Origin of the sequence: Kribbella caucasensis (genome assembly GCF_004361855.1) — a bacterium.
Lineage (GTDB): Bacteria > Actinomycetota > Actinomycetes > Propionibacteriales > Kribbellaceae > Kribbella > Kribbella caucasensis.
Map to the genome: position 1 here is coordinate 1 of NZ_SNWQ01000015.1, position 230,686 is coordinate 230,686.

At 68.3% G+C, this 230,686-nt stretch carries 212 protein-coding genes, 3 tRNA genes, 1 other RNA gene and 1 riboswitch (1 of these 217 cut by a window edge); of the genes, 82 read left to right on the forward strand and 134 right to left on the reverse strand.

Going from position 1 to position 230,686, the window contains the following annotated elements; translation table 11 throughout:
• Nucleotides 1-184 precede the first annotated feature (184 nt).
• The 4 genes from EV643_RS27535 to EV643_RS27550 are packed head-to-tail and all read left to right on the forward strand — an operon-like array spanning nt 185 to nt 3,286.
• Nucleotides 185-418: a hypothetical protein gene (locus EV643_RS27535; RefSeq protein WP_133803065.1), complete on the forward strand. Its 234-nt coding sequence runs from the start codon at nt 185-187 to the stop codon at nt 416-418.
• A gap of 4 nt (nt 419-422) precedes the next feature.
• Nucleotides 423-2,162 (forward strand): fumarate reductase (quinol) flavoprotein subunit, encoded by a 1,740-nt coding sequence (gene frdA, locus EV643_RS27540; protein WP_133803066.1) that lies wholly within the window; start codon nt 423-425, stop codon nt 2,160-2,162.
• A 3-nt stretch (nt 2,163-2,165) separates the two neighbouring features.
• On the forward strand, nt 2,166-2,909 hold the full coding sequence (locus EV643_RS27545) for a succinate dehydrogenase/fumarate reductase iron-sulfur subunit (RefSeq protein WP_133803067.1): 744 nt from the start codon (nt 2,166-2,168) through the stop codon (nt 2,907-2,909).
• Entirely contained in the window at nt 2,906-3,286 is a 381-nt protein-coding gene (locus tag EV643_RS27550) for a fumarate reductase subunit C (RefSeq protein WP_133803068.1), read from the forward strand. The genes EV643_RS27545 and EV643_RS27550 overlap by 4 nt, the downstream gene beginning before the upstream one ends.
• Before the next feature lie 36 nt (nt 3,287-3,322).
• On the opposite strand, the gene EV643_RS47005 is transcribed toward EV643_RS27550, so the two are convergent.
• The 3 genes from EV643_RS47005 to EV643_RS27565 all read right to left on the reverse strand — a co-directional run bounded on the left by EV643_RS47005 (nt 3,323) and on the right by EV643_RS27565 (nt 5,904).
• Nucleotides 3,323-3,481, reverse strand: coding sequence for a zinc ribbon domain-containing protein (locus EV643_RS47005; protein ID WP_370452396.1), 159 nt, complete (start codon nt 3,479-3,481; stop codon nt 3,323-3,325).
• A gap of 21 nt (nt 3,482-3,502) precedes the next feature.
• Nucleotides 3,503-4,627, reverse strand: coding sequence for an IS110 family RNA-guided transposase (locus EV643_RS27560; protein WP_238165841.1), 1,125 nt, complete (start codon nt 4,625-4,627; stop codon nt 3,503-3,505).
• A gap of 197 nt (nt 4,628-4,824) precedes the next feature.
• Complete coding sequence (locus EV643_RS27565) at nt 4,825-5,904, reverse strand: RNA-guided endonuclease InsQ/TnpB family protein (RefSeq protein ID WP_238165842.1); 1,080 nt, start codon at nt 5,902-5,904, stop codon at nt 4,825-4,827.
• Nucleotides 5,905-6,002: 98 nt separating this feature from the next.
• Here EV643_RS27565 and frdD point away from each other — a divergent pair, with 98 nt between their 5' ends.
• Nucleotides 6,003-6,350 (forward strand): fumarate reductase subunit FrdD, encoded by a 348-nt coding sequence (frdD, locus tag EV643_RS27570; protein ID WP_133803069.1) that lies wholly within the window; start codon nt 6,003-6,005, stop codon nt 6,348-6,350.
• Here frdD and EV643_RS46530 read toward each other — a convergent pair whose 3' ends face one another.
• Nucleotides 6,351-6,905, reverse strand: coding sequence for an alkaline phosphatase D family protein (locus tag EV643_RS46530; protein ID WP_255513043.1), 555 nt, complete (start codon nt 6,903-6,905; stop codon nt 6,351-6,353).
• Nucleotides 6,863-7,948: an alkaline phosphatase D family protein gene (locus tag EV643_RS27575; RefSeq protein WP_255513044.1), complete on the reverse strand. Its 1,086-nt coding sequence runs from the start codon at nt 7,946-7,948 to the stop codon at nt 6,863-6,865. The genes EV643_RS46530 and EV643_RS27575 overlap by 43 nt, the downstream gene beginning before the upstream one ends.
• 91 nt (nt 7,949-8,039) lie before the next feature.
• Between EV643_RS27575 and EV643_RS27580 the strand changes: the two genes are divergently transcribed.
• The 3 genes from EV643_RS27580 (at nt 8,040) to EV643_RS27590 (ending at nt 9,690) form a co-directional block, all read left to right on the forward strand.
• Nucleotides 8,040-8,408, forward strand: a complete 369-nt coding sequence (locus EV643_RS27580; protein WP_133803070.1) for a DUF952 domain-containing protein — start codon at nt 8,040-8,042, stop codon at nt 8,406-8,408.
• Nucleotides 8,409-8,417: 9 nt separating this feature from the next.
• Nucleotides 8,418-8,818, forward strand: an RNA gene (gene rnpB / locus EV643_RS27585) — RNase P RNA component class A.
• A 92-nt stretch (nt 8,819-8,910) separates the two neighbouring features.
• Entirely contained in the window at nt 8,911-9,690 is a 780-nt protein-coding gene (locus EV643_RS27590) for a DUF899 domain-containing protein (RefSeq protein WP_133803071.1), read from the forward strand.
• Nucleotides 9,691-9,841: 151 nt separating this feature from the next.
• Here the strand turns inward: EV643_RS27590 and EV643_RS27595 are convergent, their stop codons facing one another.
• Entirely contained in the window at nt 9,842-10,372 is a 531-nt protein-coding gene (locus EV643_RS27595) for a GNAT family N-acetyltransferase (RefSeq protein ID WP_238165843.1), read from the reverse strand.
• Nucleotides 10,373-10,400: 28 nt separating this feature from the next.
• Here EV643_RS27595 and EV643_RS27600 point away from each other — a divergent pair, with 28 nt between their 5' ends.
• Nucleotides 10,401-10,958, forward strand: coding sequence for a TetR/AcrR family transcriptional regulator (locus EV643_RS27600; protein ID WP_133803072.1), 558 nt, complete (start codon nt 10,401-10,403; stop codon nt 10,956-10,958).
• On the opposite strand, the gene EV643_RS27605 is transcribed toward EV643_RS27600, so the two are convergent.
• The 7 genes from EV643_RS27605 to EV643_RS27635 form a co-directional block, all read right to left on the reverse strand.
• Nucleotides 10,950-11,309: a hypothetical protein gene (locus tag EV643_RS27605; protein ID WP_133803073.1), complete on the reverse strand. Its 360-nt coding sequence runs from the start codon at nt 11,307-11,309 to the stop codon at nt 10,950-10,952. The genes EV643_RS27600 and EV643_RS27605 overlap by 9 nt on opposite strands.
• 131 nt (nt 11,310-11,440) lie before the next feature.
• Nucleotides 11,441-12,187, reverse strand: coding sequence for an RNA polymerase sigma factor (locus EV643_RS27610; protein ID WP_133803074.1), 747 nt, complete (start codon nt 12,185-12,187; stop codon nt 11,441-11,443).
• A gap of 62 nt (nt 12,188-12,249) precedes the next feature.
• Complete coding sequence (locus EV643_RS27615) at nt 12,250-13,683, reverse strand: RNB domain-containing ribonuclease (protein WP_133803075.1); 1,434 nt, start codon at nt 13,681-13,683, stop codon at nt 12,250-12,252.
• Between the two features lie 53 nt (nt 13,684-13,736).
• Nucleotides 13,737-14,876 (reverse strand): bifunctional RNase H/acid phosphatase, encoded by a 1,140-nt coding sequence (locus tag EV643_RS27620; RefSeq protein ID WP_133803076.1) that lies wholly within the window; start codon nt 14,874-14,876, stop codon nt 13,737-13,739.
• Nucleotides 14,873-15,586, reverse strand: coding sequence for a zinc ribbon domain-containing protein (locus tag EV643_RS27625; protein ID WP_202869785.1), 714 nt, complete (start codon nt 15,584-15,586; stop codon nt 14,873-14,875). The genes EV643_RS27620 and EV643_RS27625 overlap by 4 nt, the downstream gene beginning before the upstream one ends.
• Before the next feature lie 107 nt (nt 15,587-15,693).
• The gene (locus EV643_RS27630; protein WP_133803078.1) at nt 15,694-16,518 is read right to left on the reverse strand and encodes a Nif3-like dinuclear metal center hexameric protein; all 825 of its coding nucleotides are present in this window, start codon (nt 16,516-16,518) and stop codon (nt 15,694-15,696) included.
• 68 nt (nt 16,519-16,586) lie between these two features.
• Nucleotides 16,587-18,236, reverse strand: coding sequence for a glycoside hydrolase family 13 protein (locus EV643_RS27635; protein ID WP_133803079.1), 1,650 nt, complete (start codon nt 18,234-18,236; stop codon nt 16,587-16,589).
• A gap of 132 nt (nt 18,237-18,368) precedes the next feature.
• Here EV643_RS27635 and EV643_RS27640 point away from each other — a divergent pair, with 132 nt between their 5' ends.
• Complete coding sequence (locus EV643_RS27640; protein ID WP_133803080.1) at nt 18,369-19,547, forward strand: ROK family protein; 1,179 nt, start codon at nt 18,369-18,371, stop codon at nt 19,545-19,547.
• 17 nt (nt 19,548-19,564) lie between these two features.
• Here the strand turns inward: EV643_RS27640 and nagZ are convergent, their stop codons facing one another.
• Nucleotides 19,565-21,022, reverse strand: coding sequence for a beta-N-acetylhexosaminidase (gene nagZ, locus EV643_RS27645; protein WP_133803081.1), 1,458 nt, complete (start codon nt 21,020-21,022; stop codon nt 19,565-19,567).
• 189 nt (nt 21,023-21,211) lie between these two features.
• Here nagZ and EV643_RS27650 point away from each other — a divergent pair, with 189 nt between their 5' ends.
• From EV643_RS27650 to EV643_RS27670, 5 genes are all read left to right on the forward strand, one after another.
• Nucleotides 21,212-22,783: an alkaline phosphatase D family protein gene (locus EV643_RS27650; protein ID WP_133803082.1), complete on the forward strand. Its 1,572-nt coding sequence runs from the start codon at nt 21,212-21,214 to the stop codon at nt 22,781-22,783.
• A 243-nt stretch (nt 22,784-23,026) separates the two neighbouring features.
• Nucleotides 23,027-27,385, forward strand: coding sequence for a glycoside hydrolase family 38 N-terminal domain-containing protein (locus EV643_RS27655; RefSeq protein ID WP_133803083.1), 4,359 nt, complete (start codon nt 23,027-23,029; stop codon nt 27,383-27,385).
• Complete coding sequence (locus EV643_RS27660; RefSeq protein WP_238165844.1) at nt 27,382-27,999, forward strand: DUF7158 domain-containing protein; 618 nt, start codon at nt 27,382-27,384, stop codon at nt 27,997-27,999. The genes EV643_RS27655 and EV643_RS27660 overlap by 4 nt, the downstream gene beginning before the upstream one ends.
• Before the next feature lie 11 nt (nt 28,000-28,010).
• A complete protein-coding gene (locus EV643_RS27665; RefSeq protein ID WP_133803084.1) occupies nt 28,011-28,940 on the forward strand; it encodes an ROK family protein in 930 nt (309 codons plus the stop codon).
• 428 nt (nt 28,941-29,368) lie between these two features.
• Nucleotides 29,369-29,914 (forward strand): hypothetical protein, encoded by a 546-nt coding sequence (locus EV643_RS27670; RefSeq protein WP_133803085.1) that lies wholly within the window; start codon nt 29,369-29,371, stop codon nt 29,912-29,914.
• A 265-nt stretch (nt 29,915-30,179) separates the two neighbouring features.
• Here EV643_RS27670 and EV643_RS27675 read toward each other — a convergent pair whose 3' ends face one another.
• The 4 genes from EV643_RS27675 to EV643_RS27690 all read right to left on the reverse strand — a co-directional run bounded on the left by EV643_RS27675 (nt 30,180) and on the right by EV643_RS27690 (nt 42,123).
• Nucleotides 30,180-40,691, reverse strand: a complete 10,512-nt coding sequence (locus EV643_RS27675; protein ID WP_133803086.1) for a non-ribosomal peptide synthetase/type I polyketide synthase — start codon at nt 40,689-40,691, stop codon at nt 30,180-30,182.
• A gap of 412 nt (nt 40,692-41,103) precedes the next feature.
• Nucleotides 41,104-41,175 (reverse strand) — tRNA-Val (locus EV643_RS27680).
• Nucleotides 41,176-41,195: 20 nt separating this feature from the next.
• Entirely contained in the window at nt 41,196-41,672 is a 477-nt protein-coding gene (locus EV643_RS27685; protein WP_133803087.1) for a peroxiredoxin, read from the reverse strand.
• 7 nt (nt 41,673-41,679) lie between these two features.
• Nucleotides 41,680-42,123 carry a DUF3052 domain-containing protein gene (locus EV643_RS27690; protein WP_133803088.1) on the reverse strand — a complete coding sequence of 148 codons (444 nt, stop codon included), beginning with the start codon at nt 42,121-42,123 and terminating at the stop codon, nt 41,680-41,682.
• Between the two features lie 296 nt (nt 42,124-42,419).
• Here EV643_RS27690 and aceE point away from each other — a divergent pair, with 296 nt between their 5' ends.
• From aceE to EV643_RS27710, 4 genes are all read left to right on the forward strand, one after another.
• A complete protein-coding gene (aceE, locus tag EV643_RS27695; protein WP_238165861.1) occupies nt 42,420-45,152 on the forward strand; it encodes a pyruvate dehydrogenase (acetyl-transferring), homodimeric type in 2,733 nt (910 codons plus the stop codon).
• Between the two features lie 138 nt (nt 45,153-45,290).
• Entirely contained in the window at nt 45,291-45,602 is a 312-nt protein-coding gene (locus EV643_RS27700) for a hypothetical protein (RefSeq protein ID WP_133803090.1), read from the forward strand.
• On the forward strand, nt 45,599-46,684 hold the full coding sequence (locus tag EV643_RS27705; RefSeq protein WP_133803091.1) for a flavin-containing monooxygenase: 1,086 nt from the start codon (nt 45,599-45,601) through the stop codon (nt 46,682-46,684). Before EV643_RS27700 ends, EV643_RS27705 begins: the two co-directional genes overlap by 4 nt.
• A 41-nt stretch (nt 46,685-46,725) precedes the next feature.
• Nucleotides 46,726-48,348 (forward strand): LuxR family transcriptional regulator, encoded by a 1,623-nt coding sequence (locus tag EV643_RS27710; protein ID WP_133803092.1) that lies wholly within the window; start codon nt 46,726-46,728, stop codon nt 48,346-48,348.
• 21 nt (nt 48,349-48,369) lie between these two features.
• Here EV643_RS27710 and EV643_RS27715 read toward each other — a convergent pair whose 3' ends face one another.
• Both EV643_RS27715 and EV643_RS27720 read right to left on the reverse strand, forming a co-directional pair.
• Nucleotides 48,370-49,380: a pirin family protein gene (locus EV643_RS27715; protein WP_133803093.1), complete on the reverse strand. Its 1,011-nt coding sequence runs from the start codon at nt 49,378-49,380 to the stop codon at nt 48,370-48,372.
• Nucleotides 49,377-50,420: a PHP domain-containing protein gene (locus tag EV643_RS27720; RefSeq protein ID WP_166665602.1), complete on the reverse strand. Its 1,044-nt coding sequence runs from the start codon at nt 50,418-50,420 to the stop codon at nt 49,377-49,379. Before EV643_RS27720 ends, EV643_RS27715 begins: the two co-directional genes overlap by 4 nt.
• A 48-nt stretch (nt 50,421-50,468) precedes the next feature.
• Here EV643_RS27720 and EV643_RS27725 point away from each other — a divergent pair, with 48 nt between their 5' ends.
• From EV643_RS27725 to EV643_RS27750, 6 genes are all read left to right on the forward strand, one after another.
• A complete protein-coding gene (locus EV643_RS27725; RefSeq protein WP_133803094.1) occupies nt 50,469-51,683 on the forward strand; it encodes a PucR family transcriptional regulator in 1,215 nt (404 codons plus the stop codon).
• 78 nt (nt 51,684-51,761) lie between these two features.
• Nucleotides 51,762-52,952, forward strand: coding sequence for an acyltransferase domain-containing protein (locus tag EV643_RS27730; protein WP_133803095.1), 1,191 nt, complete (start codon nt 51,762-51,764; stop codon nt 52,950-52,952).
• A gap of 1 nt (nt 52,953) precedes the next feature.
• Nucleotides 52,954-53,952 (forward strand): beta-ketoacyl-ACP synthase III, encoded by a 999-nt coding sequence (locus EV643_RS27735; protein ID WP_133803096.1) that lies wholly within the window; start codon nt 52,954-52,956, stop codon nt 53,950-53,952.
• Nucleotides 53,953-54,034: 82 nt separating this feature from the next.
• Nucleotides 54,035-54,283, forward strand: coding sequence for an acyl carrier protein (locus tag EV643_RS27740; protein WP_255513045.1), 249 nt, complete (start codon nt 54,035-54,037; stop codon nt 54,281-54,283).
• 107 nt (nt 54,284-54,390) lie between these two features.
• Nucleotides 54,391-55,626 (forward strand): beta-ketoacyl-ACP synthase II, encoded by a 1,236-nt coding sequence (gene fabF / locus EV643_RS27745; protein ID WP_133803098.1) that lies wholly within the window; start codon nt 54,391-54,393, stop codon nt 55,624-55,626.
• A 51-nt stretch (nt 55,627-55,677) separates the two neighbouring features.
• On the forward strand, nt 55,678-57,111 hold the full coding sequence (locus EV643_RS27750) for an acyl-CoA carboxylase subunit beta (RefSeq protein ID WP_133803099.1): 1,434 nt from the start codon (nt 55,678-55,680) through the stop codon (nt 57,109-57,111).
• 213 nt (nt 57,112-57,324) lie between these two features.
• On the opposite strand, the gene EV643_RS27755 is transcribed toward EV643_RS27750, so the two are convergent.
• The 3 genes from EV643_RS27755 to EV643_RS27765 form a co-directional block, all read right to left on the reverse strand.
• On the reverse strand, nt 57,325-57,822 hold the full coding sequence (locus tag EV643_RS27755; protein WP_133803100.1) for a DUF3145 domain-containing protein: 498 nt from the start codon (nt 57,820-57,822) through the stop codon (nt 57,325-57,327).
• 149 nt (nt 57,823-57,971) lie between these two features.
• Entirely contained in the window at nt 57,972-58,982 is a 1,011-nt protein-coding gene (locus EV643_RS27760; protein ID WP_238165845.1) for a LacI family DNA-binding transcriptional regulator, read from the reverse strand.
• Between the two features lie 419 nt (nt 58,983-59,401).
• On the reverse strand, nt 59,402-60,178 hold the full coding sequence (locus EV643_RS27765; RefSeq protein ID WP_133803102.1) for a MerR family DNA-binding transcriptional regulator: 777 nt from the start codon (nt 60,176-60,178) through the stop codon (nt 59,402-59,404).
• A gap of 60 nt (nt 60,179-60,238) precedes the next feature.
• On the opposite strand from EV643_RS27765, the gene EV643_RS27770 reads away from it, so the two are divergent.
• Genes EV643_RS27770 through EV643_RS27780 form a run of 3 tightly spaced genes read left to right on the forward strand, consistent with a single transcriptional unit; the run spans nt 60,239 to nt 62,804 of the window.
• Nucleotides 60,239-61,255 carry an ABC transporter ATP-binding protein gene (locus EV643_RS27770; RefSeq protein WP_133803103.1) on the forward strand — a complete coding sequence of 339 codons (1,017 nt, stop codon included), beginning with the start codon at nt 60,239-60,241 and terminating at the stop codon, nt 61,253-61,255.
• Nucleotides 61,252-62,022, forward strand: coding sequence for an ABC-2 family transporter protein (locus tag EV643_RS27775; RefSeq protein ID WP_133803104.1), 771 nt, complete (start codon nt 61,252-61,254; stop codon nt 62,020-62,022). Before EV643_RS27770 ends, EV643_RS27775 begins: the two co-directional genes overlap by 4 nt.
• Complete coding sequence (locus EV643_RS27780) at nt 62,022-62,804, forward strand: ABC transporter permease (RefSeq protein ID WP_133803105.1); 783 nt, start codon at nt 62,022-62,024, stop codon at nt 62,802-62,804. Before EV643_RS27775 ends, EV643_RS27780 begins: the two co-directional genes overlap by 1 nt.
• A 38-nt stretch (nt 62,805-62,842) precedes the next feature.
• Here EV643_RS27780 and EV643_RS27785 read toward each other — a convergent pair whose 3' ends face one another.
• Complete coding sequence (locus EV643_RS27785) at nt 62,843-63,589, reverse strand: hypothetical protein (protein WP_133803106.1); 747 nt, start codon at nt 63,587-63,589, stop codon at nt 62,843-62,845.
• Between the two features lie 96 nt (nt 63,590-63,685).
• On the opposite strand from EV643_RS27785, the gene EV643_RS27790 reads away from it, so the two are divergent.
• Nucleotides 63,686-63,856, forward strand: a complete 171-nt coding sequence (locus EV643_RS27790) for a glycoside hydrolase family 9 protein (RefSeq protein ID WP_202869786.1) — start codon at nt 63,686-63,688, stop codon at nt 63,854-63,856.
• A 19-nt stretch (nt 63,857-63,875) separates the two neighbouring features.
• On the opposite strand, the gene EV643_RS27795 is transcribed toward EV643_RS27790, so the two are convergent.
• The 3 genes from EV643_RS27795 to EV643_RS27805 form a co-directional block, all read right to left on the reverse strand.
• Entirely contained in the window at nt 63,876-64,829 is a 954-nt protein-coding gene (locus EV643_RS27795; protein ID WP_133803108.1) for a VWA domain-containing protein, read from the reverse strand.
• Nucleotides 64,829-65,818 carry a DUF58 domain-containing protein gene (locus tag EV643_RS27800; protein ID WP_238165846.1) on the reverse strand — a complete coding sequence of 330 codons (990 nt, stop codon included), beginning with the start codon at nt 65,816-65,818 and terminating at the stop codon, nt 64,829-64,831. Before EV643_RS27800 ends, EV643_RS27795 begins: the two co-directional genes overlap by 1 nt.
• Nucleotides 65,819-65,879: 61 nt before the next feature.
• The gene (locus EV643_RS27805) at nt 65,880-66,914 is read right to left on the reverse strand and encodes an AAA family ATPase (RefSeq protein ID WP_133803109.1); all 1,035 of its coding nucleotides are present in this window, start codon (nt 66,912-66,914) and stop codon (nt 65,880-65,882) included.
• 664 nt (nt 66,915-67,578) lie between these two features.
• On the opposite strand from EV643_RS27805, the gene EV643_RS27810 reads away from it, so the two are divergent.
• Complete coding sequence (locus EV643_RS27810; RefSeq protein WP_133803110.1) at nt 67,579-68,469, forward strand: hypothetical protein; 891 nt, start codon at nt 67,579-67,581, stop codon at nt 68,467-68,469.
• On the opposite strand, the gene EV643_RS27815 is transcribed toward EV643_RS27810, so the two are convergent.
• From EV643_RS27815 to EV643_RS27835, 5 genes are all read right to left on the reverse strand, one after another.
• Nucleotides 68,466-68,723, reverse strand: a complete 258-nt coding sequence (locus tag EV643_RS27815; protein ID WP_133803111.1) for a CBU_0592 family membrane protein — start codon at nt 68,721-68,723, stop codon at nt 68,466-68,468. The genes EV643_RS27810 and EV643_RS27815 overlap by 4 nt on opposite strands.
• Before the next feature lie 20 nt (nt 68,724-68,743).
• Nucleotides 68,744-68,816: riboswitch (guanidine-III (ykkC-III) riboswitch) on the reverse strand.
• 3 nt (nt 68,817-68,819) lie between these two features.
• Entirely contained in the window at nt 68,820-69,680 is an 861-nt protein-coding gene (locus tag EV643_RS27820; protein ID WP_133803112.1) for an aldo/keto reductase, read from the reverse strand.
• A gap of 408 nt (nt 69,681-70,088) precedes the next feature.
• Nucleotides 70,089-71,663 carry an alpha/beta fold hydrolase gene (locus EV643_RS27825; RefSeq protein WP_133803113.1) on the reverse strand — a complete coding sequence of 525 codons (1,575 nt, stop codon included), beginning with the start codon at nt 71,661-71,663 and terminating at the stop codon, nt 70,089-70,091.
• A gap of 77 nt (nt 71,664-71,740) precedes the next feature.
• Nucleotides 71,741-72,655, reverse strand: a complete 915-nt coding sequence (locus tag EV643_RS27830; RefSeq protein ID WP_133803114.1) for an oxidoreductase — start codon at nt 72,653-72,655, stop codon at nt 71,741-71,743.
• A 28-nt stretch (nt 72,656-72,683) separates the two neighbouring features.
• Nucleotides 72,684-73,430 carry a TetR/AcrR family transcriptional regulator gene (locus tag EV643_RS27835; RefSeq protein WP_133803115.1) on the reverse strand — a complete coding sequence of 249 codons (747 nt, stop codon included), beginning with the start codon at nt 73,428-73,430 and terminating at the stop codon, nt 72,684-72,686.
• A gap of 108 nt (nt 73,431-73,538) precedes the next feature.
• Between EV643_RS27835 and EV643_RS27840 the strand changes: the two genes are divergently transcribed.
• From EV643_RS27840 to EV643_RS27850, 3 genes are all read left to right on the forward strand, one after another.
• On the forward strand, nt 73,539-74,996 hold the full coding sequence (locus tag EV643_RS27840; RefSeq protein WP_133803116.1) for a flavin-containing monooxygenase: 1,458 nt from the start codon (nt 73,539-73,541) through the stop codon (nt 74,994-74,996).
• Nucleotides 74,996-75,826, forward strand: a complete 831-nt coding sequence (locus tag EV643_RS27845) for an SDR family oxidoreductase (RefSeq protein ID WP_133803117.1) — start codon at nt 74,996-74,998, stop codon at nt 75,824-75,826. The genes EV643_RS27840 and EV643_RS27845 overlap by 1 nt, the downstream gene beginning before the upstream one ends.
• Before the next feature lie 61 nt (nt 75,827-75,887).
• Nucleotides 75,888-76,994 (forward strand): winged helix DNA-binding domain-containing protein, encoded by a 1,107-nt coding sequence (locus EV643_RS27850; protein WP_133803118.1) that lies wholly within the window; start codon nt 75,888-75,890, stop codon nt 76,992-76,994.
• Nucleotides 76,995-77,051: 57 nt separating this feature from the next.
• Here the strand turns inward: EV643_RS27850 and EV643_RS27855 are convergent, their stop codons facing one another.
• The 10 genes from EV643_RS27855 to EV643_RS27900 all read right to left on the reverse strand — a co-directional run bounded on the left by EV643_RS27855 (nt 77,052) and on the right by EV643_RS27900 (nt 89,502).
• Entirely contained in the window at nt 77,052-77,282 is a 231-nt protein-coding gene (locus tag EV643_RS27855) for a hypothetical protein (RefSeq protein ID WP_133803119.1), read from the reverse strand.
• A 281-nt stretch (nt 77,283-77,563) separates the two neighbouring features.
• Nucleotides 77,564-79,222 (reverse strand): type IV secretory system conjugative DNA transfer family protein, encoded by a 1,659-nt coding sequence (locus EV643_RS27860; RefSeq protein WP_133803120.1) that lies wholly within the window; start codon nt 79,220-79,222, stop codon nt 77,564-77,566.
• On the reverse strand, nt 79,219-80,094 hold the full coding sequence (locus EV643_RS27865; protein ID WP_166665604.1) for a M48 family metalloprotease: 876 nt from the start codon (nt 80,092-80,094) through the stop codon (nt 79,219-79,221). Before EV643_RS27865 ends, EV643_RS27860 begins: the two co-directional genes overlap by 4 nt.
• Nucleotides 80,095-80,371: 277 nt before the next feature.
• Nucleotides 80,372-81,424 (reverse strand): VldE C-terminal domain-containing protein, encoded by a 1,053-nt coding sequence (locus EV643_RS27870; RefSeq protein ID WP_133803122.1) that lies wholly within the window; start codon nt 81,422-81,424, stop codon nt 80,372-80,374.
• A gap of 117 nt (nt 81,425-81,541) precedes the next feature.
• Complete coding sequence (locus tag EV643_RS27875) at nt 81,542-82,294, reverse strand: hypothetical protein (protein ID WP_133803123.1); 753 nt, start codon at nt 82,292-82,294, stop codon at nt 81,542-81,544.
• A gap of 72 nt (nt 82,295-82,366) precedes the next feature.
• Nucleotides 82,367-84,358: a TrbL/VirB6 family protein gene (locus EV643_RS27880; protein WP_133803124.1), complete on the reverse strand. Its 1,992-nt coding sequence runs from the start codon at nt 84,356-84,358 to the stop codon at nt 82,367-82,369.
• The gene (locus tag EV643_RS27885; RefSeq protein ID WP_133803125.1) at nt 84,355-87,705 is read right to left on the reverse strand and encodes an ATP-binding protein; all 3,351 of its coding nucleotides are present in this window, start codon (nt 87,703-87,705) and stop codon (nt 84,355-84,357) included. Before EV643_RS27885 ends, EV643_RS27880 begins: the two co-directional genes overlap by 4 nt.
• Nucleotides 87,702-88,262 carry a hypothetical protein gene (locus tag EV643_RS27890; RefSeq protein WP_133803126.1) on the reverse strand — a complete coding sequence of 187 codons (561 nt, stop codon included), beginning with the start codon at nt 88,260-88,262 and terminating at the stop codon, nt 87,702-87,704. The genes EV643_RS27885 and EV643_RS27890 overlap by 4 nt, the downstream gene beginning before the upstream one ends.
• Nucleotides 88,263-88,553 (reverse strand): hypothetical protein, encoded by a 291-nt coding sequence (locus EV643_RS27895; RefSeq protein WP_133803127.1) that lies wholly within the window; start codon nt 88,551-88,553, stop codon nt 88,263-88,265.
• 49 nt (nt 88,554-88,602) lie between these two features.
• On the reverse strand, nt 88,603-89,502 hold the full coding sequence (locus EV643_RS27900) for a conjugal transfer protein (protein WP_166665605.1): 900 nt from the start codon (nt 89,500-89,502) through the stop codon (nt 88,603-88,605).
• Nucleotides 89,503-90,293: 791 nt separating this feature from the next.
• Between EV643_RS27900 and EV643_RS27905 the strand changes: the two genes are divergently transcribed.
• Entirely contained in the window at nt 90,294-91,169 is an 876-nt protein-coding gene (locus tag EV643_RS27905; protein WP_133803129.1) for an aldo/keto reductase, read from the forward strand.
• A gap of 115 nt (nt 91,170-91,284) precedes the next feature.
• A complete protein-coding gene (trxA, locus tag EV643_RS27910) occupies nt 91,285-91,674 on the forward strand; it encodes a thioredoxin (protein ID WP_133803130.1) in 390 nt (129 codons plus the stop codon).
• Between the two features lie 68 nt (nt 91,675-91,742).
• Here trxA and EV643_RS27915 read toward each other — a convergent pair whose 3' ends face one another.
• The 4 genes from EV643_RS27915 to EV643_RS27930 all read right to left on the reverse strand — a co-directional run bounded on the left by EV643_RS27915 (nt 91,743) and on the right by EV643_RS27930 (nt 96,106).
• A complete protein-coding gene (locus EV643_RS27915) occupies nt 91,743-92,501 on the reverse strand; it encodes a hypothetical protein (RefSeq protein WP_133803131.1) in 759 nt (252 codons plus the stop codon).
• The gene (locus EV643_RS27920; protein ID WP_133803132.1) at nt 92,501-93,754 is read right to left on the reverse strand and encodes a hypothetical protein; all 1,254 of its coding nucleotides are present in this window, start codon (nt 93,752-93,754) and stop codon (nt 92,501-92,503) included. The genes EV643_RS27915 and EV643_RS27920 overlap by 1 nt, the downstream gene beginning before the upstream one ends.
• Entirely contained in the window at nt 93,745-94,602 is an 858-nt protein-coding gene (locus EV643_RS27925; RefSeq protein ID WP_133803133.1) for a hypothetical protein, read from the reverse strand. Before EV643_RS27925 ends, EV643_RS27920 begins: the two co-directional genes overlap by 10 nt.
• A gap of 226 nt (nt 94,603-94,828) precedes the next feature.
• On the reverse strand, nt 94,829-96,106 hold the full coding sequence (locus EV643_RS27930) for an NAD(P)/FAD-dependent oxidoreductase (RefSeq protein WP_133803134.1): 1,278 nt from the start codon (nt 96,104-96,106) through the stop codon (nt 94,829-94,831).
• Nucleotides 96,107-96,196: 90 nt separating this feature from the next.
• On the opposite strand from EV643_RS27930, the gene EV643_RS27935 reads away from it, so the two are divergent.
• Nucleotides 96,197-97,750: a helix-turn-helix domain-containing protein gene (locus tag EV643_RS27935; RefSeq protein WP_133803135.1), complete on the forward strand. Its 1,554-nt coding sequence runs from the start codon at nt 96,197-96,199 to the stop codon at nt 97,748-97,750.
• A gap of 401 nt (nt 97,751-98,151) precedes the next feature.
• On the opposite strand, the gene EV643_RS27940 is transcribed toward EV643_RS27935, so the two are convergent.
• The 3 genes from EV643_RS27940 to EV643_RS27950 are packed head-to-tail and all read right to left on the reverse strand — an operon-like array spanning nt 98,152 to nt 100,744.
• On the reverse strand, nt 98,152-99,165 hold the full coding sequence (locus EV643_RS27940) for an NAD(P)/FAD-dependent oxidoreductase (protein WP_133803136.1): 1,014 nt from the start codon (nt 99,163-99,165) through the stop codon (nt 98,152-98,154).
• Nucleotides 99,162-99,701 carry an isoprenylcysteine carboxyl methyltransferase family protein gene (locus EV643_RS27945; protein ID WP_133803137.1) on the reverse strand — a complete coding sequence of 180 codons (540 nt, stop codon included), beginning with the start codon at nt 99,699-99,701 and terminating at the stop codon, nt 99,162-99,164. The genes EV643_RS27940 and EV643_RS27945 overlap by 4 nt, the downstream gene beginning before the upstream one ends.
• On the reverse strand, nt 99,701-100,744 hold the full coding sequence (locus EV643_RS27950) for a type III polyketide synthase (RefSeq protein WP_133803138.1): 1,044 nt from the start codon (nt 100,742-100,744) through the stop codon (nt 99,701-99,703). Before EV643_RS27950 ends, EV643_RS27945 begins: the two co-directional genes overlap by 1 nt.
• A gap of 18 nt (nt 100,745-100,762) precedes the next feature.
• On the opposite strand from EV643_RS27950, the gene EV643_RS27955 reads away from it, so the two are divergent.
• Entirely contained in the window at nt 100,763-101,590 is an 828-nt protein-coding gene (locus EV643_RS27955) for a UbiA family prenyltransferase (RefSeq protein ID WP_238165847.1), read from the forward strand.
• On the opposite strand, the gene EV643_RS27960 is transcribed toward EV643_RS27955, so the two are convergent.
• Complete coding sequence (locus EV643_RS27960; RefSeq protein WP_133803139.1) at nt 101,562-102,485, reverse strand: LysR family transcriptional regulator; 924 nt, start codon at nt 102,483-102,485, stop codon at nt 101,562-101,564. The two genes, EV643_RS27955 and EV643_RS27960, sit on opposite strands and share 29 nt — an antisense overlap.
• A 159-nt stretch (nt 102,486-102,644) precedes the next feature.
• Between EV643_RS27960 and EV643_RS27965 the strand changes: the two genes are divergently transcribed.
• Nucleotides 102,645-104,180 (forward strand): MFS transporter, encoded by a 1,536-nt coding sequence (locus EV643_RS27965; RefSeq protein ID WP_133803140.1) that lies wholly within the window; start codon nt 102,645-102,647, stop codon nt 104,178-104,180.
• Nucleotides 104,181-104,290: 110 nt separating this feature from the next.
• Here the strand turns inward: EV643_RS27965 and EV643_RS27970 are convergent, their stop codons facing one another.
• Both EV643_RS27970 and EV643_RS27975 read right to left on the reverse strand, forming a co-directional pair.
• Nucleotides 104,291-105,799, reverse strand: coding sequence for a lysyl oxidase family protein (locus EV643_RS27970; protein WP_238165848.1), 1,509 nt, complete (start codon nt 105,797-105,799; stop codon nt 104,291-104,293).
• Between the two features lie 154 nt (nt 105,800-105,953).
• Nucleotides 105,954-106,907 carry a GlxA family transcriptional regulator gene (locus tag EV643_RS27975; RefSeq protein ID WP_133803142.1) on the reverse strand — a complete coding sequence of 318 codons (954 nt, stop codon included), beginning with the start codon at nt 106,905-106,907 and terminating at the stop codon, nt 105,954-105,956.
• A 70-nt stretch (nt 106,908-106,977) separates the two neighbouring features.
• Here EV643_RS27975 and EV643_RS27980 point away from each other — a divergent pair, with 70 nt between their 5' ends.
• The 3 genes from EV643_RS27980 (at nt 106,978) to EV643_RS27990 (ending at nt 109,736) form a co-directional block, all read left to right on the forward strand.
• Complete coding sequence (locus EV643_RS27980) at nt 106,978-108,000, forward strand: saccharopine dehydrogenase family protein (protein WP_133803143.1); 1,023 nt, start codon at nt 106,978-106,980, stop codon at nt 107,998-108,000.
• Between the two features lie 63 nt (nt 108,001-108,063).
• Nucleotides 108,064-108,879 carry a fibronectin type III domain-containing protein gene (locus EV643_RS27985; RefSeq protein WP_255513048.1) on the forward strand — a complete coding sequence of 272 codons (816 nt, stop codon included), beginning with the start codon at nt 108,064-108,066 and terminating at the stop codon, nt 108,877-108,879.
• 101 nt (nt 108,880-108,980) lie between these two features.
• On the forward strand, nt 108,981-109,736 hold the full coding sequence (locus EV643_RS27990) for a DUF427 domain-containing protein (RefSeq protein ID WP_133803145.1): 756 nt from the start codon (nt 108,981-108,983) through the stop codon (nt 109,734-109,736).
• Nucleotides 109,737-109,784: 48 nt separating this feature from the next.
• On the opposite strand, the gene EV643_RS27995 is transcribed toward EV643_RS27990, so the two are convergent.
• Nucleotides 109,785-110,558, reverse strand: a complete 774-nt coding sequence (locus tag EV643_RS27995; protein WP_133803146.1) for an SDR family NAD(P)-dependent oxidoreductase — start codon at nt 110,556-110,558, stop codon at nt 109,785-109,787.
• Between the two features lie 268 nt (nt 110,559-110,826).
• Here EV643_RS27995 and EV643_RS28000 point away from each other — a divergent pair, with 268 nt between their 5' ends.
• Nucleotides 110,827-113,046 (forward strand): bifunctional SulP family inorganic anion transporter/carbonic anhydrase, encoded by a 2,220-nt coding sequence (locus tag EV643_RS28000; protein WP_238165850.1) that lies wholly within the window; start codon nt 110,827-110,829, stop codon nt 113,044-113,046.
• Here EV643_RS28000 and EV643_RS28005 read toward each other — a convergent pair.
• Together EV643_RS28005 and EV643_RS28010 are read right to left on the reverse strand one after the other, a co-directional pair.
• A complete protein-coding gene (locus EV643_RS28005) occupies nt 112,989-113,837 on the reverse strand; it encodes a phosphatase PAP2 family protein (protein ID WP_133803147.1) in 849 nt (282 codons plus the stop codon). The genes EV643_RS28000 and EV643_RS28005 overlap by 58 nt on opposite strands.
• Before the next feature lie 287 nt (nt 113,838-114,124).
• Complete coding sequence (locus tag EV643_RS28010; RefSeq protein WP_133803148.1) at nt 114,125-116,119, reverse strand: S41 family peptidase; 1,995 nt, start codon at nt 116,117-116,119, stop codon at nt 114,125-114,127.
• A gap of 102 nt (nt 116,120-116,221) precedes the next feature.
• Here EV643_RS28010 and EV643_RS28015 point away from each other — a divergent pair, with 102 nt between their 5' ends.
• Both EV643_RS28015 and EV643_RS28020 read left to right on the forward strand, forming a co-directional pair.
• Nucleotides 116,222-116,860: an SGNH/GDSL hydrolase family protein gene (locus tag EV643_RS28015; protein ID WP_133803149.1), complete on the forward strand. Its 639-nt coding sequence runs from the start codon at nt 116,222-116,224 to the stop codon at nt 116,858-116,860.
• Between the two features lie 39 nt (nt 116,861-116,899).
• Nucleotides 116,900-117,604 carry a M50 family metallopeptidase gene (locus tag EV643_RS28020; protein WP_133803150.1) on the forward strand — a complete coding sequence of 235 codons (705 nt, stop codon included), beginning with the start codon at nt 116,900-116,902 and terminating at the stop codon, nt 117,602-117,604.
• An 8-nt stretch (nt 117,605-117,612) separates the two neighbouring features.
• Here EV643_RS28020 and EV643_RS28025 read toward each other — a convergent pair whose 3' ends face one another.
• Nucleotides 117,613-118,359, reverse strand: coding sequence for a DUF5995 family protein (locus EV643_RS28025; RefSeq protein WP_133803151.1), 747 nt, complete (start codon nt 118,357-118,359; stop codon nt 117,613-117,615).
• Between the two features lie 24 nt (nt 118,360-118,383).
• Here EV643_RS28025 and EV643_RS28030 point away from each other — a divergent pair, with 24 nt between their 5' ends.
• Nucleotides 118,384-118,974 carry a hypothetical protein gene (locus EV643_RS28030; protein WP_133803152.1) on the forward strand — a complete coding sequence of 197 codons (591 nt, stop codon included), beginning with the start codon at nt 118,384-118,386 and terminating at the stop codon, nt 118,972-118,974.
• A gap of 58 nt (nt 118,975-119,032) precedes the next feature.
• Here the strand turns inward: EV643_RS28030 and EV643_RS28035 are convergent, their stop codons facing one another.
• Entirely contained in the window at nt 119,033-120,064 is a 1,032-nt protein-coding gene (locus EV643_RS28035) for an aldo/keto reductase (RefSeq protein ID WP_133803153.1), read from the reverse strand.
• Nucleotides 120,065-120,180: 116 nt separating this feature from the next.
• Here EV643_RS28035 and EV643_RS28040 point away from each other — a divergent pair, with 116 nt between their 5' ends.
• Nucleotides 120,181-120,681 (forward strand): mycothiol transferase, encoded by a 501-nt coding sequence (locus tag EV643_RS28040; protein WP_133803154.1) that lies wholly within the window; start codon nt 120,181-120,183, stop codon nt 120,679-120,681.
• Here EV643_RS28040 and EV643_RS28045 read toward each other — a convergent pair.
• The 3 genes from EV643_RS28045 to EV643_RS28055 all read right to left on the reverse strand — a co-directional run bounded on the left by EV643_RS28045 (nt 120,674) and on the right by EV643_RS28055 (nt 123,060).
• On the reverse strand, nt 120,674-121,813 hold the full coding sequence (locus EV643_RS28045) for a hypothetical protein (RefSeq protein WP_238165851.1): 1,140 nt from the start codon (nt 121,811-121,813) through the stop codon (nt 120,674-120,676). The genes EV643_RS28040 and EV643_RS28045 overlap by 8 nt on opposite strands.
• A gap of 28 nt (nt 121,814-121,841) precedes the next feature.
• On the reverse strand, nt 121,842-122,711 hold the full coding sequence (locus tag EV643_RS28050) for an exodeoxyribonuclease III (protein ID WP_238165852.1): 870 nt from the start codon (nt 122,709-122,711) through the stop codon (nt 121,842-121,844).
• A gap of 139 nt (nt 122,712-122,850) precedes the next feature.
• On the reverse strand, nt 122,851-123,060 hold the full coding sequence (locus tag EV643_RS28055; RefSeq protein WP_133803156.1) for a three-helix bundle dimerization domain-containing protein: 210 nt from the start codon (nt 123,058-123,060) through the stop codon (nt 122,851-122,853).
• Between the two features lie 193 nt (nt 123,061-123,253).
• On the opposite strand from EV643_RS28055, the gene EV643_RS28060 reads away from it, so the two are divergent.
• On the forward strand, nt 123,254-123,943 hold the full coding sequence (locus EV643_RS28060) for a PadR family transcriptional regulator (RefSeq protein WP_133803157.1): 690 nt from the start codon (nt 123,254-123,256) through the stop codon (nt 123,941-123,943).
• Entirely contained in the window at nt 123,940-124,467 is a 528-nt protein-coding gene (locus EV643_RS28065) for a DUF1707 SHOCT-like domain-containing protein (protein ID WP_133803158.1), read from the forward strand. Before EV643_RS28060 ends, EV643_RS28065 begins: the two co-directional genes overlap by 4 nt.
• 95 nt (nt 124,468-124,562) lie before the next feature.
• Here EV643_RS28065 and EV643_RS28070 read toward each other — a convergent pair whose 3' ends face one another.
• Together EV643_RS28070 and EV643_RS28075 are read right to left on the reverse strand one after the other, a co-directional pair.
• Nucleotides 124,563-124,754: a hypothetical protein gene (locus EV643_RS28070; RefSeq protein WP_133803159.1), complete on the reverse strand. Its 192-nt coding sequence runs from the start codon at nt 124,752-124,754 to the stop codon at nt 124,563-124,565.
• Nucleotides 124,755-124,838: 84 nt separating this feature from the next.
• The gene (locus tag EV643_RS28075; RefSeq protein ID WP_133803160.1) at nt 124,839-131,501 is read right to left on the reverse strand and encodes an RHS repeat-associated core domain-containing protein; all 6,663 of its coding nucleotides are present in this window, start codon (nt 131,499-131,501) and stop codon (nt 124,839-124,841) included.
• Between the two features lie 306 nt (nt 131,502-131,807).
• On the opposite strand from EV643_RS28075, the gene EV643_RS28080 reads away from it, so the two are divergent.
• Together EV643_RS28080 and EV643_RS28085 are read left to right on the forward strand one after the other, a co-directional pair.
• On the forward strand, nt 131,808-132,581 hold the full coding sequence (locus EV643_RS28080) for an alpha/beta hydrolase (RefSeq protein ID WP_133803161.1): 774 nt from the start codon (nt 131,808-131,810) through the stop codon (nt 132,579-132,581).
• Nucleotides 132,582-132,960: 379 nt separating this feature from the next.
• Nucleotides 132,961-133,314 carry a pyridoxamine 5'-phosphate oxidase family protein gene (locus EV643_RS28085; protein ID WP_133803162.1) on the forward strand — a complete coding sequence of 118 codons (354 nt, stop codon included), beginning with the start codon at nt 132,961-132,963 and terminating at the stop codon, nt 133,312-133,314.
• A 495-nt stretch (nt 133,315-133,809) separates the two neighbouring features.
• Here EV643_RS28085 and EV643_RS28090 read toward each other — a convergent pair whose 3' ends face one another.
• Complete coding sequence (locus tag EV643_RS28090) at nt 133,810-134,118, reverse strand: hypothetical protein (RefSeq protein WP_133803163.1); 309 nt, start codon at nt 134,116-134,118, stop codon at nt 133,810-133,812.
• A 174-nt stretch (nt 134,119-134,292) separates the two neighbouring features.
• Between EV643_RS28090 and EV643_RS28095 the strand changes: the two genes are divergently transcribed.
• The 3 genes from EV643_RS28095 (at nt 134,293) to smpB (ending at nt 139,764) form a co-directional block, all read left to right on the forward strand.
• Entirely contained in the window at nt 134,293-138,564 is a 4,272-nt protein-coding gene (locus tag EV643_RS28095; protein ID WP_133803164.1) for an nSTAND1 domain-containing NTPase, read from the forward strand.
• A 416-nt stretch (nt 138,565-138,980) separates the two neighbouring features.
• Nucleotides 138,981-139,250 carry a M48 family metalloprotease gene (locus EV643_RS44320; RefSeq protein ID WP_166665606.1) on the forward strand — a complete coding sequence of 90 codons (270 nt, stop codon included), beginning with the start codon at nt 138,981-138,983 and terminating at the stop codon, nt 139,248-139,250.
• 34 nt (nt 139,251-139,284) lie between these two features.
• Nucleotides 139,285-139,764 carry an SsrA-binding protein SmpB gene (gene smpB, locus EV643_RS28105; protein ID WP_133803166.1) on the forward strand — a complete coding sequence of 160 codons (480 nt, stop codon included), beginning with the start codon at nt 139,285-139,287 and terminating at the stop codon, nt 139,762-139,764.
• Between the two features lie 139 nt (nt 139,765-139,903).
• Here the strand turns inward: smpB and EV643_RS28110 are convergent.
• A tRNA-Ile gene (locus tag EV643_RS28110) sits at nt 139,904-139,980 on the reverse strand.
• 86 nt (nt 139,981-140,066) lie between these two features.
• On the opposite strand from EV643_RS28110, the gene EV643_RS28115 reads away from it, so the two are divergent.
• Both EV643_RS28115 and EV643_RS28120 read left to right on the forward strand, forming a co-directional pair.
• The gene (locus EV643_RS28115) at nt 140,067-140,588 is read left to right on the forward strand and encodes a hypothetical protein (protein ID WP_133803167.1); all 522 of its coding nucleotides are present in this window, start codon (nt 140,067-140,069) and stop codon (nt 140,586-140,588) included.
• A gap of 118 nt (nt 140,589-140,706) precedes the next feature.
• Nucleotides 140,707-140,779: transfer RNA gene (locus tag EV643_RS28120), tRNA-Asn, on the forward strand.
• A 161-nt stretch (nt 140,780-140,940) separates the two neighbouring features.
• Here the strand turns inward: EV643_RS28120 and EV643_RS44325 are convergent.
• The 4 genes from EV643_RS44325 to EV643_RS28135 form a co-directional block, all read right to left on the reverse strand.
• Nucleotides 140,941-141,114, reverse strand: a complete 174-nt coding sequence (locus EV643_RS44325) for a hypothetical protein (protein ID WP_166665601.1) — start codon at nt 141,112-141,114, stop codon at nt 140,941-140,943.
• A 73-nt stretch (nt 141,115-141,187) separates the two neighbouring features.
• Nucleotides 141,188-142,069, reverse strand: coding sequence for a sigma-70 family RNA polymerase sigma factor (locus tag EV643_RS28125; protein WP_133803168.1), 882 nt, complete (start codon nt 142,067-142,069; stop codon nt 141,188-141,190).
• A gap of 166 nt (nt 142,070-142,235) precedes the next feature.
• On the reverse strand, nt 142,236-144,149 hold the full coding sequence (dnaG, locus tag EV643_RS28130) for a DNA primase (RefSeq protein ID WP_133803169.1): 1,914 nt from the start codon (nt 144,147-144,149) through the stop codon (nt 142,236-142,238).
• Nucleotides 144,150-144,186: 37 nt separating this feature from the next.
• On the reverse strand, nt 144,187-145,428 hold the full coding sequence (locus EV643_RS28135; RefSeq protein ID WP_133803170.1) for an NAD(P)/FAD-dependent oxidoreductase: 1,242 nt from the start codon (nt 145,426-145,428) through the stop codon (nt 144,187-144,189).
• Between the two features lie 194 nt (nt 145,429-145,622).
• On the opposite strand from EV643_RS28135, the gene EV643_RS28140 reads away from it, so the two are divergent.
• Nucleotides 145,623-146,333, forward strand: a complete 711-nt coding sequence (locus EV643_RS28140; RefSeq protein ID WP_133803171.1) for a FadR/GntR family transcriptional regulator — start codon at nt 145,623-145,625, stop codon at nt 146,331-146,333.
• Here the strand turns inward: EV643_RS28140 and EV643_RS28145 are convergent.
• From EV643_RS28145 to EV643_RS28160, 4 genes are all read right to left on the reverse strand, one after another.
• Complete coding sequence (locus EV643_RS28145) at nt 146,298-147,551, reverse strand: deoxyguanosinetriphosphate triphosphohydrolase (RefSeq protein ID WP_133803172.1); 1,254 nt, start codon at nt 147,549-147,551, stop codon at nt 146,298-146,300. The genes EV643_RS28140 and EV643_RS28145 overlap by 36 nt on opposite strands.
• A 111-nt stretch (nt 147,552-147,662) precedes the next feature.
• Complete coding sequence (locus EV643_RS28150; RefSeq protein ID WP_133803173.1) at nt 147,663-148,085, reverse strand: nuclear transport factor 2 family protein; 423 nt, start codon at nt 148,083-148,085, stop codon at nt 147,663-147,665.
• Nucleotides 148,086-148,175: 90 nt separating this feature from the next.
• Nucleotides 148,176-148,817 carry a dihydrofolate reductase family protein gene (locus EV643_RS28155; RefSeq protein WP_255513046.1) on the reverse strand — a complete coding sequence of 214 codons (642 nt, stop codon included), beginning with the start codon at nt 148,815-148,817 and terminating at the stop codon, nt 148,176-148,178.
• A 164-nt stretch (nt 148,818-148,981) separates the two neighbouring features.
• Nucleotides 148,982-149,617, reverse strand: coding sequence for a TetR/AcrR family transcriptional regulator (locus EV643_RS28160; RefSeq protein WP_133803175.1), 636 nt, complete (start codon nt 149,615-149,617; stop codon nt 148,982-148,984).
• A gap of 107 nt (nt 149,618-149,724) precedes the next feature.
• On the opposite strand from EV643_RS28160, the gene EV643_RS28165 reads away from it, so the two are divergent.
• Together EV643_RS28165 and EV643_RS28170 are read left to right on the forward strand one after the other, a co-directional pair.
• On the forward strand, nt 149,725-150,303 hold the full coding sequence (locus tag EV643_RS28165) for a TIGR03086 family metal-binding protein (RefSeq protein WP_133803176.1): 579 nt from the start codon (nt 149,725-149,727) through the stop codon (nt 150,301-150,303).
• Nucleotides 150,300-151,157: an alpha/beta hydrolase gene (locus EV643_RS28170; RefSeq protein ID WP_133803177.1), complete on the forward strand. Its 858-nt coding sequence runs from the start codon at nt 150,300-150,302 to the stop codon at nt 151,155-151,157. The genes EV643_RS28165 and EV643_RS28170 overlap by 4 nt, the downstream gene beginning before the upstream one ends.
• Here EV643_RS28170 and EV643_RS28175 read toward each other — a convergent pair.
• Nucleotides 151,122-152,648, reverse strand: coding sequence for a helix-turn-helix domain-containing protein (locus EV643_RS28175; protein WP_133803178.1), 1,527 nt, complete (start codon nt 152,646-152,648; stop codon nt 151,122-151,124). The genes EV643_RS28170 and EV643_RS28175 overlap by 36 nt on opposite strands.
• A gap of 152 nt (nt 152,649-152,800) precedes the next feature.
• On the opposite strand from EV643_RS28175, the gene EV643_RS28180 reads away from it, so the two are divergent.
• Complete coding sequence (locus EV643_RS28180) at nt 152,801-154,012, forward strand: hypothetical protein (RefSeq protein WP_133803179.1); 1,212 nt, start codon at nt 152,801-152,803, stop codon at nt 154,010-154,012.
• Here the strand turns inward: EV643_RS28180 and EV643_RS28185 are convergent.
• From EV643_RS28185 to EV643_RS28215, 7 genes are all read right to left on the reverse strand, one after another.
• Nucleotides 154,009-154,281, reverse strand: coding sequence for a YciI family protein (locus tag EV643_RS28185; RefSeq protein ID WP_133803180.1), 273 nt, complete (start codon nt 154,279-154,281; stop codon nt 154,009-154,011). The genes EV643_RS28180 and EV643_RS28185 overlap by 4 nt on opposite strands.
• Before the next feature lie 294 nt (nt 154,282-154,575).
• Nucleotides 154,576-157,242 carry a pyruvate, phosphate dikinase gene (gene ppdK / locus EV643_RS28190; RefSeq protein ID WP_133803181.1) on the reverse strand — a complete coding sequence of 889 codons (2,667 nt, stop codon included), beginning with the start codon at nt 157,240-157,242 and terminating at the stop codon, nt 154,576-154,578.
• A gap of 302 nt (nt 157,243-157,544) precedes the next feature.
• The gene (locus tag EV643_RS28195; RefSeq protein ID WP_133803182.1) at nt 157,545-159,506 is read right to left on the reverse strand and encodes a vWA domain-containing protein; all 1,962 of its coding nucleotides are present in this window, start codon (nt 159,504-159,506) and stop codon (nt 157,545-157,547) included.
• Between the two features lies 1 nt (nt 159,507).
• Nucleotides 159,508-160,905, reverse strand: coding sequence for an ATP-binding protein (locus EV643_RS28200; protein ID WP_133803183.1), 1,398 nt, complete (start codon nt 160,903-160,905; stop codon nt 159,508-159,510).
• 45 nt (nt 160,906-160,950) lie between these two features.
• Nucleotides 160,951-161,655, reverse strand: coding sequence for a MerR family transcriptional regulator (locus EV643_RS28205; protein ID WP_133803184.1), 705 nt, complete (start codon nt 161,653-161,655; stop codon nt 160,951-160,953).
• Nucleotides 161,656-161,658: 3 nt separating this feature from the next.
• Nucleotides 161,659-162,942: a serine hydrolase domain-containing protein gene (locus EV643_RS28210; protein WP_133803185.1), complete on the reverse strand. Its 1,284-nt coding sequence runs from the start codon at nt 162,940-162,942 to the stop codon at nt 161,659-161,661.
• A gap of 10 nt (nt 162,943-162,952) precedes the next feature.
• On the reverse strand, nt 162,953-163,663 hold the full coding sequence (locus EV643_RS28215) for a Clp protease N-terminal domain-containing protein (RefSeq protein ID WP_133803186.1): 711 nt from the start codon (nt 163,661-163,663) through the stop codon (nt 162,953-162,955).
• 74 nt (nt 163,664-163,737) lie between these two features.
• Here EV643_RS28215 and mug point away from each other — a divergent pair, with 74 nt between their 5' ends.
• Entirely contained in the window at nt 163,738-164,247 is a 510-nt protein-coding gene (gene mug, locus EV643_RS28220; protein WP_133803187.1) for a G/U mismatch-specific DNA glycosylase, read from the forward strand.
• Here the strand turns inward: mug and EV643_RS28225 are convergent.
• Both EV643_RS28225 and EV643_RS28230 read right to left on the reverse strand, forming a co-directional pair.
• Complete coding sequence (locus EV643_RS28225) at nt 164,231-164,935, reverse strand: alpha/beta fold hydrolase (RefSeq protein WP_133803188.1); 705 nt, start codon at nt 164,933-164,935, stop codon at nt 164,231-164,233. The genes mug and EV643_RS28225 overlap by 17 nt on opposite strands.
• Before the next feature lie 30 nt (nt 164,936-164,965).
• On the reverse strand, nt 164,966-165,895 hold the full coding sequence (locus EV643_RS28230) for an alpha/beta hydrolase (RefSeq protein ID WP_133803189.1): 930 nt from the start codon (nt 165,893-165,895) through the stop codon (nt 164,966-164,968).
• Nucleotides 165,896-166,025: 130 nt separating this feature from the next.
• Here EV643_RS28230 and EV643_RS28235 point away from each other — a divergent pair, with 130 nt between their 5' ends.
• Nucleotides 166,026-166,598: a TetR/AcrR family transcriptional regulator gene (locus EV643_RS28235; protein ID WP_133803190.1), complete on the forward strand. Its 573-nt coding sequence runs from the start codon at nt 166,026-166,028 to the stop codon at nt 166,596-166,598.
• 3 nt (nt 166,599-166,601) lie between these two features.
• Here EV643_RS28235 and ligD read toward each other — a convergent pair whose 3' ends face one another.
• From ligD to EV643_RS28310, 15 genes are all read right to left on the reverse strand, one after another.
• On the reverse strand, nt 166,602-167,573 hold the full coding sequence (gene ligD, locus EV643_RS28240) for a non-homologous end-joining DNA ligase (protein ID WP_133803191.1): 972 nt from the start codon (nt 167,571-167,573) through the stop codon (nt 166,602-166,604).
• Nucleotides 167,545-168,648, reverse strand: a complete 1,104-nt coding sequence (locus EV643_RS28245; protein ID WP_133803192.1) for a hypothetical protein — start codon at nt 168,646-168,648, stop codon at nt 167,545-167,547. The genes ligD and EV643_RS28245 overlap by 29 nt, the downstream gene beginning before the upstream one ends.
• A complete protein-coding gene (locus tag EV643_RS28250; RefSeq protein ID WP_133803193.1) occupies nt 168,645-169,493 on the reverse strand; it encodes an acetylxylan esterase in 849 nt (282 codons plus the stop codon). The genes EV643_RS28245 and EV643_RS28250 overlap by 4 nt, the downstream gene beginning before the upstream one ends.
• A 3-nt stretch (nt 169,494-169,496) precedes the next feature.
• Nucleotides 169,497-170,423 carry an acetylxylan esterase gene (locus EV643_RS28255; protein WP_133803194.1) on the reverse strand — a complete coding sequence of 309 codons (927 nt, stop codon included), beginning with the start codon at nt 170,421-170,423 and terminating at the stop codon, nt 169,497-169,499.
• On the reverse strand, nt 170,420-171,556 hold the full coding sequence (locus EV643_RS28260) for an ABC transporter ATP-binding protein (RefSeq protein ID WP_133803195.1): 1,137 nt from the start codon (nt 171,554-171,556) through the stop codon (nt 170,420-170,422). The genes EV643_RS28255 and EV643_RS28260 overlap by 4 nt, the downstream gene beginning before the upstream one ends.
• Nucleotides 171,557-171,559: 3 nt before the next feature.
• Nucleotides 171,560-172,447 carry a carbohydrate ABC transporter permease gene (locus tag EV643_RS28265; protein ID WP_133803196.1) on the reverse strand — a complete coding sequence of 296 codons (888 nt, stop codon included), beginning with the start codon at nt 172,445-172,447 and terminating at the stop codon, nt 171,560-171,562.
• On the reverse strand, nt 172,444-173,349 hold the full coding sequence (locus EV643_RS28270; protein WP_133803197.1) for a carbohydrate ABC transporter permease: 906 nt from the start codon (nt 173,347-173,349) through the stop codon (nt 172,444-172,446). Before EV643_RS28270 ends, EV643_RS28265 begins: the two co-directional genes overlap by 4 nt.
• Before the next feature lie 2 nt (nt 173,350-173,351).
• Nucleotides 173,352-174,683 (reverse strand): ABC transporter substrate-binding protein, encoded by a 1,332-nt coding sequence (locus EV643_RS28275; protein WP_133803198.1) that lies wholly within the window; start codon nt 174,681-174,683, stop codon nt 173,352-173,354.
• Between the two features lie 11 nt (nt 174,684-174,694).
• Nucleotides 174,695-175,999: a hypothetical protein gene (locus EV643_RS28280; RefSeq protein WP_202869787.1), complete on the reverse strand. Its 1,305-nt coding sequence runs from the start codon at nt 175,997-175,999 to the stop codon at nt 174,695-174,697.
• Between the two features lie 127 nt (nt 176,000-176,126).
• Complete coding sequence (gene dusB, locus EV643_RS28285; protein WP_133803199.1) at nt 176,127-177,248, reverse strand: tRNA dihydrouridine synthase DusB; 1,122 nt, start codon at nt 177,246-177,248, stop codon at nt 176,127-176,129.
• A 2-nt stretch (nt 177,249-177,250) separates the two neighbouring features.
• Nucleotides 177,251-177,901, reverse strand: a complete 651-nt coding sequence (locus tag EV643_RS28290) for a hypothetical protein (protein ID WP_133803200.1) — start codon at nt 177,899-177,901, stop codon at nt 177,251-177,253.
• A 2-nt stretch (nt 177,902-177,903) separates the two neighbouring features.
• Nucleotides 177,904-179,289 carry a glycine--tRNA ligase gene (locus EV643_RS28295; protein WP_133803201.1) on the reverse strand — a complete coding sequence of 462 codons (1,386 nt, stop codon included), beginning with the start codon at nt 179,287-179,289 and terminating at the stop codon, nt 177,904-177,906.
• Nucleotides 179,290-179,379: 90 nt separating this feature from the next.
• The gene (locus tag EV643_RS28300; protein WP_133803202.1) at nt 179,380-179,673 is read right to left on the reverse strand and encodes an antibiotic biosynthesis monooxygenase family protein; all 294 of its coding nucleotides are present in this window, start codon (nt 179,671-179,673) and stop codon (nt 179,380-179,382) included.
• A gap of 50 nt (nt 179,674-179,723) precedes the next feature.
• The gene (locus EV643_RS28305; protein WP_133803203.1) at nt 179,724-180,521 is read right to left on the reverse strand and encodes a hypothetical protein; all 798 of its coding nucleotides are present in this window, start codon (nt 180,519-180,521) and stop codon (nt 179,724-179,726) included.
• Nucleotides 180,518-181,012 carry a hypothetical protein gene (locus tag EV643_RS28310; protein WP_133803204.1) on the reverse strand — a complete coding sequence of 165 codons (495 nt, stop codon included), beginning with the start codon at nt 181,010-181,012 and terminating at the stop codon, nt 180,518-180,520. Before EV643_RS28310 ends, EV643_RS28305 begins: the two co-directional genes overlap by 4 nt.
• A gap of 86 nt (nt 181,013-181,098) precedes the next feature.
• Here EV643_RS28310 and EV643_RS28315 point away from each other — a divergent pair, with 86 nt between their 5' ends.
• Nucleotides 181,099-181,407: a DUF6703 family protein gene (locus EV643_RS28315; protein ID WP_133803205.1), complete on the forward strand. Its 309-nt coding sequence runs from the start codon at nt 181,099-181,101 to the stop codon at nt 181,405-181,407.
• Nucleotides 181,408-181,559: 152 nt separating this feature from the next.
• Here EV643_RS28315 and EV643_RS28320 read toward each other — a convergent pair whose 3' ends face one another.
• Nucleotides 181,560-182,861 (reverse strand): YibE/F family protein, encoded by a 1,302-nt coding sequence (locus EV643_RS28320; protein WP_133803206.1) that lies wholly within the window; start codon nt 182,859-182,861, stop codon nt 181,560-181,562.
• 52 nt (nt 182,862-182,913) lie between these two features.
• Here EV643_RS28320 and EV643_RS28325 point away from each other — a divergent pair, with 52 nt between their 5' ends.
• The 6 genes from EV643_RS28325 (at nt 182,914) to EV643_RS28350 (ending at nt 187,721) form a co-directional block, all read left to right on the forward strand.
• The gene (locus tag EV643_RS28325) at nt 182,914-183,897 is read left to right on the forward strand and encodes a metal ABC transporter substrate-binding protein (RefSeq protein ID WP_133803207.1); all 984 of its coding nucleotides are present in this window, start codon (nt 182,914-182,916) and stop codon (nt 183,895-183,897) included.
• Nucleotides 183,894-184,652: a metal ABC transporter ATP-binding protein gene (locus tag EV643_RS28330; RefSeq protein ID WP_133803208.1), complete on the forward strand. Its 759-nt coding sequence runs from the start codon at nt 183,894-183,896 to the stop codon at nt 184,650-184,652. The genes EV643_RS28325 and EV643_RS28330 overlap by 4 nt, the downstream gene beginning before the upstream one ends.
• Complete coding sequence (locus EV643_RS28335; RefSeq protein WP_202869794.1) at nt 184,649-185,653, forward strand: metal ABC transporter permease; 1,005 nt, start codon at nt 184,649-184,651, stop codon at nt 185,651-185,653. Before EV643_RS28330 ends, EV643_RS28335 begins: the two co-directional genes overlap by 4 nt.
• 65 nt (nt 185,654-185,718) lie before the next feature.
• Nucleotides 185,719-186,114, forward strand: a complete 396-nt coding sequence (locus tag EV643_RS28340; protein WP_133803210.1) for a Fur family transcriptional regulator — start codon at nt 185,719-185,721, stop codon at nt 186,112-186,114.
• An 80-nt stretch (nt 186,115-186,194) separates the two neighbouring features.
• Nucleotides 186,195-186,662, forward strand: a complete 468-nt coding sequence (locus tag EV643_RS28345) for a MerR family transcriptional regulator (RefSeq protein WP_133803211.1) — start codon at nt 186,195-186,197, stop codon at nt 186,660-186,662.
• A 78-nt stretch (nt 186,663-186,740) separates the two neighbouring features.
• The gene (locus EV643_RS28350; RefSeq protein ID WP_133803212.1) at nt 186,741-187,721 is read left to right on the forward strand and encodes an aldo/keto reductase; all 981 of its coding nucleotides are present in this window, start codon (nt 186,741-186,743) and stop codon (nt 187,719-187,721) included.
• Here the strand turns inward: EV643_RS28350 and EV643_RS28355 are convergent.
• From EV643_RS28355 to EV643_RS28370, 4 genes are all read right to left on the reverse strand, one after another.
• Complete coding sequence (locus tag EV643_RS28355) at nt 187,714-188,319, reverse strand: MBL fold metallo-hydrolase (protein WP_133803213.1); 606 nt, start codon at nt 188,317-188,319, stop codon at nt 187,714-187,716. The genes EV643_RS28350 and EV643_RS28355 overlap by 8 nt on opposite strands.
• The gene (locus tag EV643_RS28360; protein ID WP_133803214.1) at nt 188,319-189,413 is read right to left on the reverse strand and encodes an S-(hydroxymethyl)mycothiol dehydrogenase; all 1,095 of its coding nucleotides are present in this window, start codon (nt 189,411-189,413) and stop codon (nt 188,319-188,321) included. The genes EV643_RS28355 and EV643_RS28360 overlap by 1 nt, the downstream gene beginning before the upstream one ends.
• Before the next feature lie 100 nt (nt 189,414-189,513).
• Nucleotides 189,514-189,705, reverse strand: a complete 192-nt coding sequence (locus EV643_RS28365; protein ID WP_133803215.1) for a hypothetical protein — start codon at nt 189,703-189,705, stop codon at nt 189,514-189,516.
• Between the two features lie 58 nt (nt 189,706-189,763).
• A complete protein-coding gene (locus EV643_RS28370; protein WP_133803216.1) occupies nt 189,764-190,609 on the reverse strand; it encodes an isoprenyl transferase in 846 nt (281 codons plus the stop codon).
• A gap of 153 nt (nt 190,610-190,762) precedes the next feature.
• Between EV643_RS28370 and EV643_RS28375 the strand changes: the two genes are divergently transcribed.
• On the forward strand, nt 190,763-190,972 hold the full coding sequence (locus EV643_RS28375; RefSeq protein WP_133803217.1) for a type II toxin-antitoxin system VapB family antitoxin: 210 nt from the start codon (nt 190,763-190,765) through the stop codon (nt 190,970-190,972).
• Nucleotides 190,960-191,385, forward strand: coding sequence for a PIN domain nuclease (locus EV643_RS28380; protein WP_133803218.1), 426 nt, complete (start codon nt 190,960-190,962; stop codon nt 191,383-191,385). Before EV643_RS28375 ends, EV643_RS28380 begins: the two co-directional genes overlap by 13 nt.
• A gap of 46 nt (nt 191,386-191,431) precedes the next feature.
• On the opposite strand, the gene EV643_RS28385 is transcribed toward EV643_RS28380, so the two are convergent.
• The 8 genes from EV643_RS28385 to leuA form a co-directional block, all read right to left on the reverse strand.
• Entirely contained in the window at nt 191,432-192,307 is an 876-nt protein-coding gene (locus EV643_RS28385) for a hypothetical protein (protein ID WP_133803219.1), read from the reverse strand.
• Nucleotides 192,308-192,459: 152 nt separating this feature from the next.
• Nucleotides 192,460-192,828 carry a hypothetical protein gene (locus EV643_RS28390; RefSeq protein ID WP_133803220.1) on the reverse strand — a complete coding sequence of 123 codons (369 nt, stop codon included), beginning with the start codon at nt 192,826-192,828 and terminating at the stop codon, nt 192,460-192,462.
• 278 nt (nt 192,829-193,106) lie between these two features.
• On the reverse strand, nt 193,107-193,337 hold the full coding sequence (locus EV643_RS28395) for a hypothetical protein (protein WP_133803221.1): 231 nt from the start codon (nt 193,335-193,337) through the stop codon (nt 193,107-193,109).
• A gap of 252 nt (nt 193,338-193,589) precedes the next feature.
• Complete coding sequence (locus EV643_RS28400; RefSeq protein WP_133803222.1) at nt 193,590-193,772, reverse strand: hypothetical protein; 183 nt, start codon at nt 193,770-193,772, stop codon at nt 193,590-193,592.
• Nucleotides 193,769-194,515: a DNA repair protein RecO gene (recO, locus tag EV643_RS28405; RefSeq protein ID WP_133803223.1), complete on the reverse strand. Its 747-nt coding sequence runs from the start codon at nt 194,513-194,515 to the stop codon at nt 193,769-193,771. Before recO ends, EV643_RS28400 begins: the two co-directional genes overlap by 4 nt.
• A 33-nt stretch (nt 194,516-194,548) precedes the next feature.
• On the reverse strand, nt 194,549-195,373 hold the full coding sequence (locus EV643_RS28410) for an SDR family oxidoreductase (RefSeq protein WP_133803224.1): 825 nt from the start codon (nt 195,371-195,373) through the stop codon (nt 194,549-194,551).
• A complete protein-coding gene (locus tag EV643_RS28415) occupies nt 195,370-196,359 on the reverse strand; it encodes an aldo/keto reductase (RefSeq protein ID WP_133803225.1) in 990 nt (329 codons plus the stop codon). The genes EV643_RS28410 and EV643_RS28415 overlap by 4 nt, the downstream gene beginning before the upstream one ends.
• 135 nt (nt 196,360-196,494) lie before the next feature.
• Nucleotides 196,495-198,168: a 2-isopropylmalate synthase gene (gene leuA, locus EV643_RS28420; protein WP_202869795.1), complete on the reverse strand. Its 1,674-nt coding sequence runs from the start codon at nt 198,166-198,168 to the stop codon at nt 196,495-196,497.
• Nucleotides 198,169-198,462: 294 nt separating this feature from the next.
• Between leuA and EV643_RS28425 the strand changes: the two genes are divergently transcribed.
• A complete protein-coding gene (locus EV643_RS28425) occupies nt 198,463-198,888 on the forward strand; it encodes a PPOX class F420-dependent oxidoreductase (protein WP_133803227.1) in 426 nt (141 codons plus the stop codon).
• Here the strand turns inward: EV643_RS28425 and EV643_RS28430 are convergent.
• Nucleotides 198,885-199,505 (reverse strand): TetR/AcrR family transcriptional regulator, encoded by a 621-nt coding sequence (locus tag EV643_RS28430; protein WP_202869788.1) that lies wholly within the window; start codon nt 199,503-199,505, stop codon nt 198,885-198,887. The genes EV643_RS28425 and EV643_RS28430 overlap by 4 nt on opposite strands.
• 67 nt (nt 199,506-199,572) lie before the next feature.
• Between EV643_RS28430 and EV643_RS28435 the strand changes: the two genes are divergently transcribed.
• Nucleotides 199,573-200,562 (forward strand): GNAT family N-acetyltransferase, encoded by a 990-nt coding sequence (locus EV643_RS28435; protein ID WP_238165854.1) that lies wholly within the window; start codon nt 199,573-199,575, stop codon nt 200,560-200,562.
• 66 nt (nt 200,563-200,628) lie between these two features.
• Here the strand turns inward: EV643_RS28435 and EV643_RS28440 are convergent, their stop codons facing one another.
• The 6 genes from EV643_RS28440 to EV643_RS28465 are packed head-to-tail and all read right to left on the reverse strand — an operon-like array spanning nt 200,629 to nt 205,298.
• Nucleotides 200,629-201,300: a GNAT family N-acetyltransferase gene (locus tag EV643_RS28440; RefSeq protein ID WP_133803229.1), complete on the reverse strand. Its 672-nt coding sequence runs from the start codon at nt 201,298-201,300 to the stop codon at nt 200,629-200,631.
• 6 nt (nt 201,301-201,306) lie between these two features.
• On the reverse strand, nt 201,307-202,239 hold the full coding sequence (era, locus tag EV643_RS28445; protein ID WP_133803230.1) for a GTPase Era: 933 nt from the start codon (nt 202,237-202,239) through the stop codon (nt 201,307-201,309).
• A complete protein-coding gene (locus tag EV643_RS28450) occupies nt 202,223-202,558 on the reverse strand; it encodes a cytidine deaminase-like protein (RefSeq protein WP_133803231.1) in 336 nt (111 codons plus the stop codon). Before EV643_RS28450 ends, era begins: the two co-directional genes overlap by 17 nt.
• Before the next feature lie 19 nt (nt 202,559-202,577).
• Entirely contained in the window at nt 202,578-203,891 is a 1,314-nt protein-coding gene (locus EV643_RS28455; RefSeq protein ID WP_133803232.1) for a hemolysin family protein, read from the reverse strand.
• A gap of 7 nt (nt 203,892-203,898) precedes the next feature.
• Complete coding sequence (ybeY, locus tag EV643_RS28460) at nt 203,899-204,372, reverse strand: rRNA maturation RNase YbeY (protein ID WP_133803233.1); 474 nt, start codon at nt 204,370-204,372, stop codon at nt 203,899-203,901.
• Nucleotides 204,369-205,298, reverse strand: a complete 930-nt coding sequence (locus EV643_RS28465) for a PhoH family protein (protein ID WP_166665616.1) — start codon at nt 205,296-205,298, stop codon at nt 204,369-204,371. Before EV643_RS28465 ends, ybeY begins: the two co-directional genes overlap by 4 nt.
• A gap of 357 nt (nt 205,299-205,655) precedes the next feature.
• On the opposite strand from EV643_RS28465, the gene EV643_RS28470 reads away from it, so the two are divergent.
• Together EV643_RS28470 and EV643_RS28475 are read left to right on the forward strand one after the other, a co-directional pair.
• Nucleotides 205,656-206,165 carry a SigE family RNA polymerase sigma factor gene (locus EV643_RS28470; protein ID WP_238165855.1) on the forward strand — a complete coding sequence of 170 codons (510 nt, stop codon included), beginning with the start codon at nt 205,656-205,658 and terminating at the stop codon, nt 206,163-206,165.
• Nucleotides 206,162-207,268 (forward strand): Gmad2 immunoglobulin-like domain-containing protein, encoded by a 1,107-nt coding sequence (locus EV643_RS28475; protein WP_133803235.1) that lies wholly within the window; start codon nt 206,162-206,164, stop codon nt 207,266-207,268. The genes EV643_RS28470 and EV643_RS28475 overlap by 4 nt, the downstream gene beginning before the upstream one ends.
• Here the strand turns inward: EV643_RS28475 and EV643_RS28480 are convergent.
• From EV643_RS28480 to EV643_RS28520, 9 genes are all read right to left on the reverse strand, one after another.
• Complete coding sequence (locus EV643_RS28480) at nt 207,261-208,586, reverse strand: sensor histidine kinase (RefSeq protein WP_238165856.1); 1,326 nt, start codon at nt 208,584-208,586, stop codon at nt 207,261-207,263. The two genes, EV643_RS28475 and EV643_RS28480, sit on opposite strands and share 8 nt — an antisense overlap.
• Nucleotides 208,587-208,747: 161 nt before the next feature.
• Entirely contained in the window at nt 208,748-209,458 is a 711-nt protein-coding gene (locus EV643_RS28485) for a response regulator transcription factor (RefSeq protein WP_133803237.1), read from the reverse strand.
• Between the two features lie 52 nt (nt 209,459-209,510).
• Nucleotides 209,511-209,729, reverse strand: a complete 219-nt coding sequence (locus EV643_RS28490; protein ID WP_133803238.1) for a hypothetical protein — start codon at nt 209,727-209,729, stop codon at nt 209,511-209,513.
• Entirely contained in the window at nt 209,729-210,154 is a 426-nt protein-coding gene (locus EV643_RS28495; protein ID WP_133803239.1) for a hypothetical protein, read from the reverse strand. The genes EV643_RS28490 and EV643_RS28495 overlap by 1 nt, the downstream gene beginning before the upstream one ends.
• A gap of 126 nt (nt 210,155-210,280) precedes the next feature.
• Nucleotides 210,281-210,997, reverse strand: a complete 717-nt coding sequence (locus EV643_RS28500) for a 16S rRNA (uracil(1498)-N(3))-methyltransferase (RefSeq protein ID WP_133803240.1) — start codon at nt 210,995-210,997, stop codon at nt 210,281-210,283.
• A gap of 10 nt (nt 210,998-211,007) precedes the next feature.
• Entirely contained in the window at nt 211,008-212,150 is a 1,143-nt protein-coding gene (gene dnaJ / locus EV643_RS28505; RefSeq protein ID WP_133803241.1) for a molecular chaperone DnaJ, read from the reverse strand.
• A gap of 31 nt (nt 212,151-212,181) precedes the next feature.
• Nucleotides 212,182-213,201, reverse strand: coding sequence for a heat-inducible transcriptional repressor HrcA (gene hrcA / locus EV643_RS28510; protein WP_133803291.1), 1,020 nt, complete (start codon nt 213,199-213,201; stop codon nt 212,182-212,184).
• Between the two features lie 140 nt (nt 213,202-213,341).
• Nucleotides 213,342-214,433, reverse strand: a complete 1,092-nt coding sequence (locus EV643_RS28515; protein ID WP_202869789.1) for a Gfo/Idh/MocA family protein — start codon at nt 214,431-214,433, stop codon at nt 213,342-213,344.
• Nucleotides 214,430-215,104: a ThuA domain-containing protein gene (locus EV643_RS28520; RefSeq protein ID WP_133803243.1), complete on the reverse strand. Its 675-nt coding sequence runs from the start codon at nt 215,102-215,104 to the stop codon at nt 214,430-214,432. The genes EV643_RS28515 and EV643_RS28520 overlap by 4 nt, the downstream gene beginning before the upstream one ends.
• Before the next feature lie 153 nt (nt 215,105-215,257).
• On the opposite strand from EV643_RS28520, the gene EV643_RS28525 reads away from it, so the two are divergent.
• Nucleotides 215,258-216,025 (forward strand): MBL fold metallo-hydrolase, encoded by a 768-nt coding sequence (locus EV643_RS28525; RefSeq protein WP_133803244.1) that lies wholly within the window; start codon nt 215,258-215,260, stop codon nt 216,023-216,025.
• A 103-nt stretch (nt 216,026-216,128) separates the two neighbouring features.
• Nucleotides 216,129-217,646, forward strand: coding sequence for an NCS1 family nucleobase:cation symporter-1 (locus EV643_RS28530; RefSeq protein WP_133803245.1), 1,518 nt, complete (start codon nt 216,129-216,131; stop codon nt 217,644-217,646).
• Here the strand turns inward: EV643_RS28530 and EV643_RS45935 are convergent.
• Nucleotides 217,636-218,079, reverse strand: a complete 444-nt coding sequence (locus tag EV643_RS45935; RefSeq protein WP_133803246.1) for a peptidase MA family metallohydrolase — start codon at nt 218,077-218,079, stop codon at nt 217,636-217,638. The two genes, EV643_RS28530 and EV643_RS45935, sit on opposite strands and share 11 nt — an antisense overlap.
• Entirely contained in the window at nt 218,076-218,963 is an 888-nt protein-coding gene (locus EV643_RS28540; protein ID WP_133803247.1) for a hypothetical protein, read from the reverse strand. Before EV643_RS28540 ends, EV643_RS45935 begins: the two co-directional genes overlap by 4 nt.
• Before the next feature lie 134 nt (nt 218,964-219,097).
• On the opposite strand from EV643_RS28540, the gene EV643_RS28545 reads away from it, so the two are divergent.
• The gene (locus EV643_RS28545) at nt 219,098-219,400 is read left to right on the forward strand and encodes a nucleotidyltransferase domain-containing protein (RefSeq protein WP_133803248.1); all 303 of its coding nucleotides are present in this window, start codon (nt 219,098-219,100) and stop codon (nt 219,398-219,400) included.
• Between the two features lie 397 nt (nt 219,401-219,797).
• Here EV643_RS28545 and EV643_RS45060 read toward each other — a convergent pair whose 3' ends face one another.
• Nucleotides 219,798-219,974 (reverse strand): hypothetical protein, encoded by a 177-nt coding sequence (locus EV643_RS45060; protein ID WP_202869790.1) that lies wholly within the window; start codon nt 219,972-219,974, stop codon nt 219,798-219,800.
• 224 nt (nt 219,975-220,198) lie between these two features.
• On the opposite strand from EV643_RS45060, the gene EV643_RS28555 reads away from it, so the two are divergent.
• The gene (locus EV643_RS28555) at nt 220,199-221,023 is read left to right on the forward strand and encodes a DUF3097 domain-containing protein (RefSeq protein ID WP_133803249.1); all 825 of its coding nucleotides are present in this window, start codon (nt 220,199-220,201) and stop codon (nt 221,021-221,023) included.
• Here the strand turns inward: EV643_RS28555 and EV643_RS28560 are convergent.
• On the reverse strand, nt 220,998-223,583 hold the full coding sequence (locus EV643_RS28560) for a DUF3376 domain-containing protein (protein ID WP_166665610.1): 2,586 nt from the start codon (nt 223,581-223,583) through the stop codon (nt 220,998-221,000). The two genes, EV643_RS28555 and EV643_RS28560, sit on opposite strands and share 26 nt — an antisense overlap.
• Before the next feature lie 138 nt (nt 223,584-223,721).
• Between EV643_RS28560 and EV643_RS28565 the strand changes: the two genes are divergently transcribed.
• From EV643_RS28565 to EV643_RS28580, 4 genes are read left to right on the forward strand one after another with little or no spacing between them, the layout of a single operon-like run.
• The gene (locus EV643_RS28565) at nt 223,722-224,354 is read left to right on the forward strand and encodes a hypothetical protein (protein WP_133803251.1); all 633 of its coding nucleotides are present in this window, start codon (nt 223,722-223,724) and stop codon (nt 224,352-224,354) included.
• Nucleotides 224,347-225,180 (forward strand): hypothetical protein, encoded by an 834-nt coding sequence (locus EV643_RS28570; protein WP_133803252.1) that lies wholly within the window; start codon nt 224,347-224,349, stop codon nt 225,178-225,180. Before EV643_RS28565 ends, EV643_RS28570 begins: the two co-directional genes overlap by 8 nt.
• Nucleotides 225,181-225,223: 43 nt before the next feature.
• Nucleotides 225,224-225,505 carry a type II toxin-antitoxin system Phd/YefM family antitoxin gene (locus EV643_RS28575; protein WP_133803253.1) on the forward strand — a complete coding sequence of 94 codons (282 nt, stop codon included), beginning with the start codon at nt 225,224-225,226 and terminating at the stop codon, nt 225,503-225,505.
• Nucleotides 225,506-225,507: 2 nt separating this feature from the next.
• Nucleotides 225,508-225,900: a type II toxin-antitoxin system VapC family toxin gene (locus EV643_RS28580; RefSeq protein WP_166665611.1), complete on the forward strand. Its 393-nt coding sequence runs from the start codon at nt 225,508-225,510 to the stop codon at nt 225,898-225,900.
• A gap of 25 nt (nt 225,901-225,925) precedes the next feature.
• On the opposite strand, the gene EV643_RS28585 is transcribed toward EV643_RS28580, so the two are convergent.
• The 4 genes from EV643_RS28585 to hemW form a co-directional block, all read right to left on the reverse strand.
• On the reverse strand, nt 225,926-226,945 hold the full coding sequence (locus EV643_RS28585) for a LacI family DNA-binding transcriptional regulator (RefSeq protein ID WP_133803255.1): 1,020 nt from the start codon (nt 226,943-226,945) through the stop codon (nt 225,926-225,928).
• Nucleotides 226,946-227,108: 163 nt separating this feature from the next.
• Complete coding sequence (locus EV643_RS28590) at nt 227,109-228,368, reverse strand: IS701 family transposase (RefSeq protein ID WP_133803256.1); 1,260 nt, start codon at nt 228,366-228,368, stop codon at nt 227,109-227,111.
• Between the two features lie 63 nt (nt 228,369-228,431).
• A complete protein-coding gene (locus EV643_RS28595; RefSeq protein ID WP_133803257.1) occupies nt 228,432-229,754 on the reverse strand; it encodes an ABC transporter substrate-binding protein in 1,323 nt (440 codons plus the stop codon).
• 225 nt (nt 229,755-229,979) lie between these two features.
• Nucleotides 229,980-230,686, reverse strand: partial view of a radical SAM family heme chaperone HemW gene (hemW, locus tag EV643_RS28600; protein WP_133803258.1) — the 3' portion only. The gene runs 502 nt beyond the window's last position; the window shows 707 of its 1,209 coding nt (coding positions 503-1,209); the start codon falls outside the window, past its right edge — the gene reads right to left on this strand; the stop codon is at nt 229,980-229,982.

Genomic DNA, 230,686 nt, shown 5'->3' on the forward strand with positions numbered 1-230,686 from the left:
GCCTCACGAGCCACACCCGTCACACACGCCACACCGGTCACACGGCCGTAAACCCGCAGGCCAGAGCCCCAGGCAACGACTTTGCCGGGGCCCTGGACGGCAACCATTGCCGCGAGCGAGGCCGAGGAGCACTATCGAGCTGTGATGTGACTCACATACAGCGACGGCCTCGAGGAGGTGGGTGATGACCGGCACCCTGACGCACTTCACCCAGGAGCGGGCACCGTGCGGGCGGCTAGTGGACGGTGATCGCAGCAAGGACGACGACTCCGAGGGCCTGAAGTTCGACGATGTGCACTGGGCCTGCGGCTGCCGGACGATCCGGCACGAGTTCCACGACGGCAGCGTCCGGCTCAGGACCATCCGGCACGACGGCAAGGTGCTGATGGACGAGCACAGCGGCGACCACGAGGCCTAGGAGGATGTTTCACGACGTGGTGGTGATCGGGGGTGGCGGCGCCGGTTTGCGCGCCGCCATCGCCGTCGCCGAGACCAATCCGCGGTTGAGCGTGGCGATCGTCTCGAAGGTCTATCCGATGCGCAGCCACACGGTGTCGGCCGAGGGCGGCGCCGCCGGAGTCGCCGCCGAGGACGACAGCCTCGACGAGCACGCCTACGACACCGTCTCCGGTAGCGACTGGCTGTGCGACCAGGACGCCGTCGAGGCGTTCGTCCATGAGGCGCCCCGCGAACTGCTCCGGCTCGAACACTGGGGCTGCCCGTGGAGCCGCCAGCCGGACGGGCGCATCGCCGTACGAGCCTTCGGTGGGATGAAGAAGAAGCGGACCTGGTTCGCCGCCGACCGGACCGGATTCCACTTGCTGCACACGCTCTTCCAGACGGCGCTCTCGTACACCGACATCGTCCGGTACGACGAGTGGTACGTCACCAAGATCCTGGTCGACGACGGACGCGCGTACGGCGTGGTCGCGATCGAACTGGCCACCGGGCGGATCGAGACCATCACCGCGAGCACCGTGATCGTGTGCACCGGCGGTTGCGGCCGCGTCTATCCGTTCACCACCAACGCCAACATCAAGACCGGGGACGGGATGGCACTCGCCTACCGGGCCGGTGCGCCGCTCAAGGACATGGAGTTCGTCCAGTACCACCCGACCGGCCTGCCGTTCACCGGCATCCTGATCACCGAGGCGGCCCGGGCCGAAGGCGGCTGGCTGCTCAACAAAGACGGCTACCGCTATCTGCAGGACTACGACCTCGGCACCGCTTCACCCACTCCGGTGATGCGCAGCATGGAGCTGGGACCACGTGATCGACTCTCACAGGCCTTCGTGCACGAAATGGAAAAAGGCCGGACCATCGACACGCCGTACGGGCCGATCGTGCACCTGGATCTGCGTCACCTCGGCGCGAAACTGATCGACGCCAAGCTGCCGTTCGTCCGGGAGTTGTGCTCGAAGTACCAGAACATCGACCCGGTCTCCGAGCTGGTCCCGGTCCGCCCGGTCGTGCACTACATGATGGGCGGCGTCCACACCGACATCCACGGCGCGACACCGGTCCAGGGCCTGTACGCCGCCGGCGAGACCGCCTGCGTCAGCATCAACGGGGCCAACCGGCTCGGGTCCAACTCGTTGCCGGAGTGCCTGGTGTTCGGGAACAGGGCCGGGCGAGCTGCAGCCGTGTTCGCCGGCCGGTACGGCGACGCCAACGTGCCACGCGCGATCCTGGCCCAAGGACGCGACGAACAACGCCGGCTGGAGCAGGACCTCGGCCGGCACGCGAACGGACGCGAGCGGATCGCCGACATCCGTACCGAGATGCAGACCACGATGGAGAACGGTACGGGGATCTACCGCGACCGCGACTCGATGGAGAAGGCGGCCGACAAGCTGCGGGAGTTGCAGGAGCGGTTCGCCAAGGCGGCGATCGACGACCACAGCCAGACGTTCAACACCGAACTGGTGGCGCTGCTCGAGCTGTCGTTCATGCTGGATGTTGCCGAGAGCATCGTCGCCTGCGCACTGCGGCGGGAGGAATCGCGCGGGGCACACCAGCGCACCGATTTCCCGGATCGTGACGACGACCGGTACCTGGCCCATTCGCTGATCCAGCGCGGATCCGACGGCACCGGGCGGGTCCGGTACCTCCCGGTGACGATCACCCGCTGGCCGCCGGGCGAACGCGTTTACGGGAGGTAGACGATGGCAGACCGGATCACCCTCGAAGTCGCACGCTTCCGGCCGGAACTCGACACCGAACCGGTGCTGCAGTCGTACGAGGTCCCGCTGCGCGAGCACTGGGCGGTCCTCGACGGTCTCAGCTACATCAAGGATCACCTGGACGGCACGCTCTCGTTCCGCTGGTCGTGCCGGATGGGCATCTGCGGCAGTTGCGGGATGACCGTGAACGGCGATCCGCAGCTGACCTGTGCCACCTTCCTCACCGACTACGCGCCCGGGCCGATCCGGATCGAGCCGTTGCGCAACTTCCCGGTCGTCCGCGACCTGATCGTCGACATCGACGACTTCATGGCCAAGCTGCCGACCGTCAAACCGTGGCTGATCCGCGACGTGCACTCGCCGATCGAGGAAGGCGAGTATCTGCAGACGCCCGATGAACTGGACGAGTACAAGCAGTACAGCATGTGCATCAACTGCATGCTGTGCTACTCGGCCTGCCCGGTCTACGCGCTCGAACCGACCTTCATCGGCCCGGCGGCGATCGCATTGGCCCAGCGGTACAACCTCGACTCGCGGGACGAGGGCGCTTCCGAACGTGCGGAAGTACTGGCCTCGCCCGAAGGGATCTGGTCCTGCACGTTCGTCGGTGAGTGCAGCGCCGCGTGTCCGAAGGGCGTCGACCCGGCCGGCGCGATCCAGCGGTACAAGCTCACCGCGGCGACCAAGTCGATCAAGGATCTGCTCATGCCCAGGAGTGCGCGATGACCGCGTACCACCGGCCGATCCCCATCCTCTGGTGGACCGAACGTTGGTCGTACCTGCTTTTCGTACTGCGTGAACTAAGCAGCGTTTTCGTCGCCTGGTTCGTCGTGTATCTGCTGCTACTGATCAACGCGATCAGCGACGGGCCCGCGGCGTACGACGAGTTCGTCGAGCGGAGCGGGCATTGGTGGGTGGTCGCGATCAACGTGATCGCGTTGCTCTTCGTGCTCCTGCATACGGTGACCTGGTTCGGGCTGGCGCCGAAGGCGATGGTCGTGAAGCTGCAGGGCCGCCGCGTTCCGCCGCGAGCGATCCTGGCCGCGCATTACGCGGCCTGGTTGTTGCTGTCGGCCATCACAGCATGGGTGATCTTGCGTTGACGTCCTCCCCGCCATGAACGGCGAGGATTCCAACCACTACGCGGAGGTAGCGAGTTGAGGTTCACGCTTCGGCGAGACCCGTACGGGCGTCTCTCGGCGCGCACTGACGGCCCGTCCGGCCGCGATGTTCACTGCCGCGTTCACGTCCGCGTTGGCCCGATGGCCGCAGGCTGCGCACCGGAATACCGCTTGGATGCCCCTATGTTTGTCAAGCGGTCATGCGGCGGCTGGCAGCTGTTGTTCGGCGTTGCCGGGAGCTGGTCGCAGGAGGGGATAGACCTCGCGGGCGACATACCGTTTGAGACAGCGGATGATCTCGCGTCGGGTCTTGCCTTCGGCCAGCCGGCGGTCCCGGTAGGCGCGGGTGGGGGCGTGCCAGCGCAGGCGGGTGAGCACGATGCGATACAGCGCGGCGTTGGCTTGCCGGTCGCCACCGTAGTTGAGGCGCATGCGCTGGGTTTTCCCCGAGGACGCCTCAACCGGGCTGGTGCCGCACAGGGCGGCGAAGGACGCCTCCGTGCCCAGCCGGTCGGGGTTGTCGCCGGCGGTGATCAGCAAAGCCGCGGCGTTGTCCGGGCCGATACCCATCCGCTCCAGCAGCCGGGGCGTGTGTGCACCGATGACGGCGGTCAACCGACGGTTCAGCTCGTCGACCTCGCTGGTCAGCCGTTGGATCCGGGTCGCCAGCAGCGCCAACGTGTAGCGGGCGACATCGGCGGTATCGCCATCACGCTCCTCGTCGGTGGGTGCCAGCCCAGCGCAGCGGCGAATCAGGATCGGAGTGGTCAGCGAGGCCAGCGAGTCGCGCAGGCCGGCGTCGGCCGACACCAGCACCGCCTTGAGTTGGTTGATCGCCTGGGTGCGGGCCTTGACCGCGGAATCCTTGGCCAGTTTGAGCATCCGGACCATCTCGGCCGGCCCGTCGCCGGTTTTCGCGGTCGCGGTGGCGCGGCCGGAGATCACCGCCTGGGCGGCGGCCTGCGCGTCGATGGTGTCGGTCTTGCCGCGCCGCCGGCGGGTGGCCTTGTCAGGGTGGTTGACCTCCACTACCTCGACGCCCTCGGTGAGCAGGTAGCGGGTCAGTCCGGCACCGTAAGAGCCGGTGCATTCCACCCCGGCTCGGCGTACCAGGCCCAGGCCGCGAGCCCAGCCCAGCAGACTCCGGTAGCCGGCCGTGGTGGTGGGGAATGCCTTGCTGTCGATCACCCGGCCCAGCACGGTCACCACGGCGGCGACGTGCGTGTCCTTGTGGGTGTCCACACCGAGCACCACCTCCTCGGCGAAGGCATCGGTATCGGTATCGGATTGGTTGGTCGCCACCGTCTGGGGCATGCTGGTCATGGCTGTCGGACTCCTGTTCGGTACGGGCACACGATGGCCAACACCGGTCCGGCAGGGGCGGTCAAAGCTGTGATGGCGCCTTGTTCACGGCAAGGCCCCTATTGGGACACGCTCCGCCGGTCCGGTGGCGGCAAGCACTGTCCCGGACCACAGTCGACAGATCCAAGCCAGGACACTCCGGTCTGCTCTCGCGCGAGTCAAACCACGGTCCGGGACAGCACACCATGATCCTCACAGCTCTCGCGGTTGTCCGGTGCGCAGTGCCCACAGACGCTACAGGTCTGCGACGTGTACGCAGGATTCACTTTCTCGACCCGGCCGGCGGCCTTGTGCTCCAGGCGCTGCACGAGCAGCCCCCAGCCGTTGGCCAGGATGCCGCGGTCCAGTCCGGCTTTGGCGCGGCGACGGTTCGGCAGGTACCTCCCTGGTCGTTCCGGATCGGGTTTGGGTTTGGTCCGTCTGGTCATCGGTGCGACGCGCAGGTCCTCGACCCGGATGACGTCGAACTGCCGGGCGAGGTCGGTGCTGGTCTTCTCCACCCAGTCCTTGCGCCGGTCACCGGCGCGGGCCTGCAGCTTCGCGATCGCGGCCTTGACCCGCTCCCGGCGCTTGGAGCGGGGGCGGCAGCGGGCAAGACGGCGCTGCAGGTGCTTCAGCCGTGCCTGCTCGCCCTCCGACAGCCCGGGGCACAACAAGAGTTCGCCGGTGGACAGGGCGGCCGAGACGGTGACGCCGCGGTCCACCCCGACCACCTCACCCGTACCCGGTGCGGGGATCGGCTCCGGGATGACGGCGAAGGCGATGTGCCAGCGACCCGCCCGGTCGCGGGTGATGCGGTACGACTTCGCGTCGGGGATCGCTCGGGACAGCCGGAACCGCACCCAGCCGACCTTCGGCACGTTGACTTTGGCCCACTTCCGGTTCAGCCTGACGATCCGAGACGCCTGGGAGCCGACGATACGGAACCCCTCGTGCAGCCCGGCTTTGCGCCAGGTCGGCCGCCGGTGGGTGCCTGCGTAGAAGTTCTTGACCGCCTGGTCGAAGTCTCGCAGCGCCTGTTGTTGCACGGTTTGCGACCCGGCCCGCAACCAGCCGAACGCGGCTCGGGCCTCGGTCAGTTGCCGGGCCTGCTCCACGTACCCGGGTGTCGGGCGTTTGTCGGGGGTCCACATCGACCACTGCTCGAGAGCCAGGTTCCACACGTACCGGGCTTGCCGGCATTGCGCCAGCAACGCAGCTTCCTGCGCGGGAGTCGGGTCCAGCCGGTATCGGGACATGCCACTGATCCAATCAGCCGGGACCGACAGTTCCCCGAAGGGAGGCAGTCGCGGTTCCTCCCCGCCCTAAAGGACGGGGTTTCCCCGCGTCTAATCCGATGAAGACTCGACCCGAACCCTTTCTGTGGTTGCTGTTCAGCGCCGGGGGCATGGCCGCGGCGCTGATGATCCCGGTCCTGCTCTTCCTGTTCGGAGTGGCGTTTCCGTTGGACTGGATCAGCCCTCCCGACCACGCGCACCTGTACGCCGTACTGCATCACCCGATCACTCGACTGGTGCTCTTCGGGCTCTGCGTGCTGGCGTTGTTCCATTGGGCGCACCGCTTCCGCTTCACCTTGTACGACGGACTGCAGCTGAAGAGGTTCAGTGCTTTGATCATCGCGCTGTGTTACGGCGGAGCCGTCGCCGGGTCGGTCGTCTCCGCCGTTCTCCTGCTCAGCGTGTGATCAGATCTTGACGGCTCCAGGGCGGCCGTCTTCCACCACGAAGGACGCGTAGGTGTACTTCGGGGCGTCGGCGCGACTGACCGTGGTGACCATCCGCAGGTCGGTGCGGAACTGGTCGCGGTCGATCGTGCAGCGGACGTAGCCCCGGCGGTCGCCGTCGAAGAACTTGATGTGCGGGTTGTACTTGATCATCGGCCCGTAATAAGGCCCGTACACCTCGCCGTCGCCGTTGCTGGTCAGCGACGTGCCGACGAACTCGGTCGCGACCACTGGCGTCCCCTCGCGATCGAAGTTCGCGTGGATGTCGTTGACGAAGGTGGAGTGCCAGTCGCCGGTGACGACGACCGGGTTGCGGGTGTCCGCCTGGTCCCAGGCCTCGATCAGTCGTTGCCGTGCGCCCGGGAACCCGTCCCACGCGTCGTGCCAGAGAAGGTTGCCGTCGGCACCGTCGTGGTCGAGCCGGCCGACCATCACGTTGCTGGCGAGCACGTCCCACTGGGCCCGCGAGCGCTTCAGGCCGTCGTACAGCCACTTCTCCTGGGTCTTGCCGAGCATCGTGATCGACGGGTCGTACCCACCTCGCAGGCGTCGGCCTCGCCCCAGCCGCACGGCGGGATGCTGCGGTACTGCCGGCCGTCGACGACGTCGAACTGCGCGAGGTCGCCCCACTGGAGCCGCCGGTAGATCCGCGGTCCCTCACCGACAGGGCGCGCGGGTCGGCGTACCGGCTGGTGCTCGTACCACGCCTGGTACGCGGCGGCCCGCAGGGCGGTGATGTCACCCTCGTACTGCGACTGGTTGTTGGCGTAGTCGTTCTGGACCTCGTGGTCGTCCCAGGTCACCATCCACGGGAAGCGCGCGTGCGCCTTCTGCAGATCCGGGTCGCTCTTGTAGAGCGCGTACTGCATCCGCCAACGGTCCACGTCGCGCGGCGCCTGCTGCAGGACGGCCGGCACGGGGGTCTTCCGGTAGCCGCCGTCGGCCGGGATACCGCCCTCGTAGACGTAGTCGCCGAGGTGCAGGACGAGATCCAGGTCCTCGTTGGCCATGTGCCTGAGCGCCGAGTAGTAGCCGCTCGACCACTCCTGGCAGGACGCGAAGGCGAACTTCACCTCGGCGTGCCGACCGGTGCGGACCGGCGCAGTACGGGTGCGGCCGATCGGCGACACGTCCGAGCGGTACTTGAACCGGTAGAACCACTCGCGGTCCGGTGCCAGCCCGTCCACCTCGACGTGGACCGAGTGGGCGAGCTCGGGCAGCGCCCACGTCGTACCGGTCCGGATGATGCGGCGGAAGCCCTCGTCGAGCGCGATCTGCCACTCGATCGGCACCTTCGTCGGCGGCATACCGCCACCGGGCACGAACAGGTCCGGGACCAGCCGGGTCCACAGCACGACCCCGGTCGACGTCGGGTCACCACTGGCGACACCGAGCGTGAACGGGTAGTTCCCGCCGGCCGTCCTGGGGGTCGCGTTGGCCTGGTCGACCGGCAACTGGGCGAGCGCCGCGACCCCGGCCACACCTCCAACAGCAGCGAGGAACTTGCGACGATCTAGTGCTCCGACACGGGGCACTGGCTCTGCACTGGGCGGTGTCATGCGCCGCACGCTAACGCCGATTGGTGACATCGAGACGACTTTCGAGTGTCGCAACGGAGACCCGGCATGGCGGCCTCGATAGCCTCAGTTCATGCCGTCGATTCTGCACATCGCCTTCGTCGAGGAGTGGAACGCCGCCCGGGCAGCGGGCAGCTACCGGATCTCCAGCCGGGGCAAGAGCCTCGATGACGGGGCGACCTTCATCCACGCGTCCCGGCCGGAGCAGGTCGCGATGGTGGCCAACTTCGCCTACGACGACGTGACCGAGCCGCTCTGCCTGCTGGTGATCGACACCGAGCGCCTGGTGTCCGCGCTGTGCGACGAGGATCTGGACGGGACCGGGATGTCGTTCCCGCACATCTACGGCCCGCTCAACCTGGACGCGGTCGTCGACGTGCTGCCGTATGAGCGCGGTACCGACGGGCTGTGGCCGGAAGTCGACGCGCAGGTCGTATCCTGACTCCAGGAACGGGTCGGTCGGGCGATCGCGTCGCTCACCCTGAGGTGGGCGCCGAGGAAAGTCCGGACTCCACAGGGCAACGTGGTGGGTAACGCCCACCCGGGGTAACCCGCGGGACAGTGCCACAGAGAACAGACCGCCAGCGGCTCCGGTGAACCCCGTGGTTCATCGGAGTGCGGGTGAGGGTGAAACGGTGGTGTAAGAGACCACCAGCTCCGCAGGCGACTGCGGAGGCTCGGTAAACCCCACGTGGAGCAAGGCCAAGAAGGGCGGCGGGAAACCGTCGTCCGCGTGAGCGTTCGAGGGCTGCCCGCCCGAGCTCGCGGGTAGGCCGCTAGAGGTGCCGGCAACGGTCACCGTAGATGGATGATCGCCGACTACAGAATCCGGCTTACAGACCGACCCGTTCCCTCCAACGCCAGCCGCGTCCCCGGAAATGTCGAGGGGTCCCGGCCGGCTCCGACGTCGCTGCTGATAGCCGTTTGCCGACCGAGGAGAAACGATGAACCTGCCGGATGTGGTTTCGCGCGAGGAGTGGCTGGTGGCCCGGAAGAAGTTCCTGGCCGAGGAGAAGGAGTTCACCAAGCGGCGCGACCGGCTGAACGCCGACCGGAGGCGGTTGCCGATGGTCCGGGTGGAGAAGAACTACCGATTCACCGGTCCGTCCGGTGAGACCGGGCTGCTGGATCTGTTCGAAGATCGCGACCAACTGGTGGTCTACCACTTCATGTTCCACCCCGAGTGGGACGCCGGCTGCCCGAACTGCTCGGGCTTCGCCGACGAACTCGGCCGGCTGGACTTCCTGCATGACCGGGGTACGACGTTCGCCGCGATCTCCCGCGCGCCGTACGAGAAGATCGCGGCGTACCGGGAGCGGATGGGGTGGACGTTTCCGTGGTACTCGTCGTACGGGAGCGACTTCAACTTCGACTACCACGTGACGCTGGACGACTCGGTGGTGCCGCTGGAGTACAACTACCGCACCAAGGCCGAGTGGGACGCCCTCCCGAATAACGAACACGTGCAGGGCGAGCAGCCGTTCGACCTCCACGGCATGTCCTGCTTCCTCCGCGTCGGCGAGACCGTCCACCACACCTACTCGACGTACGGCCGGGGCACCGACTCCATGGGCTTCGCCCCCAACGCGCTGGACCTCACCGCCCTGGGCCGCCAGGAACCCTGGGAAGAACCCAAGGGCCGAACCCCCGGAACCGCCCCGGTAGCAGGCGACCCCCGCATCACCCACCGAGACACCACGGACGCCGACCACCACTGCCACTGAGAACTCCCGGCCTGCGAGTGCTGCCCACCCGCAGGCCGGGCCGTACCTCCAGCACTCAGTAACCACGCGGTGCACCCATTCCCCACGCCTGAACCCCGCCCCAAACCACGGATCTACAGCAGTTGCTGAGTGGTGCAGATACGCCGTGCGGTCAGGCGGTCAGGTCTAGTTCGTAGGTTTGGCTGAGGACGTCGCCGGTGCCGAAGGTGTTGTGTGGTTCGGATCCGGTGAGCTGGAAGCCGCGGGCCAGGTAGATGTGCCGGGCAGCGACCAGGGGGTCGTTCGTCCAGAGCACCATCCGCTTGTAGCCGGCCGAGCGGGCGAAGTCGAGGCAGGTGTCGACGAGCCGGCCGCCGAGACCGCTGCCCCGGCCGGACGGCGCGACGAGCAGAAGCCGGAGCTTGGCCGTCGCCTCGTCGTCACCGCGCACACAGAAGATGCAGCCGGCCCGCTCCCCGTCCACGGTCGCAACCCACGCCGCCTCCCGACCGTCGGCATCGCGGAGACGGGTGGTGGCGTAGTCGGTGACTATCTCGGCGACCAGGGTCTCGAAGGGGAAGCCCCAGCCGTATTCGGCCGCATAGATCTCGCCGTGCGCCTGCACGACCCATCCCAAATCACCAGGTTCACCCAGCGGCCTGATCACCACATCGGACATCTGCACCACCCGATCAACTGACACGACTGTTTCAGTAAGCGATACTAGCCGGGTGCAGACGACGAAACCAGCCCCCTCCGCGCGCGAACAGGAACTGCTCGAGCTCGCCTACGCGTACTCGCTCAGCCATGGCCTCGCGGAACTCTCGCTGCGCCCCCTGGCCGCGGCGATCGGGTCGAGCCCGCGGGTGCTGCTGTTCCTCTTCGGCAGCAAGGACGGTCTGATCCGCGCCTTGCTCGCCCGCGCCCGCAGCGACGAACTCGCCCTGCTGAAGAACCTCCGGTACGACGATCAGCCCGGGCTCGAAGTGGTCGCGCGCGAACTGTGGACCTGGCTCGCCGCACCGGAACGCCGTCCCCTGATGAACCTCTGGGTCGAGGCATACGGCCGCTCCCTGGTATCCCCCGAGGGACCGTGGGCCGATTACGCCCGCTCGACCGTCGACGACTGGCTCGAACTACTCAAAGCCTCCCAACCCGACCCCGACACCCCCACGGCGGAGGCCCGACGCACCGCGGTACTGGCCCTCCTCCGCGGAGCACTCCTCGACCTGCTGGCCACAGACGACCTGGACCGAACCACCAGAGCAGTCGAGACCGAGCTAGGGTGACGGCCAGCGGCGGATGGCGTCCGCAACGGCAGGGTCCAGTTGGGACATCAGGTTGATGACCTGGTCGGGTGACAGGTCCGGGTGGCCGAGTAGCCGTTGGTAAGCCAGCAGTCCTTCCTCGCCGCCGGTGTTCCACAGTTGCTCGGCGAAGCGGATCAGGCGGAACTCGTACCAGACGTAGTTCGTGACGCTGGACCGCATGCTTTCGCCCATCAGGGACAGGTCCTGCAGGTCCCAGATGTCAGACCCGGCATCGAGTGTCGCCTCGACCATCGCAGCCAGCAGGCGCAGTTGGTCGGGTTCGTGGGTTGCGAGGTAGCCGTGCATGCCGAGGTTGGCGAACAGCTCCATCACCCAGTCGGCCGGGAATTCCGACGCCCAGGTGACCGGGTCGATCTGATGGAACAGATGCGTCGCCTCGTGGGTGATGATCAGGTCGGCGATCTCGGTGAAGTCCGGCGGCTCCCCGAACGTGGTCGCACTCAGGTACGGCCGGCCTCGATATCTTCGGCCATGCCTCGAGTGATCGCGATCCGGCCGACGATCAACTCGTTGCTGGCGGCCACGGTGAGCCTGGCCTCCTCGGCCAGCATGCTCCGCAGCACCCCGATATCCGTTCCGCTGTTGTACTCGTCAACGATCGCGGCGAACATGCCCTCGCTTGTCCGGCTCGCCCGCGCGTAGCCGTCGATGGCAGAAGACTCCAGTTCGCGCAGCCGGGAACCGAGGGTCCGACGGGCGTCATACAGGCGACTGCGCACCGTGCCGACCGGGATGCCGAGGGCGGCCGCGATGGCGTCGTAGCTCGAGGCCATGCTGAAGTACCGCAGCACCACGACGTCCCGGAGTGGCTCCGAGAGCCCGCCGATCGCCGCCCAGATCCAGTCGCGCAGGGCCGCTTCCTCCAGCCGGCGGTCGGGATCGTCGGCCGCAGGAAGGTCCGGGAAGTCGGTGGGAAGCGGATCATGCCGACGAAGCCGGGCACGGGCCAGGTTCCGGGTGATCCCGGTCAGCCACGGCCGCGCCAGCGAGGGGTCCCTGATCCTGCCGAGATCCGTGATGGCGACCAGCGAGGCATCCTGAACGACGTCCTCGACCTCCGGCCCCGCGCCCAGTACTGCGGCTGCGACGGCGTGCATCGCGGCACGATGGCGCATCAGCAGTACGGCCAGCGACTGAACGTCACCACCGCGCGCAGCCAGGATCAACTCGGCGTCGGACGGTCCCATGTCATCAGGTTGGCACGCCGCCCGCTGTCCGGGCAGTACTCGGCAAACACGTCATGGAACCGTCAGGCCAACTCGAAGGCGACCGTACGGCGGGTGATGTCGGCGTCGGTGAGCCTGACCCGGACCGGCTGGCCGAGGGGTAGCGCCTGAGTGCCCTTGACCGGGCCCTCGATCGCCAGCGTGGACAGGGCCACGACACCGCGGGCGGGGTCGCGATCGTCCACGTCGGTGATCACGCCGTCGAACGTCGACCCGACGTGATCCTTGACCAGGCCGGCCTCGACCATCGAGACGATCGCCCGCTCGTACGCGTTCGCCTTGCGGTCGCACTCCTCCATGATCTTCGGGATCTCGTCCATCGACTCGCGGACCCACTTCGGCACCTCCACGTCCGCGCACAGCGCCAGGCAGATCTCGCCGGTCCAGCGATCCACCAACCGCCGCAGCGGCGCGGTGACATGGGCGTACTCCGACTTCATCGCGGCGTGTTCGGGCCGCTCGGGCACGCCGCCGGAGAAGGCCGTGTACCCCGCGCCGCGGAACAGCACCGTGCAGGCCGCCAGCATCGCCGCGTGCGCCGGCACCTTCGGATCCAGCCCGTGGATGAACGCGGCGTACGGCGTACCGACGGGCCACGCGATCCCGAGCGCCTTCGCGGTGTTCTCCAGCTTCCGGCGCAGGTCGTCATGCGATTCGGGCAGGGTTCGCAGGATGCCGATCTCGCCGTACATCATCAGGTGCGCGGCCGCCATCCCGGTGAGCAGCGAGATCTGCGCGTTCCAGCCCTCGACCGGGAGCGGCGCGCGGAACTCCAGGTTCCACTCGCCGTTGGAGGCGACGATCTCCTGGTCCGGGATCGGCAGGTTGACGCCGCCGCGTTCGAGCTCACGCTGCTCGCGGAGCTTGCCGACCTCACGGAGCAACTGGAGGGATTCTTGGGCGATGCCGGCATCCAGGTCTTTCTGCACACCGGCGTAGCTCAGCTTGGCCCGGGACATCACCAGGGCACGCTGTACGACGACGTCCGTCCCCTCGCCGCTGCCGTCGACCTTGATCGTCCACAGCAAGGCCGGACGGACCTTGTCGGGCAGCAGGGACGCGGCCCCCTCGGACAACTCCGGCGGGTGCAACGGGATCCGCTTGTCCGGCGCGTAGAGGGTCTCACCGCGCTTGCGGGCCTCGACGTCGATCGGGTCGCCGGGCTGGACGAACGCGGCGACGTCCGCAATCGCGTAGTACACGGTGTACCCGTCGCCGGTGCGCTCGATGTGGACCGCCTGGTCGAGGTCCATCGAGTCGGGTGGGTCGATCGTGACGAACTCGAGGTCGGTCCGGTCCAGCTCCGGCAGCCGGGGATTCGAGGCGGCCTTGATCGCGGCCGCCACCACCTCGGGCGGGAACTCCGCCGGCACCTCCAGTTCGTTCCTGATCGCCTGCAGCGACGTACGGAACACCGCGGGCACGTCCTCGGCGAAATGCACTCTCTGCAACGGCACCGACCACTCCGTCCTGTCAGCCCGCGCACCCCTTTGTGCGCGGGTTGTAGGGGTCAGACTAGCGAGGGCTGGATGTTGAAGGATTTGAGCGACGCCAGGCCGTCGGCGTACCAGTGGATCTCGGTGAGGGTGGCGGGCTTCAGTTCCATCCGGAACATCGACGCCATCGGGGCCTGCAGAACGCCGCGGACCATCAGCTTTATCGGCGTCACATGGGTGACCACGACGACCGTTTTGCCGGGGTAGCTGGTCAGCAGCGCGTCGCGTGCGGACCGGGCCCGGCGTGCGCAAGCGTCGAACGACTCGCCACCCGGCGGCGCGACCGCGGTCGACTCCATCCAAGCGTTGAGTGCCTCCGGCCACTTCTCCTGGATCTCGGCGAACGTGTGCCCGTCCCAGTCCCCGAACGAGCACTCCACCCACCCGTCGCGCACGTCGACGTCGAGCCCGAGCTGCTCGGCGACCACATCCGCCGTCTGGCGCGTCCGCAGCATCGGAGACGCGACGATCGCGTCCACCCCATCCGGGTACTGCGTCGCCAAGTACTGCGCTGCCGCCCGCGCCTGGGCCACCCCGGTCTCGCTCAGTGCGGGGTCGTCTCCACCCGCGCCGGAGAACCGCTTCTCGACGGTGTGCGGTGTCTCGCCGTGCCGCAGGAAGATCAGCTGCGTCGGCGGCTCCGTCTGCGCACCCCAACCCCGCAAGGCCTTCTGCAGATCCGACGCCTCCGCGACAACCGGCGCGGCCGGGCTCTCCGCGGGCTTGAGCGGCACCGGTTTCCCGTCCAGCGCCATGTTCGCGAGCGCGTCGGCGGCCGCGTTTTGCGCGCGTGGTACCCACGTCCACTCGGTCCCGAACGGCGCCAGCGACTGGGCCTTCCGCGCGAGCGGAATCATGTCCGGGTGCTTGACCTTCCAACGCCCGGCCATCTGCTCGATCACCAGCTTGGAGTCCATCCGGACCTCGATCGACGCGTCCGGCGCATACTCCCGGGCCAACTCCAGCCCGGCGATTAGGCCGCTGTACTCCGCCACGTTGTTCGTCGCGACCCCGATGGTGACGCCGGCCTGCGCGAGCACCTCACCGGTCGCGGCATCCCTGACCAGCGACCCGTACGCCGCTGGGCCCGGGTTGCCCCGCGAACCACCATCGGCCTCGATGATGACGTGCCGGGGCGAGTCCGCACCGCTCATACGTTGGTCTCCGCCGTCCGCACCAGGATCCGGCCGCACTCTTCGCAGCGCAGTACGGAATCGGGGGCGGCGGCCTTGATCCGGTTCAGGTCCGACGGGCTCAGCTCCATCCGGCAACCCATGCAGCGCTTGCCGACCAGCGGCGCGGCGCCGATGCCACCGTTGCGTTCCCGGAGCTTCTGGTACTGCGTGACGAGGTCGGCGGGCAGTTCGGCGGCGACCTTCGCACGCTGATCGCCGAAAGCGGCGCGCTGTTCGTCGAGCTCCTTGACCGCGGCGTCCCGGGTGGACTCCAGCTCGGTCTGCCGGCCGGCGAACGCGTCGGCCCGGATCCGCAGCTCGGCCTGGGTCGCCTCGGCGGTCTCCAGCTTCTCCATCACCTCGAGCTCGGCGTCCTCCAGATCCGCGATCCGGCGGTCCAGCGAACCGATCTCGTGCTGCAGGTTCTCCAGGTCCTTCGGTGACGTGACCTGACCGGAGTCGAGACGCTGCTGGTTGCGCGCCTTGCGCTGGCGGACCTGCTCGACATCGCTGTCCGCCTTCTTCTGTTCGCGTTGCAGGTCGGACACCTCGGTGTCGGCGCTGACCAGCTCGCGATCGACGACCGACTTCTCGCCGGCCAGCTCGGCGAGGGCCTGGTGCTCCGGCAGCGACTTGCGTTTGTGCGCGACCTGATCCAGCTGCAGGTCGAGATCCTGCAGGTCCAGCAACCGGCGTTGGACAGCGGGCTCGGCGTTCAGGGTCGGCTCCTTCGATCAGGCGCGTTCAGTTGTCAGCGCTCGGACGCTTGGTCGGCTGTGAGCTGAGAGGCGCAGGCTCAGAGGCGCAGGGTCCAGGCGTCGGTGCAGAGCGTCGAGATGTGAGTGTCCACGGTACTGCCCCGATCTGCCAACCCCGCGAGCAGGAGCCGCTCGGCATCCTGCAGCCACGGCCACTCGCTGGCCCAGTGCGCGACGTCCACCAGTGCCGGGCCCTCGTCGTACGCGCGTGCTTCGGTGGCGGGGTGGTGGCGGAGGTCGGCGGTGACGTAGGCGTCGGCGCCGGCTGCTCGGACTCGGTCGAACTCGGAGTCACCTGAGCCGCCGACTACCGCGACCGTCTCGATCAATCGGTCTGGGTCGCCGGATACGCGGACGCCGTGCTCGGTCGGCGGGAGGTTCTGCCGCACCCGGTCGGCGAAGTCTGCGAGGGGCATCGGTTGCTGCAGGTTGCCGATCCGGCCGCCGCCGAGGGAGCTGGGGAAGCCGGGGGGCATGGGTTTGAGGGGGCGGGTGTTGGCGATGCCTATCGCTGCTGCGAGGGCGTCGCTTACGCCTGGGTTGGCGTTGTCTGCGTTGGTGTGGCAAACGTGGAGGGCGAGGTTGTTTCGGATGAGGTCGTGGATGACCTTTCCCTTGGGGTTGATCGCGGCGACGCTGTTCACGCCGCGTAGGAGTAGCGGGTGGTGGCTGACTATCAGGTCGAAACCACCCTCGATCGCTTCGTCGATGACGGCCCGCATCGGGTCGACGGCGAACAGCACCTTCCGGATCGGCTGATCCAGCTCCCCGGTCACCAGGCCGACGGCGTCCCAACTCTCCGCCCACGCAGGGTCGTACAGCTCGTCGAGCACCCCGACAACATCACCCAAACTCGGATTCACGTGGCCATCCTGCCGCACAAGGCGCGAGTGGTTCGGTTGGGACGGGCGCGGCGCGGCTTCGCGGGGTACTAGATGAGCCAGGCGGTCGTGTCCGCCGGGAGTTTGTCGCCTTCCAGGGGAGCGCTGGACAGGACTACGGCGCCGTCGGGGAGTTCGATGGGGGCGGCGCCGAAGTTGGTGATGGACTGCCAGCCGCCGGGGCGCTGGAAGTGCAGGGACCAGTCGACGCCGTCGACCCATTCGAGGTCTTCGCTGGACTGCAGGCCGCGGCGGACCGCGAGCGCCTTGCGGTACAGGCTCAGGGTCGAGTCGGCGTCGCCCTCCTGGGCCTCGACCGAGTAGGTGCCGAACCACTTCGGCTGCAGCAGGTGTGAACCGCCTGCGCCGAAGCCGAACGACAGGCCGCCGACGGTCCAGGGCAGCGGGACGCGGCAACCGTCGCGGCCCTTCTCGGCGCCCTTGGAGCGGAAGTACGCCGGGTCCTGCAGGTTCGCGGCCGGCAGTTCGCCGACCTCCTGCAGACCGAGCTCCTCACCCTGGTACAGGTACGCCGAACCCGGCAGCGCGAGCATCAGCAGTACGGCGGCGCGTGCTCGGCGCAGGCCCTGTTCGACGTCGACGGTCGGCTCGGTTCCGTTGCTCAGCAGCCATGCCTTGCCGTCCTGCCAGGCGCCGTCCGGGTCCTTCGGCAGCCCGTACCGCGTCGCGTGGCGGACGACGTCGTGGTTGGAGAACACCCAGGTCGACGATGATCCGTTCTGCTCGGCCAGCGCGAGGTTCTCCTCGATCACCTGACGGAACCTGTCGTAGTCCCAGTCGGCCTGCAGCAGGTCGAAGTTGAACGCCTGACCGAGACCCTTGGCACTCGCGTACCGCGCCCGCCGGGTAGCCGGTACGAACGCCTCCGCCACCGCCGACCGGGGCGGGTCGTACTCGTTCAGCACCTGACGCCACTCGTGGTAGACGTCGTGCACCTCGTCGCGGTCCCACAGCGGGTGCAGGCCGTTCGACTCCGACTGCCGGGGCAGCGTGGTCTTGGACGGCAAGGGCTCACTCAAGTCCTTCACCAGCGCGTGCGCGACGTCCACCCGGAAGCCGTCCACGCCCCGGTCGGACCAGAACCGGAGGGTCTTGATGAAGTCGTCGCGGACCTCGCGGTTGTCCCAGTTCAGGTCCGGCTGCTCGGCCGCGAACAGGTGCAGGTACCACTGGCCGTCCTCGATCTGGGCCCAGGCCGAACCGCCGAAGACCGAGTCCCAATCCGACGGCGGCTGGTCGCCGACGCCTTCGCGGAAGATGTACCGGTCCCGCGCGGGCGAGTCCTTCGGCGCGGCCAGCGCTTCGCGGAACCACTCGTGCCGGTCGGACGAGTGGTTCGGCACGATGTCGACGATCAGCTTGATCCCGGCCCCGTGCAGCGCCTCGACCAGCTCGTCGAAGTCGGACAAGGTGCCGAGCCGCGGATCCACGTCGCGGTAGTCGTCCACGTCGTACCCGCCGTCGGCCAGCGCGGACGGGTAGAACGGGCTGAGCCAGACCGCGTCGATCCCGAGCGAGACCAGGTACGGCAGCCGGCTGATGATGCCCTGCAGATCGCCGACCCCGTCACCGTTGGCGTCGGCGAAGCTGCGGGGGTAGATCTGGTAGACCACCGCCTGCCGCCACCAGTTGGGGTCGGACAGGTCGGCGCGGGGTACCTGGAGCTCGGTGCTGGTCACAAGGGGCCTCACTCGTGGTCGGCGGCGAAGTTTCCGGGGCGTTCCGGCGACGTTGCCGAAGTATTTATATAGACTCTAAATTTAGATTCTGCAGTATTCTGCGCGTCATCTTGCGAGGAGGTCAAGAGGGTTATGCCGAAGACTTCGGCGGCCACGCCGCCACTGCTGCGCCGGGTCAACGCCGGAAAGCTACTCGGCGTGCTCTCGAACGCGGGTGTGATGACAGGAACCGGTCTGATCGAGGCGACCGGGCTGACCCGGGCGACCGTGCACGCGGTCTGCAACGACCTGATCGAGATGGGCTGGGTGGTCGAGCTCGACCCCGTGCGGGACGACACCACCGTCGGCCGGCCGTCGCGCCGGTTCGAGTTCAACAGCCAGGCAGGTCATGTGCTCGGCATCGATGTCGGCGCCGCCAAGACCACCGTGCTGGTGGCGAACCTGCGCGGCGAGACCAAGGCCAAGACCGTCCGCTCGTTCGCCGGTGTCGAAGCGCCGGCCGACCGGACCGAAGTGGTCAACGAGGCGGTGGCCGAGGCGATGACCACGGCGGACGTGACCGACACCGACGTGATCGCCGCCGGGGTGGGCGTCGCGGCGCCGGTGGACCGGACCGGCAACATCCTGGCCGACGACGAGTTCTGGCGCAGGTTCGATTCCGGGCTGACCGCGCGGCTGTCCAAGGTGCACGGCTGGCCCGCCCTGCTGGAGAACGACGCGAATCTGGCCGTCCTCGGCGAACACTGGCGCGGTCAGGGTCGCGAGGCAGACGACCTGGTCGTGCTGCTCGCCGGTGAGCGGTTCGGTTCGGGGCTGATGGACTCCGGCCGCCTCCTGCACGGCAGCCGGGGTGGCGCCGGCGAGATGGTCTACCTCAAGCTGGTCGAGGGCGTCGGCGACACCCACGGCATCGCCCGGATCGCCCGCGAGCGCGGCGCCGAAGCGGTCGCCGACCCGGCCGTCGAGACCGTACTGCGGGACCTGGCCGGGACGGATCCGGTCACGGCGGAGCTGGTGTTCACCGCAGCCGCCGAAGGTGACGCGGTGGCCGAGGAGATCCTCGAGGACATCGCCTGCCGGACCGCCCGCGTGGTCGCGACCCTCGGCATCCTCTTCAACCCCGAGCTGGTCGTGATCGGCGGCGCCGTCGCCGAAGCCGCCCAGTCACTGCTCCCCTCGATCGAGAAGCAGCTGCCCACCCACACCAGTACGCCGCCGCGCGTCGCCGCCTCAACCCTCGGCGACACGATCGTCGCAGTCGGCGCGGTCCGGCACGCCCTCGACCTGACCCTGACGGCCCGCCGATTCTGACTGCGGAGCAACCGGGCTCACCTTGGGCGGGTGAGCACCTCGGCGACGGACTCCAGGACGACCAGGTTGCGGCCGTAGGTGACCCCGGATGGCACGCCGGCCGGGACTATCGCGCGATCCTCGGGGATGCCTGTGCAGAGTACGAACACGTCGCCATCCCGACCCTCCAGCAGCTGCTCCAGGGCCGCACGCATCCACGGCGTACGGACCGCGTCCTGGACGGCGACGACGAGCGGGCGCCCCGCGGCCGCAGTACGGGCTTCCGCTAGTGCGGCCGGGTCCTCCGACCGCAGTACGACGCCGGCCGAGTCTGCTGCGATCCGGCGGAAGACCTCTGGGAGCCCACTGAAATAAGGGTTCCAGGCCGGGTGCAGCCCCTGGGTCAGATCGATCACGTACGGCGCGCCGCCGAGTGCCGGGAACTCCTGGCTCGCCACGGTCCGCCCTGCCACCTCGCGCACGGGTGCGCCGCTCAACCCGGGCCGACGCTTCCGCCTGGCCAACGTGGCCGCCAGCTCGCGAACCCGGCCGGCCGCCTCGGCAACCCGGTCGGCCTCGAGCGATCCATTGCCCACGGCATCGACCACGTGCGCGGTCAGCGCTCGCGGATCCGCCTCGCCGATCGCGATCATCGCCAGGTCGGCGCCGGCCCGGATCGACTCGACCGCGGCCTGCTCGATCGACCGGGTCGCGGTGATCGCCTGCATCTCCAACGCGTCGGTGGTGATCACGCCGGTGAACCCGAGCTCGTCGCGGAGCAACCCCTGCAGGATCCGGCGCGACAACGTGGCCGGCTGATCGTCGTACGCGGCGAAGACGATGTGCGCGCTCATGATCAGGTCGGCGCCGGCGTCGATGGTCGCCTTGAACGGCGCGAGCTCGACCGCGGTCACCTCCTCGATCGAGCGGTCCACCCGGGGCAGGGCGAGATGCGAGTCGACCGAGACGTCGCCGTGGCCCGGGAAGTGCTTCGGGCAGGCGGCGATCCCGGCGTCGTGCACGCCTTCGACGAACGCGACGCCATGCCGGGAGACCACGTCCGCCGTGGTGCCGAACGAGCGGGTGGAGATGATCGGGTTCGCCGGGTTGCTGTTCACGTCGACCGACGGCGCGAGCATCACGTCGATGCCGAGCGAGGCGAGCGTGGCGGCGGCATCCCGGGCCGACATCCGGGTCAGCATCAGGTCGTCCAGCTCGCCGAGAGCGCGCGGCGAGGAGAGCGGCCAGGGGTTCGCCGGGGCGAGGTGGCTGAACTCGCCGCCCTCGTGGTCGATCGCGATCAGCAGGTCGGGCCGCTCGGCTCGCAGTAACGCGGTCAGCGCGGTGACCTGCTCGGCGTCGACCACGTTCCGGGTGAACAGGATGACGGCGCCGAGGCCGGCCGCGACCGCGCGGCGCAGGTCGTCGGAGGCGGTGGTCCCGGTGAAGCCGACGATCAGCGCGCCGGCCGCGTCGCGTTCAAGTTGGTCGCTCATCCCCCAACCCTCTCTTGTCGGCGGCCACCACCGCCAGTGGCATCGGCCGGCCTGTGGACAACCCCGCGACCGGCGGAACCTTCACCGGCACCTCCTCTCCCCGTCACCCCAGGTTCGCCGGCCGGCACAAGGGTGGCGGAAGTCCCTTCCCTGTCAGGTACAGAACCCGATCAGTTACGGAGCCCCGCCATGCCCGTCACACCGATCACCCGACGCACCCTGCTCGCCGCGACCGCCGCCGGTGCGACCGCCGTCGCCGCCGGTTCGCTACCTGCGTCCGGATCGCCCGTCCCCGTTGAGTCCGCCGGCACCGCCCAGCAGTTGACCGACCCGTTCACGCTCGGCATCGCGTCCGGCGACCCCGACTACCAGAGCGTCGTCCTGTGGACCCGGCTCGCCCTCGATCCGCTCGCCGCCGACGGTATGGGCGGCATGCCAAGCCGCCGGTACGTCGTGCAGTGGCAGATCGCCCTCGATCCGCAGCTGCGCCAAGTGGTCCGCGCCGGTGCCGTGACGGCCGGACCGGAGTCGGCCCACGCCGTACACGTCGAGGTCGGTGGCCTGCTGCCCGGCCGCGAGTACTTCTACCGATTCCGCTGCGAGGGTCACCTGTCCGAGGTCGGCCGCACGCTGACCACGCCACTGCCGGGTACCTACGGCAGCCCGCTGCACATGTCGTTCGTGTCCTGCTCCAACTACTCCGGCGGATACTTCACCGCGTACCGGCGGATGGCGGAGGAGCACCCGTCGCTCATCCTGCATCTCGGCGACTACATCTACGAAGGCCCGGGCGGGACCGGCGCGCGGGCCCACTCCCCTGCCCAGGAGATCTGGACGCTGGCCGACTACCGGGTGCGGCACGCGCAGTACCGGACCGATCCGGATCTGCAGGCCGCGCACTCGATCGCTCCCTGGGTAGTGGTGTGGGACGACCACGAACTGGAGAACAACTACGCCGACGAGATCCCGTCGCCGGCCGGGCAGGCCGGATTCCTGGAGCGCCGGGCCGCGGCGTACCGGGCGTACTACGAGAGCATGCCGTTGCGGCGCAGCAGCATCCCGAGTGGGATCGACCTGCAGCTCTACCGGCGGATCAAGTGGGGCCGGCTGGCCGAGTTCCACATGCTCGACACCCGGCAGTACCGCAGCGACCAGGCCTGCAACGACACGGCCTCGGACTGCCCGGCCGCGTTCGACCCGGCGCGCTCCATCACCGGGCCGGAGCAGGAGCAGTGGCTGCTGGACGGGCTCGGCCGGTCGTACGCGACCTGGGACGTGCTCGGTCAGCAGGTGTTCTTCGCGGCCCGCGACTTCACCACCGGTCCAGCCGTCAGCTACAGCATGGACGCGTGGGACGGGTACGCCGCATCCCGGCAGCGGATCCTCGACGGCATGCGGGAGCGCGGTGTGACCAACCCGGTCGTGCTGACGGGTGACGTTCACCGGCACTACGCGAACGACCTCAAGGCCGACTTCCGCGACCCGGACTCGGCCACGGTCGGAGTGGAGCTGGTCACCACCTCGATCACCTCCGGCGGCGACGGCCAGGACATGCCCGCGAACGGTCCGCAACTGCTGGCCGAGAACCCGCACATCAAGCTGCTGAACAACCAGCGCGGCTACGTCAGCACCCGGCTCACCCGGGACAGCCTCCGGGCCGACTTCAAGGTGTTGCCATACGTCAGCACCCCCGGCGCCCCCGTCTCCACCCGCGCCACCTTCGTCGTCGAAGCCGGCTCCCCAGGCCTCCACCAAGACTGACCTGCCGCCTCACCCCGATCGCCATCCAGCCGCGGGCTGGGTGGCGATCGGGCCTTTCGGGGATGCTTTCAATCGCCTGAAAGGCCATCGTTGTCAGTGACCGTCAGTGCCTCATTGGGCCCGGTTCTGAGCACTCTGTAGTGCTTTTCAGCCTGATTACCCGACTTACCCCCTCGCTGGATCGACCGGTTGCGGATAACGTTGTCTCTCGACCTGACCGCCTCCGACCGGAGTCCGATCACCTTGACCGTTCTGATCACCCGCGTCTCCTCGCCCGAGCTCTTCGTCGGCAGCGACGACGCCCCTCGCCAGATCCTGCGAGTTGAGCTCACCCGATCCGCTGCCGACGGCGCGCTGTCCGTGGCGGTGACCGGCGACGGCGTCACCGGTACGGCGGACCTGCCACCGGGCGACGGGGAGCACCGGCTGGAGGTGCCGCTCGAGGTGGCCCCAGCCCTGCGTTCGCAGTACGGGGTGTCGGTGGACGCACGGGTCACCGTGACCGCCGGGGGCCACGAGGTGGCGAGTGACGCCGGGGCCGTGGTGATCGCGGAGCCGGGCTGGACGATGGTGATGGTGTCGCACTTCCACTACGACCCGGTCTGGTGGAACACGCAGGCGGCGTACACGACCAGCTGGGACCTGCAGGGTCCGGACGGGACCACGCGACCGGTCTACACGCACAACGCCTTCAGTCTTGTCGACGCGCACCTGAAGCTCGCGCTGCGCGACCCGGCGTACTGCTTCGTGCTGGCCGAACTGGACTACCTCAAGCCGTACTTCGACACCTTCCCGGAGAACCGCGCCGTACTACGCCGGCTGATCGCGGAGGGCCGGGTCGAGATCATCGGCGGCACCTACAACGAGCCGAACACGAACCTGACCGGCGCGGAGACCACCATCCGCAACATCGTGTACGGCGTCGGCTACCAGCGCGACATCCTCGGCGGCGACCCGCAGAACGCGTGGCAGCTGGACGTGTTCGGTCACGACCCGCAGTTCCCGGGGTACCTGGCGAAGGCCGGGCTGACCGGGTCCGCGTGGGCGCGCGGGCCGTTCCACCAGTGGGGACCGCTCCGCCAGGCATGGGGCGACCCGAAGTCGGGGACGGCCGCCGTCATGCAGTTCCACAGCGAGTTCGAGTGGATCAGCCCGAGCGGCGACGGCGTGCTCACGCACTACATGCCGGACCACTACGGTCCTGGTTGGGAGCTGCAGAACGCTCCGAGCGTCGAGGCGGCCGGCGACACGGCGTACCAGCTGTTCGCGACGCTGAAGACGGTCGCGGCGACTCGCAACACGTTGCTGCCGGTCGGTGGTGACTACACCCCGCCGAACAACTGGATCACCGCGCTGCACCACGACTGGGCCGAGCGCTACGCGTGGCCGAAGTTCGTCTGCGGGACGACCAAGCACTTCATGGACCGGGTCCGTGCGGAGCTGGACGCCGATGGCCGGCGCCCGTCGCCGCAGTCGCGGGACATGAACCCGATCTACACCGGCAAGGACGTCTCGTACATCGACACCAAGCAGGCGCAGCGGGCCGCAGAGGTGGCCGCTGTCGATGCCGAGAAGCTGGGCACCTACGCCGAGTTGCTCGGGCTCGGGCGGTTCGCGGAGGCGTCGCTGGACAAGGTGTGGAGGCAGCTCGCGTACGGCGCGCACCACGACGCGATCACCGGATCGGAGTCGGACCAGGTCTACATCGACCTCGTCACCGGCTGGCGCGAGGCGCATGACCTGTCGGACGCTGCTCGGACGGCTTCGCTGGAGGCGTTCGCGGCGCGGATCGACACGAGTGCGTTCGGCGCGCGGGCTCTCATCGTCACCAACACCCTCTCCTTCACCCGCACCGACCTGGTGACCGTGGACCTTGCGTCCGAAGAAGTGAGGGCTATAGCGCATGGTTCTTCGGACGTAAGCGTTCTGGCGGCGGACGGGGAGGTGGTGCCGTCGGTGGTGGAGGGCGGGAAGTTGACGTTCCTTGCCGTCGACGTGCCGTCGTTGGGGTGGCGGACGTATCAGCTGGTCGACGGTACGGCGGGGGCGTGGGGGCCGGCGGATTCCGCGGAGTCGGTGGAGAACGAGTTCTTCCACGTCACGGTCGATCCGTCCCGTGGTGGTGCGGTCAGCTCGATTGTCGACAAGCGGACCGGCCGGCAGGTGTTGAAGGGACTCGGCAACGAACTGCGGGTCTACGAGGAGTATGCGGACCACCCGCGCTTCGGTGAGGGGCCGTGGCATCTGATTCCGTCCGGGCCGGTGGTCGGGTCCTCGGAGGCGCCGGCGAAGGTGTTCACCCAGGCGGGCCCGCTCGGTGGACGGGTGGTCAGCCGTGGCGAGGTCGACGGGATCTCGTACGAGTCGGTGATCACGGCGTATGCCGGGCTGGACCGGATCGAGTTCACCACCCGGATCCTCGACCACGCGCAATCGGATCGGTTGGTGCGGGTGAAGTTCCCGGCCGACATACCGGGTGCGTTGCCGTTGAGCGAGGTCGCGGGTGCGGTGGTCGGTCGCGGGTTCGGGCTGATCGACGTGGACAGCGCGCAGGCGCCGTGGACGCTGGACAACCCGGCGAACACGTGGTTCGGGCTCGGTTCGACGGCACGTGTCGACCTGATCGATGCCGCTGGCAACCAGGTCGGGACGCGTCCGTTGGCGGTCGCGGAGATCGTCGTACCGGATGACATGGAACCGGCCGAGGTCCGCGACCTGGTCGTAGCGCTGGCCCGCGTCGGCGTCACCGCGACGACATCCCTGGCCGGCGGCTCCCGCTACGGCAACCTCCAGGTCGACTCAAACCTCCCCGACCTACGGATCCTGGTAGGCAAGGCAGCCAGCCTCCTGGATGAGGTAGCGGACAGAGAAGCGAGCAGCGCCGCGGGCGAGGCGCACGGAGCAGACGGGGCGCTTGGTGCAGGCGGGGCGTTCGGCGGGGATGAGCCGCGCTTCGTGCCACCGAGGACGGCGTTGGCCGACGTGTGGAAGCCCAACGCTGATGTGCGGGACACTCGGGCGATTCCTGCGCTGGTGTTGCCGTCGGCGGCTGCTGTTGCGAACGCTGTGGAGCAGCTGGGCGAGGCGCGGACCAGGGCGACTGTTGTTGGGGACGGGGTGGTTGAGGACTTTGAGGATGTGACTGTTGCGCTGTTGACGTACGGGCTGCCTGGGTTCGCGGTTGACCCGTCCGGCGCGCTGCACGCATCGCTGCTTCGGTCCTGCACCGGCTGGCCGTCGGGGATCTGGATCGACCCGCCGCGCCGGTCGACGCCTGATGGTTCGTCGTTCCAGCTGCAGCACTGGACGCACGAGTTCCGGTATGCGCTCACCACCGGCGCGGGCGACTGGCGGGCCCTGCAACTCCCGTCCCGCGGCCAGGAGTTCTCCTCACCGTTGCTCGCGGCAACCACTACCGGTCACGACGGCACCCTGCCCGCGACCCACTCGCTCCTCCAGGTCACCCCGGAGCGCGACGTACTGGTGTCGACTCTCAAACCTGCCGGCAACCCGATCGCGCACGGCTCGGGTCGGGCCGCCGATCCGCGCGAGGGCGTTACGCTCCGGTTGATCGAGGCAACTGGTCTCGGCGCGACGGCCACCGTCACGTCCACCCTGCCGATCACCGGCGCATCGCATGCCGATCTGCTCGAGTCCCGCGGCGCACCGATAGACGTTGCCGACGGAAAACTCTCGGTGGAGCTCGCCGGGTCCGCGGTCGACACGTTCGTCCTGGACCTCGAGTCGGCCGGGGATCCCGGGCAAACCGTTCTGGGGCAGGCCGACGAGATCACCCAGCCGTCGTACTCGCGGTACTGGCTGCACAACCGGGGTCCGGCCCAGATGGGCTTCCTCCCGGTCAGCATCTCGCTCTCGCCCACCGTCGCACGAACCGCGGGCAAGCCGTTCGAGGTCTCGATGGTGATCGCCAACCAGTACGCCGATGTGGTGGCTGAGGGGGTTCTGACACTGGACCCCCCCGACGGGTGGACGACGGATCAGCCGGATCGGCCGCTGCGGCTGGAACCGGGCGGATACGTGCGGCAGCTGGCCAATGTGAGCCCGCCGGAATGCTGCGAACCGGGTCAGTACTTCGTCGCGGCTCGGGTGCTGACCGGGACCGATGAGCTGGCGGGCGGATCCGGCGTACGGGCGGTCGAGGATGTCGTGACGGTATTCGTCGGGGACAGCCCGGAGCTGACCGCGACCCTCGGGTTCGGGATGGCGCCGACCGAGCCGCCGGACCACGGATCCGGCGCGGTCGAGGGTGAGCCCGGGCGGCCGACCGGGTTGACCGTGACGCCGTCGACCGACGATCTGCGGTTGCGGGCCGGGACGACCGAGACGCTGGAGTTGGTGTTCGCGAACACGACGTTGTCGGAGATCCGGGCCGAGTTGCAGCTCGCGTCGCCGTACGGGACGTGGTCGTGGCTGCCCGAGCCGGTGCGGGCGGTCGTGGTACCGCCGAAGTCGTCGGTGACGGTGCCGGTACAGGTGGTCGCGCCCGCCGATTCGGGTCCGGCGCATGCGTGGGTGCTGCCGAAGGTGATGTGGTTCGGGCGCGCGCAGTACGCGCCGACGGTCCGGTTGGAGATCCAGTGACGGCCGCGGTCGCCTTGGGACACGGTCACGGGCACGGGCATGCGCCTGTTGCGCCGGCGGGGGTGATGGCGTACCTCGACGGGGAACCTCTGTCCCGCGAGCTGCTGGATGAGCGGCTCGCGGGCCTGCGTGCGGGTGACAAGGCCTGCGTGCTGCCGAGGCCCGACAGCCGCGAGGGTCGGCAGCTGACCCGCTGGGTGGCGCAGGTGATCATCACCGAGCAGCTGTGCGCCAACGAGCTGCGCCGGCGCACGGACGCCGTACCGGAGACAGGGACCAAGCCGCTGGAGGTGTCGACTGCTATCGCTGTCGGTTCGATCACCGCGGCGGCACTGGCGGGGTCGGAGGCTGTACGGCGGGTTGCCGCGGTGGTGAGCGCCGACGTACGGATTCCGGCCGCGCAGTTGGCGTATGCGGCCGACGTCCTCGGTGAGGAGCCGCCGGCGGATGCGGGAGTACCGGTGGCCGGCTGGCATGCCGAGCTGGTGCAGAGCGCGCGGCTGGAGGCGTTCGCGCGCTGGCTGAACCGGGCGATGCACGAACGGGTCCAGCTGGTGCACGGGCTCGAGCATCCCGGCGACAGCTTCCAACCAGACAACCTGCACCGGCACTGATGGGGGGAACCTTGAGCGACGAGGCAGCTGTGGATCAGGGGACGGTGCTCGGCATCGACATCGGCGGCACCAAGATGGCCGCCGCGATCGTCGGCGCCGACGGCCGGATCCTCACCGAGCACCGGATCCCCACGCCACCCGGGGACGCCGAGCAGGTGTTCGCCGCGCTGGCCGAGCTGATCGGCCGGGTCGAGGGTGACGTACGGCCGGTCGCGGTCGGGATCGGGTCGGCCGGACCGCTGGATCAGCGGCACGGCCTGGTGTCCCCCGTGAACATCACCGGCTGGCGGAACTTCCCGCTGGTGGACCGGGTCCGCGAGCTGGTCGGCGACGTACCGGTCGAGCTCGGGGTGGACGGGCACTGCTTCGCGCTCGGCGAGTTCTGGACCGGCGCGGGCCGGAACGCGGACGCGATGCTCGGGATCGTGGTCTCCACCGGGGTCGGCGCCGGCATCGTGGTCGACGGCCGGCCGCTGCTCGGGCAGTCCGGGAACGCGGCCCACCTCGGGCACGTGGTCGTCGACCTCGACGGCGAGGCTTGTGCATGCGGGTCGTACGGCTGTGTCGAGACGTACGCGAGTGGTCCGCGGATGGTCGCGCGGGCGCAGCGCCGGGGCTGGCGGACCAGCGAGTCGGTCGACGCCGCGGTGCTGTCGGCGGATGCGGCGGCGGGTGACGAGATCGCGGTCGCGGTGTTCGACGACGGGGCACAGGCCCTTGCCGCGGGCATCGTCGCGACCGCCGTCACGGTCGACCTGACGAGTGTGGTGATCGGCGGGGGCGTCGCGAAGGCCGGGCCGGTGCTGTTCGATCCGGTGCAGCGCTGGGTCAAGCGCCTCGCCCAGCTCCCCTTCGTCGCCGATCTGTCGGTCGAGCCCGCCCAACTGGCGAACGCCGGCCTGCTGGGCGCCGCCCGCCTCGCCTGGGACACCCTCGCGTAACCTCCCGGTCCACCCGCCCTGGTACGGCGCTGCCGGGACCTCGGACACCACCCGGCGAGAGCGGATACTGTCCGACGTTTGGGCAGTCCGGTTGTCGGTCGGAGCGGCGTGTCACGGGTGAACTGCACCCCGCGACCCTTTGCACACATCCGTTCGCGCGGAAAGGGTAGTCCCGAGCAATTTTGCGCATTTTTAACCCAATCCCGAAAACTCTGTAACGACTACCCCAGTCCCAGCGATTCAACGGATGGATGGGGTGGGGGCACGTCATCCAAGGGCAATCAGGGGGGCCTGCATGCCAGGGATTGACCGTCAGCACGAGCGGCGGAGAGGCGACTCTCCGCCGCTCGGGCGGGCAACCGGGTTGTACGTCGCATGTCCACCAGCGTTTGCCTGGGGCAACGCTCGACCGTAGGGAAAGAACCTGCATGGACGTAGCCGTACTCCTCGTCTTCTCAACCTTCTTCACCGGCCTGGTCGTGCTGACCACCACCCGGAACGGCCGGGTGCGTGCGTTCGTCCGCCGGCCGCGTCTGTTCCAGCTGGCCGTCATCGCCGCCGCCGCTGTCACCGTCCCAGTCGACCTGTACGCCGTCCTGTACGGCACCGTCGGTCCGCAAGGTGCCGCGCTCGGTGACGTCGCCGACCGCCTGCTACTGCTGAACGTCGCCGCCTCGTGCGGTGTCGCCGCTCTGCACGAGTCCCTCCGGGGTCATCCCCTGTCCCCCACTGCCGCACCGGACGAAGCGTCCGAGTACGAGCAGCCGGTGCGGATGGGCGTGCTGGGCTGGACCGGCCCACTGATCGCGCTGGTCGCGGTCACCGCCGTCGTCGGCCTCGGATCCCGTGGAAACGGACCGGGCCTGGGCAACGTCGGATCCGTGTGGGCGGTCTACTCGCTACTCATCTGTGTGATCAGTGCCTACGCGCTGTTGCGCAGACGAGTGAAGAGGCCGGTCAGGGATGGTGCCTGACGACCTCGTTGATGCGATCGATCCTCGGGAGGGATGAGGATCGACGCGGGTTCTGCACCGCGGACGGTGGGCCGAAGATCGCGGGAGGGCGGTCGACGGGGCGACTCCCCCGTCCACGATGCAGAACCGACGTCAAGATCGAGTCGCCTCGCGGCCGTCTCCGCGAGGCGACTCGATCCGTTGACAACACCAACCCGGTACGCCGGCCCGCGGCGCGGGCGTAGTACGGGCTGGGCACGATCGGCAGCGCCGGCGTAGTACGGGCCTACTCCTTCAGCCACTCTGGTTCGGGGAGGCGGGAGCGGTCTAGTTTGCCGCTTGCGTCCAGGGGGAGTTCTTCCAGCGGGATCAGGTCGGCGGGGACCAGGTAGATCGGCAGGTCCTTGGTGAGTTCCATCATCAACCGGGTCAGCACGGCCGGATCGTCGTCTTCCAGCACGACGTATCCGATCAGGCAGGTCTCCCCCGCCGGGTCGGTGCACGCGACCACGACCGCGTCCGTCACGCCGGGCAGGTCCGCCAGTACGTGCTCGGTCTCGCCCGGCTCGACCCGATGGCCGCGGATCTTCACCTGGTCGTCGACCCGGCCGAGGTAGTCCAGCGTGCCGTCCGGCCGCCACCGGCCGAGGTCGCGGGTGCGGTAGAGGCGACCGCCCGGATGCGCCGGATCGGCCACGAACGCGGACATCGTCTCCTCCGGCCGGCCGACGTAGCCCTGGGCAACGGCGACACCACCGAGATGGATCTCCCCGATCGCACCCGCCGGCACCGGCCGCATCGCCGCGTCGAGCAACCGGACCACGACGCCGTCGATGGGACGGCCGATCGATGGCCGATCGTCGTCCGGGTCGACCTGGTGGATCGTGGTGACCACGGATGCCTCGGTCGGCCCGTATTCGTTGTAGAGCGTGCATTCCGGGTGCGCCTTTAGGAAGTCGCGGATACCGTGCGTCATCACCATCGCCTCACCGCCCGCGACGATCTCGCGCAGCGCCGGCAACTCCGGCATCTCCTCGAGCGTGGCCAGCAGCGCGGTCAGTGGAGTGAACGTCATGAACAGCCGCTCGACCCGATGCTCGGTCAGCGCCGCGACCACCGCGTCCGGGTCGTACCGGTCGTCGTCGCCGATCAGCACCAGCGCCGCACCCGAGGCGAGCGCCGTGAACATCTCCTGCACGTGGACATCGAACCCGAACGCACTCCACTGCAACGTCCGGCGCGAGGACCGAGTCCGCAGGTAGTGCCGGATCAGGTTGACCGGGCCGCGGTGTGGAACCGCCACGCCCTTCGGGTTCCCGGACGAGCCGGACGTGTAGATGCAGTAGGCGAGGTCGTCCGCGGACGCCCGCACCGGCGGGGCCTGCCGCGCTCGCGCGTCACCGTCCACGGCCGCGACCGGGACGAGGTTCAGCCCGAGTCGATCCGCGAGCGCCGCGTCATCGCCAACCAGCGCGACTGCTCCCGCATCGGTGGTCATGAACGCCCACCGCGACTCCGGCACACCTGGATCCAGCGGCAGGTACGCGGCCGCCGACTTGAGGACAGCCAGTACTGCGACCACGAGCTCGGCGCCGCGGCTCACTCGTACGGCGACGAGTTGCCCGGGCTTCACCCCGAGGTCGACGAGTTGCCACGCGACCGCGTTCGACCGGCGGTCCAGTTCGGCGTACGTGATCTCGCGATCGCCATGGATCAAGGCGATCGCGTCCGGCGTACGGGCGACCTGCTGCTCGAACAACGTGTGCAGCCCACTGAGTTCACCGGCCACCACGGCGTTCCGGCGTAGTCGGCCGATCGGACCGGCGACCGGCGGCTCGCCTTCGAGGTCCCGGAGCACCGCGAGGTCGGACTCGGTCGGCGCGGTGAGCTCGGGGAGGGACATGGTGGGGTCGGCGATCGCGCGGCGCAGTACGGCCTCGAGGTAGTCGAGCAGGCGGCGGATCGTGGTCTCTTCGAAGAGGCCGGCCCGGTAGGTCGCCGTACAGGTGATGCCCTTCGGGTGGTGCGCGAGGACGAGCCGGAGGTCGAGGTCCTGGCCGAGCTCGGCGTCGTCGGGTTCCTCGAACTCGACCAGCACCTGGAAGAGCGGATCCTGTTCGAGTACGGCGAGGTCGACGGCGGCGTGGTCGAACGCGGCCGTGGTGATCTCGCGGACCCGCTGGGCCAGCTCGCCGAGATCCGGCTCACCGGACAGGTCGAGGCGCAGCGGCATCGGTCGCGCACCGCGGCTGCGGAGCGCCGTCGCGCCGATCGTCACGTCGTCCTGGGCCGCGAACCGGCCGAGCACGGTGCCGACGGCCGCGATCATCGTCATCAACGGGCTGACCCGCCGATCCCGGCTGAACCCGAACACGGCCTCGCCGAGGGCTGCGTCCAACTCGTGCACGACGGCCGCCGTACGGCCGCTGGCTGCCGGCCGCATCCGATCCGCCGGCAGCACCAACGGCTGAGCGCCACTCAACGCGGCCTGCCAGTACGCGAGGTCGGACTTTGGCTCTTTCGGTACTTCGGCCGCTCGCTCGCCTGGTGCTGGGGTTTGGGGTGCGTGCGCCCAGCCACCTTGGGCAGGTATGACCTCGGCCTGGTGAGGCGGCTGCGGCGTTTCGTCTTCCGCGGGACGCTCGGCCTTCGAATTCTTGGCGGATTCGTTCAGGAGGGCGAGCTGTTCGTGCATCAGCTTGGTGACGCCGTCGACCAGCTGGCTGGCCACCCGCAGCTGCTGCGACATCAACGCGGCCATCCCGGATCCGGGCAGCTCCGCCTCGCTGGTCGCCGCCGCTGCCGCATCCACCTTCGCCGCCAATTCGGCCAGCCCCGATCCCAGTACCGCCAACGTCGCCCGCGAATCCTTCACGGGCTCGTCGGCGCCGGCCTGCTCCGTCTCAACCTCGGATGTGCTGACCTCGGATGCGGCGGCCTCGCCGATCTCAGGTGCGGCGAGCAGGTCGAAGGGGTCTACGACCGCGTCCGGGTTCGTCCGGGCGGCGACCGCCGAGGCGAGCTTGTGCGGCGTGTTCAGCTCCTCGAACAACTCGCTGACAGCGACCGACACCGCGAACCGATGCGTGACCTCCTCGACCACCCGAAGCATCGACAACGAGTCGGCACCGAGTTCCGCGAACGTGTGATCCACCGTCACGTCATACGGATCCAGCCCCAACTGCTCCCCGGTCAGATCCAGCACAACCTCAAGCACCCGCCGATAGAGCTCACCGGGAAGCAACGGATCAACAACCGCAGAGGCTTCTGGCGTTTCGGCGTCGGTGGGATCGGCTTCTGCTACAGCAGCATCAGCGGCCTCGTCGTCCGGCTCGAACTCCGCTGCAGACTCAACCTCCACGGCCGGCTCGTCCTCGACCACCGCAGCAGACTCGACCTCTTCGGCGGCCGGCTCGTTCTCGTCCACCGCGCCGAACTCCGCATCGGCAACCTCCGTACCAACCAGCTCCGCGGCAACCAACTCGTCGTCGGCGATCTCTGGGGTCGGGGTGGTGACGACGTCGTGGTTTTCGGTCGGGATGGCGAAAGGTGACGTGTCGGGCGCCTGCGGTAGAGGCGGTTGCTGGGCCGGGGCGGATGCGGGTGGGTCGAGCGGGATCCGCTTGAGGGACCCGGTCGGGCGCTCGACCGGCGCCCCGGTGTCCACCGTCAGCGGCTGCGTGCGCGGCGTCGGGCGCGCGGCGGGGTCGACCGGGTGGTGGGTACGGCGGAACGGGTACGTGGGAAGCGGGACCCGACCGCTGTCGGGGTACACGCGGGACCACGCGATCTCGGTCCCCTGCAGATAGAGCTCCGCAAGGCCGTTCATGGTCGCGAGGACGGGATCCTGACCAAGGCGCTGGGTCGGGATCCACGTGCTGTTCGGCGCGATCCGGCGGCCGGCTGGGCTGAGTACGGCGTCCGGACCGAGTTCGAGGAAGCGCCGGCAACCGGCCGCAGTCAACGCTTCCACCGCGTCGCCGAACAGCACCGGCTGCCGCAACTGACCGACCAGGTAGTCGCCACTGAGGATGGTCCCGCTCTCCAGCAGTTCGCCGGACCAGGACGACACCATCGGCATCCGCAACGGCTTCAGATCGAGATCGGCGACCACGGCCGCGAAGTCCGCCAGTATCGGATCGACCAACGAGCTGTGGAACGCGCGATCCACGTCCAGCCGCTGCCAGACGAGTTCGAGCCGGTCGAGCTGCTCGGCCAGTTGCCCGACGATCACCTCGGACCCGGCCAGCACGAACGACTGCGGACCGTTGCCCGCAGCAACTTCCACGCCAGGCGTCTGCGCCAGTTCGCGAACCCGGTCCGCGTCGGCCCGTACGGCGACCATAGCGCCCGGTACGGTGCCACGCTGCATCAGCTCGCCGCGCTTCGCCGTCAGCCGTACGCCGTCCGCGAACGACAACGCACCGGCCACGACCAGAGCGGCGTACTCGCCAACGCTGTGCCCGACGACAAGAGCCGGGCGCACCCCGAAGGACTGCCACAACCGGGCCAGCGCCAACTCGAACGCGAACAACGCCGGTTGCGCGGTCTCCGTCGGCCACACGCCCTCGGCGGACCCGGCCGGCGTCAGCAGCAGTTCGAGCAGGCTCCCGCCGAACTCCTCGGCGTACACCCGATCGCATTCGTCCAGCACCGTCCGGAACACCGGGAACCGCGCGGCAAGACCCGCCGCCATCCCCCGGCGAGCCGCGCCCTGCCCGGTGAACGCATAGCCGAGCGGACCAGGTCCACCGCGCGGAACCTCGGCAGCACTCGCGGTCGCCAGCGCGTCGGCCAGTTCACTCTCGGCCGAGCCGGTGACGGCGATGCGATGCCGATGCGCCGCACGCCCGAGGGCCGCGGTACCGGCGAGGTCGATGAGGCGGTGTCCGGTGCCGAGCTCGAGGCCCGCGCGGAACAGGGCGGCGAGATCGCTGAGGGCATGCGGGTCGGGTGCGGACAGCGGCAGGACGACCGGTCCGTCGTCGCCGCGGCGTACCTGGCGGGGTGCTTCTTCGAGGATGACGTGCGCACTGGTGCCCTGGGCATCGAGTGCGCTGACGCCCGCGCGCAACGGCGTACCGGCTTCCCAGTCGCGGACCTCGGTGCCGATCACGAACGGGCTGCCCGCCAACGGCAGCGCGGGATTCGGCGTGCGGTAGTTGATCGTCGGGACCAGCGTGCGGTGCTGCAGCATCAGCACGGTCTTGATCAGGCCGGCCATCCCCGCGGCGCTGTCCAGGTGGCCGATGTTCGGCTTCACCGAGCCGATCGTGCAGAAGCCGACCTTGTCGGTGTGCTTGCGCAGCGCGGTGGTCAGCGCTTTGAACTCGGCCGCGTCGGCGTCTTTGGTGCCGGTCGCGTTCGCCTCGACGTAGCTGATCGACTCGGCCGCGATGCCGGACTTCTCCAACGCGCGCTCGACCAGGTCGACGTGGCCGTGCTGGTTGCTGACCGCGGAACCACGGATCACGGCGTACACAGTGTCGCCGTCCGCGATCGCCTGATCCAGCCGCTTCAACAGCACAGCCGCGACACCGTTGCCACCGACCGTACCGTCCGCTTCGGCGTCGAACGCGCGCACGTGTCCAGTGGGCGACAGGATCGACTCTTTTGTTGGTGTTTCTTCTGTGTGGTACGCCGTTGCCTGCGGCACGTGTACCGCGGCGGCACCGGCCAGCGCGAGATCCGCATCGCCACTGCGCAACGCCTGACACGCCAGGTGCACCGCGACCAACGACGACGACCAAGCAGCCTGTACGCCGATCGCGGGGCCGGTGAGCCCGAGTCGGTAGGCGACCCGGGTCGCGAGATTCTCGCCGGACTGGTTCTGCTGCGTGTAAAGGTTCATCCCCGAACCGGCGAACACGCCGATCCGCCCGGTCGCCGCCGCGTGCCCGCCGTGTTCCAGCGCCTGCTGGCAGACCTCCAGGAACAGCCGCTGCGCCGGATCGGTCAGCTCGGCCTCACGCGCACTCAACCCGAAGAACGCCGCGTCGAACGACTCCACATCGTTCAGCGCCCCACTGACCGCGACCACCTCATCGCTGCCGAACGCGTCCGCCCCACCGGCCTGCTGCAACTCATCCGGCGTAAACCGCCGCAGACTCTCCACCCCACCGACGAGGTTGTCCCAGAACTGCTCCAGCGTCTCCGCCCCCGGCAACCGAGCCGCCAACCCAATCACGGCCACCGGCTCCACCACCTGAGCCTTAACCAGCCCCCGCCCCCTGGCGCCCTCCCCCTTAGCCCGCGCCACGGGCGTTACGCCAACCGGCGCCGCATCAATCGGAGCCACGTCCACTGGAGCCGCGTCCACCGGAGCCGCTTCAACCGGCGTCACGTCCACCGGAGTCAACTCGGCCGGCGCCGACTCCAGCTGCTCAACGACCTCCTGCTCGCCCGCGAGAACCGCCTCCGCGCCAACCAACTCACCCTGCTCGGCAGCGGCCTGCTCATCCTGCTCGGCAGCGGGCTCCTCGTCAGACTCGCATGCGGGCTCGTCATCCGGCTCGACCACCGCAGCCGGTTCTAGCTGGCCGGCATCGCCATGCTTGCGCTCGGTGTCCGCCGCAGGCTGGGGATCCAGCTCGGCAGCGGGCTCCACCTGGGACTCGACCTCGGAAGCGGGCTCCTGGTCGGCTGCAAGCTCCTGGTCGGCCGCGGGTTGCTGCTCGGGGTCGGATGCCGGCTCGGCCGCGGGTTGCTGCTCGGGGTCGGATGCGGACTCGGTACCGGCGACCGGCTCTGCAACAGCACCCGCGTCGGGCTCAGCCTCCGCGTCCTCGACCGCATCTGCGAGCTCCGGCTCCGGCTTCTGTTCAGCCTCCGACTGGACCTTGGGCTCTGGCTCGGCGTCGACCTCAGGCGCAGACTCAGCTGCTGCCTGCTCTGGTACTTCGGCGCCCGGCTGCTCCTCAGCCGTCTCGTCCTCTGACTCGCTACCACCGGCCACAGCGTCCGCAGTCGACGACTCCCCGGCGGGCTCAACCACCTCGACCGCAGTCGACTCCCCCTCACCACCCACCTCAGCAGATACGACCACCTCGGCAGCCTGCTCCACACCTTCTGCAGCCTGAGCGTCCGCCAAATCTTCTGGTGCCGGAACGTCTGCCAACACGGCGGCCTCGGGTCCCGCTTCACCCTCCGCCGCCAATACCTCAACGCCGGACGACTGCTGCTCAGCAAGCCCGGCCACCTCGACAGCAGCCTGGTCACCGCCACGCGAGGTCGCCTCAGGAGCCGCGTGGTCGTCGGCGGGCTCGACCACCTCGGCAGCCGCTCCGTCCTCAGCCGCCCCGCCATCCTCACGAACTGCCCGGTCCTCGGCAGGCTTAGCATCCTCCGGAGTTGCCTGGTCCTCGAGAGCAGCCTGGCCCTCGGCAGGCCCAGCAACCTCCGGAGTTGCCTGGTCCTCGAGAGCAGCCTGGCCCTCGGCAGGCCCAGCAACCTCCGGAGTTACTTGGTCCTCGGGAGCCGTTTGGCCCTCGGCAGGCCCAGCGACCTTGGGCGCCGCTTGGTCGTCGGCAGTCGTCTGGTCCTGGGCGGACTGCTCCGCATCGGCGTCGACCAAGGCGGGAGGCTCGGGATCCGACTCGGTCTCCGCCGCCGGTTCCTCGGCCTCAGCCGAAGCTTCCCCACCCTTCGCCTCCACCGCGGGCTGGGCTTCCGGCTCAGCCTCCGCGATTACCTCGGGCTCGGCGCTCGTGCCGGACTCCGCACTGACCTCAGTCGCGGCGGTCGCCTCAGGCGCGGTGATTGCCTGGGGCTCGGCAGGTGCATCAGGCTCGGTGGTTGCGTCAGGCGCGGACGCCTCGGACGCAGTACCCGCCTCGGGCTCGGCAGGTGCATCGGGCTCGGTAATTGCGTCAGGCGCGGTCGCCTCAGGCGCCTTCGCCTCGGGCTCGGCCGGTACGTCAGGCTCGGTGGTGCCGTCAGGCGCGGACGCGGTGGGTACAGTGCTCGCCTCACGTGCGACGGGTGGCTCGGGCTCTACAGCTGCCCCGAGCTCGGCGGTTGCGTCGGGCGCGATCGCCTCGGACGCAGAAATCGCCTCGGGCCCCGCAGGTGCGGCGGGCTCGTTGATTACGTCAGGCGCGGACGCGGCGGGTGCCGTGCTGGCTTCAGGCGCGATTGTTGGCTCAGGCTCGGCAGGTGCGTCGGATTCGGCGGTTGCGTCGGGCGTGGTCGCCTCGGGCGCAGTACTCGCCTCAGGCGCGACAACTTCCGCCGGATCGGCAGGTGCGTCGGGCTCATTCGTTGCATCAGGCGCGGTTGCCCCGGGTGCGTTGCTCGTCTCGGGTGTTGTGCCCGCCTCAGGCGCGGTGCTTGCCTCGGGTGCTGTGTCCGCCTCGGGCGCGGTTGCCTCGGGCTCGGCAGGTGCGTCGGGGTCGGGCGTCTGGTTGGGCTCGGGGGTTGGGGCGAAGGCGGTGCTGTTGAAGAACTGGTCTTCGGGGGTGTCGGTCTGGGGGTCGGGGTTGGGCGAGGGGACGGGCTTGGGGGGCTCGGGGGTGCGGTTGGCGCCGAAGGTGGGGCGTTGGGGTGGGCGGGGGATGGATTCCTTGAGCTCGCGGCGCCAGGCCAGGCGGACTACCGGGAGTTCGGTGGTTCGCTCGCTTGCGTCCTCGTCGAGTTCAGTGCCCGATGCAGCCTCGTCGTACCGGGCGTCAGGGTCCGCCGCGGCCGCGTCGTACTGCGTGTCAGCGTCCGTCGTGGTCGCGTCGTGCTGGACGTCGGGTCCGGGTGCGGCCGCGTTGTCGGGGTGATCGGCTGCGGGCGCGGATAGGGCGTCGACGTCGTTGGGTGCTGGGGTGGGCGGGGCGTGGCGGACGGGTTGGTGCGGTGCGGGCGCGGTTGGGACGCCTGAGGTGGCGGTGGGTGGGACGGCCGGCGTGGCGGAGGAGTGGGTACCGGGCGTGGCCGTGGGTGTGCCGGTGGAGTGGGTGGCCGTGGGTGGGATGCCCGGGGCGGTGGGGTGTGTGCCCGCGATGGCAGCGGGGTGCGTGACCGGGGTGGTGGGCGTGTGGGGCGCTGGGGCGTGGTCTAGGGAGCCTTCTAGCCAGCGTTGTTTTAGGAGGGGGCGGACTATCTTGCCGCCGGGGGTTCGGGGGAAGTGGTTGGGGGCGACGGCCACGACTTGGGCGAGGACGGCCAGGCGGTCGTGGATGACGGCGCGGATTACCTCGTCGACGCTGGTCGCGGATTCGCCGGTGGGGGCGTAGAAGATGACGAGGCGGTCGGAGCCGGTCGTCGCGTCGGCGACGCCGCAGGCTGCGACCAGGCCGTCGAGGACTCCTGGTAGCGCGGCCGTGATCGACTCGATGTCGTGGGCGTAGTAGTTCTGGCCGTTGAGGATGATGCGTTCGCTGTCCCGGCCGGTGATGACGATCTGGCCGCCGATGATGAACGCCTGATCGCCGGTCGCGAGCCACTTGCGGGCCGGCCAGTTGCCGACCGGGAACGCGGCGCGGTCGGCGTCTGGGTTGCCGAGGTACCCGGGAGTCACCCGCGCGGACGCCACTTGCAGCTGCCCGATCCGTCCCTCCGGCAGGACCGCGCCGTTGGGTCCGACGATCCGCACGGTCGTCCCCGGAGCGGGCGCGCCGACCGAGACGAGACTCAGTACGCCGGGTGCCTCGGTCCGCGGCTTGCCCGGCCGGGCGACGGCGACCTTGCCCGGCGGGGTCAGCTGGTCGACCCACTCCACGACACCCGTCGGGGGGATCCGCACGCGGTGCACGTTCGGGGTCAGGCCGGGCCGCGCGAACGTGATGCCGGTGACCGTCTCGGTCATCCCCCAGGCCGCGACGAAGGTCTCCGGTACTACGCCGAAGCGGTTCGTCAGCCGGAGGAATTCGCTCATCACGGGCACGGTGATCTGCTCGCCACCGCTGACCAGGCTGCGCAACGCGGACAGGTCCCAGTGCCGGTCCGAGTCCTCGGCGATCGCGGACGTGACGAGCCGGTAGCCGAAGTTCGGCGACCACGAGTGGTTGACCCGGTGCTGGTCCATCAGGTCGAGCCAGCGCATCGGGTTCGCCAGCAGCCAGCCGGTGTTGACGTGGATGTTGGTGCAACCGGTGAACACGGGCAGCAGGTGGTACAGCAGGAACGACCCGCTCTGGTCCAGCGGCAACCAGTTGAGGGTGACCTGACCCGGTCGCACCGGCAGCATCGCCGGCGTACCGGCCGCGAACTCGACCAGGCCGCGATGGGTCAGCTGGATGACCTTCGGCGACCCGGCGGTGGTCCCTGACGACAGCATCAGTACGGCGACGTCGTCCGCCGCCGGCCGGTGAAACTCGGTGGTCGGTTCGTGCCCGGCGAGCGCATCGGGGTCGAGCACGGGCAGGCCGAGATCGTCCGGCAGGTCGGTCGGGCGGCCGATCAGGACGGTCCAGCCGAGCAGCTCGGTGACCCTGCGGAGCCGCTCGCGCCCCGCCTCGGACCGGTCGCCTTCGGGTGAGGGCGAGATCAGCAGCGGCCGGATCCCACCGAGGGTGCAGGCCCAGAAGGCGGCGAAGAAACCGACCGGCTCGGTGCAGTGCACGACCGCCGGATCACCGGCCCGTACGCCGTTCGCGCGCAGGCCGGCCAGGATCCGGGCGGCGAGCTCCAGCAGCGTCGGGAAGTCGAGCCGGGTCTCGCGGCCGTCCGGGCCGATCTCGACCACCCCGGCGGCGCCGAAGTCGCGGGCCGCTCGGATCAGGGCACTGGGCAGATCACGCGGGTACCCGGCCGGGATCATCAGGGCCGGTCCGGTACTGATCGCCGGCCGGTCCGCGCCGTTCCTCACCACGCCCCTACCACCACCACAGCAGCCACCGCCACAGCAGCCCGCTCAACGCAGCGCACAGCGGCCAGGCGGGCGATGGAGGCGGCTGCCAGTTGGCGACCCACGTGCACGTGCCTCCCCAACTGGACGGAGCCGGGCCAGGGCATGCCCGTCGCCCGCCTCACTGACAAAACCGACAGAACAGCCCCGTTTACCGCCAGGCGAAACGACATCGCGACCGGGTGAACCGGAGCGTCATCGTGCCGACCGACAGCCGTGAACCCTACCAGCCGAGGGGTGGCCTGGTGGAGTCCGTTCTCAGCAGCCGAAGGTTAAGAATTCCACCAACGGCTGCCATCGAAGACAACGACCGTCGAGGCCTGCGGATACGCCCGATCGACGGATCGCCCGGAAGGACCCGGAGGGTGAGAGGAGGTGGGTGCTGAGGGGATCGAACCCCCGACATCTTCCTTGTAAGGGAAGCGCTCTACCGCTGAGCTAAGCACCCCGATACCGCGAGCGCGCAGTCTATCCGAGAACCAGACCGAGTTCCGTCAGGGCCCGGGCGTAGTCGTCCGGATCGCGGGCCTCCGGGATCGGGTTCACCACCGACCAGCGGATCAGCCCGGAACGGTCGATCACGAACGTCCCGCGCACCGCCGCACCCCGGTCGGCGTCGAACACGCCGTACTGCGAAGCGATCGCCCCGTGCGGCCAGAAATCGCTGAGCAGGCCGAACTCGAGCCGCTCCGCCTCGGCGTACGCGCGGAGGGTGAACATCGGGTCGCAGGACACGGCCAGGAACTCCGCCGCGGCGAGCAGATCCGGCCGGTCCCGGAGCTGTCCGAGCTCGCTTGTGCAGACCCGGCTGAAGGCATACGGATAGAACACCAGGACGACGTCGCGGCGGCCGCGGTAGTCCGACAGCCGCAGTTGCTCGCCGTGCTGGTTGCGGGCGCTGAAGTCCGGTGCCGCGCTGCCGACCGGGGGGACGGCGGCGCTCACCGGAGGATCATTTCTTCCGGGGCGACTTCGGCATCACCAGTTTTGTCGCCGACCAGTCCTCGGTCACGGTCAGGCTGCTGGTCGTGGAGAGCCCGGCCGTCGGGGCCGCCTCCGCGACGTCGCTGGCGTCGACGTAGCCGTCCCGGCCGACCTTCGGGGTCATCAGCCACACCACTCCGCCGGCCTTCAGGTCCGTCAGGACGTCGAACAGGGCGTCCACCAGGTCGCCGTCGTCCTCCCGGTACCAGAGCAGGACGGCATCGACGACGTCATCGGTGTCGTCACCGACGAACTGCTCGCCGGTGATCTCCTGGATGGCGTCGCGGAGCGCGTCATCACAGTCGTCGTCGTAGCCGAGCTCCTGCACGACCGTGCCAGGTTCGAAGCCGAGCCGGGTCGCCATGTTCGGCTCGCCGGGCTTGCCGTCCGCGTGGTCCGCGGTCGCGCTCACGTGTCCTCCTCCGTCGTCCCGCTGAGCGGGGGTAGGCGTCAGTAGCAGTAGTCCATCGTGGCCTACATCGTCGCGCAAGTATGCACGAGGGTTCCGTGACGTGTCCGGTATGCGCGTGCCGCAGACTGTCCGTGTCCGGTATGACCAGGCCGTCGGAACCGGAACCTGCCACGGAAGGGACGCGAAGTAGAACGCATTCCGAACAGGTGACAGGATTGCTAGGAGTACCTACTAGAGAGAACGGCAGGAGCACCGTGGCTTCCGGACACGAACCACCAGCCATCATCACCGAGGGGATGCCGACCCAGCTCCCCGATATCGACCCTGACGAAACTCGTGAGTGGCTCGAGTCGCTCGACGCGGTGCTGGACGAGCGCGGCAAGGCGCGGGCGCGCTACCTGATGCTCAAGCTGATCGAGCGGGCCCGGGAGAAACAGGTCGGTGTGCCGGCGCTGCGGAGCACCGACTACATCAACTCGATCCCGCCCGAGCGCGAGCCGTGGTTCCCCGGCGACGAGCACATCGAGCGGCGGATCCGCGCCTTCATCCGGTGGAACGCCGCGGTGATGGTGAGCAAGGCCAACCGCAAGGGCCTGGAGGTCGGCGGCCACATCGCCACCTACCAGTCCGCGGCCAGCCTGTACGAGGTGGGCTTCAACCACTTCTTCCGCGGCAAGGACCACCCGGGCGGCGGCGACCAGATCTTCATCCAGGGGCACGCGTCGCCGGGCATCTACGCCCGCGCCTTCCTGGAAGGCCGGCTCAGCGCCCACCAGCTGGACGGGTTCCGCCAGGAGGTCTCCCGCGGCCCGCACCAGGGCCTGTCGTCGTACCCGCACCCGCGGCTGATGCCGGACTTCTGGGAGTTCCCGACCGTCTCGATGGGGCTGGCCGCGCTGGACTCGATCTACCAGGCCCGGTTCAACCGCTACCTGCACAACCGCGGCATCAAGGACACCAGCCAGCAGAAGGTCTGGGCGTTCCTCGGCGACGGCGAGATGGGCGAGCCGGAGTCGCTCGGCGCGATCGGCCTGGCCGCCCGCGAGGAGCTGGACAACCTCACCTTCGTGATCAACTGCAACCTGCAGCAGCTGGACGGGCCGGTCCGCGGCAACGGCAAGGTGATCCAGGAGCTGGAGGCGTTCTTCCGCGGCGCCGGCTGGAACGTGGTCAAGGTGATCTGGGGCCGCGAGTGGGACGCGCTGCTCGCGCAGGACCACGACGGCGCGCTGGTGCACAAGATGAACACCACGCCGGACGGCCAGTTCCAGACCTACTCGGTGGAGACCGGCGAGTACATCCGGAACAACTTCTTCGGCGGCGACCAGCGGCTGCAGGCGATGGTCCGGAACATGTCCGACGAGGATCTGCGCAAGCTTCCCCGCGGCGGTCACGACTACCGCAAGGTGTACGCCGCGTTCAAGAGCGCGAACGAGCACGTCGGCCAGCCGACCGTGATCCTGGCCCAGACGATCAAGGGCTGGACGATCGAGGCGCTGGAGGGCCGCAACGCGACCCACCAGATGAAGAAGCTCACCTCGGACGACCTGAAGACGTTCCGGGACCGGCTCTACCTGCCGATCGAGGACAAGGATCTCGAGGACGCGTACAACCCGCCGTACTTCCACCCCGGCAAGGACTCGCCGGAGTACCAGTACATGATGGAGCGGCGCAGCCAGCTCGGCGGGTTCCTGCCCGAGCGCCGGGTGAAGCCGAAGACCACGCTGACCCTTCCTGGTGACGACGTCTACAAGCCGCTCAGCAAGGGCAACGAGAAGACGCCGGTGGCCACCACGATGGCGCTGGTCCGGCTGTTCCGCGACCTGATGAAGGACCCGCAGATCGGGCATCGGATCGTGCCGATCGCGCCGGACGAGTACCGCACCTTCGGGATGGACTCGATGTTCCCGACGGCGAAGATCTACTCGCCGCACGGCCAGCAGTACGAGGCGGTCGACCGCAACCTGCTGCTGGCTTACAAGGAGTCCGAGCAGGGCCAGCTACTGCACGAGGGCATCAGCGAAGCGGGTGCGATGGGGTCGATGATCGCCGCCGGTACGTCGTACGCGACGCATGGCGAACCGATGATCCCGTTCTACATCTTCTACTCGATGTTCGGGTTCCAGCGGACCGGTGACTCGCTCTGGGCGCTCGGCGACCAGCTCGGCAGGGGCTTCCTGATCGGCGCGACGGCCGGCCGGACCACGCTGACCGGTGAGGGCCTGCAGCACGCCGACGGGCACTCCCCCCTGCTCGCCTCGACCAACCCGGCCGCGGTGCACTACGACCCGGGCTTCGCGTACGAGGTGGCCCACATCGTCAAGGACGGCCTGCGCCGGATGTACGGGTACGGCCTGGACGAGGCGAAGCCGTACGGCGACGACGTGTTCTACTATCTGACCGTCTACAACGAGCCGGTCCCGCAGCCCGCAGAGCCGGAGAACCTCGATGTGGCGGCGCTGCTGAAGGGGATGTACCGGTTCCACGAGTACCCGACGGCCGAGGGCGACGACGTACCGCGGGCGCAGCTGCTCGCCTCCGGCGTGGCGCTGCCGTGGGTCCGCAAGGCCCAGCAGATCCTCGCCGAGGAGTATTCGGTGGCCGCCGACATCTGGTCGGTCACCTCGTGGAACGAGCTGCGCCGGGACGCGATCGCGGCCGAGGAGCACAACCTGCTGCACCCGGAGGAGGACGAACGGGTTCCGTTCATCACCGAGCAGCTGAAGGACACCAAGGGCCCGGTCGTTGCCGTCAGCGACTTCATGCGCTCGGTCCAGGACCAGATCTCCCGCTGGGTCCCGAACGACTACACCTCGCTCGGCACCGACGGCTGGGGCCTGGCCGACACCCGGGCCGCCGCCCGCCGGCACTTCCACGTCGACGCCGAGTCCATCGTGGTCGCCACCCTGGAGATCCTGGCCAAGCGCGGCGACGTCAAGCGCGAGGTGGCCGCCGAGGCCGCCCGCAAGTACCGGATCGACGACCCGACCGCGGTCGCCGGAGTCAAGCAAGAGGGCGCCGGCGCCTGACATTTCCTGCGGACCGCCCCCACCGATCGCCGGTGGGGGCGGTTCTCGTGGTACGACAAACCACGTAGGCGCCGGCCGGACCAAGTTGCGCATTCCGTTCGACGCGGCGGGCGGCCCCCGGTCCATACCGTCAGGGACATGACCACTTCGGAGTTGGCGCTGTTCGCGGGGACGATCTCCACCGTCCTGTTCGCGGGCAGCACTCTGCCGATGCTGATCAAGGCGATCCGGACGAAGGACCTTGCGTCGTACAGCCTCGCGAACATGGTCCTGGCGAACGTCGGGAACGCCGTCCACTGCATCTACGTGGTGCACCTACCGGCCGGACCCATCTGGGCCCTGCACGGCTTCTACGTCGTCACGTCCGGGCTGATGCTGATCTGGTGCCTGCGGTACCGGCGTACTCCCCGGCGGGACGGCGACCTGCTCATGGAGCGGAGACTCGCATGACCAGCATCGAGACAGTCATCATCGGCGCGGGACAGGCCGGGCTGGCGACCGGCTACCACCTACGGAAACTAGGCCGGCCGTTCGTCATCCTGGACGGCAACGCCCGGGTGGGCGACAACTGGCGAGCGCAGTGGGACACCCTGCGGCTCTACACACCGGCCAAGTACGACGGCCTGCCCGGACTGCGGTTCCCCGGCGACCCGTGGTCGTACCCGGGCAAGGAGGACGTCGCCGACTACCTCGAGTCGTACGCGGCGAAGTTCGACCTGCCGATCCGGACCAGCACCCGGGTCGAGAAACTCGAACAAATCGACGGCCAGTACGCCGTGACCACGGGAACCGACCAGATCCTGGCCGACAACGTCGTGGTCGCCACCGGAACCTTCGGACGTACGCCGTACCTGCCGGACTTCGCCGTCGACCTCGACCCCGCGATCCGGCAACTGCACTCCAGCGAGTACCGCCGGCCCGGACAGCTCAAGGACGGGCCGGTCCTGGTGGTGGGCGGCTCGCACTCGGGCACGGATATCGCGTACGAGGTCGCGCCCACGCACCCGACGATCCTCTGTGGCCGCGACCCCGGCCAATTCCCGTTGCGGTTGGAGAGTCGCAGGGCCCCCTATGTATTCCCGTTCCTCGTGTTCCTCGCCCGGCACGTCCTTACCCGGCGGACCCCGATCGGGCGGAAGATCAAGGACGAGATCCGGTTCCACGGCGGCCCGATGCTCCGGGTCAAGCGGGAGGACCTGCTCGCGCGAGGGGTCGAGCGGGTCCACGACCGCGTCACCGGGGTCCAGGACGGGCGGCCGATGCTGGCCGACGGCCGGGTGCTGGACGTGGCCAACGTGGTTTGGAGCACCGGGTTCAAGCAGGTGTTCGACTGGATCCGGCTGCCGGTCTTCAGTGAAAACGGCTGGCCGGTCGAGATGCGTGGGGTCGTCGACGGCGCTCCGGGGCTGTTCTTCTGCGGTCTGGCTTTCCAGTTCGCCTTCAGTTCGACGGTGCTGCCGGGCGTCGGCCGGGACGCGGAGTACGTCGCCGGCCGCATCCGGGCCCGCTCACGCAGCGTTGTCGCCGCCTGAGCTGTCCGCGCGTATCCTCCCGAAGGAGGGGAGGGTACGCGATGGGCATCGTCGACGACCTGGCACGCGCCCGGGAAGCGTTCGAGCGACGCGACTGGGCGACCGCCTATGACCAACTGTCCGCCACCGGCGACGGCCTGGGCCCGGACGACCTGCAGACGCTCGCCACCTCGGCCTATCTGGTCGGTGACGACGACGCCTGTATCCGGGCCCTGCAACGCGGTTATCGCCTTCAGGTGGACGCCGGCGACACCTTGGGCGCGGTCCGGTTCGCGTTCTGGCTCGCCATGGTGCTCAACGTCCGGGGTGAGGTGGCCATCGGCAGCGGCTGGGCGGCGCGGGCCGAGCGGCTGCTGGCGGACCAGCCCGCGGACGTGGTGGAGCGGGGCTACCTCCGCATCCACGAGTTCTTCCGGCACCTGGCGCAGGGCGAGTACGCCGAGGCGTTGCGGACCGGCACCGAGATCACCGAGGCGGCCCGCCGGTTCGGTGATGCCGATCTGCTGGCGCAGGGCCTGACGTGCCAGGGCCGCCTGCTGATGTACTCGAACCGGGTGCCGGAGGGCCTGGCCATGCTCGACGAGGCGATGGTCGGCGTCGCGGCCGGCGAGGTGTCCCCGATCTTCGCGGGCCAGGTGTACTGCGCGATGATCGAAGGCTGCCAGGAGGTGTCGGATTTCTCCCGGGCCTCGGCCTGGACGACCGCGCTGACCCGCTGGTGCGACAGCCAGCCGGACCTGGTCCCGTTCACCGGCCAGTGCGCGGTGCATCGGGGACAGATCCTGCGTCTGCACGGCGCGTTCGGGGCGGCCCTGGAGGAGTTCGACGACGCCTGTCGCCGGTACGCCGAATCCGGAAAGCAGGCTGCCGCCGGCCTCGCGTTGAGCGAGTGCGGCGACGTACAGCGAATCCGCGGCGACTTCGCACTCGCCGAGACCGCTTACGACCAGGCGTCGTCGTTCGGCTACGACCCTCAGCCGGGTCGTGCGCTTCTGCTCCTCGCCCGTGGTCGCGCGACGGCTGCGATCGCAGTGATACGGCGCCTGCTCGCGGAGGTCGGCGGACCGGTGCAGCGATCTCGGTTGCTCCCTGGAGCGGTCGAAGTGCTGGTCGCTGGTGCATCCCTCGACGAGGCGGAGCAGACCGCCACTGAGCTGACCGGGATCGCCGAATCCTTCGGCTGTTCGGGGTTGCGCGCGATGGCGGCGTACTGCGCCGGCGTGGTCGCGTTGGCCGCGGACGACCCGGAGCGATCGCTGTCCCAGGCGAGGCTCGCGACGCAACTGTGGAGCGGGTTGCAGGCGCCGTACGAAGTGGCCCGGGCGAAGGTCCTCGTCGGCCGCTCGCTACGGCAACTCGACGACGAGGACTCGGCTGTCGAGGAGCTGACGGCCGCGCTCCGGACCTTCACCGAGCTCGGCGCGGTCCCGGCCCGGCAGGAGGCCGAGAAGCTCCTGAACCGAGGCACCCCCGGCGGCCTGACCGGACGCGAACTCGAAGTCCTCCGCCTCGTTGCCGCGGGCAACAGCAACACCGAGATCGCCCGCCGGCTGGTACTCAGCGACAAGACCGTCGCCCGGCACCTGACCAACATCTTCGCCAAACTCGACGTCCCCTCCCGCACCGCCGCGGTCGCCTACGCCCACGACCACGACCTGCTCTAGCCGACCGCTCCCCTGCTGCTCTCAGCGCGACCGCGGTCGGGGTTTGAGTGGCGTTCCTGGGAGCGCGGGTGCGGGGAGTGGGTTGCCGTCATAGCCGACCACTGCGGGGAAGCGGGCGGAGCCGCCCGACTCGATGGACGCCATCCAGTCGTTGCGGGCGGCAACCACCTCGTCGTGTGAGCGGCCGATGAAGTTCCACCACATGACCAGGTGCTCCTCGAACGGCTCACCACCGATCAGCAGGCAGCGAGCCCCATCGGCCGACGCGACCAGGTCGATCGAGGTGCGCCCGGTCCCGAAGTACGCCAGCTCGCCGAATCCCGCGGTCAGCTCCCCCACCCCGACCGACCCGTCGACCACCAGTACGGCGTACTCGCAGGCAGGTGTCAGCGGCACGGTCACCGTGCGGCCGGGTTCGATGGTGAGATCGGCACCGACGAGCGGGGTGTACGCCGGGGCGGGCGATGTGACTCCACCGACGGTGCCGAGCATCACCGTGGCGCGAGCACCGTCGAGGGTCAGGACCGGCAGATCCGGGTAGGAGTTGAAGGTCGGGGTCACCGTCGTCCGGACGGAGTCGGGCAGAGCGACCCAGAGCTGGGCGCCGTGCAGGATCGGCGGCGCACTCGGCAGCGACACCTCCGAGTGCGCGATCCCGTTGCCCGACGTCATGATGTTGAGCTCGCCCGGCCGGACCATCGCGTGCGACCCGGCCGAGTCACGATGCTCGATCTCGCCCTCGAACAACCAGCTCACCGTCTGCAGACTCGTGTGCGGATGCGGCGGAACGAACATGCCCCGCTCCCCCGGTACGTCGTACGAGTCGACCCGCGCGGTCAGGTCGTCCGGCCCGTAGTGATCCACGAAGCACCAGGCGCCGACCATCCGCCGGTTCTTGTTCGGTAGCAGTCGCCGCACCTTGGTCGTCCGCCCCAGCACGACCTGCCGCGGCTCCAGCAACTCGAGCACCGGCCCCTCGGCCCCGGTCCCCTCGCAGACGACCTCGGCCGGCTCCTTCTCCAGATCGCTCATGACGCCGCCCACTCCAGTAGTGCCGATGAATCCCAGGTGTTGATCACGCGGTCAGGGGTGACGTCGCACTCCTCGGCCTTCTCGCAACCGTAAACCTGCCAGTCGAGTTGGCCCGGCGCGTGGGCGTCGGTGTCGATGGAGAACACGCAGCCGGTCTCGACGGCGATCGTGAGCAGCCGGTTCGGTGGGTCGAGGCGTTCGGGGCGGGAGTTGATCTCGACCGCCGTACCGAACTGCTTGCACGCCTCGAACACGATCTCCGCGTCGAACTCCGACTCCGGCCGGGTGCCGCGCCCGCCGGTGATCAGCCGGCCGGTGCAGTGGCCGAGGATGTCGACGTGCGGGTTGGCGATCGCGCGGACCATCCGCTCCGTCATCGGCTCGGCCGCCATCCGCAGTTTGGAGTGCACACTCGCGACCACGATGTCGAGCCGGGCCAGGATCTCGAGGTCGCAGTCGAGTGAGCCGTCCTCCAGGATGTCCACCTCGATCCCGTTCAGGATGGTGAACCCGTCCAGCTCGCGGGCCAGCCTCTGGTTGAGCTCGGCCACGACCTCGAGCTGCTGCAGCCGCCGCTCGCGCGACAACCCGTTCGCGACCGTGAGCCGCGCCGAGTGGTCGGTCAGCGCGATGAACCTGTGCCCCAACCCGTGCGCCGTCCGGGCCATCTCCTCGATCGGGCTGCCACCGTCGGACCAGTCGGAGTGCAGGTGGAGGTCGGCCTTCAACTCGGCCCGTATCGCCCGACCGGCCGTCGTCAGCTCGCCCGCCGCATCCTCCAGCTTGACCAGGTACGACGGGGTGGTGCCGTCCATCGCCTCCAGGATCACCGCCTCGGTCTTCGGCCCGATGCCCGGCAGCTCCGTCAACGTCCCGGCCCGGCGTCGGGCGCGGACCTCGGCCGCCGGCAGCACCGCGATCGTGTCGGCCGCCCGCCGGTACGCCTTCACCCGATGCGTCGGCTGCTGGTCTCGCTCCAGGTAGTACCCGATCGCCCGCAACGCCGCCACCGCATCCGCCACCCCAGCCTTGTCACTCATGCGAACCATCATGGCCGAAGTCACGGACAGATCATCTAGGGTCGAGGCGTGGTGAAGCGGGCGAAGGGGCATCTGGCTCGGGCGGAGCGGTTGCAGAACGCGACCGGGGCGCTCGCCACCGCCTCGATGGCCGCGATGGACGAGAAGCTGCCCTGGTTCGGCAAGCTGTCCGCGCAGGACCGGTCCTGGATCGGCCTGGTCGCGCAGTCCGGCATCACCGCGTTCGTGGAGTGGTTCCGCGACCCGGAGGCGCACCCGTCGATGCCGACCGGGATGTTCAGCTCGGCGCCGCGCGAGTTCACCCGGGTCATCTCACTGCACCAGACCGTCGACCTGCTCCGGACCACGATCGAGATGATCGAGAACACCATCGGCGACCTGCTCCCGCCCGAGGACGTGCCGGTGGTCCGCGAGGCGATGCAGCGCTACGCCCGCGAGGTCGCGTTCGCCGCCGCCACCGTCTACGCCAAGGCCGCCGAGATGCGCGGCGCGTGGGACGCCAGGCTCGAGGCGCTGGTTGTCGACTCGGTGATCCGTGGCGAGGCCGACGAGTCCGTCCGCTCCCGCGCCTCCGCCCTCGGCTGGACCGGATCCGGTACGCCGGGCGCGGGCGGAACGGGTTCGTCGGAGGTCGCGGTCGTGGTCGGCCGGGCTCCCGAGGCACCCGGGAACGCGAACGTGGCCGACGCGGTCCGGCACGCGGCCCGGGAGGCCGGCGCTGACGCTCTGTGCGCGATGCAGGGCGACCGGCTCGTCGTAGTACTCGGGAGTACGAGCAAACCTGTCGAGATCGTACAAAGGTTGGTCGAATTCTTCGGACCCGGGCCGATCGTCGTCGGGCCCGTGGTGCCGGACCTGATGGCGGCCGTGACTTCGGCCCGTGCGGCGGTCGCGGGACTCCGCGCGGCGCCCGCTTGGCCAGGCGCTCCGCGACCGGTCCAGGCCGACGAGTTACTGCCGGAGAGATCGCTTTCCGGTGACGGTCACGCGCGGCGACAACTGGCCTCCGATGTGTACGGCCCCCTCACGATGGGCGACGGAGTCCTGCTCGACACCGTGTCGACATACCTCGATTCGGGTGGTTCGATCGAGGCGACGGCCCGGACGCTGTTCATCCACCCGAACACGGTCCGGTACCGGTTGAAACGAGTGAGCGATCTCACTGGGTACTCCCCGACCAACCCCCGCGACGCTTTCACACTGCGTGTCGCACTGGCCCTGGGCCGATTGCTGAACCCCGCACCCGGCAGCCCCGTTTTGTAGGAACCCCACAAAGTCGGGCCGGTAGAATTCGTGCTGTCGATCCGCCCACGGAAGGCCGGGCTCAGGGAGAGTTGTCACGTGCTCGTCATCGTCGCGCCCGGTCAGGGCGCCCAATCGCCAGGTTTCCTCGAGCCGTGGCTGGAGGACCCAGTCTTCGCGAGCCGGTTGCACTGGCTGTCCGCGGTCGCCGGTCTCGACCTCGCCCACTACGGCACCAAGGCCGACGCCGACACGATCCGGGACACCGCGATCGCGCAGCCGCTGCTGGTCGCGTCCAGCCTGCTGGCCGCGCTGGCGGTGTTCCCGCACCCGGCCGACGCGTTCACCAAGATGGGCGCCGCGGCCGGCCACAGCGTCGGTGAGATCGCGGCCGCCGCCGGCACCGGCGTGATCACCGCCGAGCAGGCGATGGTGCTGGTCCGCGAGCGCGGCAAGGCGATGGCCGAGGCCGCGGCCCAGACCGCGACCTCGATGACCGCGGTACTCGGTGGCGACCGCGACGAAGTACTGGCCAAGATCGCCGAACACGGCCTGACCGCTGCGAACGACAACGGCCCAGGCCAGATCGTCGCGGCCGGTACGGTCGAGGAGCTGGCCGCGTTCGCCGCCGACCCGCCGGCCAAGGCCCGGCTGGTGCCGCTCTCGGTGGCCGGTGCCTTCCACACCAAGCACATGGAGCCGGCCGTCCGGACGCTGTCCGACTACTCGGCCGCGATCAGCACGCACGACCCGCGCTCCCGGCTGATCTCGAACCGCGACGGCCAGATCGTGCACGACGGCCAGGAGGTACTGCGCCGGCTGGTCCAGCAGGTCAACGCGCCGGTCCGCTGGGACCTGTGCATGCAGACGATGGCCGACCTGCAGGTGACCGGCATCCTGGAGATGCCCCCGGCCGGCACGTTGACGGGCATCGCCAAGCGGGCACTGAAGGGTGTGGAGACGTTCGCCCTGAAGACCCCGGACCAGCTGGACGACGCCCGCGCCTTCGTGGACAAGCACGGCAGCCCGTCGGAGATCGACGCGTCGCCGACCTGGCGGCTGCTGGTCGCGCCGATGAAGGGCACCTTCAGCCGGGTGGCGCAGACTCAGCGCGAGTCCGGCGACACGGTCGAGGCCGGCGAGGTCGTCGCCATCGTGAAGAGCCTGCGGGACGAGCTCGAGGTCCGGGCCCCGCACGGCGGCATCGTGGTCGAGTGGCTGGTCGAGGAGGGTGACCCGGTCTCCCCCGGTCAGCCCCTGGTCCGGCTGCACCCGAGCGTAGGGAGCTGACATGACCGGCACGATCAACACCTCCACCGGCGCCGCGAACACCGCCGTCCTCGGGATCGGTTCGTACCGCCCGCGCACGGTGGTGCCGAACTCGGTGATCCTCGAGCAGATCGAGTCCAGCGACGAGTGGATCCAGACCCGGTCCGGGATCAAGGAACGCCGTTGGGCCGAGGACGACGAGACCGTCCTGATGATGTCCGTCGAGGCGGCGAAGCAGGCGCTGGCCGACTCCGGTGTCGACCCGGCCCAGATCGGCTGCGTCATCGTCAGCACGGTCACGCACCTCTACCAGACCCCGGCGATCGCGACCCGGGTCGCCGTCGAGGTCGGGGCGCCGACGGCCGCGGCGTTCGACGTCTCCGCCGCCTGCGCGGGGTTCTGCTACGGCATCGCGATGGCGAGCGACCTGGTCCGTGGCGGCAGCGCGAAGTACGTGCTCGCGATCGGGGTCGAGCGGCTCAGCGACCTGACCGACCGGACCGACCGCAGTACGGCGTTCATCTTCGCCGACGGGGCCGGCGCGGCCGTGGTCGGGCCGTCCGACGAGCAGGGCATCGGCCCGGTCGTATGGGGCTCCGACGGCACGCAGTACGAGCTGATCAGCCAGAAGGAGAACTGGCAGGAGGCCGTCGACAGCAACAACTGGCCGCACCTGCGGATGGACGGCAACCCGGTGTTCCGCTGGGCCGTGTACGAGATGGCCAAGACCGCGCAGCAGGCGCTGGACGTGGCCGGCGTGACGCTGGACCAGCTCGACCTGTTCGTCCCGCACCAGGCGAACATGCGGATCACCGACGCGATGCATCGGGCGCTGAAACTGCCCGGGCACATCAAGGTGGCCCGCGACATCGAGCGGCAGGGCAACACCTCCGCGGCCTCCATCCCGCTCGCCATCACCGCGATGCGGGATAGTGGCGAGGCGAAGAGCGGCGACCTCGCTCTGATCATCGGCTTCGGCGCCGGGCTGGTGTACGCCGCCCAGGTGATCCGGCTGCCGTAACCGCGGTACAACCAGCTGTCCGGGACCCGGCCCAGGTGGCCGGGCCCGGCTATCGAAGAAGAATCCGAAAGGGAACGAACTGATGGCCAGCACCGAAGAGATCCGCTCCAGCCTCGCCGAGATCGTCAACGAGATCGCGGGCATTCCGGTCGAGGACGTCCAGCTGGACAAGTCCTTCACCGACGACCTCGACGTCGACTCGCTCTCCATGGTGGAGGTCGTGGTGGCCGCCGAGGAGAAGTTCACCGTCAAGATCCCGGACGACGAGGTCAAGAACCTGAAGACTGTCGGCGACGCGGTGGCGTTCATCGAGCGCGCCCAGAACGGCTGATCGACACCCTCGATCGTGCTGGCCGCGCGAGCTCACCGGGCAAGTTCAACGCCCGGTGAGTTCAACGGCACTCACTCCACCCACTCACTCCGAAGGATGAGGTAACCATGTCGAAGACCCGAGTCGTCATCACCGGGCTCGGAGCCACCACCCCGCTCGGGGGCGACGTGTCCAGTACCTGGGAAGGGTTGCTGGCCGGCCGCTCCGGCGCGAAGCGGCTGACCGCGGACTGGGTGGAGAACCTCGCGGTCCAGATCGCCGCCCCGGCCGCGGTAGAGCCGACCGACGTGCTCGAGCGGGTGAAGGCCCGCCGGCTGGACCGGAACGCGCAGTTCGCCGTCGTCGCGGCCCGCGAGGCCTGGGCCGACGCCGGGCTGGCGGACGCCGGGCTGGACCTGGAGCGGCTCGGGGTGGCAGTTGCCTCCGGCATCGGTGGTCTGCACACCACGCTGGCGAACTACGACGCGCTGAAGGTCAACCCGCGCCGGGTGTCGCCGCTGGCGATCCCGATGCTGATGCCGAACTCGGCCGCGGCGTACGTGAGCCTGGAGTTCGGCGCGAAGGCCGGGGTGCACACTCCGGTGTCGGCCTGCGCCTCCGGTACCGAGGCGATCGCGCTGGCGCTGGACCAGATCCGGCTCGGCCGCGCGGACGTCGTACTGGCCGGTGGCACCGAAGGGTCGATCCACCCGCTGCCGCTGGCCGCGTTCGGCCAGATGATGGCCCTGAGCAAGCGGAACGACGAGCCGGAGAAGGCATCCCGGCCGTGGGACGTCGACCGGGACGGCTTCCTGCTCGGCGAGGGCGCCGGGATCCTGGTGCTCGAGTCGTACGAGCACGCCGTCGCCCGCGGCGCCAAGATCTACGCCGAGCTCGCGGGAGCGGGGATCTCGGCGGACGGTCACGACATCGCACAGCCCGACCCGACGGGGTCTGGTGCCCGCCGGGCGATGGAGCGGGCGCTGGCCGAGGGCGACCTGACCGCGGCCGACATCTTCCACATCAACGCGCACGCCACGTCGACCCCGCAGGGCGACATCGCCGAATCGCTGGCGATCCGGCAGGCGCTCGGCAAGGAAGCGGACCACGCGATCGCGACCGCGCCGAAGTCGATGATCGGTCACCTGCTCGGTGCGGCCGGTGCGGTCGAGTCGGTCGCCACGGTGCTGGCCCTGCACCACCGGGTCTCGCCGCCGACCATCAACCTGGACAAGCTCGACGACCGGATCGAGCTGGACGTCGCGACGGAGCAGCGCAAGCTCCCCGACGGGGACATCGCGGCACTGAACAACTCCTTCGGCTTCGGCGGCCACAACGCCGCGCTCGCCTTCAAGACTGTCTGACACAGAAAGTCCCTGTAACTCCGGAAGTCCCCTGTCTATCGGAGGTACCCCATGACCACCGCCCCACCAGTACCGGCGAAGGCTGCGAAACTCCCTCGTGAGCAGGACCCGCGCAACCCGTTCACCCGGCTGACGAACCTGCTCGACCCGGGCAGCCTGGAGCTGATCACGCCGGACGACCTGTCCGGCATGCTGGCGGTCCGCGGCACCATCGCGGCCGCGCCGGTGATCGCGTTCTGCTCCGACGCCACCGTGATGGGCGGCGCGATGGGCGACGAGGGCTGTGAGGTGGTGGTCAAGGCCTACCAGGTCGCCCGGCAGGAGGAACTGCCGATCATCGGCCTGTGGCACTCCGGTGGCGCCCGGCTGGCCGAAGGCGTGCTCAGCCTGCACGCGGTCGGCCGGATCTTCTACGAGATGACCCAGGCGTCCGGAAAGATCCCGCAGATCTCCGTGGTGCTCGGTCCCGCGGCGGGTGGCGCGGCGTACGGGCCGGCGCTGACGGATGTGGTCATCCTCGGTCCGGAGGGACGGATCTTCGTCACCGGGCCGGACGTGGTCCGCTCGGTCACCGGCGAGGACGTCGACATGTTGCGCCTCGGCGGTCCTGAGCCGCACGGCCGGCGGTCCGGCGTCGTACACATCACCACCGACTCCGAGGCGGCCGCGATCGAGCAGGCCCGGCGGCTCGCGGACCTGTTCGCGAACCAGGGCTCTGTCTCCGATGACGTACCCGACAGCGACCTGTCCGGGTTGCTGCCGGAGTCGGCCAAGCGCGCGTACGACGTCCATCCGCTGGTCGGCGGGGTGCTCGACGAGGAGTCCGGCGTCGAACTGCACCAGCGGTGGGCGCCGAACATCGTCACCACGCTCGGCCGGCTCGGCGGGCGCACGGTCGGCGTGATCGCGAACAACCCGCTCCGGCTCGGTGGCTGCCTCGACGCGTTGAGCGCGGAGAAGGCGTCCCGGTTCGTCCGGATGTGCGACGCGTTCGGCATCCCGATGGTGGTGCTGGTCGACGTGCCGGGGTACCTGCCCGGTGTCGGCCAGGAATGGGACGGCGTCGTACGACGGGGTGCCAAGCTGCTGCACGCGTTTGCCGAGTCGGTGGTGCCCCGGGTCACGCTGGTGACGCGGAAGACGTACGGCGGGGCGTACATCGCCATGAACGCGCGCTCGTTGGGTGCGACCCGGGTGTTCGCCTGGCCGCGAGCCGAGGTGGCCGTGATGGGCGCGATCGCGGCGATCCGGATCCTGCACCGGCGCAAGCTCGCCGAAGTACCGCCGGAACTGCGGCCGCAGGTCGAGGCCGAGCTGGCCGCCGAACACGAGAAGATCGCCGGCGGCATCGAGCGAGCCCGCCAGATCGGCGTCGTCGACGAGGTCGTCGAGCCGGCCAAGACCCGCTCCGCCCTGGCCGCCTCGATCGCCGCCGCCGAGGCAGGCGGCCGAATCCGCGGCCACCACGGCAACATCCCCCTCTGAGCACAAAAGCACGAAGGGCGCGAACCTCGTGAGGTTCGCGCCCTTCAAGTGGTGCGGCCGCTGTTTTGTGACAACCGGGGGTGTCCCGACACCCGGTGGCCCAGCGGCCACGGCCCCTCCCACCCTGGCGAAAAGTCTGACTCTTAGCATCGTGGAAAAGTTCGGCGAAGTCTGCCGAGTTCACGGACTTCTTCAGAACTTCTCAGGTTCGGGTCACACCACCTGGTGCAGCCAACGGACCGGCGCGCCGTCACCGGCGTACCGGAAGGGTTCGAGCTCGTCGTCCCAGGGCCGGCCGAGCAGCCGCTCGACCTCCTCGGTCAGATCCGCCTGGCCGCTCGCGGCCTTGAGCATCGCGGCCTTCAGCCGGTCCTCCGGCACCATGATGTCGCCGTGCACACCGGTGGTCGCGTGGAAGACGCCCAACGTGGGCGTGAAGGAGTACCGCTCGCCCTCGACGCCGTTGCTCGGTTCCTCGGTGACCTCGAACCGCAGCTTCTGCCAACCGCGCAGCGCGGACGCCAGCTTCGCCGCCGTGCCGGCCTCGGCCTGCCACGACAGCTCGGCCCGGTAGCTCCCCTGAGCAGCGGGCTGTGGCGTCCAGTCCAGCTTGACCTGCACGCCAAGGATGCCGCCCGCGGCCCACTCGACATGCGGGCACAACGCTGACGGCACTGTGTGGACGTAAAGAACGCCACGAGTCGTCGCCACCGGGACCTCCTGTACTCGAGGGGCGCCTTCCCCAGCGATCTCAAGTACGAAACCCGAAAGTCCCAACGGCTAGTACATAGTGCACTACGGGGAGGTCGGATACCAGCAACCTGGCCGTGTCAACTACATCACCGTCGTGTCGCGATCGTTCAGGCGGATTCGCGGATCACCAACCGGGTCGGCAGGATCAGCGGGCTCGGGTCGTTACCGGCCATCAGATCCAGCAGCATCCGGGCCATCTCGCGGCCCAGCGAGTTGATCGGCTGGCTGACCGTGGTGAGCGGCGGCGCGGTATGCCGGGCGGTGGCGATGTCGTTGAAGCCGACGATCCCGACCTCCCCGGGCACCGACCGGCCCGACTTGCCGAGCGCGCGCAACGCACCGATGGCCATCTGGTCCGACGCGATGAACACCCCGTCGAGATCGGGGTACCGCTCGAGCAGCTCGTCCATCGCGCGACTGCCGCCGTCCTCGCTGAAGTCCCCGTGCGCGACCCGGCCACCGTCTTGGCCGGCCACCGCCAACGCGTCCTGGAAGCCCTGCAATCTGGCCATCCCTGCGCCTTCGTCGAGTCGCCCGGTGATCGTCGCGATCCGCCTCCGCCCGGTCGCGACGAGGTGTTCCGTGGCCGCTCGTGCGCCGCCACGGTTGTCCGCGTCGACGTAGTACCTCGGCTCGAAGGTCAGCGGGCGGCCACCGAACACGACCGGCACCGACGACTTGTTCGCCAGCGTCGCCAGCGGGTCGTCTCCGTGCAGCGACATCAGCATCACGCCGTCGGCCTGGTGAGTACGCAGCAACTGCTCCAACCGCGCCTGGCCGCGGGTCGACGTCGCCAGCGACAACACCAGCTCCAGGTCGGTCTCCTCCAGCACCGAGCTGATCCCGACCACCACTTCGGCGAAGAACGGATCGGCGAACATCGCCGGGTCCTCCCCCGACATCGCCAGCACGACCGCGCCGACCTGCTGGGTGGCGAGCGCCCGGGCCGTCGCGTTGGGCACGTATCCCAGGTCGTCGACGGCCCGCAGTACGGCCTCGCGCTTGGCCCGGCTGACGTGCGGGGCGTTGTTGATCACCCGGGAGGCCGCGGACCGGGACACGCCGGCCCGCTCGGCGACTTCGTCGAGCGTGACTTGCCGCTTCGGGGTGTCGGTCACCACAGGGTCCTTCTCCTTCGGGTGGATAGAGGGTAGATCACGACCGCACGGCGCCGTCCATGATGCCGCTGATCAACTGCCGGCCGAACAGCACGAACACCACCAGGCGGGGTCAGCGACTGAGCAAAGTGGCGGACGAATACGTTGCAGAGATGCGCGCGCAGGGCTACGCCAACCAGCACGACCACTTCTGGGCCACTCACTCAACCCCGCGTACCCCGAGCCGGCGCCGGGCTCGCTGGCTGGCGGGCCATAATTCCGGCCTCCAGGATCCGAGTTGACTGCACCAAGTCTCTATTATCTGGCGGGGGTCGCCTGGTGATGTGGAGGTCTTGGTTCGTTGGACGAGCTTCGGCAGGAGCTGGCTCGGGCAGCGATGCTCCGAATGTCCTTCATGTCGGCGACAGCTGTCCTGACCGTTAGATGTCCAGGGTGTCGCGCCAGTCCAGGTATGCGATCAGGGTTGCGTCGGCTCGCAGCCGGGCCCAACTGCGTTGATGCAGCTGGGACTTGCGACGGTTGAGTTCGGCGCCGACTCGTTCGGGGCGGCCGTCGGGCGACGAGTGCATCTCGTCCAGTGCGGCGCGGATGATCGTCATGGGGAAGTTGCCTTCGCGCAGGAGACGCACGAGGTGGGCGTCCCTGGCGGCTGCGACGTCGAACACGCGGTAGCCGGTGGCTTGTTCGCGTGAGGGACGGATCAGTCCGGCACGTTCCCAGAAGCGGAGTGTCGACGTGCGAACGCCCAGTAGGTCCGCGAGCTGGCCGATCCGCAACGGCGTGCCCTGCCGCGTCATCTGGTCGAGCGCGGCTGCCATTCGCGGGTCGGCGTCGAGTGGGTGTGTGACGACGACTTCGAATGCTTGCAGGGCCTGCTGAATGCGCTCGCGTTCGCGGTCGACTTGGGCGTGAGCATGATCGATGCAGGCCACAGCTGTCTTCAGGTCACCACGGTGCACGGCCGCCATGATCGTGACGGCATCGTCCCAGCCGTACGCCCCGACCAGCGCCCGGGCCGAGCTCAAGGCCTGACGGTGCGACTCGTCGAACTCCCGGTAGCCCGCGGCAGAGCGCGTGGCCGTCGGCAGCAATCCGGCCTGCTCGTAGTTGCGGACCTGCTGGACCGAGATCCCAGCTTCCCTGGCGAGCACGATCCCTCGCATCGCCCTTGAGGCGCCGTTTGAGGGTTTCCGCACTCGATTCCTCTCCTTCACGCGGCAAACACTCAAATGGTAGATCAACGATAGACTTTAAGCATGGAAATCCCGCCCGAACCACAACCGGCTGTTGCCGTGGACGATCTGTGGATGACCTATCGGGTCCCGGTGCGCGATACCGGATTGATGGCGGCGGCCCGCGCGCTGGTACGGCGGCAGTATCGCGACGTTCACGCCGTCCAGAACGTCACCTTCCAGATCGCGACCGGACAGGTCGTCGGATTCCTCGGCCGCAACGGAGCCGGAAAGACGACCACGATGAAGATCTTGGCCGGCATCCTGCACCCGACCAGTGGCCGAGTTCGCGTCCTTGGACAAGTCCCCTGGCGACGGCACAACCACTATCTCCGCGAGATCGCACTCATCCGCGGTAGTCAGCCGATCGGGGACGCTCCGGAACTCACCGTGCTGGACTCCTTCCGCTACCAGCAGGTCCTCTACGACATCGCCGAATCCCAGTTCAAGCACAATCTGGCCGAGCTGAGCGCACTCCTCGACCTTGACAGCATCCTCCAGCGACAGGTACGCGCGCTGAGCCTCGGTGAGCGGATGCGCGCCGGCCTGGCACTCGCGCTGGTCTACCGCCCGAAGATCCTGTTCCTCGACGAGCCCACCATCGGACTGGACATCTCGGCGGCGAAGGTCGTCAGAACCTTCATCGCCGAGTACTCCGCCCAAACAGGAGCCACGGTGCTGCTGACCAGCCATTCCATGGCCGACGTGGAATCGCTCTGTGCACGGCTGATCCTGGTCGACGACGGAGCGATCGCCTTCGACGGGCCTCGCGACGAGCTCCGCTCGATCTTCGCCCCGACCAAGCTGATCCGAGTCACCGTGGCAGATGACGACGCAGACCTGGCCGGGTGCGGCGACATCCTGCAGCGCGACGGGAATCAGTGGCTGTTGCGCGTGGACCGAGACGCAGCACCGGCAATCACAGCCCGGATTCTCTCCCGCTTCGCCGTCGCCGACCTGTCCGTCGAGGAACCATCGCTGGAAAACGTGATGGACCAGGCCTATCAACGCCTGCGGCGGACGAAGGACGTTACCTCGTGAGCCGGATTCTCCGACTGGTACGGCTCGAGATCTGGCGCCAGGTCATCGCATGGTCGGGTGCCTGGTGGTTCCTCGTCACGTTGATCATCGGACAAGCTGTGGCGCCACTGCTGGGACTCTTCGTCTGGTTCCACGTCCCCGGCGCCGGCGCCCAGGTTGGCAGCTACTACCTCGCCGTGATCTGTGTGGCACTGATGACGGCCTCCTTCGAAAACCACACGTTCGCGCAGTCGATCTACAGCGGTGACATCGCCGCCGCACTCCTGCGACCTCAGCCGCCTGTCATCGGCCCGCTCGGCGAGAACCTGGCAATTCGCCTCTGGATGCTCCTGCTCGGGATACCACTGATCACGCTGGTCGGAGTGTCCGTCGGCGCGAGCTTCTCACCACTCGCGATTCTGGCCGCAGTGCCGGCCCTCACCGTCGCAGCAGCCTTGCGCTTCTTGTTCGTCTGGACTCTGGCCATGGCCGCGTTCTGGACCGAGCGAGTCCACGCCGTGGTCGCCTTCGGCGGAGTACTGATCATCCTGCTCGGTGGTTCCGCAGCCCCGAACGCACTGCTCCCCGATCCCCTTCGGACCATCGCTCAGATCCTGCCCTTCCGGTCAATGCTCGGCTTTCCCGCCGAGCTGGCGGCCGGCACGCTGGCACCCGCCGACGCAGCCGCGGGGTACGCGATCTCGGCGTTCTGGACAGCCGCGCTGGGCTGTTGCGCCGTCGGCACCTGGCGCCTCGGCATCCGCCGCTACACCACAGTGGGGGCCTGATGAGAATCGCCCGACTTCTCGGTACGGCGTTCTCGCTCTCGCTGCGGCGAGCCCTGGCCTACCGGATCAACCTGTTGTTCGACGCGCTCCTGGCCCTCGTGGAGCTGACCGCATCGATCGCTATCATCGGCATCATCTTCACCCAGACAGGCCTACTCGCCGGCTGGTCCCAAGGACAAATGCTGGCCCTGATCGGCACCTACGCGCTGATCACCGGCCTCCGAGCGACCTTCCTCGACCCCAGCCTCTCTGACCTCTCCCAACAGATCCGAGACGGCCGACTCGACACCTACCTGCTCCAACCAGCGACCACCGTGCTGCTCGCCACCAGTACCCGGCACGCACCCCTCGCCCTCGTGCAAAGCATCCTCGGGATCGGGGTGATCATCCTCGGACTGCATGAGCTGGCCATCATCCCGTCACCTCTAGCTGTGGGCGGCTGGATCTTGCTCACGCTGATCGGACTGCTGATCGGCTGGGCAACGTCGGTCGCACTCGCATCCCTGGCCTTCTGGGCCCCTCGGCTCAGCCTCGGAGTATTGCATAGTGCCGCCTGGGAACTCGGCCGATACCCGGTCGACATCTACGGACGCTGGCTCCAGCGACTACTCACTTTCGCGTTCCCCGTAGCCGCAATCACAACCTGGCCCGCCCAAACCCTCACCCGAGGCGCAGACCCCAGCATTCTGATCGCAGCCATCCTCCTTGGGTTCGCGTTCACTGCCGGAACCATGCTCCTGTGGCGGACAGGGGTACTGCGCTATACCGGTGCCACCTCGTAGGTACCCCGCGCGACTGCTGCACTCGCCCGGCCGGACTGCTAGGCCCGCGGCTCGGGCAGATTGAGGACAGCGGCCGCCAGGGACTCAAGCGCTGCCGCGCCTTCGGCAGGGTCGCGTGTGGCCCAGTACGTGGCTTCGAGTCCCTGGACCTCGAGGTCCATGCCGAAACGTTCGTACCACTGCGGTAGGTACTTAGGGAATGGTGGATAGCGACCCTCGGAGAGGAACCACGCGGTGTAGATGAGCTTGTGGAGTTGAACCGCAAGGTTCGCGTGGAGCCATCTGTTCTCTCGCTCGGCTGCCCGACGTAGCTCTTTGACGAAGCCGGGCGCCGCGGCTTCGAGCTGGCGCCGCACCTTCGTGACGAGCGGGGGCGCGGGAGTCTGGACTCGCGAGCGGTGCTCAGTTCCCAGGCCGGTTGGATCGAGCAACAGCTCAGACTCGGCTAGGCCGGCGGCGACATAGATCGGCAGCGGCCAAGCTGTACCTTCCCAGCCGTCGCCTTGCTCGAGTTCGCTCATCCAATCCTCGAACGTGTGGCAAGGAACGTGCATGAGATCCACGTCGTAGCCATCGAAGCGCGCCTGCTCCAACACCAGCCGTCCGTGCGAGGTGAGCTTCGACTGTCCGGGCAACGTTGACGCAGTGGGGACGTCCTCGTCCCAGATGAGGATGAGGTCGAGGTCGGAATCGTCGGTCAGGCCCGTGATCACCGATCCCTGGCCGTACATCCAGCTGAGATTGTCGGTGTCGGCGCGGCGGAAGTGGTCGACCAGGCGCTCCACGGCCAACGCAGCAGACGGTCGGCCTAGCGATGATCCTTGCATGGCCAGAGACTACGGAATCAGCTCGGAATCTCCACCCCACGACAATCACGAGACTTGACTAGTGCAGAGAATCCCGTTGCCGAACGCAACCTTCAGGGCTGCGCACCGGCCACCCGCTACCTCGACGCGATCGGTTCCTACTCCACCAACGAGGTCGCGGTGAACTGGAACTCCGCCCTCGCCTGGATCACCGCCTTCGCCGACTCCGCCGCGCCTCGAGGCTGACCACGCCTGGCAGCTCGGCCTACGGGAAGCGGGAGGCGAGGGCTACGGAGGCGCCGGCGGCCATCAGGGTGAGGAGCATGGCGATACCGGCGAAGCGGGCGGTGATCTCCTTGTCGACGGTGTCGTAGCCGACCGAGGAACCGATGTTCTCGTACACCTCTTTGATCTCATCGGCCGACTCCGCCGTATACGACTGACCACCGGTGATCTCCGCGACCGCCTTCAAATCCGCCCGATCCGGCGGCACCCGCTGCCGGATCCCGTCCATCTCGATGAACCCCGAATCAGTACCGAACGCCACCGTATACACCGGCACCTCCTTCTCCTTCGCCGCCTGCGCACCCTCCTGCGCCGTCCGCCCCACCGTCCGCTTCCCATCCGACATCAACACAATCCGCGCCGGCGCCGGCTCATCAGGATGCTCCGGATCCGGCGGCACCTGCGTCAACGCCTGCAACGACGTGAAAATCGCCTCCCCCGTCGCCGTCGACTCCGCCAACTCCAACCCATCGATCGACCGCAACACCGTCGCCCGATCAATCGTCGGCGGCACCACAATGCTCGCCGTCCCCGCGAACGACACCAACGAAATATTGAACTTCGCCGGCAAACTCGTCACGAACCGCTTCGCCGCGACCTTCACCGCCTCAAGGCGGTTCGGATCCACATCAGTGGCCATCATCGACAACGACACATCGATCGTCACCACAATCGTGGCCCGCTCCCGCGGCACCTTCACCTCATCCTTCGGCTGCGCGAACGCGACGATGCACGCCATCGCGCCGAGCAGGCCGAGTACGACGGCCACATGCCGGCGCCACTGTGGCTGCCGCGGCGCGACCCTGTCCAGCAACGCGACGTTGGTGAACCGCAGCGCGTACTGCGATCGGCGCCGCTGCAGGAAGATGTACGCCGCGACGACGACCGGGATGAGCAGCAGGAACCACAGCCGGCCGGGCGACAGGAACTCCATCAGCGGGCCACTCCCTTGGGCGGTTGGTGCAGCCTCGGGGCCACTCGCCGATAGGCAAGGACGAACCGCACGGTATCGGCGACCCAGTCACGGTCGGTTCGCAGTACAAGGTGTCCCGCACCTACTCGGCGCAGGGCTACCCTGGTCCGCTCTCGCTGCGCCAGCGCGGCCGCGGCGTACTCCTCGCGGACCCGGCGCTTGCGGGTGTCGAGCTCGCGGACCGCGCCGGTCTCCGGGTCGCCGATCAGGACGACGCCGATGTTCGGCAGCTCCAGCTCGCGCGGGTCGACGATCTCCACCGCGAGCACCTGGTGCTGGGCGGTCAGCTTGCGCATCGCCCGCTCCCAGGACGGTTCCAGCCGGCTGTCGACCTCGCCGTCCTCGGGGGTGAGGAAGTCGGACACGATCACCCGCAGCCCCCGCTTGCGCTGGGTCCGGGCCATCGACTCCAGCGCGCTGGCGAGATCGCTGCGGGCTTGGTGTTCGCCGTGGTCCTGCTCGGCCAGCAACGCACGCAGCAGACCGTAGAGCGCGAGTCGGCCGGACCGCGCGGGCCAGCGCCGCAACGCCGAATCCCGCAGCATCAACCCGCCGAACCGGTCGCCCAGCCGGTGGGTGAGGAACCCGACCGTCGCGACCGCGGCGACCGCCAGCTCCCGCTTCTCCAGCTGCGAGGTGCCGAAGTCCATCGAGGCGGACAGGTCGACCAGGGCCCACGTCTCCAGCTCCCGGTCGGCGATCAGGTCGCGGACGTGCGGCACCGTCGTACGGGCGGTGACGGCCCAGTCCATCCGGCGGACGTCGTCGCCGACCTGGTACTCGCGGGCCTCGGCCAGCTCGGTCCCGGGGCCGGGCAGCAGGCCGAGGTGCTCGCCGTGCAGGTACCCCTCCAGGCGGCGGACCACGGTCAGCTCGAGCCGGCGCAGCGCGCGCTCGGGAGCGAGCTGCGAGATCGTCATCGCAGCCCGTGGGTCAGGTCGGTTGGCCATCGGGATCAGTCTTCCCCGGCCGAAACTCGAGCGCCCGGCACTAGAGCTCCGACACGGGACACTAGACGAACTCCGGCCGGCCTGAGCCGTCGGTGCCGTCGCGCCAGACCGGCTGCGGCGGCGGGACCGTGGCCAGGATCCGCTCGACCACTGCGCGCGGGTCGATGTTGTCCGCGACCGCGTCGAAGGTCAGCCCGATCCGGTGCCCCATCACGTCGAGCGCGACGGTCTGGATGTCGCTCGGCAGCAGGTAGTCGCGCCCGTGGATCAGCGCCAGCGCCCGGCCGGCCGCGATCAGGCCGAGAGTCGCCCGCGGGCTGACGCCGAGCTCGATGATCGGCTCCAGGTCGGGCAGGTGGAAGTCCGTCGGCGTCCGGGTCGCCATCACCAGCCGGACGGCGTACTCCGCGACCAGGTTGTGCACGAACACCTGCTCGGCCGAGCGCTGCAGCTCCATGATCGTCTCGGGCTTCAGCACCTGACGCGGCTGCGGCGGGTCCACGCTCATCCGGCGCAGGATCTCGAACTCCTCGTGCCCGCGCGGGTGCGGTACGTCGATCTTGACCAGGAACCGGTCCCGCTGCGCCTCCGGCAACGGGTACACGCCCTCGGACTCGATCGGGTTCTGGGTCGCGATCACGATGAACGGCTTCGGCATCGGGAAGGTCTGGCCGCCGATCGACACCTGCCGCTCGGCCATCAGCTCCAGCATCGCCGACTGCACCTTGGCCGGCGCCCGGTTCACCTCGTCGGCCAGCACGAAGTTCACGAACGTCGGGCCCAGCTCGATGTCGAACGCCTCCCGGGTCTGCCGGTAGATCCGGGTCCCGACGATGTCGGACGGCACCAGGTCCGGGGTGAACTGGATCCGGGCGAACGAGCCACCGACCACCGAGGCGAAGGTCCGCACCGCCAGCGTCTTGGCCACCCCCGGAACGCCCTCGAGCAGGCAGTGCCCCTTGGCGAGCAGCGACACCATCAGCGTCTCGACCATGTGCTCCTGGCCGACAATCACCCGTTTGACCTCGGTGATGGCCTCGCTGACCAGGTGAGACTGCTGGGCCACTGACCCTGCCGGCACCGTGGTTTCGGTCATGCCTGTCCTTCCGGGGTCCACACGGACCTTGTGCTGTCGGGAACACCCGACATTCCATCAGATCCCCGGGTCCGCGCACGCCATGCCCCACCCGGTCCCCACCCATCCTCCCCGACTGTTCAAATTCCTTCCCCACCCCACCACCCCGGTCTGGTCAAGTTCGTTCCCCACCCGTACGCCGTACGCCGGCTAACCCGAGCACCCCACCCGCCCCGTACGCCGTACGCGACCCCACCCACCTCGAGCGCCTCACCCACCCCGTACGCCGTACGCGACCCCACCCACCTCGAGCGCCTCACCCACCCCGTACGCCGTATGCGATCCCACCGACCTCGAGCGCCTCACCCACCCCGTACGCCGTATGCGATCCCACCGACCTTGAGCACCCACCAGCCACGAATTCGGCCGACCGCCGCCCGACCGGTGCCCAAAGCCAGCCCCTCCGGCCACCTTGGGCACCGGCGGGGCACGAATTCGGCCGATCGGCGGCTGGTGGGTGCTCAAGGTGGGGGCGGGGTGGGTTCGGGCGGGTGAAGGGAGCGGGGTTCGGGCGGGGTGGTGGGTTCGGGCGGGTGAAGCGGGCGGGGGTGGGGTGGGTTCGGGGGGCGTTGGGGAGTGGGGTTCGGGCGACAGTGTTACCGGTGGTGTGGTGGGATTGGTGGTGATGACCGCGACCGATTCCCAGTCCGCCGCACCGGCCGCCGCGCCGCCGGCCGCTCCTGTAGAGAGCGCGCCCGCGCGGCTGATCCCGGATGCGTTGCCGCTGTTGCCGGAGGATCCGCCGCGCGTCGGCGACTTCTGGCTCCGCGGCCGGCTCGGCGCGAACGCCGCCGGTTACCTGTACGCCGCCGCCGACGAGACCGGTAACGGCGCGGTCGTCGCGATGATGACGGAGGGGTCCGCCGACGACGCCGCCGCCCGGGACCGGTTCGTCACCGCGGTCGACGAGCTCCCCACAGCCGCGGTCCTCGCGCACAACGACTCCGATGACGACGATCTCGCCCTCTGGGTCGCGCTCGGCCCGGTCCGCGAGGACGACGGCTCCAGCTCGGCCACCGACGAACGCCTGATCGCCGAACGCCGGGGCGAGGAGGTCCTGTCCGCCGTACTGATGGACCGGGTCCCGCACCTCGGCCGGTTCCGCGGCCCCGATTTCCTGCACTACTGGGAGAACCGTCGCCGCCCCGGTCTGTTCCGGATCTGGCCCCTCCCCTGGCCCGCCGCACTCCGTCCCGCGTCCCGCCTGGCGTTGATCCTGTCCCTGCTGGCGATGGCCCTGATCATGGCGATCGCCGTCCTGATCGCGTGGCTCCTGTTCCGCAACGCCCCCGAGGTCGACCCCGGCCCGGTGATCCCCGACCCCAATGGCACCGCCACTGTCACGGTCACGCCAACCACCCCGCCGCCGCCGACCACCCCGACGACAGGTCCCGGTACGCCGACCGCGACCACCCCGAGCGGTACGCCGACGGGCGGCACCACGACCGGGCCCTTCCCGACCACCTCACCCGGCGGCACGCCACCCACCCCCGGCGACCCAGGCGACCGTTTCTAGCTCGGGCGGGGTTCTGGGTTGTGACGGCGCAGGGCCAGTAAGCCCAGCAGGCTGACGATCGCCCAGGTGCCTTCGAGGAGCAGGAAGCCCCAGGACTGTTCGGCGGCGGCGATGGCGGCGAGGGCGGCGGAGCCGAGCAGGTTGAGGACTTGGTAGGTGTAGGTCCGCTGCTGAAGGCGGCCGGCCTGGGCGGCGGCGAAGGCGATCAGGATGGTGATCGCGCCAAGGATTTCGAGGGCGTCGACTACGTGCATCTCTGCTGCCCCTCCTGGGGCTGGCGTCGTCTTTGCGTCGACCGGGTACGGCGCCGTCTCGTCCGGGACCCACCAGGAGATCGGTGGAGCCTCACCTCAGGATAGCTCGGCCTCCCGCCAGAGCCCGGCGGGCACGGGTTGGCGGACCAGGGCCGCATCCGCCCGGATCTCGGCAGGGCTGGCCGCGCCGATCAGGACCGACGTCACCGCCGGATGCAGGCTGGGGAACGCGAGCGCGACCTGCGGCAGCGAGACGCCGTACCGCTCGCAGACCCCGGCGATCCGGCGTGCCCGGATCACATCGGGCTCGGATGGTTGTTTGGACCGATCGGTCCAGAGCACCTCGGGCGTGAGCACCCCCGACACGATCGCCGCCACTCCCCTCGCCTCACATCGCGCCATCAACGGTTCGCCAGAACGGTCGAGCAACGAGTAATGCCCGCCGCCCAGTACGACGGCATCGAGCTCGACGTCCCGGACGAAGTGGTCCAGCGCCTTCCAATCGTTGCCCGCGGCCCCGATCGCGGCGACCACCCCCTCCGCACGCAGCTCCAGCAGCGCCGCGTAGACGTCGAGTGCGGACCGCTCACCCGGACTCAGGATGAACACCAGATCGATCGACGGGACCCGCAACCGACCAAGGCTCGCGGTCAGCGACTCACGCACGTTCGCGGCCGACAACTCCCCACCGACCTTCGTCGCAAGCACGAACTCCCCACGTGGGTGCCCGGCGAGCGCCGTACCGAACCGCACCTCACCGCGACCGTCTGCATCCCCAGGCGCAGTCGCGAAGAAGCGGATGCCGGCCCGGTACGCCGCTTCGATGGTTGCCGTCGCGGTCACATCACCGTCGGCGGTCGCGGGCAGCTCGCCGATCGACGAACCGCCCAGCCCGAACCGGGGCGGCCGAAACCGCTGCACGAGACGCGGCGAGAGCAATCGGCTGGGAGCGGTCATCGGCCCACACCTCCCTGGTCGGCCACTACCAGGATGATCGCTCCGCGACCACTTCGCATCTCGACTGCTACACGAGGCTGGGGCGGGATCGGTTGCGATCCCGCCCCAGGTCGGTGTCAGGAGATCTTGGGTGCCCAGCCCAGGCCGCTGGGGTTGCCGGTTCGCGCACGGTGACGTTGGCCGACGACCAGATGACAGACTGCGCGCCGGTGGCGACAACGACCAGGCGGAGCTCGTTCTCCTGCGCCATCACGAGCGTCGTTCCGTCGGGGCTCCAGGCCAGCGTCCGCTGCCCCAGGATGCGCCGTCGACGTACGTCCCGCCGACCAGCGTCGCATCATTGTTGCCAACAGCATCTTCCGTCATACCGTCCAGCGGACCGGTGCATGACGTTTACCCGGCCCGAACTCAGGCGAACGGCACCTTGAGCCAGGCCGGATCACCCGCCGGCGAGCTGAAGCTGACTGTGGTACCGATGCTGCTGCGGCTGAGGTACCGCGGATCGACCGTGTCGACGACCAGGACCAGCCGATGTCCCGCCGGCACCTGCCAACTCGTCCCCTCCAACTGGATGTCCAGCGGGATCGCCTGACCAGGTGTCGCATCGCGCAACGTGTACGGCTTGTGGGTAACGAGCGACCCGATGCCCAGCGCGTCCACGTCGTACAGGTAGGCGAACAGGGATGTGTCCGGTCCGGTCGGCTTGACGGTCACGTGCAGCCGCGGCGCCCCGTTGATCAGTGCGCCGTCGCTGTAGACCGGCCCCGACCACACGCCCGCGAACGAGCGATCCACCAGCGGCGTCGCGACACCGGTCGGTATCGACAACTGTCCTTGCAGGAAGCCCGACACCAGAACAACCCCGCTGTCGGCGATCGTCGGAATCCCAGCTCCGATCGTGTTACTCCACCCGGTCGCCGCCTGGGATTGCAGCGCACCCGTGCGAGACAACCCCGGCTTGCCCAGGTACGCCGTACTGGGTGAGCCCACGGCGGCCCAGTTCGAGTAGCCGCGCCAGACGCCGCGCTGGTCCTTCAGTTGTACGGTCGCTCCCCCGGCGTGGCCGTCGCCGGTGAGGTAGAAACGCAACCAGGGCACGAGTTTGTCCCAGGTCTCGTTCGGCAGGCCGACCGCACCGGTCGCGTCCGGAGTCGCATGGTCGCCGTGGACGAGCAGGAGCCGCTTCGGACCGGTCAGCTTGGTGAAGAAGTCGGTGTACTGGACCGGCGGGAACAGCGAGTCCTCGAAGGCGTTCGCGAGGAACACGGCCGGGCGGTTGGCGTTGATCCGGTCGACCACGGTCGCCGCCGAACGGATCGGCGCGAGTTGTCTCGCCTCCGCGATCACGCCGTCGTAGTCGCCGGCCACGAACTTGGTCTGCAACGACTGCATCTCGGGTCCGGGCCGCCCGGTGATGTTGCCTGCGGCAAGCAGTAACGCGACAGCCTGCAAAGCCACCGTATCGTTGGGATTCAGCGAGTTGATCAGGTCGGCCCAGCCGCTCAACGCACCGACCGCCTTGATCCGCGGATCCTGGGCGCTCGCGAGCAGCGCAGTACCGGCGCCGTACGAGATCCCGACGGCGGCGACCTTGTCCGTGTCGGCCGGCGTGTGCTCGCCTGCCCAGTCGATCACCCTGCTCACGTCCGCGATCGTGGGCGGCCCGGCGATGTCGATCCCGCCGCCGGAATCCCAGAACCCGCGACTCGAGTACGAGATCACCTGGAACCCGGCCGTCGCCAGTTTCGCGCCCTGACCGACGTACTCGACGTTCGGCAGGCCCCAACTCGACGGCATCACCACGAGCGGGAACGGCCCATCGCCCTGCCCCGTCGGGGTGAGCACCACCGCGCCGATCTCGATCCCACCCGCACCGGGGATGCGCTGGTACGACGTACTGAAGCCGGGCGCGGCCTGAACGGGCGCTGGGGCGACACCGGTGATCGCCAGAACCACGGCCAGGATCAGGGCGAATCTGCGCATCTGGACACCTCCGGGGCTTCGGATTACCGAAGAGTAACCACGAAGTTACCGGTGTGTCACTAGTTGGGCACGGCGAGTCAGAAGGCGTCTACGCCGGTCGCCTCGACCGACCAGGCCCACAACCGCCTGGCGAGCTCGGGATCGCGCGCGGGACCGGCCGGGCGGACGATCTTGGGCGCGCCGCGGAACTCGAAGAACCCCCGTCCGACGTACGAACCGGACGGCAGGGCGGGCAGCGTCGCGGCGTACAGGCTCGGCCAGGCACCGGCGGCGGCCGACTGGGCGACGAGTCTGTTGATGCCGCCCCACATGCGCGCTTCGAAGGCGTTGCCGGCCAGCTCGGGACCATGCGTCTGCAGATGTGTCGAGGCGTAGCCGGGATGCGCGCCGACGCTGACCAGCGGGGATCGGGCGGCCTTGGCGCGCCGGTCGAGCTCGGCCATGAAGAGCAGGTTGGCGAGCTTGGACTTGCTGTACGCCTCCCACTTCCGGTAGCCCTTCGCCGCCCGGAAATCGCCCTGATCCAAGCCGCGGACCGTCTTGTGCATGAACGAGCTGACCGTCACCACCCGAGGCTCCGGCGCCTTCTCGAGCAACGGCATCAGCCGCGCGGTCAGGGCGAAGTGGCCAAGATGGTTGGTACCCAACTGGAGCTCGAAACCCTGCGCCGTCGCCAGGTACGGCGTTGCCATCACGTCGGCGTTGTTGACCAGGAGGTCCAGCCGATCGTGGTTCTCGGCCACGGTCTTGGCCGCCTTCTCGACACTGTCCAGATCGGCGAGATCGAGGTCGACGACCTCCGGTCTCGGCCCGGCAGCGGCGAGCTCATCAGCCACGGTCGCCGCCTTCACGGGATTGCGGGCGGCGATGAGAACCTCCGCGCCGTGCTTGAGAAGCTCGAGAGCGGTCTGGTAACCGAGCCCACTGGTCGCGCCGGTGACCAGTGCTCGACGTCCGGTCAGGTCAGGGATGTCCGCAGTCCTCCAGGTCATGCGCCCACAGTAGTCGCGGGCGCACAGGTCATAGTCGTCCGCCAGCACCGCCAGCGCTGCCACTGCCCGCGCCGCCACCGCGCGCGCTGCCACTGCCCGCGCCACCACCGCCGGCCCTGCCACTGCCCGCGCTGCCACTGCCCGCGCTGCCACTGCCCGCGCTGCCACTGCCCGCGCTGCCACTGCCGGCGCCGCCGGCCAGTAGGCGGATCACGCTCGGCAGCACGGCGACACCGACGTCGGGGTCGATGGCCCGCTGCACGCCGAGGCCGACACCGAGACTGAGCAACGCGGTCGCGCAATCCGCAGCCGGCATCGGCAACTCGATACCGAACTCCTCCGCGTGCTCGACCAGCAACACCGTCACCGCGTCCCGGATCTGCGCATTGCGCTCAGCAAGCTCCCGCCGTACGACGTCGTCCTGGCGGGCCCGGGTCGCGAACTCCACCTCGAACACCGTCCACGCCTGATCCCCGATCGTCGACTCCGCCCACCGCTGGAACGCGATCAGCATGTCTTCCAGCGTCTCGGCGCCATCCAGCGCGGCCGCCATCCGATGCGCCTGGTCGGCCCGGATCGCGTCGACGACGGCCAGGCAGAGCTCGTCCTTGTTGCGAAAGTTCGAGTAGACCGCTCCCTTGGAGTAGCCGGCCTCGTCCGCGACCTTCTCCAGCGAGGTGGCCGCGTATCCGTCCCGCAGGAACAGCTCGGTCGCGGTATGCACCAGGGTCTCGCGGGTCCGCGCCTGGCTCTCGGTCCGTCTCATCCTCGGCATGGCCGGAACTCTAATGCTCACGGTCTTCCAATGCTCACGGTCTTCACATCCTCACGGTATCCGAATACCCTCGGTTTCTGAATGATCCGAACAGCTGGAGGTCTGGGTATGGATGTGGTGATCGTCGGAGCCGGCGCGTCCGGTCTGGGTGCCGCGATCCGGCTGCTGCAGGCCGGGATCACGGACTTCGCCGTGCTCGAGAAGTCGTCCGCCCTGGGTGGGACCTGGCGGGACAACACGTATCCGGGGTGCGCGTGTGATGTCCCGTCGGCGTTGTACTCGTACTCGTTCGCGCCGAATCCGTCCTGGACCCGTGCGTTCGCGGGGCAGGCGGAGATCCGGTCGTATCTGGAGGACACGGCCCGGCGGTACGGCGTACCGGAGTACGTGCGCTTCGGGGTCGAGCTGCTGCGGGCGTCGTGGGAGCCTTCGGCGCAACGGTGGATCATCGAGACGAGTGATGGCGTTCTCGAGGCGCGAGTTTTGATCACGGCAACTGGGCCTTGGCACGAGCCGGTGATTCCTTCGTTGCCCGGTTTGGAGTCATTCGACGGGCCGGTGTTCCACTCGTCGCGTTGGGATCATTCGGTCGACCTTCGGGGCCGGCGGGTTGCGGTGGTGGGGTCCGGCGCTTCGGCTGTGCAGTTCCTGCCGGCTCTTCAGCCGATTGTCGACTCGCTACATCTCTTCCAACGCACCGCGCAATGGGTGTTACCCAAGCCGGACCACTACGTGCCAGCCGCCGAACGCTGGCTGATGCGGACGTTCCCAGGTACACAACAAGCGTTACGTACCTTGGAGTACTACGGGATGGAGGCGCTCGGGATCGGCTTCCGGCGTCCCGGGGTGATGCGTTTCCTCGAACGGATCGGGCGATGGCACCTGCACCGATCGGTCCGTGATCCGGGATTGCGGGCGACCCTGACTCCGCAGTACACGCTTGGCTGCAAACGACTTCTGCTGTCCAACGACTACTACCCAGCGGTTGCCCAGAGCAACGTCTCGGTCCACCCGACGGGGGTTTCTGAGATTCGCGGTACGACGGTCATCGGGACGGACGGATCGGTTGCGGAGGTGGATGTGGTTGTCCTCGGCACCGGATTCCGGATCCTCGATCTGCCGCTGGCGACGCAGGTGTTCGACGGATCGGGACGGAGTCTGCAGGATCACGGGAAGGGGAGTCCGCGGGCGTATCTCGGCACCACGGTGGCCGGGTTCCCGAACTTCTTCGCGCTGCTGGGACCGAGTCTCGGTACGGGGCACACGTCCGCGTTCATGATCCTGGAGGCACAGCTTTCGCACACGCTCAGCGCGATCGAGGCGCTGCTGGGGAATGGGTGGTCGAGTATCGACGTACTGCCCGCGGTCCAGGACGCGTACAACTCTGAGCTCCAGGCGGCCCTGCGTTCCACCGTCTACGAGACCGGTGGGTGCGCCAGCTACTACCGGGATGTGAATGGCCGGAACAGCTTCAACTGGCCTTGGTCGACACGTCGCCTCCGCACCCAGGTGAGCCGTTTCGACCCGTCGGCGTACGCAGTCTCGCAAGCCGTGGAGGTGCCCTGATGTACCCGAAAATCGACCTGTCCACAGCCGTCGTGATCATCACCGGCGGCGCCCGCGGAATCGGCCAAGCCACGGCGCAGGCCTTCGCCGCCCGAGGCGCCACCGTCTACACAGGCGACCTGCCCGAGACCCCCAACCAGCCCGGCGCGACGGCGATCCGGGCGCGGCCGCTGGATGTCACCTCGCGGGACTCCTTCGCCACCTTCGCCGACGGCGTGATCGCCGAGTCCGGCCGCATCGACGTACTGGTGAACAATGCCGGCGTGATGGCGCTCGGCCGATTCCTGGACGAGCCGGACGCGATCAGCCGCGCGACCCTCGACGTCAACGTCTGGGGCCTGATCAACGGCATGCGCCTGGTCCTGCCCGGCATGATTGCCCAGGGCAAGGGACATGTGGTGAACCTCGCCTCGATGGCCGGCAAGATCCCCTTCCCCGGCATGGCGGTCTACAACGCATCGAAGTACGCGGCGGTCGGCCTGTCAGCCGCAGTACGGCGTGAACTCCACGGCACCGGAGTCAGCGTCAGCGCCGTACTCCCCAGCGCCGTTCGGACGTCACTGTCATCCGGCGTACGCCTAGGCGGAATCATGCCCACGGTCGACCCCTCGGACGTGGCCGCCGCGGTGATCCGCACCTGCCGGACCCGGCGTGCCGAGACCCCCGTCCCCGGCTTCCTCGCCGGCTGGGATCTCCTCGACGGACTGATCCCCGAACCCTTGATGGCCCTCGGTCGACGTCTGGCCGGTGACGACCGCGCCCTGACCGTCGACCACGCCGCCCGAGCGCAGTACGAGGCCCGTCTGACCGCCTTTACGCGACCAGAATAGCGGACAGAAATTGGCCACTTCTATCCCTACCGTTGATCCCGACCCTAGGAGAGGATCAGCCATGTCGAAGTTGAGCCTGCGCGCCCTGAATCGAGCCACCCTGGTCCGCCAATGGCTCGTCGAACGCCGGCCGGCGACCGCCCTCGAAGCGATCGAACACCTCGTCGGCATGCAGGCCCAGGTCCCCCTCTCGCCGTACGTCGGCCTCTGGTCCCGGCTGACCGACTTCAAACCTGACGAGCTGGCCGGCCTGATCGAGAACCGGCAGGCGGTCCGCGGTTCGATGATGCGGGCCACCATCCACCTGATGTCCAGCCGCGACTTCCTCGCCATCCGCCCCCTCGTCCAGCCTTGCCTCGACCGCGAGATCTACCAGAACCAGACCCTCGGCCGACACCGCCTCGACGGCCTGGACATCCCTGCGGTCTTAGCAGCCGGAACCGACCTGATGGCCGCCGGCCCGAAGACCGCCGCCCAACTCCGCAAGGGCCTCGCCCCACTCTTCCCCAACCACGAACCCGCCACCCTCGCCCACGCCGTACGCTCCCTGCTCCCCACCATCCAGGTCCCACCCCGCGGCGTCTGGGGCAAGGGCGGCAACCCCACCATGTCCACCGCCGACCTATGGCTGGGCGCTCCCCTGTCCCCCAACCCCTCGATCGACGACCTGGTACTCCGCTACCTCGCCGCCTTCGGCCCCGCCTCAGTCGCCGACATCCAGGCCTGGTCCGGCCTGACCCGCCTCACCGAAATTGTCGAGCGCCTCCACTCCTCCCTCCGCACCTACACCGACGCCACCACCGGCCGCACCCTCTACGACCTGGCCACCATCACCCTCCCCGACGAAGACCTCCCCGTCCCCACCCGCTTCCTCCCCGAATACGACAACCTCCTCCTCTCCCACGCCGACCGAACCCGCTTCCTCCCTGACCCCACCCGCCGAGCCCTAACCCTCACCGAAACCCTCACCCGAGGCTCAATCCTCCACAACGCCCACCCCACCGCCTTCTGGAAACTAACCCGCCAAGCCAAATCAACCACCACCCTCGAAATCCAGCCCACAACCACCCTCACCAACCAAGCCAAATCCGCTATCGAATCAGAAGCCCAGAACCTACTGACCTTCACATCCCCCGACGCATCCCACGAGCTCCGATTCATCACCTGACCTCGCCTGAACGCACGAACAGCCCGACCCAGGGGGCCGAGCTGATCGCTCTCGCGCTTACGTGCGCCGAATCTGCAACAGCAGAGCCAACGTCGCAGCCACGAGCGGCAAAAGCCCCGGATAGAACACCGTCATGGCAGCGACCACGATGAGAACAACCTGAGCGGTCTGCCGAAGCAAACCAGTCAGCGTCACCATCAACGAGGTCAAGGCAACCAAGTTGGCGTTCCAACGCGCGACTCTCTTTACGAAAGACGTGCGCTTACGACGGGTGTTAGTGGCAACCATAGGATCGAGCTCCTGTGGACAGGTGAAAGATCGCCAAGGTTGCACCAACAACCACGTGGCGAATCGATCACAAAGTGAACGAAAGCACCACGTGGTACTTCTGTCTGTGCTGACAGCTTACCAATCCGGCAGTCGTCTCGACGATCGCTCGTTCACAGAGCGTCAACACATGCAGGCCCCGGTCGAGTATTATCGGCGCGTCAGCCGAGGTGCACCAACACCGTCGACGCTGATGAGACCGCGGCGCATTCAACGGATCGAGCTCCGTGCGCCGCGGTCTGCTAAGCCCTCAGGTTGACAAGGACCGGGCCGACTCGGACGCCGTTCGAGCGCGCCAATGAGACCAGCGCATGCCCGGACGGTACCCCGGTGATGATGTCCGACACCGTCCACCGGGCACGCTCGATTCGCCGTACGCTGAAACCCGAGGTCTCGCTCTGGCTTCGTCCGTCCGGCATGCCGAAACTGTTGTAGTTCGTGCCAGAGGACGCACTGCGATTGATCGTCGTCTGATTCACGTACTGGTCGCCGAACCACCGAGAGAATACGTCGGCGTCCTGCGGATCGATCCCACCAAAGACCGCCTTGCAGCCAGTCGACCCGAAGACCGTGGCGCGCACCTCGATCGGGAAGTCTGACATCGTCTGCGACAGCAGCACCATGCCGGCGTTGTTGGACCGTAGTTTCTGAACACCTCGGGCCACATAGTCGTCGACGAACCGGCCCGCCTCGTCGATCACCAGCGCCTTGAAGATCGACCGATCCGTCTCGGACGAGGAGGTGATCTGAACGAACTGGGAGACCACCAGCCGGGCCAGAATCCTCGAAGCGTCCGGGTACTCCGCCTCCGGTAGCGCAACCCTGACCCGAACGGGGCGATTTAGGTCACGCATCTGGAACGTCGGTCCCGGGTGATCGAGGAGCTTGCGCAACGCCGGACGGTCGAGCAGCGCGAATCGTTCGACCAGACTCGCAGCAGGATCCGTCGTCCGCTGGGTCTGAGCCCGTCGGGTGTCCAGGAGCGCCTTCATCTCCTTTGCCCCCGCGCCCTTGAGCCTCTCCTTGACCCGGTCAATCGACGCATGCTCGGCCCTCAGCAGTCCGAGTAACTCCGGCACGGTCGGCCACCGCTCGAACGCTGTCTCGAAAGGTGCGAGGCACGCATAGAGCGCATTTTTCGACGCGTCGATGAAATACGCCTTGTCATCGCTGACCTGCGGCGGCAGCAACGCGGAGGCGAGCCGGTCGGCGGCAACGTCGGCGGTGCGCGACCCACCGAACAGACTGAACCCGCAGCTCGGCTTCAACGGATCGATCGTCACATCGAACCAGCCATCGTAGGCGAAGTCGGTCGATTTCGGATCGACGACGACCATGCTCGCCTGACCTGTCAGAGCCGCGAGCGACAGGTGCTCAACGATAGGTGTGGCGATGCCGCGAGTCTTACCCGATCCGGGCGGCCCGATGACCAACATGGAGGTTCTCAGCACGTCCAGATCGATGCCGAAGTCTCCGGTGATGTCGATCTCGCTCCGATGGTCCAGAACGACCTCGCCTAGTCTGACCTGTCCAGCGAGCAGGTTGTGTCGTGCGAATCTAGTGCCGGGTAGGTTGCGCTGCTGCGACGGGTGAACCAACGCTCCGCTGCGATCTCGCCCGATCGCCTCGGCGAGTCGATCCAGCTGCCCTGGGTTTGCGCCCGACTGCCGAAGAGCGAATGCGATCCGCGCACGATCCACGTCACCGAAGTCAGCCGCCTGTGCCAAGTCGTCCAGCTGATCGGCGAGTTCCGGGTGCGATGCCCGAATCGATTCCCACGGTTGAGCGCGCGGTTGCTGCGCAGGCTGCGTGCCCCCGGAATCGGCAGGCCGGGCTATGGCGCCCGCGATTGCGGCCAACTTCTTCTTCAGGGCTTCGAGTTGCTTGCGGCGTCTGTTCATGATCCGGTGTTCTGAATGTACTGCTCAAGGGCGGTGATGCGATCGGCTACGGACGGGTGATTCGAATACACGGCGCCACGCCAGCCGGCGGCGCGTCTAGCGACGTCCTCACCCTGCGCCTGCAGGTCGTACAAGAAGGTGACAGTGTCGCGGGCGTATCCGAGATCCGCGGCGACCAGATCGGCCATCAGTTCGCCTCGCCTGCTGAACCATGCCAAGGGTATGGGAACGAGGAATGGCAGCAGCGAGTAGACAGCCCAGCCCCAACCGCGGTCGAAAACCAGTGAGTTGAGGATCAAACCGCCGACGGCGAGGGCCACGAATCCACTGACCAAGCACCCAAGAGCAGGAATCTGCGCGCCCAGCTTGAACAAGCCGCGCACGAGAACAACGACCAGGCGCCCCGGCAGCGCGTACCAGAAGGCGACCAACGACGCCCACGGATGGCCGCCTCGGTGGTGTCCGAGTTCATGAGCCAATACGGCCTGAAGCTGTCGCGGCGGCAGGCTGTTGAGAGTCCATCTGGTCACCGCGATCGTCCGGCCGGCCATCGCAAGGCCGTTGATATTGTCGGACTCCTCGACCCACAAGTTGTAGTACTGCGGATTCACGTTGACGCGGGCACAGACAGCACGCCAAGCGACGTCCAGTTTCTGCTGTTCCAGCAGCGTTGGCTTTCGAAGACGGAAGAGGTACTTCGCGAGGTAGTTCTCCGTCGGCGGCCACAAGATCAACAACCCCGACAGGATCCAGATCACGAGTACGAGCACGACCGGGAAGCCGTCGAAGATCATCGACGAAATCGACGAGACGACGCCAACGCTCCACAGAACCCAGGGAATGCCGAGCAGCAATTCCGCGGCCGAAGGCACGGAGAAGCGCGGCCCCTGAGCGGGGCGAGGAGTCGATGGGGTCGAGTCAGCCGACGAGAAGGAGCCCGGAGCGTGGTCAGGAGCATCGGGAGCACCACCCCCGTTCTGCTGAGAGGGCGGTTGCCAGTCATCTGCCGAGAAGGATCCCGGCCTGTAGTCGTGGTCGTCAGATCCGCTCATCGGATGCCCTCGACCCACCAGACGGCTGCACTGTTCAGAATCCTTTCGCTCCCTTGCACGAGACGATATTCGTCACGCGTTTCCCCGACGTCCTCGCTCAGTACAGTGACACGTGCACGTGGTCGTAGTGGCCACCGGTCGCATCCGTCGGATTGTAGACGCCGCCTCCGTTGTATTCGCGCCATTGGCCGGTTCGCGCACTCCAGATTCTTCCGTACCAGATGATGTACCGCACGCCTGTTCGATCGGCCGTCTGAATCGTCCAGTTGGCGATCTGGTCACCTTTGGCCCGCGCCGCAGCCAACTTCCGCCCATCCCCTCCGACGAAGAGATCACAAGCCTTGCCCAGCGGATGATCACTGGTCGGGTTCCACAGGTGTGCATCCCAGCAGGACATGGTGGGGCGTTGGAGGGCAGCCTGGGCGGCACGCACCCAGGCGGCGGTCCGCGGCGTCACCATGCCACCGGTGCCTGTCGGATCTGGCACAGACTGTTGCTCGGTCGGCCAGTTTCCTGCAATCGGACGACCATTGATCAGCCCGCCGCCGCATTGAGCGTTCGCAGGTGCGGCAGTCAGGGGCGCAACCGTCGTAACCGGTCGCGGGCCACTCCGCCCGGCGTACGGATCGCCAGCGCGGTTCAGATCGATCCCGGCCTCCTCGGCGATCTCGCGGGCGGTGTCCTCGTGCCGCGCGTAGGCGTCAGGAAATGCCGACACCTGCACGGCCTGTGCCACCACCGTGTACGGCATGGAGTCCCAACCATCGATGTCGACGAGGCCTGGAGGGCTTGGCGGATTCACACCGCCGAAGAAGGCCTCGGCCGAATACACCGGGTCCAGGATCTGTTGGACCGTACCCCAACCGGCCGACGGTCGTTGCTGGAACAGCCCCACCGAGTCACGATCGCCGTAGGTGAGGTTCTGCAATTGCGATTCCTGCAACGCCGTCATCAGAGCCACCAGAGTCGCTTGTCCGGGGAGCCCGCGGTCAGCCGCCACCTTGTCGATGATCCTGGCGTAGGAGATCTGAACAACACGCAACGGTCCACGGATCTGCGGATCGTTGGCTCCGCCCGGTGCTCCCGGCGGACAAGCAGCACTGACCTGATCGCCTCTGGCTCCGAACGGGGCAAGCATCACCACGACCATCAGGACGACAAACGCCCCGACGGCTGCGACCTTGGTGACAAGTCCGCCGGCGCTGCCTAAACCAGCAGCATCCGCCAGATCTCTGGCGCTATACATCGCGCCCGACCGTTCCCCCGGTCACGGGCCTGTCCCACCGTTGACGGCACTCACGAGCCAGCGATCTCCGTCGGGAATCACCGTGACGAGTAAGGGAAGGTCGAACTTGCTGGCGCGCTTTCCTGTGGTTGCCACCTTGACTGTGACAAGGCGGGTGATCCGAGTTGGTGTGTCGACCGGCGCCACGTCCGGACGTGGCGCTACAACGGTCACGGAAACCACCTTCGACGTGCCCCCGTCGGCCGCCAACGCCTCGTATGTCGCGTCGCCGGCGCTCGAGAAACTCGAGGCCAGCTCGGATGTCGTGAATTGTTCCGCCCGGTCGACGAGTTGCTCATAGGTTTCGTTCGTAGGTGTACGCGCGTAGAACAGCTTCGCCCAATTCGTCGCCGTCTCATTTGCCGACGCTGTTTCAGACGCACCCGGTCGTTGCGTCTGGATCGGCGGCGTCGACAGTGAGGACGTTGCGCGGGGGCTGTCGGTCGACGTACCAGTTTGTGTCGGCGCAGGAGGGTTTGTCCCCTCGACTGCGCCCGGCGTCAGCAGGCCGACCGGCTCCTGCCCATTTTCATCTCCGCCCAGCAGGCGCGGAAGCCCACCTCCGATCCCCAGGACGACGACTGCCAGCAGGATGATCACCGCGATCACACCGAGCGGGCTGGCCGGCTCACTTCTGCGTTGTTCACGCAACATCGCGCGCTGCCGCGCCGCGTCATCACGTTTCCGCTGGCGACGTGAACGACGATCGGTGCCCTCCTCCCCGGAACCGCTCATCCACGGGTCATCACCATCGGACGAACCTCGCCGCTTTCCCTCCCCGCGCCGTGACCCTGGGCCCACGTGGGATCACCGCCCACCTGGGGATCGGTGGCTGGTGGGCCCGCTGCTACGCGCGGCGGAGTACTCGCGAAAGCGCCGCTGAGAACCGACCGGCTTGCGAGTCTCCCGAGCGATCTTGGCCGGGCCTTCCCTGAGACTGGCCGAATGAACGTGCCGTCTGGGCTCGTAGTGTCCCTGCCGGAGCTGAGCCGCCGCGCTGGATGCCTTTGCATGCCGTCCGGAGCTTCGCTCCGTCGAGTTCTTGCTTGATCCAACCGTCGGCTTGCTCGGTTCGAAGGTGCCGCCCTGATAGACATCTCTCGATCGACGGTTCGACGACGGTTTGGCCTTGCCAAGCACCGGAGCCACCACGTCGCCGGGTTGGCCCGCCGACTCGCGGCGGTCACCCGGCCGCCTGGTCACCGTTCCACCGATACCAGGCCTGGTCATTTCGCCCGCCTTGGCGGACCTTCCGCTGTTGCTCGTCGACTTGTCCGACTGTGCATCGGTCTGCTGACCGCGGCCAAAGCCGGGCGTGGGCATCGTTCGATATACGCGGTTGGTCTCGACCCGCCCGCCAGCTTCGTCCACCTTGCCGGAGCCCTTCCCTCGCTCACCCTGGCGCTCGGCAGTAGATGGAGCCGAACCACGGCTACGAATTGCCGTGACCACCCGGCGCATCGCCTGCACGGCACCGCGACGGGCGTACGAGCCCATCATCATGCTGCCAACCCCCGGCCGCATCATCGTCGTCAGTGACTCGAGCAACCGCCGCAGCCTGAACGCAGCGATCAGCACTACCAACGCGAGGCCGGTCACAGGCAACCAACCGAGGCTCTGGCTGAGGCCGAAGACTGCCGTAAGCAAGGAGAGGGCGACCCCGAAGACGAGCATCGCGGCGACAGACTGCAAGACCAATCCAAGGAGCGCTTCGAGCCAGTTCATTCCCCATTGCCGCGATCGCCCAGGAATGATGAACAAGCACGCGAAAACCACACCGACGACGAGCATCACCAAGCAACCGACAAACGCCATCAACGCAGTCGCCGCCAGTCCGATATTTAGAAAGGCAAACAGGGATGCAGCGACGGCCGCGATGATCAGTACACCGATTCGACCGAAGGGGTTCTCCCCCTTCGCCCATTTCACCGTTGGTGCATCTCCTCCCCCCTCGCCCTTGGCGACGTCGTTCTTGATGTAGTCCATCCGCTGGCTACCGTCGATCCCTGTGTCGAGCATCCCCTTGCCGTAGCGGCCGCATGCCTCCAGGGAACCGAATTCCGCGATGCACCAAGGCGTGACAGCGAAGCCGCGCCAGGCGGCATCACCGGACTTCCTCAGCATCGTGTCTCGGGCTGTGCCCGGAAATGCTGGCTCAGGCATCTCGAACGGCGTTTTGAGAGTCGTACCGACGACCTGTCCGGACGCACCCATGACAGTCTGAGCACCGACCTGGCGGGCGCCGTCGACCCCCTTGAGCCAAGTCGCGGGTCCTACCGCCAGGCTGATCGCCAGCAGAGCGGCTGCGAAGACCCAGACCAGTTGTCCGAGGGCCGTACCACTCGACTTGCGCTGAACGTAGGCCGCGATCGCACCCAGGGCGAGCGCCGATGGCAGCAGCCATCCGGTGAGTTGCGTGCTGACGTCCCCGATCGCGTGCGATGTTGCATCCATCAGCGGCCGGATGTCCGTGAAGGAGAAAAGCCACCATCCGATCGCGATCGCCGCACGGGTGGCAGCGACGATGTACAGCATCAGCATCTGTGCGAACGAGTTGAACACAGGACGGAACGGATCGCTGAAGCTTCCCTCGAAGTCGAGGCTGTAAGCCATCGGGTTGTACTGCTCGAACAGCGTCCGTGTATCACCATGAGTGAGATCGGGCGCCGGCAGCAGATCGCCGAATCCTGTCGGTGTGGTCGGCTGCTGCGGGTCCGCCGCGAGCGCGACCTGTGTGGTGATGATGGTGGAGATGGTGAGCACGAAGAGCGCCGTGCGGAGGCGGCGCGGCCAGGTCATGCGACGTGCTCTTTCTTGCCGGTGGGTGGGCGGTCGCCGCCTGGCGGGTCTTCGGGGGTGGGGTGGTACATGGCCTCGTTGTAGGCGGCTTCGTCGGCTTCTTGGTCGTAGACCTCGTCGGGGCCGATGGGCTCGTCGTAGCGAGGGGGGTGGTGGGGGCGGTCCTGGCCGTTGGGCGGTGTTGGGGTTGGGGCGGTGCCGTTTTGGTGGGGTGCCAAGGAGGGGTCTGGGGCGGGGGGTGTGGTGGCGGTGGGGTGTTGGCCGTTGGTGTGGGGGGCGGAGGGCTGGTGGTCCGCCGGGGTGGCCGGAGGCGTTGCGGGTGCGTGGGCCGGGGTGGGGCCGACAGCCGGGGCCGCCTGGGGGTGTGCTGCCGCAGGGACCTGGGGGTCAGGCGCAGCGGTGCCGTAGGTGTGAGCCGGAGCGGCACCCTCGGCGTCGGCCGCGGGGAGAGCCTGGGCGTCACTCGCAACGGTGCCCTCGACGTACGGCGGAGCAGCGGCCTGGGCGTCAGCCGGGACGGCGTACTGGGCCGGGGGCTGGGCGTGAGCCGGAGCAGAGCCCTGGGCGTCAGGCGGAACGGCGTACTGGGCGTGAGCCGGAGCAGAGCCCTGAGCGTCGGCCGGAACCGAGTGCTGGGTGTGAGCAGGTGCGGTGCCCTCAGCGGAGGCGGAGTCCTGGGGGTGAGCCAGGGCGACCTCCTCGGCGGGGGCCGGGGGCTGGGCGTGGGTCGGCGCATAGCCCTGGGCGTTGGCTGGGGCTGGGGTGTGGGGGTGGAGGTTGGCCTGGGCTGTGGCGGCGGGTTCTAGGTAGTCGTCTTCGAACTCGTCGTCGTCGGCGAAGGGGTCTGGTTCTTCGTAGGGCAGGAGGATGGGTTGGGTTGGTTCTTGGTCGTGTTCGGATTCGGGGGTGGTGCGTAGGAGTTCGGCGACCCGCTGGCTGGGGATGTCGATCTGGACTGTGGCTACCTCGTCCCAGCGGTCGCGCATGATGCAGTGGCCGTGGCGGATGCTTTTGCCGTTGGCGGCGGTGTTGATGCCGCGGACCAGGGTCTGGTACGGCGGGGTCTGCGGCCGGCCCAGCAACTCCAGCAGAGAGTCGACCTGTTCGCGGGAACGCAGGCTGAAGGCGAACAGGGTGGTGATCTGCTCGACCAGGCCGGGCAGCTTCAGGATCGACGCCGGGTCCTGGGTGTCGAGGACGAGGGATGCGCCGAGGGCACGGCCGACGCGGGCGATGTAGTCGAGGAAGGAAGCGCCGTCCGGGGTCTTGGTGAGCAGGTGGACCTCGGGCACGATGACGACCTTGGAGCGGCCACGGAACTCCCGGCGGCCGGTCGTACGGACCATCCAGGCGAGGCAGCCGCGGAGGCAGGCCATGCCGACGCGTTCGATCGGGGACCACGACTCGGGTGCGGACTCCGGTGACGGCAGGGTCAGGCCGGGCATCTGCACGACCCACAGGCCCGGGTTGGTGGTCAACGAAGACAGACCCGAGGGCGGGCCAGCCACGACCGAACCGAGGCCGGTCTCCACCAGGTCGCGCAGGGCGAACCCGACCGTCCGGGTGGTCTCGGATTCGGAGGCGCAGAGTCGCTGGATGACGCCCCACGACGACGGGTCGGGCGACTGGATCTCGGCCCGCGTCGCCGCGACGACCGGCGCTTCGGCCGCACCGCGCAGATGCGGGGGAAGCAGCAACATCAACTGAGAAGGTGCCTGCAGCAACGCATCGTCGACGGGCAGCACCCGCAGCAGGTCGGCCGCGCCGGAGAACTGGGCGGTGATCTCGATGACAGCAGTGGGTACGCCGTACTCCGCCGCTACCGCGGACACGCCGGCCGCGTCACCCTTCAGATCCAGCAGCGGAACCCAGGCACCCGCGAACGCGGAATCCAGGCCGCCCAGCATCGCGGCGGTCGTCTTGCCTCGACCCGAACGGCCGAGGAACAAGGTCGTCGTCGCGTCACCGAGAGCCGAACCGGCGGCCGCGTCGAACCGGACCAGCCCGGGAGTCGAGCCGGTCAGATACCCGATCGAGGGTCCGGTCGCGTCGCCGATCGAGGCGCCGCCCCAGAACCACGAACCGAAGAAGGCGGTCGACTCGCGTACGTGACCGAGATCCGGCACCCGGAGCTGGTCACCCGGCAGCGATTCGAGCCACAGGTCGCGTTGTTCGTCGGCGCCCGCCGCGACGGTGATACCGCGGTCGGCGTAGTGCGCGACGACGGCGTCGACGTACGTCTCCAGGTCCTCGCGGGTGTCGGCGCTGACCAGCAGCCGCGGATGGTCCTCGACCAGGGTGAGGCCGCTGCGGTTGATGTCGCGCTTGACCTCGCGCATGATCCGTTCGGTCTCGACGATCTCGTCGGCGGTCTCCTCCGCTGTCCCCTTCGCGGCGGACCGGCGCTGTTCCTTCGCGCTCTTGCGGGTCTCGTCGACCAGGTGCCGCGCGGTCTTCTTGGTCAGCACGCGAAAACGGACGGACGCCTCGACGGTCACGTCGATCTCGTCGCCGTCGTCGTCGATCGCCTTGATCTCGGACAGCGTGCGGAGCCACTCCCCCGGACCCGGGGTCTCGAGCTCCTCGGGGAAGTCCGTCATCGCCAGCACCGTCGTGAACGCCGCGATCTGGCCGCGGGTGTCGAAGATGCGCAGGTGGTCGGTGTAGGGCACGACTCGTCCGGCCGTGAGGCGGGCCAGCGAGGCGCCGGTGATCAGACCGCGCCGGGGTGCCGCCACGGCACCGCGGTGCATCTCGCGGCTGACCAGCCAGGAGATCACCTCGGCCGGAGCCGTGTGGGCGCGCCAGACGGTCGAGCCGAGCTGACGGGCGAGCTTGCGGACGCGTTCGTCCAGGTGGGTGAGTTCGCGCGCGCTAACCCGCCAGGACGTGGTCCCGAGGGCGTCGCTGATCGAGCCGCGGACCTGGGCGGTCGCCCGCGGATCGCGGTCGCTGAGGTGGACGCCGAGCGCGACGTACCGCTCGGGCATCCGCATCTCGTCGATCCGGTCCCCGCGGGTCTGCGCCCAGGCCTCGTGATCACCGAGCCGGTAGTGGCCGGCGACGCTGTCGAGGTAGTCCTGACCGGTGGAACGTCCCCAGACCACCTTCAGGTGGCAGAGCCGGTCGCCGAGGATGGTCGCTGCGGCGCTGACCGCGGCGTCCAGAGCGGCGTCCTGTTCGGCCTCGGTGGCCAGGTCGGTGTTCGCGACCGAGATCAGGTACCACGCCTCGGCGCTGCGCTCCGTCACCAGCAGGCCGTCGGCGATCGCCACCAGGCGTGGTGGCGGCAGGCCGCGTTCGCGACCGACCCCGACCAGGTTCAGGAGCTTGTCAGCGATCTTCATCCGTGCCTCTTCCCAGACGTCCGGCGACTCACCCTTTGCACGTGGTCCGCCCCCAGCAGACGAGCCCGCTGGCTCACCGTGATGTCCGCACCCGCACGGACCTGGGGGTCGAGTTCGACCACGGCCTCGCGGTCCCATTCCGGGGTCACCCTGGCCTTCGCCAGGTTGGCCACCTTCTGGGTCGCGACGCGCTCACGCCATGGCAGGTACTCCGTCTTGTCGGCGGCCCGGGCGCCGAGTCCGATGATCGGGCGGTGGGCGCGCAACGCATAGCGGACGGCCAGCGCCCACTCGGTCACGCGGCGGCGGCGTTCGTGGTGCTTCCCGGCCCGCCAGCCGAACGCGGTGATCACGAACGGCGGTACGACGTACAGGCTGACGGTGGGTTTCTTCGGTACCCCGATGAACGGGATGAGCAAGGCCACCCAGAGCAGGATGATCACCACACCGAAGATGATCATCCGCCGACGGGCGCCTTCGCCGAGGTCGATGCCGAGCAGGTCGTACTGCCGGGTCTCGATCTCGAAGTGGTGGGTCAGGGTCCGGCCGACGCGCATTCAGCTACCTCCGGAGAGCAATCCCCAAAAGCCCTTGAGCACGTTGATGGTCTGATTGTTGGCATAGATCAGGCCACCGACGAGCACACCGGCCGCGATGTGGCCGAACAGCTCACCCCACTCGCGCTTGAAGTAGTGGCCGATGGCGCGCAGCACGAGGATGGCGATGAAGATGTTCCCCGCGATGACCAGGACCCAGTCCTTGAAGTCCGCGCCGGTCGGGACGTTGGGGTCGGCCAGCGGCGCGGCGAGCTCCACCACGCTCGCCAGCAGTTGGTGAGTCGTCATCATTGCGGTGTCTCCCTTGTTGCTCCAGTCGTCCGACGGCAGTGTGCAGTAATCATCCGACCCCTGCCACCTGCCACCGTTGTGCTCCGTCGGCGGCGACGGTTCGCCGTAACGTGAGCGAGTAGGTCTGGTCGAGGGTGGTGTCCCCCGTCCCGTCCCAGGTGACGGACGCGGTTGCCCGGCGTTCGTCATCGTTACCGGTGAAGACCTGCCAGTCCTTCAGTTGGTCGAGCTTGACCGCGCCGTTCAGGCTGCGAATGGTCGCACCCGGCGCGGTCACCGCGGCGACCTTGATATCGGACTCGGCATACGCGCTGAAGAAGGCCTCCGCGTCCTTCAGCGTGGCCGCGGTCAGGTCGTCGTCGGGGACGCCGGCCTCCGGCATGTTGTCGGGCAGCGCCACCCGCTCGTCCGGGACGAACGTCGGCGGGCCGCTGGCGACGACCCGCGAAGACGTCCGCACCACCGGTACGGAGACGCGCTGCCAGGAATATTCGCCGCCGCTCCAGCCGCGGCCCTGCTTGGTGAACGGGCGCACCTGCACCCGTACGTCGACGACCGCCGTCACGCCGCTGTCGCCGACCTTGACCTCACCCGGGTACGCCGCGTTCGCGGTCTGCTTGCCGCGACCGTTCCACCCGGCCCTTGCGTCCAATCCCGCGGCCAGATCCAGACCGACCTGCGCGGGCCGGCGATCCGGATTGTCCTCGTCCCAGTTGAGATAGGACACCGCGTACCGCGTGGCGACCGCGCGGGCCTCGTCGGACGGGAAACCGGACTGGCCCGTCACCACTGTGGACGGCGCCGTGTTCGGCCGGACCCAGGACCGCACACCACTGGCCGCAGCCAACAACAGGACCGCGACGACGAGACCGCGGAAGAATCGCCGGGCCCAGGTGGAGAACGAGGACTCGGGCTCGGTCGACCACGGCGGATGCTGGTTCGGCTCCACCGGACCACGTGGCGGCTGGGGTGCCGCGTGGGCCCCGTGGGGTGACCGTTGCCGGAGTCGCTCGGGTGGTCGCGGACCGGTCGATTCCGGCGGATTCGCAGTACGAGCGTTTGATTGCTGTGGCCGGCGGGGAGGAGCCATCACAGTGCTGGAAGTCGGCGGAGGATCGCTGTACTGCGCGGCTACACCCTGTGCTTGCCGAGGGGTCGGCGACACCGGGCCGTCGGGGTGCTGCCACCACTCCGGTGCGGTGTTCTGCGGGCGCCCACGGCCCGTCTTCTTCTGACGCCGCTGGTCCGACCAGTGCTCACCTTTTGGCGGCAGGTTCAACAACGTTCGCCACCAACTCATCGCCTACCCGCCCCTCAGACAGCAGTTACGCGGACAGTAGCCGGGAGGATACGGCAAGCGACTGACCACCGGGAGACCTGAGACCAGGATCCGGATGCTCCATCGCAGCCCGCAGCCATACTGTTACCCGCTCCACGGGCAGATGCACCCTTCAGTCCGAAGCGTGACACTGTCGGCACCCTCGCCATAGCTCCTCTCTCCCGCCCGGCCGGGTTCGGCCAGGCAGCGCACACCATGCCATACGCGACGGACAGGTTCGAAAATCCGTGCGAACAACATGGTAAAGAACGCATCAACCTGATCACAGATAGTAACCGACTTCAGCGTCCGGCCTGTGGAAAACTCTGTCGTGGCGTGGGGTCAAAGTTTGCTTCCGGGTCCGGGGAGCTAGGTTCTTGGTGACTTGCAACGCTCGTGGGCAGATCCCTGGAGGGACAGGCATGGAGACTCGTCGGCTGGGCAGACTCGGGCACCAGAGTTCCGTACTGATTTACGGCGCCGCCGCCTTGGGTGCGGTGGATCAGGACCGGGCGGACGCCTCGATCCAGGAGGCGCTGGACGCCGGGATCAACCACTTCGACGTCGCCGCGGACTACGGCGAGGCCGAGCAGCGGCTGGGCCCCCGGATGGGTGAGATCCGGGACCGCATCTTCCTGGCCACCAAGACCGGGCGCCGGACATATGACGAAGCGTGGTCGGAAATCAACCGCTCGCTTGAACGGCTGCGGACCGACCGGATCGATCTGATCCAGATGCATGCGGTGTGCGACCTGGAGAACCTCGACCTGGTCACCGGCAAAGGTGGTTCGCTCGAGGCGGCGATCCGGGCCAAGGAGGAGGGCATGGTCGCCGCGATCGGGATCACCGGGCACACCGCGCAGGCGCCGGCCGTGCATACCGAGGGTTTGCGCCGGTTCGACTTCGACTCGGTGCTGACGCCGCTGAACTACCGGCTCGCCAAGGACCCGCAGTACGCGGCCGACTACGCGGCGCTGGTCGAGGCGATCAAGGCCTCGGACGCGGCGCTGATGACGATCAAGATGATCGCCCGGCGGAACTGGCAGGAAGGCGAGGAGAAGCCGTACGACACCTGGTACCGGCCGTTCGACGAGCAGCGCTACATCACGGCGGCGACGGCCTGGTTGCTGAACGGGCATCCGGAGATCACCGGGCTGGCGACGGCGGGTGAGACCAGGTTGCTCCAGCAGATGATCACCGCCGAGAAGGAGCGGGCCGAGCTGAGCGCTGAAGACGCGGCCGCCATTCTCGACGAGGTCCAGGACTACAGCTCACCGTTCGTGGCGATGCCCTTCTGAGCCGACGCGGAGAGCTGGGCCAGGGGGTACGGACGGCGCACGGGCCGGGGGGCGGGAACACTGGGCGGGCCGGCGCTGTTGGATTCTTCGTATTCCCTAATCTTCGGAGGTCGTAGTGGCAACGGTCGAGCTGTCCCAGCAGAACTTCGACAAGGTCGTCGGTTCCGACGGGCTCGTCCTGGTGGACTTCTGGGCGGAGTGGTGTGGTCCGTGCAAGATGTTCGGGCCGGTGTTCGAGAAGTCGTCGGAGACGCACACCGACATCACCTTCGGCAAGGTGGACACCGAGGACCAGGTCGAGCTGGCGCAGGCGTTCCAGATCCGGTCCATCCCGACCCTGATGGCGGTCCGCGACGGCGTCGTCCTGTACTCCCAGCCGGGCGCGCTGCCGGCCGCGGCGCTGGAGGACCTGATCGGTCAGCTCCGCGCGGTGGACATGGACGAGGTCCGCGCCCAGATCGCTGCCCACGAGGCCGAACACGGCACCGAGCCCCACACCCACTGAGCAGCCCGAAAGCGGCGCGCCACCCGGCAGCTCCCGGGCGACGCGCCGCTTCGCTGTGCCTGGATCGGTCAGGTGGGGCCGCAGGCGGATTCGTAGTGGCCTTCTTGGAGGTTCATGATCCGCTGGGCGAGGCGGAGCCGGTCCCGGTCCGTGGGAATGTGCCGGTCGCGGGTGATCAGCTCGATGAGCTCGGCCCGGTTCTCGGTGGACAGCCGGGGCCAGGCGCGTTCGGCGAGCTTGAGACCGTGGTACTGCTCGTTGCCGGTCCGCGAGTCGACGATGGCCGACCGAAGCACGTCAGCACTGACCAGCGCGCTGTCCCCCTCCATCAGACCGAGAGCGAGCACGCGCATCACCGGAGAGCCGTCCACGAACATCCGCTGCACCTCGGCCGGATCGAACTTCCGGGCGGTCGCGAGCGCGGTGGCCTGGGCGACGAGTTTGTCCAGCAGCCGCTTCCGAGTCTCCAGTAGCTCCGGCCCGGTCAGTTCGCCGTAGATGTAGGCGTACGTCTCCAGGTCGCGCGCGATACCGGTCTCGTCCAGCAGCGCAGCGGTCTTCGGTGCACCAAGATCCGCCACCTGCTGAGTGAACTGGAAGTCGAACCCTTCCGGAGTAACGGAGAATCCGGTCAGCCGATCAACAACGGCCGGCAACACGAGCAGAATCGCGCCAACGATCAACGCGGTCGTACTGACGCTGCCCTCATCGCGGAACACGACCAGGATCGCCCCGACCAGCAACGCGCCGCCCGCGGCCAGACTGCACCCCCGGGCGATCACGCCGACCCACTCGGCCGTCCCCCTGGGCATCACGATGGTGCTCATCATTCCCCCGCAGACAAAGTCGGTGGTTCCATCTGGTCCAGCGTCTCCCCAGCTTCATGGCCCTGTACGTCGTCCGGCATCCGCACCTCGTACGACCAGTACCTGCCGGTCGGATCCTCCACCAGGGATGGAGTTCTGAGCGCGGCACCGGCCGGATCGGTTGACGGACCGCCGGACGGATCGGGCGCCGGGAAGGATCCGGGGAGGTCGGGCCGACCTTCCAGCCACTGACGGGCGAAGTCGTTGAGCAACCGATCGGCCGCCTCAGGCAGGTCGGCGCGTGGCAGCTGACGTTCCAGCCAGTCCATCGCCTCCCGGATCCGGTGATCCAGCACCTGGTCCGCGCCGTGCCAGAAGCCGGCCGGCCCGTCCCGGTTCACGCCCACCAGAATCGCGGCCAGCAGCAGCTGCGTGGCTTTCCACAGCCCACCGCGGTCCAGGTACCGCGAATCGCAGAGGCTGAGTTTGAGCGGATCGGACAGCCGGCTGAAGACGGGTGTCGACGGCAACGCCGGGCACGGAGCCACGGCGATCAGCCACGAACCGGAGTGCCGCCTCGCCCCCGCCATCTCCGGATCGGCCCGCCGGTATTCGAAGTACCGCGACCCGAGGGTCAGCCCGTGATCACCCACGAACGATGCCCGGTCCCGCCCGCTCCACCAGATCCCGGCGGCGGTGAGCTCCAGATAGAACTCGGCCAGTGCGTCCTCGGTCTCGGGCAGCGGATGCGGGATGGCCGCCTCCCAATCGAGCAGCACCGCCTTCGCGTACGCCCGTACTGCGTGCCGCAGTGGCGTGGGACCTTCCGCGAGCAACCGGCGGACGAGATCGAGCGGCGGCTCGTCCTCGGCCGCAGTGTCCGGCACCGCCTCGATGAAGTGCTGAACACCGGGAGCCGGTTTGGCCGGCCCGGGCTCGGGCCTGGCGGGAACAGCGATCCCACCAGGACCGAGGCCGGTGGCCAGGTAGGCGCGGCGGACGGTCTCGCGGATCCCGTCGAGCGAGTCGAACGCGAGCTCGGTGCCGTCCGGGTCGAAGAATCCGTCCTGGAACGAGGCCCGGGCAGCCCGCAGGCCGGTAGTGATCCGGCCGAGCGGAATCGGTTCGAGGTCCGGGACGCTCAGGAACACCGTCGTCTCGGCCTCCGTCATCAGGTCGGTACGGCGGATCTCGGGTGCACTGCGGGAGGCGAACGCGACCCCGTCGTACACGGCCCACGCATCGATGAACCAGGGCGTCGTCGTCACTTCCACTGGTAGCCCCTTCCGTGCAGCGTGACGATCCGGTGCCGGACCCCGTACACGGCGAGCTGCTTGCTGATCCAGGTACGCCGGTGGAGCCAGTCCTGTTCGACCTGGGTCAACGGGATGCCGCGGGACTGACGCGCCCGGAGCGACATCTCGATGGCGGTCTCGTCGGGCGACTCGCGGACCTCCTCAATCCCACGCGGTTCGAAGGAGTGGTCGAGGTGGACCTCGATGAACTCCTGGTCGCGCAGCAAGGCGTCGGAGATGGTTCCACTCGTCACGAGCCGGAGGTTGTGCCCGAGCTCGGGCAGGACGCGGAGCACGGCCATGTCGATCCGGTCGGTGTCCCAGTCGCCGCGCAGAGCGTCCAGCCGTTCCTTCGTCAGCGGCAGGCTCTTCAGCGGTTCGAGGTCGATGTCGAAGGAGTCGCGGTCGAGCAGGCCCGCATTCTGGCCGACCTGGTTGAGCTTCAGCACCATGCAGTACTCGCCGTAGAAGCGGACTCCGGCGCCACCGAGAGCGGCCGCACCGAAGTACGTCTGCTTGCCAAGCCCGAGGGCGTCGTCCACCCGTTGGCGGACTTCGCACGGCTCTCGGGGCACACCGCCGATCGCGGGCCGCTCGTAGAGGTTCTTGTACGCGTTGTCCCGCAGGACGATGTACAACGAGAACGCGGTGATGTTGACGACCGTTCGCAGGCCGTTCTCGTCGTCCTCGAGAACCTGGCGAACGACGCCGGCGTTGCCGCCGGCGAACCCGATGCCCTCGTTGTCGGCGACCCACTGAGCCAGGCGGACGGACCACGGCGACGCGTTGAAGTAGTTCTCGTCGAAACCAAACGGATATAAGCCCATTCCGCCCGAAGCCCCCCTCGGCGAATCCACCCCTGGATGGAGCTGATCATCCTCGCGGACCCCGGTTACGGCAAGTCATCGTGCCCAACCGACACGCACCAGAGAGCGTGGCTGCCCCGGGTCTTGCGCCGTGCAGGGACGGCGACCGGGGGGGCCACGCTCTCGCCTCGTCAGGTCCCCCGACTGACGCGGCTGACCCGCCACAGGGAGCGGGGGTTCAGGAGGATCAGCGCAGCGGGCTGAACGGGGCCAGCTCGTCCGGCGTACGGCCGGTGGTCATCTGCTCGGCCAGCAGCTGGCCGGTGATCGGGCCGAGGGTGATGCCCCACATGCCGTGCCCGCCGGCGGCGAAGACTCGCGGCGACGAGGTGGCGCCGATCAGCGGCAGGCCGTCCGGGGTGCACGGACGCGGACCGACCCACTCGAAGGTGCGGGCGTCCAGGTCGGCGTCGCGGAGCAGCGGGCGGGCGGCCTCGACGATGGCGTCGATCCGGCGCGGGTCGAGCTTGGCGTCGGGCTTGCGGAACTCCATCATCCCGGCGACCCGGAGCCGGTCGCCGAGCGGCGTGCAGGCGACCCGCTGGGCCGGGAAGTACACCGGGCCGGCCGGGACGTGGGCGATCGGCACGCTGAAGCTGTAGCCGCGGCCAGCCTGGACTACGGTCCGTACGCCGAACTCGCGGGCCAGCTTGCCGAGCCAGGCGCCGGTGGCCAGCACCACCGCGTCGTACGACTCACTCACGCCGTCGGAGGTGACCACGCGGACGTCGCGGATCCCGTCGACGACATCGTTGACGGCGACGCCGGTGCGCAACCGGCCGCCGCGGGCGACGACCGAGTCGGCCAGCACCTGGACGTACGCGCCCGGGTTGATGAACCGCTGGCCGTGCAGCCGGATCGCGGCGCCGATCTCGTCGGACAGCGACGGCTCGATCTCGCGGGCGTCGTCACCGGTGATCGGCTCGAACTCGATGTCCTGACCGGCCGCGTGGATCTGCTCGATCTCCTCCAGCAGCACCGACCGCTCTTCGACGGTCCGGTAGGCGGCCAGGAACGACTTGGCCTCGTACGTCTCGGCCTCGACGCCGGCCTTGCCGAGGAAGTCGAACGCGGTCAGCGCCTGCCGGTTGATCGGCACCAGCGCGTCCATCGCGGTCTTCCAGCGTCCGGCGGTGCTGTTGCGAGCGAAGCGGGTCAGGAACGACAACAGCCGCGGGCTCGCCGTCGGCGGCACGTAGACCGGCGAGGAGGGGCTCAGCACCGCACGGACGCCGTACTTGAGCACAGCCGGTTCGGGCAGCGGGGTGGCGAGGCCGGGAGTGAGCCAGCCCGCGTTACCCCAGGACGCGCCGGCGGCGACGCCCTCACGGTCGATCACGGTCACCTCGATGCCGCGTTCCTGGAGGAACCAGGCGGTGGCGAGGCCGACCATGCCGGCGCCGACCACGGCAACCTTGTCGGGGACGACGTGAGTACTCTGCGCGAAAGAACCAGCTGCGGTCATGTATCGATGGTCGGTCGGGCTGAGGCGACTGTCATGGTGCGATCGCACCAAGGATGGCCTTAATGAGAGTGCTCTGCGCACAATAACCTCATGATCACCGCGCCTGACCTGGTCGTCGCCGTCGGCCCTGCCCTGTTCGAAGTGGTCGTCACCGGCAAGGGTGACGGCGAGGTCCGGGACGTGTTCCTGGCCGAACCGCAGGAGCCCGGCACCGGACAGCCCGGTGACCTCGTCCTCGGACTCGGCCTGCGCAACGCGGAGGAGGCGGTCGAGCTGCTGGAGCGGTCCGCTGCAGGCAACGCGTCAGGTGTTGTACTACGAACCGGGCTGGCGCGGGACCCAGCAGTCGTGGCCACGGCCGAACGGTGGCTGCTCACCCTGATCGCGCTGCAGCCGAGTGTGACCTGGGCGCATGTGGTGTGGTTGCTGCGCGGTGTCATCGACCGGGCGGCCGCACCCAACTCCCCCGCTGCCGGGGACGCCGGAGTACACCAGGAGCTGTTCGCCCTCGCCGACGCCGCCGCCGCGATCGTGGACGCGCCGGTGACGATCGAGGACAACCAGTCGCGCGTGCTGGCGTACTCCTCCCAGCACAGCCTCTCCGACGCCGACCCGGCCCGCGTATCGACGATCGTCGGCCGCCGGGTCCCTGCCGAGGTCATCGCGCACTACCGCGCCCGTGGGGTGTTCCGGCGGCTGGCACGGTCGAGTGAACCGTTCCTGGTGCCGCCGGGGCCCAACGTGCGCCCCCGGCTCGTCGTACCGGTCCGGGCTGGCGGGGAATGGCTCGGGTCGATCTGGGCGATGGTGGACGGCCCCGTCAGCGACGACGTGACCGCGGAGCTAAGCAACGCGGCGTCTGTACTCGCACTGCATCTACTGCGCATCCGGGCTCAAGCAGACGTTGCACGGCGCAGCGCGATTGACCGTCTGCGCACTGTGTTGCGGCAGTTCTCCCCCGACTCCCCTGTCGACGTACGGCTGCCACCAGCGCCGTGGCGGGTGGTCGCCCTCGCTTCGCCCAGCGGGTACGACGTACCGCAGGAGCTGGATCTGTGGGAGTCGACCGGTCGCCGGTACGGGTGGAGTGAACCCCTCCTGGCAGACCTGGACGGCACAGTGCTCGCAGTCGTGTCGGACGACCGCGACGGCCCCGGTTCGTGGCGCTGGTTGCGCAAGCTGATCGCTGACCAGGCCAAAGACTCCCCTGGTACCGCCGCAGTGGCCGGTGGGCTCGCGCGTTACCCCGCGGACCTCCCCAGTTCCCGGGCCGAGGCGGTCGAACTACTAGGACTCGTACGCCGCGGAGTCGCCCAGGGCCCCGTACTACGGGTCGAGCAGGCGTGGCACATCCTCACAGTGCACAGAGCAGTCACGTCCCTCGACACCACGAAGATGGACGGACCACTGGCCACGTTGCTGCGGCACGACATCGAGCACGACACCGGGTACGTCGAAACGCTGCAGGCGTGGCTCGACTATCCCGGCCAACCACAACGGGCGGCCAAGGAACTCCACCTGCACACGAACACCCTGCGGCACCGGATGCGCCGGATCGGCGAGATCGCGGACCTGGACCTGTCCGAGCCGCGTGAACGCCTCGCGTTGCAACTGCAGATCGCCGCGGTCCGCACCGAACACTGAACCAGTTCAGTCACTGGTTCGGTCAAAACCCCATCAAGACAGGAAAAAGGGTCACAAACGTCCAGCTGACGTTGAGATCTTCACCACAGCGCCAAGTAACAAGGCTTCATATTCCGGCAACGGTTGAGCAACATCCGCCTGGAAAAGTACTGCTCAGAAGGAACGAGGTTCCACCGCTCGCACAAGCCGCGGGATCTCCTCCCAGGACTGTCCCAGCCTTTCACCAGGAGGCTGGGGCGCCGTCCCAGCCTTTCACCAGGAGGCTGGGGCGGGTGGTCCGAGCTTTTCACCAGGAAGCTCGGCCCAAAGCGTGTGGCCCGGCGGTTGTCTGAGCGATCGCCGGGCCACAGCGCTGTCTCCGGGCAAAAACTCAGGGCCCAAAACGCTCAGGGCCAAAGCGCTCAGGCCAGCCGGTTGACGATCGCACCGTAGACAGCAGGCAGCCGAGCGGCGGCCGGCACGATCCGGGGAGCGAGCAACGACCTGTTCCGGGCCCAGAGCAACGAAGCGGTCAGGAACCGGCACTCCCAGGACACCCGCCGCCAGGCCGCCTCGTACGAAGCCGCATCGTCCCGCTCGACACAGCGCACGAGTTCGGCCGACGTCCGCAACGCCACCGCGATCCCCTCCCCTGTCAGCGCATCGACGTACCCGGCCGCGTCACCCACCAACAGCACCCGCCCCGCCACCCGCCGCCGGACGACCTGCCGCAACGGTCCCGCCCCCATCACGGACGACGCGGCCTCCGCCTCCCCCAGCCGCTGCCGCAGCCGCGGAAAGGCGTCGAGATGTGAGTCGAAGGAACCGCGGGCCGAGGTGAGGATCGCAACCCCGACCACGTCATCGGAGACCGGAGTCACGTACGCCTCACCCAACGCGGACCAGTAGACCTCGACGAGATCAGTCCAAGGCCGAATCGAGTAATGCCGGCGCAGCCCCCGCCGGACGTCTCCGGCACGGCCGGCCAGGGAGAGTTGGCGGCGGATCGGCGAATGAAGACCGTCAGCCGCAGCCAGATACCGTGCAGTGAGTCCGGCCGCCGTGACGGAGGCGCTGTTCTGTACGACGGCGCCAACCCGATCCCGAATCACCGGAACGCCAAGAGAACACAACCGCTCATGCAAAGCCCGATGCAACGTCGTTCGCCGTACGCCCAGTCCCGGGCCGGCGCGAAAACGGGCGTCAACCGAAAAACGACCATCAAGATAACGAATGCCGTAAAACGGCCGCCCGTCCAACGAAACACCCAGCCGCTCGAGATACGAAGCCGCACTGTGCGCGATCCCCTCACCACACGCCTTGTCGATCGGCGCCTCCCGCGGCTCGATCACGACCACCTCGAGCCCGGCGAGCGCGGCCCGGATCGCCGTCGCCGCACCCGCGGGACCGCCACCGGCGACCAGGAGATCGATCACTTCGCCGGCGCCGCGCCCAGTACGGTGGCCAGCGCCGCCTCCTCGGCCCGGATCCGGACCGCCAGCAGCGGAACGTTCAGCACCGTGAACACCAGCGCCGTGATCCACGCCGTGTGAACCAACGGCAACGCGATCCCCTCCAGGACCACCGCGACGTAGTTGGGGTGCCTCACCCACCGATAAGGGCCAGCGGCAACCAATGACAACCCCGGTACGACGATCACCCGGGTGTTCCACTGCCGGCCGAGCACCGTGATGCACCACCAGCGCAGTCCCTGCGCGAGCACGACCACCGCCAGCATCACGAAACCGAGCCAAGGTACGAACGGCCGATCCGCCACGATCGCCTCGACCAGACACCCCGCGAGCAACCCGGTGTGCAGCACCACCATGAACGGGTAATGCCCCTTGCCCGACTCGACCCCACCCTGCGCGAAACTCCACGCCGCATTGCGCAGCGACACCACCAGCTCGGCCACCCGTTCGAACCCGACCAGCAGCACGAGACCGGCGTACAGCCACAACGATCCAGCCATCACCACTCCAGCAGGACGAGTTCGGAACAGAAGCCAGGCCCCATCGCCAACAGCAACCCCATCCCCGTAGGATCCAGCCGCAGGGTGTCACCGAGCACGTGCAGCACCGACGAGGACGACAAGTTGCCCACGGCGTCGAGCGATCGCCAGGTCAGCTCCAACGCACCCGGCCGCAGCTCCAAAGTCTCGGACACCGCCTCCAGCACCTTCGGCCCACCCGGATGACTCACCCACGTCCCGATCTCCGGCACCGTCAGCCCGTGCATAGCCAGAAACGCCTGCACGTCCCCACCCAGATACTTCCGTACGACGTCCGGCACGTCCGCCCCGAGCACGATCCGGAAACCACCCGACCCGACGTCCCACCCCATCACCCGCTCGGACTCCGGATACAACCGGCTCCGTGTCGCCACCACGGACGGCCCAGCGGCCGGAACCTCGGATCCCGTCATCACCACCGCAGCCGCGCCGTCGCCGAACAACGCCCCGCCGACCAGATTCGGCAGCGAGGCGTCATCCCGCTGCAGCGTCAGCGAGCACAGCTCCACCGACAACAGAACAGCCACGTGCGTTGGCCAGGCCTTCAAGTAGTCATGCACCCGCGCGATCCCGGCCGCCCCACCGACACAGCCGAGCCCGAACAACGGCACCCGCTTCACGTCCTCCCGCAGCCCGAGCCGCAGCGCCACCCGCGCATCGATCGAAGGGGCCGCTATCCCGGTCACGGTCGTGAACATCAACAGGTCGACATCCTCGACCCCCAACCCGGCCGCCGCGAGCGCACCACTCACCGCCTCGGCACCGAGATCGACCGCCGTGGCGATCCACGCGTCGTTGGCCTCGCCGAAGTCCTTCAGTACGGCGTACTGCTCCAGCGGCAGGGCCAGGTGTCGATGGGAGACGCCCGCGTTCTCGTGCAGCCGCCGGAGCAGGGCGTGACCCTTGCCGTCGGGCAGGCAGATCGCGGCGAACGCGTCGGTGAGCTCCGACTGCGGATAGCGGTACGGCGGCAACGCGGCCTGCACCGCTGCGATCCGCGTCATCGTGACATCGTTGCTTCGGTGAGAGGCATCCACAACCTCGGCCGGACACTCCTCGGTCTCGCGCTGGCCTGCCATCCCGGGCCGACGGTCGCCGTCACCGCGCTCGTCACCGCGATCGCCTGGTCGGCGGGCCGCAGCCCGGCCGGGTGTCTCCTCGTCGCCGCAACCATCCTCACGGGCCACCTCTCGATCGGCTGGAGCAATGACGCGATTGATGCCGTCCGCGACACCATTGTGAACCGGAAGGACAAGCCGATCGTGCTCGGCTTGGTGAGTCGCCGGACACTCTGGATCGGTGCCTACGTCATGCTCGCCTTCACCATTCCGGTATCCCTCGCGAACGGCGCCTTGGCCGGCCTGGTCCATCTCCTCTTCGTCGCCTGCGCCTGGGCCTACAACCTCGGCCTCAAGTCGACCCCATTCTCCTGGGCCCCGTACGCCGTTGCGTTCGGCGGCCTCCCCTCGTTCGTCACGCTCGGCACCACCGACACCTGGGCGCCCTGGTGGGCCACCACGGCTACAGCACTCCTCGGAATCGGCGCGCACCTGGCGAACGTCGTACCGGATCTCGCGGACGATCTCGCGACCGGTGTCCGCGGCTGGCCGCAACGCCTCGGTCAGGCTGCCCGCCTGATCGCACCGCTCCCGCTCGCCACAGCCACCGTCCTTCTCACCGTTGCCCCGAGCGGCCCCGTCGGCGTAATCGGCTGGCTCGCACTCGGGATAGTGGCGGCACTTCTCGCGGTGATCGTCGCCTGGAAGGAGGCGCCGTTCCTGCTCACGATCGCGGTCGCCGTGGTGAGCGTCGTCGTACTGGTCATCCGCGGCGACGCCCTGGTGCCATAGGGGTTTCCACCGTGTCGGGTTTGAGCGGTGCGTTGCTGCCGAGGATTGCGGCGGTCAGGGCCTCGGCCGGTTCCTTCGCGGCTCGCGGGTTGGTGATCAGGACCAGGTCGATCGGCGGCAGTTCGGGCAGACCCGTACTCGGCGGCGGCTCGACCAGGTCGGCCGGCATCAGCGACCGGGCAAAGATCGCGATTCCGAGCCCGGCCCGGACCGCGGCCAGCACCCCGTTGACGCCACGCACGATGCAGGTGATCCGGCAGGACCGCCCGGCCTGTTCCAGCGTCTGAACACCGAGCGAACGACTGAGGCTGGGGGCCTGATAGGCCACTAGCGGCACCGGACCGTCCGGGGCGATCCGGGTGCCGTTGATGCCGGCCCAGACCAGCGGATCCCGGCGGACCAGCCGGCCGTTCGGCTCGTAGCCGCCGCCGGTCGGATGCTTCACGTACGCCAGATCGAGGTGCCCCGATTCCACCCGGCGGAGCAGGTTGGGGCTCTGCGCGACGGTCAGCTCCAGGTCGATCCGCGGATAGAGCTGCCGGAAGTCGCGCAGGATCCGCGGCAGCGGCGTGAGCGCGAGGTCGTCGGTCACGCCGAACCGCAGCCGGCCGCGCAGCTCCGACCCGGTGAAGTAGCCGACCGCCTCCTCGTGCGCGGCGAGGATGGTCCGGGCGAATCCGGCCATCGCCTCGCCGTCCGCGGTCAGCGTCACCGTCCGGGTGTCCCGGACGAACAGCGGCCGGCCGACGGCGGTCTCCAGTTTGCGGACGTGCTGGCTCACCGTCGGCTGCCGGATGCCGAGCCGCTCGGCCGCCTGGGTGAAGCTGAGCGACTGCGCCACGGCAAGGAACGTGCGCAGCTGATCCGGGTCGTACGCCACCGGTCTCCCCTTCATCCAACATTCCCCAGTTGTCCATCTGCCCCGACCATAGCGGGACACAGCCATAGCAGGACGCAATAAGACTAATAGGAGTAATTCTCTGTCGGAATCCGGCCCGGACCGGTGAGGATGGTGCCGACCTCCCCTGCACGTCCACTTGCGTAAGGTTGAAACTTGAGCACCCGGGCCACCGGTTCCGTCCATGTCCCCGACTTCCACACCCACCGAACGAACCCTCCAAGCCCTCCGGGCGAGTTGCCGCCGGCCCAGCGCCGGCCCGGCTTCCGGGATACCTTCAGCGCATTGCAGGTGCGGAACTTCCGGCTTCTGGTCAGCGGTCTGCTGGCCTGCTCGATCGGCGGCTGGGTCCAGCGCATCGCCCAGGACTGGCTGGTGCTGACGCTGACCGGCAGCGCCACCGCGGTGGGCATCACCACCGCGCTGCAGTTCCTGCCCACCCTCCTGCTCGGCATGTACGGCGGGGTCATCGCCGACCGGTTCCCGAAACGCAGGGTGCTGCTCGTCACCCAGGCGACGATGGGCAGCATCGCCGCGATCCTCGCGGTGCTCGCCTTCACCGGCGACGTGCAGGTCTGGCAGGTCTACACGATGGCGCTGGCGCTCGGCCTGGCCACCGCCGTCGACAACCCGACCCGGCAGTCCTTCGTCACCGAGCTGGTCGAGAAGGACCGGCTCCGGAACGCGATCAGCATGGTCTCGTCCACCTTCCAGCTCGGCAGCCTGATCGGCCCGGCGCTCGGCGGTGCGATGGTCGGCGTACTCGGCACCGGCTGGTCGTTCGCGGTGAACGCGGCAACCTTCTTCGTCTCCATCTCCGCGCTGTTGCGGATGCGCGAGCACGAGATGCCGGGCCTGAACGCGGCCCGGAAGGCGAGCCAGGGGATGCGGATCCGCGACGGCCTCCGCGACGGCTTCCGGTACGCCGTCCACGAACCGGCCGTGCGCTGGGCGATCGTGCTGGTCGGAATCTTCGGCATGTTCACCATCAGCCTGGCGGTCACCCTGACCGCGTTCGCCGACATCGTCTTCAACACCGGCGCGACCGGGTACGGCGTCCTCAACTCGGTGGTCGCGGCCGGCGCGCTGATCGGCGCGCTGTTGTCGGCCCGGCGGATCCGGCCGACCCGGCTTCGCAACCTGGTCGGGATCGCCTCGCTGCTGGCGATCACCGAGATGCTCGCGGCGATCCAGCCGTCACTGTGGACCTTCCTGCCACTGCTCGCCGCCCTCGGCATGGCCACGCTGATGTTCCTCACCGCGGCCCAGTCGATGGTCCAGCTGACCACACCGGACGGACTGCGCGGCCGGGTCTCCGGGCTCTACAACCTGGTCTTCATCGGCGGCGGCGCGATCGGCGGTCCGCTGGTCGGTTTCATCGCCGAGCACTGGGGAGCGCGGGTCAGCCTGCTGATGGCCGGGCTGATTCCGGCGATCGCGACCGTCGCGATCGGGATCAAGCTGGCCCGGGCCGGGCGCTTCCGGCTCATCCTGGTCCGGACCCCCCGCTCCCCCTGGCACCAGCCACCTGTGCGGCTCGGCCTCGAGCAGACCCCGGTACGGATCGCCCGTCCCGAATCGCCTGTACCCACTCCGTCCCGCCCCTTCGTGATCGGCCGCCGCCGGCACGCCCGGAGCGACCCGCACACCCGCCCAACTCGCACGACGCGTCGCAAACCCCTGCACCACTGAGGCCCCAGACACCCTCCGGGGACCTTGAACACCCTCCGGGGACCTCGGACACCGTATTTTCCTGTCCGAGGTCCCCACTTCTTGTCCGAACCCCCGCTTTCCTGCCCTGCCTACGGCGCGTCGATCAGGCCGACCGGGGGGACCTGGACGGTCCGGTGGTGCGGGGTACCGCCGAGGATGATCTTGCGGAGCGACTTGTTGTTCGTGGTGCTGGTCTCGAACAGCCGCTTCTCCGGGTTGGCGACGACCTCCACGTAGTACGTGCCGTTCGGCAGGTCCGTCACGTCGAAGGACTGGCCGGGCAGGGACTGGATGTAGGTGTCACCCGAACCGACATCCAGTACCTCGCGTACCGACAGCGAACCGTGGTTGCCACAGGCGGTGTGCAGGTCGGTGTTCTGCGGGTGCCAGTTCGCGTTCTTCACCGTGTAGTCGATCGAGTCCGTCGCGGCCAGGCAGAACGCCTCCTTCTGGCTGCGGACCACCTCGGTCTGCTTCGCGTTCAGCAGGCTGTAGCGGGCGAAGTCGGTGAAGTGCCAGTGCGTGTGACCGTCGCGCGCGTCCCACTCCATCGTGCCGGTCTTCTGGTACCCGACCTGCTTGCCCTTCTCGTCGTAGAAGTACTGGTACGCGTCCATCAGGTCCTCGCCCTGCCGGCGGAAGCCGTCGAGGACCAGCGTGGACGGACCCGCGTTCCAGACGTTCGCGGAGAACTGCAGGAAGTCGCGCTTCTCGTTCGGCGTACCCTCCTCGCCCGGGCCGACGGTGATCTGCCAGGCCGGCAGCGATCGCAGGTCCGGCTTCGGCCCCTTCGGCACACTCGCCTTGCCGGTCGGGCGGGTCGCGTTCGGCTTGAACGCGACCGACTTTTCGGCCTCGGGTGCCTTCAGCGTCTTCACCTCGAGCGTTCCGGCCTTCGCCGTACGGCAGCCCTCACCGTGCCCGCCGCCGCAGTCCTCGGCATCCTTGACGGTCAGGTTCAGCGCCACGCTGGAGTCGTACGCCGGGATTTTGAAGAAGGTCTTGTACAGCTTGTTCACGCTGACCTTCACCTTGTACTTGCCCACCGGCAGGTCGGCCGGCTGAGCGTCATAGGCGAAGGTGTTCGCCGACCAGTAGGACTGCAGCCCCCAGACCGCGCCGACCGTGAACGGGTTGGCCGAGCAGTCGTCCGGGTACGGCGACGTGTCCGGCGCGTCCGGCCGCGTCCGCGACCCGTCTCCGTTCAGGCAGACCGACTGGTCCCGGTCCAGCACCTTCTTCGCGGCTGCATCGGTGACGGTGACGTGCAGGAACTTGCTGAGCCCGGCGAAGTTCATCACGGCACCGGCCGGCAATGCCTTCTTCTTGCCGTTGACAACCTGGTACGCGACCACCGGGTCGTTGTACGACTTGCGGGTCGCGCGCACCTCGACCGGCGACTTCCCCGCCACCAGATGCGTGCCGAGATCGAGATCGACGCCGTACTCCGGGACCCGGTCCAGCGTGATATCGGTGCTCCCGGCAACCAACTTCAGCTGCGGGTCGACGGCCTGAGTCGCCGTCGGCTTGGACTGCGTCGCGGCCGTGGCAGCCGCGGCCCCGGCGGCCACGGCCACCAGTGCGACAGCGCCCGCCACAGCGACCGTAGTACGGCCTTTTCTCCTTGAAACGTTGATGATCGAACCCCTCCCTTGCGGGCCTGATCCGCCTCACACGGACCACTGAGCCCTGACAGGGAGTACGACGCCGGCTACCGCACCGAAGGTTTATTGCAGTTCCTTCGCAGTTGCATCACGCGCTGATCCGGCCGGCCCGGAAGGTCCGGCGATAGCTGTCCGGTGGCACGCCCACGGTCTTACTGAAATGTCGCCGCAGGGTCGTCGCGGTGCCCATCCCGCACGCGGCCGCGATCCGCTCGATGCCGTCGTCGGTGGTCTCCAGCAGTTCCTGTGCGCGGTACACCCGCTGCACCAGCAACCACTGCAGGGGCGTCGTACCGGTCGCCGCGATGAAGAGCCGCGTCAACTGGCGGGGGCCGACATTCACCTGCCGGGCCAGGTCGCCGACGGTCAACGGCTGGCCAAGTCGCGCCAGCGCCCAACTCGTCAGCTCCGCCAGCGGATGGTCGCGGCCGTCCGGCACGGGAGCAGCCACGAACTGAGCCTGACCACCGGCGCGATGCGGTGGTACGACCAGGCGGCGGGCCAGGGCGTTGGCGATGGCCGCGCCGTGGTCGGTGCGGACCAGGTGCAGGCACAGATCCATCGCCGCGGCCTTGCCTGCGGAGGTCAGCACCTGCCCCTCGTCGACGTAGAGCACGTCCGCGTCAACCTTCACGGAGGGATACCACTCGGCCAGTTCGTCCGCGTGCGCCCAGTGGGTCGCCGCGCGCCGCCCGTCGAGCAGGCCGGCCGCGGCGAGCACGAAGGCCCCGGTGCACAGTGACGCGATCCGGGCACCCGCGTCGTACGCGCTCCGCACCGCATCGACAAGATCACCCGGAGGCGGCTCGTCGACCGAACGACAGGCCGGAACGATCACCGTGTCCGCCGTACTGATCGTCTCCAGACTGCTGATGGTGTCGGCACGGAACAGCCCACCGATCCGCGCCCCCGGCGAACCGTGGATCGCGAAGTCGTACCACGGCACACCGAGGTCGGAGCGATCGATTCCGAACACCTCGCACGGCGGGGCCAGCTCGAAAAGCGGCGTCCCGTCGGTCACAACCAAGGCAACCCGATGCATGTCCGAAAGTGTACGCATCATGTCGTTCCAGACACTCGTCGGAGCAGTTAGGCTGGTCGAAGATTGCCGAATGAATCAGACCGTGACAGTCTTCGGCGCCACCGGACACACCTGGCAGTTCGTGGTCGCAGAGCTCCACCGCCGGGGCTGGTCCGTCATCGCGTCCGGCCGCGACGCCGCCCGACTCGAAGCCCTCGTTGCAGGCACTGGGGCGACCGAAGTACGAGTGGCCACCATCGACGACCCGGCGTCCCTCGACCGAGCGCTGGCCGGCGCCTCGGCGGTGATCAACTGCGCCGGACCGTTCGCCGACACCGCCGCCCCGGTGATCGACGCCGCACTCCGAGCCGGCATCCCGTACGTCGACATCGCGGCCGAGGTCGAGGCGGTCGCCGACACCCACCACAAGTACGACGTACCGGCGCGAGAGGCGGGTATCGCGATCCTGCCGGCGATGGCCTTCTACGGCGGTTTCGGCGACCTGCTCGCCACTGCGGCAATGGGCGACTGGGAGACCGCCGACGAGATCCACCTCGCGTACGCACTCAGCAGCTGGCGACCAACAGCCGGCACCCGCGCGTCGGGCGTGGTGTCGAAGGGACGCCGCGACGGACGCCGGCTCGTGTACGCCGACGGCCGGCTGCAACTGCGCGACGACGCGGCGCCCGTCACCACTTGGGCCTTCCCGAACCCGGTCGGCGTTCAGCAGGTGGCTGCCGAGTTCACCACCGCCGACAGCGTGACGATCCCCCGGCACCTGCGGACCACGACGTTGCACTCCTACATGACAACCGCGGCGATCCAGGATCTCTTCGCCGCGGACCCGAGACCGCCGACGGCCACGGACGCGAGCGGGCGGTCCGCGCAAACCTTCCTGATCGAGGTGGTGGCGCGGTCGCGCGGCGAAGAGCGGCGGGCGGTCGCGCGAGGTCGGGACATCTACGCGGTCACCGCCCCACTCGTCGTCGAGGCGACCACTCGGTTGCTCGAAACTCCTTCGGCCGCAGGGGTGTTCGCACCCGGCGAGTTGTTCGACGCCGCGAAGTTCCTCCAGTCGCTCGACGTCGACGGACTCACCGTCGAGCTGCCCTGAAGTTCCACCCGTGCCGCCGACGTACCCGCAGGTCGCCGCGAAGCCGTACCTGGGCTGAAGCAGCTGGAGCCTGCAGTCGACCACCTACCCGGGCGTCAACCCGGACGGCCCGGCCAGGCGACGGTGCGCGACGTCTGGGCCGCCCAGAACACTCGCAACGTCTCTGGCCAGGTCCAGGCCGCACTGCCCGCGCACGGTTCGAAGCTCTACAAGATCACCCCGAACCAGGCGACCTCACCGAGCAAGCCGGCCGACGTGACCGCGACCGATGTCAGCCGTACCACGGTCTCGCTGACCTGGCAGCCGAGCACCGGCGCCACGTCGTACAAGGTCTTCGCGAACGGTCAGCAGGTCGCGACAAGTGCGACCACGAACGTCGTCGTACAAGGGCTGCAGCCGCAGACGCAGTACACCTTCACGGTGAAGGGGGTGACGACCGGCCGATCATCCGAGGTGAGCGCGCCGATCACGATGTTCACCGCGAAGTCAGGCGGCGGGCCGGTCCGTTACGAGGCCGAGGCGTCGACCAGCACGCTGACCGGGAACGCCGGGATCTCCGGCTGCACCTTGTGCTCCGGCGGCGCGAAGATCGGCAACATCGGCGGCGACGCGACCGTGACGCTGAACAACATCACCGTCCCGGCGACCGGCACCTACCTGGTCCGGATCGCCTACACCGACGGCGACACCAGCCGGCAGAGCATGCTCACGGTCAACGACGCCGACACCTACTGGGTGAACTACCACGGCCTCGGCGACAACGACTGGGGCACGCCGCAGATCACGTACCTGCCAATGAAGCTGTCGGCCGGCGCCAACTCGATCAAGGTCAGCAACCCGACCGGCTACATCGCCGACATCGACTGGATCACAGTCTGACACCACATACGGGGCCGGCCTCTCCCTGAAGGCCGGCCCCTATTCGTGAGCCGCTCGCACGACGTCTGCCGTATTGGCGAGGTATGACGCAGGATGAACCCATGAACGACTACCCGGAACCGATCGTCCCCGCCGGCGGCACGGCCCCGGTCCCCCGCCGTATCCGCGCAACGCTCGACGGTCGCGTCGTCCTTGACACGATGGACGCGATCTATCTGTGGGAGATCCCGCCGTACCCGCAGTACTACGTCCCGGTCGCGGACGTGGCGGACGGCGTACTGACCGACACCGGTGAGACCAAGACGTTCGATCACGGCGTCGCGCGGGTGCACACCGCCGGATCGGGCAAGGCCTGGGTGTACGACGAGGGGATCGCGAAGGACCGGGTCCGGTTCCAATGGAGTGCACTCGACAGCTGGTTCGAGGAGGACGAGGAAGTCTTCGTCCACCCCCGAAACCCGTACGCTCGTTGCGACGCGATCCGCTCCGGGCGGCACGTCAAGGTCGAACTGGACGGCACGGTGCTGGCCGAGTCGCGATCCACCGTCATAGTCTTCGAGACCGGCCTCCCACCGCGGTACTACTTCCCGCGGACCGAGGTGAACTTCGAGCACCTGACCCCGAGCGGCACCCGCACGGCATGCCCGTACAAGGGCCGGACCACCGCCTATTGGTCCGTCGGCGACCACCACGATCTCGCCTGGTCCTACGACTTCCCCACCGCGCCGCTACTGCCGATCGCCGGACTCGTCGCCTTCTTCAACGAGAAGGTCGACCTATTCGTAGACGGCGAGCGGCTCGCCCGGCCCATCACACCGTTCACGGACGCCGACCTCAGCACGGGCCAACTGGTGTGACTCCCGCGCCCCGCTCGTGGACGCCCGCGAGCTCGCCGATCCCGAACCTCAGATGGCCGAGGTGACGCCGCCGTCCATGACGATGACGGCGCCGGTGACGTAGCTGGCGAGGGGTGAGGCTAGGAAGACGGCGACGTTGGCGACCTCGGACGGTTCGCCGGCGCGGCCGAGCGGGATCTCGGCGACCATCTCCTCCAGCAGTTCCTCTTTCGGCCGTCCGGTCGCGCGGACGGCCGCGTTGAGGCCCTCGTCGACGCGGGCGGTGCGGGTCATGCCGGGGTTGATCACGTTGACCCGGACACCCTGACCGGCGTACGCCTTGGCGTAGCCGACCGACGCGAGCATCAGCGCCGCGTTGGCCGCGCCGCCGCCGATGTGCAGCGGGTTCGCCGCGCGTCCGCCCTGGCCGACCACGTTCACGATCGCGCCGCTGCCGCGCTCGGCCATCCCGCGGATGACCGCCTCGGTGGCGTGCATGTAGGTGAAGTACTTCGCCTCCATCGCCGCGTGCAACGCCTTGCTGTCCAGTTCGTCGACCGGTGTCCGCCGGGCCGCGCCCGCACAGTTGATCAGGATGTCCGGTACGCCGATCCGCTCGAACGCAACCTTGGTCGCATCCGAGTCGGTGAGGTCGACGGCCACCACGTCGAAGCTCAGCCCCTTGGCCGCGAGCTCCTGCTGAGCCTTGGCGAGGTTCTCGGGATCGCGGGAGATGCCGACCACCTTCGCGCCCTCCCAGGCGAGCGCCTCGGCACAGGCCAGCCCGATCCCCTTACTCGCACCGGTGACCACGGCCGTCCGGCCAGACAGTTGCAGATCCACGTCGGTGACTCCTCGTGTCGGGGATGCCAGCGTATAGGTCGATGCCGATGCGAGTGTCACCGTGTTCGCCGCCCTGAACAGTGAAAGAGATTCGCCTGCTGCGGCAGCGATTGCGGCGTACTGGTGGGTATGGGAGCCGTTGGCAACGAATTCGAATCATCGCTTCGCCGGCCTTGATCGGCTGGGTACGATGAGTAACCAGATCGACACTCTTTGTTTCGACGTTCAGTTGCTGTCAGCACCGACGCCGGAGGGACCCGTGCCGACCATGTCATCCTCTTCATCACCCCACTCCCCGCCCAACCCACCGCCGCTGGCCACGCCTCTGTGGCGGACCGTTCTTCGCCATGACCTACCGGCCTCGCTGGTGGTCTTCCTGATCGCGATCCCGCTCTCCCTCGGGATCGCCGCAGCCTCCGGAGCCCCGCTGATCGCCGGGCTCGTCGCCGCCGTCGTCGGCGGTGTCGTCGCCGGCGCATTCGGCGGCTCTCCCTTACAGGTCAGCGGTCCCGCCGCCGGCCTCACCGTTGTCGTCGCCGGACTGGTCGGTCAGTACGGCTGGGCCGCCACCGCGGGCATCACCTGCGCGGCCGGCCTGTTGCAGATCCTCTTGGGCGTCACCCGGATCGGGCGGCTCGCCCTCTCACTTTCCCCCGCGGTCGTGCACGGCATGCTCGCGGGGATCGGCGTCACCATCGCCGTGCAGCAGCTCCACGTCGTTCTCGGTGGACGGGCGCAGAGCTCGCTGCTCGCCAATCTGGCCGGCCTGCCCGAGCAGTTGGTGGCGCATCACGCCGGCTCGGTCGGCGTCGGCGTACTGACCGTCCTCATCCTGCTCGGCTGGCCGCGAATCCCCCGGGTGAAGGTGATTCCGGCGCCATTGGTTGCCGTCGTCACCGTTACCGCACTGACCGCCGTGTTCATGGTCGACGTGACCCGAGTCAACCTGCCCGGGAGCCCGTTGGCCGAGCTGGTGTTCCCGGCGATCCCGGCCGGCGGACCGCTCGAGATCGCGACCGCGGTGCTCACCGTCGCGCTGGTCGCGAGCGTCGAGTCGTTGCTGTCGGCCGTTGCCGTGGACAAGCTTCATCCCGGCAAGCGCAGCGACCTCGACCGCGAGCTGATCGGTCAGGGCGCGGCGAACGCGATCTCCGGCGCACTCGGTGGGATGCCCGTCACCGGCGTGATCGTGCGCAGTTCGACCAACGTCGCCGCGGGGGCGCGGACCAGGGCGTCCGCGATCCTGCACGGTCTCTGGATCGCCGCCTTCGTGCTCGCGGCCGGCGCACTGCTGGAGCTCATCCCGATGGCCGCTCTGGCCGGGGTGTTGCTGGTGACCGGGTTGCGATTGGTTCAGCTCGCACACATCCGCACCCTCCGCCGCCATGACGAACTTCTCGTGTACGTCGTGACCGCGGCCGGCGTCGCCGTTCTCGGTCTGGCCGAAGGAGTGCTCGCCGGTCTGGTGCTCGCGATCGGCCGGGTGCTCTACCGGCTCGCCCGGGCCACCGTCACCGCGTCCGAGGAGGACGGCGTGTGGATCGTCCGAATCCGCGGCACGCTGGTCTTCCTCGGGGTAGCCTCACTGGTGCGGACGTTGCGGGCGATCCCCGTCGGTGCTCCGGTCCGGGTGAAGCTCCACGTCGACCACTTGGACCATGCGGCGTTCGAGGCGATCGAGGACTGGCGGCGCGGGCACCTCGCGCGCGGCGGGACGGTCGAGCTCAACCGGGCCGCGTTTCGGGCGGCGCTGCACGGCGACACTACCCGGCCAGGCTGGCTGACCCCTTGGCAGCAAGGACAAGTGGTGCCTGCGCCGGACCAGCGGGTGTCGATGCTGGCCGGGATCCGCGAGTTCGAGGACAGCGCCGACCTGATCCGGCCGATGATGGCCAGACTCGCGGCGGACGGGCAGCGGCCGACCCAGTTGTTCATCACCTGCGCGGACTCGCGGATCGTGCCGAACATGATCACCACGACCGGACCGGGCGACCAGTTCTGCGTGCGGAACGTGGGCAACCTCGTCCCGCCGTACGGGTCGAACAGCAACTCGGTCGACGCCGCGGTGGAGTACGCCGTGTCAGCGCTGGGCGTCGCCTCGATCGTGGTCTGCGGTCACTCCCATTGCGGCGCCACCAATGCCGCACTGGAGAGCGTGGCCGATGACGGGTCGGGTCTGCGCACGTGGTTGCGTCACCTGGAACCGTCCATCCGGCGTGCGGTCGCGCTGCCCGACATCGTCGATCCGGCGACCGGCGGGATCCTGTCCCCGGCCGACAAGTTGTCGGTCGCGAACGTGGCGCTGCAACTCGAGAACCTGCGGAGTTTCGGGTGTGTTCGCGAGGCGGAGGAGTCGGGCCGGCTCGAGCTGATCGGGCTGTGGTTCGACATCGGCGCGGCCGCGGCCCGGCTGGTCCTCGACCGCGAGCCCTACCTGGTTCGCGCGGACGAGGAGCTCGCGACCGCCACCACCCGCGCCGACCTCTGACCGACACCGGCGGGTGTGCTGTCCCGGTGCACCCGCCGGCTGTCGAAGACCAGCAGCAACGGCACCGCCAGCGAGATCGCGATCAGGCCGTCCAGCCAGTAATGGTTCGCGGTCACCACGACCACCGCGAACGTGATCAGCGGATGCAGAATCCACAACCAGCGCCAGCGTGATCGCGTGTACCGGATCAGGAACACCGCGATCATCAACGCCCAACCGACGTGCAGACTCGGCATCGCCGCGAACTGGTTCGCCACCCCGCTGTCCGTCGACGGCCCGTAGACCGACTGCCCGAAGATGACGCCGGTGTCGACCCAACCCGGCATCATCCGCGGCGGCGCGAGCGGGAACAGCGTGTGCCCGATCAACGCCAGCCCAGTCAGCGCTGCGAGCGCCCACCTTGCGTTCGCGTACTGCGCGGGCCGGCGGATCAGCAACCAGATCAGGACGAGCCCGGTCAACGGGAAGTGCACGAACGCGTAGTACCTGTTGGCCCACTGCACCAGACCGGGCGTGCGGAACGCGGCTCCTTGCACCTCGGCCTCACTCGGCAGCCCGATGCTGTGCTCGAACCGGATCAACTCATCGGCATGCGCGAAGGCCGAACCGGTGTGCTTGGCCGAGATGTACCGGCCGAGGTTGTAGACCCCGAAGAGGAACGCGAGCAATAGGATCTCGCGGATCACGCGGCGCGCCGTAGGTCGGGGTTGGTGGTGTTTGGTTCGCCGGGTCCGGAGCGGCGGCAGGTCCTCCAGCGGCCTGTTCACCGGCTCGAGAGTCACCTGCGCCATATCGCCCCTCCGTCCCCAACCCGCACCCACCGGAAGCAAACCGAACGCTCGTTCGCGGAGCTTCCAGGGTTACTCCGGGCCTGCTCCGAAATCAAGAACGATCATTCGTTTTCCACTGTGATCCCCGCCGCATCGAGGCCGGATTCCCACTCTTCCAAATTATCTCAATCTGCTGATATTTACGAAGAACATGAAGCAGATCACATCAAGGCGTAGCGCCGGCTGAACCAGGCGGCGGGCGGGCGCGGCCGAGCCGGGCGGCGGTGAGCTGGGCGGCCGGCGAGACGTCAGACGCTGATCCTTCTCGAAGCGACCAGTTCGGCGGCCGAGTAGCCGTCGGCGCGGAGGAGTTGGCCGGGACTGACGTCGATGATCTCGATCGTCAGCGGATCGCCGGCCAGGTCTTCCGAGCTGATCGGGCGGTCGTCGAGGTAGAGGTCGACCCGATCCATACCGTCCACGTCCAGCTCGACCGTCAGCGTCGTACCGGACAACGAGGTGGACACGTCGAGCCGGCGTTGGGGCTTCGCGGCGAGCAGGGCACCCGCGGCGTTGAGGAGGTCCACGTTGCCGGACAGGAGGTCGTCGCGGGTCATCCGATGCAGGACATCCGGTTTGACGCCGAGGTCCTCGACCGGGGTGCCGGAAAGGTCGCCGACGCGGAGGGTACGGCGGATCGAGACGCGCAGGTTGGCGCCGTTCGGGAGTGCCTCGTACGGCGAGGTCTGGTCGGGCGGGGGTGGTTCGTTGAGCAGGGTGGCCAGGAGTCCGTGGGTCCAGACGTTCGCGCCGCCGGCCCCGGTGTTGTCGTCGACGCCGAGGATCGTGCCGATCTGGTGGTCCGCGAATCCGGCCGCGAAGATGTCCGTCGCCGAGTAGCACCTTGCATCGGTGATCAGCACGACCGGTCCGTAGTACGTCTGCCCGATCGCGTTCGCGCCGTCCGCCGGTGTGATCGGCTTCGCCGCGGAGTACGCGGCACCGGTCTCGGTCGCCAGCTCGAGCGACTCGAGCCACGGGCTGAGGTCGATGCCGGCCGGGTTGTCCTTGTGCCGACGGCAGATCCGCAGGTTGAGCGGCGTGCTGATGAACTGCACCGGCTCCGGTGAGATGTGCCGCGGCGTCATCGTCTGCAGGGTGAACTCGCTCGCGTAGATGTGCCCGCCGCCGTTGTCGCGTACGTCGACGATCAGGCCCTCTTCCGGCAACAGGCCGGTCAGGCGAACGAACTCGTCCCGGAACGCGATCGGGTTGGTCACGCTGAACGTGAAGATCCGCAGGTGCCCGAACGTCCCGGACGACGTACTGACCTGGCGCGCCCGGAAGACGCCGGGCATCGTCGTCGGCAGGTCGGCCGCACCCACCGCGACGGGCGCGTCGAGAGCCGCCGAACTCTCACCGCCTTCCAGCTCGACGACATCGCGGACGTACAGCACCTTCTTGGCTCGCGCCTTCTCGTCGGCATCGAGGTCGAGCCCCATCGACGCGGACACCTCGGTGATCGCGTCCAGGTCCGTCATCGGCGGGAGGTTGGTCGTCACCTTCCACTGTTCACGCAGCTCCTGGACCGTTCCGTCGAGACCCTGGTAGGTCAACGTCACCCAGTCCTCGTCCGGCGGCGACTGGATCACCAACGGCCGGAGCGTGAGCGATTCGAGTCCGCGGGCGAGGTTGGCGGCTTCGTTGCTGCCCGCGAACGCGGCACCGTTGAGCGCGACGGCCCGCGCGATCGGCGTACCGTTCCAGTGCGTCACCTCGACGCCGAGCCCGAACTGCGGGGCGGAGTACCCGGTGACGATCTGCGTGATCAGGTACTGGTCGGCGCCGGCGTCATGGCACTTCTCGATCATGAACGGCAGGAACGCGATCTTCCCCGCGAACGGCACCGGCAGCAGGTAGTTCGTATGCAGATCCCGCACCGAATGGAAGATCGCCGACATCTGCCGATGAAAGAGCCACTCGTCCTCCATCGAGTCCGCGGTCTGCCGCTCCATCCGCGCACGCAACACCCGGAGCCGCTGCAGCGGATTGACGGCATGCATCGCGGCCTTCAGCGGCAGGTGCACATAGTTCTGTTCGAGCAGTAGGAGCGCCTGATCTACCAGGACTTTCCGCTGGTTGAGTGTCAGCGTGCCAGCGGACTCGAGGAACTGCGACAACGGTACGGCCGCCGCCTGTTCGGCCTTCTTGGCTTCTGTGGCCTTCTTGGCCGACGCGCTCTTCGCCTTACGTGGCAGGGTCTTGCCGGTCCTCGATGCAACGGTCTTACGTGCCTGCGCCATGCCATCCCCCTAAAGGCAGCCCCTCCCCTGGGCCGCAGTCACCCCACCGTCCCGCCCTCGTCAGCCGAAGTCAACGACGTACGGCACTAGTACTGTCGTCGGGTGCGGATTCTCTTCATAGGCAACAGCTTTACCTCGCGGAACAACTTGCCGGGGCTGCTCGCTCGGCTCGCGAAGGAGCGAGGTGTCGACGTCGAGCACCGGCTGATCTCGGCGGGTGGTGCGTCGCTTCGGCAGCACCTCAACGCGGGGACGGCGCTCGCGGCTCTTGGCGACGGCGGTTATGACACCGTCGTCCTGCAGGAGCAGAGCACGTTGCCCGTGAAGAATCCCGGGCGGATGCACGACAGCGTGCGGGATTTTCATGCCGCGATCGACGCCGCTGGGGCCCGGACCGCGTTGTACCTGACGTGGGCTCGACGGAATGCGCCCGAGACGCAGCAGGCGCTCACCACGGCGTACGCGGGCATAGCTGCCGAGATCGGCGCCACGCTCGTTCCGGTCGGCATTGTGTGGGAGCGCTTCCTCGGCAAGTACGAGCACCCGCTTCTGCACGACGCCGACAACAGTCATCCCGCTCTGGCCGGCAGCTACCTCGCCGCGTGCGTGTTCCTCATCGCCTTGCTCGATGAGAACCCGGTCGGCCTGGACATCCCGGTGAAGGGCCTCGACGCGGACACGGCCGCGCTGCTTCGCCAGGCCGCGTGGGAGATCTGCGAAGACCTGGCCGAGGGGCGGTAGACCGGCGCCGGTCAACCACCGGCCTGCAAGGATGTCGAGGTGAACGAAGTCTGGGACAGCATCACCACCGCGCAGCCGGATCCGTCGTGGAAGGTCGTCGTGGCGACGGCCGCGATCGCATTCCTGCTGATCGCGTGGCGGCCGGCCTGGCGGCATACCCGGCAGGTCGTGACGATCGCGCACGAGGGCGCGCACGGGCTGATCGCGTTACTGGCGGGGCGGCAGCTGGCTGGGATCCGGCTGCACTCGGACACGTCCGGCGTCACGGTGTCGCGTGGGAAGCCGACAGGTTTCGGGATGATCGCGGTGTTGCTCGCGGGGTATCCGGGGCCGGCGTTGTTCGGGCTCGGTGCGGCCGTCGTACTCGGTCAGGGGTACGCCGTTGCGCTGCTCTGGGGACTGCTCGTCGCCCTGCTGATCCTGTTGCTCCAGATCAGGAACCTCTTCGGTCTCTGGTCGGTGGTTGCCTTCGGCACCATCGTGTTCGTGGTGTCCTGGTGGGGTTCGGCGGCGGTGCAGTCGGCGTTCGCGTATCTGCTCACCTGGTTCCTGTTGCTGGCCGCACCGCGGGCCGTCGTCGAATTGCAGTCGTCCCGACGAGGTGGAGCCGGCCGGAGTTCCGACGCGGATCAGCTTCGGCGGCTGACCAGCGTACCGGCTCTGCTCTGGGTCGGCGTCTTCGGTCTCGTCACCCTCGCCTGCCTCGCGCTCGGCGTCGTGTGGTCAGGCGTGCTGTCGAGCTAGTGCGGGCACTACGCCGGTGGCGGCAGCGTCACGCCGAAACCGGTGACCGCGAGACGGAGCAGGACTTGGCCCGGCCGGAGCAGGTCGGCGATCTTCGCGGCGCTCAGCAGCTCCAGCTCTGCCAAGCGTTTCGCATAGACGACCGGGCCGTCCATGCGGGCCTTTTGCAGTTCGACGGTGTTGTGCCAGACCTTCTGCCGGGCCTCACGGAGGAACCGCTGGGAGGACAGGCGGTTGAGCGGGGTCAGGACGGTGTCGAGCAGGTTGCGCGGGCCCGACACGGCGAGTTCGTCGTCCTCGGCACCGACCCGCTCGGCCAGTACGCCGTCGATCCGCTCGTGATCGCGGCGACGGCGATCCATCAGGAACGGGTCGGCGAAGTCGTCGTCGCTGACCACGGCGAGCAGCGCTTGCGGCAGGTCGTAATTCACGTGCGCATTGATGCCGAGCAGTACATGCCTGAGTGCAGGTACGTCCGGCGGCGCGTCGAAGGACAATCGCCACGGGCGGGACGGCGTACCTCCCTCGAGGTCGGCATCATGAGCCCGCAGGTAGAGCTCGGCGAACTCCACGTCCCACTGCTCGACCCACGCCGGGTCCTCGAAGCGGGCCTGATCGATAGCGTCGCCGACCGCCTGCGTCGTCCGCAGGTAGGTGCCGAGGAAGATCCGGCGGTGGTCGAGCTCAGGCGGCAGGTCGTCCAGCCGCTGCCGCATCCGCGCGACGACGTCGGCCACCGGACTACCATCGTTCATTGGATCTCCTCAGCGGGAGGGATCATGCGTACCACCAGGTCAGGACCACTGTCCTTCGACCCGGTCGTCGTCGGCAACCGGGAGACGGACGCCTGGGCCGCCTACTACCGGCACGATTGGCGGGACTTCCTCGTCGCCGCGGTCGGTATGGTCTCCGCCGGATTCGGGATGCCGCCGCATCGGACACTGGTCGGAGCGTGGTACATACTGCGCGCCAACCAGCTGTGGGCGCCCTACCCGGACAACCAGCCGGACGCCGCCTGTGCGTACATGCGCCGATTCTACGAGCTCGTCGTACTGTCCGGCGGCCTGATCCTCGACCCGGCGCGGGCTGCTCGCCTGGAGGTCGAGTGGTGGCGAGTTCACCGGGCGCACCAGCACGAGGAGGATGTCACCGAGGAACAGCTCGAGACGGCCCTGCTCGACCTCTACGCCTACGTGTACGACGCCGACCGGGAGGCGGTCCGCCCGGCAGCACGCAAGCGGATCGAGGCGATGGACCTGTCCGACCGCTGGGTACGGGCAGGGTGTGATCGCGACGACCCGCTGCTGGCGGAGGAGCGGCGCGCGCTGGTCGCGTCGTACGCCGCTCTCCGCATCGCTGTCGAACGTTAGTGCTTCACGAGCTGACCCGAGACCGGGTCGAGGTAGAGCTCCTTGTTCTCATCGCTCTCTACCCGCGGCCGCCGGCGATCGGGCGGTCTCGCTGGGCCACGCCGGGGCCGCCGTACGGGTAATCCGCGGCGCCTGGATCGCTGGCCTCGTCGAGCTCGGCGCGCTCCTCGGCGGTGAGGTGCAGGTCGGCGGCGGCGAGGTTGTCGTCGAGCTGGGTCATGGTCCGCGCGCCCAGGATCACCGAGGTCACGGCCGGCCGATCGACCAACCAGGCCAGCGCGATCTGGGCCATTGAGATCCCGCGCTCCTCGGCGATCCGGCGTACCGTCTCGACCACCGCGCGGACCCGCTCGTTCTGGTTGCGGCGGGCCCAGGCCTCGACACCGCGGTCCGGGTTCTCCCCCAGCCGGGTCGCACCGGTCGGCGCCTCGTCGAAGGAGTACTTACCGGTCAGCCAGCCGCCACCCAGCGGCGACCACGGCAGCAGGCCGAGCCCATTCTCCTGGGCCGCCGGGATGATCTCCCACTCGATCTCGCGGACCAGCAGGTTGTACTGCGGCTGCAGGGTGACCAGCGGCGACCACCCGCGCCGGTCGATCAAGTCGCATGCCTTCTGCAGCTGCCAACCGGTGAAGTTGGACAACCCGCCGTACGCGATCTTGCCGGCCCGTACGGCGTCCTCGAGGAAGCTGAGCGATTCCTGGAGCGGCGTGATCGGGTCCCACGAGTGCAACTGGTAGAGGTCGACCTGGTCCACCCCGAGCCGCTGGAGCGACGCGTCGAGCGCACGACGGAGGTGCCGGCGGGACGTGCCGACGTCGTTCTGCCCGTCGCCGGTCGGGAACCGTCCCTTCGTCGCCAGGACGACGTTCTCGCGGGCCGAACTCTTCGCCAGCCAGCTGCCGACGATCTCCTCGGACGCGCCGGCCGTGTACACGTCCGCGGTGTCGATCAACGTGCCGCCGGCGTCGACGTAACTGTCGAGTTGCTCGTGCGCGCCGGCCTCGTCGGTCTCGTTGCCGAACGTCATGGTGCCCAGCGCATAGGTGGAGACGACAGTGCCGCTGGCGCCCAGGGTGCGGTATTCCACAGCTGCTCCTTCAGGTCTGGTTGCTCCTCACCCTAGTGGCCTGGAATTCGGCGGCTCCGGAAACTGTCCGGGCGTGGGGTTACTGTGACGATCGTCCGCGTGATGAAGGGAAAGTGATGAACACCAGCGAACTGCTGACAGATGCTTTCGGCCGGGTCCTGGAGGAGGTGCAGGGGGCCGTCGACGGGCTTGGCGATGAGGCGCTGAGCACCCGCCCGGACGGCGTCGGCAACTCGATCGCCTGGCTGATCTGGCACCTGACCCGGATCCAGGACGACCACCTGGCCGATGCGGGCGGATATGAGCAGGTGTACGTCGCCGACGGCTGGCATGAGCGGCTGGGGCTGCCGTTCGACCCGGCCGACACCGGCTACGGACACAGCTCGGCCGACGTGGCCGCGGTCAGGCTCTCGGCGGAACAGGTGACCGGGTACTACGAGGCCGTGCACGCGCGGACCCTGGAGTACATCAAGGAGCTGACCGACGCCGAGCTGGACCGGATCGTGGATCGCCGGTGGAACCCGCCGGTCAGCCTCGGGGTGCGGCTGATCAGCGTGATCTCCGACGATCTGCAGCACGTCGGTCAGGCGGCGTACGTGAGGGGGCTGATCAGCTGAGGTCCGTCTTCCAGAGCGCGGCCGGCCCGTCGGCGGGGCCCGCCACGAGATAGAGCGTGCGGCCGATCAGCCTGGCGTCCTTCACGGTGCCCGCCGGGCCGGTCGAGTCCCGCACGGTCCAGGGGCCGCCGTCCTGGCCGCTGACCACTTTCACGTGATTGCCATCGGCAACGATCTGGATCAGTTGTCCGTTGTCGTCGATCGGCGGGGGCAGCTTGTCCTTGTCGCCGATGGTGATGTCCGGGACGTTTCTGAGCCGCTTGGCGGCTCCGTCGAGCTGCCAGATCGCGAGTTTGCCGTCGGCATAGCCGGAGACAGTGCAGCGCGTCGCGGCGCAGGCGGCGGTGACGCCCTGGCTGCGGTTGCCCGGTTCGGGGAGCGCGACCCGGTTCCAGCCCTGGTTGAGGTCGGTGGACTGCCAGACGGCGGCTTCCTGCTGGACCACGTTCGGGGCCAGCCGTACCTGCGACCCGGTCTGCACGATCGCCTTGCCCGACGTCGTTCCGAAGCTGGGTCCGACCAGCAACGACGGCGTACTGCTGAGCGCGGTGCCGGCCGAGTCCTGCCGGGTCCACTTGGTGCCGGTCGCGTCGGTCGGCAACCAGACGGCCGCGTCCAGGCCCGAGGTCGAGCTCCCCCACGAGCCGAGCAACGCCTGCCCGGTCGGGGTGATCACCGCGGAGTACAGGGCTCCTGCGGTCTGCCCGCCGAAGGTGTTGAACTCCTGCGGATGCTCGGTCAGCGCGGTCGTCGTCGTACCGGTCCAGACGGTCCACCGGGTGTTCGAGTGCGCGCCACCCGCGGCTCCCCCGAGTGCGACCAGCCGGCGTCCGTCGTACGCGATCGAGTACCAGATCGCCTCGAACGCGTACGGGCTCTTCGCCGCGACCTTGATCTCCTGCTGCCGTTCCCCGTCGAGCAACAGCAGCCGCGGCACCACCTTCGCGCTCCGATCGCGCATCCCGACCAGCAGTTGCTCGCCACTTCCCGAAAGCACCACGGGCTCGGCCGGCAGCTCGACCTTCGTCCACGCCACCGGTTCGGGCGCGGCGGCCTTGTCCTCGCTGCAGCCACCGACCACCAACGCCGTGACCACCAGCGCTGCGACGCTCCCCATCCATCTGTTGCGCATGCGGCAGCTTGACATCCGGCGGGTTCGCTCAGCGGTCCTGTGGCAGCTTGGTCGTGCGCTTGCCGGGCTTGCGCGGTGCCGACGGCGGCGGCACAACCGGCCCGATGTCACCGTCCGGCGCGACATCCAGATCGACGATCACCGGTGCGTGGTCGCTGGGCCCGGTCCCCTTGCGCGCCTTGCGATCGATCCACGTCGCCTGCACCCGCTCGGCCACCGGTCCGGTCGCGAGCATCAGGTCGATCCGCATGCCGAGATCCTGGTGGAACATCCCGGCCCGGTAATCCCAGTAGCTGAACACCCGCTCGTCCGGCCACCGATCCCGTACGACGTCGTGCAGCCCCTTGCTCGACATCAGCTCCGCCAGCGCCTGCCGCTCTGGAGCCGTCACGTGCGTCTGCCCGATGTACGCGACCGGGTCGAACACATCGGCGTCCGTCGGCGCGATGTTCATGTCGCCACAGACGATCTGCTCGTCGGGCCCGGCCGCGATCACCTCCCGCAACGCCGCGAGCCAGGCCAGCTTGTACTGATAGTGATCCGAGTCCGGCACGCGTCCGTTCGGCACGTACAGCGAGTGGATCCGGATCCCACCGCAGGTCGCCGCCACCGCTCGCGCCTCCGGATTGGGAAACCCGGGCGCGCCGGCAACCCCAGTCACGACGTCTTCCAGGCCGACCCGGGAGAGCAGCGCGACCCCGTTCCACTGCACCTCGCCGTACAGCGCGGTCTGATAGCCACGGCTCGACAGCTCTTCATCGAGCAACTCGGTGAACGCGTCATTCGCCAGCTTGGTCTCCTGCAGGCACACGACATCCGGCTGCCGTTCGTCCAGCCACCCCAACAACCGAGGCATCCGCTGCTTCACAGAGTTGACGTTCCAGGTCGCTACTCGCACCCGACCTACGGTAGTCCCCAGCCACTCATCCCGCCGCAGGAACCACCCGCGCAAACCGCTCCACAGCCCCAGCCCAGCGGCCGGCATGCAGCGGTCTCCGGCCGCGGAGGGGTTGCGGCCGGAGACCGTTGCGCCGAACTCAAGCCGACGTCAGGCGCTCTGTTCTGATCCGGTGCTTCGCGCTGCGTTCGACGAAGAGGGGGATGAAGTCGCGGATCGGGGCCGCGGCGAACTCGGGGCGGGACTCCGAGACGACGCCGGCGATCTCCTCCTCCGGCAACTGCGGGAACTGTTGCGCCAGGCGTTCGACGACCTCGTTGATGGCGCGATCTTCTTCGGACCTGTCCATGTTTCATGGTCACCAGGTCCCCGCGCCGGGTTCAAGGGCGTCTCGGATTCCGGCACTGGGAGGTCTCGGCTTCCAGCTCTGGGGTCTGCGCTTCCGGCTCCGGGGAGACTGGGCCCAACCCTTTGAATACCAATCTGTCGCGATATATCGTCGACGTATCGCGACAGCTCTTGGTGAAGGAACGGTGGTCGGCATGACCGGATCGACGTACGCACCCGGGTGGCCCTGGTTGCGGTTCGCGCAGCACTGCATTTCCGATGACATGAAGCAGGACCTCAAGCGGGAGTGGTTCGCCGCCATGACCGGGCACCGTGGCCATCGCGGCCACCAGGGATTCGGCGGGCCGTGGGCCATGTTCGGTGGCGGCCCGGGGTTCGGCCCACCGCCGTGGGGCCCAGGTGGACCGCGCGGCTGGCGCGGACCGAAGGCGCGTCGCGGTGACGTTCGCGCCGCGATCCTCGCCGTACTGGCCGAGCAACCGATGAACGGCTACCAGCTCATCCAGGAGATCGCCGAGCGCAGCGGCGGGATGTGGAAGCCCAGCCCGGGCTCGATCTACCCCACCCTGCAGCAACTCGAGGACGAGGGCCTGGTCACCGCGGACGCCGAGGTCGGGCGCCGCACATTCACCCTGACCGAAGAGGGCCGCACCTATGTCGCCGAGCACGCCGACGAGGTGGCGGCTCCGTGGGAGGCGATGACGGCGCCGGCCGATGACGACGAGAGCGGCCTGAAACCGCTGCTCGGCCAGGTGGCTGCCGCAATGTGGCAGATCCTCGCAGCCGGTACTCCGGATCAGCAGGCCCGGGCCCGCGAGGCGCTGGCCGAACTCCGGCGCAAGCTGTACGGAATCCTCGCCGAAGACGACCAGGACCGCTCATGAGCCAGTACTACCCGGCCAAACCCGGCTCGATCCGCATCGACCTGATCCCGACCTCCAACGACGTGGCACGCACCGGCTTCGTCCGGATCGGTGACGCCGAACGCGACCAGGCGGTCTCCCTGCTCAGCGACCACTTCGTCGCCGGCCGGCTGACCCAGGAGGAGTTCGAAGAACGCAGCGGCCTGGCAACCCGCGCCCGGTACGCCGACGACCTGACCCCGCTGTTCGACGACCTACCGGACGGCCAAGACGATCCGCGCACCTGGTCCCCCGGCTCGCCGGCCTGGTCGCCCGCGTGGTCACACGGACGGTCGCGGGGACCCCGCTCCGGCCCGCCACGCTTCCGGCAAGGCCCACCGCCACCGTTCTTCTTCCTGGCCCCACTCCTGATGCTCGGCCTGGTAGCCGCCGTCGTCATGACCGCCCCCTGGCTCCTCTGGATCCTCTTCTGGGTAGCCCTCTTCGGCGGTAAATGGCAGCACCGCCACCACTACCAACACCACCGCAACCACACCCGAGCATGACCCTCAGCGTCCGCTGACCGCTCAACCCAGCGCACCCAGGACCCGAGTCCTGGGTGCGCGGGTGTGCTGGCGTGGGGTTCCGGCCGACGCCGCGGTCAAACGCCGTGCTCGTTACCCTGCTTGCGCTGGCGGCCGGCGAAATTCCCTGTGACCTTTCCCTTCGGACTGACGACCTGGTCACCCTTCATGCCGCCGCCCGAACCGGCAGCGCGCTTGGCCTTGCGCCCCGGCATCCAGCCACCGTTCTCCGGATCCTGCCCCTTGTACTTGCCCTTTCCCCATGCCATCGCTTCACCCCTCCAGAGGTAATACCGCGAGTAGGCCTCTCAAACTACAACCGCACAAGGTCTCACCCAGCGCCTCTGACCGGATTACCTCCACCAGCAAGCGCGGTAAGTCGTGATGCGGCAATAGCTGTTCGCGGCGCGCTTCGCTCTGCTGTAGACGGTGCTGCGATACGGGCGACTGCGTCGCCAGATCTTGTATCCGAATCTCCGGAACTTGGGGCGGAGATAGCCGAAGAACCTCTTCTGGCCGCCCCACCAATCCTTCCTGCCGTTCCAGGCGTCTTGGATTCCCAGGATGTTGCCGGTCACGGCCGAGGCGCAGTTGAGCTTGCCCTTACAACCTCCGCCGATGGCCTTCCAGAGGCTCTTGGACTTCTGCGCCTTACGAGCGATCCGCACCGCTTTGATCGACTTGCCCAAGGGAAGAAGCGCCAAGAAGTCCAGGCCCCAACGGTCGTTCCGCCAATGCCAGCGGACATATTCATTGCCGGCTCGGCAGAGCTTCCAGCACCACCTCTTGCCGTCAAGGTCGACCTGGTTGATCGGATCCGTCGGATAGGCGTAGGCGTTGGCGCCACCATCGTCGACCGGGTCGGTGCTGCTGAACAGGCCGGACGCGGAGTTGTACAGCCGTGCCCCCATCAGGATCAGGTCGGCACCCGACGTCGCGCGCTGCTTGGCACCGAGCCAGCCGTAGGTGATCACTCCGGTGTCAGCGATGGTCTGGGCACTTCCGTATTCGTCGAAGCTGTTCCATCCGCCCATCGTGGTCGCCGGCCGCCCGTCGGCCGGCAACTCGATGGTGCTGACCACATCCCCGTGCGTGTTCGCCAGGGTCAAGCGGCCCTTCCCCGCTTGATCGACTGTCAGCGACAGATCGTCGCCAATCAGTTCGGCGTAGCGGGTGGTGTTGGTGCCTTCGGTGACCCAAGTCGGGTTGTCGGTGGTGTCGGCGTAGTGCCGCACCTTTTGGCTGGACCCTGAAGAATCGGTCACCGTCTCGACCGAGCGGCGGTCCAGGGTGTCGAGGGTGAAGGTTGTGGTGGAGCCGCCCTGGGTGATGGAGCGGGCCAGGTCATTGTCGTAATACCCCAGGGTGATGTCGCCGTCGGCCGGTTTGGGGGCATCCGAGGCCGGCAGTGTGGTGGTGCGGCCGAGAGCGTCGTACGTGTAGGTGCCGACGCCGTTCGCCCCGGTGACCGGCCTGTCCGCGGTGTCGAACGCCCGGGAGATCGTCGTGGCACCGGAGGTGGAGCAGGCGCCGTCGGCAGCCGCGGGAGCAGTGGACTTGGTCAGGCGGTTGTCGTTGCCGTCGAAGCCGTACGTCCGGGTGACGCAACCGGGAGCCTGGGTCGGATCGGTGACGTCCACGCCGGTGGTTGCGGCGGTGCGGTCTTGGACCTGGGTCAGGCGGCCGATGCTGTCGTACGCGTAGGAGCGGTTGTAACCGATTGCGTCTCCAGGAGTGTCGCCGGTGGAGCCGGTAAAGGCGGTGCCGTCGGGGGTCCATTCGTGTGTGACCTGGCCGCTTACGTCGTTCTCGAGGGACCAGGAGAGCCAGGGCCCGTCGGGATCGACTGTGGTGGAGCCGTCCTCGTTCAGCGTCGTGATCTGGCCGGTGTAGCGGAGGCCGGTGGGTTCGCCGACGTTGTCGAGGTCGTTGTGCTGGGTGATACCGCCCGGCAGTTTCTGCACGGTCATCGCACCGCCCGCATCGTAGGCGCCTGTCGACGACCAGGTGGAGCCTGCGGTGGTTACCTCGACCTTGGTGGGTAGACCCCGGTGCTCGGCCTTTCCGGCGGCGTCGGTGCCGTCGTACGTGTAGCGGGTTGAGCCGTTGGAGTCGGTGACCGTGGCTACCGATCCGGCGGCGTCGTAGACCGTTGTGGTTGGTTGCTCGCCGAAAGGCTGGTAGGTGGTGGCACGCCCCCAGGTGTCGAAGCCAGTGGTGACAGTCGTCGTCGTGTTGTCGGCTGCCTTGGCCGTGACGGCCGTGGCTTGACCGGTCGTGGAGTCGTAGGTGGTGGTCTTCTCTGTGTTCGGGTTCGAGCTGGAGACGCCGAGGACCGTGGTCTTGGTGGTCTGCGGGCGGCCGTCCAGTAGGTACGTCGTGGCCAGGGTACGGGTGACCGAGGCGGAGGTTTCGACGACGGTCTTGGGGGCGAGCAGGTAGGTGAAGTTGCTCGTCGTCGTGGTTGGCAGCGGCGGGGTTGCGCCGGTGCTCGAGGCCGGGACCGCGGCCGGGTAGGTCCTGCAGATCAGGCCGGCCCATTGGGGCTTGGCGCCGCACTCCGGGATCACTGAGTTGGCGGCGGTGGTGTAGTAGACGGTCTTCGTCGTGCCCGCGTCCGCGCCGCTGGAGTTCGGCTGACGGGTGTCGATGACGCGTCCCTCGGCGTCGTACCGGCTGATCTTGACGCTGTCGCCGGTGGTCTCGTTGCGTGGTCCGGCCGGATTCGCGTCGGTGATGACTCGGCCGGCCAGGCCGAGCGCCCAGCCGGAAGGGTCACCGCTGACCGGCGGGTCGTAGTCGGTGAGGGTGCGGGAGATGACCTGGTCGGTCCCGGCACCGGGATCGAAGGCCGAGGTGGTCTCCGTCGTCGGCAACCGGTACGGCAGCGTCGTGTCGGGGTTGATCCCGGCGTTCGGCGCGAACTCGTCGAAGTCGAAGTGGGTGTGGGTGCGGACCCATCGCACGCTGCCGTCCTTCAAAGTGGCGAACCGCGACGGGCCGTAGGTGTCGGTGACGAGCGTCCCGGCCGGCGTGACGACGGTACCGGCGGCGTTCTTGACGTCGGCGTTGTAGACCGACACCGAGGCGAGCTGGTCCACCGCCGCACCCGCCGGAAGCGACTCGTCGATCACCGAGCGCAGAGCACGCTCGTCGAGCTCGCGGACCACGTTGCCTTGCTCGTTGTAATCGGTTGAGGTGTATTGCCAGTCACCAGCGCCGTACTTCGCGGCGTTGACCGTATAGCCGGCCGCATCGGTGTACTGCAGATCGGCGTACTGCCAGTCGTCAGCAGTCGGCGTACCGGCGACCGGGTGGTCCGGTCCGAACACGCCGAACCCGAACGCGGGTGCCGCCTTCTGGTTCCAGCGCGCCACCGAGGTGGTCGAGAGATCCGGAAGACCCGCACCCGACAGCGGTACGTCGTACACGAACCTCGCCAACGTCGCCATACCACCGGCCGGATCACCTGCTGGGCGATCGCGCTTCACCGTGTCGAGCTTCTCCCGCTGATCGACCGTCACGTAGTTGAGCTGGTACGGGACCTGCCCGGCCGGCTTCACCGACGTCAGGTGGTTCGCCGAGTTGTAGGTGTACTCCGTGGACAGGTTCGACCGCGGATCGGTCACCTTGGTCAGGAGAGCATTGACGTCATAGGTGTAGGCAGCGACCTTGATCGAGTCCATCGCGGCACCACCGGCCTTGTCCGGGTTGTAGATGTCGAGCCACGCTTCGCTCAACCGCACACGGGTCGCGCCGATCGTCGTGTACACGAATCGCAGCGCACGGCATCCGGCGTTCATGCCGGTCAGCGGTGGCTTGGTCGGGTCGTACGCGGCGCAGGTGACACCCGGCGGCGCCGGCGACAGGATCCGAACCACCCGGCCGTCGCCGTCATAGGCGAATGTGGTCTTGGCCGCGATCCCAGGCTCGGCGATCGTCTCCGGCCGGAACAACGTCGGCGCCGAGGTGGTCGGTGCGGCGGCCGCCTTCCAGGTCGTGACGGCGCCGTCGTCCTCGGTGTAGGACAGCATCGTCGACGCCCCGGTCCCGGACACGGTCAGCTTCGATCCGTCCAGCTCGGTGTCCTCGTCCGCCGGAACCCAGGCGCCGAGTTCGAACGCGGCACCCGCACGCCGCAGTCCCGACGGAGACTCGAAGATCAGGCTCGTGCCGTCGCCGTCGACCAGCGCGATCGTGCCGTCGACCTTCGTGGAGTCGACCACCTGCATGCCCGCGGCACCCGCCTCCGCGCCGTCGAACTGGGCGACCCAGCCCTGACCGAACGCGCCGTCGATGTTGTTGGTCGGCCCCGCGTACGTCGAGTGCGACCGCGAGATCGACAGGTCACCGGTGTACCCCGGCACCGAGACATCGGTGGCGTCGGTGTTGAACTCACCGGTCCACAGCGCTACCTGTCCGGGCCCGGCCGCGGCAGTCGGGAAACCGTTGCCGAAGGCATGCGGTAGCCGCTGGATCGTGGTGTTCGGAGTCTGCGACCAGGTGCACTGGGTCGACGAGGTGTAGGTGAAGCAGACCTGTACGTCGAGCAGAACCGGAACCCTGTCGTTCAGTGTCGTCGGCTGCATCCCGGCCGTGTTGGGATCGGAGTCGAGGAAAGCGTCGACCTTCGCGCTGTTGGCATCCCACAGCGTGGAGACACTGACTCCACCGGCGCCCTTGTCGTTGACGGTGAGAGCAGTGGCGTGCTCGTTCCAGCCCACCGTGTCGTCGGCGTTGCCGTAGCCCGAGACGCGCCAGCGAACGTGGGCCGCCACCGAACTGGACTGCCCCTTGGGCGGACCGGAGGCGGCGATCCGGACCGTGCTGGTCGTCGTGGTCCGCGGGTTCGCGACCGGCGAGGTCATCCCGGAGCCACCCCAGCCGAAACTGTGCGTCCGGGCGCTCGACAGCCGGCCGGCGGGCGTCTCCGCGACCGCGCTGATCACGTGCAGGCCGGCGACCGACTGGGGAATGGTCACGGTCGTCTTGGCGATCGCCGGATCGGTCGACTGGCGGATCTTGATCCGCCCTGCTTCACCGCCTTCGTCGTAGTTAGGGTACGGCTGGCCGTCGACGGTGACTCGGATGTAGCCGGGTGCCGAGTATCCGGTGCCGGTCGCACTGATCGTGCAGGTCACGTCGGTGGCCGGTTCGCTGTCCTGCCAGGTGCCGTCCTGGTACGGCGGCGGGCAGTCGATCGTCGGCGGTGCCGCAGGCTGACTGCCGATCCTCAGAGCCGTCCAGTCGGTCCACGGGCTGTCGACCCGGCCGTCGTTGGTCTTGGCCCGGATGTAGATCTGAGTGTTCTCCGGCAGATCCGAACTGGGTCGGCAGCCGGCCTCCGTGCCCGAGGCATAGACCGACGAGGTGCAGGTCGCCTTCAGCGTGTTCGGCCCGACGGTCGCGCTGTCGTGGAACTCGTAGACGTACTTGACGGTGTTGCCATCCGGGTCGGTCGCCTTCGTCTTCACCCACGGCCGGAGGTTTGGGGAGTAGATCGTGCCGAAGAAGACCTCACCGATCGGGCGATAGGCGATCGCCTCGCTCGGGTTGACCTTGGCCGGCGTTGCCGGGGGACGGTTCCAGGTGAGGGAGATGTAGGGATCGGCGGGGCCCTCGGTGGAGTAGAACCGTTTCCACGAGTTCGCATCCGCCTCGTTCGCGGCCTTCAGCGCGACTCCCGCTGTCGGGTAGGTGACATCTGACCAGAACCGCGCCAGGCCGGTCATCGGGATGTAGATCCGGTCGGCTGCGCAGGCGCTCGAGAAGCCCTTCGCGGCCGACACCGAACCCCACACCTGGATGCTCGTGGTCGGCTGCGCGGTCCACCGCGTCGAGGTGGTCGCTGGATTCGCCGAATGCACGTTGACCACCGTCGGCGTACACGTCACCGAGCCGTACTGCATCAGTGACAGGTGCGCCGAGACGATGTCCTTGCCGATGAACGGCGCGGTCGGGAAGTTCAGGAACGACCGCTCCGTGACCGTCCCGTTCTTACCGACCCGCAGATCCACCGTCGACGACAGGTCCGACGTGAAACCACTTTGGACGAAGGTGTCGAACGTCGCCATCACCGGCGTGTTCGCGTACGTCGGGTCCACCGTCACCGGGAACACCCGCGTCGGGTCCAGCAACCACTTCGCGTCCGGAGCGATCACCAAGGTCGCCTTGCCAGGCGACACCTTTTCCACGGTTACGTTCACCGCGGCCTTGTGCGAAGGCTCACCAGTGACCCCGTCGATCGCGGCGTCCCACATGAAACCGATCGGGATCCGCGACCGCACCACGTTCTTCGCGTCGACGAACTCGATCGTGCCGTCCTTGAGCTGCCGCGGCGTCAAACCCTTGGTACGCAAGGGGATCCGCCACACGGGCGCCGCAGCCGGCCGATGCTTGAGGATGAAGTCGTTCTCGAAACCGTTGCGGCGGGCATCCAAGACAAGGTCTACACCCGGCTGTACGTCGGCGTACGTCGCCTTGGTCCCGTCGAGGGTCGGCTCGGGCAGCTTCCAGGGCGAGATCCACTCCACTCGCTGGCCCGCGCCGGTATCGGACGACGCGAACACCTGCCCGGTCGCCGCATTGCGTTTGCCCAGCTGCAGGCCACGTTGGTGACCGCGCGGCGCAACCGAACCGTCGATCCCCTTCTGCAAAGTCAGGTCGATGTCCTGCCATCCGCCCGAAGCGGTCTTGAACCGGATCGGCGCAGCATGCGCGTCTGTGGTCATCGTGCCGTCCGGGTTCGACCAGGTGGTCGAGGTCTCGGTCCGCATCGACTCGACCTCGACCCGGCTGCCCTGCGACCGCGCCGTCACCGACGCCGACAGGACATCCGGACGCGAAACCACCTTCGGTTCCGCGGGTTTCGGGTCGGCCGACGGGACGGCGGCCTCGGCCGGGTCAGTGTGGTTCGCCTCAATCCCGGCTATTAGCAGAGCCAACGAGACCACCGCAGCGGTGAATCTCGGGAACTTCTGCAGGCGGGCACGCTGCGATCGATCCAGGACGAACACTGGCAACCCCCAAGGGCCTCACGCCGACCGGGGCGACTTCGACGACCGGGACAGATCGTCGAGCGGGTCAGCGACCCAACCATCGCCTACCCGGCCGTGCTCGTTACCCAAACTGCAACTAGTTGCAACCGAGCTTGACTTTCGGCCTTGGACTCCGGTTCCGCAGCGAGTCCGTCCGCCGCCGGACCACTCCCGGCCAGTGGCTCTCCGGCGTCCGCTTGGACCCGAGTCAGCACTTCACCGCATAGCGCGGTGTAGGGGATCCTGGTCCGGCTCACATTTGCTATAGCGCGCTTGGAGGCGTTCGTGCTGAATGTCGGTCGGTCCGCGGTACTCGTCCTCCTCCTCGCGCTCGGAATGGCCGGATGCGGGTCCGGGTCAGATCCAGCCGAGCCGGCACCGACGTCGCCGACCTCGCCGACAACACCCAGCTCGGCCGGGATGCTGGCTGCGTGCACGCCCGAGGGCGCGAAGGCGTTCACTGCACCTGTTGCCGGCGGCACCGCGGTCAGCGGCCTGCAGCTGGGGGACGCCGCCCGGGCCGTCGTGTTGTCCTACGAGTGGGGCGGATCGCCCTGCGACTGGTTCGAAGTCGCAACCGAGCTTGTCGCCCGCGGCTACCGGGTCGCACTGTGGGAATACGGCACCCTGACCGGCTTGGATCGAATCAAGGAACTGCAGGCCGTCGTGGACCAGGTCCGGGACGCCGGCGCGACCGAGGTTGTGCTGGCCGGCGGCTCGGTCGGCGGCTGCGTATCCATGATCGGCGGCTCCATGATCACCCCGGCAGTCTCCGGTGTCGTGGTGTTGAGCTGCGCTTCCTGGTACGACGTACAGCACCGGTTGCCGACCACGCCGCTGGCCGCCAAGCTCCGGTTGCCGACGCTATATCTAGCCGGTGACGGCGACACCCTGCCGGTCTCCGAGGTACGCAAGGACTTCGCCGCCATACCAGCCAAGGACAAGAAGCTGGTCATCGTCGCGGACTCCTCCGCCCACGGCGTCGAGCTCCTCTCCAATACCGAGGCAGCGGCCACGAAACCAGCCCTGTTCGCCTTCCTGGACCGAGTCAGCCGCTGACCAACGACATGCCCACGAAGCTGGCTCGGCGGCGACGTCCCGATGTGGTGGTGCCACGCCGATGCATCCACGACGCGAACCTGGATCGAGCGCGCCGGTCTCGTGGTGGAGCAAGAAGAATTCATTCCCGAAAGCCCCAGCGGCCACACCCTTCTCTGGGCCAGCCGAGCCTGAGGCGCCTCCGCATCGGGACTATCGCATCGCGGTCAAACGCCCGATAGGATCCGACGCGTGGATGATGCTCCTAGCTTGGCGACTTGGCTGGGCCGGCTGCAGGAAGCGTCCTTCAGCCAGGCCGGGCAGGCGGTGCGCAAGGCGTACCCGCCGGAGCGGCGGATGACCGGACTACAGCTGGCCGAGTACCTGGGGCGCCGAACATATGCGCTCGCGTCCTCCACCCCGGCCCGACGGCCGTGCGCACGCCGCACCGACGCTGTTCTCGGTATACGCGGAGGCGTTCTGGCTCCCCACGGTCGGCGGGGCGACCCGGCTCCGCAACGTACAGGCCCATCCGTGGCTCGCGCTGTCCGTACTCGAGGGCGAGCACGACACCCACGCCGCGGTGCTCACCGAAGGCCCGGCCGAGGTGCTGACGACGGTCCCGGCGTACGTCCAGGACGTCACCGAGCTGCGCAACGGCGGCGGCAGCCTCGACTGGGCAGCGGCCTGGCTGCGATTGACCCCGCAGCGGCTATTCAGCTTCGCCGAGCGCTCCTGGCAGGAATCCTCGTAGAACACGCGCTAGCACGGCCCGTCCAACACCGGCCGGAGTAACACAATCACAGCGGTGGGGCGGGTGGGACTCGAACCCACGACCCAGGGATTATGAGAGCCATGGCAACCTCACCACTGGACGACTTGAGACTCCAGTAATGCGGGTTCTCATCTCATCTGCCCTCATCGCCAACTCTCTTTGACCCCATTTCGCGTCACGACTCGCGTCACGCGCGACCGCTCGCAGGAGGTCAGTGACACTCCCCCTCGGCCGGGCTGGCCGGCGCCGGATCCAAACCGTAGCCATCGCCTTACAAGTCCGCTGCTGCACACCGACTCCGCTGTCTACAGGCCACAGACTGACCCAACGGCTGTCTGGGCTGCCATCTCTGGCATGTTCTGACTCCGGTTCATTGACAGATCCATTGACAGAGTTGTGGCTTGGGCAACATTGCGCCACGCGGGCGATCGCCGGCGCGGTCTGCGTCGGCGATCGCTTGTAGGTTCGCTCCGGTCAGGCTGGCCGGATAGCTGTGTGGTCGCGGCGGCGCTGTACGCCGAGGGTGACGCCCAGTCCGGCGCCGGCGAGGGCGATTCCGCCGAAGGCGCCGAGTGCGATCGAGGTGGCTTCCAGACCGTCGTCGTCAACAGTCTGGACAACCGGACTTGGCTCCGGCTTGACGTCGGCTGAGGCCGGTGCGGCCATCACTGTGAGGGCGAGGCCGGCGCCCGCGCCCACTGCCAGCCGGATCAGCTTGGTCGCCATCGAGTTCGGTGTGGGAGATGTGGTCTTGGTTGCGTTCTTCGTGCTGTGTACAGACATGACTGCTGCGCTCCTCTTGAGCGTCAAGGCGGGACTTCCTGTGCCGGTAGTCCGGGTACGCCTGACGGTCGGTGATCCCTTTGTCGCGCGCAGCGGTAACACGGCGACAAACGGCGGTGTCACGGCGGTAACGCGGCCCTTGACCACGTGTGGTGACAGGTCGAGAGTCGAGATGTGGGTATCGCCGTTCTCGGCCCGCTCACGATCGAGGGGGAAGAAACAGTTCTCGGACGACGTGATCGCGTCGTGCTCGCCGCTCTCGCCGTACACCCAGGAGAGGTAGTCAGCGCGGAGGCACTCGCCGACGTGCTCTGGGACGACCAGCCACCGGCGACCTGGTCCAAGGTCGTGCAGGGCTGCGTGGTCCGGCTCCGCAAGCTGCTCGGCAGCCACACGATCGAGACCACGCCGCTGGGCTACCGGCTCGCCGTGCCGCTGGACGACATCGACGCCCAACGCTTCGAGCGCGCGGTCGGCCGTGCCCGTGAGTTGCTGGCCGCCGACGACCCGGAGCGGGCCGCGTTGGTGCTCGCTGATGCGCTGACGTTGTGGCGCGGCCGGCCGCTGATCGAGCTGGACGGGTGGGATCCGGGGCGGATCGAGGCGGCCCGGTTGACCGAGCTGCGCGAGACCGCGGAGGAGCTGTACGTGGATTCGGCGCTGCGCTCTGGCCAGCACGACCGGGTGCTGGCCAAAGCGCGGACGTTGGTGGCGGAGGCGCCGCTGCGGGAGCGGCGGTGGATCCTGCTTGCCACGGCGCAGTACCAGTCCGGCCGGCAGGCCGAGGCGCTGCGGACGTTGCGTCAGCTGCGCGACGTGCTGAGTCGTGAGCTCGGCCTGGATCCGGGGCCCGAGATCGACGTGCTGGAGCAGGCGATCCTGCATCAAGACCCCTCGCTGGTGGTGGCGAGTGCGTTGCCGGAGCCGAGTCCGGTCTGCCCGTACCGGGGTCTGCAGCCGTACGACGTGGACGACGCAGCCGAGTTCTTCGGCCGGGATGCCGACGTCGCGGCCGGCCTGCGGAAGCTCGCCGACACCTCGGTGCTGGCGGTGGTCGGCCCGTCTGGGTGCGGCAAGTCGTCGCTGGTGCGCGCCGGTGTCGCCGCCGCACTGCGGCGCGACGGGATGACCGTCGTGGTGATGACGCCCGGCGTGCACCCGGTCGCCACGTTTGCCACCGTGATGCCCGGCCGGGGCTCGCCGCCGGCGTGCGTTGTGGACCAGTGCGAGGAGGTCTTCTCGCTGTGCCAGGACCCCTCCGAGCGCGCGGCGTTCCTGACCGCGCTGACGGCACACGCTGCCGTGGCGCCACTGATCTTGTCGTTCCGCGCGGATCGGATGGCCAACGTCTCCTCGCACCAGGGGTTCGCACGCCTGGTGGCCGACGGGATGTACGTGCTGGCGGCCATGACCGAACCGGACCTGCGGTCCGCGATCGAGGAACCGGCCCGGCTGGCGTCGCTCGTGGTCGAGCCAGGGCTGGTCGACGTGCTGGTCACCGAGATCGCCGGCCAACCCGGCGCGCTGCCGCTGATGTCGCACGCACTCGCCGAGACCTGGCAGCGCCGCGAGGGCCGCACCCTCACCGTGGCCGGCTACCGCGACACGGGCGGGATCCGTGGTGCCGTGGCGCAGTCGGCCGAACGGGCCTACGAGCGGGTCCCGGCCGAGCAGCGCTCGGTGTTGCGCGACCTGTTGCTGCGTCTGGTCACGCCCGGCCCGGAAGGCGAGCCGGTTCGTAGCCGGCTGCCCAGACGTCTGGTCGTCACCAGCCCTGCGAACGATGCGATGATCGACCTGTTGGTCGACGCTCGGCTGGTGACCAGCGACGACGGAGCGGTCGAGCTCGCCCACGAGTCACTCGCCCGGGCCTGGCCCCGGCTGCGCGGGTGGCTCGACGACGACCTCGAAGGCCAACGCGTCCTGCACCACCTGGCGGTCGCCGCCGACTCCTGGGACGGTCTCGGCCGCCCGGACAGCGAGCTGTACCGCGGCGTACGCCTGGCCAAGGCCCTGGACTGGCAGGACAACAGTCAGCCCACGCTGACCGCCACCGAGCGGAACTTCCTCGCCGCGAGCAAGCGGCTCTCCGAGGCCGAGCTGCATGCCGCCGAGGACATCGCCCGGCGCCAGATCCGGGTCAATCGACGCCTCAGCGCCGCATTGAGCACGGCGGCCGTGCTCCTCGCCGGTGCACTCATCGCCGGCCTGGTCGCCGTCAACCAGGCCGAACGCGCCGACCAGCAGGCAACAGCAGCCCAGCGGGCTGCGACCAGCGAGCTCGCACGTCGGGTCGGGACTCGAGCGCTCCTCACCGAAGGCATCAGCCACTCGCTGCTGCTCGCGGCGCACGGGGCGCGCCTGGACGATTCCGCGGAGACCCGCGCCAACCTGCTCGCGGCGGTGAGCAAGCGCCCGCTGCTGGTCCGGTCGTTCCCTGGCCGCGGCGACGATGTGGAAGGTATTTCGGTATCCCCTGACGGGCGCCGGATCGTCTCCGGTGACGACGACGCGCGGTTCCACCTGTACGACGCCGGCACCGGCCGCGTGCTCAAGACCGTCGTCCTTGGACCGGACCTGGAGGCGCCGGTGTACGGCGAAGCCCACTTCAGCCCGGACGGCAGGTTCGTCGTCGCATCGGCGATCTACCCGCCGTATGCGCCCCCACCGCCTGACCAGCCGCTCCTTCGACTGTTGGACGCGGAGACGCTCGAGGAGGTGTCGCCGCCGCTCGCGTTCCCGAGCACGAAGAAGCTCACGCGCCATGGGTTGGCGTTCAGCGCCGATGCGCGGTACCTCGCGGCCTCATTCCAGGAAGGCACCGACAACGCTCCGGCGGCGAGGTCCGCTCCGAGCTTCGCCCTCGTGTGGGACCTCAAGGCGACCGACCGCCTCCCTCGCAGAGTGAACCTGCCGATGTGGATTCAGGGCATCGCTCTCAGTCCGGACGGCCGCATTCTGTACAGCATGCAGCCACTCACGGCGTACGACGTCGCCACGGGGGCACAGCTTTGGCGGCGCCCGGATCTCACCGGCTTTATGCGCATCGACGTCACCCGTGACGGCAAGCTGATCGCTCTTCAACTGTTCAACAAGGATTACACGGACGGGAGCGTGATCGGACTTGTCGACGCGCGCACAGGCAGGACGGTCAGGCTGCTGCCCGACCACATCGACGAGCCGCGCGCACTGGCCTTCTCTCGTGACGGCACCGTGCTCGGCTCCGTCTCGCACAACGGCGAGGCCATCGTCTGGGACGCTGCCACCGGCCGACCCCGCCAACGGATCAAGTCGTTCGAGATCTTGTGGGGGGTCGACTTCAGTCCGGACGGCCGGACGTTGTACACCGGCGGCGACGAGGGCATCGTCCGGGCCTACGATCTGTCCGGACAGCAGCGGTACCTGCAGGGCAGCCAGCCGATGCCCGCGCGCACGTACGCGCATGTCCTCGCATCGAGAGACGGCAGGCGAACGGCCTACATCTGGAGCGACGCCGCGACCGCGTGGATGAGTTTCGCCGACTCGACCACCGGCGCTCGCAGCGCACCCGTGCGACTGGACATCGATCCGGTGAGGTCCCTGGCTACCTGGCATCCGGACAGCCGTCACTTCGCCGCCGTCGACCGGGCGGGTGTCATCGCGATCATCGACTCCGTGACGAACCGGGTGATCGTGCGGCGCCAGGTCGTCGAGAAGGAAATCGAGTCGATCGCGTATGTCGAGCGCGGGAACCGCATCGCAGTCACCGACACCGACCGCTGGACGACCATGCTCGACGCGCGCGGGCTGCGGCCTAGCGGCTCGGCCATCGATGTCGGAGGGGACACCAAGTGGTTTGACTGGCCGGGTCAGTACTGTTGCGCTGCGGTGTCGCCGGATGGGCAGCAAATGGTCCTGTTCGAGCATTCCCCGGACGCCGCCAAGGCACAATGGCGCGTCATCCGCGTCGCGACCGGCGAGGTCGTCGCAGACGGCGAGGTGATCCTCAACTTGTTCGACGCGTCGTTCTCACCAGACGGCCGCAGGATCGCCGTCACCGGGGTCGGCGGCGAGCTCGTGGTCATCGATGTGGCAGCCGGAGCCGAGCTGCGCGCACCGACGACCGGCCACGGCGGCAATGGTGAGTTCGTCCGGTTCTCGCCGGACGGCACGAGGATCGTGTCGGGAGCGTCGGATGGCACCGTGAGCCTGTGGGACACCCACACCCTCGACCTCCTCGGCACCGTCACGACAGCAACCGGCAGCGAACCCGCCCTCGTCTCACCGACCTTCACCCAGGGCAACGACATCGTGACCATCGCCGCGTACGACGGGAACGCATACCGGTGGGACACACGCATCGATCGGTTGATGGACTTCGCCTGCAGCATGGCCGGTCGCAACCTCACCGATGAGGAGTGGACGCAGGCTTTCGGCAATCGTCCCTACGAGAAGACCTGCCCGTGACCCGCCGGGTGAAGCGGTGCCGCGGTTGTTACTCGACACGGGAGGTGTTGAACGCGCACGAGAGACCGACAGCGACAACGGCGAGTGATTCGGGGTCGCGCCAGACAGTGCCGCCGAGCTTTCTCGATCGCATCGCGAGGCGGGCCGCTTCGTCGTGATCGAACCGACGACCTTCTCATTACGAGGAAGACTTTCAGCGTTGCAGACGCCCTCTACCAGCGTCTTTGCTGACACAGCCGCCCGCACCACGGGCCGATTCCACCATGGGCTTCCAGGATTTCGCACCACGTGTGGCACCACGCGGGACGCCATCTCCAGTAGCTCTGGCAAGTCGGCTCTTGCCGGACCATCGCGGTTCGCCGGTTTCCTGGAGCCACCACTGGGTCTGGGGTGGCGGCCGCGGGAGCCGTCCGATCTTGAACTCAACCGCATGGCACCATGCCTGGCTCTCGGTCGGCCACGCTGCCGGAGTAGATCCCGACAACTACCGCGTCTGGATCCACGAAGGCCCGGAAGCGACCGCGCCGGCCACGGTCGGCCACACGATCGCCTTGACCAACTGGAGCCTCTACGCACTGCCGCAGCGCAACCTCGAAGGGGTCCTCGCGCACGAGGTGGCGCACCACTTGGCCCAGCCACAGAGGGTCTCGCTGCTCGGCCAGGGCAGCCAGCTCGGCCTCAGTTGACTCGCAGGTCGGGCTGTCGGGGCAGAATCAACGTGTGAAGAAACCTGAGGCCGACCCCGTCGTCGCGCGCAACCGCAAGGCTGCCCACGACTACCATCTGGGCGAGTCCTGGGAGGCCGGGATCGTGCTGCAGGGTCCGGAGGTGAAGGCACTCCGCGCCGGGCGGGCGTCCCTGGTCGGCGGCTTCGCCGCTATCGAGGACCGGGAGATCTGGCTGCACGGCGTGCACATCCCGCAGTACTCCCAGGCCCGCTGGTTCAACGACGGCTCACGCCGCAAGCGGAAGCTGCTGCTGCACCGTGCCCAGATCGACAAGATCGAACGCAAGGTCAACGAGAGCGGGCTGACGATCGTCCCGGTGACCCTCTACTTCAAGGATGGTCGCGCGAAGGTCGAGATCGCCCTGGCCCGCGGCAAGAAGACCTGGGACAAGCGGCACGCGCTCGCCGAGCGCGAGGCAAGCCGAGAGGCCGAGCGTGCGGTCAGCCGCCGACGCAAGGGTCGCCCGGACTGATCAGCGGTGCGTACGATCGCGCCCATGAGGCCGTGGAGCTCCAGTACACGGTTCGAGACTAGGTGCCCCCACCTCCAAATTCGCGCGTGCGTCACCCGAGCGGCACGGCCGCGTACAAGTCAGCACTTGCCCGATCTTGTGGTGGGGCGGGTGGGACTCGAACCCACGACCCAGGGATTATGAGTCCCCTGCTCTAACCGGCTGAGCTACCGCCCCGGGCGTCTGCGGATCGCGACGCGTTGTCGGGAGATGGTATCCGGGTGGGGGTGGGACTGGGTGGGGTGGGCTGGGAGGATGGTGGGGTGAGACTTCGTCGTGTAGCGGTGCCGGGTGAGGTGGTTGAGGCGGTGCGGGTGGCCGCTGGGGGGCGGGAGGACATCCTGGCGTCGGTGCAGTTGGCTGATGGGAGCTGGGTCGCGGGGTCGCGGGCGGCTGTGTATCTGCCGGAGGGTGACAAGTTGCGGCGGGTCGGGTGGGAGGCGATAGAGCGGGCCGCGTGGGACTCCGAGGCGTCGGTGTTGCGGGTGTACGAGACGACCGCGTTCGGGACGCCGTTGCGGAGTACCGAGCTGGCGGTGGACGACCCGGGGCGCTTCGGACAGTTGCTGCGCGAACGCGTGGACGCGAGTGTGCTGGTGCAGCGTCACGTACCCCTGGTCGGGAAGAAGGGTGTGCGCATCGTGGGGCGGCGGAATCCGGCGGATCGGGACGCGCCGGTGACGTGGAACTTCGTTCTGGACAAGGGATTAGAGCCCGATCGGCCGGGGTTGATCGAACAGGCCGAGATGGCGCTGAAGGCGGTCCGGGACGAGTTCGGCATCTGAGCCGGAAGCGATCCCAGTGGCCGGTCTGCAGGCGGGAATCCCGTTTTTGTAGTTCGGCGCGGGCCTGCTAACCTAATCCGGTCCTCAGGGATCCGGGGGGGGCACGAAACACCACTGATCCCGCGTAGCTCAATTGGCAGAGCAGCCGGCTGTTAACCGGCAGGTTACTGGTTCGAGTCCAGTCGCGGGAGCAAACCAACGAAGCCGGTTCGGAACTACGAACCGGCTCTTTTCATGCCCGGCCACGCTGCGGTGTCCCACCGACCCCATGTGTCCGGCCGTACTGCGGTGTCCGGCGGGCCCGGGCGGATCGGCCGGGCCCGCGGACGCGGAGTACTGGTTGGTCCAAAGGTCAGTTGTTGCGGTTGTCCTTCCGGCGTTCCAGGGCTCGCTGGATGCGGTGCTGCGGTTGACCCGTCAGCTTGGCGATCAGGGGCACGCGGAACTTGTACGCCGCGACGGCGCCCACCACGAGCACGAGCAGGATGAACCAGCCCATCGGAGTTCCCTTCAGTCGGACCTGCATCCATCATCCCCCGCCCGCGGTAACAACCACTCAGTCAAACCCCTGAGCGCCCCCTGGTTTCGCGGCACCGAGCTCAGGCCACGTAGTCACTCAGAGTGCGGAGGCAGCGTTTTCGGAGCGCGCGGAGAGCGTCAGCCTCCAGAACGCGGACCCGATCGAGCGGAAGACGCAACAAGCCGGCCGTCTCCTCCAGGGTCGAGGGCGTGGTGTCGTGCAGGCCATAGCGGTACCGCAGAACGTCCTGCTGGTCGTCCTCGAGGAACTCCAGCTGGTGGTTGAGATCGCGGCGCAGCGCGGCTCGGTACGTGAGGGTCTCGTCGTCGACAGGCTGGTCGGCGTCGATCGGGTCGAGGGTCTCGGGGCGAAGCCGCCAGGCCCGGGCGCGTTCGACCCGGGCGACCGTGAGGGACGCGCCGGCGGCGATCTCGGACGTCGTGGGTTCGCGGCCGAGGCGTTGGGTCAGGTCGTGGTGGACGGTCGCGACCCGGCCGGCGTCGGCGTACGCCTGGGCGGGCATTCGGACCAGCCGGGAACGGTCGGAGATCGCCCTGCCGATCGACTGGCGGATCCACCAGATCGCGTACGTCGAGAAGCGGTGGCCGAGCTTGTGGTCGAAGCGCTCGACCGCACGCATCAGGCCGAGATTGCCCTCCTGGATCAGGTCGAGCAGGGACAGCCCCTTCCCTGTGTAGCGCTTGGCGAGCGAGACGACCAGCCGAAGGTTGCCCTCGATCAGCCGGCGGCGGGCCGCCTCCCCCAGCTGGGCGACGGCGCGAAGGTCGGCCCGGTCGGCCAGTGCTGCAGCTCCCAGCCGGTCCGTGGCCAGCAGTCCGGCTTCGATCCAGTACGAGAGTTCGTTGACCTCCTCCAGGGTCAGTAGGTCGTGCCGTCCGATGTCGCGCAGGTAGGCGACGAAGGCGGAGATGTCCGCGGGTTCGCAATCCAGGTCGGCCATGGTTCCCCTCTACTTCCTTGTGAAGGGATGGTGCCGTGAAAACCCGCGCCGGAACGGACCGATTTCAGATCGGTGGACAACTACCCCAGGCGACTGGCCAGTAACAGAGAGTCTGTGGATGACGCGACAGCCGACAGCCCGAACAGCTGTATGCTCCCCCCAAAACTCAGAGCGCGCCGGAGATCGCCTTCTCGCGGAGCTCAGCCCGATAGCGTTCCAACGCGATCAGCTCACCGAACATCCGGTTGTAATCGTCGGTCCGGTCGATCGGGTTGGTGCGCTGAAGCTTGGACTTGAGGTCGGCGATCCGGCGCAGGCAGGTGAGTTCCTGCAGGCGGGCCAGCAGCGCGCGGGCGTACGTCTCGTCGGGGTCGCGGCCCAGTCGCAGCGGGTCGACCGCCAGCGCGCTGACCACCGCGGCCGCCGGATCGTTGCCCATGGCATCGCGAACGGCGACCACCCACGCCTCGCCCGGCGCGGCGGTCACCGGCCCGCCGGCCTTGGCCATCGCGGCCCGGACCGCGGCCAGCCACGGATGAGTGAAGTCCTGGTCGTCGAGCTCCTCAAAAGCGGCGCCGACCAGAGAAGGATGCTGCATCGCGACCTTCAGCACGTCCCACTCGATCGTGAACCGCTGATCCCGCGGCGACGGCAGATCAACCCTCGGCGGCGGCGCAGCAGCCTCGCCCTGGGCGGCAGCAGCAACCACCACAGGTCCACGCTCAGCAGGTCCACGCTCAGCAGGACGCGAGGCCGCCCGATGCACCTCCGACCGCACCTGCTCGACATCCATCCCGAGATGCCCGGCCAGCTCCCGGGTGAAGGCGTCCACCTTCGACCGGTCACGAATGCTGATCACCAGCCGGGCCGCGTCGCGCAGCGCGTCGATCCGCGTGTCGGCCCGGTCCAGGTCGTACTTCGTCAGCACGTTCCCCAGCACGAACCGGTACAGCGGCACCCGTCGCCCGATCAGCTCGCGGACCGCCGCGTCGCCCTTCTGCAGCCGCACATCGCACGGGTCGAGCCCGTCCGGTTCGACCGCCACATACGTCTGCGACGCGAACGCCTGATCCCCCTGGAACGCCTTCAGCGCCGCCCGCTGACCCGCCTCGTCCCCGTCGAAGGTGAAGATCACCTCGCCCCGGAACTGATCATGGTCGAGCAGCAACTGCCGCAGTACCCGCGCGTGGTCCTCGCCGAACGACGTCCCACACGTCGCGACAGCGGTCTGTACGCCGGCCAGGTGGCAGGCCATCACATCGGTATAGCCCTCGACCACGACGGCCTGCCGCCCCTTGGCGATCTCCCGGCGGGCCAGATCCACGCCGTACAGGACCTTGGACTTCTTGTAGATCGGCGTTTCCCCCGTGTTGAGGTACTTCGCCTCGATCCGGTCGTCGTCGAAGATCCGCCGGGCACCGAAGCCGATCACGTCACCGCTGGCGTCCCGGATCGGCCACATCAGCCGGCCACGGAACCGGTCGTACAACCCCCGCTGACCGTCGGCGGCCAACCCCGACGCGACCAGCTCGGCATTGTTGAACCCGCGACCGCGCAGATGCGCGACCAGTTGCTCACCACCCCGCGGCGAGAACCCGACCCCGAAGTGCGAAGCCGCGTCCCGATCGAAACCGCGCTTGTCCAGGAACTGCCGACCCAGCATCGCGTCGGACGATTCGAAGAGCAGTGACGCATAGAACTCCGCCGCCACCTTGTGCGCCTCGACCAGCCGCGGCCGTTGGTTGCTCTGCGATCGAGGCATCGGCGCGCCGGACTCGTCGTACCGGAGCTGGACGCCGACCTTCGCGGCCAGCGTCTCGACGGCCTCGTGGAAGGTGATCTGATCGATCTTCTGGATGAAGTCGATGACGTCGCCGCCCTCTTGGCAGCCGAAGCAGTAGAAGAAACCGCGCGCCGGGGTGACGTTGAACGACGGCGACTTCTCGTCGTGGAACGGGCAGAGTCCTTTCAGCGATCCGCCACCGGCGTTCTTCAAGGTCACATAGGAGCCGACGATGTCGTCGATCCGGGCCCGTTCGCGAACGAGCGCGATGTCCTCTTCCTTGATCCGGCCTGCCACGTCGTGAGTCTACGGTGATCCAGGACCCGGCCGGACCTCAGACCTCCGCCAGCTCCACCCCGGGGTCGGCCAGCCGCGCCGGATCCACCGTCCGGCCGGACCGGATCAGCTCCTGTACGCCGTCGATCGCGCCCCACGTGTTGACGTGCATCCCGGCGAGCACGTGGTTCTCGTCGTCCAGCCAGAAGGCCAGGTACGCCCCCGATCCGGGATCACCGCGAAGGACCACCTGGTACGACGTGCCGCGCGGGACGTCACCGGCGTACTCCATGCCCAGGTCGTACTGGTCGGTGAAGAAGAACGGGATCGAGTCGTACTGCACGTCCTGGCCGAGCATCGCCTTCGCTGCCGCCACGCCACTGTCCTTCGCGTTCTGCCAGTGCTCGACGCGAACGAAGCGGCCGAACAGCGGGTGATCCCACCGGGCGATGTCTCCCGCCGCGAACACGTTCGCCACCGAGCTCTGCAGATGGGACCCGGTCACGATCCCGGCGCCGTCCTCCCGGGCGGCGACCTCGATCCCGGCCGCCTCGGCGAGCTCGGTGTTCGGATGCACACCGACGCCGACGATCACCAGCTCCGCGGGCACCACCTCGCCCGTCGACGTCCGCACACCGGTCACGTGATCCGAACCCTCGAATGCCTCGACGCCGGTCTCGAAGAGCAGCCGTACGCCGTGCTGACGGTGGAGCTCCGCGAACAACTCGCCGACCTGCTCCCCCAGCACCCCCGCGAGCGCGGTCGACTGCGGCTCGATCACGGTCACCTCGCAGCCTCGTTCGCGCGCGGCCGACCCTGCTTCGAGTCCGATCCATCCGGCGCCGACCACGACCACTCGCGGCTTCGCGGCATACGCGTCGGTCAGCGCCTGCGACTCACCAGCCGTCCGCAGGTAGTGGATCCCCGGCAGGTCACCACCCGGTACGTCGAGCCGGCGGACCCGCGATCCGGTGGCGATCAGGAGTTCGTCGTACCCGACTGTCGAACCGTCGTCGAGGGTCACCGTGTGGGCCGACGGGTCGAGCGCGGTCGCCGTCGTGCCGAGGCGAAGCTCGATCGAGTTGTCCTCGTACCACTGCCGGTCGTGTAACTGCGTGACCCCGGTCTGGTCCTTGCCAAGCAGCACGCCCTTGGACAACGGTGGTCGCTCGTACGGCAACTCGTTCTCGGCGCCGATCAGCACGATCTCGCCGGTGAAACCTTCCGAACGCAATGTCTCCGCGGCAGTCGCCCCGGCAAGACTCGCTCCGACGATTACGATCCGCTGTGCATCGCTCATAAGGGACACAGTAGGACACCTCTGCTGATCCCATGCAGTCGCGAGCAGGTGCCCGGCGGAGTGCATCGGTGTGCTGGAGTAGGGGTCGCGATGCGGAGCATCGTGGCCCATGCTCCAGTGCGGCGAGGCGCCCGCCGGGTGCCGCGCAGCACGCATGGGATCAGCAGAGGTGTCCTAAGTGCTGGGGAGGCTGTATGCGGGTGGGGCCGGCGTTGGAGGAGCGCATCGTCGAGGTGATCCATGAGCGGGGGCTGGTGCCGGGGATGACGATGCCGACCGAGCCGCAGCTGATGGAACTGCTCGGCGCGAGCCGGAACAGCGTGCGGGAAGCGATCCGCGCTCTGCAGGCGCTCGGCATCGTGGAGATCCGGCACGGCTACGGCACCTTCGTCGGGGAGGCGTCGCTGACCGGGTTGTCGACCTCGCTCGCGTTCCGGGTCCGGTCCCGCGCGGCCGACGGGGTGCGCGCGATCCAGGACCTGGTCGAGGTCCGGGAACTCCTCGAGACCGGTCTGATCGGACGAGTCGCCGCGGACGGGGTGAGCGCGACGCGACTCGACGAGCTGGACCGACTGATCGCGGCGATGGGCGACGACAAGGGTGCCGACCGGGCGTTCCACGCGCTGCTGTACGACGGCTGCGGCAACGAACTGGTGCTCCAGCTGATCGGGCTGTTCTGGGACACCTACCACGACGTCGAACATGTGCTCGGCGAACCGGTCGAGCGGACCGAGGCGATCGTCGCCAACCACCGCCGGATCGTCGCAGCCCTCCGCGATCGCGACGCCGACGCGGCCGAGGAAGCGATGCGCCGCCACTTCGACGACGTTCGCCGGCGGATCGCTCAGGCAGCCCTCATCAACGGAGCGTCAGCCGACGAGCTGGGTGTGCCAGGCCTGGGCTGACGGATCCGTCAGCGACGCAACCTGGTCGATGATCACGCGAAGCCGCGCATCGTCGTCCGCCGCCTGCGCGAAGTCGGCCGCGAACGGCACGTCGAGGCCGCGCGGCGCGATCTTGACCAGCGCTTCGACCAGTTCGGTGAGCAGCTCGCGCTGGATCGCGCGCCGCTTCTGCCGGGCCGGCGAGTTCAGCACGTGGTACATACCGATGCCCTTCAGCAGTGCGATCTCGGTCCGGACTCCGGGCGGGACCACCAGATCGGCGTCGTACCGCACCAGGCGGCTCCGGCCGAATCGGGCATGCGTGGCCTGCTCGGCCGCCGTACAGAACCTGCCGATCAGCTCACTGGTCAGGTCCTTCAACCCAGCGAGCGCCCGCCGGCTGTCGTCGAACGGACCACTCGGCCAGTACGCCAGAGAGGTCAGCCGCCGCCACCCCTCGTCCAGATCGTCATCGGTCGCTGTCGGCAGATAGACCTGCCGCACGGTCTCCCAGTACGGCGCGCGCTCGGCGCCGACCTGATCGAGATCGATGCTGTGCGCAACGATCCCGTCCTCCACGTCGTGCACCGAGTAGGCCACGTCGTCGGCGAAGTCCATCACCTGCGCCTCGAGACACCGCCGATCCCCAGCAGCCACGCCTGACGCCACGCCCGGACCAACGCCCGCAGACACGCCGTTGCGCAGCCAGCCGAACACCTCGAGATCGTCCGCGTAAACGCCGAACTTCCGCTCTCCATCGCGGCGCGGCCACGGGTACTTCGTCGCGGCATCCAGCGTGGCTCGGCTGAGGTTGAGGCCGGCACTCCGCCCATCCGGATCGAACGTCTTCGACTCCAGCCGGGTCAGCAGTCGCAGGGTCTGCGCATTGCCCTCGAACCCGCCGATACCGGCCGCCAACTGGTCGAGCGCGCGCTCGCCGTTGTGCCCGAACGGCGGGTGACCGAGATCGTGCGCCAGGCACGCCGCGTCGACAATGTCGGGATCGCAGCCGAGTGTGCTGGCCAGCTCCCGGCCGATCTGCGCGACCTCCAGGCTGTGAGTCAGCCGGTTCCGGACGAAGTCGTCGCTGCCGGCGGTGACCACCTGTGTCTTAGCCGCGAGCCGGCGTAACGCCGCACTGTGCAGGACGCGCGCGCGATCGCGAGCGAACGCCGTCCGCCCCGGCCGCTTCACCGGTTCCGCGACCCACCGCTCCGCGTCGTGCTCGTCATATCCCACGCGCCCGACATTACTGCCCGCGACCGACACTTCCCTGAACGTCCGAAGAACCGTGGGCTATGACTTCACAGTGGGCTATGACCCACGGTTCTTCGGACGCAAGCTGTCAGATCAGCCCCAGCCGCCCTGGACCATGGTCTGGAACTTCCAGTTGCCGTCGACCTTCAGCAGCAGATCGCCGTACCGGATCGGCTGGGTGAACCCGTCGTACGTCATGGTGCCGTCGCTGATCACGAACACCAGGCTGGCGGACAGGAAGTGCGGCGTCCGCGTGGTCTCCAGCTTCACGTCACCGCCGCCGCCCATCACCTGTTCCATCTGCGCCAGGTACGCCGAACGGTCGAGCTGCTCCGCCTTCCCCTGACCCTTCCCGTCGTCGGTCACCTCGTTGAGCGGGAAAACCGCCAGCTCGGCCATCCCCTCGTAGTCCAGCGCCGCCGCCAGCGCGTCGTACCGCTCGAACCAAGCCAGCACACTCGCCACCTCGGCGTCGCTCGGCACGAACCCCGTCGTCCCCGGCATCGTCTCGCTCAAGCCCACTCCTCCACACGCTCGATCGGTCAAACTTCGTACAGTGTACCCAGTTTAACCGCGCACGCAAACCCTTCATTCCCAACGAGGTTTTCAAGCCATGCAGTACCGGAGCCAGACGACTCCACCGTCGAACACCTCGGTGTTCGCCAACTTCAACTCGAGCCGCTCGGCAAACGACCCGTACCACCGCTGGCCCGACCCGACGACCACCGGATGAACCAGCAGGCACAGCTCATCGATCAGACCAAGCTCCAGCAGTACGCCGACCAGCGTCCCGCCGCTGTCGACCCGAACCACCCGGGCGCCCCGCGCCGCACCAAGCCGCTCCAGCACCTCGGCCAGATCGACCTGGTTGTATCCGGTGATCAGCTCCGCAGTCGTGCTGTCGGGCGGCCGGTCCGGCGTCTGATCGGCATACAGAGCAAGCACATCCGACCAATGCCCCAACCGCCGCAGCCGGTCCCACTCCCGCACCCGGGCACGACTGTCGACGACCGCGAGCAGCGGCCCGGCCTCACGCGGTCCGGGCTGTGGCGCAGCCCGGACCGCCGCCTCCTGGGCCAGGATCGTGTCCGCGCCGACCAGCGTCACGTCCTCCTGCCACAACGTCGCCAGCGCATAGAACCGGGCCAGGTCCACCGGGAATCCAGTCGTCGCACCATCAACCGAAACGGCTACCTGAGCCACCACATGAGGCCGCACACCACAGACCGTAGACACGACCACCGACATTTATGACATTCCGGCCCAGTTCCGCTGGGGACCGTGAACAACATCGCGGGAGCTCGGACAGCTTGTTTAGGTGTCCGCGGTCCCGCGATGTTGTTCAAGGCCCCGGGCCGGGCATGCCGCCCGAGCCGACCGCGGCACCCGACGCGAACGGTGGTGGCTCAGGCTCACCAGGGCAGCGGCGCCTCGGGGGTTGCGGCGGACTCCAGACGGGAGCGGATGAGCTGACGGGTCTGCGTGTAGATGACGTCGTGATCGTCGCGCAGGAGTGAGGCCAGGTTGGCGGCGTCGTAGTACGCGTTCAGCTCGACGGCGAGGTCGGCGGGGTCGGCGTCCAGCTCTCCGGCACTGACCGCCTCGGCGACGGTCTGCTCCAGCAGGCCGATCCACTCGCGGTAGACCGTCGCCAACATCTCGCGCACTGCACCCGGCCGGGAGCCGAACTCGTGCGACGTCTTCGCGAAGAAACAGCCGCCCGGAAAAACCCGCCGCTGGGAGTAGTCCAGCCAGTTCTCAGTCATCGCCCAGACCCGCCCGAGACCAGGCTCGACCGCGAGCGCCGGTTGGACGACGGCGTCGGCGTAGATCCGGCGGGCCGCGCGGATGGTCGCGAGCTGCAACTCCTCCTTCGACCCGAAGTGCGCGAACAGCCCGCTCTTGCTGATCTCCAGCTCCTTGGCCAGCCGGCCGATCGAGAGCCCTTCCAGCCCGTCGACCGAGGCGATGTCGACCGCACGGCGCAGTACGGCCCGCCGGGTGTTGTCACCCCGGACCAGCCGCCCGTCGACCCGCGTCGTCGTCATCGCACCTCCTCGGTCCGCTGATCTTAATGCCGTTGACGGACCCGCACCTGTAAACTAATAATACGATCGTTCGGTTAGTTATCTAGTCCAGAGGAGCCGACCACCCCATGAGCGACCCACGCCCACTCGACCGCGCCGCCACCGAGCTCTGCGGGATCGCCGTCGCAGCGGTCGATCCGGACCAACTGGACCTGCCGACCCCGTGCAGCGAATGGTCGCTTGGCGAACTGATCGCGCACCTGGTCGCGGAGAACCGCGGCTTCGCGGCCGCCTCGTTCGCCCTGCCCGGTTCGGTCGGCCGACGCGTCTGGCAGCCGGGACCGCCCGACGAGACCGCGCTGAAGAACTACCCCGAGTCGGCCGACGAGGTCATCCGCGCGTTCGCCGCCGCGGACCTGCTCGACCGGTCGATCGAGGTACGCGAGTTCGGCGTGTTCCCCGGCCGCGCCGCGGTCGCGATGCACTTCCTCGACAACCTCGCGCACGCCTGGGACGTGGCCCGCTCGATCGGTCTCCCCGACCCGATCCCGGCCGACCTCGCCGAGGCCGCGCTGCCGATCGCCGCCCAGATCCCCGCGGACCGCCCAGCCGGTGGCGCCTTCGCAGCCATCGTCCCAACCAACTCGAATCCCACCGACCGCTTCCTCGGCCTGCTCGGCCGCAACCCGCAATGGAGTGCACGATGATCGCCGAGGTAGTCCGCGCGGGCCTGAAACTGCTTCCGCCGAGGGTCGCCGGGCGGGTCGCGTTCGAGTTGTGGCGGCGGCCGCTCAAGCGCGGCAGGGTGCGTGAGAGTGAGCGGGCGATCCACGAGTCCGCCCGGGTGGAGGTGATCGGCAACGTCGTCACGTACGCCTGGGGTGACGGCCGCCGCCCGGTGCTGCTCGTCCACGGCTGGCGTTCGCGCGCCTCGCGGTACCACGCGTTCGTGGCGCGCCTGCTCGCACTCGGCTACAGCCCCGTCTCGTACGACGCTCCCGGGCACGGCGACACCCCAGGACCGGCCGGCACGATCCTCGATCACCAGCGCATCATCCAGGCCCTCGGTGACCGGCACGGCCCGTTCGAAGGGGTGATCGCGCACTCCCTGGGCGTCCCCTTCGCCCTGTACGCCGTACGCGAGGGGGTCTCCGCCGGACGAATTGTCGCGATCAGTGGGGTCGCGGAGTTCGGCTACCTGGTCGATGCGTTCTGCCGGGAACTCGGACTCGGGGCCGAGGCGAACCAGGCGCTCCGGCGGGCGATCGAGGCCGGCCTGTTCCAGCGCGACGACCAGATCTGGGCGAAGTACTCCGTGGCCGCCGGTGAGGTCGACCTACTGGTGATCCACAACGACGAGGACGATGTCGTGGATCCGGCCCAGGCGTCGGCCCTGCTCGCGGGGTACGGGCCGAGGGCGCACTTCAAGCAGACGAACGGCCTCGGTCATCGCCGGATCATGGTCGATCCAGCAGTGATCACCGAGGCCGTCACGTTCCTCAGTCACACAGAAGACGCGAGGGACTCAGATGTCGCGGAACGTCTCGATCTGGGCGCCTAGCGAGTTGAGGCGGGTGGCCAGGTCCTCATAGCCGCGGTTGATCACGTAGACGCTGCGCAGTACAGAGGTGCCCTTCGCGGCCATCATCGCGATCAGCGTGACGACGGCCGGGCGGAGCGCCGGCGGGCACATGATCTCGGCGCCGGACCAGTGCGTCGGGCCCTCGACCATCACCCGGTGCGGGTCGAGCAGCTTGACCCGGCCGCCGAGCTTGTTCAGGTCGGTCAGGTAGATCGCCCGGTTCTCGTAGACCCAGTCGTGGATCAGCGTCTGACCGGTCGCCGACGCCGCGATCACCGCGAAGAACGGCAGGTTGTCGATGTTCAGGCCCGGGAACGGCATCGGGTGGATCTTGTCGATCGGTGCGTGCAGCGTCGACGGCCGCGTGGTCAGGTCGACCAGCCGGGTCCGGCCGTTCTCGGCCAGGTACTCCGCCGAGCGGCTGTAGTCCAGCCCCATCTCCTCCAGCAGCGCCAGCTCGATCTCCAGGAACTCGACCGGCGCCCGCCGGATCGTGACCTCTGAGCCGGTCACGATCGCCGCGGTCAGCAAGCTCATCGCCTCGATCGGGTCCTCCGAGGGCGCGTAGTCGACGTCGACATCGATCTCGGCCTTGCCGTGCACGGTCAGCGTGGTGCTGCCGACGCCGTCGATCTTCACGCCGAGCAGGTCGAGGTAGAAGCACAGATCCTGGACCATGTAGTTCGAGCTGGCGTTGCGGATCACGGTGACGCCGTCGTGCCGGGCCGCGGCCATGATCGCGTTCTCGGTCACGGTGTCGCCTCGCTCGGTCAGCACGATCGGCTTGCCCGGGCTGATCGCCCGGTTCACCATCGCGTGGTACTCGCCGCCGGTCGCCTTCACGTCCAGGCCGAACGGGCGCAGCGCCGACATGTGCGGCTCGACCGTCCGGGTGCCGAGGTCGCAGCCACCGGCGTACGGGAGCTGGAAGGTGTCCTCGCGGTGCAGCAGCGGGCCGAGGAACATGATGATCGACCGGGTACGCCGGGCCGCCTCGGCATCCATCGCGGCCAGGTTCAGGTGGGCGGGCGGCACGATCTCCAGGTCGCCGGCGTCGTTCAGCCAGGTGGTCCGGACGCCGATCGAGTTGAGCACCTCGAGCAGCCGGTTGACCTCTTCGATCCGGGCCACCTTGCGCAGCGTGGTCCGGCCCTTGTTCAGCAGGCTGGCGCACAGCAGCGCGACGCCGGCGTTCTTGCTGGACTTCACGTCGATCGAACCGGACAACCGGCGGCCACCGGCGACACGGAGGTGGACCGGACCGCCACCGAGAGAGACAATTTCGGAATCGAGCGCTTCGCCGATCCGGGCGAGCATCTCGAGAGTGAGGTTCTGATGACCCTTTTCGATCCTGTTCACCGCACTCTGGCTGGTGCCCAGCACATCGGCGAGCTGGGTCTGGGTCCAGCCACGGTGCTTGCGGGCGTCCCGGATGAGATTGCCGATCCGGCTCAGGTAGTCGTCAGTCATGCGCGGGACCTTATCTCACATGTGAGATACCTCTGGATCGACCCGCCGGTCAGAGCGTAGCGAATGTCACCACCGCCCGACCGGCCACCCCCATCGGAACCCGAGCCCCCTACAGTTAGCGCCACCCCGCCCGCCGCGAGAGGATCCAGCAGATGGCCGAGGACGTCGACACCTCCACGGTGGTGACCGAGTTCGAGGCGGAGTCGTGGCCGCTGGAGGCCGCGGCCGAGAGCCTGGCCCAGGTGATCGACGGCTTCCAGAACGGCGATACCCGGCCGCTGGTGATCGGCGACGGCGACCAGCCGGTCCTGGTGGTGCTGGCCATCGCCGACCTGGCCGACTTCCGCGCGAGGATCGCGGACCTGCTCGCCAGCCCGGTGGACGCCGGCTGGTTGCGCTACTACCTGCGCTCCAGCTTCGACATGAGCTCGGAGAAGCTGATCGAGCTGCTCGGCGTGGACACCGACCACGGGCTCAGCTCGCTGGCCAGCCAGGTCACCGTCGAACAAGCGGCCGTGCTGCTGCCGGATCACCTGCGCCGGACCGAGGCGGGCGGCAATCCGTTGATGCTGATCGGTGACGGCATGCTCGCGACGGCCGCGCTGATCGCGTTCCCGGCGTTCTCGGTGCTGCTCGCGATGGAGGAGAGCAAGGCCGAGGAACACCACGTGCACGACGAGGACGAGAAGCCGACCACGCCGCTCGAGGTGCTGGCCGAGCAGCTCGGCCCGGTGTCGACCCAGATCGTCGCGCAGATCAACGCGGGCCGCGAGCCCGGGCTGCCACGGTACGACCTGCACTTCGAGGACGACCTGATCGAGCACCTGAAGGATCTCGAGCAGCGTGCTCAGAAGGCTCCCGGAGGCGGTGCGCACGACGAGCTGGGCAACCTGTTGCACTCGTTCGACCAGATGCGCAGCGGACTGCTGACCGAAGAGGACGAACCCGAGGAAGCGCCGTACGTCGAGGTCGAGGACCTGGCGGCCGCGATGCCGGACATGCGGGACAGCTTCCGGGACGGTGCGGACGACCCGTACCTGGTCGGCTTCGAGGGTCAGCCGCTGGCCGGGCTGATCTCGTACGACCTCTACCTGGAACTGCAGCAGATCTCCGTCGACATGAACGGGACCGACGAGGCGCCGGTGCTGCCGCTGCCGAAGCCGGAGTGGGAGAGCGGGCCGGAGTTGCTGCCGTTCGACGCGGCCGTCGAGGTGTGCGGGGCGGTCTGCGAGGACATCAAGGGCGGCGAGGGCTCGATGCTGTTCATCGCCGACGAGGAGGGCGAGCCCGAACTCGTGCTCGCCCCGCTCGTCTGGTTGTGGGCCTACGTCGACTACCTGGACCTCGAGTCGGCCGAGATTTAGCTCAGCGGGAAGAGCTGCTTCCACTCCTTGAGGGTGGCGATCTCGTAGACGTCTTCCGGGGTGTACGGGTCCTTGGCGAGGATGTCGCGCAGCTCGGCCTCGTCGGCGACGTCGTAGATCAGCAGCGCGCCGGTCTCGTCCCCGAACGGGCCGGCCGCGACGAGCTTGCCGGCCTCCTTCAGCGAGGTCAGGTACTCGCGATGCGCCGGGCGCACCGCGAGCCGGCGTTCGTTGTTCTTGAAAGTCAGCTGCAGGGCAAAGATGGCCATGCCAGAAACCCTATCGGATGGCTGGATTTCCGTTGCAGACAAGAAGATTTGGTGCGGGAAGGGAGTCACGAGCCGCCACAGCGGCTGGTTCGAGTCAGACCCGAAAGTCGACGAGTGATCGCCCTTCCCGCTCGGATATCTTGACCGGCGAATCAGCCCAATGCAAGGGGTTGGTCAAGACAATTTATCCGGTCCGTTGCATTCGGTGACGCTTCGTGATCGAACCCTCGGAAGCGTCCATGAGCCGGCCGGTACGGTTGTACAGACCGTCACTCACGAGCATTGTCAAGGGCCCTACTCCACCGCCGCACGCCCCGCTTCAAGCCTGGCCACCGGGACGCGGAAGGGTGAGCAGGAGACGTAGTCCAGGCCTACCTCGTGGAAGAAGTGGATGCTGTCGGGATCGCCGCCGTGTTCGCCACAGATGCCGAGTTTGAGGTCGGGGCGGGTGGCCCGACCGCGTTCGGCTCCGGTCCGAACCAGGGCACCGACACCCTCGCGGTCGATCGACTCGAACGGCGAGACGGCGAAGATGCCCTTCTCCAGGTAGCGGCCGAAGAACGAGCCCTCCACGTCGTCCCGGCTGAAGCCCCAGGTGGTCTGGGTCAGGTCGTTGGTACCGAAGGAGAAGAACTCGGCCGCCTCGGCGATCTGGTCCGCGGTCACCGCGGCCCGCGGCAGCTCGATCATCGTCCCGATCGGCACCTTCCATTCGACCCCTTCCTGCGCGACGACCTCGGCGAGCACCTGCTCGACCTCGTCGCGGGCGAGCTGCAACTCCTGTACCGCGCCGACCAGCGGGATCATGATCTCCGGCCGCGGATCCCGGCCCTGCTTCTTCAGCTCGGCCGCAGCGGACGCGATCGCGCGCACCTGCATCGCGAACAGGCCCGGGATGACCAGGCCGAGGCGGACGCCACGCAGGCCGAGCATCGGGTTCTCCTCGTGCAGCCGCTCGACCGCGGCCAGCAGCACCTCGTCCCGGCCCGGGTCCTGGCCGCGTTCCTTCGCGAGTGCGACCTTGACCGCGAGGTCCTCCATCGACGGCAGGAACTCGTGCAGCGGCGGGTCGATCAACCGGATCGTCACCGGCAGCCCGTCCATCGCATCGAGCAACTCCAGGAAGTCCCCACGCTGCAACGGCTCCAGCTCGGCCAGCGCCGCCTCGCGATCCGCGTCGTTGTCGGCCAGGATCAGCCGCTCGACCGACTCCCGCCGCTCGCCCAGGAACATGTGCTCGGTCCGGCACAGCCCGATCCCCTCGGCACCGAACCGCCGCGCCCGGGCAGCATCGTCTGCTGTGTCAGCATTCGTCCGTACGCCGAGCCGCCGGACCTCGTCGGCACGGGTGATCAACCGATGGACCGAGGCCACCAGTTCGTCACCCGCATCGGGCGCGAGCGTTCCCTCGAAGTACTGCACCACGGGGGAAGGCACGACCGGGACCTCGCCACGGAACACCTCGCCCGTGGTCCCGTCGATCGAGATCACCTCGCCGGCGCCGATCGTCGTACCGTTCACCTTGATCGTCTGGGCGCTGACGCTGACGTCGAGTTCCTCGGCGCCACAGACGCACGTCTTGCCCATCCCGCGCGCCACGACGGCCGCGTGTGAGGTCTTGCCGCCGCGGCTGGTCAGGATGCCCTGGGCCGCGATCATGCCGTGCAGGTCGTCCGGGTTCGTCTCGCGCCGGACCAGGATGACCTTCTCGCCCTTGTCGGCCGCCTCGACCGCGGCGGCGGAGGTGAAGACGACCTTGCCGGAAGCCGCGCCCGGGGAGGCGCCGATGGCCTTGGTGATCCGCTCCTTGGCCGCGTCCGCGTCGAACCGCGGGAACATCAGCTGGGCCAGCTGTGCGCCGTTGACCCGCTGCAGCGCCTCTTCGGCGGAGATGACGCCCTCGTCGATCAGGCTGGTCGCGATCCGGAACGCGGCGGCCGCGGTCCGCTTGCCGACCCGGGTCTGCAGCATCCAGAGCTTGCCGCGTTCGACGGTGAACTCGATGTCGCACAGGTCGCGGTAGTGGCCTTCGAGTTTGGTCATGATCGCCATCAGATCGTCGTACGACGTCTTGTCGATCGTCTCCAGGTCGGCCAGCGGGACCGTGTTGCGGATGCCGGCCACCACGTCCTCGCCCTGCGCGTTCTGCAGGTAGTCGCCGTACACGCCGGGCTGACCGGTGGCAGGGTCACGGGTGAAGGCGACGCCGGTGCCGGAGTCCATCCCGAGGTTGCCGAACACCATCGAGCAGATGTTCACCGCGGTGCCGAGGTCTTTCGCGATCCGCTCCTGCCGGCGGTAGAGGATGGCGCGTTCGGAGTTCCAGGAGCCGAAGACGGCCTCGATCGCCAGGTCCATCTGCTTGCGCGGGTCCTGCGGGAACTCGCGACCGGTGTGCTCCAGCACGCTCGCCTTGAACGTCTCCACCAGCCGCTTGAGGTCGTCGGCGTCCAGGTCGAGGTCGTTCGTGGTCCCCTTGGCCTGCTTGGCCTGCTCGAGCGCGTCGTCGAAGACTTCACCGTCCATGTCGAGCACGGTCTTGCCGAACATCTGGATCAGCCGGCGGTACGCGTCCCAGGCGAACCGCGGGTTGCCGGAGTGATGCGCGAGCCCGTTCACCGAGTCGTCGTTGAGGCCGACGTTGAGCACCGTCTCCATCATGCCGGGCATCGACGCGGCGGCTCCGGATCGGACCGAGACCAGCAGTGGATCGTCCGCCTGACCGAGCTTCTTGCCCATCTTCTGCTGCAGTACGTCGACGTGGTGGTCGATCTCGTCGGCCAGCTCGGGTGGCACCGAGCCGGTCTGGAGGAACACCCGGCAGGCGTCGGTGGAGATGGTGAAACCGGGTGGCACCGGCAGCCCGAGATTGGTCATCTCGGCGAGGTTGGCCCCCTTGCCGCCGAGCAGTTCCTTCATCTCCTTGTTGCCTTCGGCGAAGTCGTAGACGAGTTTCGGCACAGTCACTCCCTGATGGTTTGGGCGGTGCTCCGAGGCGCGGCGTGATGACCGCTCGGCCCTTCGACTCCGGTGGCGCGGGCGTCTTTTCAGGGTAAGTCAAAAAACCAGTCCAGTTGACCACTGGTCTCACTCTGCGGAGGTGACGCTGCCCACACCTTCAGGGCCGGAAAAGCCTTACCTGGTTGACAACGCGAGACATTCGCCGCATTCACCGAGGAAAACGAGAGGCGGGGAGTAACCCACCTTCGAGATGGGTACTCCCCGCCTGTGGCCTGTCCGTCCAGAGCTGTGGACTGTCCGTCTCAGAGCTTGCGACGGGTCCTCAGGTAGTCGCCGACGACGGCCGCGCCGAGGCCGTCCGGGTCGGGTGCCAGCACCCGGCCGCCGCTGCGCCGGGCGAGCAGATCGACGAACGCCTCCAGCCGCGGATCGTCGCCGAGCCGGAACACGGTCAGCGAGGCGCCGAGCTTGGCCAGCCGGTCTACCTCGAAGATCGTCTTGCGCAGCGTCGCCGGTTCGGGCGGGTACGAGAACTCGGCTGTGCCGTCCGGTTCCAGGTGAGCGGTCGGCTCCCCGTCGGTGACCATCAGGACGACGGGCTGCGCGTCCGGGTGCCGGCGGAGATGACGTCCCGCGAGGAGCAACGCGTGATGGGCATTGGTGCCCTGCTCCCAGGTGCCTTCCAGACCGATGAGTTGCGGCAGTTCGACCACCCCGGCGTACCGGCCGAAGGTGATCAACTGGAGGGCGTCGTTGCGGTAGCGGGTGGAGATGAGTTGGTGCAGCGCGAGCGCCGTCCGCTTCATCGGGAGCCAGCGTCCCTCCTGGACCATCGACCAGGAGGTGTCCACCAGCAACGCGACCGCGGCTCGCGCCCGGTGTTCGGTCTCGGCAACCTCGACGTCGGACACGTCCAGCTTCACCGAACCACCTTCGCGCCCGGCGGTTCGCAGTACTGCGTTGTTCACGGTCCGCGGTACGTCCCAGGGCTGGGTGTCGCCGAACTGCCATGGACGACTCGAGCCACTGGGCTCCCCGGCGGCTCCGGCGGACGCCGAATCACGTTCACCCGACTGGCCGCGCGCGGCCCGCAGTACGTCGGAGAGCGCGGTCTGGCCGAGTTGCCGCAGGGCCTTCGGGGAGAGACGCAGTGTTCCGTCGGGAGCGCGTTCGAGCAGACCTTGATTGCGGAGCTCGCGTTCGAGCTCGGTCAGCCGGCGGGCGTCGACGGTCGCCTCGTCGCCGAGTTGGCGGGTGAGCGCGTCGAGGTCGATGTCCTCCAACCGGGCGCCCGGATACGACTGGGCGAGCTGCTCGGCGAGCGCGTCCAGCTCGGCCAGGTCGGACATCGCGCGGGCGCCCTCGGCCAGACCGAGCGGGTCGTCACCACTCATCCGCTCCGAGGAGTACCAGTCCTCCCCCGGCCGCAACGACTGCAGTTGCGCGTCCAGCTGGGCCAGCTGTTGCGCGAGCTGCGGACTGCCGAACGCTTGCTGCGCGAGCCCGGCCAACTCGTCCCTCTGCTCCGGCGTCATCGAGTTCAGCATCCGCTGCGCGGCCGCGGCCCGCCTCGCCAGTACGTCGATCAGCTCGTCGACGTTGCGCGGGTTCTCCGGGAAGAACTCGCCGTGCTTGGCCATGAACTGCTCGAACAACTGGTCGACGTCCGGCCGGCCCTGCGCGTGCGCGGCGAGCAATGCGTTGAGGTCGGCGAGCATCTCGTTGATCCGCTCGACGTCCTCGGGCGTCGTGTTCTGCAGCGCCTCCTTCATCCCCTCGAAGCGCGACCCGAGCAACTCGCGGCCGAGCAGCTCACGGATCTCCTCGTACTTCTGCCGCGCCTCTGAGGACTGCCAGTCGTACGACGCCAGCTCCCGCACCGCGGCCGCCGTACCCGAGGGCAGCGCGTCGAGCTGGGCCTCCCGGAATCGGGCGTCGTCGGACGGGTTCGGGAACAGCTCGTGCCGCTCCGCCTCAAGGGCTTCGTCGAGCAGCCGCTGCACGTCCCGCAGGGTGCCTTCGAGGTTGTGCCGCTGCTGGATCTCGCGACGGCGTTCCCACATCCGCCGGGTCAGATCGTCGAGCCCCTGGGTGTTCCGGGTCCCGCGCCGGAGTAGCTCCTCCAACGCGGACCGCGGCGACGACCCGGCCATCACATCCCGGCCGATCTCGTCCAGGGCGTCCCGCAGATCCACCGGCGGCGCCAGCGGATCCGGCCCCTCGTGCCAGGGTCCGTACGACCAGCCTTCCGGTATGACGGACACGTCAGACTCCGTAAACCGTTGACTCGTCGTCGGCGTCCTTGGCCAGCCGTTTGGACAGGTACAAGGCCTCCAGCGCCAACTCGACCGCCGCCGCGATCCGGCCCGGCGAATCGTCGGGCTCCGCTCCCGCGCGGGCCGCCACGTCATGCAGCAACGGCAGCTCGGGAAGTGCAGCCAGTACCTCGCGGCCGGGCACCCGCTCACCGGTCGTCACAAGGTGGCCGTCGGCAACGGCTTGCACCAGCGGGCTGAGGTCCAACCCGGCGAACCGTTCGCGTGCGGTGTCCGCGATCGACCGGCGCAGCAGGTACTCCAGCAGCTCGGTCTCACGGCCCTCTTCACCTGGCTCGAACTCCAGCTTGCCCCGCAGTACGGCGGGAACCGCGTCGAGATCGACCGGTCGGGCCACGGCCGGCTCCTCACCGGTGATCGCGCTCCGCCTCAACGCAGCGGCGGCCACAGTCTCGGCCGCGGCGACGGCGAATCGGGCAGAGACACCCGACCGCTGGTCGATCGCGGTCGACTCCCGAAGATGCCGGACGAATCGCGCGAGCACCTCGAGCAGCGGCTCACCGACCTCGGCGGTCAGGTGCGCCTCCTGCCGGACGACGTCCACCTCGGCGTCGACGTCCAGCGGGTAGTGCGTCCGGACCTCGGCGCCGAATCGGTCCTTCAGCGGAGTGATGATGCGGCCGCGGTTGGTGTAGTCCTCCGGGTTGGCCGTTGCCACCAGCAACACGTCCAGCGGCAGCCGGAGGGTGTAGCCGCGGACCTGGATGTCGCGCTCCTCCATCACGTTGAGCAGCGCGACCTGGATCCGCTCGGCCAGGTCGGGCAGCTCGTTGATCGCGACGATCCCGCGGTGCGCCCGCGGGACCAGGCCGAAATGGATGGTCTCCGGATCACCGAGGCTGCGGCCCTCGGCGACCTTGACCGGGTCGACGTCGCCGATCAGGTCGCCGACCGACGTGTCCGGGGTAGCGAGCTTCTCGGCGTACCGGAGGCTGCGGTGCAGCCAGGTCACCGGCAGGTCGTCGCCGAGCTCGGCAGCGCGACGCCTCGACTCGGGGGTGATCGGGTCGAGCGGGTGCTCGGGCAGCTCCGCTCCCTCGATCACCGGGGTCCACTCGTCGAGCAACCCGAGCAGGGTGCGGAGCAGCCGGGTCTTGCCCTGGCCGCGCTCGCCGAGCAGTACTACGTCGTGCCCCGCGAGCAGGGCACGCTCCAGCTGGGGAATAACAGTCCGGGAGAATCCGACGATGCCGGGCCAGGGGTCGCGGCCGGCCCGCAACTCGGTCAGCAGGTTTTCGCGGATCTCGGCCTTGATCGAACGGGGAAGGTAGCCGGCGGCCCGGAGCTCGCCGGCCTTCCGGGGAAGTTCAGCAGGTGCACTGGTCACCCTGACGACGTTAGCTCGCCAACCCCAATCCAAAACCCTGGTATCTCAATCTTCGGCGCTACCGAGATAGGTATGCAGCAGGGCGGCGCCGTGGAGCATGGCCCTGGTACGGCGGTCGTGGGCTGCCCGTCGTTCGGCGACGGCGGCACGGAGGGCCTCGGTGCTGCCGGTGCGGCGGAGTCCGTCGAGGACCGGCCTGATCTGGTCGAACCCGTACCGGCCCTGGCGGAGCATGTTGATGATTCGGGCGTCCCGGATCTGCAGGGGCGAGTAGCGGCGGTAGTTCGTCCCCCGCTCCCGCGTCGGGGTCAACAGACCGGCCGACTCCCAGACCCGCAGCGCCGACGTCCGGATCCCCAGCTGGCGGGCCAGCTCACCGACCAGCAGTGCAGGGCCGGCGAGTGGTTCGGAGTCGAGGAACTGTTCCGCCGCGGCGCCGAGGGCCTCGCTCGCAGCATCAGTGGCCAGCCGTTGTTCGTGAAGCGCCGCATGACTCGCATCGACCGCGCGTAGCGCGAGCGCCTGATCCCCGTCGTGCACAGCCCGCATGATCGTGGTCGCGTCCACCGGCCCGAACCCCGGCGCCAGCGCACGATAGGTGAGCAAGGCCTCCAGGTGCCGCTGGTCGTACTGCCGGTACCCGCTCTCCGACCGTGGCGCGGGCGGCAGCACGCCGGCCGCCTCGTAGTTGCGCACCAGCTGGGTCGACACCCCGGCCCGCCGGGCCAGATCCACCGGCCGCAACCCCATCCGTCAGTCCTGAATGCGCGGGGTGACCCGCCCCGCGGCGAACAGGTACTCCGGGGTGAAAGTGACCGGCGACCAAGGGACTACCTCGGAGCTGCGGACGACGAAGTGGTTCCCGTCCAACGGCTCGGTGGGATGGAGCTCGTACTCGACCACTGGCTCTTCCGCGAAAGCGAGACGATCACCGGTCGCCTCCTGGGCGAGGATCAGCTTGCCGTCGCGCCGGAGCACCTCCATCGCGATGCCGGTCCGCTCGTACCGCCCGAGGTGCTCATCGCCCACTTCGGCCTCGACGGGTTGCGGGGATGCCGGTACTCCGACTCCGACGTATTCGGTGAAGACCTCGGAGACGAGCGCGTCGAACAGGGCCTCGCCGTTGCCCGAGTTCGTCAGCAGGCAGACCGCGAGCCTGGCCTCGGGATCGATCCGGAGGAATGAGAGTTGCGAGATCGTGCCGCCGTCGTGGCCGAACAACTTGCGGCCCGACCAGTCGTACAACCGCCAGGCCAGCCCGATATCCGTGACGCCGCCGTTCCGGTCCGGGTATGCGACCTGTGGCTCCCGCATGCGTGCGTACCGGTCGTCGTCCAGGTGGAGTCGCGCGAACCGCAGCAGGTCGGACGCGCTCTGCGTGATCAGCCCGGCCGGACCGAGACTGCGTGGGAGCTGCCAAGTGGTCACCGGCGATCCGTCGCTGCCGAGGTGGCCGAGCGCCGCGCGATGCAGGATCGCCTCCTCCGCCAGCGTCACGGTCGACTTCAACCCGAGCGGTTCGATCAGCCGGGCCCGGAGGGATTCGTCCCAGGTCGGGCCGTCGAGTACCTCGATGATCCGGCCGAGCAGGACGAATCCGGCGTTGCAGTAGGAGTACGCCGTACCCGGCTCGAACAACCGCTCCACGTCGGCCAGCAGCCCGACGTACTTCCGGAGGCAGTCGTTGCCGCGACCGGTGTCGGTGAACACGTCGCCGTCGATGCCACTGGTGTGGGTGAGCAGGTGCCGGACCGTGATCCGGCCGCCGATCGGTGCTTCGGGCAACAACTTGACCACCGGGTCGTCGAGCGCCAGCCGGCCTTCCTCGGCCAACTGGACGATCATCGACGCGGTCCATGCCTTGGTGATCGACCCGACCTGGAACACCGAGTCGGCGGTCACCTCGACGCCGGTCCCCCGGTTCAACACGCCGTACGGGGCGATGGTCTCGTTGCCGTCCGCCCAGATCCCGAGCACGGCGCCCGGTACTCCGGCCCCGGCGGCGAGCTCGGACAAGCGGGCGGTCCAATCAGCCATGGAGGCCAACTTACTTGGCTCGCATCAACTCCAGCAGAGCGGCCTTGATCGCCTCGCGGGCCGCGTCCTCGTCCAGGCCCAACTGCTGCAGCACCTGGGCAGCCACGCCGCCCGGATGGTGGTAGAGCGACAACAGCAGGTGTTCGGTGCCGATGTAGTTGTGGCCGAGACCCAGGGCTTCGTCCAGCGTGTACTTCAATACGCTCACCGCACGCGGGGTCATCGGCAGTACTATGTCGTCGCCGGGCCGCTGGTCTGCCGAACCGTCCGGCGCGATCGCGTGCACGGCGTCCGCGACGGCCTGCTCGCTGAGCCCTCGGTCGACGAGGACCTTGGCCGCGACCCCCTCGGGCTGGGTGTAGAGCGCGAGCAGCAGGTGCTCGGTGCCGACGAACGCGTGGTTGTGGTCACGGGCAACCCCAGGGGCGGCTTCCATGACCGCCCTGGTCCGGGCCGTGAAGCGCTCGAACGACGGCTTGGCTGTATCCGCGAACCGCTTGTGTGCGGCCTGTTTGCTGACGCCGAGCACGCCGCTGATCTCTACCCACGACTTGCCCGCACCCCGGGCCTGGTCGACGAAATACCCAAGGGCCGCGTCCGAGGTCGCGGTCAAATCACTGATCGTGCTGGCTGCGGTGCCCAGTTGATCGAGCGCGTCGTCGCTGCCCGCGTCCTCGCGAATGGTGTCGATGAGTTGCTGAAGATCAGGTCCAGGAGTCATGCCGTCAACCCTAGGTTGACGACATGGTCTCGTCAACCCTGAGTTGACGAAGGCAGAAGCTCTACCCTTCCCGCATGCAGGAGTTGGCGGATGTGGTCGGGTCGGGGCTGCGGGTTCTGTTCTGCGGGATCAACCCGGGGCTGCTGTCGGCCGAGACCGGGCACCACTTCGCACGGCCGGGGAATCGGTTCTGGCCGGCATTGCATCTGTCCGGGTTCACGCCGCGGCAACTGAAGCCGGCGGAGCAGAGTGAGTTGCTGGACCTCGGACTGGGGATCACGAACGTGGTGGATCGTCCGACCGCGCAGGCCGGGGAGTTGAGCCGGTCCGAGTTCGCGGCGGGTGGCGAGAATCTGGTGAAGAAGGTGCTCGCCTACGAACCCGTTTGGCTCGCGGTTGTCGGCGTCACGGCGTACCGGGCGGCGTTCAACCTGCCGAAGGCCGTGATGGGCCGGCAGGAACGCACGATCGGCCCGACCCGGGTCTGGATCCTCCCGAACCCGAGCGGGCTGAACGCGCACTACACACTGCCCAAACTGACGGCCGCATTCGCCGAACTACGAGCGGCTAGCTCAATGCCTTGAGGATGAGGTCGGCGACGGCGTCCGGATGCGAGACCGCGACCGAGTGCGAGCCTTCGACCTCGACGATCGTGCCGCCGGCGCGCTCGGCCATGAACCGCTGCGCCTCCGGGTGGATCGCGTTGTCCTGGGTGGCGACCAGCGTCCACGACGGCAACTTCTTCCAGCCCGGCTCGACCGCCAACTTCTCCTCCAGACCGGCCACCGCGATCGGGCGCTGCGCGACCGCCAGCACCCGGGTCACCTCGGCCGGCAGGTCGGCCGCGAAGACCTCCGGGTACGCCGCCGGATCCAGGCGGACCTCCGGCGCCTCGGTCCCGTCCGCCAGCGGGTAGAGCGACGGGCGGATCGCGTCACCGAAAGGCGTCGCCGGGAAGTTCGCGGAAATGCTCGCCAGGCTCTCCCCGGCATCCGGGATGAACGCGGCCACGTGAACCAGGCCGGCCACGTTGTCCAGACCCAGGGTGGCTGCGTTGATCACGGCCCCGCCGTACGAGTGGCCGACGAGCAGGACCGGCCCCTCGATCTGGCGGACCGCGGAAGCGACGTACGCCGCGTCGGCGGTCAGGCCACGCAACGGGTTCGGGATCGCCGCGACGGTGACGCCGGCCTTCTGCAGGCGGTCGATCACGCCGTTCCAGCTGGCCGCGTCAGCGAAAGCGCCGTGGACGAGGACGACGGTGGTGTTCATGAAAGTACTCCTCCTATATAGGTGAGAGATTCAGGCGAGTGCGGACTTGAGGGTGCGGATGGCCAGGTCGATCGCGGCGGTCGCGGCGTGGGTGTCGCGGAGGGCGTCGAGCATCACGAAGTCGTGGATGATGCCGCCGAACCGGACAGCCGTGACGGCGACCCCGGCCTCGCGGAGCTTGGCCGCATACGCCTCGCCTTCGTCGCGCAGTACGTCGGCTTCGGCGGTGATCACCAGTGCGGTCGGCAAGCCGGTCAGCTGCTCAGTGGTCGCGCGTAGCGGGGACGCCGTGATCTGGTTCCGCTCGGCCTCGTCGGTCGTGTACTGGTCCCAGAACCACTGCATCCCGTCGAGCCGCAGGAAGTAGCCCTCGGCGAACTCGCGGTACGAGGCGGTGTCGAAGGACGCGTCTGTGACCGGGTAGAACAGCACCTGCTGGCGGAAGGTCACGTCACCGCGCTCCTTCGCGAGCAACGTCACCGCGGCGGCCATGTTGCCGCCGACCGAGTCGCCCGCGACGGCCAGCCGGCTCGCGTCCAGGCCGTGGTCGTTGCCCGAGGCCACGATCCAGCGGGCGACGGCGTAGTTCTGCTCCAGCGCGTGCGGGTACCGGTGCTCCGGCGAGAGGTCGTACTCCGGGAAGACCACGGCCGCACCGGCGCCGACGGCCAGTTCGCGGACCAGCCGGTCGTGGGTGTGGGCGTTGCCGAAGACCCAGCCGGCGCCGTGGATGTAGAGGATCACCGGCAGCACCCCGGTCGAGCCGGCCGGGCGGACCATCCGGGCCTTGGTGCCGTCGGCCGCGGTCACCCACTCCTCGTCGATCTCGAGCTTCGGGTAGTCGGTGGTCTGCACCTCGTCGACCAGTTTGCGTCCCTCCGCGGGGTCCAGCTGGAACAGGAACGGCGGGGTCGCGGTCGCGTCGGCGAAGGCCTGGGCGGCGGGTTCCAGAACAGTCATCGAACTCTCCTCCAAGAAGTCGGAATCGGGAGAGAACGAGCGTTCTCCCTCGTTGTCCGCTACTCTAGAGAACGATGGTTCTCCACGCAAGCGCAGGCCGGGTGACCGGGATCACCCGAGGAGGTTGGACATGGCAATCGACACTGCGACCGCACAGCAGCAGGTCCTGGACGCGGCCGACAGGTTGTTCTACGAGCGCGGCGTCCAGGCCGTCGGGATGGACGCGATCCGAGCGGCGTCCGGCGTCTCGCTCAAGCGGCTTTACCAGCTGTTCCCGTCGAAGGACAAGCTGATCGAGGCGTACCTCGCGGGCCGCAACCGGCAATGGGAGCAGATGCTGCAGGAACACCTCGACGCCGCGACCGAGCCGCGCGAGCGGATCCTCGCCGTCTTCGACTTCCTCTCCGCCTGGTTCACCCAGCGCGACTTCCGCGGCTGCGCTTTCATCAACTCCTTCGGCGAACTCGGCGCGATCTCGCCCCGCGTCGCCGAACTCGCCAAGCAGCACAAGGCCGGCTTCCGGCAGGCCCTCACCGACCTCGCCCAGACCGCCGGCGCGGCCGACCCCGACCAGCTCGCCGACCACCTCATCCTGCTCAGCGAAGGCGCCATCACCACGTCCGCCATCTCCGGCTCCCCGAAACCGGCCGAGCGCGCCCGCGAGGCCGCCGTACTCCTGATGCGGGTCTCGCTACCGACCTGACCGTCAGCCCTCCTCGGCGGCGGTCCGGCGGGCTCGGGCTCGGCGTTTGCCTTCGTGCATGGCGACCACTCGGGCGATGGGGATCGCTCGGCCTTCCTCGAGCAGGTCGTCCGGCAGTGACTGAGGAGCCGGCAGTTGGGCGGCCCAACGATCTGCGCTGCCCAGCAAACCCGGCGTGTTGCGCACGGTGAAGTCACGTGGAGCTACCCGGTCGAGGTCGTCCCAGCCGACCGGGAACGACACCGGAGTACCAGGGCGGACGCGCGGGCTGTAGGCCGCGACCACCGTGGCGCCTCCGGATCGGGTCGAGTCGACGAAGACCTTCCCGCCGCGCTCCTCCTTGATGTACGCGGTCGTCGCGACCGCCGGGTCGATTCGCTCGGCTCGCGCCGCGACAGCCCGGGTCGCCGCGGCCGCGTCTTCGATCGACACGCTCTCGTCGATCGGCACGAACACATGCACGCCTTTCGCGCCACTCGTCTTGACCGCGCCCTCCAGGCCGGCTTCGGTCAGCGCCTGCCGGACCAGAAACGCCGCCTGCACCGCCATCCCGAACGTCTCCCCCTCCGGCGGATCGAGGTCGAAGACGAGCTGAGTGACCCGATCCCAGCGGTCGGCGCGCATCAGCGTCGGGTGGTACTCGACCGCGCGCTGGTTGGCGAACCACAGCAGCGTCCGCCGATCGTCGCACAGCGCGTACGACACCTCCCGCTTCGACGCCTCGGCCCATACCGTCGCCGTCTTGACCCACTCAGGCGTGTATTTCGGGACGTTCTTCTGCATGAACGGTTCCTGCCCTGGGCGGACCCGGATCACCGACAACGGCCGGTTCCGCAGCCCGGGCAGCATCCGCTCGTGCACCGCGTCCAGGTAGTCCACCAGGTCCCGCTTGGTCGCCTCGGCGCCGTCGAACAACGGCTGGTCGAGGTTCGTCAGCGGTACTCCGTCACGCGTCTCGTCCGGCTTGCTCGCCATGTCGGGAGCCTGTCAGGTAACCAAGCAAAGCGTCCAGCACCACGTCGGGCTCACCCGGCTCGAGTGTCTGCGGGTTGAGCGCGATCGCCTCCTCGCCGACCACGCCGACCGCGATCCGCGGGTCGCCGTCCCACAGCGCTGCGACCAGCTCATCCCGGGTCCAACCACTCTCCGCCGTCAACCAGACGATCGCCCGGCCGTGCGGCTGTCCGGCCTCACTCGGATACCCCCGCTCGGCAACGACACCCGGCAGCCCGCGCAACCCATTCACCCAGCCCGCGACGATCCGCTCGTACCCGGCCAGCAGCGCGTCCTCGTCTTGCTCCAACGTCCACTCGACCGCCGCGAGCAGGCCGAGCAGTTCCTCCTTGCCGACCTTCATCCCACGACCGATCTCCTGGTTCGGCGAACCATGGGCGCGGCAACCTTCCACGATCCGGCGACTCCCGAGCACCAGCCCACTCGACTGCGGCCCCCGCAACCCCTTGCCCCCGCTGAAGATCACCGCATCAGCAGCGAGCTCCACGGTGAACCGCCACAACGAAGCGACCGGCGGGATCTGCGCCGCCGCATCAACGATCACCGGTACGCCGTACTCCCGGGCGACCGGGATCACCTCCTCCACCGGCAACGCGCCGGCGGCGTAATGCGCTCCCGCAAACCAAAGAACGCACACCGGCCGCTTCTCGAGAGCCAGCTCCAACTCGTCGACCGACGGCCCGACCTCGACGATCCGGGCCCCGGTCAATCGAGCGGCATAGTCGTATCCGTTGCGCTGACTCGCGAACGTCACCACATCAGCCGATGCCGGAAACGCCTGCCTCGCGTCCGTAGTACAGGCTGCGACGGTCAGTGTGATCCCGGCCGCCGCGCCGGAGGTCACGTACGCCGCCTCGTTGCCGGTCAGCTCCGCCAGTCGCTCGCCCACCCGCGCGTGAAGCTCGGGCAGATCGACGAAGTGCGCGGCCGCGTCGGCCATCGCCTTCAACGCGGGCGGCGCGATCAGCGACCCGCCGAGCGCGGTCAACGTCGCGGACGCGTTGATCACCGGACGAACGCCGAGCGGGTTGGTCATGGCCGTACAAAGCGTGACATCGGCGGCACACCGAAGCGATCAGCCAGCCAGGCATCCAGGGCGTCGTTGTCGGTCCCGTCCAGATGAGTGACCTGGTAGACCTCGGAAGCCGGCAACGCCTCGATCAGCGGGGCGAACCAGTCGGCATCGTCCGCCGCGACCAGCGTCGGCGCGGAGACCGCCGACGCGTGCCGCACCGGATCGAAGAACGACAACGTCTTCAACACTTGCTCTTCAACGGCACCAGCACGCAAGTGATCGTTGAGCTCCTCCAACGGATAGAGGCTCGACCGCAGCCGCGCCTCCATCGCCCGGTAGAACAGCAACTCCGACAGCCGCACGGCACCGAATCCGGGCCGCCGCGCCGCTGTCAGCAACGCCAGGTCGTCACCACTCACCGCAACCCGCGCCGGATCGACCTCCGCCAACCCGAACAGGAACTCCGCCGCCCGCAGACAGTCCGCCACGATGCCCCGATAGATGTACGACGCGGGTTCGTCGATCCCGAGCGTCAGCAACCCCGGATACGCGGCCGCGAACGATTCGTCGGCCAACCGCTGTCCCCGGTGCATCACCCCGAAAACGACGTACCGCGACCGGTCGTTCGGATGCGGCACGTGGTTCACACTCCCGTACCGCGGTGTCATCAGCAGCGCCGGGAACGGACCAGGACCACTCGGGATGCTGAGATGCCCGAACACCCGGTACGGCCCGGAACTGGTGAGCCGCACGGTGTACGAAACCGACTCCGCCGTCGACCGCTCCGCCACCGACTCCAGCACCGCCCGCGCCGGTACGACGGCCAACTCGTCGTCGACGGCCGCCCAATAACTCTCGAAGTCCATACGTCACCGTCCCGGCTTCAGGTGATCGGCAAGGAAGTCCTCAACAATTCGCATCACGTCCGGCAACCCGGCGTGATGCGCACAGTGTGGAAAGGTGTGCAGTTGCTTCTCGCAACGAAGTGCGCGATGGACGGCGAACCCCGTCTCCGGCGGGCAAACGTCGTCCTCCAGCCCGAGGTAGAGCAACGTCGGCGCCTGCACCCTCGGCGCGAAGTTCAGCCCGTCGTAGTACGCGACCGTCTCGCGGACTCGATCGGCGTCCTTCGGATGCGCCCGCAGGTACTCGTTGATCTCCTCGTACGGATACGAACGAGTCAGCGTCGGCGCAGTCATGATCCCGCACAAGTACGGCGCACCGGCCGCCACGCAAGCAATGACGTCCGGCCGCAGAGCCGCCGTACTGAGCCCAAGCCCACCACCCTGACTCGACCCCTGCAGCCCGATCCGTTCCGCATCCACCTCCGGCCGATCGAGCAGTACGTCGACCGCGCGGACCACATCGAGGTAGAACCCGCGATACCCGTACGTGTGGTGGTCGACGATGTTGTGCGTCAGCAGTCCCGGATACCCGGGGTTGAACACGTCGTTCGACCTCAGCTTGCCCCGCGGCGCGACCGCCAGCGCGGCGTACCCGAGCTCCGACCACTCCTTCGGGACAGTCGGCTCGGAGATGTACCCCGGGATGGTGACCAGTGCCGGGTACGGCGCCGGCAGGCCGCGGGGAACCGTGTACCACCCGGCGATCCGCAGTCCGCCGTAACTGGTGTACCGCAGGTCGTAGACGATCACCTTGTCGGTCGACAGCGCAGGCAGCTCGGTGAGTACGGGATCCAACGGATACGTCGCGCACTCCGCCAGACCCGCAGCCCAGAACTCGTCGAAGTCGGCCGGCAGCTCCACCTCGACGACGGCGTTCTCGGGGTCTCTCAAGGGCGTTCCTCCCGAGTCGGTGCCTGCAGGGCTTGACCATCGGAGGCGTTGAACAGGTGCAGCCGATCCTGGTTGAAGCCGACGTGGACCGTGCTGTCGTAGCCCAACCGGAACGGCGTCGGCACGCGCGCCTTGACCAACTCGCCGTCGAGCCGGACCGTCACGAGTACGTCGGGCCCGAGCGGCTCGGCGACGAACACCTTGCCCGGCCGATACCCCGGCAACGGGGTCTGCGACAGCGACACGTCCTCGGGCCGGACCCCGAGAACGACCTTCCCGTCAGCCGGCCCCTCGCCGCCGTACAAGGTCACTTCCTGCGACAGTGCTTGATTCCTTCCCCGCCCCACCGCCCCGGTCGCCGTACTGCGGAACATGCGGACCCCATCGACGTCCTGCAACTCACCGGTGACGAAGTTCATCGGCGGCGATCCCATGAACGAAGCCACGAAGCGGTTAGCCGGTCGTTCGTAGATCTCCTCGGGCGTCGCGCACTGCTGGACGACGCCGTCGCGCATCACCGCGATCCGGTCCGACATCGTCATCGCCTCGACCTGGTCGTGGGTCACGTAGATGAAGGTCCGGGCCACGTCCACGTGCAGCCGCTTGATCTCAGCCCGCATCAGCACCCGCAACTGGGCGTCCAGGTTGGACAGCGGTTCGTCCAGCAGGTACGCCCCGGCCTCGCGGACGATCGCCCGGCCGAGCGCGACCCGTTGCCGCTGGCCGCCGGAGAGTTCGCGCGGTTTGCGGTCGAGCAGGTCCTCGATGTCGAGCGTCCGGGCCGCCTTCAGCACCTGCTCGGCGATCGTTGCCTTCGGCACCCGCATCATCTTGAGCGCGAAACCGATGTTCTGCCCGACCGTCTTGTGCGGGTAGAGCGCGTAGCTCTGGAACACCATCGCCACGTCCCGCTTGTTCGCCGGCAGCCAGCTGACCGGCTTGCCGTCGAAGTAGATGTCACCGCCGGTGGCCCGTTCCAGGCCGCAGATCATCCGCAGCGTGGTCGACTTGCCGCAGCCCGACGGGCCGACCAGGGTGAGGAACTCGCGGTCCTCGACGGTCAGGTTCAGGTCCTTGACGACCGTCTTGCCGCCGAAGGACTTGGTGATGCCTTCCAATCGCACTTCAGCCATCTGTCAGCCCTTCACGGATCCGGCGGCCATCCCCTGGACGAGCTTGCGCTGGAAGATCAGCGCCAGCAGCAGGGGCGGGACGACCGCGAGCACTCCGGCGGCGGCCATCACGGTGAACTGGGTGTTGAAATCGGTGGCGAAGTTCGCCGCCACCACGGGAATCGTCTTCGCCGCCTTCGTACTGGTCAGGAACAGCGCGAACATGAACTCGTTCCACGCGGTCATGAACGCGAACACCCCGGCTGCTACCAGTCCGGGTGCGGCGACCGGCAGGAACACCGACCACATCGTCCGGAACCAGCCGCACCGGTCGACCCGGGCCGCCTCCTCCAGTTCGCGCGGCACCGACCGGAAGAAGTCCTTCAGGATCCAGATCGTGATCGGCAACGCGAATGTGGTGTAGGACAGGATCAGCGCGAGGTACGTGTCCAGCAACCCGAACGACCGCATCAGCAGGTAGAACGGGATGATGATCGCGATCCCCGGCACCATCCGGGTGATCAGGTAGAGCACCAGCAACACCTGGCTGCCCTTGAACTTCAACCGCGAGAACGAGTACGCCGCGAACGTGGCCAGCGCCAGATTCAGTACCGCCGTACAGGTCGCCACGATCAGGCTGTTCCGCAGCGAGTACGGCGTTTCCTCGTTCGCGCGACCGCCGACCAGAGCCTGCGACTCACTCGGATTGACGAAGCCGAGGTAGTTCTCCAGCGTCGGGCTGGACGGGATCCAGTGCGGCGGCACCGAGATCGCGTCCACCTCGTGCATGAAGCTCATCGCCACGATCCAGTAGAACGGCAGCACCAGATAGAGCGCGAACCCGATCGCCAGCACATACAACACGATCTTCTTCCACGGAATCCGGTACCGGAGTGGGACTTTGACGGTCATACCTCAAAATTTCCTTTCCGGTAGAGGAGGCCGATGTAGCCGATCGAGATCAGCAACGTGATCGCGGTGATCACCCAGGCGTAGGCGCTGCCGAGACCGAAGTCGGTGAAGGTGAGCACGGTCTGTACGTCGAGCAGCGCGATCGTGGTAGTCGCGTCACCCGGACCGCCGCCGGTCAGCACGTAGATCGTGTCGAACGCCCGGAACGCGTTCATCGTCTCCAGGATCAGCACGATCAGCAGTGGATGCAGCAACCACGGCAGGGCGACCTGGCCGAATCGCTGGAAGGCGCCGGCCCGGTCCACCTTCGCGGCGTCGTACAGCTCGGACGGGATCGTCGACAGCCCGGCCAGCAGGATGATCACCGAGAACGGCAACGTGTTCCACACCTGCGCCATCGCGGTGAAGAAGAACGCGCCGGTCCCCGAGGTCAGCCAGGCGTGGTAGGTGTCGATCAGCCCGAGCTGGCTGAGCAGGCCGTTCAGCGCACCGGTCTTGGCGTCGAAGATCGTCCGCCACATCAGCCCGTTCACCACCCCCGGCATTGCCCAGGGCAACAAAGCCAGGCTGAGCAGCAGACCGCGGCCGCGGAACCTTTCGTTCAGCACGAGCGCGAGTATCAGCGCCAGCACGACTGTGAAGCCGAGTACGACGAGCACGAACAGCGCTGACACCCTCAGCGCGGAGAGGAACGCGTCGTCGGTGAGCAACGACCGGTAGTTCTCCAGGCCGATGAATCGCTTGGCCCGTGGGCGTTTGAGGTTGTTGCGTTGCAGGCTGACCCAGAACGAGTAGACGATCGGATAGGCGACCAGCAGCGCGATCACGATCATCGCCGGGGCGTTCAGCGCGTACGCCTTGGCGGTGTCGCTCCACGGTCGCCGGGCCTCGATCACACTCATCCTCAGGAGAACTTCTTCTTCAGCGTGGTGGCCGTCTGCTCCAGGCTCGCGACCGCCGCGGACGGTGTGGTCTGGTTGCTCAGCACCTGCTGGACGACCTTGTGCAGCTCGGCCTCGAACTCGGTGTACCAGGGCACGGTCAGCACGTTCCGCGGCCGCGCGATCTCGGCCAGCTTCGCGTAGACGACCGGATCGGCGAACTTCTTCAGCGAGGCGGTGACCTCCGGGTCGGCGGCCATCGACTTGTAGGCGAACCCGAGACCGCGCTGCATGAACCAGAACTTCGCCGTATAAGGCTTCTTGTCCGCATCGAGGCCACCGAGGTACGTCACCAGCTTGAACGCGTTGTCCTTCACGTCGGTGTCCTGCGCGAGCGCGTACATCCGGGTGTTGCTGACCGTCCCGTGCACCCCTCCGTCCAGGCTGGGGATGAGGGCCAGCTTGATCATGCCGGCCGCCTTCGACTTGGCCGGGTCGTTGTAGTCGCGGGCGGCGTACCGGGCACCGATGGTGTACGCGTACCGCTCGGCCTTCATCGCGTTGTCGACCGGGACCGGCAGCAACTGCAGGGATGCGGGGTCGAGCACCTTCGACTTGTTCGCCGCCTGCTGCAACCAGGCGAAGACGTCCTTCACCACGGTGTCGGTCGAGTTCATGATGGGTGCCTGGTCGGTGCCGAAGAAGTTGCCGTTGCTACCGTGCACGAGCGCCCAGACCCAGGACCACCAGGTGTCGGACAACTGCGCGGGCAGACCGATCGGGTACTCCAGGATGCCGGCGTTCTTGATCTTCAGCGCCTGCGCCTCCAGCTCTTCCAGGCTGGCCGGCGGCTTGGTGATCCCGGCCTTGGCGAGGATCCCCGCGTTGTAGGTCAGGGAGTTCGAGTCGGTGTAGTAGGGCAGGCCGTACTTCTTGCCCTGGTACGTCATCGCCTCCGCGTTGCCCGGGAAGATCCCGGCGTACACGTCGTCCACCCCGGCCATCCCGTCGAGCGGCTGGAGGTAACCACCCTCGACCCAGGCGGCCAGCGAGTCGTCGTACACGTAGAGCGCGTCGGGACCACCGCCGCCGGTGAACTCGGCGACGACCTTCTGCACGTACTGCGCGCTGGTGATCGGCGTGTAGTCGACCTTGATCGAGTTCTGCTGGCGGAAGCGGTCCAGGTTCTGCTGGACCAGGTTGGCCTCGTAGTCCCAGCCCTCGAACTTCACCGTGCCGTCGCTCGCGCCGCCGGCGTCGTCACCGGAGGAGCAGGCGGACAGCAGCGACGAGGTGACGGGCAGGGACGCGCCGAGGGCGGCGTACTTCAGGATCTGGCGGCGGTTGAGCTCCATGGGGGTTCCCTTCAAAGCTTCGTGCGCTGTAACGCTTGGGCGATGCGCAGTCGGTAAAGACGCGTGGGGCGTCCTTTCGGGTGGTGCTGTGCGGTTCCCTCGGCGCTCACGAGGCCTCCTGCGTCGAGGGTGCGGATCAGCCGGCGCCCGCTCTGACCCGTGATGCCGAGGGAGTCGGCGAGCTCCCCGGGTGAGACCGTGCGACCTTCCAGCCGCTGTTCGAGCGCGGCGAGCTTCGAGACGGTGGCCGCGCTCAGACCGACGGTCTTGGCGAGGTCCTCGAGCTCGGCGCCGTGCTCGCGGTAGGAGAAGGCGAGCGCGTCGCGGACCGGGCCCATCGGCCCGATGATCAGGCCGCTGTCCTCGATCAGATAGCCGCACGCCTCGTCCTCCAGCTCCGCCCGGGCGGCGGCCTGCTCGGCCAGCAGCACGCAGTTCCGGGCGGACACCCCGACGCCGAACCCCGCGGAGACCTGTACGCCGAGGGTGCGCGCCGCCTCGGCGAGCGCGGGGACGGCGACCCAGCTGCGGGTGACGCGTTCGAACAGGGCCTTGTGGGCGAAGACCACGACACCGCGCCGGCCGCGATCCTCGATCCAGGCCCCGGCGAACTCGGGGGTGTTCAGCAACAGGTTCATCAGGCCGACCCTGGTCCGGTCTTCGTCGCCCGATCGGGACACCAGGAAGACACCGGCCGCGAACCGCAGTCCGCTGGCCTGTTCGGACTCGATCCGCAGCGCGAGCTCGTGCAGCTCGGTCCGGATCGTGGTCGGCACCGGCATCCCGCTCATCAGCGGGATCACGCCGGTCAACTGCTCCCGGACCGCGGCCCGGACGCTGATCATGTAGCTCTGGCCACCGAACCGCTCGTACGCCGACCGGTGGAACTCGGCGATCTCCTCGACCGTCTGGATGGGCGAGTACGGCAGGCAGTCGATCTGGTTCTGGTCGAGCTCGAGCGCGGTGGCGACGGCTTCGACGGCGTCCATCGGGAACGTGTCGATGCTGACCGGGGTCGCGCCCCAGCCCCGCTCCTGCGCGCGGTAGAACGCGAGCAACAGGTCGAGCGCCGCCGGCCTGATCACCCCGACCGGCAGACCGGGTGGCAACAGCTCCCGGCTGGCGGTGTACGGCACCGGACCGGCGAGGAAGCCGTCCACCCGGGTCGTCCGGAGGAACTCGGCCACCTTGGCGTGGATCTCGTCCTCGGTGTCGTAGCTGACCCATTCCAGGTCGACTCCACCCAGCGTGCTCGCGGCCTCGCCGAACAGCTCCCGGTGGGTCGAATGGGTCACGACCCCGATCACAATCGCCACGGCACCTACCTTTTACGAACCAGGTTCGGAAGTGATTCGTATATCTGGTTCCGACAAAGGTGGACCCAGTCCACCGGTGCGGTCAAGCGATCAGGCGAAACTTATTTCGCGCGACATGGCGGGAATCTCAGCCGCCGGAGACGCCGATCTCTGCGTCGGCCAGGTCGGTGTTCAGACCGTCGGTGTCGTCCAGCCAGCCTTGCGGCAGGACGATGTGGTCGCGCGGGGAACCCTGCCGGCCGCGCGGCGCCCCGAGCTCGGCCACGGGGAACGGCGCGGTCGGGTCGAGCTGGGTGAGCAGTTCGTCCAGCCGGGCGAGCGAGTCGACCATGCCGAGAGCCGCGCGGAGCTCGCCGCCGGCCGGGAAACCCTTCAAATACCAGGGAACGTGCTTGCGGAAGTCGCGCAGCCCGCGCGACTCCCCCATCAGATCGGCCAGCAACTCGCCGTGCCGCCGCATCACCACGGTCACCTCGCCCAGGGTCGGCAGGTTCAGCGCCTCACCGCCCGCGAACGCGACCGCCAGATCCCGGAACAACCACGGCCGCCCGAGGCAGCCGCGACCGACGATGACCCCGGCGCACCCCGTCTCTTCGACCATCCGGAGTGCGTCGGCCGCCTCCCAGATATCGCCGTTGCCCAGCACCGGGATGCTGACGTGGTCGACGAGTTCGGCGATCTTGGACCAGTCGGCCTGGCCCGAGTACGCCTGCGCCGCGGTCCGTCCGTGCAGCCCGATCGCGGCCGCGCCGGACTCCTCGGCGATCCGGCCCGCATCCAGGTACGTCTGGTGACTGCTGTCGATCCCGATCCGGGTCTTCATGGTCACGGGTACGTCGTACGGGCCGGCCGCCTTGACCGCCGCCCTGAGGATCGCGCCGAGTAGATTCCGCTTCCAGGGAAGGGCTGCGCCACCACCCTTGCGAGTCACCTTCGGCACCGGACAACCGAAGTTGAGGTCGATGTGCGCCACGCCGTACTGGTCGCAAAGCACCTCGACGGCGCGGCCGATGTAGACCGGGTCGACGCCGTAAAGCTGGACCGAGCGGACCGTCTCACGCTCGTCGAAGGTGAGCATGTCGAGGCTCTTCTGATCGCCTTCGACGATGCCGCGCGAGGTGATCATCTCGCACACGTACAGGCCGGCGCCCTGTTCCGCACACAGCCGCCGGTACGCCGCGTTGGTGATCCCCGCCATCGGCGCGAGCACCACCGGCGTGTCGATCGTGAGGTTGCCTAGCTTGAGCATTCTTAAGCCTTGGCGACCAGGACTTGCCCGTTGCCCGAGATCCGCGCGCGATACGGCTCGACCGCGTTGCCCACGGTCGTCACGTCGCAGGCGATGCCCTCGGAGGTGTGCTTCACCACGGTCACATCATCCATCGTGCAGGTCACGTTCGCCGCGCCGGCCGCCGCCCGCAGTACGGCGTCGACGACCTTCGCCTTGACGATCGCGACCGACTCGGAGGTGAACTTGTACGTCGCGCTGTACTGCTTCGCCTCTATCGTCAGCGTGCCGGAATACGACTTGCCCGCATACGTCACCGTGCAGGTGAGGTTGTGCGTCCCGGGCTTCTCCGCGTCGTCGATGCCCGGGCAGGTCACCTTCGTGGTCGCTGCCTTGCCGGCGGCGATCTGGGCCCGCTCCGAGATCGCGAACCGGATCCGCTGGGCCAGCGGGGCATCGCTGTCCGGCGCGCCGGTCACGGTCGGCGTCGGCCACGGCTTGGACGGCGTCGGCAGCGGGGTCAACGTAGGGGTCGAAGCGGTCGGCAACGGACCACCCGTGGTCGCGGGCGCGGACGGCGTGGGCGTGCTGCCGGCCTCCGGCGGTTCGTCGGAGCACCCGGCGAACAGCAGCAACGAGGCAGCGGCAGCCCCCATAACCGTCCACTTGGTCATCGTCAGCAGCCCACCAGGTGCTGGGCCAGGTAGCCGGTCACCTCGGTCAACGCGACCCGCTCCTGCTTCATCGAGTCCCGCTCGCGGATCGTCACGGCCTGGTCGTCCAGGGTGTCGAAGTCCACGGTGATGCAGTACGGCGTACCGATCTCGTCCTGCCGGCGGTAGCGGCGGCCGATCGCGCCGGCGTCGTCGAAGTCGACGTTCCAGTTGTTTCGCAGCTCGGCGGCCAGGTCCTTGGCCTTCGGGGACAGCTCGGCATTCCGGGACAGCGGCAGCACGGCCGCCTTGACCGGCGCGAGGCGCGGGTCGAACCGCAGTACGGTCCGCTTGTCCACGCCGCCCTTCGCGTTCGGCGCCTCGTCCTCGGTGTAGGCGTCGAGCAGGAAGGCGAGCACGTTGCGGGTCAGGCCGGCCGCCGGCTCGATCACGTACGGAGTCCAGCGCTCGCCCTTCTCCTGGTCGAAGTAGGACAGGTCGGCGCCGGAGTGCTTGGAGTGGGTGGACAGGTCGAAGTCGGTCCGGTTCGCGATCCCCTCGAGTTCGTCGAACTCCTTGCCGCCGAAGTTGAACTTGTACTCGATGTCGACGGTGCGCTTCGAGTAGTGGCTCAGCTTCTCCTTCGGGTGCTCGTAGAACCGCATGTTGTCCGGGTTCAGGCCGAGGCCGACGTACCAGTCCCAGCGGGCCTTCAGCCAGTACTCGTGCCACTCCTCGTCGGAGCCGGGTACGACGAAGAACTCCATCTCCATCTGCTCGAACTCACGGGTGCGGAAGATGAAGTTGCCCGGGGTGATCTCGTTGCGGAAGCTCTTGCCCACCTGGGCGATGCCGAACGGCGGCTTCTTCCGCGCGGTGCCCATCACGTTGGCGAAGTTGATGAAGATGCCCTGCGCGGTCTCCGGGCGCAGGTAGTGCAGGCCCTCCTCGGACTCCACCGGGCCGAGGTAGGTCTTGAGCAGCCCGTTGAACATCCGCGGCTCGGTGAAGGTGCCCTTGTTCCCGCAGTTCGGGCAGGCGATCTCGGCCAGCTTGACGTCGTCGGCGTCCTTGTTCTTCCGCCGGGCGAAGTCCTCGCGGAGGTGGTCATCGCGGAACCGCTTGTGACACGACTGGCACTCGGTCAGCGGGTCGACGAACTCGGACAGATGGCCGGACGCCTCCCACACCTTGGTCGGCAGGATCACCGACGAGTCCAGCCCGACCACGTCGTCCCGGCTCGTCACCATCGACCGCCACCACTGGGTCCGCACGTTGTTCTTCAGCTCGACGCCGAGCGGTCCGTAGTCCCACGCCGACTTGGTACCGCCGTAGATCTCGCCGCACGGGTACACGAAGCCCCTTCGCTTGCTGAGGCTGACGACGGCATCGACGGTATCCACGGGCACTTTTAGACTCCAGTTACTGACACTTGGTGGTACGGGAAGGGTCCAGGCTAGCGGGCCGACCTGGCCTGCGTCGCATCCGAACACTGCCTGCTACGGAAGGTTGACGGCCTCGAGCGAGTCGTACGCCGTCGGCTCGTCGATCGCCTCGGACAGCAACGGCACCGCGGCCATTTTCACCTCGTACGGCGACAAGGCCCGACGGTAGCTGCCGATGTTCTCCCACTCCATACTCAACGCCAGGAGTTCGGGATCGTCCGCGTTCCGCCCGGTCCGCGCGGCCACGAACCCCCGCTGCCGCGACAACACCTCGACCGCCGTCTCCAGCCGCTGCACGAACTCGACCTGAGCCGCAGCCGCGACCTTGAACCTGATCACCACAAACACGCCCGCAAGCGTACGACGTCCCCTACCACCCACCCCGCCCGGGCACAGGCTCACCGCTCTCGTCGCTCAGGCCAGCCTGTGGGATGAGTGGGAATGTTCGGACGGCTGAAGGGCATCCGCGCCGCATAACCCACACGTTCCCCAGCCACCTGCCCACCGCTCCCACGCTCGCCAGCCCCACGCTCACCGGCCCTCCGCTCCACGGCCCCACGCTCGCCGGTGCCGCCTTGCTCGCGCGTGCGTTGCCCGGTGATTCCCGCTTGCAGTGGACGGGACGACGAGAGTGGGCGCTGTCCGGTCCAGGCCTGCGCGATCGCCCGCTTGGTGTCGAGCTCCGCCTGACGCTCGGCCTGACTACCACCCTCCCCCGGCGCCCGATCACCGAACCGGTTGAGCCCCGGCTGCCGATCCGCCGGGTGCCGCCCCAGTCGCGCACAGACGTGTTCATACACGTTGCCCGTGCCCTGCCGCGGCTTGATCGCCAACAACTCCCGCCGAGGCCGCCCACCCGCCCCATCCGGCCCCAACTCCCGAAACACCAACCGATGCTCAGGCCGCCGCTGCGGATCCCCCTGCACATAAGCCGTCACACAATCCCGCAGATCCCCCTTCCCCGCCTCATACCCCAACGCATGATGCCCGTCGGTCTGCCCGTCGGCGAGTTGCTTGATCACCCGCAGGACCTCCAACCGCAACGCGGCAACCTGTCCGCCGGGATGTCGGCGAGCATCGGCAGCCAGGCGGCGCAGGTCCTCCACGAACTTGTCCGACAGCACCAGCTCGTAGCCGGTTTGGCCAGACCGACGGACCGCCGGCAGACCCGACCAGTCGCCGGGGAGCAAGGTCATGACTCCCCGCGTTCCTCCCGGCGGAGGATCTCCAGCTCCTCCACCGCCTCAGGACCGAGCAGGCCGGCGATCTCATCCAGATCGAACGGTCTGCTGTCCGGTAGGGGTTCGGTGGCGTAGGTGCGGCGGGTGGGGTCGTCGGGGACTCCGGGTGGGGGCTCGTCGTCGCCGCGGAGCTGGCGGTACTGGGATGTGGTGAGGACAACCGCCTCGGGCGTGGTCGGGTCGATCCCGCAGACCACGGGAGTGCCGGGCTGACTCGAGTCGATCAGGGTGGGCAGGCGGCCCGCGAGGGTCGTTGGAGTGAGCACGGTGGAGTCGAAGCTGAACTTCCGCTCCCCACCGAGATCCTCGAACTCGTCGTACGTGAGCATGACCGCCTCAGGCTCCCGGTCGCCGAAGCTGAACGCATGCGTGCGCCCCGCGCGGAACCTCGCCAGGACGGCAGGCAGCTCGGCGCGAACATCGTCAACGGAGGGCAAACCGGTCATGCCAGAAAGGTATCCGTTTCGGGTCCGATGGCGCCGCGAGTTGTCCACAGGGTCACGGCGGTTCGGCGTACTGGAACAATGGCGGTATGAGTTCCTCCAGCGGCCAGCCGGCCAGTCCGCTCCGGCAGCGGATCACCAAGCTCAGCCACCCGTATGTGGCCAAGCTGCACACCATGCCCAAGCTGACCCTGCCCGGCATCACGCTGGTCCTGGCCCTGGTCGGCGTCTTCGCCCCGGTCGCGGCCGCCGTCCCCGCCCTGCTCCTGCTCGCGCTGCTGCTGGCCTGGCTCGGCTTCCTCTCCTGGCCCGTCGTCACCAGCGGCCAACGCGCCATCCGGGTCTTCGCCGTCCTGGTGATCATCCTCTACGCCATCTCCCGCATCGCCGGCAGCTGAACCCAAGCTGCAACCCTGCCCATTGATCGGGGAGGGTTTCTGCAGCAACTGGGGTGGGTTTTCCCACCGGAGCGCGCAATTTCTCTCCCCAGACCACTGGGACGCGGATGGCATGGCGGGCTGGCGGCGTTCCGGGCAACGGCCGAGTCGGTCTAGCTGCTCGCCGCTTCGCCCACCAGGTGCTCCTGTTCACCAACCAGTTCCCGAGACCGATCCGCCACCGCCATCGCCGCAAGCGCGGTCGTCAAGGGGACGGCCGCGATGATCCCCAAACTCCCGACCAGCCCGCGAACGACCTCCATCGCCACGATCTCGGTGGTGACGATGTAGCCGGCTCCTACCCCGCTGAGCGCGAAGGTCATCAGGACCGGCAGGGCCGCGCCGGCGTAGGCGAGTACGAGGGTGTTCACCACCGACGCCACGTGCGCCCGGCCGATCCGCAGCCCAGCCCCGAACAGCTCGGCCCGGCTCGCTGACGGATTGGCCGCAGACAGCTCCCAGACCGCGCTCGCCTGCGTCACCGTCACATCGTCGAGAACTCCCAGCGCACCGATCACGATGCCGGCCACGAGCAACCCAGCCACATCGAGGTCGGGGACGAAACCCTTCACCTGCGAGGCGCCATCGGCTGCCAGCCCGGTCAGGTCGCCGACCTTCACGAACGCCCAGCCGAGAAAGGCAGTGAGACCGAGCGCCGCTATCGTCCCCGCGAGAGCGACCGAGGATTGCGCGTTGATGCCATGGGTCATGAACAGCGCAACGACCATGATCAGCGAGCCGCCGACCACCGACACGAGCAGGGGATTCTCGCCTCTGAGAATGGCCGGCAGGATGAACTGGGTCAGCGTCAGCGCGGTCAGGCCGAGCGCGACGAGGGCCGCGATCCCACGCCATCGCGACAGCACCACGACGGCGACAGCGAACATCCCGGCCAGCAGGAGCAGCGACCGGCTCCGGTCATGGTCGACGTACTCGTACTTCTGCGCGATCGGCTGGCCCTCCTGCAGGCCGAGCAGCACCCGATCGCCGAGCTCGACCGGACTCGCCGCCTGGCCGGGCTTCGGCACCTTGACCGGCGCCTCGAGGCCCTTGTCGGGACCTGAGTTGAGTTTGACCGTGGCCTGATTGCAGTCCTCTTTGGAACACGGGACCAGCTTGGTCACCGTGCCGCTCGCTCCGGCCTGCTGTGGCGCGTCCACCTTCAAATCGCCACTGGGCCACAGGACGATCAGCGCGACCACGGCCGCCATGATGAGCGGGATCAGGAAGGCGGCGACGACGATGCGGACACGGCGGGCGACGATTGCGTCACTGTCCACTACCGAGGTGTCGACGACGTGGTCGCCGTGACCATGGCCGTGACCGTGACCATGGCCGTGGCCGGTGGGAATTGGGAGGCGGCGCTTGCTGTTCGGCTTGGTGTCGGCTCGCCTGCGCCCTGCATGCCTCGGCATCGATCAACTCCCTGTTTTGACAACCACTTCCATCTAAATGAAAATGGTTGTCATGAGATCTAGTCTTCGTGCGGTTACCGCCGGTCTGGCCGCTCTTGCCGTACTCACTCTGGCAGGTTGCGGAAGCGACGATGCAGGCGGCTCCAGTGGTGGTGGCGACAAGCTGGACGTGGTCGTTTCGTTCTATCCGCTCGAGTTCATCGCCAAGTCCGTGGGTGGCGATGCGGTGAATGTGACGACACTGACGGCGCCGGGCGTCGAGCCGCACGACCTGGAGCTGACCCCGAAACAGGTCGGCAGCATCGCCGAGGCCAAGCTGGTGATCTTCGAGAAGAGCCTGCAGCCCGCCGTCGACGAGGCCGTCGCGCAGAACGCGAAGGACAAGAGCTTCGACGTCTCCTCGGCGGCTCAGCTCGAGGACACCGGCGCCAACTTCGAGGAGCATGAGGAGGGCGAGGGCCACGCGGACGAGAGCACGACTCCCTCGGTCACGCCCGCATCCTTCTCCGAGGACGCACTCGATCCGCACTTCTGGCTGGACCCGGTCCGCTACGCGGCCGTAGTACAGGCCGTCACGGACAAGCTGGTCGAGGTCGACTCCGCGCACGCAGACGGTTACAAGGAGCGCGCGCAGACGCTGATCGGTGAGGTCAACAAGCTCGACGGCGAGTTCAAGACCGGGCTGGCGGACTGCAAACTGAAGACGTTCGTGACGAGTCACGAGGCGTTCGCGTACCTGGCGAAGCGGTACGGTCTGCAGATGGTCGGGATCGCGGGCTTCACCCCGGACGCCGAGCCGACCCCGCAGCGGATCAAGGAGGTCCAGGACATCGTGCGCAAGCAGCACGTCACCACGATCTTCTACGAAGAGCTGGTCAGCCCGAAGGTGGCCGAGTCGATCGCCCGGGACGTCGGCGTCAAGACCGCGGTACTCAGCCCGATCGAGGGGCTGTCGGACGCGAACTCCAAGGAGACCTGGCTCACCCTGATGCAGGAGAACCTGGCCGAGCTGAAGAAGGCGAACAGCTGCGCGTGACACCCCTCGAGCCTCCCACCGCTCCCAAGGCCGTCCAGGTCGCCGATCTCTCGGTCGACTTGGGCGGTCGACTGGTGCTCCGCGGCGTCGACCTGCAAATCCGTCAGGGTGAGGTCCTCGCCGTGCTCGGCACCAACGGCTCCGGGAAGTCGACCCTGATCCGGACGATGGTGGGGTTGCTGCCGGCCGCGCGCGGTCAGGTGAAGCTGTTCGGTACGCCGGTGCCGAAGTTCCGCCAGTGGGATCGGGTGGGGTACGTACCGCAGCGGATCACCGCAGCGGGCGGGGTACCGGCGACCGTGGCCGAAGTGGTGTCGTCCGGTCTGCTGTCGAAGCGGCGGTTGTTCCGTCCGCTCCGAGCCGAACAGCGGGCGGCGATCGACCACGCGCTGGAGGTCGTCGACATGGCCGACCAGCGCAAGGACGCCGTCGCCGAGTTGTCTGGTGGGCAGCAGCAGCGGGTCTTGATCGCGCGGGCGCTGGTGTCCGACCCGGACCTGCTGATCCTGGACGAGCCGACCGCAGGTGTCGACCAGGCCAGCCAGGCCGTCTTCAGCGAGGCGATCCGGGAGCGGGTCGCCCGCGGGACCACGGTGGTGATGGTCAGCCACGACCTCGGGCCGATGGACGCGCTGATCGACCGTTCGGTGGTACTGCGCCGCGGCCGGATCGTGTACGACGGTCCGCCGCATGCCTCGCAGACGCACGCACACGTCCATCCCCATGTCGCGGATGAGCCGGGGTGGCTGTCGTGACGATGTTCGAGCTGGAGTTCATGCAGCGGGCGTTGATCGCCGGACTGCTCACTGGCCTCACCGCGCCCGCGATCGGGACGTACCTGGTCCAGCGCCGGCTGTCCCTGATGGGTGACGGTATCGGCCATATCGCGATCACCGGTGTCGCCCTCGGCCTGCTCACCGGGACCGCGCCCGCGCTGACCGCCGTACTGGTCGCCATCGTCGGCGCCACCGCGATCGAACTGGTCCGAGCCCGTGGCAAGGCGAGTGGTGACGTCGCTCTCGCGCTGCTGTTCTACGGCGGTATCGCCGGTGGTGTGCTGCTCATCGGCCTGGCCGGACAGGGCGCTGCGACGTTGAACACCTACCTGTTCGGCTCGCTGACCACGGTCTCCCCGAGCGACCTGTACGCCGTGGTGGCGCTGGCCGTCGCCGTACTGGTGTTCGCGATCGGTCTCGGGCCGCAACTGTTCGCCGTCTGCCAGGACGAGGAGTTCGCGCGAGTCACAGGTCTGCGAGTTCAGATGCTCAACCTGCTCATCGCAGTACTGGCCGCGGTGACCGTGACGTTGGCCATGCGGACCGTCGGGTTGCTGCTGGTCAGCGCGTTGATGGTGGTGCCGGTCGCGACGGCGCAGCAGGTCACGCGTTCCTTCCGTAGTACGTTCGCGACTGCTTGTGCGATCGGGGTGATCGCCTGCCTCGCCGGCATCGTCACGTCGTACAACGCCGACGTCGCCCCGGGCGCCACCATCGTCGTACTGGCCCTGGCCGGCTTCGTGGTGGCGGCGACCGCCGGAGCCCTCGTACGGCGACGCCGTGGCGTCCGCGCGCCGCTGCCCGACGAGGAGCCCGAGGTCGACGTACCGGAGCCGGCGCCGCATGTGGTCAGCGCCGGGCACCCCCACGCACACACCGCCGACTGCGGTCACCCGAAGGTCGAACACGGCGACCACGTCGACTACGTGCACGACGGACACCTGCACGCGGCGCACGGGGATCACTGGGACGAGCACTGATTTGTCAGCCAATGAGAGAATGGCGAGTTGCCGGGGAAAACGGTGACCGGATGACAGGAGGCACGGTGGCCATCGGAACACGCTCGACCCGTCAGCGCGCAGCGGTCGCATCCGCGCTCGACAATATCGATGACTTCCGGACAGCACAGGAGATCCACCAGGAGCTCCGGTCCGCGGGCGAGGCCGTCGGCCTGACCACCGTTTACCGGACCCTGCAGGCCCTCGCCGACTCGCGTGAGGTGGACGTACTCCGCACCACGGACGGCGAGACGGCGTACCGGCGCTGCTCGAAGGGTCACCACCACCACCTGGTCTGCCGCAACTGCGGCCGCACCGTCGAGGTCGAGGGCCCGGCCGTCGAGCGCTGGGCCGACAAGGTCGCCGCCGAGCACGGGTACGCCGACATCAGCCACACCCTGGAGATCTTCGGCACCTGCAAGGACTGCCAGACCACCTCCTGACTGAGCCTCCCGGGTGAGCCTCCCGTGTGAGGCGGATCACCTTTGCCTTTGAGCGCGCTCTAACCCGTACCGTCGAAGACATGACCACCGCCGCGGAACGCCTCGACGCGCTCGCCGGGTTCTTCGAGAACCAGGCGCCGGTCGCACCTGAGCTGATCCGGCTGCTCGACCTGCCGCCGGATCTGCCGGACGAGCTGACCATCGCCGAGATCGCCGACTTCACCGGCCTGACCGCACACACCCTCCGGTACTACGAACGTATCGGTCTGCTCCAGGTCGGGCGGGACGCGGCCGGGTATCGGCGGTACGACCGGCAGGCGCTGGCCCGGATCGTGTTCATCACCAGGCTGCGGCTGTCGGACATGCCGATCAGCACGATCACCCACTACTTAGAACTGGTCCGGCAGGGCGATGCGACCGCGCCGCAGCGGTTGGCCCTGATGCAGGAGCACCGGGCCAGGATCCAGCGCCGGCTGCGCGAACTGCAGGCGGCCCTCGCGGTGACCGACTACAAGATCACCACGTACGGCGGCAACGCCACTCCGTAATCCACCTTCGTTCCCAAGCCGGTCGTCGTTGTGCGCGCGGCCGGCGGGCGGAGCCATGTCTACTTGGGAGATTTGAGCATGAAACTCGGCAGCACCGGTCTCGACGTCAGCCGGCTCGGACTCGGTTGTATGGGGATGTCACAGTCCTACGGCGCGTCCGACGAGAGCGAGTCGATCGCGACCATCCACCGCGCCCTCGACCTCGGGATCACATTCCTCGACACGGCTGACCTGTACGGCGCCGGCGCGAACGAGCAACTCGTCGGCAAGGCGATCCGTGACCGCCGGGACGAGGTGGTCCTGGCCACCAAGTTCGGCATCGTGATGGAGCCTTCGACGTACAAGCTCATCCGGGTGGACGGCTCACCTGGATATGTGCGTTCTGCGGTTGACGCTTCGCTGGAACGGCTGGGGGTGGATCACATCGACCTGTACTACCAGCATCGGGCCGACCCCGGCGTACCGATCGAGGAGACGGTCGGGGTGATGGCCGAGCTGGTCGCGGCCGGGAAGGTGAAGTATCTGGGGTTGTCGGAGGCGTCGGCGGAGACGATTCGGCGGGCGCACGCGGTGCATCCGATCTCGGCGGTGCAGACCGAGTGGTCGCTGTTCAGCCGCGACATCGAGGACGAGGTGCTGCCGGTCTGCCGTTCGCTGGGGATCGGGGTGGTGCCGTACTCACCGCTGGGTCGCGGTCTGCTCACGGGGACGGTCGCGCGGACGGATGACCTTGCGGAGAACGACTTCCGGCGTACGCTGCCCCGGTTCGACGCGGAGAACTTCGACGCGAATCTGACGGTCGTCGACCGGATACGGGAGGTCGCCGCGCGGTACGACGCGACGGCCGGGCAGGTCGCGCTTGCGTGGCTGCTTGCTCAGGGCAACGATGTGGCGCCGATCCCGGGGACCAAGCGGCGGCGATACCTGGAGGAGAACCACGCTGCCCTCGACCTCGAGCTGTCGGCGGACGATCTTGCCGCGCTGTCGGCGCTGAAGCCGGCCGGCGCGCGCTACCCCGACATGACCTGGGTCAACCGCGATACGGCGCAGGTCAGCTGATGTGACCGGCCTCGGCGACGATTGTGGTGGTGTCGCCGTGGCCGGTGTGGACGACGGTGCCGGGCGGGAGGGTGAGCAGGCGGTCGCGGATCGACTTGAGGATGGTCGGTTTGTCGCTGTACGAGCGGCCGGTCGCGCCCGGGCCGCCGTGGAAGAGGGTGTCGCCGGTGAAGACGGCCTCGAGCTCCTCCGCATACAGGCAGGTGGAGCCGGGGCTGTGGCCTGGGGTGTGGATCGCTTTTAGTGCCGTCCCGGCGACTTCGAAGGTGGTGCCGTCGGTCAGATCGTGGTCCGGGGTGTCTTCGTAGAGGGCCTCCCACAGCATGTGGTCGGCCGTGCTCAGCCAGACCGGACACTTCAGGGCCGCGCGGACGCCGCCGACCGCGTTGATGTGGTCGTTGTGGCCGTGGGTGCAGACGAGTGCGACGACCCGTCGGCCGCCGACCGCGTCGACGATCCGGTCGGCGTCGTGGGCGGCGTCGATCACCAGTACCTCGTCGTCGTCACCGATCAGCCAGACGTTGTTGTCCACGTCCCAGGTGCCGCCGTCCAGGCTGAACGTTCCGGACGTGACGAGCCGCTCGATCCGGGCCGTCATCAGAAGACCACCACCGATCGCAGTACGTCGCCGCCGTGCATCCGGTCGAACGCGGCCTCCACCTCGTCGAGCGCGATCGTCTCGGTCACGAACCGGTCCAGCGGCAGCCGGCCCTGGAGGTGCAGGTCGATCAGCAGCGGGAAGTCGCGGGTCGGCAGGCAGTCGCCGTACCAACTGGACTTGAGCGACCCGCCACGGCCGAAGAAGTCGAGCAACGGCATCTCCAGCCGCATGTCCGGAGTCGGCACGCCCACGAGGACGACCGTGCCGGCCAGGTCGCGGGCGTAGAACGCCTGCTTCCACGTCTCGGGCCGGCCGACCGCGTCGACCACGACGTCCGCGCCGAATCCCCCGGTGAGGTCCTGCACCGCCGCGACGACACCGTCGTGGTCCAGGCCCTTGGAGTTGATCGTGTGCGTCGCGCCGAGTTCCGTCGCGCCGTCGAGTTTGCGCTGGTCGACGTCGATCGCGATCACCCGGGCGGCCCCGGCCAGCCGCGCGCCGACCACGGCCGCAGTACCGACACCGCCGCAGCCAATCACGGCCACGCTGTCGCCACGGCCGACGCTGCCGGTGTTCAGCGCGGCGCCGAGGCCGGCCATCACGCCGCAGCCGAGCAGGCCCGCGACCTCGGGCTTGGCGGCCGGATCGACCTTCGTGCACTGACCGGCCGCGACCAGCGTCTTCTCCACGAACGCGCCGATCCCGAGGGCCGGCGACAATTCGGTGCCGTCGGCAAGTGTCATCTTCTGCTTGGCGTTGTGCGTGTTGAAGCAGTACCACGGACGACCGCGAAGGCAGGCGCGGCAGTTCCCGCACACGGCCCGCCAGTTCAGCACCACGAAGTCACCGGGCTGTACGTCGGTCACCCCTTCGCCGACGCTCTCCACGATCCCGGCCGCCTCGTGCCCGAGCAGGAACGGGAACTCGTCGTTGATCCCGCCCTCCCGGTAGTGCAGGTCGGTATGACACACCCCGCACGCCTGGATCTTGACCACGGCCTCACCAGGACCGGGGTCGGGGACAGTGATCTCCTCGACCGAGACCGGGGCACCTTTGCTGAGCGCCACTACTCCACGCACCGTCTGACTCATGCCCCGACGCTAACCGCCAACCCCGCATCCCGTCTGCCCCCGCCGCGCGTCGTACCGCGGATTTCAGGCGATGTGTCCACCAGTTGGGCCCAGACCGGGTTCAGCTTCGTCGGACCTTCCGGGCCAGGCCTTCCTGCTTCTCCTGCTCGTGCACGATGCGGTCCTGGAGCCACTCGACGGCCAGGTCCTCCGTCGGCAGGCCGCGCGACGCCGCCGCGGCCGCCAGGTCGTGCAGCATCGAGCCCGGGATCTCGAGCTCCAGCTTCGCCGGTGATGGTGCGGAATCTGTCATGATCAGACCTCCGTTTCCGAGCTTATGGGCTGATTGACTCGCCGGACAGTAGTACTGGCTAACTGGTGGTGACCTCGTTCGGCTTGGTGACCTCGTTGGGGATGGCGCCGCCGTAGCGGCGGTCGCGTTGGGCGTAGAGCTCGATCGCGCGCCACAGGTCCCGGCGGTCGAAATCGGGCCACAGCGTGTCCAGGAATACCATCTCCGCGTAGGCAAGCTGCCAGACGAGGAAGTTCGACGTCCGCTGCTCGCCCGATGAGCGGACGAAGAGGTCCACTTCCGGGATGTCGGGTGCGTACAGGTGCCGTGCCACCGTCGCCTCCGTGATCCGATCGGGCTTGATCTTGCCATCGGCAACTTCCCGCGCGATCGACTTCATCGCGTCGGCGATCTCGGCCCGGCCGCCGTAGTTCACGCAGAACTGCAGGGTGATCGTGTCGTTGTGCTTGGTCCGCTCCTGCGCGTACTCGAGCTCGTCGATCACGCTCTTCCACAACCGCGGCCGCCGCCCGGACCAGACCACCCGGACCCCCATCGCGTCCAGCTCGTCTCGCCGGCGGTGGATCACCTCGCGGTTGAACCCCATCAGGAAACGCACCTCCTCCGGCGAGCGGGCCCAGTTCTCCGTCGAGAACGCGTACGCCGAGATGTACTTCACCCCGATCTCGATCCCGCCCTTGATCACGTCGAGCAGCGACGCCTCCCCGGCCCGATGCCCCTCGGTCCGCGGCAACCCACGCGCCTTGGCCCACCGCCCGTTCCCGTCCATCACGATCGCCACGTGCCGCGGGACCAGTTCGCGCGGAATCTCCGGCGCCCGAGCCCCCGACGGATGCGGATCCGGCGCCCTCACCCCCTCCCGCCGAACACTCTCCCTCAACCGACGACGAGACAAAGGCGACATGCCCCGAGTCTGCCTCATCCCCCAGCCGCCGTTATCCACAGCCCCCATCAGCCCCCCAACGCCGACCACCCGTTTCTGTCAGGCTTTTCACTCGCCTACTTACTGAAGGGAGATATACAGTTGAGAGCAGCTTGTATATACGGAGGTGTGACGATGACCAAGACCCTCATCGACGTCGACGATGCACTCCTGGCCAAGGCCGCGGAGGCCCTCGGCACCAAGACCAAGAAGGACACCGTCAACACCGCCCTGGCCGAAGTACTGCGGGTCCGCGCGGCTCACCAGTTCCTGCTGTCCGCGCGCGACGGCTTGTACGACGACCTCCACGACGCCGAGGTGATGAAGGGCGCATGGCGGGAGTAGTTCGTTACCTCGTCGACAAGAGTGCGTTGGCTCGAAGCGGCAACCCTGCGGTCGCGAAGATCCTCGAACCGTTGCTGGAGTCCGGCGCCTTGGCGATCTGCGGTGTGATCGAACTCGAGATGCTGTACTCCGGCCGCAACGGAGTAGACCACCAGCAGATGCGATTCGAGCTCGAGACCGCCTTCCGCCGGCTTCCGACCGAGGACACCGACTTCCGCCGCGCGGCCGAAGTCCAGGGTCTCCTAGCTGCCCGCGCAACCCACCGCGCCGTGTCCCTCGCCGACCTCCTGATCGCAGCCGTCGCCGAACGCCACCAACTCCCCGTCCTCCACTATGACGCCGACTTCGACCTGGTCGCGTCCCACACCACCCAACCCACCCACTGGATCCTCCCCCGCGGCACCATCAACTGACCCAGACGATGGGAGTAGGCGCCGGTGGCCACGGTTGACTTACTCCTCAGGAGCAAGCGCGGGGCGGCGTGGTGGCCGCGGTGTTGCCCTCGCCGTCTGGGGCGACCAGGACGGGGCGGAGGTCGACTACCTGTAAGGGGAGGGAGCGGCTGAACTGCAGGGGGATGTCGCCTTCCATGCCGCCGCCGGTCCAGTGGACGGTCCAGTACGCCGTGGCCGTGACTTGGAATGCCTGGCCGTTCTCACATCGCGACGTCTTGCGGTACCTGTGTCCGCACGTCGGTGAATCGGGGATCTCCTTCAGCGACTTCCCTTCCGCGGCGGCCCGGTCGAACGGCGTACCGGCGCCTTTGCAAGTGACCACGTCGCCGCCGCCCATCGACCAGTCGATCCGATCAACCGTCCCGGTCGCCTCGATCGCCACACCACCCAACGCGGCTCGCTTCGTCAACGGCCCCGTCGTACTCGCCCCCGGATCCGTCACCCACATCCAGACCGGCACGTTGACGATGCCCTTGTGCGCTGCACTCTGCACGTACGGCGACAACCCCAACTGCGGCGCCACGAAAACCATCGACTCGACCACCTGCCGAGCCGCCTCCCGCGGATCGATGGTCTGCGTCTCCCCCGGCTCCCGGATGACGGACTCGAATCTCGCCTCCCCGACTGGCTTCCCGTCCTCGACGTCGTAGACATACCAGCAGCGGTAGAACTTGCTCCCAGGCGGGATCTTGCTCGTATCGCTGAACGTCAGCGGCTTGTCCTTCGGCGTCAGATAACACCCCGATGCCGGATCCCAGAAGCCCTCCGATGTCTTGCACGGAATCGGCTGGCCATCGTAGAAGCACCCGGCCTTCACAGCCTTCTTGGTCGCCGACTTCTCCTCGTCCCCACCGGCCGGCCTCTGCGAGTCTTCGGTCACGGAGATCCTGCAGGTGCCGAGGGCACGGTCGATGTCACACCCGGGAGGCGGCACGAAGGTCGTGGCAGTTGGCGTGGGCTCGGCCGCTCTGGCGGACGTTTCGGCAACAGAGGCGGGCGCGCTGAGCAGGCCCGCGATCAGTATGGTCACGCTCAACACTTGGCACCTCGATTCCGGCCGTTGGACACCTTCCAACTACCGGCGACAAGCTGCACATCACGGCTGTCCAGCCATCGCGTCGGCGTTCCTGGTTGCCGGATGTCTTTCCCGGCTGCGTCGACCGCCTTCAGCTTCGAGGTGTCGTAGCAGGCTTCTACCGCTACCGCCGTGATCGCACTGCCCTGAGACGGGCTCGGTTGCTTCGCCCGGACCCAGACCACCTCCGTTGAACCGATGGTCCTGATGCGCCTGCCGCGGTAGGTGTCCGCCTGGTTCTGCGAGGCCTTGAGCTCGATTCCGGTTGTCACCAGAGGCAAGTCTTTGACCGCCACCCCGCCGCTGCTGGTCATCGCGTCGATCACCTGTATGTACCTCTTGTACGCGGCGACAGCTTGCTCCGCCGCCTGCACCGACTCATCGGGCGACGCTTGAGTGCTGCTCGGGGCGGGTGAGGGGGTGAAGGGGGTTGGGGTGGCGCTGCCGGAGGTGCAGGCGGTGAGGGTGGTGGTGAGGGCTGCTGTGATGGTTAGGGTCAGGGTTCGCCTGATCATGTGCGCCTCCGCCACCGGTGGTTGGTTACTGAGAGTGCAACTTTGCCATACAGGTGGTTCTCGGCGGAGAAGTTATCCACAGAGGGCTGTTAGCCGCGCTTGCGGGATTCCTTGAGACGGGGATCGACCTTGATGCGGCGGGCTCGGCCTCGGCCGGCTCGGGTGGAGCGGGGGGTGGAGGTGGGCTCGGCTACGCCGTCCTGGCTGACGCGGAGGGAGTCCTTGGTGTCCTTGACGGCCCGCTCCTCGCGCGTGGTGACGGGATCGGGTTCCTGCGAGGGTTGATCGTCAGCGGCCGGTGAAGGAAGTTCGGGGGTCATGTGGCCTCGAGAGGGTTGAGGGATTAGCGGTCTGTGTGGAGTCCGGGTTCTCGGGTAGTGGTCTGGGTGTACCGGGTGGAGCCGCCCGAACTGCGGGTGGCCTCAGCCTTGGCGTTGGGCCCGGATCTCGTTCGGCGGTGCGGATTCGCTCGGCGTTCTCGAGTTCGGCGGCGTCGTGGATGCCGAGCTTGTTGATCTGGCAGTCGTCGATCTGCCCGGGCCAGAAGTAGTCGCCCCAGTTCTCGAACTGCGTCATCGCGCCAGCGCGTCCAGCCGGCGGCGGCGCTCGTCGGCGTCGATCTCGCCGAGCAGATACAAGGCCAGTACCTCGATCTCGGCCTCGCCAAGCGGCATGTTCTCCATCTTCCAGGAGGCGGCGAGGTTCTCGAGCTGGCGTCTCTTCTGGTCGTCCAGGCGGTCCACTGCGCGGTTCATCGGCTTGCCTCCGTGCTCAGGTCCAGGTGCGGGAGGGAGCGGAGTTGGCGGTCCAGGTGCCAGGTGACGAAGGCGGCTACCAGGGTGTCGGCTTCGCGGCGGGTTCGGGGGTCGGAGGCTTCGGCGGTGGGCCAGTCGCCGGTGAGGAGGGCTGCCAGCAGGGTGACGGTGGCGGGGGCCGGCATCGCCGAGGCGGGTGGGCGGCAGTTGGTGCAGACGATGCCGCCGGCGGCGGGGTTGAAGGCGCGGTGCGGGCCCGGCTCGCCGCATTTGGCGCAGTCGTCGAAGGAGGGGGCGTAGCCCGAGATCGCGAGGGAGCGGAGCAGGAACGAGTCGAGCACCAGGCTCGGCGCCCGTTCGCCGGTGGACAGGACGCGGAGCGCGCCGGCGAGCAGGAGGTGTTGCTGGGTGGCCGGTTCCTTCTCCTCGACCACCAGGCGGTCGGCGGTCTCGAGCAGGACGGTACCGGTGGTGTAGCGCGCGTAGTCGTCGACGATGCCCTCGCCGTACGCCGCGATCGACTCGGCCTGGGTGATCACGTCGAGGGTGCGGCCGGTCGCGAGTTGCAGGTCGACGTGGCTGAACGGTTCCAGCCGGGCGCCGAACCGCGACGAGGTCCGCCGGACGCCCTTCGCGACCGCACGGATCTTGCCGTGCTGGCGGGTCAGGAGCGTGGCGATCCGATCGGCCTCGCCCAGTTTCTGGGTCCGGAGCACGATCGCTTCGTCACGGTAGAGCGGCACGTGCCCAGTCTCTCAAACTCGCCGGTCACACCCTCATTGCCGCGCGAGGTACTCCGCGAGTCCGATCGGCGGGCGCCCGATGAGATCCGAGACGGCCGTCGACACCGTGCTGAGTTCACCGCTGGCGATCGCGGCGTACGACGTGACCCAGCCGGCCACCTCCCACGCCGGCGCGTCGTACCGTTCGCGCGACCGGTACGCCTCGTCCAGCGTCTCCGCCTCGTACCGCACCTTCTGCCCCCACGCGTCGGACATCAGCGCCGCCGCCTCGGTCAGCGTGAATGCGGTCGGCCCGGTCAGCTCGTACGTCGCGCCCGCGTGCCCGGATTCCACCAGCACCCGGGCAGCGACCGCGGCCACGTCGTCGCGGGCCACCGCTGCCACCTGTCCGTCACCGGCCGGACCACGGATCACCCCGTCCTCGCCGACCGTTCGGGGGATGAAGTCGAGGTACATGTTGTCCCGCAGGAAGGTGAACTCGACCCCACTCCCCCGCAGGTGCTGCTCGGTGTGCCAGTGGTCCCGGGCGAACGTGAAGGTCGCATGCGGCGCGGCGCCTGCGAACGACGTGTACACGACCCGCCGTACGCCGGCCTCCACCGCCGCGTCAACCGTTGCCTTGTGCAAGGAAACCCGATCGGCCGACTCCGACGCGCTGACCAGGAACAAGGTGTCCACACCATCGAGCGCGGCCAGCAACGAGTGATCCCCGTACGACGCCTGGGCCACGTCCGCGCCGGTCAACAACGGGGCGCGCGCGGGGTCCCGGACCACCAGCCGCTGGGCGACACCGGCCTCGGCCAGCAACCGCGCCACCCGCGAGCCGATCTCCCCGGTCGCTCCGGTGACACCGATCATCGGCCGACCAGGTCCATGCCGCCGGCCGTGTACCGATCACCGGACACCGCGTCCGGCGGGAAGGCCGCATCCAGCTCGGCCAACTCGGCGGCGGTCAGCTCCACGTCCACCGCGCCCAGGTTCTCGGCCAGGTAGGTCCGCCGCTTCGTCCCCGGGATCGGCGCGACGTCATTGCCCTGGGCAAGCAGCCAGGCCAGCGCCAACTGCCCCGCCGCGACACCCTTCGCGGCAGCAAGAGCGCGGACCTTCTCGACCAGATCCAGGTTCTTCTGGAAGTTCTCCCCGGTGAACCGCGGCAACCCCTTCCGCATGTCGTCCGGCCCGAAGTCCGCAGGCGACTTGATCTGCCCGGTCAGGAACCCACGTCCGAGCGGGCTGAACGGCACGAACCCGATCCCGAGCTCACGCAGCGTCGGCAGCACCACGGTCTCCGGATCCCGTGTCCACAGCGACCACTCACTCTGTACTGCGCTGATCGGGTGCACCGCGTGCGCGGCCCGCACGGTGTCGCCATTCACCTCCGACAACCCCAGGTACCGCACCTTGCCCGCCCGCACCGCCTCGGCCATCGCCCCGACCGACTCCTCGATCGGCACCTTCGGATCGCGCCGGTGCAGGTACCACAGGTCGACGTGGTCCACACCGAGCCGCCGCAGCGACGCGTCGATCGCCTGTCGCGCGTACTCCGGGCTGCCGTCCACCACATTCGGCAGGGCACCGCCGACCCCGTCGCGCTTGAAGCCGAACTTGGTTGCGAGCACGACCTCGTCCCGGCGGCCCGCAAGGGCGCGGCCGACGAGTTCCTCGTTGCCGCCGTCGCCGTACACGTCGGCGGTGTCGATGAAGTAGCAGCCGGCCTCGATCGCCGCGTGCACGGTCGCGATCGACTCGGTGTCGTCGTCCTGGACCCCGTAGGACTGCGACATCCCCATACATCCGAGGCCGAGGCTGGAAACGGTCAGATCTCCGAGCTGGGATTCACGCATGCGCCGAACTTACCGCTGGTACTCACCCGGCCACCTCCCGGGCGCTACATGGCGGACAACTCAGCAGCATCGGGAGAACCAGGCGAAGGGGTCGCCCACCACTCGAGTACGAGCGGCAGACGACCCTTCGACGGCTTACCGGGTCGCGCGGTTGATCGCGGAGACCACGGCCTTCAGTGACGCGGTGAGAATGTTGGCGTCTTGGCCTACACCCCAGTAGACCTCGTCGCCGACCTCGCACTCGACGTACGCCGCGGCGAGGGCGTCACCGCCCGCGGACAGAGCGTGCTCGTGGTAGTCCAGCACGCGTACGTCGTACTTGAGCGGCCGGATCGCGTCCACGAAGGCCGAGACCGGTCCGTTGCCCTCACCGACCAGTTCGTGCGGTACGCCGTTGGAGTAGACCTGCACCCGGAGCTGGTCGCCCTGGCCCTCGCCGGACGACGAGTTGACCGTGAGCAGCGACAGCGCGCCCGGGGCCAGGTACTCGGCCGCGAAGATGTCCCACATCTGCTGCGGGCCGACCTCGCCACCCTCGGAGTCGGTGTGCTGCTGGATCACCCGGCTGAACTCGATCTGCAGCCGGCGCGGCAGGTCGAGCCGGTGCTCCGACTTCATGATGTACGCGACGCCGCCCTTGCCGGACTGCGAGTTGACCCGGATCACGGCCTCGTACGACCGGCCGACGTCCTTCGGGTCGATCGGCAGGTACGGCGCCTCCCAGGCGATCTCGCCGACCGGCCGGCCCTCGGCCGCGGCCTGCTTGTCGAGCGCCTCCAGCCCCTTCTTGATCGCGTCCTGGTGGGACCCGGAGAAGGCGGTGTAGACCAGGTCACCGGCGTACGGCTGGCGCTCGGGGACGCGCATCTGGGTGCAGTACTCGACGGTGCGGCGGATCTCGTCGATGTCGGCGAAGTCGATCTGCGGGTCGATGCCCTGGCTGAACAGGTTCATCCCCAGCGTCACCAGGTCGACGTTGCCGGTCCGCTCGCCGTGGCCGAACAGGCAGCCCTCGACCCGGTCCGCACCGGCCATCAGGGCCAGCTCGGTCGCGGCCACCGCCGTACCGCGGTCGTTGTGCGGGTGCAGGCTGATGGTGCTGTGCTCACGCCGGGTGAGGTTGCGGCTGAACCACTCGATCTGGTCGGCGTACACGTTCGGGGTGGACATCTCGACCGTGGCCGGCAGGTTCAGGATGATCTCCCGGCCCTCGGCCGGCTGCCAGACGTCACTGACGGCCTCGCAGACCTCCAGAGCGAACTCCAGCTCGGTGCCGGTGAAGATCTCCGGGCTGTACTGGTAGCCGAACTCGCAGTCGCCCAGCATCTCGTCGGCGTACTTCATCACGGTCTCGGTGCCGCGGACCGCGATGTTGCGGCACTCGGCCTTGTCGACGTTGAAGACGACCCGGCGGAACAGCGGCGCGGTCGCGTTGTAGAGGTGGATCGTCGCCTTCGGGGACCCCTGCAGCGACTGCACGGTCCGCTCGATCAGCTCCTCCCGGGCCTGGGTCAGAACTGAGATGGTGACATCATCCGGAATCACGTCGCCTTCGATCAGGCTGCGGACGAAGTCGAAGTCGTACTGGCTGGCGCTCGGGAAACCGACCTCGATCTCCTTGTAGCCCATCCGCACCAGCAGGTCGAACATCCGCCGCTTGCGGGCCGGCGACATCGGCTCCACCAGCGCCTGGTTGCCGTCCCGGAGGTCGGTGGACAGCCAGCGCGGGGTCTTCTCGACGGACTTGGCCGGCCAGGTCCGGTCCGGCAGGTCGATCGGCGGGAACGCCCGGTACCGGTGGATCGGCATGGCGGACGGCTGCTGGACGGGTTTGGGCTGGTTCTTGGGGGCCACTTCGGGTTCTCCTCGGCGAATGAGTACAGCGGGGTCGTAGACGACCGGCGTACGACAAACCTCCGCGGCGAGGGAACCGGCCTGGGTCAGGCCTCGCCGCGGCAGCGAAGGAGGAGAAGCTGGTGCCGCATGATGCCAGCGAGTTTATGCACAACCCCGGGCCCGCGTCGAACCCGGGGTCTCGATCGGCGAGACACGGAGCGTGACGGGGTTGCTCTCAAGTGCGCTTGAGCTCCTAGGCTCGGTGACATGACAACCTCCTCGATCGCGGACCGGATCGGCGGCCACGGACTCGGCGTACTGGTCACCCTCAAACGCGACGGCCGGCCGCAGCTGTCGAACGTCACGTACGTGTACGACGCCGACCGCAACCGGATCCGGGTCTCGCTCACCGAGGACCGGGCGAAGACGAAGAACCTGCGCCGCGATCCCCGCGCCAGCCTCTACGTCAGCGGTCCGAAGGGTCGCTCGTACCTCGTCCTTGAAGGCAAGGCGGAGCTCAGTCCGGTCGCCGCCGACCCGAACGACGAGGTGGTCGAGGACCTGGTCGACTACTACCGCACCGCGAGCGGCGAGCACCCCGACTGGGAGGAATACCGCCGCGTCATGGTCGAGGACAAGCGCCTGGTCTTCTCGATGACGATCGACCACGCGTACGGCATGCCGACCCCTTAGTTGCCGTAGGCACCCAGAAACACTCGTACTGCGCCCGTGGTGACCTCCGCCAACTCATTCGCGGGTATCGGCCTCGTACCCAGCCGGGACCGGGCCTCGAGCGGCGCCGTGAGCAAGGCCGCGAAGTGTTCGGCGGCGGTCGCCGGATCCGTGATCCGCAGCCGCCCCGCCAGCGCGAGCCGGGCGAGCCGATCCGCGAGCACGTCCTGCACCTTGTCCGACGTCCCGTCCTGCACGATCTCGAGCAGCTGCGGCATCCGGAGCACCTCCGCTTGCAGGAGCCGCCGCAACGCCCACGACCGCTCCTCGCAGTAACACTCCGCCAACCTGCGCCCGACCTTCTCCAGTACTGCGCTGAGGTCGTCGCCGTCTTCCCGGAGGAGCTCCACCGCGGCGAGATTCTTCGCCAGCGCGTCGTCCGCGAGCCCCTGGACGGCGGCGAGGAACAACTTCTCCTTGTCGCCGAAGTGGTTGTAGATCGTGTGCTTCGCGACCCCCGCCTCGGTCGCGACCGTGTCGACGCTCGCCGCCCGGTACCCCTCCCGCGCGAACACCACGAACGCCGCCGCCAGGATCGCCTCCCGCTTGTCGATCCGGCCCCGCCTCGGCTCACTCACAGTCGGCAAGATACCTCCCGGCCGAAAATGACTCGCGGTCACCGGGTGTTGGGTGGACTCTGGGCAGGTGGACATCACCAGACTCTTCCCCGACGACGAAGCCGGGTGCGCGGAGGCCGTGGCGCTGTATGCCGCCACGCAAAAGATCGACTGCCCCGAGGCGCTGCTGCCGACCGCACGCAGCTTCGCGGCCGACCTGAAGTACGGCTGGGACGGCGACCCCGGCCAGACGTATCTGGCCCGCGACGAGGACGGCACCCTGATCGGACTGCTGAGCGTGCAGATCCCGACGTACGACAACACGAACCTGATGTGGTTCGAGGTCGAGGTGCATCCGGACCATCGGAGCCGCGGGATCGGCACCGACCTGCTGACGTACGGCGAACGACTTGCCGCCGAACTCGGCCGGACCTCGCTCGGGCTGAGCCAGTGGGACCTGCCGAAGGCGGCCGCCTTCGCCGGGCGGGCGGGGTTCGAGTCGAAGGCGGTGGAGGTGAACCGCCGGCAGGACATCGGCACCCTCGACTGGTCGATCGTGGAGAACCTGTACGCCGACGCGGAGCGCGCCGCCTCGGCGTACGAGCTGATCCGGATCACCGGCAAGCTCCCCGACGAGCTGCTCGACGGCATGGTCGCCGTGACCGCGTCGATCAACGACGCCCCGAAGGACGACCTCGACATCGAGGACGACGAGTTCAGCCCGGAACGGCTGCGCGCCTACGAGGACGCCCAGCTCGCCCACGACCGGACCCTGTACCGCGTGATCGCCCGTTCCCGCTCAACCGGCGAACTGGCCGGCCACTCCACCATCGTGGTCGAGCAGGAACGACCGCACGTCGCCGAGCAACACGACACCGCAGTCGACCAGGCGCACCGAGGACACCGTCTCGGTGCCCTGGTCAAGACCGGAATGCTCCTGTGGCTGCGCGAGTCCGAGCCGACCGTGACGCAGATCGACACGTGGAACGCCGAATCCAACAACCACATGATCGCCATCAACGAACAACTCAACTACCACGTGGTGGCGACAGCGATCGCGTACCAGAAAACGCTCTAGCCGGCACGCGAGTGCAGCGGCTTTTGTCGGGCGAAGGCGCAAGTGAACCACCCCGGCCGGGTCTCGTTAGCGGGGTTGGAGGACGGTTACCTTCATGCGGTTGGTCACCGTGAAACCAAGGGATTCGTAGAGGCGGATGGCTGTGGTGTTGGTGCCGCCGGTGTGGAGGAAAGGTTGGGCGCCGGTGTGTTCGATGCCGGCTGCTACGGCGCGGAGTAGGCGGGTTGCCAGGCCTTGGCCGCGATGGTCGGGATGTGTGCAGACGGCGCTGATCTCGACGTAGCCGGTGGGGTGCATCCGTTCGCCGGCCATCGCGATCAGTTCGCCGTCGCGGCGCAGGCCGAGGTAGGTGCCCAAGGCAATGGTTCGGGCCCGGAACGGACCCGGGTCGGTGAGCGCCACCAGAGCAAGCATGTCGGGTACGTCGTCCGCACCGAGCACGTTCACCTCGGGATCCACAACACCGAAGGACGGTGGGGCGGCGTACTGGAGCAGGTCGAAATCAGCTTCGACCTTGAAAACGTCCGGCACCGGGAGCTCGGGACGCATCAGCGCGACCGTGTGGCCGGCACCCACCAGCTCCGCCGCGTCAGCCCAGTCCTGCGGAGTCGGGGCGTCGGGCAGCCCGAGAAAGGGAGCCACGTCGACCGGGTACTTGCGGACCCGGCCGCGCGCTTCGGCGAGATCGGCGTGCGGGCCCGTCAGGGCGTGGTACGCCGGGTTGAGCAACCGATCCATCAGAGATCAGAAGCCGAGTTTGCGGAGGTGCTTGGCGTCGGTCTGCCAGTTCTTGGCGATCTTGACGTGCAGGTCGAGGTAGACCGGAGTACCGAGCAGGGCCTCGATCTGGCGGCGGGCGTTCGCGCCGACCTCGCGGAGACGGGCGCCCTTGTGGCCGATCACGATGCCCTTCTGGCTGTCGCGTTCGAGGTAGATGTTGGCGTAGATGTCGAGCAGCGGCTTGTCCTCCGGCCGGCCCTCGCGCAGGCCCATCTCGTCGATGGTGACCGCGATCGAGTGCGGCAGCTCGTCCCGGACGCCCTCCAGCGCGGCCTCCCGGATCAGCTCGCCGACCAGGATCTCCTCCGGCTCGTCGGTCACATCGCCGTCGGGATAGAGCGGTACGCCGGACGGCAGCAGCTTCACGAGTTCGTCGGCGACGATGTCGACCTGGAAGCCGTCGACGGCCGAGACCGGGACCACCGAGGCCCACTCGATCCCGACCGACTCGCCCAGCGCGGCGATCTCGGCCAGGTGTTCGACCATCCGGTCCGGCGTGACCAGGTCGGACTTGGTCGCCACCGCCACCTTCGGGGTCTTGGCGACCTTCGCGGCCTCACCGACCAGGAACCGGTCGCCCGGGCCGATCTTGTCGCTGGCCGGCAGGCAGACGGCGATCACGTCGACCTCGGCCCAGGTGGTCTTCACCACGTCGTTGAGCCGCTCACCGAGCAGCGTTCGCGGCTTGTGCAGCCCCGGCGTGTCGACCAGAATCAGCTGCGCGTCCGGCCGGTGCACGATGCCGCGGACGGCGTGCCGGGTGGTCTGCGGCTTCGACGAGGTGATCACGATCTTCTGGCCGACCAGGGCGTTGGTCAGCGTCGACTTGCCCGCGTTCGGCCGGCCGACGAAACAGGCGAAGCCGGACCGGAACTCGACCTCAGGTGTGGACGACATCTTGAACCTCTCCGTTGCCATCAGCAACGACAACCGGGAGCGCGGCGCCGCCGAAGTACCGAACCACATCCACGTCGGCCGTGCCGGTGTCGGTGACCACGGCCGCGGCCTCGATCCCCTTCACCCCCGACGACACCGCCATCGCGACGGCCAGCTGCAGCGCCGACAGCTTCACGGTGTCGAGCTGCACGGTGCAGGCAGCATACGTCCGTCCGTCGGAGTCGCGTACTGCGGCGCCTTCGGCGGCACGGGTGCGGGCCCGGGCGGCCCGGGCCAGGGTGACCAGTTTGGCGTCCTCGGCCGAGAGGTCAGCGGGCAACAGAAGAACTCCAATGATTTCAGGCAGTCTGGTGACTGCTGTCCTGCGGTTCGGCGGCGACCTGATCGGTACGCCGGACCAGAACCGTACCGACTTGGTTGCGCCGGCCCGAAGGGCGCTCCGCGACCAGGGTCAGTCCGAGCTCCTCGATCTCCACCTGGGCGCCCGGGATCGGCACCTTGCCGAGCAGTTTGGCCATCAGCCCGCCTACGGTGTCGACGTCGTCGTCGTCCAGCGGTACGCCGAACAGCTCGCCGAGCTCGTCGATCGGGAACCGGCTGGAGACCCGGTAGGCCCCGTCGGCCAGCTCCTGCACCTCTTCCGGCGCCTCGTCGTACTCGTCGGTGATCTCGCCGACGATCTCCTCCAGGATGTCCTCGATGGTGACCAGGCCGGCGGTACCGCCGTACTCGTCGACCACTATCGCGACGTGCATGTGAGCGGCCTGCATCTCGCGCAGCAGCTCGTCGATCGGCTTGGAGTCCGGGACGTACATGCACGGCCGCATCACCGACTCGACCCGCTCGGTCGACTCGGCCTGGGCGTTGTCGTAGACGCGGCGCATCACGTCCTTGAGGTAGACCACGCCGAGGATGTCGTCCAGCGAGTCGCCGATCACCGGGATCCGCGAGTAGCCGGAACGGAGCGCGAGCGACGTGAGCTGCCGCAGCTTCTTGTGCCGCTCGATGTAGACCATGTCGGTGCGCGGCACCATCACCTCGCGGACGATGGTGTCGCCGAGCTCGAACACGGAATGGATCATCCGCCGCTCGCCGGACTCGATCACGGCCGACTTCTCGGCCAGGTCGACCAGGGCGCGCAGCTCCGACTCGGTGGCGAACGGGCCCTCGGCGTACCCCTTGCCCGGCGTGAGGGCGTTGCCGATCAGGATCAGCACCTTCGGGATCGGCCCGAGCACACTGGTCAGCGCCATCACCGGGCCGGCCGAGATCATCGCGAACCGGTCCGAGTGCTGCCGGCCGAGGGTGCGCGGCGCGACCCCGATGATCACGTAGGAGACGACCACCATCGCGACCGCGGTGATCAGGATGTGCTCCCAGGTGACGCTGAAGATGTTCGACAGGGCCTGGGTGACCAGCACGATCGCGGTGATCTCGCAGATCAGCCGGACCAGCAGCAGGGTGTTCAGGTACCGCGGGGTGTCGGCAAGCAGCTCGGCCAGCCGGACCGCGCGGTTGTTGCCGTGCTCGACCTGCTCGTCGGCACGGACCTTCGAGTACGACGACAGCGCCGCCTCGGCACCCGCGAACACTCCGGCGAGCAGCACGAGCACGGCGGCCACAACCAGCAGGGCGAGGTCGTGGGAACTCACCGGAACGTCACTCCTGTCCGAGCCTGTTCGCCGGCGCTCGCCAGGCCTCCAGCAGCCGGCCCTGGACTTCCCACATCTCCGCCTTCTCGGCCGGTTCGGCATGGTCGTAACCGAGCAGGTGCAGGATGCCGTGCACGGTCAGCAACTCCAGCTCGGCCCAGGTTCCGTGACCCGCCTTCGCGCCCTGGGCGGCCGCGACCGTCGGGCACAGGGCGATGTCACCGAGATGCCCGAGCGGCGGCTCGCTGTCGTCCTCGGCTCCCGGCCGCAGCTCGTCCATCGGCCAGGACATCACGTCGGTCGGACCTGGCAGGTCCAGGAACTCGACGTGATAGCGGGCCATCGTGTCCTCGTCGACCAGCTTGATCGACAGCTCGCACTCCGGGTGCAGCCGCAGCGACGACATCACGAACCGGCTCAACCGCATCAGTCCGTGGGCGTCGATCTCCACCCCGGACTCGTTGTTGACCTCGACGTTCATCTGGTTGGACCGGACCCGTCACCTTCATAGTTCTCGTACGCCGACACGATCCGGCCGACCAGTTTGTGCCGGACCACGTCATGCGAGGTGAGCCGGCAGAAGGTCAGGTCCTGCACGCCTTCCAGGATCTCCTGCACCACCCGCAGGCCGGACTTGGTCCCGGTCGGCAGGTCCACCTGGGTGACGTCGCCGGTGACCACCATCTTGGACCCGAACCCGAGCCGGGTGAGGAACATCTTCATCTGCTCCGGCGAGGTGTTCTGGGCCTCGTCCAGGATGATGTAGGCGTCATTAAGGGTTCTCCCGCGCATGTACGCCAGCGGCGCGATCTCGATCGTGCCGGCCGTCATCAGCCGCGGAATCGACTCCGGGTCGATCATGTCGTGCAACGCGTCGTACAGCGGCCGCAGGTACGGGTCGATCTTCTCCGACAGCGTGCCGGGCAGGAAGCCGAGCCGCTCACCGGCCTCGACCGCGGGCCGGGTCAGGATGATCCGGTTGACCTCCTTGGCCTGCAGCGCCTGCACCGCCTTGGCGACGGCCAGGTAGGTCTTGCCGGTACCGGCCGGGCCGATCCCGAACACGACGGTGTTCTTGTCGATGGCGTCGACGTAGCGCTTCTGGTTCAGCGTCTTCGGCCGGATCGTGCGGCCGCGGTTGGACAGGATGTTCTGGGTCAGCACGTCCCGCGGGCTCTCGGCCGTGGCGGCCTTGATCATCGCGATACTGCGCTCGACCGAGTCGGCGGTCAGCCCGTGACCGGTCCGGACGACGGCGATCAGCTCGTCGACCAACCGCTCGGCCAGGGCCAGCTCGGCCGGCTCACCGACGAAGGTGATCTCGTTGCCGCGGACCATGATGTCGGCCGCGAACTCCTTCTCCACGATCCGGAGGAACTCGTCCCGGGCTCCGAGCAACGCAACCATGTCGATGCTGTTGGGCACGACGATCTTGTGGGACGCCTTGTCCGAGGCGTTGTCTGCGCTGCTGTCAGCGCGCGCCGCAACTGTCTGCGACGGCTCGATACTGCGTGGCCTGGACAGCCTTTCCTCCTGGTGAACCGGTGATGGTGACTCGAACCATGCTAGCCGTCTCCTCGGACAGCCTCACCCGATAAAACCCCCACTCACCCCAGGCCAAGCCCCTGACCTGGGCTTTTGCCCCGCACTCCGGCCGCCCGCGCACCCGTGTCCGGCGAATTTCGGGGTGTTGGTTGTCAACCTGGAACCCGACCTGAGCGTCTCCGTCACGTGGCACAACCTGCCGTGGTGTACGAAGAGTGCGTGGCTCAGGAGTCCTCGTGGGATGCCGACGAGGCGCTGACGGCTGTCTACACGGCGCATTACACGTCGTTGGTCCGCCTCGGCGCCTTACTTTTGCGCGACACCGGTTCGGCGGAGGAGATCGTGCAGGACGCCTTCGTGGCGATGCACTCCCGCTGGCACCGGTTGCGCGATCCGCACAAGGCGCTGTCCTATCTCCGCACTGCTGTGGTGAACCGCTGCCGGTCCAGGCAGCGGCACCTGGTCGTAGTGGACAAGCACACACCCCGATCGCTGCCGGACGAGCCCAGCGCCGAACAGGCCGTGCTGCGGACCGCCGAGACCGACCGGGTGATCGACGCGATGCGCACCCTGCCGGAGAAACAACGCACCGTGATGGTGCTGCGGTACTACGCTGACCTGTCCGAGGCGGAGATCGCCGACACGATGGGAATCAGCCGGGGATCCGTGAAGAGCCACGCCGCGCGGGCGAGCAAGTCGCTGCGCCAGGTCCTGGAGCAGAGCCGATGACCAACCCGGATGACCAGTTCGACGAGCTGATGCGGCGGTCCCTGCACGACGAGGCCGAGCAGGTCCAGCCGGCCGACGGCCTGCACCAGATCCAGGCCCGCGTACGGGACCAGCACAAGCCGGCCGTACGGCGGCCCTGGCTGCTGACCGCCGGCGCCGCCGTGGTCGGAACCGCCGCCGCGATCGGCGCCTTCACCATGCTGGGCAACGACGGCCCGGCGACAAAGGACGCAGAGGTCGCGGGGCCAGCTGACTCCACCAAGACCGTCACCGGTCCAGTCCCCGCGTCGCAGCTGCCCACCGCGGCGCCGGCTACCCCCGAGCCCACTCTCGCGCCGACCGAAGCGCCCAAAGTGGCACCCACCCCACGCGGCAAGGTGGAGCAGGTCACGTCGAAGGCCGTCCCGGTCTACTGGCTGGGCAAGACGGCCGGCGTCGACACCGGTGCCGGGGTGCGGCTGTATCGGACGTGGGCCCAGATCAAGGGCCGCCCGGCGTACGAGGCACTGCGGTTGATGACGTCCGGCAAGTCGGTCGACCCCGACTACTCGTCGCCTTGGCAGGGCTCGGCGGTCAGCTCGGTGACCCGGGCCGACGGCTTGATCACCGTCGACTTCAAGGTGCTGCCGCGCCAGCAGTTGGCACCGGCAGTCGCCAACATGGCCGCCCAGCAGCTCGTCTACACCGTGCAGGGCGCGATGGACGTGACCGGACCAGTCCAGGTCACTGTCCAGGGCGAACCGGTCACCCGGCTCTTCGGCGTCGACACCGCGCAACCCCTCAGCCGCGCCCAGGCCCTCGACGTCCAGGCCTTCATCTGGGTTACCTACCCGGAGAACGGCACGATCGTGCGCGCGCCGCTCAAGGTGTCCGGGATCGCGGCCGCACACGAGGCCTCCCTCAACTACCGGATCACCGCGAACAAGACCGGCCAGCTGATCGCCGAAGGTTCGACCCAGACGACCGAGGCGTACAAGCTCACGCCGTACTCGTTCACCGTCACGAAGCTGCCGGCCGGGGAGTACACGCTGGAGATCTTCGAGATCTCGATGGAGGACGGACGACAGACCTCCACCGACACGAAGACCTTCTACGTCAGGTAGCCGGCAGCACGATGGTGAAGGCGGCGCCGCCTTCCGGGGCCGGGCCGGCGGTCAGGGTGCCACCGAGGCGGCTGACCAGTCCGTGGCAGAGGGCCAGGCCGATACCGGATCCGACCGGCCGCCGACCGCGGTACTTCTGGTTCAGTACGCCGCGCTCGAAAGCGACCTGGTAGTCCTCGGGGGCGAGCCCGGGTCCGCCGTCGCGCACTTGCAACATCGCCAGATCGGGTCCGGGGCGGCCGAGGGTGAGGGTGAGCCGCGATCCGGCCGGGGTCACCCGGAGTGCGTTCTCGGCCAGTCCGTCGAGCACCTGGCGGATCCGGCGCGCGTCGGTGGTCGCCCAGATCGGTCCGGCCGGCTCCTCCAACTGGAATCGCACGCCCTGCCGTTCGCAGCGCACCCGCCAGACCTCGGCGCACGAGCGAACGGTCTCGCCGAGATCGACCCGGGCCAGGTCGAGCCGGAACTCGTCCGCGCCGAGCCGGGCGAGATCGAGCAGGTCGCTGACCAGGCGTTCCAGCCGGATCGACTCGCGCTGGATGACCTGGCCGGCATGCTGCGCCTCGGTCCCGATGACCACTCCGTCGGCAAGCGATTCCGCGAACCCGTGCACGGCCGTCAGCGGGGTCCGGAGTTCGTGCGAAACCGACAACAGGAAGTCCCGTTGCCTTGCCTCGCTGGCCTGCAACGCGGTGGCCAGCTCGTTCACCGCCTCGGCGACCTCGGCCACTTCCGCCGGGCCTTCCACTGGTACCCGGAGATCCCGTCGGCCTTGCCGCATCGCGGTCGCGACGTCCGCAGTACGGCGAAGTGGGCGGGACAGGAGTCGGCCCAGTACGGCACCGGCCAGGGCGGCGACCAATAGGCCGGTGCCCACGGCGAAGAGGATGTTGCGAACCAGAAGGCGCTGGGTCTCGGCGGCCATCCGCACGGGCGCGACCAGAGCGAAGCCTGAGTTACGCCCGACGCCTCGAGCCTCGACGAGGTAGTCCTGGCCGTTGACCGTCGTCTTGGTCGAGATGGTTTGGCCTGTGGTGATTGTGGTCATGCCGGCGGTGGTCGCAGCCTGAGCGGCCCGCTGGTCGACGGGCTGGATTCCGCGCCGGGGCACGTGAATCACCACGACGATGTCCTGCCCACGGACGACCTCGGCGGCGCGCCCGAGACCGGCCGCCCGGGATCCGAGCCCACGCTCGTCCACCTGACTCGCCAGCACGTCGGCCTGAGCAGCCAGCGAATCCTGCAACACGTTCTGGGCCGATTGTCTGGCCAACCCGGCGGCCACCACACCCGCCACCAGCACAGCAATCCCCGCCACGGCGGTACAAACCAAAACGATCCGGGTGGACAGCGAGGTCCGTGCGGCCGGCGCGGGGTGGGCAGGGGCGGGGTGCGCTGGCGCGGGGTGCGCCGGGGCACGGTGTGCTGGCGCGGGGTGCGCCGGCGAAGGGCGCGGCGGGGGCGCGTCCGGTGGTGTGGTCATGTGTCGAGGTCGGCGGCGTAGCCGACGCCGCGGACGGTGCGGATGGGTCTGTGCGGGGCCAGCTTGGCGCGGAGCTGGGCGACGTGGACGTCGACCGTGCGGGTGCCGCCGGATGCCTGGTATCCCCAGACCGAGCTGAGCAACTCGTCGCGCTCGAACACGCGGCCGGGCCTGCGGAACAACTGAGCCAGCAGGTCGAACTCCGTCGAGGTCAACCGGACCTCGGCGTCACCCGACCACGCGCGGCGGCGACTCAGGTCCACGCGGACCGCGCCGACGCTGAGTACGTCGGTCGTGGGGACGGCGCCGGCCGCGCGGCGTAGTACGGTCCGGACTCGCAGGGCGAGCTCGCGCGGGCTGAAGGGCTTGGTGATGTAGTCGTCGGCACCGAGTTCCAGGCCGACCAGCCGGTCCACCTCGTCGTCCCGGGCGGTGACGAAGAGGATCGGGGTCCAGTCGTCCGCGGCGCGCATCGTGCGGCATACGTCGGCGCCGTCGCGGCCTGGCAACCCGATGTCGAGCACCACCGCGACGGGATGCAGCCGCCGCCAGGCAGCCAGCGCGGCTTCACCGTCGGACTCGATGTGTACGCCGAAGCCGTCGCGGCGCAGGTAGAGCGCGATCAGGTCGGCGATGGCCGCCTCGTCCTCGACCACCAGAACCAAGCCCCGGCCCGGTGCAGTCAGACCAGGTGCCGTCAGCGGCATACGCACTCCTGCAGGTGACGGCCGGCTCCGCTCACGGCCCGCTCCGCTCAGGTCAGCCGTCGCCCGCCAGCTCCGAATCGATCGTGTCCAATGTAGACCTGATCCCATCCAGCTCATCGACCGGCGAGCCGGAGCCGGCCTGCTGCCCCGAACCCGCCTGCCCCGAACCCGCCTGCTCCGGAGCCGGTTGCAGGTTGTCGCCCGCGCAGCCGGTGAGGCCCAGGCCGATCGCGACCACGGCGACGACCAGGACCAGCGCCCGGCGGAACATCACTTCACCACCTGGCAGTGCTTGGTCTTGAACGCCTCGAGCCGCTCCTTCGCCTTCGCGAGGTCTGCGGTACGTCCGGCCCGGCGTTCGGCGCGCTGCTCGAGCTGCTTGGCCGCCTTCTCGTGTCCCTTGGCTCGCTGTTTCGCCGCCCGCGCCTTCAACCAGGCGACGGAACCCCTGACGTCCGCTCCGCCGTTGATCCGCGTGGTCAGCTTGTCCGTCCGGTTGATCAGCTTCGGCAGCATCTCGGTGCAGAGCCGCTGCGCCTCCTCCGGGCTCAACGTGATCGGCGCGTACGTGGGCGTCGGCGTCGGCGTCGGATCGGCTGCCGCGGCGACCGACGTACCGCCGATCAGGCCGGCGACCACCACGACCCCGCTGATCGCGACCCTGCTGCGGATGGACCCAGGACGTGCATGGCGCATCTCGCCACTCCTCGTTCTCGACGGACCGGCGCTGCGCCGGCCAAGAACGACTCTGGACGACCACGGTTAGGGAACTACTGTCCGCAGTGTTCGGAGTTTGTAAGGAATTCGCGGGTCTGTCAGGAATCAGGTCCAGCGGGTCTTGGCGAGCAACACCGACGCGGCGGCGACGCCCGCGGTCGACGTACGGAGGACCGTGTCGCCGAGGAGCACCGGCTCGACGTCGAACGACTCCAGCTCGGCAGACGTCAGGCCGCCTTCCGGCCCCACCACGACGACCACGTCGCCGGTCGCCGGTGGTTCGAGCGAGGTCAGCGGGAGCTTGGCTTCCTCATGCAAGACAGCGACACACGCGGCCGAGCGAACCAGGTCGGCGACCTCGGCGGTCGAAGCGATCGAGGCGACCTCGCAGAACCACGTCCGGCGCGACTGCTTGCTCGCCTCGAAGGCCCACGATTGCCACTTGGCTTCCGTCTTCGCCACCCGCTCGGGATTCGCGCGGAACTGGCTGCGGTCCGCGTTCCACGGCACGATCACGTCGGCGCCGACCTCGGTCAGCATCTCCACCGCGAGCTCGGCCCGCTCCCCCTTCGGCAATGCCTGTACGACGACGAGCCGGGGCGCGGGCCGGGGTACGGAACCACGGTTGTCCACGGCAACAGTCAGCCCGGCCTTCGACGCGGCGACAACGGCTCCCTCGGCGAACGAACCACGCCCATCGGTCAACCGAACCCGCTCGCCCGGCCCGATCCGCCGTACGACGGCCGCATGCCGCCCCTCGGCACCGTCGAGCAGCAGCTCCGAACCGTCGAGGTCAGCCAGGAAGAAGACCGCGACGCCCATGTCCCGCCCTCTAGTGCGCGCCGAAGGCGTCGCGAAGTCGGCCGAAGACACCCTTGTGGGCGGCCTGGACCTGACCCTGCGGGCGCTCCTCACCGCGTGCCTCGGCGAGCTGCCGGAGCAACGCGACCTGGGCCTCGTCGATCTTGGTCGGCGTCTCCACGATCACCTGGACGATCAGGTCGCCGCGACCGGCGTGCCGCAGCCGCGGAACACCCCGCGCGGTCAACGTCATCGCAGTACCGGACTGGGTCCCGGCACGGATCTCCAGCGGCGTCGTCTCACCCTCGAGAGTCGGCAGGTCGATCGTGGTGCCGAGCGCGGCGGCCGTCATCGGCAACGTGACCGTGCAGTGCAGGTCGTCGCCGTGCCGGCTGAAGATCTCATGCGGCTCGACCTCGATCTCGACGTACAGGTCGCCGGGTGGGCCGCCACCGGGGCCGACCTCGCCCTGGCCGGACAGCTGCACCCGGGTACCGGTGTCGACACCGCCGGGGATCTTGACCGTGACGGTCCGGCGGGACCGGACCCGGCCGTCGCCGGAGCACTCGATGCACGGGCTCGGGATGGTCGTGCCGAAGCCGCGGCAGTGCGGGCAGGGTCGCATGGTCCGAACCTCGCCGAGGAACGACCGCTGCGTGTGGGTGACCTCACCGCGGCCGTGGCAGATCTCGCAGGTGACAGGTTTTGACCCGGACTCCGCGCCGGATCCCGAACAGGTCGGGCAAAGCACGGCGGTGTCCACCTTCAGCTCGCGGGTGGTGCCGAAGGCCGCCTCGCCGAGGTCGATCCGGAGCGGGATCAGCGCGTCCTGACCGCGCCTGGTCCGCGGCCGCGGACCGCGGGTGGCAGCGCCGGTCTGGCCGAAGAACGCGTCCATGATGTCGGTGAAGGTGAAGGCCTGGCCGAACCCCGCGCCCGCCCCGGCGCCGGCACCGGCAGCGAACGGGTCGCCGCCGAGATCGTGTACCTGCTTCTTCTGCGGGTCGCTCAGCACCTGGAAGGCGCGGCCGATCTCCTGGAACTTGTGGTGGGCGTCCTCGGAGTCGTTCACGTCCGGATGGTACTGGCGGGCCAGCTTGCGGTAGGCCTTCTTGATCTCGTCCGGGGACGCGTCGCGGCTGACGCCCAGGACGGCGTAGTAATCGGTGCTCATACTCCAGACCAAAGGTTGGTGGCGGTGGTCGTCATGAGTCGGCCAGGATCTGGCTGACATAGCGCGCGACGGCGCGGACCGCGCCCATCGTGCTCGGATAGTCCATGTGCGTCGGTCCGACGATGCCGAGGGTGGCCAGCGCCTCCGACCTGGAGCCGTAGGCCGTCGCGATCACCGAGGTAGTGGCGAGCTCCTCGTACGGGTTCTCGTGCCCGATCCGGACCGTCAGGGTCTGCGGATTGGTCGCCTCGCCGAGCAGCTTCAGCAGGATCACGTGCTCCTCCAGCGCCTCCAGCACGGGTTTCACGTTGCGCTCGAAGTCGTCGCCGTACCGGGTCAGGTTGGCCGCGCCACCGACTGCGATCCGCTGCTCGCCCTCGTCGGTGAAGGCCTCCAGCAGGGTGGTCACGATCGCCGCCACCAGCGGCCGGTCGGTCGGCGCGAAGGTCTCGGTGACGGTGGCCAGCGAGTCGGCCGCCTCGCTCAGCCGCTGACCGGCCAGCGCCGTGTTCAGCCGGGACCGCAGGTCCGACACCAGCCGCTCGTCGACTTCGCCCGGCGACTCGACGATGCGCTGCTCGACCCGGCCAGCACTGGTGATCAGCACCAGCAGCAGCCGCTTCGGCGTCATCGTCACCACCTCGACGTGGCGCACGTGAGAGCGGGTCAGCGTCGGGTACTGCACGATCGCGACCTGCCGGGTGATCTGCGCCAGCAGCCGGACGGTACGCCGGACCACGTCATCCAGGTCCACCGCGCCGGTCAGGAACGATGCGATCGCCTTCTTCTCCGCCGGGGACAGCGTTTTCACCGTGCTCAGCTTGTCCACGAACAACCGGTAGCCGGCGTCGGTCGGGATCCGTCCGGCGCTGGTGTGCGGCTGGGTGATGTACCCCTCCTCCTCCAGCGCGGCCATGTCGTTGCGGACCGTCGCCGGGGAGACCCCGAGGTTGTGCCGATCCACCAGCGTCTTGGAGCCGACCGGCTCGTGAGTGGCCACGTAGTCCTCGACGATGGCCCGGAGCACGTCCAGTTTGCGCTCGTCCAGCACGTGCACCACCCTCTCTCCACGTCGGCCTTGGCACTCCAGCTTTCCGAGTGCCAGTCTACCGAGCCGTAGCGACCACTAACCCATGGCAGCGGCGTGGGACAGGTCTCAGCGCTGAATACGGCCCCACCCCACCGCCCCGGTCAGGTGCTCTCGGGAGACGCTCCCAACGGTACGGCGGCCGGCCGCACGACCGTACTCGCCACGTCCACGGGCTGGTCCTGCGCGGCCGCTTCGAGCAGCGACTCGAGCACGTCGAGGACGTGGTAGGCGAGCGCCCCGTCGGCCCGGTGCGGCTCGCCCAAACGAATGGCGCGGGCCATATCGGCCACACCGACTCCACGCCCAGCGCCCGCATAACCGCCCGCCACCGGGACCTCCGCCCAGTCCCGGTTCGTCGCGGTGACGATCTCCACGGTCCCGTCGAACGCGTTGGGATCCGGCACGGACAAGGAGCCCTCGGTGCCGTAGATCTCGATCCGCGGCAGCCGCGCGGCCCACACGTCGAACGACATCAGCACAGTGGTCAGCGCACCCGACTCGTGCTCCAGTACGCCGGTGACGTGGGTCGGGACGTCCACCCCGAACGTCTGCCCGGTCCGCGGACCGGTGTGCACCTTCCGCTGGTCGTGGGCCCGACCCGCTCGCCCCGTGACCCGTCGTACCGGTCCGAGGAGGGTGACGAGGCTGGTCACGTAGTACGGACCCATGTCGAGGAGTGGACCGCCACCGGCCTGGTAGTAGAACTCCGGGGCCGGGTGCCAGAGCTCGTGCCCGGGCGTGACGAAGGACGCCGTCGCAGCAGTCGGTACGCCGATGTCGCCGCGATCCAGGAGAGCGCGAGCGGTCTGGGTGCCCGTGCCGAGCACGGTGTCCGGCGCACAGCCGATCCGGAGGTCGCTGGCGGCCGCGAGTTTCAGCAGCGGTTCGGCCTCGGCCCGGTCGACCGCGAGCGGCTTCTCGCCGTACACGTGCTTGCCCGCTTGCAGCGCAGCCCGGTGCACCGGGGCGTGCGCGGCCGGGATGGTCAGGTTGAGCACGATATCGACGTCTGGATCGGTCATCAGGTCATCGGGCGAGAGGGCGCGGATGCCGGGGAACTTGTCCGCGATCGCCTGCGCCCGGCTGACGTCGAGGTCGGCGACCGCGACGACCTGGACGCCGGGGAGCTTGGCCAGGTGGTCGAGGTACGTGCCGCTGATGACACCGGTGCCGACGATGCCGATATTGGTCATTTGCTCGCCCACAGCAGCCCCCGCTCGATGATGGTCCGGACCTCGGGTACGTCGAGGTCGTCCAGCTTGTGCCCGACGGTGCAGACGAAGACGTTGCCCGCGCCCCAGGTCCGGGTCCAGACGGCGGGCATCACGGCGCCCTCGATCCACGGGTAGTCCGGGTGCGAGCGGAACGTGGTCGTCGCGAGCACGGTGTTGGTCGGGTCGTAGTGCACGTAGTACTGCTCGGTGTGTACGTCGAAGTGCGTGATGCCGTCGACGATCGGGTGCTCCGCGACCACGTCCACGCGGTAGTCGGTGAACCCGTGCGGGTGCGAGATGAACTGCCCGCCGACGATGAAGTTGTAGTCCGCGCTGTTCCGGAACGAGTCCGCGATACCGCCGTGCCAGCCGGCCAGACCCGTGCCCTTCCGGACCGCCGCGTCCAGGCCCTTCAGGTGCTCGGCCGGGATCTCGCTCATGGTGACGCACTGCAGAACCAGATCGGTGCCGTCCAGGTCCAGGTAGCTCTCGGTCGTGTCCGAGACGGTGACCTCGAACTCGTTTTCCCGCAGGAAGGGGATGAACAGGTCGGTCGCCTCGACCGGCGAGTGACCCTCCCAGCCGCCCCGGACCACCAGTGCCCGCCGTGTCGTCGTCACGCCGCCGCCCTTCGAAAGTTTCGGTGCCATGATCGGATATTTGCGATCGCCTGCCCGACACTAAGCGCCGCCAGGTCGGCCTTCAAGTCGGATTCCGCCGACTGGATAGGGCTTGCCGGGCGTTAGGGTCGACGGCATGGGATGGGTGCTGAGCAAGTAGTGGGGCGGGTTAGGGTCGGGGGCATGAGTTCCTGGGCCGAGTTGGGTGATCGCTGCTGGGTCCGCCGGTACGCCGAGTGGGACGTCAACGTCGGGCTCGTGGTCGGTCGCGACGGCGCGTTGGTGGTCGACACTCGGGCGACGATCGCGGAGGCCGAGGAACTGCGCGAGCACATCCGTGAGCTGACCGACGTACCGGTGCGCTGGGTGGTCAACACACACGCCCACTTCGATCACGTGGCCGGCAACAGCGTCTTCACGGAAGCCGAGTCCTACGCCCACGAGAACATCGCCGAACTGGTTGCCGTCGACAACACCTTCGCGGTTGCCAAGGTGATCGACCTGGGCGACCGGCGGGTCGAGCTCCTGCACCTCGGCAACGGGCACACCGACGGCGATCTGGTGGCCGTCGTACCGGATGTGGACGTGTTCTTCGTCGGCGATCTCGTCGAGGAGTCGGCCGCACCGTCGTACGGCGAGGACTCGTACCCGCTGGAGTGGCCGGACACGATCGACCGGGTGATCGGGCTGCTGTCCGCGACGGCGAAGGTGGTCCCGGGTCACGGTGCCGTGGTGGATGCCGAGTTCGTCCGTGACCAGGCAGGCGATCTCGGCACGGTCGCGAACACGATCTCCGGGCTGCACCACGGCGGCACGTCGCTCGAGGCCGCACTCGCTCACACCGACGACTGGCCGTGGCCGATCGAGCACCTCGAACAAGCGGTACGCCGCGGCTACGCCGTACTGGGTGTGCCCCGAAGGCCCACGTTGCCGTTGCTCGGGCCTGGCTGACCTGCCCGTACGGACACCGGTGGTAGTTATCCGTTGACAGGGTGCTCCCACATCCCGCACGTTGTTGCGAAGCAAACGCCCGCGACGGGATGAGGTGGGACCGATGGCCGTGACGGAACAGACCAGTCATCCCGACGGACGAGTCGAGCTGACCGATCCCGAGGTGATCGCGAGCAGCCGGTACGGCAACGCGGAACTCGCTCCGACCCGGATCCCCGAACGCAAGTGGACGACGTACAACTACGCCGCACTGTGGATGGGGATGGCGCACAACATCCCCAGCTATCTGCTCGCGGCCGGGCTGGTCGCGCTCGGGATGAACTGGTTGCAGGCGTTCATCACCATCACGCTGGGGAACCTGATCGTGCTGGTCCCGCTGCTGCTGAACAGCCACGCCGGGACGAAGTACGGGATCCCGTTTCCGGTCTTCGCGCGTGCCTTCTACGGCGTACGCGGGGCGAACTTCCCTGCGCTGCTGCGGGCCTTCATCGCGTGCGGGTGGTTCGGGATCCAGACCTGGATCGGCGGGCAGGCGATCTACACGATCGTCGGTGAGCTGGCCGGCTCCAGCTGGACCGGCGCGTCGTCGGTCGGCGGTCATCCGTGGACGATGTGGGTCAGCTTCGCGTTCTTCTGGGTGCTGCAGATGTGGCTGATCTGGCGCGGGATCGAGGGTCTGCGGCGGTTCGAGAACTGGGCCGCGCCGCTGGTCACGGCCGCGTTCCTGGCGCTGATGATCGCGATCCTGGTCAAGGCCGGCGGTCTCGGCCCGATCCTGGACCAGCCGTCGACACTCGGCTGGGACGCCGACTTCTGGAAGATCTTCGCGCCGTCGCTGATGGGCATGATCGCGTTCTGGGCCACGCTGTCGCTGAACATGCCGGACTTCACCCGGTTCGGGAAGGGCCAGCGGGAGCAGGTGCTCGGCCAGATCATCGGGCTGCCGACCACGATGTCGTTCATCGCGCTGGCCTCGATCATCACCACGTCGGGCACCGTGCTGGTCTACGGCTCCGCGATCTGGGACCCGGTCGAACTCACCCGCCGCTTCGAGAACCCGGTCGTGGTGACGATCGGCCTGATCATGGCGATCCTGGCCACCATGTCGTGCAACGTCGCCGCGAACGTGGTCAGCCCGTCGTACGACTTCGCCAACGCCCTGCCCCGCTGGCTGAACTTCCGCACCGCCGGCCTGCTCACCGGCGTGATCGGCATCCTGATCCAGCCCTGGCGGCTGATCTCCGATCCGTCGATCTACATCTTCGTCTGGCTGTCCTTCTACGGCGGGCTGCTCGCATCCGTCGCGGGCGTCTTGATCGCCGGCTACTGGTTCATCGACCGCACCAACCTGGCCTTGGCCGACCTGTACCTCCGGGGTGGCCGCTACTGGTACTCCGATGGCTGGAACTGGCGAGCCGTCGTCGCCACCCTCTTCGGCTCCTTGCTCGCGGTCGGCGGGGCCTACTCGAATCCCGGCGCCGGCCCGTTCCCGGAAGGCGGCCTGATCCCCATCCTCCAACCCCTGTACGACTACTCCTGGGTCGTAGGTCTCATCGCCGGCTTCATCACGTACCTGGCCCTGACCCGCTTCGTTCCAGCCAGAAGGCCCGTTACTTCTTGACCGCCGCGACGAGGGCTGCTTCCGAGATCTTCAGGTGCTTGCGGAGGACCTGCTCGCGGACAACCGGGCCGTCGTCACCGCGGGCGAGGTCGACATACAGCGCGTTCAATTTCGCCAGGCCGTACTTCGTCACCAGGTGCTCGACGATGATCCAGCTGACGCCGTAGCTCTCTTCGTCGTACTCCCCGTGGAAGACGCCGTCGATCGGGAGCACGGTCAGCTTCGGGATCGCCTCGCTCATCAGCTCGTCCCGCCAGTCGGCGACGTCCTCGTCGTACCCGCTCTGCTCGGCGAGCCGTTGCTCGACGTACATGGCATATCCCTCGACCAGCCAGGTCGGAGCGCCGCCGCCCAACGTTGACATCGCGGCATGCGTGAACTCGTGCGCGAGCAGGAGCCGATCGGCCTTGAGGCGCCCATCGGGATTGATCACCACCCGGCTGCCGACCGCCTTGAACTGGTCGGATCCTCCGCCGTCGGTGCCACGTTCGGCACGGCGACAGCACCGGCGGCATGTCCGCCAGTCCGCCACTCCGGATCCATCGAGCGCTTGTCGGCAAGGGCGATGACCAGAATGCCTGCCTGAGCACGCCGGGTAGCCGACCGCACCGCAGGCACAGCCGCCTGGGCCTCCCCCGCGAGCCGCTCAGCGTTGCCACCCTCGCCAGCCGGAACGACGACCAGTACGCCGGGCTTGCGCATCACCTCGATCGCTCCGAGATCCCAAGGCTCGCGGTAACCCCCGGAATCCAGCTCGGCCGCGATGTCGTCGTCATCCACCAGCAGCAGCCGACCGCCACGTTCAGCGAAGGTGTAACCGACGAAGGTGGCGCGCGGTGCCGTGTCGATACCGGCAACCTGCATCATCATCAGCACCCGGAACGCCCGAGCGCCAGCCCCGTGCTGCGGCCGCTCCTCCGGCGCCCAGGTGCTCTCCAGCCGGTAGCTCAACTGCCGCACACCGATCCTCCGCAGATTGCTGAACACCAGCTCGTGCCGCTTCCGCAGCTCCTGATTGCCCGGGTCTACAGCCTCCAAATACTGCGGCAGCCGCCCGGCCAAAACCGCCGACGCCCGCGCCTTGAGAATCGCTTCGACCTGCCCCGGCATCCGTTCCTCAGCAGCCGATTCAGACGCCGTCGGCGCCGGCGTACCCGACGCACTCACCTCGCCCGCCCCAGTCCCCGGCCCCTGCCGCCCCACCACCGCCCACGTCACCGCACCCGCCACAACCGCAAGCACGACAACCCCCGCGACCCACAGCCCCCGCCGTCGGCCCAGCTTCCCAGGCTCCGCGCCTGGCGCCTCCACATCCATCCCTGCCTCTCCCCGGCCCGGCCCCGTGCGGCCTGGTCGGCAAAGACTACGCCAGCGCGTCCGACCCGCAGGCCCCGTGTTGGCCGTCGAAATATCGTTGCTGTGGCGCCGGGATGCAGGGCAGTGTGTCGGTCATGAGTGAGCCGATCGTGCCGTCCGGCGCTGCGGTGGCGAGTCCCGAAGTGGTGATCTGGACGCCGGCAGAGATCGCGGAGACCGAGTACTGGGCTCAGCTCTACGGTCGGTGGGACCCGATGGATCTCGCCGGTGTAGCGGCGTTCATGGATGGGTTCGAGCATCCATGGTGGGTGGTCGGAGGGTGGGCGATCGACGCCTTCACCGGGCAACCACGCGAGCATGACGATCTGGACGTGTCGATCTTCGCGTCCGACGTACCCGCCCTCCGCGCTCACGTTGGTGATCGGTGGCACCTGTGAAGCCTCGCCGGCGGTGACATGCGACCCCTCACTCATCAGCATCCGGACGCGTTCCACCCCGCAAGTCAGCTGTGGGTGCGGAAGAACAGCGGAGCCCCGTGGGTCATCGACCTGCCGCTCACCCCAGACCGCGATGGACTCTGGACCAACAAGTACCTCCCCGACCACGCAGGCCCGCCCGACCAGGTCACCTGGATCGCGGACGACGGAATCCGCTACCTCAACCCCGAAGTCGTGCTCCTCTTCAAGGCAAGGCTCCGTCGAACGAAAGACGCACGTGACCTGGCTAGCGCCTGGCCCCTACTCGCAACGGCCAAACAAACCTGGCTCCGCGAAACGATCCGTCACCTAGACAACACCCACCCCTGGCTCAACAACTTGCCTGACGCCCACCGGCTCAACCAAGAAGCCCGAAGTCGCGCGCGATCGCGTCGTTGGTCTCAGGCGCGTCCCAATCCTCGCCCGCGACGATCCGCCCGGCCAGTGATCCCCGTCCTGCGGATCGACTCGCGCGCACCGGATCGCGTTCGCCCTTGTCGACGTTCGGGGTAGGCCCGTCAGTTGTCTCGTCCACGGGTCCATCATCCATCTCAGACGTTGTTCCCGTTGGATCGAGTGCCTTCGGTGGATGTCCTCGTCACTAACGCGTTGTTGCGCCGATGGCACGCTGCAACCCGCCATCGGTCCAACGACCTGCCAGCCGCCGCGGCCCCGGCTTGCTCAGCCGCGGGAGCGAGGGCGGAGTACGGGGGTGTGTGGTTGAGGGGGAAGGGGGTCGCGAGCGTTTACGGTGGGGCGGTGGCTGATCGGTATGGGAATGATGTGCTGGCCGGGGATTGGCGGAAGCCCAAGAACGGGCGGACCGTGAACGTCGAGCTTGAGAAGGGGCTCGTGGTGGAGGAGCCGTCGTCCGGGTTCGTCGGGGCGGTCGTGCGGTGGGAACACGGGGTGGTGGATCTGGAGGACCGCCACGGGAAGATCCGGACGTATCCGATGGGTCCTGGGTTCTGGGTAGATGGGAAGCCGGTGAGTCTGGTCGCGCCGAAGAAGGCGGGACCGGCGAAGAAGACCCGTACGGCGTCCGGGTCGGTCGCCGTCGACAACGTCCGGGCGAAGGTGGCCCGGGCCAGCCGGATCTACGTCGAGGGCCGCCACGACGCCGAACTGGTGGAGCGCGTCTGGGGTGACGACCTCCGGATCGAAGGCGTGGTGGTCGAGTACCTCGAAGGCATCGATGATCTGCCGGGCATCGTGAACCGTTTCCAGCCCGGCCCCGGCCGCCGTCTCGGCGTACTGGTGGACCACCTGGTCGAAGGGTCCAAGGAGTCGAAGATCGCCGCTCAGGTGACCAACCGGCACGTGCTCGTGGTCGGCCACCCGTTCATCGATATCTGGGAGGCGGTCAAGCCGTCTTCCGTCGGGATCGCCGCCTGGCCGCGGATCCCGCACGGTGAGGAATGGAAGAAGGGTGTACTGCGAACCTTCGGCTGGCCCGCCACCGACCAGGCCGACGTGGCCGCGGCCTGGAAACACATCCTCTCCAAGGTCAAGAGCTACGCCGACCTGGAACCCGAACTGCTCGGCCGGGTCGAGGAACTCATCGATTTCGTGACGCAGGACTGATCGGCGGCATCCGCTCCTCGATCCACTCCTTGATCCTTCGCCGGGTACGCCGTACGAACCAGCCGACCCCGAACAACAAGGCCCCGGCGGCCAGCACCAATCCGGCCAACAGCGACGCGATGATCGTCACCGCGGTCACCCCGACCACTCCGGCGACCACCAGCAACACCACCGCCAGTCCCAACGCAGCCGACGGCAACCACGGCTGGAAGATCAACGGCCGCTTGGTCTCACCCAGCTCAGCCCCCCGCACCAACCGGCTCCACAGGCTCTCCCGCACCGGCCGCGTGAACCAGCGAGCGACCTGCAGCAACCACGACGAAGGCTGGTTCTTCCGCGCCGCCATCGCCCGCACCCACTGACCGACCTGCGGCCCCAGTCCCCCGGACACCTCGACCATCCGGTCGGCGAGCCCTCTTGTGGTCGCGCGGCCGGCCTTCGACTGGTTCAGCTCGTCTCGCATCCGGGTCAGCGCGGCCAGACCAGCGTCGACCGGGAAGTCGTCGGCCAGCTTCTGCACCTGATCGGCGACCTTCTGGACCGTCCACTCCTCCGACTCGATCACCTGCCGCTGTGTCTCCCGGATCCAGTCCGGGTCGGCGCCGAGCATCGCGCCGAGATGGGCGACGCAGTGCAACCGGCCCATCAGCCAGTCCCACTTCCGCCAGTCGGCCGCGCCGAACGCACCGAAGTGCCCGACCTGCGTGCCGTACAGGATTCGGTCCTTCAGGTCGCCCGCGATCGATCCCTCGGGCAACTCGTCCAGCAACGTCAGCGGGATGTCCGGCCCGAGTCGCAGGAACTGGAACGGCGCGCTGCGCTGCTGCGGCGTCCGCGCCGACGTACACCGCGACACGATCTCCACCTCGAGCGCGGTCTCCACCACGTCCGCCCCGACGACCTCGATCAACGCCGAGAACTCGTCGCCGAGCACCCGCCGGATCTGCAACTGCTCGAAGACGTCGTTCAACCCGACCGCGACCGCTTCGGCCCCGCCGGCCGGCTTGAGATCCAGGTCCGCCTCGGCGAGCTCCTCCAGCAGCCTGTCCCGAACCGCCTGCACCTTCTGCAACGCATCGCTGGTCGCCGTCAACCGACGCCCGAGCTCACCACGATCCGCTTGCTCCGACCTGTCGATCTGCCCCCGCAACGACCGAAGTACCAGCCGTACTACGCGCTCCGCGGCGCCTGTCCCCCACGGCCAGCTCGGGGCCCCGTTGACGGTCTGCACCGGCTCCGTGCTGCCGTCCGGATCGGGGACCCAAGGGTGCTCGGTGGCGAGGACCTCGTCGATCTCGGCCTCGGTCAACGCGGTCGCCGGTTCCAGCACGGTCGTCTGGTCGTGCGACACGATCGTCACCGCCTCCCAGACCCCACCGGCCGCCCGGCCCCGCGAGTACGCCGGCAGCAGCAACTCGGCCGCGGTCCGCAACCGCTCCCGCTCCTTTTGTTGCTCGATGCAACGATCAAAGAGCCGCTGGGTGTCGGACCAGGACGCGTCCGCCTCCAGCAGCAACCGCTCCAGCTGCTCGACGTCGGAGCGGAAGTCCACCTCGCGCGGGAACTGCACCGCCGACAACGCCGACACCCGCCAGTTCGGCTCCTTCGATTCCGGCAACCGCGTCTCGGCCAGACCGATCCCGGCCGACGGTACGACGTACAGCACGTACCGGCTGGCACGGCCGGTCACCGGACGCCGCGCGACCACGTCGAGCACCGGCCCGAACGGCGCGTTGTCGAGCACCCCACCATCGACCAGCCACGCGCCGGAGTCGGCCTGGTGCTGCCCCGGCTGCATCCGCGGCGGCGACACGGCCATCTTCGGCGTCTCCAGCACCGGCCCGAACGCGGCCGGGAACGAAGCCGACGCGCGAGCCGCCCGGGCCAGCAACCTGGTGTCACTCAGCCCGTTGGTCTGCGTCATCGTGAACTTCCGGTTCGCCCCGTCGTACTTCGCGGACTGCTCACTCGTGAAGCCGAACAGGTACCGATGATCCGGTACGACGAACCGCTGGCCGGCCGCGTCCTTCGCCTCGAACTGCTGCACCCCGAGCCCCGACGCGGTCACGAACAACGTCACCGGCTCTTCCGCCTCGGTCTTGCCGGCGACGGCGACGCCTTCGAGCAGCTTCTTCAACTCGTCCAGGAAGTAGTTGCCGTCCAGCACCGAGGTCGACGGGACCCCGACCGCCGGAACCAGTTTGCCGACCTCGAGCGAACCCAGCCCGACCCACTTCTGCCGCAACCACGGGCCCTGGTCGCCGTCCGGATCCAGCGTCGACCCGTTCGCGATCGCTGTCGCCAGCAGGGATCCGTTCAGCCCGCCCGCACTCGTCCCCGCGATCACGTCGACGACCAGCCGGCGCCGTTCGCCGTCGCGATGGCACAGGTCGCGCCAACGGGCCGCCAGCACCTCGTCGTACGGCTGGGCGGCCGGCAGTTCGTCGCCACCCGATGCCCGCCGGACCAGGTCGAGCTCGTGCGTGACGCCGCCCATCCAGACCGCCAGGCTGACGCCACCGTTGAGCACCAGCGCGATCCTGATCTCGTGATCGGACATGCATCTCCCTTGTCGTCTTGGGGTACGACGTTCGTGACCGCACTCGACAGTAGTCGCAGCAGAGGGTGAACGAGAGAGCATACGAAGTGTTGTCGCCGACAGCACCCAGCGTCATCCTGAACAGAAGGGGTGATCGTCATGTCCAGTGGGCGAAGTGCACTGGCGATCGGGCTGCTGGTGCTGTCCGTGATCGGCTGTTCGGGCAACGATCCGGGCGATTCGGGCAACACCCTCGAGCCCCCGACCACTGGTGTGCCGACCGGCGAACCCAGCTTCGAACCGACCGAACCGGAGACCCCGCAACCGCCCCAGCAGAAGCCGTCGATCATGATCGCGAACGCACCGATCGGCGGCAACGTCGATGCCGACGGCGTCTACCAGTGCGCCGAGGTCAACTGGCTCGGCAAGAACCCGATCCCGGCCGGCGTCAGTATCCGGACCGGCGCGGCCCACCTCGAACCGGGCGGTGTCTTCGAACTCGACCAGTCCGGCTGCCGCCCCGACAACCGGCCGTGCACTGGCGTCGACTGGCAGGAGGAGAACTTCAAGCCGTGCTACGTCGGCGTCCGCCAGGTCGCGACCGGACACGCCGACGAACCGACCACACTGATCCTCCAAGCCACCGCGATCTGTCCGACGCAGGCGGAGTGCAACAACCTGATCGGGGATCAGAAGGGCAGCCAGATCACATTCATCCCCAACGGGCCGCCCACGTCTCCGCCGACCTCTGGCGGCGGGTTCCCATCCGCCTTGCTCACCGCGGATGGCTGACGAGCGGTCCCAGCTCGAACGCTGGGTGAGTTTCGCGGCCGGGATCGTCGCACCGATCACCGTCGTGAGCACCCTGCTGTTCTACTTCGGCTACGTTTCCGCGCGAGCGCAGTACGAGTACTTCGGGATCGACGTCGACACCATCGGCCTGAGCACCCAGGACTACGTGATGCGCAGCCCGCAACCACTCCTGGTCCCGCTGCTCGTCCTCACCCTGCTCGCCGTCGCCGGACTCCTGCTCCACAACGCGATCCAGCACACCACGACCACCGTCCGCCGAGCCGGCCTGATTGCCGTCGCCCTGCTCATCCTCGGCATCATCGCCCTGCTCGCCTACCCCTTGCTCGGCGACCTCCCGTACTACGCCCTCGTGGTCCCCCTCGCGATCGGCCTCGCCGCGGCCACCCTCGGATACCTCGCCTACCTCGGCGCCAAACTCCGCGACGCCCGCCCGCCGGCCCTCCTCATCGTCCTCCTCGGCATCGTCACCACCACCTGCGCCTTCTGGGCGACAGCGACAACAGCCCAGTACTCCGGCCGCGGCCTGGCCAAGTCCGACGCCGCCGACCTCGACCAGTTCCCCACCGTCATCCTCGACACCAAGGAGAAACTCCAACTCCGATCCCCCGGCCTCGAGGAAACCACCCTCCGCCCCGGCACCGGCCAAACCTTCAACTACCGCTACCGAGGCCTCCACCTACTCGTAGTAGGCCAAGACCGCCTCTTCCTCGTCCCCCACACCTGGACCCCCTCCAACACCACCCTCGTCCTCCCCCTGGACAACTCCATCCGAGTCCAATTCCAATTCCAGAACGACCCACCGTGAGATTGGATATGAGTTGTAGCACTTGGTGTGCTACAACTTGGGGGTGGAATCGATCGGGATCAGAGAGTTGCGGCAGCACGCGTCGCAGTACGTCGCCATGGCGAAGCGCGGCCAGCGAGTAGCTGTCACGGATCGGGGACGTCTGGTGGCGTACCTGGTTCCGGCCGAGGAGTCGGCCAGTGGCATCCTCGATCGACTCGCAGCAGCAGGCGAATACACACCACCCTCCGGAAGCCTTGCCGATGTTCTGCAGCCGGCTGATCCACCTCGCGGCAAGAGGCCGCTCAGCGAAGTGCTGCGTGAGATGCGCGAAGACGAGCGCTGACGGTGATCTACCTCCACACCTCGGCCTTCGTGAAACTCGTCTGGGCCGAGAAGGAAACCGCCGCACTGCAGGAATATCTGGCCGAGAACGCGTCGACGCCGTTGGTCGCCAGCACGCTCCTCGTCGTCGAAACCCGCCGGGCCGTTCAGCGAGAAGACCCGCCCACGATGGTGAACGCCGACCTCCTGCTCTCCCGAATCGGCCAGATCGGCATCGGTCCGGCGGTGATCGAATCCGCCGGCCGAATCCCGGAACCCACCCTCCGATCCCTCGACGCGATCCATCTGGCCACGGCCCTGATGCTCCAGGAGGAACTCCAGGCGATGGTCACCTACGACGAGAGACTCGCACGAACCGCGGCCGCTCACCGAGTACCGGTTGTCGCACCTTCGTAACCGCATCCCCTGCTGTCGTTGAGGATCACGCGGAGCCGCGGATGATGAGTTCGGTGTTGTGGATTTCGGGGGTGGTGAGGTCGGCGCCGGCGATTTTGGCGAGGAGGATCTCGGCGAGGCGGGCGCCTAGTTTTTCGACCGGCTGGCGGATGGTGGTCAGTTTGGGGGTCGTCGTGGTCGCCACCACGGAGTCATCGAAGCCGACCACTGCGACGTCGTCGGGGACCCGGCGGCCGCGTTGGGACAGGACCCGGAGGGCGGCGGTCGCCATCAGGTCGGACGCGACGAAGAGGCCGTCCAGATCGGGGTGTTCGTCGAAGAGTTTATTCGCGGCGTGTTCGCCACCGTCGGCCGTGAAGTCGCCGAAGGCAACGGCTTCGGCGAACCCGGCCTCCGCGGCGACCTCCTGGTACCCCGTCAAACGGTCCAACCCCGCCGTCATGTCCAGCGGACCCGCGACCGTCCCGATCCGCCGACGCCCGATCGACAGGAGGTACTCGACCGCAGTACGGGCGCCCGCGACGTTGTCCACGTCGACACTCGCGACCGGTACGTCGACCCCGAGCGGCCGTGCGCTGAACACGATCGGCAACGGCAACTGGGCCAACTCCTGCAGCACGTTGTCCCGCCCGTGGTGGCTGACGATGATCGCGCCGTCGACGTGCCCGCCGCGCAGGTACCGCAACAGCCGTTGGTCGTCCCCCTCAGCCGGTTCGATCAGCAGCACCAACTGCGACGACGTCGGCGCCAACGTCATGCTGACCCCTCGCAGGATCCCCGCGAAGAACGGGTCCGAGAACACCCGGCTGTCCGGCTCCGGCACCACCAACGCGACCGAATCCGTCCGTCGCGTCACCAGCGCCCGGGCCGCCCGGTTCGGTACATAACCCAACTGCCCGATCGCCCGCTCCACCGCCGCCACCGTGTCCGGCAACACCTTCGGCGACCCGTTCACCACCCGCGACACGGTCGCCCGTGACACCCCTGCCAACGCCGCGACCTGCTCCAAGGTCGGAGTCCCACCGTCCTGACCCTGCAACGACATGGGACCTCCTCCGAGACGGCAACGTTCTTAAGGTAGTACCTAGTGCACCGACACGGGGCACTAGTAGTACTTTGTTAGGTCGGGTAGTGCTGGTGGCAGGTGGGGCAGGTGCCGATCCAGTACGCGAGGAATTGCTGCAGTTTGTGCAGTAGGGCGTAGAAGGTCAGGCCTGCCCATGTTCTTTTGGGCGGGTGAGTCGTAGTCGGGTGAGGAAGATGTGGGCGGCGGTGGCGAGGGTGGCGTGGTGGTGCCAGCCGGTCCAGCTGCGGCCTTCGAAGTGGTCCAGGCCGACACCGGTTTTCAGTTCCCGGTAGTCGTGTTCGATGCGCCAGCGGATCTTGGCCAGGCGGACCAGGGTGGCGATCGGGGTGTCGGCGGGCAGGTCGGAGGTCCAGTAGTCGGTGGGTTCGGTCTTGCCGGGTGGCCATTCGGCGATCAGCCATCGTTCGGGCAGCGATCCGTCGTCGGCGCGGTCGATCTCGCGGCTGGCGGGCCGGATCCGTATCGTGGTGAACTTCGAGCGCATGGCCGCGGTCCGGTTGCCGGGGCCCGTTTTGGTGCCGCGCCGCCAGGTCACCTGCCGCAGCGCGCGGCGACCGGCGTTCATCACGATGTCCTTGCAGCTGACCGGGGTGTCGGGGTAGCGGGCTATGGGTGGACGGCCCCGGCCGGAGTAGGGCGCGGTGACCGGCTCGGCGGCCGCCGGGTAGGCGCTGGTGGTGGCTTTGATCGCCACGACGTAGCCGATGCCGCGTTCTTCCAGACCGAGCCGGAACGCGGTGGCATCACCGTAGCCGGCGTCGGCGACCACGACCGGGGGCTGGTGCCCCCACTGGCGGAGTTCGTCGAGCATCTCCAACGCCATCTCCCACTTGCGGCGGTGCCGTTCGGACTCGGGGATCCGGCACTTGAGCCTGCGGCGGCGCACCGCCTCGGCCGCTTCGCCGGCGGCAACCAACTGGTCGTCCCAGCTCTCGGGCATGAACAGCCGCCAGTCCAGCGGCGCCGACGCGGCATCGGTCACAGCGTGGACGCTGACCGCGACCTGGCAGTTCCCGACCTTGCCCAACGTGCCGGAGTACTGCCTGGCCACACAGGCCGACGAATCGCCGTCCTTGGCGTGCCCGGTGTCATCGATCACCCATGCGTCCGGCTGAACCACCGCGGTCGCCAGACCCGCCAGCACCCTGCGCACCGGCACCACATCCCAGGGCGAGTCAGTGATGAACTGCTGCAACCGCTGATGATCCACCCCCAGCCGCGCCGCCATCGGCTGCATCGACTTGCGACGCCCATCCAGCATCAGACCCCGCAGATACAACCCACCCACGGCCCGCTGATCCGACCGCGCGAACGACGCGAACACCTGCCCCACAAAGGAATCCAGGCGATCACCCACCGCAGCGAAGTCAGCAGCATCCACACCCCGATCCAACACCAAGACCCCCGCAAAACAACGCAACCACGCCGACCTAACAAAGTACTACTAGTTGCCCCGTCTGGTGTTGGCGGCCTTCTCCGCATCACGTAGGGCTTGTTTCCAGGCGGCGCTCGGGGACTGCTTTCCTTCGTCAACACGGGTGAGGGCGTCGGAGAAGACGGTGTTGATCTCGCCGTCGCGCGGGCCCTTGTGCTGTTTGAGGATCACGTTGTTGGCGCGGTTGATGAAGATCTCGCCGACCGGCGCGTTGTTGAAGTACGCGTTGACCTGCTTCTTGACCTGCTCGTTGTCGTACGCGTCGACGGTCGACGGGAACGAGCCGACCTTCTGGAACACCTTGACCTGCTGTTCGGGCGCGGTCAGCCAGGCGGCGAGCTTGGCGGCCTCCGCCGGCTGCGACGACTGCGTCGGCACGGTCAGGTACGAACCGCCCCAGTTCCCGCCGCCGCCGGGGAACACGTCGGCGACGTCCCACTTTCCCTTGCCGAAGGCACCGGCATTGTCCTGGATGACGCCGAGCAGCCAGCCCGGGCAGGCCATCGTGGCGAACGCGTCCGTCCGGAACGCCTTGTTCCAGGCTTCGCTCCAGGCCGGCAGCTTCGCGGACAGACCGTCCTCGGTACCCGCGACGATCTGGTCCCAGGTCTTCTTGAGCAACTCGTTCTCGTCGCCCAGGTAGCGGTCCTGGTTGGAGTAGTACGCCTGGATCAACTGGTTGCGCATCGCCTCCCAGGTCAGTACGGCGGAGTCGTACCAGGCCGAGTTCGGCATCTTCGCCTTGAACCGGCGGCCGTAGGAGAAGTACGACGACCAGTCGGGGAACAGCTTCGCCACCTCGGCCCGATCGGTCGGCAGGCCGGCCTTGGCGAACAGGTCGCGGCGGTAGCAGATCGCCTCCGGGCCGATGTCGGTGCCGTAGCCGATGATCTTGCCCTCGGAGGTGGTCGCGCCGGACATCTTCCAGTCCAGCCAGCGGGACCTCAGGTCGTCGGCGCCGTGCTGGCGCAGGTCGACGAACTTGTCCGCCTTGGCCAGGTACTTGTAGATCCAGCTGACCTCCATCGCCTCGATATCGGCCATCCCGGACCCGGAGGCCAGGTTGGTCTCCAGGTTCTTGATGTGCTCGTCGACGGTGGCGGCCCGGCGTTCGGTGATCTTGATGTTGGGGTGCGCGGCCTCGTACTCGCGGTACAGGTCGGCGTACCCGAACTCGTTGAAGGTGGCGATGGTCAGTTCGACCCGCGGACCGTCGGCGGCGTCGCCGGCGGCAGGGCTGGTCTGGTCGTTTCCACCACAGGCCGCGACCAGCAGGGTGAGGCTGCAGGCCAGGGCGACAGCGGCGGGGCGACAACGGGCACTGGGCCGCATTGCATTGCTCCCTGTGATTCAGGACGGGTTGAGAGCGTTCTCCTAAGGGAAAGTGAACTGAGTTTTCAGGGTCCCGCCGAACGTGTCAAGCACCACACCGTCACTCTGAGACACGGAAGGGCCCAGGTCAGCACATACCAGGGTGCGATGTCACCGTACGCACCCCGCCGATGACGGACGGCTCCATAACCTGGGGGTTTGCTGGAATGTCCGGACTTTCCAGCGTCAGGGCAGCAGGTCCCGGACAACGGCGTCGGCCAGCAGACGGCCACGCGGAGTAAGCACGAGCCGGCCGTTTTCCTCGACGAGCAGATCCCCGAGGATCGCCTTCGCCGCTTCCCGGCCCGCCGCGTCGAGTACGTCGATCGGCAGCCCGGCCTTCAACCGGATCTCCAGCAGCACGCGTTCCACCCGCCGCGTCTCCGCGTCGAGGATCTCCCGCGCGTACGCCGGGCTCTCGCCGGCTGCTATGCGTTCGGCGTACGCACTGGGGTGCTTGACGTTCCACCAGCGGACGCCGCCGACGTGGGAGTGGGCGCCCGGGCCGATCCCCCACCAGGTGTCGCCGCGCCAGTAGAGCTCGTTGTGCCTGCAGCGGGCGTCATCGGTGCGCGCCCAGTTGGACACCTCGTACCAGCCGAGGCCGGCCTTGGTCAGCAGTTCGTCGGCGAGCATGTACTTGTCGGCGAGGTCGTCGTCATCCGGCATCGGCAGCTCGCCACGACGAACCCGGCGGGCGAGTTGGGTGCCTTCTTCAACGATCAGGGCGTACGCACTGACGTGGTCCGGGTCGGCCGATATCGCCGACTCCAGCGAGGCCCGCCAGTCGTAGAGCGACTCCCCCGGGGTGCCGTAGATCAGGTCGAGGTTCACGTGCTCGAACCCGGCGGCCGTCGCCTCCTTCACCGCCTCCAGCGCCCTCCCCGGGGTGT

Coding starts and splice junctions, on each gene's coding strand:
- EV643_RS27590 (WP_133803071.1), top strand. CDS start 8,911: ATGAACCTGCCGGATGTGGTTTCGCGCGAGGAGTGGCTGGTGGCCCGG.
- EV643_RS28350 (WP_133803212.1), top strand. CDS start 186,741: ATGAAACTCGGCAGCACCGGTCTCGACGTCAGCCGGCTCGGACTCGGT.
- EV643_RS27550 (WP_133803068.1), top strand. CDS start 2,906: ATGACCGCGTACCACCGGCCGATCCCCATCCTCTGGTGGACCGAACGT.
- EV643_RS28045 (WP_238165851.1), bottom strand. CDS start 121,813: ATGCGCAACAGATGGATGGGGAGCGTCGCAGCGCTGGTGGTCACGGCG.
- EV643_RS28210 (WP_133803185.1), bottom strand. CDS start 162,942: ATGGCTGATTGGACCGCCCGCTTGTCCGAGCTCGCCGCCGGGGCCGGA.
- frdD (WP_133803069.1), top strand. CDS start 6,003: ATGAAGACTCGACCCGAACCCTTTCTGTGGTTGCTGTTCAGCGCCGGG.
- era (WP_133803230.1), bottom strand. CDS start 202,239: ATGTCGTCCACACCTGAGGTCGAGTTCCGGTCCGGCTTCGCCTGTTTC.
- EV643_RS28440 (WP_133803229.1), bottom strand. CDS start 201,300: ATGGATCGGTTGCTCAACCCGGCGTACCACGCCCTGACGGGCCCGCAC.
- EV643_RS27845 (WP_133803117.1), top strand. CDS start 74,996: ATGTACCCGAAAATCGACCTGTCCACAGCCGTCGTGATCATCACCGGC.
- EV643_RS28545 (WP_133803248.1), top strand. CDS start 219,098: ATGAGTGAGCCGATCGTGCCGTCCGGCGCTGCGGTGGCGAGTCCCGAA.
- EV643_RS27580 (WP_133803070.1), top strand. CDS start 8,040: ATGCCGTCGATTCTGCACATCGCCTTCGTCGAGGAGTGGAACGCCGCC.
- mug (WP_133803187.1), top strand. CDS start 163,738: ATGCAGGAGTTGGCGGATGTGGTCGGGTCGGGGCTGCGGGTTCTGTTC.
- EV643_RS28500 (WP_133803240.1), bottom strand. CDS start 210,997: ATGGGCGTCGCGGTCTTCTTCCTGGCTGACCTCGACGGTTCGGAGCTG.
- EV643_RS27830 (WP_133803114.1), bottom strand. CDS start 72,655: ATGACCTGGAGGACTGCGGACATCCCTGACCTGACCGGACGTCGAGCA.
- EV643_RS27780 (WP_133803105.1), top strand. CDS start 62,022: ATGAGAATCGCCCGACTTCTCGGTACGGCGTTCTCGCTCTCGCTGCGG.
- EV643_RS28180 (WP_133803179.1), top strand. CDS start 152,801: ATGGCCGAGGACGTCGACACCTCCACGGTGGTGACCGAGTTCGAGGCG.
- EV643_RS28250 (WP_133803193.1), bottom strand. CDS start 169,493: ATGGACTTCGAGAGTTATTGGGCGGCCGTCGACGACGAGTTGGCCGTC.
- EV643_RS28425 (WP_133803227.1), top strand. CDS start 198,463: ATGACAACCTCCTCGATCGCGGACCGGATCGGCGGCCACGGACTCGGC.
- EV643_RS27890 (WP_133803126.1), bottom strand. CDS start 88,262: ATGCGCGTCGGCCGGACCCTGACCCACCACTTCGAGATCGAGACCCGG.
- EV643_RS28275 (WP_133803198.1), bottom strand. CDS start 174,683: ATGGAGCTCAACCGCCGCCAGATCCTGAAGTACGCCGCCCTCGGCGCG.
- EV643_RS28070 (WP_133803159.1), bottom strand. CDS start 124,754: ATGGCATGGGGAAAGGGCAAGTACAAGGGGCAGGATCCGGAGAACGGT.
- EV643_RS27835 (WP_133803115.1), bottom strand. CDS start 73,430: ATGCCGAGGATGAGACGGACCGAGAGCCAGGCGCGGACCCGCGAGACC.
- EV643_RS27605 (WP_133803073.1), bottom strand. CDS start 11,309: ATGGAGCTGTTCGCCAACCTCGGCATGCACGGCTACCTCGCAACCCAC.
- nagZ (WP_133803081.1), bottom strand. CDS start 21,022: ATGAGCGACCAACTTGAACGCGACGCGGCCGGCGCGCTGATCGTCGGC.
- EV643_RS28205 (WP_133803184.1), bottom strand. CDS start 161,655: ATGGGGTTGCGGCCGGTGGATCTGGCCCGGCGGGCCGGGGTGTCGACC.
- EV643_RS27610 (WP_133803074.1), bottom strand. CDS start 12,187: ATGGGACCGTCCGACGCCGAGTTGATCCTGGCTGCGCGCGGTGGTGAC.
- EV643_RS28165 (WP_133803176.1), top strand. CDS start 149,725: ATGAGCGACCCACGCCCACTCGACCGCGCCGCCACCGAGCTCTGCGGG.
- EV643_RS27905 (WP_133803129.1), top strand. CDS start 90,294: ATGGAGACTCGTCGGCTGGGCAGACTCGGGCACCAGAGTTCCGTACTG.
- EV643_RS27915 (WP_133803131.1), bottom strand. CDS start 92,501: ATGAGCACCATCGTGATGCCCAGGGGGACGGCCGAGTGGGTCGGCGTG.
- EV643_RS28515 (WP_202869789.1), bottom strand. CDS start 214,433: ATGACCAATATCGGCATCGTCGGCACCGGTGTCATCAGCGGCACGTAC.
- EV643_RS28230 (WP_133803189.1), bottom strand. CDS start 165,895: ATGACTGTTCTGGAACCCGCCGCCCAGGCCTTCGCCGACGCGACCGCG.
- EV643_RS27990 (WP_133803145.1), top strand. CDS start 108,981: ATGAACGACTACCCGGAACCGATCGTCCCCGCCGGCGGCACGGCCCCG.
- EV643_RS28160 (WP_133803175.1), bottom strand. CDS start 149,617: ATGACGACGACGCGGGTCGACGGGCGGCTGGTCCGGGGTGACAACACC.
- EV643_RS28370 (WP_133803216.1), bottom strand. CDS start 190,609: ATGTCGCCTTTGTCTCGTCGTCGGTTGAGGGAGAGTGTTCGGCGGGAG.
- EV643_RS27750 (WP_133803099.1), top strand. CDS start 55,678: ATGACCACCGCCCCACCAGTACCGGCGAAGGCTGCGAAACTCCCTCGT.
- EV643_RS28140 (WP_133803171.1), top strand. CDS start 145,623: ATGCGGGTGGGGCCGGCGTTGGAGGAGCGCATCGTCGAGGTGATCCAT.
- EV643_RS28060 (WP_133803157.1), top strand. CDS start 123,254: ATGACCGGATCGACGTACGCACCCGGGTGGCCCTGGTTGCGGTTCGCG.
- EV643_RS28360 (WP_133803214.1), bottom strand. CDS start 189,413: ATGAGTCAGACGGTGCGTGGAGTAGTGGCGCTCAGCAAAGGTGCCCCG.
- EV643_RS27805 (WP_133803109.1), bottom strand. CDS start 66,914: ATGACCGAAACCACGGTGCCGGCAGGGTCAGTGGCCCAGCAGTCTCAC.
- EV643_RS27560 (WP_238165841.1), bottom strand. CDS start 4,627: ATGACCAGCATGCCCCAGACGGTGGCGACCAACCAATCCGATACCGAT.
- EV643_RS27950 (WP_133803138.1), bottom strand. CDS start 100,744: ATGACGCGGATCGCAGCGGTGCAGGCCGCGTTGCCGCCGTACCGCTAT.
- EV643_RS27795 (WP_133803108.1), bottom strand. CDS start 64,829: ATGGAGTTCCTGTCGCCCGGCCGGCTGTGGTTCCTGCTGCTCATCCCG.
- EV643_RS27885 (WP_133803125.1), bottom strand. CDS start 87,705: ATGAAGATCGCTGACAAGCTCCTGAACCTGGTCGGGGTCGGTCGCGAA.
- EV643_RS44325 (WP_166665601.1), bottom strand. CDS start 141,114: ATGCAGGTCCGACTGAAGGGAACTCCGATGGGCTGGTTCATCCTGCTC.
- EV643_RS27855 (WP_133803119.1), bottom strand. CDS start 77,282: ATGGTTGCCACTAACACCCGTCGTAAGCGCACGTCTTTCGTAAAGAGA.
- EV643_RS28000 (WP_238165850.1), top strand. CDS start 110,827: ATGTCATCCTCTTCATCACCCCACTCCCCGCCCAACCCACCGCCGCTG.
- EV643_RS28320 (WP_133803206.1), bottom strand. CDS start 182,861: ATGCCGAGGCATGCAGGGCGCAGGCGAGCCGACACCAAGCCGAACAGC.
- EV643_RS28400 (WP_133803222.1), bottom strand. CDS start 193,772: ATGAACCGCGCAGTGGACCGCCTGGACGACCAGAAGAGACGCCAGCTC.
- EV643_RS27810 (WP_133803110.1), top strand. CDS start 67,579: ATGACCGCGACCGATTCCCAGTCCGCCGCACCGGCCGCCGCGCCGCCG.
- EV643_RS27770 (WP_133803103.1), top strand. CDS start 60,239: ATGGAAATCCCGCCCGAACCACAACCGGCTGTTGCCGTGGACGATCTG.
- EV643_RS28265 (WP_133803196.1), bottom strand. CDS start 172,447: ATGACCGTCAAAGTCCCACTCCGGTACCGGATTCCGTGGAAGAAGATC.
- EV643_RS46530 (WP_255513043.1), bottom strand. CDS start 6,905: ATGCTCGGCAAGACCCAGGAGAAGTGGCTGTACGACGGCCTGAAGCGC.
- EV643_RS27740 (WP_255513045.1), top strand. CDS start 54,035: ATGGCCAGCACCGAAGAGATCCGCTCCAGCCTCGCCGAGATCGTCAAC.
- EV643_RS27975 (WP_133803142.1), bottom strand. CDS start 106,907: ATGCATCGGGTTGCCTTGGTTGTGACCGACGGGACGCCGCTTTTCGAG.
- EV643_RS27800 (WP_238165846.1), bottom strand. CDS start 65,818: ATGGCCAACCGACCTGACCCACGGGCTGCGATGACGATCTCGCAGCTC.
- EV643_RS28520 (WP_133803243.1), bottom strand. CDS start 215,104: ATGGCACCGAAACTTTCGAAGGGCGGCGGCGTGACGACGACACGGCGG.
- dusB (WP_133803199.1), bottom strand. CDS start 177,248: ATGCTCAAGCTAGGCAACCTCACGATCGACACGCCGGTGGTGCTCGCG.
- EV643_RS28005 (WP_133803147.1), bottom strand. CDS start 113,837: ATGGCGCAGGTGACTCTCGAGCCGGTGAACAGGCCGCTGGAGGACCTG.
- EV643_RS27715 (WP_133803093.1), bottom strand. CDS start 49,380: ATGAGCGATCTGGAGAAGGAGCCGGCCGAGGTCGTCTGCGAGGGGACC.
- EV643_RS27700 (WP_133803090.1), top strand. CDS start 45,291: ATGACCACTTCGGAGTTGGCGCTGTTCGCGGGGACGATCTCCACCGTC.
- EV643_RS27925 (WP_133803133.1), bottom strand. CDS start 94,602: ATGGGCTTATATCCGTTTGGTTTCGACGAGAACTACTTCAACGCGTCG.
- EV643_RS28010 (WP_133803148.1), bottom strand. CDS start 116,119: ATGGCGCAGGCACGTAAGACCGTTGCATCGAGGACCGGCAAGACCCTG.
- EV643_RS27935 (WP_133803135.1), top strand. CDS start 96,197: ATGATCACCGCGCCTGACCTGGTCGTCGCCGTCGGCCCTGCCCTGTTC.
- EV643_RS28215 (WP_133803186.1), bottom strand. CDS start 163,663: ATGACTCCTGGACCTGATCTTCAGCAACTCATCGACACCATTCGCGAG.
- EV643_RS28540 (WP_133803247.1), bottom strand. CDS start 218,963: ATGGATGTGGAGGCGCCAGGCGCGGAGCCTGGGAAGCTGGGCCGACGG.
- EV643_RS27820 (WP_133803112.1), bottom strand. CDS start 69,680: ATGACCGCTCCCAGCCGATTGCTCTCGCCGCGTCTCGTGCAGCGGTTT.
- EV643_RS28030 (WP_133803152.1), top strand. CDS start 118,384: ATGCGTACCACCAGGTCAGGACCACTGTCCTTCGACCCGGTCGTCGTC.
- EV643_RS27565 (WP_238165842.1), bottom strand. CDS start 5,904: ATGTCCCGATACCGGCTGGACCCGACTCCCGCGCAGGAAGCTGCGTTG.
- EV643_RS28485 (WP_133803237.1), bottom strand. CDS start 209,458: ATGCCGCTGACGGCACCTGGTCTGACTGCACCGGGCCGGGGCTTGGTT.
- EV643_RS27980 (WP_133803143.1), top strand. CDS start 106,978: ATGAATCAGACCGTGACAGTCTTCGGCGCCACCGGACACACCTGGCAG.
- EV643_RS27620 (WP_133803076.1), bottom strand. CDS start 14,876: ATGAGCGGTGCGGACTCGCCCCGGCACGTCATCATCGAGGCCGATGGT.
- EV643_RS28135 (WP_133803170.1), bottom strand. CDS start 145,428: ATGAGCGATGCACAGCGGATCGTAATCGTCGGAGCGAGTCTTGCCGGG.
- EV643_RS28260 (WP_133803195.1), bottom strand. CDS start 171,556: ATGGCTGAAGTGCGATTGGAAGGCATCACCAAGTCCTTCGGCGGCAAG.
- leuA (WP_202869795.1), bottom strand. CDS start 198,168: ATGCCGATCCACCGGTACCGGGCGTTCCCGCCGATCGACCTGCCGGAC.
- EV643_RS28325 (WP_133803207.1), top strand. CDS start 182,914: ATGAGATCTAGTCTTCGTGCGGTTACCGCCGGTCTGGCCGCTCTTGCC.
- EV643_RS28270 (WP_133803197.1), bottom strand. CDS start 173,349: ATGAGTGTGATCGAGGCCCGGCGACCGTGGAGCGACACCGCCAAGGCG.
- EV643_RS27870 (WP_133803122.1), bottom strand. CDS start 81,424: ATGGTCGTGGTGATGCTTGCCCCGTTCGGAGCCAGAGGCGATCAGGTC.
- EV643_RS28490 (WP_133803238.1), bottom strand. CDS start 209,729: ATGTTCCGCCGGGCGCTGGTCCTGGTCGTCGCCGTGGTCGCGATCGGC.
- EV643_RS28345 (WP_133803211.1), top strand. CDS start 186,195: ATGACCACCGCCGCGGAACGCCTCGACGCGCTCGCCGGGTTCTTCGAG.
- EV643_RS28465 (WP_166665616.1), bottom strand. CDS start 205,298: ATGGTTGCGTTGCTCGGAGCCCGGGACGAGTTCCTCCGGATCGTGGAG.
- EV643_RS28175 (WP_133803178.1), bottom strand. CDS start 152,648: ATGACTGACGACTACCTGAGCCGGATCGGCAATCTCATCCGGGACGCC.
- EV643_RS28065 (WP_133803158.1), top strand. CDS start 123,940: ATGAGCCAGTACTACCCGGCCAAACCCGGCTCGATCCGCATCGACCTG.
- EV643_RS27860 (WP_133803120.1), bottom strand. CDS start 79,222: ATGAACAGACGCCGCAAGCAACTCGAAGCCCTGAAGAAGAAGTTGGCC.
- EV643_RS28375 (WP_133803217.1), top strand. CDS start 190,763: ATGACCAAGACCCTCATCGACGTCGACGATGCACTCCTGGCCAAGGCC.
- EV643_RS28155 (WP_255513046.1), bottom strand. CDS start 148,817: ATGTCGGTGGTCGTGTCTACGGTCTGTGGTGTGCGGCCTCATGTGGTG.
- EV643_RS27815 (WP_133803111.1), bottom strand. CDS start 68,723: ATGCACGTAGTCGACGCCCTCGAAATCCTTGGCGCGATCACCATCCTG.
- EV643_RS28225 (WP_133803188.1), bottom strand. CDS start 164,935: ATGAACACCACCGTCGTCCTCGTCCACGGCGCTTTCGCTGACGCGGCC.
- frdA (WP_133803066.1), top strand. CDS start 423: ATGTTTCACGACGTGGTGGTGATCGGGGGTGGCGGCGCCGGTTTGCGC.
- EV643_RS27545 (WP_133803067.1), top strand. CDS start 2,166: ATGGCAGACCGGATCACCCTCGAAGTCGCACGCTTCCGGCCGGAACTC.
- EV643_RS27575 (WP_255513044.1), bottom strand. CDS start 7,948: ATGACACCGCCCAGTGCAGAGCCAGTGCCCCGTGTCGGAGCACTAGAT.
- EV643_RS28585 (WP_133803255.1), bottom strand. CDS start 226,945: ATGTCGTTGCAGGGTCAGGACGGTGGGACTCCGACCTTGGAGCAGGTC.
- EV643_RS27895 (WP_133803127.1), bottom strand. CDS start 88,553: ATGATGACGACTCACCAACTGCTGGCGAGCGTGGTGGAGCTCGCCGCG.
- EV643_RS27705 (WP_133803091.1), top strand. CDS start 45,599: ATGACCAGCATCGAGACAGTCATCATCGGCGCGGGACAGGCCGGGCTG.
- EV643_RS28595 (WP_133803257.1), bottom strand. CDS start 229,754: ATGCGGCCCAGTGCCCGTTGTCGCCCCGCCGCTGTCGCCCTGGCCTGC.
- EV643_RS27880 (WP_133803124.1), bottom strand. CDS start 84,358: ATGACCTGGCCGCGCCGCCTCCGCACGGCGCTCTTCGTGCTCACCATC.
- EV643_RS27840 (WP_133803116.1), top strand. CDS start 73,539: ATGGATGTGGTGATCGTCGGAGCCGGCGCGTCCGGTCTGGGTGCCGCG.
- EV643_RS28415 (WP_133803225.1), bottom strand. CDS start 196,359: ATGCGTGAATCCCAGCTCGGAGATCTGACCGTTTCCAGCCTCGGCCTC.
- ybeY (WP_133803233.1), bottom strand. CDS start 204,372: ATGAACGTCGAGGTCAACAACGAGTCCGGGGTGGAGATCGACGCCCAC.
- EV643_RS27945 (WP_133803137.1), bottom strand. CDS start 99,701: ATGGCTGGATCGTTGTGGCTGTACGCCGGTCTCGTGCTGCTGGTCGGG.
- EV643_RS28305 (WP_133803203.1), bottom strand. CDS start 180,521: ATGACCTTGCTCCCCGGCGACTGGTCGGGTCTGCCGGCGGTCCGTCGG.
- EV643_RS28245 (WP_133803192.1), bottom strand. CDS start 168,648: ATGACCAACCCGCTCGGCGTTCGTCCGGTGATCAACGCGTCCGCGACG.
- EV643_RS28525 (WP_133803244.1), top strand. CDS start 215,258: ATGAGTTCCTGGGCCGAGTTGGGTGATCGCTGCTGGGTCCGCCGGTAC.
- EV643_RS28530 (WP_133803245.1), top strand. CDS start 216,129: ATGGCCGTGACGGAACAGACCAGTCATCCCGACGGACGAGTCGAGCTG.
- EV643_RS27825 (WP_133803113.1), bottom strand. CDS start 71,663: ATGCGCAGATTCGCCCTGATCCTGGCCGTGGTTCTGGCGATCACCGGT.
- EV643_RS28235 (WP_133803190.1), top strand. CDS start 166,026: ATGGCAATCGACACTGCGACCGCACAGCAGCAGGTCCTGGACGCGGCC.
- EV643_RS28565 (WP_133803251.1), top strand. CDS start 223,722: ATGTCCAGTGGGCGAAGTGCACTGGCGATCGGGCTGCTGGTGCTGTCC.
- EV643_RS28025 (WP_133803151.1), bottom strand. CDS start 118,359: ATGAACGATGGTAGTCCGGTGGCCGACGTCGTCGCGCGGATGCGGCAG.
- EV643_RS28560 (WP_166665610.1), bottom strand. CDS start 223,583: ATGTCCGATCACGAGATCAGGATCGCGCTGGTGCTCAACGGTGGCGTC.
- EV643_RS28055 (WP_133803156.1), bottom strand. CDS start 123,060: ATGGACAGGTCCGAAGAAGATCGCGCCATCAACGAGGTCGTCGAACGC.
- EV643_RS27960 (WP_133803139.1), bottom strand. CDS start 102,485: ATGAAGGGGAGACCGGTGGCGTACGACCCGGATCAGCTGCGCACGTTC.
- EV643_RS28410 (WP_133803224.1), bottom strand. CDS start 195,373: ATGATCGGTGTCACCGGAGCGACCGGGGAGATCGGCTCGCGGGTGGCG.
- EV643_RS28040 (WP_133803154.1), top strand. CDS start 120,181: ATGAACACCAGCGAACTGCTGACAGATGCTTTCGGCCGGGTCCTGGAG.
- EV643_RS27850 (WP_133803118.1), top strand. CDS start 75,888: ATGTCGAAGTTGAGCCTGCGCGCCCTGAATCGAGCCACCCTGGTCCGC.
- EV643_RS27640 (WP_133803080.1), top strand. CDS start 18,369: ATGCCGAAGACTTCGGCGGCCACGCCGCCACTGCTGCGCCGGGTCAAC.
- EV643_RS28495 (WP_133803239.1), bottom strand. CDS start 210,154: ATGCGCCATGCACGTCCTGGGTCCATCCGCAGCAGGGTCGCGATCAGC.
- EV643_RS27735 (WP_133803096.1), top strand. CDS start 52,954: ATGACCGGCACGATCAACACCTCCACCGGCGCCGCGAACACCGCCGTC.
- fabF (WP_133803098.1), top strand. CDS start 54,391: ATGTCGAAGACCCGAGTCGTCATCACCGGGCTCGGAGCCACCACCCCG.
- EV643_RS28085 (WP_133803162.1), top strand. CDS start 132,961: ATGCGCTCGCGTCCTCCACCCCGGCCCGACGGCCGTGCGCACGCCGCA.
- EV643_RS27720 (WP_166665602.1), bottom strand. CDS start 50,420: ATGAGTGACAAGGCTGGGGTGGCGGATGCGGTGGCGGCGTTGCGGGCG.
- EV643_RS28185 (WP_133803180.1), bottom strand. CDS start 154,281: ATGGCCATCTTTGCCCTGCAGCTGACTTTCAAGAACAACGAACGCCGG.
- EV643_RS27710 (WP_133803092.1), top strand. CDS start 46,726: ATGGGCATCGTCGACGACCTGGCACGCGCCCGGGAAGCGTTCGAGCGA.
- EV643_RS28395 (WP_133803221.1), bottom strand. CDS start 193,337: ATGACCCCCGAACTTCCTTCACCGGCCGCTGACGATCAACCCTCGCAG.
- ligD (WP_133803191.1), bottom strand. CDS start 167,573: ATGGCGAGCAAGCCGGACGAGACGCGTGACGGAGTACCGCTGACGAAC.
- EV643_RS28475 (WP_133803235.1), top strand. CDS start 206,162: ATGACCAACCCGGATGACCAGTTCGACGAGCTGATGCGGCGGTCCCTG.
- aceE (WP_238165861.1), top strand. CDS start 42,420: ATGCCGACCCAGCTCCCCGATATCGACCCTGACGAAACTCGTGAGTGG.
- EV643_RS28355 (WP_133803213.1), bottom strand. CDS start 188,319: ATGACGGCCCGGATCGAGCGGCTCGTCACGTCCGGAACGTTCAGCCTG.
- EV643_RS28290 (WP_133803200.1), bottom strand. CDS start 177,901: ATGACCAAGTGGACGGTTATGGGGGCTGCCGCTGCCTCGTTGCTGCTG.
- EV643_RS27535 (WP_133803065.1), top strand. CDS start 185: ATGACCGGCACCCTGACGCACTTCACCCAGGAGCGGGCACCGTGCGGG.
- EV643_RS27930 (WP_133803134.1), bottom strand. CDS start 96,106: ATGACCGCAGCTGGTTCTTTCGCGCAGAGTACTCACGTCGTCCCCGAC.
- EV643_RS28125 (WP_133803168.1), bottom strand. CDS start 142,069: ATGGCCGACCTGGATTGCGAACCCGCGGACATCTCCGCCTTCGTCGCC.
- EV643_RS27670 (WP_133803085.1), top strand. CDS start 29,369: ATGGACGTAGCCGTACTCCTCGTCTTCTCAACCTTCTTCACCGGCCTG.
- EV643_RS27875 (WP_133803123.1), bottom strand. CDS start 82,294: ATGAGCGGTTCCGGGGAGGAGGGCACCGATCGTCGTTCACGTCGCCAG.
- EV643_RS28570 (WP_133803252.1), top strand. CDS start 224,347: ATGGCTGACGAGCGGTCCCAGCTCGAACGCTGGGTGAGTTTCGCGGCC.
- EV643_RS28365 (WP_133803215.1), bottom strand. CDS start 189,705: ATGACAGATTCCGCACCATCACCGGCGAAGCTGGAGCTCGAGATCCCG.
- EV643_RS28315 (WP_133803205.1), top strand. CDS start 181,099: ATGAGTTCCTCCAGCGGCCAGCCGGCCAGTCCGCTCCGGCAGCGGATC.
- EV643_RS28170 (WP_133803177.1), top strand. CDS start 150,300: ATGATCGCCGAGGTAGTCCGCGCGGGCCTGAAACTGCTTCCGCCGAGG.
- EV643_RS28090 (WP_133803163.1), bottom strand. CDS start 134,118: ATGTCTGTACACAGCACGAAGAACGCAACCAAGACCACATCTCCCACA.
- dnaJ (WP_133803241.1), bottom strand. CDS start 212,150: ATGAGCACCGATTACTACGCCGTCCTGGGCGTCAGCCGCGACGCGTCC.
- EV643_RS27650 (WP_133803082.1), top strand. CDS start 21,212: ATGCCCGTCACACCGATCACCCGACGCACCCTGCTCGCCGCGACCGCC.
- EV643_RS28310 (WP_133803204.1), bottom strand. CDS start 181,012: ATGACCGGTTTGCCCTCCGTTGACGATGTTCGCGCCGAGCTGCCTGCC.
- EV643_RS28380 (WP_133803218.1), top strand. CDS start 190,960: ATGGCGGGAGTAGTTCGTTACCTCGTCGACAAGAGTGCGTTGGCTCGA.